Origin of the sequence: Yersinia sp. FDAARGOS_228, from assembly GCF_002073315.2 — a bacterium.
GTDB classification, from domain to species: domain Bacteria; phylum Pseudomonadota; class Gammaproteobacteria; order Enterobacterales; family Enterobacteriaceae; genus Yersinia; species Yersinia intermedia.
The window spans coordinates 2,768,232-2,998,917 of the sequence record NZ_CP020409.2 but is presented as its reverse complement, the minus strand read 5'-3'; the positions used below and the strand labels follow the sequence as shown (position 1 = coordinate 2,998,917).

The following is a 230,686-nucleotide window of genomic DNA, read 5'->3' as shown; positions in this document are numbered from 1 at the left end:
GGCATTGTGCTCTGGCACATTCTGGCGATAACCCTGCAAGTGCAATACGGTTTTTCCTGGCAAGCTGCCGTTATAACCGTATTGATAATTTCGGCACTTTATGGGCTGTTAAACGGCATATTAGTGGCATTGGCCGACATTGATAGCTTTGTTGCGACCTTAGGCTCAGGCACCGTGCTTTACGCCATTGCATTATGGCACTCAGGTGGCCGCCAGATAGTCGGTGATCTTCCTGATGCTTTTATTGCGCTGCACCATACCGAGATATTCGGCATTCCTATTGTTGCGTTCTATGTATTGATTATTGCCGTGGTGCTGTGGCTCATTACCGAACATACCCCGCTTGGCCGCTGTATGTATGCCGTAGGTGGGAATCCCGCAGCCGCCCGGCTTAACGGGATTTCAGTCAACCGTTTTACTGTCGGCGCATTTATCGCCTCCAGCGTGTTGACCGGATTTAGTGGCATCCTCATCGCCTCTGAACAAGGCGTTGGCCAGGCCAGTGTCGGTATGGACTATCTGTTACCTGCACTGGTAGGTGCCTTCCTCGGCAGTACCACCATTCGCCCAGGTCGGGTCAATGTGTGGGGAACGGTTGTGGGTATCGCAATCCTGGCAATCGGTATTGCAGGTATTCAGCAATTCGGCGGCGAGTTCTGGGTTGAGCCTTTGTTTAACGGTGCCACACTGCTGCTTTCCATCACCTTAGCCGGTTATGCCCAACGGCGCAGATTATTGAATCAAAAAGCCGTCAAGCCCAGCCAAGCGCCGGGCAATACTAAAAAAGCCACAAATTCTTAACCTCATCAAGGAACAGAATATGAAACGCAATTTGATACTACAGGGCTTACTTTTTACCACAGTATTTGCTACCGCATTACCAAGCTGGGCTGATAGCTACCTTGATGAAGCCAAGGCCGCAGTCAGTAAGGCCACATCTACGGTAACTGAATGGGATGGCCCCACCAGCGGCCCCGCGCTGCAACCCAATAAGCATATTATTTTTATTGCTTCTGATATGAAGAACGGCGGTGTGCAAGGGGTACAAGAAGGGCTATCACAAGCGGCCAAAGCGGCGGGCTGGAAGCTGGAAACGCTTGATGGCGGAGGCTCGGTTAAAGATCAGTTATCGTCATTAAATCAGGCGATCGCACAAAAACCTGACGGTATTGTTATCGGTGGCTGGAACCCTAATGTTGCGAAAATACCACTCAAAAAAGCCATTGCACAAGGCATTGTGCTGACCGCCTGGCATGCCGTCCCAGAGCCAGGCCCGGTGAAAAATTACAATATTTTTTATAATGTTACCTCCGACTCCAATGATGTAGCCCGTATTGCTGCACTGTATGCTGTAGCTAAATCAGAAGGTCAGGCCAAGGTACTGATTTTCACTGATTCGCTGTATCAAATCGCGTTGGACAAAGCCAATGTGATGAAGCAAACCATTGAGAAATGCACTGGATGCCAGGTGATTGAATTTATTGATACCCCGCTGGCAGATACGGCCAACCGCATGCCAGCGATGACGTTCAGCCTGTTACAAAAATACGGTGATAACTTCCAGTACGCTTTAGCAATTAACGATCTCTACTTTGATTTTATGGCCCCAGCACTGAAAACGGCCGGTAAAGGTGGCAAGAATGCACCTTATAATATTTCGGCTGGTGATGGCTCTATTTCGGCCTATCAACGCATTCGCTCTGGCGACAGCCAGTCAGCTACTGTGCCGGAGCCGTTGAAATTGCATGGCTGGCAGCTACTGGATGAATTTAACCGTGCATTCGCTAAACAGCCCCCTTCTGGTTATGTAACCCCTGCCCATTTGGTTACGCGTGACAATATTGGCAGTGACGGTGGTGATAAACAGATGTTCGACCCACAGAACGATTATCAGGGTCACTATAAAACTATCTGGGGCGTGAAATAAGTCAGGTGTCGGAGGCAGCAACCATGACAACTTTAACGCTGGCTGAGGCAGGTATCGGTGAATTATCGGCGGTGTTGGCCGCCGATAGCCAACTGGAATGTCTGTGCTCTCCGGCTCTTTGGGCGGAAGGGCCGGTCTGGTTACCACAAGAAAATGCGGTGGTATTCAGTGATGTAAAAGGGAACCGGATGTTCCGCTGGTGTCGCGACGGCGAACTCAGTCTTTATCGGTCGCCGTCCAATTTTGCTAATGGTAATGCCCGTATGGCTAATGGCAGTATTGTCAGTTGTGAGCATGGCCGGCGCGGCATCAGCCAGACTGATATACAAGGCAATATCGCACTGTTGGTTGATCGTATCGACGGCAAGCGTTTTAACTCACCCAACGATATTGTAGTGAAATCAGACGGTACTTTATGGTTTACCGATCCGCCTTATGGCATTACCGGTGACGATGAGGGCTATAAATCAGAAAGTCAGGTTATTGGCTGTTATTTATACTGTTTTGATCCTAAAGACAGCTCATTACGTATTGCGGCCTGTGACTTACAGCGACCAAACGGGCTGGCTTTTTCGCCAGATGAACAACTGCTGTATGTGGCGGATATGTCAATTGTCGATTTCCCCACCCTCGGTCGGCGGCAGTTACGGGTGTATCCGGTAAAAGGGTTACAACTGGGGGATGGGCGCGTTTTTGCAGAAATAACACCCGGTTTCCCCGATGGATTCTGTGTCGATCATATCGGCAATCTATTTTGCAGTTGTGCAGATGGTGTCCTGATTTTTACCCCGCAGGCGGTATTACTGGGTAAGATTTCAGTTCCTGAGCGGGTATCAAATTGCACGTTCGGCGGGCCGAACGGTGATGAGCTTTATATCACTGCCGGTACTTCACTGTATCGCATCAAGCTGAATACTTATGGCTGAGAAAATCCCATAGCTTAGTCCTTTATCCATGCCGGATTCATCCGGCATTTACCCTCGTAACTCTATAATAAAACAGGATTATCCTGCGCACGGTCACGTCGTGCTTGTGCGCTGCCAGTGCCTAAATAATCAACAAAACGAGGTGGTGATCACACATTAGCGAAAAACAATATAACTGATTGTTTTTAAATAATATTTAACTAATGCAGTGCTTTGACTTCACTTCTATGGAGGTATAGCATTAATTTGAAATGTGATTTTGCATATTGAAATTTAGAGCATCAAAAGTATGCTATTCGATTTTTAAATTATTCAGGGGAGCGCGCGATGAGAGTCAGTTACCAGCAGTTAAAGGCCGAGTTTAAGCGGGTACTATTGGTGCGAAAAGTGAGTGAGGCTACCGCCGATGCCTGTGCCGAGATGTTTGCGCAATCCACTGAATACGGTGTTTACTCCCACGGCGTAAATCGGTTCCCGCGTTTTATTCAACAATTGGAAGCCGGTGATATCGTACCTGATGCTATCCCAACGAAGGCATTAGCACTCGGGGCTATCGAGCAATGGGATGCTCACCAGGCTATTGGCAATTTAACCGCCAAACAAATGATGGATCGCGCAATGGTATTAGCGGATAAGCATGGTATTGGGGTGGTGGCATTGCGCAATGCTAACCATTGGATGCGCGGTGGTGCCTACGGCTGGCAAGCGGCAGAACAAGGTTATATTGGCATCTGTTGGACAAACTCAATTGCTGTCATGCCGCCGTGGGGAGCTAAAGAGTGCCGTATCGGCACCAATCCTCTGATCATTGCCGTTCCTGGTGAAACCATCACTATGGTCGATATGTCGATGTCGATGTTCTCCTATGGCATGTTGGAAGTTAACCGATTGGCGGGCAATACATTGCCCGTAGATGGCGGTTTCGATAATGACGGCAATCTCACGCGGGATCCGGCCATTATTGAGGAAAACCGGCGTATTCTGCCGATGGGTTATTGGAAAGGTTCTGGTTTATCTATTGTGCTGGATATGATTGCCACCCTACTCTCTGGTGGTTTATCCGTTGCCGACGTTACGCAAGATAAATCAGATGAATTCTGTATCTCACAAGTGTTTATTGCTATTGAAATCGATCGCCTGATTGATGGCAAAACCCGCGACGAAAAATTAAAACGTATTTGTGATTATGTCACTCAAGCTGAACGCGATAACCCTGATGTTGCTATTCGCCTACCGGGGCATAAGTTTCCACGCGTTAAAGCAGAAAACCAACGCGATGGTATTCCTATTAATGACAATGTCTGGGCTAAAATCTTGGCGCTGTAATTAAAAGCGATAAAATTCAGTGAGATAATTATTTTATCTTGAAGGGGGTCTGGAGGGCCATGGGTTCTTAACATATTTAGCTAATGAATTAATCATCAGAGTTAAAATAAATATTCAGAGGGATAATCTCAGGTGAAAAATTAATTCCCATTAAATTTAAACCGTAATAACGCATAGGAAAGACGTCATTTTATATAAATATATTTGATATTTATATCATTAGCTGTCGCCTTCTTATTGGCACTGTGCTGCCCAAAATAAACAAAAAAGCTGACCGGAGGCTGAAATGGAATATTGGTTGGGTATCGATTGTGGCGGCACCTTTATTAAAGCGGGTCTGTATGACCGAGACGGTAACGAATGCGGGATCGTGCGGCAAAATCTAGCCATTATCAGCCCCCAGCCGGGATGGGCTGAGCGCGATATGACCGTACTGTGGCAAGCAATGAGTTCAGTGATTCGCCAACTGCTGGCCAGCCACCCGGTTCCCCCCCGTCACATTCAGGGCGTTGGTATTTCAGCTCAAGGTAAAGGTTTGTTTTTGCTTGATAAGCAAGGAAAACCATTGGGCAATGCCATATTGTCCTCTGACCAACGGGCGCTGTCATTGGTTAAACAGTGGCAGCGAGATGGCATACCGCAAATGCTCTACCCGATCACCCGCCAAACGTTGTGGACCGGGCACCCGGTATCCTTGTTGCGTTGGTTAAAAGAACATCAATCCAGCCGTTATGATCAGATTGGCTGCATCTTGATGGCCCATGACTATTTGCGTTATTGCCTGACCGGTCACTTAGGTTGCGAAGAGACCAATATTTCAGAATCTAATCTCTATCCGATGGCCGAAGGTGGCTATCAACCCGCACTCGCACAACTGCTAGGTATCCCTGAAGTTATAACGGCCCTGCCACCAATTGTGGGTTCCGCACAAATTGTCGGCACCATCACTCAGGCCGCAGCTAATGCCACCGGCCTCCCTGTTGGCCTTCCTGTTGTCGGCGGTTTGTTTGATGTGGTCTCCACCGCCCTCTGTGCTGGCCTGAAAGATGAAACCCGATTAAATGCAGTGATGGGAACCTGGTCGGTGACTTCGGGAATTACCGACCAGCTTAACGCTGACGTTGAATATCCCTTTGTCTACGGCCGTTATGCCGAAGCGGGTAAATATATTGTGCATGAAGCCAGCCCGACCTCTGCGGCTAATCTGGAATGGTTTACCCAGCAATGGATTGGCGCTGAAGGTGGTAAAGCAGACTACCAACAACTTAATCAGTGGGTGGCGCAGTTACCTAAAGCAGGCAGCAAACTACTGTTTGTACCGTTTTTATATGGTTCCAACGCTGGATTAGGAATGTGTGCCGGATTTTATGGTATGCAATCTTTCCACCAGCGCCAACATCTGGTGCAGGCCATCTACGAAGGTGTGGTATTCAGCCATATGACCCACCTCAACCGTATGCTGAAACGCTTTCCGAACGTTAGCGCGTTGCGGATTACTGGCGGACCGGCTCAATCACCGCAATGGATGCAGATGTTTGCCGATATCAGCGGGTTACCGGTAGAGCTACCGCAAGTTGAGGAAACCGGTTGTCTGGGCGCATCACTGGCCGCAATGGTTGGAACGGGGCGTTTCGCTGACTTCAGCGATGCTCAGCAGGCCTTAACCCCGCAACTGCATACTCTGCAACCCGATCAACATGCCAGACAGGCATATCACGATAAATATCTCCGCTATCAGGCATTGGTTGCTGCTCTTGGCACCTTGCAATGAGCTTCTATTGCTCAGGCAAGGTTGCGGCATCGACACTATTTAGGACATTGATACTATGACAACTCAACACCTCAGGCCGCAATTACAACTCGCCCTAGACCATACCCGCCTTGATGCCGCACTGGCGACCACCGCGTTGCTACACCCTCACGTCGATATCATCGAGGCCGGAACCATCTTGTGTATCAGTGAAGGCATTCAGGCGGTCAAAACTCTACGTCAACTTTATCCACACCATACGCTGGTCGCTGATCTTAAAGTGGCTGATGCGGGCGCCACACTGGCGCAGCAAGCATTTTCTGCTGGCGCAAACTGGATGACGGTGATTTGCGCAGCGCCTCTTGCCACCATGTCAGCCGCATTGGCGGTGGCAAAGCAACATGATGGCGATATCCAGATAGAACTGTTTGGCCACTGGACGCTAAATGACGCTAAAAACTGGCGTGACTTAGGAATAACACAAGCCATTTATCATCGTGGTCGTGATGCTCAAGCCAGCGGACAAAGCTGGAGCCAGGCTGATTTAGAGAGGATGCAAGTGTTGTCCGATCTAGGAATCGAACTGTCTGTTACCGGCGGTATCACTCCTGCTGATTTACCCCTCTTCCACGCCATTGCGGTACGTGCCTTTATTGTCGGGCGCGCACTGTCTGAAGCCAAGCATCCCGTCGCCACCGCCACCGCGTTCCACCACGCCATTGACGCTATTTGGGGGAAGTAATATGCGCCAACATCCATTAGGTATTTATGAAAAAGCCTTGCCCAAGCACTTGAGCTGGCCTGAGCGTTTAGCCTTAGCCAAAGCATGTGGTTTTGATTTTGTAGAAATGTCTATCGATGAAACAGATGAAAGATTAGCGCGACTCAATTGGAGCAAGGCACAGCGTTTATCCCTGGTCGATGCCATGCTAGAAACCGGGATCGCTATCCCATCAATGTGCTTGTCGGCCCATCGCCGTTTCCCTTTTGGTAGCCATGATGACGAACTGAGAAAGCAGGCCTACCTTTTGATGCAACAAGCGATTCAACTGGCGAAAGACGTGGGTATCCGCACCATTCAGTTAGCGGGCTATGATGTCTATTATGAAGAGCAAGATGATGGCACCGTCGCGCGCTTTACCGAGGGGCTGCAATGGGCGGTGCAACAGGCGGCAGCCGCACAAGTCATGTTAGCTGTCGAAATTATGGATACACCGTTTATCAACTCGATCAGTAAATGGAAAGTCTGGGACAACTGCCTCGCCTCACCGTGGTTCACGGTTTATCCTGATGTTGGCAACCTTAGCGCCTGGGGTAATGATGTCAGTAATGAGTTATCGCTAGGTATTGATCGTATTGCAGCCATTCATTTAAAAGATACCTATCCAGTTACTGAACAGTCACCAGGGCAATTTCGTGATGTCCCTTTTGGCGAGGGATGTGTGGATTTCATCAATGTGTTTAAAACCCTCAATCAGCTCAATTATCGCGGCGCATTCCTGATTGAAATGTGGACAGAGAAAGCAGAGGAACCCGTGGCAGAAATTGTTCAGGCCCGCCGCTGGATTGAGCAACGAATGCAGCAAGGGGGGCTCACTGCCTAATTTGACTTTGGCTACATTACGGCATTGACGCTGAAATGAATGGGGAACAAAAAACCTACAAATACGGCTGACATTGGTTGTGTAAAGGTGTTTATCATCACCAACAATGATTTACATTATGATCTATTGCTTTTGAGTAGCGCTAGGTGTATTGCTATTTTAACAGGATATGCTCATAATCAATTTCCGTTTCCGTGTAGCAATGGTTACTGGAACGCCGCCCCGATTGTTCACGCAATCGGGGCGTTTTATTTGGTGGCTATCCACAATTTCTCTCACTAAAAGCTGCGTCACCTGTCCCTATTGTTCATTTATCACTGTTTAGCCTTTGCCGCAGCAGTGATAAATACGGAACAAAATAATGCTTTCCATCCGTTTTTCTTCCGTATTTTATTGCCTATGATTTGTTCACTGGTCAACAAGGGGGAGAAATATGATGCAAAAGATTACAGACGACCTGTCAACTCTCGAACGTTACTTCCAACAAACACACCAACAATGCACAGCCAAAACGCCTTGGTTTACGCGTTGGTTATATCTTCCGGTAGCAGAAAGAATGCAAATACTGGATGACTTACTCCTGCCATATCCAGATAAGTCACCGAACAAGCATTAAGCTGGGTGGGAGAATGCTGATATTAAATCGGTGTAAGAAGAGAGTGGCTGAAACGGATTCACTCAGATGAGTGCGTTTTTGCCAACTCTATGGCGGCCTGAATAGCTGAACGTGCTTGTGGGCTATTTTTCCAACAAGTGGAACCCACCATAGCCGCCGCACTGGCGACTATTTCGCGCATATCAGCCTGACTGAGTTGCGCAAGGGAGGTAAAACCAAGTTGCTCCAGGCGAGTAACTACCGTTGGCCCGACTCCTTTGACGGCTAACAGCGCACTACGTTCGTCGGCGTTAAAGGCCATATCAGCTTACTCCACATTTAACTATTAAAGCCGTTTTCTGGCCGCATTTTCCGCACTGAAAAACCATAGCTCTGGCAGACGGTTAGGATAAAAACGAATCTCGTAAGTATCTTTTAATGGTGCTAAACGCCAGCGCGGCCGAGCTTCACGCTTGGGTTTTAAAAAACGTAACCGACCACGCGCACGCGCGGCTTGTGTATCTAACACCCATGCAGCAGAAGCGGAAAGCGGCTGACGAGTATATTCATCTTCAACACTGATATCACAAATGCACAAAACCGAGTTCCTTGCAGAAATTGATGCTGACATGATTATTCTGGATCTGCGGTATTGAACCAACTGTTGCTCGCCAGAGATTTGATCTATATCACATATAAGTTACCGTAGCGTTGGCAGCATTTATTCACTCAACCCGCTCACTTACCAGTGATTCATCAGCCACAAGTTAATCCCCGATAGCCTTTTGCCTGACGTATCGCGTAGAGTGGCAAAGTAGGGAATAATGCACTGTTGCAATATATTTACCCAATGTACGACTAATTGCCTGATATGCTTTACTTTCATCGGGGCGTTTGATGTTATTTTCGGAGTAAGACTGATGCAAGATATTTTCGAATTATGTAAAGCCATTGGTTTAGGCTTGGTATTACTGCTGCCACTGGCAAACCCGTTGACAACGGTAGCCCTATTACTTGGGTTATCTGGCAACATGACCAGCGAGGAGCGCAATCAGCAATCGAAGATGGCATCAATCTATGTCTTCTTTATTATGACCATCGCTTATTATGCCGGCCAGGTTGTGATGAATACCTTCGGTATTTCTATTCCCGGTTTGCGTATTGCCGGTGGGCTAATTGTGGCATTTATCGGTTTTCGTATGCTTTTTCCACAGCAGTCGACTGAAGATACCCAATTAGAAGCAAAATCGCAGGATTTAAAGAAGCGGAAATCTATTAATATCGCCTTTGTACCGCTGGCGATGCCAAGCACTGCCGGGCCTGGGACGATTGCTATGATAATCAGTTCTGCCGCATCGGTGAAAGACCATGCCGTATTCAGCCCATGGGTCGTCACTGTCGCACCGGTGCTGATTTTTCTTTGTGTTTCATTGATTTTATGGGGCTCACTGCTCAGCTCCGGGGCCATTATGCGCTGGGTGGGCAAGAGCGGCATTGAAGCCATTTCACGGTTGATGGGGTTCTTGCTGGTATGTATGGGCGTACAATTTATTATAAATGGCATACTGGACATTATTGCTAACTATCATCCAGCACTTGCATAACCAAGAGTGAGATTGAAGAGGGAAACGCTAGCCGATGTTTATACTGATAACAGTTACAGCGCCTGAAAGACTACATCGGTTAGCGTTTTAATATTACTCTGACATCGCCCGGTACGCGGTATCTACTTTCCACAAATAGCGTGGCGCTTGTGCGGCCGGATGTTTCTTTTGTATATGCTGATAAAACTCGTTCGGGCTAAGACTATTTATTTTATTCACTGCCAGACGTTTATCGGATGAAAAAGTCCGCAGCATCGCACCCGCACCATTGGCATAAGAAACGATGGTGGCATAACGCAATGTTTGCGGATCACTTATCCCCGCTAACTGCTGGTTTTGCAAAATATTGATATAGGCCGCGCCAATATCAATATTCTTCACCGGATCTTTTAGTTCACCTGAACTCGGTTGACCATTACGCCCTTTCATTCGGTAAGCATCACGGCCAGCGGTAGAGGCTTTAATCTGCATCAGACCCACGGCATTCGAGGTACTCACCACATCTGGATTGTAACCAGACTCCACCTGAATAATGGCTTTAATCAAGGTTTCATCAACGCCGTAATGGCTGGCTGCTTGTTTAATTACATCGCTATAAGCAACTGTAGTTGAACCGCCGCTGCTTTTCGGTCCGTTAAGTAAACCACCCTGTGGCGCTTTCTTCAGCCACCCGTTATTTGCTTGTGGTGACGGAGTTTGTTTAGCACACCCCGCCAGCAATAAAATTGCCATTAGGCAACCGACTTTTGGATTCACAGTATTCCCCGTGCTGATAAGCCGTTTTGTAGCATATACAAGTTGTCACCTCGTCCAAATAGATTTTTTGGCCTATTTTGACCATTATCAACATAATGATCAGGCTATATTCAGTAACTATCGGTAAGTTTTAGTTTATTGTATGGCAAGGCTTGACTTCATCGCTAATGATATTGATAATCATTTTCATTTAAAGAAAGGGAACATCGCCATGTTTACTAAGCAAAAAATACCCTACCTGCACCCCATTAGCCGTGTTACCCCCCGTTTTTTACGTGCCATGACACTGTTCACTCTCGTTGCATTTTCCTCGGTGATCAGCATTTCAGCATCGGCTGAAAATAAACCCAGCGACGCTGATAAAAAATTCAAAATTGTGACAACATTCACAATTATTCAGGATATTGCGCAGAATGTCGCCGGTGATGCGGCCGTTGTTGAGTCAATCACCAAACCCGGCGCAGAAATTCACGACTATCAGCCCACCCCACGAGACATCGTGAAAGCACAATCAGCAGATTTGATTCTGTGGAATGGGATGAACCTGGAGCGCTGGTTTGAGCGTTTCTTTGAAAATATTAAAGATGTCCCTTCGGCTGTGGTTACGGATGGCATCACCCCCCTGCCTATCCGTGAAGGGCCCTATAAAGGTATTCCAAACCCACACGCCTGGATGTCACCATCAAACGCTTTAATCTATATTGAGAATATTCGGAAAGCACTGGTGGAGCACGATCCCGCCCATGCTGAAACCTATAACCGTAATGCCAAAGCTTATGCTGAAAAAATTGCCGCGCTGGATGCCCCGTTACGTGAGCGCTTATCTCGCATCCCCGCGCAGCAACGGTGGCTGGTGACCAGTGAAGGTGCCTTTAGCTACCTGGCAAAAGATTATGGTTTTAAAGAGGTTTACTTGTGGCCGATCAATGCTGAAGAGCAAGGCTCCCCACAACAGGTGCGCCGCGTCATCGATACCATGCGGGCAAATAAAATCCCGGTTATATTCAGTGAAAGTACCATTTCCGATAAACCAGCAAAACAAGTTAGTAAAGAAACCGGTGCACAATATGGTGGTGTGTTATATGTAGATTCTCTGTCGAATGAAAAGGGGCCGGTCCCCACTTATATCGATCTGATTAATACTACCGTACAAACTATCGCGAAAGGATTTGGTCAATGAGTCATGCTGTTTTTGTCCGCCCAGAGCTGGTAGTGGATAATGTCACTGTCACTTATAACAACGGGCATACTGCTATCTATGACGCCAGTTTCTCACTGACCGGCGGCACAATTTGCGCCTTAGTCGGTGTTAATGGCAGCGGTAAGTCGACACTGTTTAAAAGTATCATGGGGTTAGTTAAACCCAGTGTCGGGAAAGTAGAGCTGAGCCATAAACCCATCAGCCATGCCTTAAAACAAAATACCATCGCTTACGTGCCGCAGACCGAAGATGTCGACTGGAACTTCCCCGTATTGGTAGAAGACGTAGTTATGATGGGCCGTTATGGCAAAATGAATTTTCTGCGCATCCCGAGCCGTGAAGATAAAACCATTGTCGATAAAGCCATTGAGAGAGTCGGTTTGACGGCATTACGTTCACGCCAGATTGGTGAGCTATCGGGGGGGCAAAAGAAGCGGGTGTTTCTGGCTCGCGCGCTGGCGCAGCAAGGCTCAGTATTGTTACTGGACGAGCCGTTCACCGGCGTTGACGTCAAAACAGAAAATGCCATTATTGATTTATTGCGGGCGCTGCGCGATGAAGGCCACCTGATTCTGGTTTCCACTCATAACCTCGGTAGCGTGCCAGAATTTTGTGACCACGTGATTCTGATAAACCAAACCGTGCTAGCCGCCGGGCCGACCGAAACCACCTTTACCCAAAAGAATCTCGAAATGACTTTCGGTGGTGTTCTGCGCCATATCAATCTCTCCGGTACCGCACTGCACGATGATAATGACCCACGAACCGTCACGGTCATTACCGATGATGAACGCCCTGCGGTATTTTATGGTCATACCAAGAATGACCCACCTGCACAGAGCCAGTCAAAGGAGAAAAACCCCTAATGCTGGAACTGTTACTGCAACCGTTTAACTACAACTACATGGTCAAGGCTATCTGGGTCAGTGCGATTGTCGGTGCCGTCTGCGCATTCTTATCTGCATATCTGATGCTGAAAGGTTGGTCGCTGATGGGTGATGCACTATCACACTCGGTCGTTCCAGGGGTGGCGGGTGCTTACGCGCTCGGGCTACCTTATGCTGCTGGTGCATTCTTTACCGGCATGCTCGCGGCATTGGCGATGACCTTAGTGCGCCATGTCACCCGTCTGCGAGAAGATGCCATCATTGGTTTCATCTTCTCGACCTTTTTTGCCGTTGGCTTACTCATCGTTTCGCTCAACCCGACCTCAGTCAATGTCCAGTCAATCATTTTTGGTAATATTCTGGGGATAGCAGATGAAGATGTATTACAAGTAGAGATCATTATTTTGGTTTCTTTTGTAATTTTATGCCTGATCTGGAAAGACTTGCTGGCGGTATTTTTCGATGAAAGCCATGCGATGTCGATAGGGCTATCCCCCTTACGCCTGAAAATTCTGTTTTTCACCCTGTTAAGTGCCTGTACTGTCGCGGCCTTGCAGACCGTTGGGGCGATCTTGGTTATTGCCATGGTGGTGACACCAGGAGCAACCGCTTACCTGCTTACGGACCGTTTCAGCCGCTTACTAATGATAGCCATTGCCATTGGTGCCTTTACCAGTGCCTTCGGTGCCTATCTCAGTTTCTATCTGGACGGCGCAACGGGCGGGGTCATTGTGACCTTACAAACGCTGGTCTTCCTCTTGGCCTTTTTCTTCGCGCCGAAACACGGATTACTGGCGACCCGTTTCCGTTCTCGCCAAAAACGCCGCCATCCAGCGCCCCACCAGCCGGAGGATAATGTATGAATACATTGTTTAGCCTGGTCAGCGAACCTTTCGCCTATCCCTTTATGCAACGGGCGATAGTGGCCGCGATTATTACTGGTGTGGTATGTGCAATTCTGTCTTGTTATCTGGTATTAAAAGGCTGGTCATTGATGGGGGATGCTATCTCTCATGCCGTGCTACCAGGTATTGTGCTGGCCTTTTGGCTCGGTATTCCACTGGTTATCGGGGCCTTTGTTTCCGGTATATTCTGTGCCATTGCCACCGGTTATTTAAAAGACAATAGTCGGGTCAAAGAAGATACCGTCATGGGGATTGTGTTCTCCGGTATGTTCGCATTTGGCTTAGTGCTATTTTCCCGCATGGATACAGACCAACACCTCAGTCATATTCTATTCGGCAATATGCTGGGTATCTCATTGGCGGAACTGAAACAAACCATGTGGATTGCCGGTTTCACTCTGTTGGTGGTGCTATTAAAACGTAAAGACTTCATGCTCTACTGCTTTGATCCAAACCATGCCAGAGTCATTGGGCTACCGGTCAAATTGCTGCACTATGGCTTACTTTGCCTATTGGCATTAACCATCGTGGCGTCATTGCAGGCCGTGGGGGTTATTTTAGTTATCGCCATGCTAATCGCACCCGGTATTATTGCCTTTATGGTTTGCCGCAGTTTTGATCAAATGTTGATTGTTGCCACACTGGTGTCAGTAGTCGCTTGTGTGCTGGGTACCCTGGTAAGTTTCCATATTGATGGTGCCACCGGCCCCTGTATTGTCATTATTCAGGCATTGTTCTTTGTGATAGCCCTAATTTATAGCCATATAAAACCAGTAAAGGGCCGCAAAATGGCCCCTCAGTCCACAGCCGCTAGCGCTAAAAACACGCCGAAAGGTAACCTGCTATAATCAATTAAGTCCCAATAAACATGCCGGATAGCAATTATGCTGTACGGCAATGTTTATTATTAAGGCTCAACCAGTAGCAAGTTTTTCTAACATGCCATTTTTGTCGTAATATGAACAAAACAGCAAAACGACTAACACTTTACCAGTAGAATCCGTCTTTTGTTTGATCAGGCACGGGTATCCCTGTGCGCCAGCTCTTGTTCTTCACACCATAAAGACGCTAACCTAATGATCTGTAGTCAAAGTAATAGGTCTTGCAGGCTGTAAGCGAATAACCAATCATTCAGGAGTCCATTTTAACAGTATTTATGCTTGTCCCAGGGATGAGGCTCATTAATCCTGATGGCTAACGCAGTCGGATAATTAGGATGAGTTACCGTCGCTAACAACCCTGTGATTTCAATTTCAAAGGGTGTAACTGGCAGCTAATAGGGGGTGAATCATGTGGCAAGCAGTGAATCGTCTGTTAGGTGAATACTTTGGCCCCGCCGAAATTCGGGAAAGAACCGAATTGCCGGGTGGGGATATCCATGAAGCCTGGCGTCTCAGTTATGGTGAATCTGAGGTTTTCGTGAAATGTGATAGCCGCGAGATGCTGCCTATATTTACCGCTGAAGCTGATCAACTCTCGTTATTGTCCCGCAGTAAAACAGTCCGGGTCCCCGAAGTCTATGGTGTGGGCAGCGATCGCGATTACAGTTTTCTGTTACTTGAATATATCCCTCTGAAGCCACTGGATGCCCACAATGCCTATTGTCTGGGCCAGCAATTAGCCCATTTGCATCAATGGAGCGAGCAACTGCAATTCGGGCTGGATTTTGATAATGATCTGGCCACCACGCCGCAGCCCAATAGCTGGCAGCGCCGCTGGGGGCAATTTTTTGCTGAGCAGCGTATCGGCTGGCAATTGCAGTTGGCCGCGGAAAAAGGCATGTCTTTTGGTGATATCGACCAGATAACCGACTTAGTGCAAGAACGTTTACAAGGCCACCAGCCACAGCCCTCACTCTTACACGGTGATTTATGGCCAGCTAACTGTGCTGCCAGTGCCCAGGGGCCAGTGATTTTTGATCCCGCCTGTTATTGGGGCGATCGCGAGTGCGACCTTGCTATGCTACCGCTCTACCCTGCCTTACCCGCCCAGATTTATGATGGTTATCAGAGTGTTTGGCCGCTCCCTGCCGACTTTATTGATCGCCAACCTATTTATCAGCTTTATTATTTATTGAACCGCAGTAATTTATTTGGCGGGCAGCACTGGATTAACGCGCAGAAAGCCGTTGAGCACTTGTTGCACCCCGAACGTTTTTAGTGGGTACTCGCTAGACGCCGGCTAGTGCTAATAACCAGCCGGCTATAAAAAGCACCGCATTATTGGTCAGCCAATAAGGGTGCTTTTTTTATGACCAATATCTCATAACGGAAGACGTTTTTTCTAAAAAAACATGAGCAAAACCACAGATTAGATGCATCCCCACCGTCTAATAATGACGTGACACCCTGTTCTTTTTTGCCCGCGACAATCCACAGCAAAAAGCGCTTACTTAAATAAAATCAAAAGCCTTCGTCGAGGAATATTTCATAGCCTTCGATAGGCATTCTATTGCCAGTAATTGGGAGCAAGACAAATGGTGGATATTCGTGAGTGGGAAAACCTCGCTAATAAAGAGTTAAACAAACGAGGAATTAAAATAGAGGATTTGAGCAGCAACACACCCGAAGGTATTACGGTAAAAGCGCTTTATACCGCCAGTGATCTTGATGGGTTAGAAGTTACCGGTTCGTTCCCTGGACTCGCTCCCTACGTTAGAGGGCCGAGAGCCACGATGTATGCCGCTCAGCCCTGGACAATTCGCCAATATGCTGGCTTCTCAACCGCTAAAGAATCAAATGCTTTTTACCGCAGAAATCTGGCTGCGGGGCAAAAAGGTCTTTCTGTGGCATTTGATCTTGCCACCCATCGCGGTTATGACTCAGATAACCCTCGCGTTTCTGGTGATGTGGGTAAAGCAGGTGTGGCAATTGATAGCGTTGAGGATATGAAGGTTCTGTTCGACCAAATACCACTCGATAAAATGTCTGTCTCAATGACGATGAATGGTGCGGTACTGCCCATTCTGGCGTTTTATATCGTCGCGGCCGAAGAGCAAGGTGTGGTTCCAGCGCTACTGACCGGTACCATCCAGAATGACATTCTGAAAGAATATCTGTGCCGCAACACCTATATTTACCCCCCCAAACCCTCCATGCGCATTATCTCCGACATCATCGCCTGGAGTTCGCAAAATATGCCGCGCTTCAATACCATCAGCATTAGTGGCTACCATATGGGAGAAGCCGGTGCCAACTGCGTGCAACAAGTGGCTTTTACTATTGCTGATGGTATTGAATATATCAAAGCGGCCTTAAATGCCGGTTTAAATATTGATGACTTTGCCCCACGCCTCTCATTCTTCTTCGGCATTGGCATGGATCTGTTTATGAACATTGCCATGTTACGCGCCGCACGCTTCCTTTGGAGTGAGGCAGTCAGTGGATTTGGCGCAACCAACCCTAAATCATTAGCGCTACGCACCCACTGCCAAACCTCAGGGTGGAGCCTGACCGAGCAAGATCCCTACAACAATATTATTCGCACGACCATTGAGGCTCTGGGTGCAACCCTCGGCGGCACCCAGTCTTTACATACCAATGCTTTTGATGAAGCTCTCGGCCTGCCAACTGATTTCTCAGCACGCATTGCGCGTAATACACAGATAATCATTCAAGAGGAGTCGGCGATTTGCCGCACCATTGACCCGCTGGCAGGCTCTTATTTTGTTGAGTCATTAACCGATCAAATGGTGAAACAAGCCAGAACCATTATCAAACAGATCGATGATGTGGGCGGCATGGCAAAAGCCATTGAGGTTGGGTTACCCAAACGCATGATTGAAGAAGCATCCGCCAGTCAGCAATCACTTATCGATCAGGGTAAACGCGTTATTGTCGGTGTGAATAAGTATAAGTTAGCGACAGAAGCTGAAACTCAAGTGTTGGAAATTGACAACGTTAAAGTGCGCAATGAACAAATTGCACAACTTAAACGTATTCGCGCCGAGCGGGATAACAACGCGGTTCAACAAGCGTTGCTAAACTTGCGCCATGCGGCTGCAAACCATGAAAATCTACTGGAGGCCGCCGTTCAAGCTGCACGACTGCGTGCAACCTTGGGTGAAATTTCCGATGCGATGGAAATGGTATTCGACCGCTATCTGGTACCAAGCGAATGCGTTACCGGTGTCATTGCGCGCAGCTATCACCAGAGCGAGAAAGACGCTCAGGAATTTGATCAAATAGTGGCGCAGACCCAAATTTTCTTCAGTGAAAACGGGCGCAGACCCAGAATTCTGATTGCCAAAATGGGCCAGGATGGCCATGACCGGGGCGCTAAGGTCATTGCCAGCGCATACTCTGACCTCGGTTTTGATGTCGATCTTAGCCCGATGTTCTCAACACCAGATGAAATCGCCCGTCTGGCAGTGGAAAATGACGTTCACGTTATCGGTGCGTCTTCCCTTGCCGCTGGCCACAAAACATTGATCCCTGAGTTGATTGAAGCGCTGCGTCAATACGCACGGCCAGATATTCTGGTGGTGGCAGGGGGAGTTATCCCGCCACAGGACTACGCCTTCTTGCGTGAGCAGGGTGTGGCAGCAATTTATGGGCCGGGTACGCCAATGCTCGTTAGCGTGCGTGACGTTCTACAACTCATCAGCCGCCGCCATGATTGATATCGACAATATGGAGGACTACGTTCACCGCTTGCGCCAGGGAGACCGGGCCGCATTAGCGCAAGCCATGACGCTGGCAGAAAGCCGCCTCCCCCGACATCAGGCATTAAGCGCTCGGCTGTTAGACCGCATTATGCCTTATACCGGGCAGGCTAAACGGCTGGGGGTTACCGGCACACCCGGTGCGGGGAAAAGCACCTTTCTTGAGGCGCTAGGCGAAGAGTTATTGGCACAAGGGCATAAGGTCGCGGTGATTGCAGTTGACCCCAGCAGCCCCATCAGTGGCGGCAGCATTTTGGGCGACAAAACCCGCATGCTGAATCTATCACGCGCTGAGCATGCTTTTGTGCGCCCGGTGCCGTCAGGGGGCCACCTCGGCGGGATAAGCCAGAGTACCCGCGAATTGATCTTGCTCTGTGAGGCCGCAGGTTACGACGTCATCATCGTTGAAACCGTCGGCGTTGGGCAATCGGAAACCGAAGTGGCTGAAATGGTGGACTGCTTTATCTCTTTGCAAATTGCCGGCGCTGGCGATGACCTGCAAGGCATTAAGAAAGGCATTATGGAAATGGCCGACTTTATTGTGATTAACAAAGATGACGGCGACAACCACAGCAATGTTGAAATCGCCCGCCATATGTATCACAGCGCACTGCATATCATTCGCCGTAAATATCCTGCATGGCAGCCACGGGTTCTCACCTGTAGCGCGTTGGAAAAACGCGGTATTCGCGAAGTGTGGCAGGCAGTACAAAGTTTTTGGCCGGTCATGACGCAAAGTGGGCAACTCACCACCTTGCGCCAACAACAAAATCTTGGTTGGGTGCGCCATCAGGTAGAGGCAAATGCACTTGCAATGCTGTTTTCTCACCCCGAGGTCCGCCAGCACTACCAACAAATTGAAGATCTGCTACGTCAAAATCAAATCTCGCCGCGAGCCGGTATTAATGATGTAACCCATTTTATTACACAAAAAATCATCAATTAAAGGGAATAACCATGTCTTATCAGTATGTCAAAGTGTTGATTGCCAATCGGGTGGGTATTATTGAGTTCAACCACACACGCAAACTCAATGCCTTAAGTAAGGTGTTTATTGATGATTTGATGCAAGCATTGCATGACCTCAATCATACCGATATCCGCTGCATAATTCTCCGCGCGCCCGAAGGTTCAAAAGTGTTCTCCGCCGGCCATGATATCCACGAATTACCCACTGGCCGACGTGATCCACTGTCATATGATGACCCACTGCGCCAAATCACCCGAACTATCCAAAAGTATCCTAAACCGATCATTTCCATGGTCGAAGGTAGCGTTTGGGGCGGAGCATTCGAGATGATCATGAGCTCAGATATTATTGTGGCTTGTAACACCTCAACCTTTTCGATGACACCAGTGAATCTGGGGGTTCCCTACAATTTGGTGGGTATCCACAATCTTATTCGCGATGCTGGCTTCCATATTGTGAAAGAGTTGATTTTCACCGCCGCGCCAATAACCGCACAGCGTGCGCTTTCAGTTGGCATTCTCAATCATATCGTTGACCCCGCTGACCTGGAGGATTTCACCCTAAAACTGGCCCACGTCATTTCTGAAAAAGCGCCCTTGGCAATCGCCGTTATTAAAGAAGAACTGCGGGTTTTAGGTGAAGCTCACACCATGAATTCAGATGAGTTTGAGCGCATTCAAGGTCTGCGGCGTGCCGTCTACGATAGTGAAGACTACCTTGAGGGCATGAGCGCATTTATGGAGAAGCGTAAGCCTAACTTTTTGGGGCATTAAACCTTCTCAACCAGAGGATCTCTTTATGAAACGGTCATATTGCATGATGAGCGCTGATGAAGCCGCCGAATGTATTGAACATGGTCATATGGTGGTGTTCAGTGGATTTACCCCAGCCGGAGCGCCTAAGGCGCTTCCTGCCGCCATTGCGCGACGCGCCATGGCGTATCACCAGCAGCAAAAAGAGTTTCAGATTCGTTTACTGACCGGCGCATCTATTAGCGCCAAAGCTGATGATGAAATGGCTGAGGCTGACGCGGTCGCCTGGCGCGCGCCCTATCAGACAGCGTCTGTATTGCGGGAAAAAATCAATCAGGGTGCAGTCAGTTTTGTTGACCTGCATCTGAGTGAAGTAGCACAAATGGTCAGCTATGGCTTCTTTGGTGAGATTGATGTTGCAGTTATCGAAGCCTCGGCGATAACCGCTGATGGCAAGGTGTATCTCAGCAGCGGCATTGGTAATGCGCCGGTTTTTTTACATAAAGCCAAGAAAATCATCATAGAACTCAATCATTACCACAGCCCACGCGTCGCTGAACTGGCTGATATCATCATGCTAGGTGCCCCACCACGGCGTAATACCCTGCCTATCTACCATACACTGGATAAAGTGGGCCAACCCTATGTACAAGTGGACCCCAGCAAAATTGTTGGCATCGTTGAAACCCATTTGCCTGATGCCGGTAATAGCCTGGATCGCGAAAACCCGCTGTGCGAGAAGATCGCCGACAATGTGGTGAGTTTCCTACTTAATGAACTCAAACTAGGCCGTATTCCGCCAGAGTTTCTCCCGTTACAAAGCGGCGTAGGCAATATCAATAACGCCGTGATGAAACGTCTGGGGGAAAACCCAGATATTCCGCCGTTTATGATGTATTCGGAGGTGTTGCAAGAGTCGGTGGTTCAATTATTAGAAACCGAAAAAGTCATGGGAGTAAGCGCATCCAGCTTGACCGTTTCCCCCGCTTCACTGAAAAAAATTTATGACAATATGGATTTTTTCTCTACTCGCATTGTGTTGCGGCCACAGGAGATATCTAACAACCCTGAAATCATTCGTCGGTTAGGGGTTATTGCCCTTAACGTCGGGCTTGAATTTGATATCTATGGCCATGCCAACTCGACCCACGTTGCCGGTACAGAATTGGTCAACGGTATTGGCGGCAGTGCAGATTTTGAGCGCAACGCCTATTTGTCGATCTTTATGGCCCCCTCCATCGTCAAAGGTGGAAAGGTCTCCACCATTGTGCCGATGTGTACTCATGTTGATCATAGTGAGCACAGCGTAAAAGTTATCGTTACAGAACAAGGCGTGGCTGACTTACGCGGGCTATCACCCATGCAACGTGCCACTACGATTATTAATAACTGTGCGCATCCGATGTATCGTGACTATCTGCATAGTTATCTGGCTCAGGCCAAAGGTGGGCACTTGCATCACAATTTGGCGCAAGCATTCCAGTTGCACCAAAATCTGTTCGAATTTGGCTCAATGTTGGCACCTTAATCACCCTCTCGGTCTGCATGTATATAGCCCATGACTTTTTCTATGTGATGGTTATTCTTGAGCGAATAAAGATACTCTCGCATATACATGGGCTGATTCGGCGCATCAAAATATTTCAGTTTGGCGGGGTTAACTAACCGATAAGCAAACTGCGGCACCACCGTCAGAAACTGCCCCTGCTCAACAGCACTGATTTTTGCCATGAAGCTGTAAGGGCGATAGATAATGGTGGGGTTAATCCCAATCGCACGAAAATGCGCACCCAGTAGGGACTCAAAATTTGCCCTATTTTGGAAGCGCATTTGCAACCAAGGTAATGTATTCAACAACTCTATCGCCTGGATATTTTCAAAACGACGTGACACTAAAAAACCAAGCCGTAAAGAGGGAAGCTCGGTGGCTTGCAGGGTATCAATATGGGTGACACGCTGTGACGCTTGCTGAGGAGAGATAATAAAATCCACCCGGCGATCGAGTAAGTCATCAATGACACTGTTTTCGTTAAACTCAAAAGGCTGAGCCGTAATCCCATCGTATTTATCGCTAAGACTGAACAATTGATCAAAAATGATGGTTGGATAAGTGTTATCAACCCCTATCACGATATTCTTCTGCCGTTGTGACATGGCCAAGATACTGTTATCTATAGCTGAAAGTCGTTGATAAATAGGAAATAATTCCTGATAAAGCTCTTGTCCTGCTTTATTGAGGCTGATACTTTTCTCATTGCGAGTAAATAAGGAATAACCCACCAATTCTTCCAGCGCCATAATGCTTTTGCCGAAAGGTGATGCCGTCATGTGTAATTTTTCAGCCGCCTTCGCCATGCTATTTGTTTGGGCTAATACAATAAAATTACGCATTTTCTTGGAAATGAAAACGTTCATTACTTTACTGATATGACAGAGGAAAGAGTGCTACAGCATAAGGGAATCACATCAGGAATAGTGTGAGTGCAAGAGGGGTATCGCCACCCTTTTCTCGAAAAATTCTTTCAATACATTAATTTCGTTATATATCAACTAAATAGGCAGTAAAAAGGCCAAAATGCTGCTCCACACGCTGGCCTGTTTATGCATCTATTTATCACTCAGCAAGGCTTGCTTACTCCAATTTGCTTACTACAGAATCACCCTTGAGCCATCAATCCCAACAATTTAAGAACAAAATACCCCACCACACCAATCACCAGCGGCAAGATATATAAGGTAAAAAACTGCAAGAAGATAGTGTGATGCGGCAAAACCACCTTCTCTTCCAACTGTTCACGGCTGCGCCCTTCGCTACCTTTGGCTTGTTCCAAAATCAATTGATCTTCAATACCCTCACGAATGTGCCGCACCTGCCGCGACATGCGAGCACCGGATGCCTGTAATGACAAACCGACAAAAATCAGCATATAGATGATAAAGAACATAATGTTCGCGGCGGTTACGCCCTGCTGAAGATCAGGCACTGGTGAGTTGAACCAGAAAACATCCAGAAAAGTGGTATTGAAGCGAATCATATCGGTCATCACATGGATAAAATCCAACATGACCGCATTAATCCCGCTACTTTTTTGACTATATTGATAGGCAAAATTGATAATTGAGATCAATGTTGACAGCAGTGCTGGAATAAAAACGAGCCACCCTGCAATCCGTTTGATAACAGCGACGCGCCCAGCCTGTTGATAGGTCATGACTTCTCCTTGTAAATACCACAACTTATGTAGCTTTAGTTTACCCGCTACATGCGTTCTTTGTGCAAAATTTTTGCTTTAACTCTCACCCTTAACGCAAATTCAAGTCTGGCTCATGCGGCGCTTTATCATTAAGTTAATGATAAAGTATTCAACTGGTAGCTAAAAAACCACAGGAGTGATGATAAATGGCAACCCCTCACCCGATTAAAGCCGCAATTTTCGATATGGATGGCTTACTGATTGATTCGGAACCATTATGGCTACAGGCCGAACTCGATATTTTCACCAATCTTGGTCTGGACACATCCTCGCGTAATTCATTACCCGATACTCTGGGTTTACGCATCGATTTGGTGGTTAAACTTTGGTTCCAAACCATGCCATGGCAAGGCCCGAGTCAGGCGGAAGTGTGCAGCCGCATTATCGCCCGGGCAATAGAGTTGGTAGAAGAAACTCGCCCAGTGCTGCCAGGTGTTGAGTACGCACTGGATCTTTGCCGCCAACAAGGGTTGAAAATTGGTCTGGCGTCAGCATCCCCTTTGCATATGCAAGAGCGTGTGTTGGACATGCTAGGCGTTAGAGATCAGTTCGACTGTCTGGTTTCGGCCGAATATCTGCCTCACAGTAAACCGCATCCTGAGGTATATCTAAATGCTGCAACGGCTCTTGGTATCGACCCGTTACAATGCGTCACGCTGGAAGATTCGGTGAACGGTATGATTGCGACGAAAGCGGCACGAATGCGCTCTATCGTGATCCCATCGCCCGAATATCGCGCAGACCCGCGCTGGGTATTGTCTGATATTAAGTTGGAATCATTAGAGCAATTGAGTAAGAAAGATATAACGTAATATTACCATGTTGATCGTAGAGGGCGGTGGAGCCACTGACTCAACCGCCCGAATACCCTTAGAGGAAATCATCTCGCTTAGGGTTAAAGGTGTCGATTAAAATACTGTTATCTTCCAGAGATACCGCGCCGTGCATCTCATTTTTCACGGCACGATATGCATCACCCGCTTTCAATATGCGTTTTTGCCCTTCAATCTCCACTTCAAAGCTGCCTGCAGCAACATAAGCAATCTGGTCATGAATGTCATGTTTGTGTGCAGTACCAATGGCACCTTTGTCAAAGTGAACGCAGACCATCATCAGATCATCGCTCCAGGTCATTACTTTGCGTTTAATACCATTGTCCAACTCTTCCCATGGCGTTTCATCATTAATAAAGAACATCTTCATTGTCACACCTCATTATGCAGAATAAGTTTCTGATGTAGCGTAATCACAGTTTCACGCTGAATTCTGCCCATTCTACGGGCAAAATTGGCAGACAAGCCATAAATAATCCAAAAATCATGACATCCCTCAAAAAATAATAAAACATCATTTCATTTTTATTGAATTAACTTCCCGCAAACACTATCATCTCAGCATTACAAGAAACGCTCGGTCAGAAGTCAGACCAGTACAGGTTGTCAGCAACAATTTCGGCATCATGCGCTGGTTCACGTCTGGCTTGTTTTCTGCGCTGGGTTTTACCCACCAAGATACTGTTCTGTAAGAGAGGCACTGACATGCAAGTTCGTCAAAGCATCCATAGCGAGCACGCGAAACAGCTTGATACTGCGGGTTTGCGTCGTGAGTTTTTGATCGAAAATATATTCACCGCAGATAAGTACACCATGACCTATAGCCACATCGACCGCATCATCGTCGGGGGTATTTTGCCTGTCAGCAAAGCGGTCAGTATTGGTGATGATGTCGGTAAACAACTGGGTGTCAGTTACTTTCTGGAACGCCGCGAATTGGGTGTAATCAATATCGGTGGCCCAGGACTTATCGTTGTTGATGGTCAGCGTTATGACATTGGCAACGAAGAAGCATTGTATGTGGGTAAAGGTGCGAAAGAAGTGCAATTCAGCAGTATCGACGGCGCAAAACCTGCCAAGTTCTACTACAACAGCGCGCCAGCACACACCACTTATCCAAACAAAAAAATCACGCTGGCAGAGGCGGCACCGCAGACATTGGGTGATGATGCCACCAGTAACCGTCGCACTATAAATAAGTACATCGTGCCTGACGTGTTGCCAACCTGCCAACTGACCATGGGTTTGACCAAACTGGCTCCGGGCAATCTGTGGAATACCATGCCTTGTCATACCCATGAGCGCCGTATGGAAGTGTATTTCTACTTTGATATGGACGAAGAAACAGCGGTGTTCCACATGATGGGCCAGGCGCAGGAAACACGTCATTTATTAGTCCACAATGAACAAGCTGTGATTTCACCAAGTTGGTCGATTCATTCTGGCGTGGGCACTAAGCGTTATACCTTCATCTGGGGCATGGTCGGTGAAAACCAAGTCTTCGGTGATATGGACCACATCGCTGTTAGCGAATTGCGTTAAGCGTCACCAACCGAATCCGTCCTTTGGACGGTTTTCTCCCCAATATTGAAATCGCGGCAATCTTTGACCGCCTTGAGAGAGATGTTAGCTATGATTTTAGATTCCTTTGAGTTGAAAGGTAAAGTTGCACTGGTTACTGGCTGTGATACTGGTTTGGGCCAAGGCATGGCGATCGGTTTAGCCGAAGCCGGTTGTGATATCGTTGGCATCAACATTGTTGAGCCGCGTGAAACTATTGATAAAGTGACTGCTTTGGGCCGCCGTTTCCTTAGCCTGACTGCTGACTTGAGTAAAATTGAGCACATCCCTGCCCTGTTGGAACAAGCAGTCGCTGAATTTGGCCAAATCGATATCTTGGTCAATAACGCCGGTATCATTCGCCGTGAAGATGCGATCAACTTTAGCGAAAAGGACTGGGACGATGTCATGAACGTTAACATCAAAACCGTGTTCTTTATGTCTCAAGCGGTTGCCAAACAGTTCATCAAACAAGGCCATGGCGGCAAGATTATCAACGTGGCATCAATGCTGTCTTACCAAGGTGGTATCCGTGTGCCATCTTACACCGCATCGAAAAGCGCAGTCATGGGTGTAACCCGCCTGTTAGCTAACGAGTGGGCTAAACACGGCATCAACGTGAACGCAGTCGCACCGGGTTACATGGCAACCAACAATACCCAACAGTTGCGTAAAGATGAAGAACGCAGCAAAGAGATCCTTGACCGTATCCCTGCGGGCCGTTGGGGCTTGCCTGATGACTTGAAAGGCCCGGTGGTCTTCCTGGCATCTAAAGCATCTGATTATATCAGCGGCTATACCATTGCAGTGGACGGCGGTTGGTTGGCTCGCTAAGCCGATAATCATGACTAATTTGAGTTAAGGTCTATCAGGCGGTGTTATTCGCACTATTTTGACTCAAAGGCTCGTCGAGGCACAACTTCTGTTGTGCCTTTTTTATTATTTATTTATCAATTAGTTAACAAATAAATTCGCCAATAAATTCCTGCCAAAACTGCAAAAATAAAAAATTCAAAACAACGTTCCGACTTCGATCACACTTTTGTCATTCGCTCAATGACTCGTCAGTAAATACAAATATAATAGATTGTGAAACGACGTTTCTATTTATAAGGAACCTTAAACCGGTTCCATGCTGATAGTTGATGATGGGGTTATGGCGATGGATTTTGTAGGCAACATTAAAGGCAGCGACGCAATGATGGTTAACTGGCTCTGTGCTATTCGCAGCTATGTTGATCTGGTCCAGTCTGTTGGCCATAGCAGCCAAAACCCGACACCTCTGTTAGCTGATGGTTTTGATGTACTGACTCATCAACCGGTGGTGTGGGAATTCCCTGATGGGCACAAGACACCAATATCTAACTTTGCCAGCCAGCAAAACTGGCTGCGGACATTGGATGCCCTCAGTCTGGTGACTCAAGATCCGCAATATCACCAACAAGCACGGGTGCAAAGCAGCTATTTCATGCAGCATGGCGTTCATGACCAAAGCGGACTGTTTTACTGGGGCGGCCATCGTTTCCTGAATCTGGATACGTTAACAACCGAAGGGCCAGAGTCAAAAGCACAAGTACATGAACTGAAACATCATCTACCTTATTACGATTTTCTGGTCACTATTGACCGGGAAAAAACACTTAATTTTTTGCAAGGCTTTTGGCACGCCCATGTAGAAGATTGGCAAACACTGGATCTGGGCCGCCACGGTAGCTACGACAAGTTACGCGACCCGCATGTGTTCACTCATGCACGCCGCGATGTGGTTAACCCTACTGACTTGCCACGTCTTCCTGAAACCAAAGGCCTGACCTTTGTGAATGCGGGTACTGACCTGATTTATGCCGCGTATAAGTATGCTGAATATACGGGTGATATCGCCGCAGCGGCTTGGGGGAAACACCTCTATCGCCAATATGTGTTAGCTCGTAACCCGGAAACAGGTTTACCGGTTTATCAGTTCAGTTCGCCACAACAGCGTCGCCCTATCCCGGCGGACGATAACCAAACCCAATCTTGGTATGGCGATCGTGCCAAGCGCCAGTTTGGCCCAGAATTTGGTGACATTGCCCGCGAAGCAAATGTGCTGTTCCGTGATATGCGCCCACTACTGATTGATAATCCATTGGCGATGTTAGATATCTTGCGTCAACAACCCGATGCCCAGGTCCTACAATGGGTTATTGATGGCTTAAAAAATTACTATCGTTTTGCTTATGACGTTGAGAGCAATACATTGCGCCCGTTATGGAACGATGGGCAAGACATGAGCGGTTATGTGTTGCAGCGTGATGGCTACTATGGCGCTAAAGGTACCGTTATTTCGCCATTCCCATTAGACGTTGATTATTTACTGCCATTAGTTCGCGCCTGGCGCTTGAGTGAAGATGAAGAACTGTTGGATCTAATTGGTGTATTACTGCACCGTTGGCAGTTTGCTGAATTGAATAAACAAAAACGCCGGGCATCATTGATGGTGGGTAAAAAACCCGCTGCCACCGCACACCTGTTGTTGGCCTTAATTGAACTGGCGGAGCACTGCCAATGTAGCCGATTATTTGAGTTAGCCTGGCAAGTTGGCGATGAACTCTTTAAACAACATTACCATCGCGGCCTGTTTGTTGAATCGGCTCAACACCGTTATTTCCGCATCGACAATCCGATTGCATTAGCAATATTGACCTTAATTGCAGCAAAACAAAATAAGTCTGCTGCTGTGCCTCAATTTATTACCAACGGTGGTTACATTCATGGAGATTATCGGGTGAACGGGGAAAACCGTACTCTGTATGATATCGATTTTATTTATCCGACGCTTTTGAATCAGTAATTTTATTTATCTTTCATGTTATTAAAAATAGGTAAGCATTATGAATGAAAACAGAATGCTGGGGTTAGCCTATTTATCACCTTATATACTTGGGTTGATAATATTTACGGCTTTCCCCTTTGTATCATCCTTCTTTCTCAGTTTTACTGAGTATGACTTAATGAACCCTCCTGTATTTAACGGGATCGAGAATTATCGTCATATGTTTCTTGAAGATGATTTATTCTGGAAATCCATGGGCGTGACATTCGCTTATGTTTTTCTGACTATTCCTTTAAAACTGGCATTTGCTCTAGGGATCGCTTTTGTACTGAATTTTAAATTACGCGGTATCGGCTTGTTCCGTACTGCTTTCTATATTCCATCAATCCTCGGCAGCAGCGTTGCAATTGCCGTGTTATGGCGTGCCCTGTTCGCCATTGATGGCCTGCTAAACAGCTTTATTGGTGTGTTCGGGTTTGACGCCATCAACTGGTTGGGAGAACCAGCGTTGGCGCTGACATCTGTGACATTACTGCGTGTCTGGCAGTTCGGTTCAGCCATGGTTATCTTCCTTGCCGCATTGCAGAACGTACCGCAGTCACAATATGAAGCAGCCATGATCGATGGTGCCTCTAAATGGCAAATGTTTACGAAAGTTACCGTGCCACTGATCACGCCGGTTATTTTCTTTAACTTTATTATGCAAACTACGCAGGCGTTCCAAGAGTTTACCGCACCGTACGTTATTACCGACGGTGGGCCAACTCACTATACGTATTTATTCTCGCTCTATATCTATGATACAGCGTTTAAATACTTTGATATGGGATACGGTGCTGCACTGGCCTGGGTATTATTCCTGGTAGTCGCCCTCTTCGCCTCAATTGCATTTAAATCATCTAAATATTGGGTCTTCTACTCCGCCGATAAAGGAGGAAAAAATGACTGACGTACAACAAACTTCCAACCAGAAGAAATTAGATCTGGCGCAGGAAATTGCTGATGCGGAAATTAGCCGCACAGAACGCAAAGCAAAAGTCAGTGCTGCTTTCCGCTACATCATTTTGATTATTGTCGGTTTGATGATGCTTTATCCACTGCTGTGGATGTTCTCTGCGGCGTTTAAACCTAATAATGAAATTTTCACCACATTAGGATTATGGCCAGAAAACGCCACTCGTGATGGTTTCGTTAATGGTTGGAAAACCGGTACTGAATATAACTTCGGTCACTACATGCTTAACACCTTTAAGTTTGTAATCCCGAAAGTCATTCTGACGATTATCTCTTCCACTATCGTGGCGTACGGTTTTGCACGCTTTGAGATCCCATGGAAGAAATTCTGGTTCGCAACATTGATTACCACCATGTTGCTGCCAAGTACTGTGTTATTGATTCCGCAATACATCATGTTCCGTGAAATGGGCATGCTGAATAGTTACTTACCACTTTATCTGCCGACGGCCTTCGCCACCCAAGGGTTCTTCGTCTTCATGCTGATTCAGTTCCTGCGTGGTGTTCCACGCGATATGGAAGAAGCGGCACAAATTGACGGTTGTAACTCGCTACAGGTGTTGTGGTATGTGGTTGTGCCAATCTTGAAGCCGGCCATTATCTCCGTCGCACTGTTCCAATTTATGTGGTCAATGAACGACTTTATCGGCCCGCTGATTTATGTCTACAGCGTAGATAAGTACCCGATAGCGCTGGCTCTGAAGATGTCAATCGACGTCACCGAAGGCGCACCGTGGAACGAAATTCTGGCAATGGCAAGCATCTCCATTCTGCCGTCCATCATTGTTTTCTTCCTGGCTCAACGCTACTTCGTGCAAGGCGTAACCAGCAGCGGAATTAAAGGTTAATAGAGGATTTATCATGGCTGAAGTCATTTTCAATAAATTAGGCAAAGTTTACTCCAACGGTTTCCGCGCGGTTCATGGCATTGATCTGAAAATCCATGATGGCGAGTTTATGGTCATTGTTGGTCCATCAGGCTGTGCTAAATCCACCACCCTGCGCATGTTGGCAGGTCTGGAAACCATCAGTGATGGCGAAGTTCGAATTGGTGATCGGGTCGTTAATAATCTGGCGCCTAAATCACGTGGTATTGCCATGGTGTTCCAAAACTATGCGTTATATCCGCACATGACAGTGAAAGAGAATCTGGCCTTTGGCCTGAAACTGAGCAAGCTGCCAAAAGATCAGATTGAAGCACAAGTTGCAGAAGCAGCCAAAATTCTGGAGCTGGAAGATCTGCTGGACAGGCTGCCACGCCAGTTGTCAGGTGGCCAGGCACAACGTGTGGCAGTAGGCCGTGCGATTGTGAAAAAACCTGATGTTTTCTTGTTCGATGAACCGTTGTCGAACCTCGATGCCAAGTTGCGTGCATCAATGCGTATCCGCATCTCAGATTTGCATAAGCAATTGAAAAAAAGCGGGAAAGCAGCAACAACAGTTTATGTTACCCATGACCAGACTGAAGCCATGACGATGGGTGACAGGATCTGTGTAATGAAACTGGGCCATATCATGCAAGTTGATACCCCGGACAATCTTTACCACTACCCTACCAACATGTTTGTTGCAGGTTTTATTGGCGCACCGGAAATGAACATCAAACCGAGTACGCTGGTAGAAAAAGAGGGGCAAATTGGCCTGACAGTTGGCCAATACACCCTGGTATTGAGTGAAAAGCAGCAAGCCAAAGTGGCCGCCCATGCCGGTGAAAAAGTGTTCTTTGGTGTACGCCCAGAATTTATTCGCATGTCCCAACAACCCTTTGCCAATAACCATTCGCAAGGTGAATTAGTTCGTGTGGAAAACATGGGGCATGAATTCTTCTTGTACATCAAGGTTGACGACTTTGAATTGACTTGTCGCTTACCGTCTGATGAAGCACGGCCAATTATTGAAAGTGGCCTGCATCGTACCGTGTACTTCCAGTTTGATATGGATAAATGCCATATCTTTGATGCAAAAACAGAAAAAAATATCTCTCTTTAACAGGAGCAGTACCCAATGAAAAAAGCGATCCTACACACGCTGATAGCATCCACTCTGGCTTTATTATCACATCAGGCTTTTGCACAAGATGATGTTAACCTACGCATGTCATGGTGGGGGGGCAATGGGCGTCATCAAATGACACTTAAAGCTCTGGAAGAGTTCCACAAGCAGCACCCAAACATTAATGTTAAGGCAGAATACACCGGCTGGGACGGTCACCTTTCACGTCTGACGACGCAAATTGCGGGTGGAACTGAACCTGACGTTATGCAAACAAACTGGAACTGGTTGCCAATCTTCTCCAAAGATGGCACTGGCTTCTATGACTTAAATAAAGTGTCAGCGCAGTTGGATTTGGCTCAATTCGATCCGAAAGAACTGCAACAAACTACTGTTAATGGCAAATTAAACGGTATCCCGATTTCAGTGACAGCGCGTATTTTTTACTTCAATGACGCGACCTGGGCTAAATCTGGTTTAGCGTATCCAAAAACGTGGGACGAATTACTTAACGCAGGTTTAGTGTTTAAAGAAAAACTGGGTGACCAATATTACCCTGTGGTATTAGAGCATCAGGATACTCTGGCATTAATTCGCTCTTACATGACACAAAAATACAACACACCGACTATCGATGAAGCTAATAAGAAGTTTGCTTATACACCAGAACAGTGGGTTGAGTTCTTCACTATGTATAAGAAAATGGTTGATAACCATGTGATGCCATCCACTAAATACTATGCCTCATTCGGCAAAAGCAATATGTACGAAATGAAGCCGTGGATTAATGGTGAATGGGGGGGTACTTATATGTGGAACTCCACCATTACTAAGTATTCCGATAACCTGACTAAACCAGCAAAATTGATACTTGGCCCTTATCCGATGTTGCCAGAAGCCAAAGATGCAGGTCTGTTCTTTAAACCAGCTCAAATGCTCTCAATTGGTAAATCGACTAAGTATCCTAAAGAAAGTGCCATGCTCATCAACTTCTTGCTTAACAGCAAAGAAGGTGTTGATGCTATGGGCTTAGAGCGTGGCGTACCACTGAGTAAGACTGCAGTAACTCAACTACGTGCCAGCGGTGTGATTAAAGATGAAGATCCATCTGTTGCTGGTTTAAATATGGCATTAGAACTGCCACATGAAATGAAAACGTCACCATACTTTGATGACCCGCAAATCGTTTCATTGTTCCGGGATGCAATTCAATATATCGATTATGGTCAGAAATCTGTTGAAGAGTCTGCGGAATACTTTAATAAACAAGGTGACCGTATCCTGAAACGCGCCATGAGATAATATGTAATTCTATTTAACTTAAGTTGCCATTAAACCCTGCCATTGATTTGGCGGGGTTATTTTGTTTTATAAATAAAAAATAATAATAGCCAATTAGATCGCCATCACAAATTAATATCTGATTAAAAAATTAATCGATAAGAAAGATCTGGATCACACAAATAATTATCCATATAAATAGAATATGAATCCACATAAAGTGAAACGTTGTTTCTTTGATTGTGGAATTGTTTTTTAGTCGTGTGTTGATTTTTATAAATTTGTTAATGATTGTTGTTTTAAATAACCATAACCCTGGGATTACATAAAAATGAAATTTAAATTACTTACTTTGGCAGTGGCATCTGTTATCAGTTTTAGTTCTGTTGCAACAACAATTGACTATCGGCATGAAATGAAAGATACCAGTAAATCTGATCATAAAGACCGTTTACTGATCTCCAACCGTTTTGCCAATGGTTTTGGTTTATCTTTAGAAGGGAAATGGGGCCAGCACAGCTCTGATACTACGCCTAATAAACCGTTTAATGAGCAAGTCAGTAATGGCACCGAAGTGGTTGCCAGCTATGTTTATCAATTCAACAAAACGTTCCAGATTGAGCCTGGCTTCTCATTAGAGTCATCATCTGACTCGAACAACTATCGCCCTTACTTGCGCGGTAAAGTGTCCTTCACTGATGATTTCTCTACTTCACTGCGTTATCGCCCATATTACAAGCGTAACCAGCCAGCTCAGAGCAAAGCAACAGAAAAAGGCCATGAGTTCACCATGCTGTTTGCTTATAGCTTCTTGAAAGACTATTCAGCGGAATACGAATTAAACTACAAGAAATCTGAAGATGAAATTCTGGCAAATAAAGAAAAAGAAGAATGGAGTCATGATCTGAAAATTGCTTACAAATGGGATAAAAACTGGAAGCCATATGTTGCTATCGGCAACGTAGCGGGTAGCAAAACGACTGACGAACGTCAAACTCGCTACCGTGTCGGTGTGCAGTACAGCTTCTAAGTATTATGTCGTTATGAGTACCCTCATCATTATTTGTTAAATTATGCCCATACCGTATTACTTTGGGGAAAAGTCGACTCCCGGTCACTTTTCCCCTTTTTTTATCTATGTAACGTCATTTCAGCCCTAGACCTGATATTTCCCCCCTGAATACTCACGCTAAACTCCCTGCACTCAGCCAGAGAAAAATGAGACATTTAGTTACAGCGTAACGGCTATCCACGCCAAGATAAATCTCATATACTGGATAAATCAACAGCTACAGATTCGGAATTCAAGTATGACAGGGGAAGGACACCTTATTTTTTCTGTCGCCTGCGCTATCTTTGCCAAAAAAGTCGGTCTAACACCGGAACTGGCACAGGGTGACTGGTGGCATATTATACCTGGCGCCCTGCTAACTTCCCTGCTACCCGATATTGATCATCCAAAGTCAATCCTTGGCCAGCGGTTAAAGTGGCTCTCTACCCCCATTGCCCGCGCATTTGGCCATCGTGGGTTTACCCATAGCCTATTGGCAGTTATCGGTGGTGTGGCACTATTTCAAATGGACATCTCACGCGATTGGATTATTCCCGCAGATGCGTTCCATGCAATGATTATTGGCTATTTCAGCCATTTGCTGGCAGATATGCTCACACCTGCTGGTGTACCGCTGTTATGGCCTTGCCGCTGGCGATTCTGTATTCCGCTATTACGCCCACAAAAAGGCAATCAATTAGAACGCGTATTCTGTGTTCTATTAGTTTGTTTTTCCGTCTATTGGCAAACTGATACCACCATTCCCCTGCTATCCTATATGGAACAATTGAAAAACTTTCGATTGTGATCACATTTTAATGGGTGAATAATCACCAATCTGAATATATTCCATACAAATCAGGCGAAAAATTTATATGCCATTCTTTTTGGATATAAGTGAGCCTGAAAAGGAACTGCTACCATATACGGCTAATTGCACCATGACGGTGCTTGGCTCTGTTCTAGATAAAAATAGCAATAGAATATGTAGCCAGTATTTAAAATAATAATTTGGAGATATGGGGATGAACCTTCCGCTTGTGATTAACGTGCTGGTATTTGTAGCACTGCTATTACTATTGGCACAAACCCGCCATAAACAATGGAGTCTGGCTAAGAAAGTCTTGGTTGGCTTGGCACTGGGTGTGCTATTTGGTCTGGGCTTGCAATGGGTATACGGTGCTGATAACCCGGTACTGAAAGAGTCCATCACCTGGTTTAATATTGTCGGAAATGGTTATGTGCAATTATTGCAAATGATTGTTATGCCGCTGGTATTCGCCTCAATATTGAGCGCTGTCGCTAAACTGCATAATGCCTCTTCGCTAGGCAAAATCAGCGTCCTGACAATCGGTACTTTGCTGTTCACTACGCTAATTGCTGCCCTGGTTGGGGTGCTGGTTACCAATCTGTTTGGTTTAACCGCAGAAGGTCTGGTGCAAGGTACGCAAGAAACGGCACGTTTGAGTGCCATTGAAAGTAACTACTTAAGCAAAGTGACGGACTTGACAGTACCGCAGTTGATCCTGTCATTTATTCCGAAAAACCCGTTTGCCGATTTGACCGGAGCCAGTCCGACCTCAATTATCAGCGTGGTTATTTTCGCGACTTTCCTCGGTATTGCCTCACTGCAACTGCTGAAAGATGATGTTGAGAAAGGCCAACGCGTATTAGTGGCTATCGATACACTGCAAGCTTGGGTAATGAAACTGGTTCGTCTGGTCATGAAGCTGACGCCCTACGGCGTATTGGCATTAATGACCAAAGTTGTGGCCGGCTCTAACATTCAAGACATTATCAAGCTAGGTAGCTTTGTCGTTGCCTCCTACCTTGGCCTGGCAATTATGTTTGTGGTTCACGCTGTGTTGCTGTCATTGACCGGCATCAATCCGTTGAAATTCTTCCGCAAAGTCTGGCCGGTTCTGACCTTCGCCTTTACCAGCCGTTCCAGCGCGGCCAGTATTCCGCTGAATGTGGAAGCTCAAACCCGCCGCTTGGGTGTCCCTGAGTCTATCGCCAGCTTCTCTGCCTCCTTTGGTGCCACCATAGGGCAAAATGGCTGTGCTGGTCTTTATCCTGCAATGCTGGCCGTTATGGTTGCGCCAACGGTAGGCATCAACCCGCTGGATCCAGTATGGATTGCCACACTGGTGGGGATCGTAACCATCAGTTCTGCCGGTGTTGCGGGTGTTGGTGGTGGTGCAACCTTCGCCGCACTGATTGTGTTGCCTGCACTGGGCTTGCCAGTCACATTGGTTGCTTTATTGATCTCTGTTGAGCCATTGATTGATATGGGCCGGACCGCGCTGAACGTTAGCGGTTCAATGACCGCCGGTACCATTACCAGCCAATTGATGAAACAGACAGATAAAGAAATTCTCAACAGTGACGACGATGGCGATTTAGCGCATCAATAAACAACGCTAATTAGCCACTCTATTGTCATTATTCAGAAAGCCAGTCAGTAAAATGACTGGCTTTCTGCGTTTAAACAGCCCATTGCCGCAGGCCAATTAGTAATCGTTAACTGCCCTGGGGGTGATATTTCTCAACCAATGCTAAGGCGATAGCTTCAGTTTCTATATCCGGTACGCCGCGAATATTTTGCGCCCTGAAATGCATCTGAAAAGCCTTAATAACCTGAATGGTTTCATTATCCAACACGCCGTTTTGTGGGATTTGATAGCCATAACGGGCCAATGCCTGCTGAATAACAGTAACAGAGCCGATATCATACTTATTTCGGCCATTAATATACTTAGCAACTGTTGCGTCATCTGGCCAAGCGCCTATGCCTTGCTCGGCTAAACGTTTCCATGGGAATAACGGGCCGGGATCAGACTTTCGCTGTGGGGCGATATCGCTGTGAGCCACGACATTCATCGGCGCGATATTATAACGCTCGATAATATCTCTGCTAAGGCGCTCAATCAATTCAATCTGAGATTCATTGTAAGGGTACCACTTTCTACCCAACATCCTCTCAGTGAAGCCCTTATTGACGATTTCGATACCTATAGAGGTATCATTGAGACTCGTGCGCCCTTCCCAGTAACTCACCCCTGCATGCCAGGCTCTTTGGCTTTCAGGCACCAATTGCAAAACAACAGGTTTACCCCCAACATTCTCAGGATGCGTTTTTACCAAATAATGAGCGCTAACATCGCCCTGAGTCAGTATGCGTAGTGATTCAGCATCATCTGTTGCAGTATAATGAAGCACTAAAAACCGCACCCGCTCATTTTGAGCCACTGATGGATTATTAGTATCGATTTTATACTCACCACGGTCGATCAGTTTATGCGGCCGGTCACTGTGAGGGCTACTACACCCCGCCAATAGCAGTAACAAACCCGCGCTTAATAACTTCCTCATCATTTTTCTCCCTATAGTATGATTAAGCACGGTTATAGTGACCCAACCGAATTAAATGGACTGTCAACAATACATTTAATTAACAAATCACAAGATGGAATAATACTAAGCACAAGAAATAGTATTAGATCAATAATTATACATAGAAATTAATTACCGTTATGGCTGTTTTAACAACTCACCTGGCCGTCGGATCACTTACACCTTGGCGGCAAGGTATTTGCCAAAAAAAACGGCCCCTGGTTAAAGGAGCCGTCCGGTGTGGGAAGGAATAAATAGTTATAATTAACAGCCGATTAAAAATATCCAATAATTATAAAGTATTTACCCTATTTCGCTTTCTCCTCAGAAAGGATATTCGCGATAACCCATTTGTTCTGAGATGTTACGTGCCGCGCGATGCAAAGATTTAACAATATTACTTTTGCTGTCTTCAGAGAAACGCAGTGTCGGGTATGAAATACTTAAACCCGCGATCACTACACCGAAACGGTCAAAAACAGGTACAGCGATACAACGTAAACCTTCTTCTTGCTCCTCGACATCTTCGCCAAAGCCCTGCTCACGCACCAGATCCAGCACTGGCAATAATGCAGCCGCGCTATCCAGAGTGTGTTTAGTGCTACGGGTGAACTCGATATGAGACAAGATTTCCTCTACTTCACCACGGTCACGCCACGCCAATAACACTTTACCAATTGCAGTACTGTGCAGTGGGTTACGACGACCAATACGGGAATGCATCCGCAGGTTATACATAGAATCAATTTTATGAATATAAACAATGCTGTCTTCATCCAATGCGCCCAAGTGAATAGTTTCACGAGTTTCATTAGATAATTCACGCATCTGTATATCTGCGCTACGAATCAAATCAACATTTTGTAACGCTTTAGCCCCCAGCTCAAACAACTTCAGCGTAAGGGAGTATTTCTCTGATTCGCCTTCCTGGGCAACATACCCCAAGGATTTCATGGTCTGGAGAAAGCGGTAAACCGTACTTTTTGGCATCATTACCCGTTGAGAAAGCTCGGTAATACCAATCTCCCGCTCTTCACCCAATGCTTGTAAGATGCCAAAAACCTTCAGAACCGACGACACAGAGTCGGGCTGTTTATCTAGATCTGCAATAGCCATTTATTGGTTACCCTACTCAGTTTTCTGTGTTTCATAAAACAATATGTTTTAAAAAAAATAGAACAGTGGTTTTATTATAAAGGGAAGTTGCGAGACTGTGCAATAAACCAATGTGAATAATAAGATATTAGCCTTGCAGACAGCAAATTAGCCTCTTCCCATGAAAGAGGCTAGTGCAAAATTTAACTATTGCCAGACAGATTCAGGCAAAGTGGCCAAATAGAGCGCAGGTTTGCCATGAACATCTGATGTAAACAGAATTTGTTTGTCATCAGGGGTAAAAGAAGGGTGTGGATGCGTCACCTGCCGATCACCTTCAAATACCTGCCATGAGGTATCGTGGCGAGCAACACGATGCTGACTGCCATTTTTCATGTTGAATACATACAAGAAAGGATCGTTTTCAATCTTATAGCCGCTGTCATCTTGTACATCTACCGGTGCATCTGAACCATCGCCGACCATCAACGTACCGTCGTAGTTACTCATCAGATGAGAACACGCCGGCATAGAGGTCAATTGGCGGTTTTCCAATGTCTGTGGGTCCGCACTGTAGATAAAGCGATCCGGGCTGCCTTTCAAATAGGAGACATACACCAGCGCCGAACCATCAGGTACCCAGAACTCATGGGTACAGCTTTCGCCTTCGGCATGGGTTTTCACTTTACGCATGTTGCTACCATCTTCATTGATTAGCCACATACGTGCGTCAACCAGATCGTGTGGACCTTCATGGCAGAATGCGACCGTACTGTCATCATAAGGGCGATAGATTGGGTGACCTAACCATTGATTCTCTTGCAAAATCACTGCCGACTCACCGGTTTTCAAGTCAACACGCATCAAACGGCAGCAAGGTTTAGTGAAATAGAACTCATGGAATTTCTTCCAATCGGTCAAGGGTACCCAGTCTTCACGTTTAATTTCAATACCAACCAATTTGGTACAATCTGAATTGGCGACCCAGGTACCATAACCCACCCACTCTTCAGGCACTTGATAAACCACGGTCTCTTCCAATGTGGCAAGACAGACTCGCATCAGGTTACGGCCATCTTTGACATAAAACAGTGCGTCGTCTTCAGGTGACAGGAAACCACCAAAGGTATTGTCGCCACGCCCTTCTGTCAGTTGTGTTGCCACTTGCGTGTTGAGATCCAACAAGTAATAGTTCCACGGACCATCAAAAGCGCCGCCGAACAACAACTTACTGCCATCACGGGTGAAACATTTTTGATAGAAATAGTTACGGTGGCAAGTGACATCAGGCGGCGTTAACCGCGTAACTTGTGCACCGGTAGAGGCATCCTGATATGTGTGAAATGTCAGGGGGATTTGTTTACCTTTGGCCATCAGGAAAGTCCTTAAAATCATCAGAGAATTAAAATTTGCCCGCAGGGGAACCTGTTAGGCTAATACTATCTCACATTATAGAAACGATGTTTCATTTTTCCGTGATCGCGGTTCTGTTTTTACTGATTTAGCCAAATTACTGTGTTTATCAGCCTGTTAATCTGGTTACGATACCAGCACCACATCGCTATTTACAAATAAGCCGGCTGGCAAGGATGCATTCAAACACAATACTGGTTAGCATATAAACACTTACCTACCTCCTTATTTTTACAGATAAAACCTATGACTCCATCATCAAGCGATGGCATGCCGGTTCCTCAACGTTATGCTGCAATACTGGTTATTGCTCTCGGTATTACCATAGCGGTGTTGGATGGCACTATCGCCAACGTCGCTTTGCCGACGATTGCCCGTGACCTCAATGCCAGCCCAGCCACGTCTATTTGGGTGGTGAATGCTTACCAGTTAGCTATCACTGTGTCGTTGCTCTCAATGGCATCTCTGGGCGATATTATTGGGTATCGGCGGGTTTATCAGACTGGTTTACTGGTATTTAGTGTGACATCACTGTTCTGCGCCCTGTCTGATTCCTTATGGACGCTAACATTTGCCCGTGTGCTGCAAGGGCTTGGCGCAGCAGCCTTAATGAGCGTTAATACTGCATTGATTCGAATTATTTATCCGCGGGCGCAATTAGGCCGAGGTATCGGCATTAATTCATTGATTGTGGCTGTCTCAGCCGCCGCTGGCCCCACCATTGCCGCTGCGGTGCTATCAGTCGCCTCATGGCAGTGGCTGTTCGCTATAAATGTCCCCATCGGCTTGTTGGCATGGTTATTAGGTATGAAGTATTTACCCGCCAATAATATGAAAAGTAACGGTAACCGCTTCGATTTTACCAGTTGTGTTATGAATGCCCTGACCTTTGGTTTACTGATAATCGCTATCAGTGGTTTTGCTCAGGGGCAAAGCCCGACGCTCATTGCTGCCGAAATTATCGCATTGCTGTTGATTGGTTTCTTCTTTGTACGCCGCCAGCTTAGCCAGCCTTTCCCGCTGCTTCCGGTTGATTTATTGCGCATTCCTATTTTTGCACTCTCGATCGGCACCTCTATTTGCTCTTTTGCCGCACAAATGCTGGCAATGGTGTCACTGCCTTTCTTCTTACAAACTGTGCTGGGGCGTGATGAAGTAGCAACCGGACTGCTGTTAACCCCATGGCCGTTAGCAACCATGGTGGTAGCACCGATAGCCGGGCGATTAGTCGAACGTTATCATGCAGGATTATTAGGTGGGATAGGTTTGGCGGTGTTTGCCAGTGGTTTATTCCTGCTAGCATCGTTACCAGCCAACCCCAGTGATATGAACATTATCTGGCGGATGGCGCTATGCGGTGCCGGTTTTGGCCTGTTTCAGTCACCGAATAACCACACCATTATTTCTGCTGCACCGCAGCATCGTAGCGGTGGGGCCAGTGGCATGCTAGGCACAGCACGTTTACTGGGGCAAACCTCTGGAGCGGCATTAGTGGCATTAATGTTCAATCTGTTTTCAACCAGTGGCACTCATGCTTCACTCGTACTGGCGGGCTGCTTTGCCAGTATCGCCGCATTGGTCAGTGTACTGCGCATAAGCCAGAAACGTAGCTAGGCTCAGGCTGCCATAAAAAACCCCGCTGGCGAGCGGGGTTTTCAATCAGATGATCTTATTGTGGCTACTTCAGATACTGGCCTGAACGCAGCGCTTCAATACGTTTGTCCAGCGGCGGATGCGACATAAACAGCTCGCTGAAAGTCTTGGACTTACCATTAATGCAGAAAGCCATCATGTTGCCTGCTTCCTGTGGCTCATAGCTAGTTTTCAGCCGTTGCAAGGCGGCTATCATCTTCTCACGCCCTACCAGCTTCGCTGAGCCGGCATCAGCGTGGAATTCGCGATGGCGCGAGAACCACATGGTGATAATGCTGGCCAGAATACCAAAGACCAATTCCAAGACCATTGATACGGCAAAGTAGACCATCGGGTTACCGGCGCTACTGCTTTCATTATCACGATCACCCGATAAGAAACCGGCAGCGACTTGCGCAATTAAGCGTGAAATGAAGATCACAAAGGTATTCACAATCCCCTGAATCAAGGTCATGGTGACCATATCGCCGTTAGCGACGTGGCTAATTTCATGAGCGATAACGGCTTCCGCTTCATCACGGCTCATGTTCTGCAATAAACCTGTACTCACCGCCACCAAAGAGGCATCACGACGAGCCCCGGTCGCAAAGGCGTTAATATCCGGTGCCTGGTAGATAGCAACTTGTGGCATGGCAATACCGGCTTGCTGAGATTGGCGACGTACCGTATCCAGCAACCAGCGCTCAGTTTCATTGCGCGGTTGTTCGATAACCTCACCACCCACTGAACGCAAAGCCATCCATTTGGACATCAGCAACGAAACAAATGCGCCGCCGAAGCCGAACAGACCAGCCATGATCATCAGCCCTTGTACACTGCTGGACTGAATACCTGTCAGGCTTAGTACCAACCCGAACACCAACATAACGGCCAGGTTGGTGAGAAGGAACAGAGCGATACGCATCATAAAAATTTATTTCCTTATTGTTTTAAGTCGACACTGTGTTGAGTCACATGGTTCTTAAGTCAAAATTGACATAATCCTGAATGATGACTTAGCCAAATTACTACTGAGATACGCTGATCGTATGGGCATCTGATAAATTTTCAAGGCTTGTTAAGTTCTAACAGAGTAAATCAACATAACTTTACAAATTTGGATACTTTTCATTACATATTTTGCTATTTTTTCGCCAATTAATAAATTGCGTGATAAGAAAAACGCAAAAAAAATCCGGGCTCGTTAAGGCCCGGATCCTTCATATTGTCTGCTGACTTATTTTGCAGCAGGTACTGCCGCCGGTGGTGATTCAACCTGCGGTTGCGCTTTTTCTTTATGTGCTAAATCCAAAGCGATATGAACAGTCTCATCCAAATAAGGGTCTGGCTCCTGATAGTCTTTTGGCAAATCATCCAATGACTTCAGTGGCTTTTTACCTTCACGTTTGAAACGCTCATTCAAGCGATTCAGCCGCGTGGCATCATCATCATGGTTCTCCTTTTCACGCTGAGCGTAATTGAGAGAGACAATGTTGCGTTTCTCTTTCAACGCTTTATAACGTTCAATATCTTGCTGAATATGCTGGAATTCAGGATCAGCGGCGATACGTGTTGTATGCGCTTTCAGCAACTCAGGCTCCAGTGGCTTCAGATCGCCGCTCTTGACGTAGCTGGCCGCATTGATACTGTCCCAAGGCAAGGCGTTATCTTCAAAACTCTCACCCGTTTCTGCCGGATCGACACCTGTTGGCATCACGATATCCGGGGTTACCCCTTTACGCTGAGTACTGCCACCATCTACCCGATAGAATTTCTGGATAGTGTATTGCAGTGAACCTAACGCTGGCCATTCCGGGCGCAACATTTGATCGTAAATACGGTTCAGCGACCGATACTGTTGAACAGTACCTTTACCAAAGGTTGGCTCACCGACAATTAATGCACGACCATAGTCCTGCATAGCGGCAGCAAAGATTTCAGAAGCGGATGCGCTGTAGCGATCAACCAACACCACCAGCGGGCCTTTGTAGTACACCACGCCATCAGTATCACTGTCTTCACGCACTTTGCCGTTATTATCCCGCACTTGAACCACTGGCCCACTAGGAATAAACAAACCGGACAGTGACACAGCCTCGGTCAGAGCACCACCACCATTGCTGCGTAAGTCAATAATAATGCTACTGACATTCTCTTTCTCCAGCTTCTGCAATTGCACCTTAACGTCTTCTGTCAGGCCAACATAGAAACCAGGGATATCCAGTACACCGACGCGCTCTTTGCCGATAGTTTTCACCGACATTTTCACTGCGCGATCTTCGAGGCGAATGCGTTCACGGGTCAAGGTGACAGTACGTGGTTTGGTGCCTTTACCGGCAGGTAAAATCTCCAACCGCACTTTACTGCCCTTCGGCCCTTTGATTAACGCCACGACATCATCAAGACGCCAACCAATTACATCCACCATTGGCTTACCGGTTTGACCCACACCGATTACCCGATCACCTACGGCGATAGTTTTACTTTTCGCCGCGGGGCCACCAGGAACCATAGAGTTGATTAAAGTGTAATCATCATCCATTTGCAGGACAGCACCAATACCTTCCAGAGACAAGCTCATTTCAGTATTGAACTGTTCGGTATTACGTGGCGACAGATAGTTGGTATGAGGGTCAATTTCATGCGCAAACGCATTCATAATTAACTGGAAAACATCTTCGCTATTACTTTGCGTCAAACGCTTAATGGCAGCCTGATAGCGTTTAGTCAGCGTCTCTTTGATCTCTTTATCCGTTTTACCGGTTAATTTCAAATTAAGCTGATCATATTTGACTTTTGCGTCCCAGAGCTTGTTCAGCTCAGCTTCGCTGGTCGGCCAAGGGGCTTTAGCTCGGTCAATATCAATGGTGTCATTACCGGTAAAGACCATCGGCCTGTCCAGTACTGACAATGCATATTGGTAGCGCTCAAAGCGGCGTTTTTGCGCCAAATTGAATAACGCAAAAGGCGTGTCTAACTGGCCTGATTTTAACTCATCATCCAGCGACTGCTTTTTATCCGCAAACTGTGCCACATCTGATGCCAACAACACGTTATGGCTGTAATCCAGCATGTTGAGGAATCTATCAAATATTTTGGCGGAAAACTGATCGTCCAGAGCGAATTGGCGATAGTGAGAGCGAGTGAAGCGCGATGTTACGCGCTCACTCACGGTTGCATGCTCGGGTTCCTGACGTAGTTGAGGTAGCTGATCAATGCGATACGTCGTATCCGCTGCGTAACTCGCCCCCGCCAGTAACAAGCCTGCGATTGCTGTTAGTCTGACAAATTTGTTCATGCCTAGGTTGGCCTCCGTATCAGAACTGCAAGTGTTCTGCGCGCACAATCATCGCCAGACCGGAAGATAGCTGCACCCGTACGCCATCTTTAGCGATTTCTAATACGGTTGCGTCCATCGCGCTCTTACCTGCTCTGACTTTGATTTCTTGACCAATTTGCAGTTTAGAGATATCTGTGACCGGCACAGGGCGTGGCTGGTTTTCCTCGGCCTGTGGGCGAGGTGGCCGAGCCTGTGGTGGGCGAGGTGACTGACGAGGCTTGCGGTTTTCCGAAGCCACACCCGCTTCACGACGCGGCGCAGGTTTTTTACCTGCCGGACGTGGGCGACGTGGCTCTGGGGTTTCACCCGCAGCAATGGCAGCTTCGCGCTTTTTAGCTTGTTGTTCAGCACGTTGTGCCTGAACACGGGCTTTCGCCTCTTCGAGCTGTTTGCGGGCATGTTCTACATGTTGCTCTTCCAGCACACCACAAGGGTTGCCGTCTAAATCAACACGTTCAGCACCGACTTTGACCCCATAAAGATAACGCCAGCTTGAGGTATAGAGACGCAGCGCAGAACGCAATTGCGTTTTGCTTAAATTCTCTTCCCCCTGAACACGTTCGACCAGATCTTGAAAAATACCGATCTTCAGTGGACGTGCTTCGCCTTCGGCGGTGAAGCAAAGCGGGAACCGCTCAGCCAAAAAGGCTATGACTTCTTTACTACTGTTCAACTTAGGTTGATTTTCCATGAAATTTCCTGATTACAACGGGTTTGCCAACCAGCGCAGGCATGAACAGGCGTCATTATAATGACGCCATCAGCAATTGCCACGTTATCCGTATATCAACTTGCAGTCTGTGTGACATATTTATCACTGTCACACAGGTCAAGATGCTCGCAAAGCCCCGCCACGACTGAGATTAAGCCCAATTCATCGGTTTCGTCAAAGCGATCATAAACAATGCTGTCGATATCCAAAACGCCGATAATTTTACCCTTCGCAGTGATTGGCAGCACAATTTCAGCATTACTTGCGGCGTCACAGGCAATATGGCCGGGGAATGCATGCACATCTGCCACCCGCTGAACGCGGTTTTCTGCCACGGCGGTTCCACATACACCTTTCCCAATTGGAATGCGTACACAGGCGATTTTCCCCTGAAAAGGACCGAGTACTAATTGATTACCGTCGATCAAGTAAAAACCAGCCCAATTCAACCCATCAAGGCGCTCATAAAGCAAGGCACTGGTATTAGCCAGAGTAGCAATAAAATTCGTTTCACCTGCAATCAGGGCACTCAAATCACGTTTTAATTCCGCGTAGAATTCTGCTTTTTTCATGTAATGACCGTTAGAAACCTAAGAATAGCCAGAGGCGATAGTTATGCTTAGCTTATATAAAGTAATCATTAAATACCCTTGGCTACAAGGTTATTCCGCTATAACGAAGTAAAAGAGTTGTCGACATCGGGGGTTTGGCCCGTTTTGCCCCTTGTTTTGACCGATTGCTCTGCTACCATCCGCGCTATTCTTTATAAACCGGCGTCAGCATCAGGGTTTTATAATATGAAGGTACATGCCATTCAACGGCCACTCTCCACTGCAAGGGTTCAGCGTTGCTGCCAGTGCGATGCGCTATTTACCCTGCCGCCGCTCAATGGTACACAAACAGCCTATTGCCCACGGTGCAGCGCAAAAATTGCCAATGGGCGCGATTGGTCCCTTACCCGCCTGACCGCCATGGCGGTTGCCATGTTACTGCTGATGCCATTTGCTTTTACCGAACCGCTGATTACCATTCGTCTGCTCGGCACGCGTATTGATGCCAGTCTGCTGGAGGGGGTTTGGCAGATGAGTCGCCAGGGCGGCCCGATTACTGCCAGTATGGTGGCATTTTGTATTATTGGCGCTCCCGTTACACTCACCGCATCGATTCTGTATCTGCGTATCGGCAGCCGGATTGGTATGAACCTGCGCCCGGTGTTATTGATGCTGGAGCGGCTAAAAGAATGGGTCATGCTAGATATCTATCTTATCGGTATGGCAGTGGCCTGTATTAAGGTCAAAGAGTATGCGGACGTTATGCCCGGTGGCGGGTTGATAGCGTTTCTGGCTCTGACGTTACTCAGTATTCTGACGCTAGTGCATTTGAATCTGGAGCAGTTGTGGGAGCGATTTTATCCCCAAGAGCAGCCCCCTGGCCCACGAGAAACATTGCGCATTTGCCTGTCATGCCATTATACCGGGCACTGCGATGCACGCGGCCGCTGCCCACGCTGCCATACCCCTTTGCGCCATCGCCGCCGCCATAGCATCCAAAAAACCTGGGCGGCGTTAATCGCCTCGATAGTCCTGCTGTTGCCTGCTAATCTTTTACCGATATCAATTGTTTATGCCAATGGTACCCGCATGGAGGATACTATTTTCTCCGGCGTGGTTTCTCTGGCTTCTTCGGGTAACCTGCCCATCGCCGCAGTGGTGTTTATCGCCAGTGTACTAGTCCCATTTACTAAAGTGATTGTGTTGCTAACATTGTTGCTCAGCATTCATCTGAAGACACAACATAGTCTTAAAACACGCATGCGATTACTGCGACTAATTACCTGGATTGGCCGTTGGTCGATGCTAGATCTCTTTGTTATTGCGTTAATGATGTCGCTGATTAATCGTGATCAGCTCCTTTCCTTCACTATGGGACCGGCAGCCTTCTATTTTGGGTCTGCGGTCATTTTGACTATCCTTGCTGTTGAATGGCTCGATAGCCGATTGATTTGGGATGCACATGCAACAGGAAACGCCGAGTACACCGACTGAGGCACAAATTAAACATAAACGCCGGATATCGCCTTTCTGGTTGCTGCCTTTTATTGCCCTGCTGATTGCCGGTTGGCTGGTTTATAACAACTGGCAGGACCGTGGTACCGAAGTCACTATTGATTTTCAGTCTGCCGCCGGTATTGTGGCGGGCCGAACCCCTATTCGCTATCAGGGCGTTGAGGTCGGGATGGTGCAATCCATCAGTCTGGATGATGACCTGCGCAATATAAAAGTCACCGCCAGTATCAAAAATGATATGGAAGACTCATTGCGAGAAGGGACACAGTTCTGGTTAGTGACGCCAAAAGCCTCTTTGGCTGGAGTTTCTGGCTTGGACGCGCTAGTCGGTGGTAACTATATCGGGATGATGCCAGGCGAAGGCAAACCGCAGAGCCACTTTACGGCATTAGATACTCAGCCCAAGTTTCGTATGAATACCGGCGAGCTAATGATTCACTTGCAAGCCCCTGATTTGGGGTCACTCAATAACGGCTCACTGGTTTACTACCGTAAAATCCCGGTTGGCAAAGTCTATGATTACAATATCGCACCTGATAATAATGGCGTTGTCATTGATGTACTGATTGACCGTCGTTTCGCCAAATTGGTAAAAAACGATACCCGCTTCTGGAATGTGTCTGGTTTTAAAGGTGATTTCAGTCTCAGTGGCGCGTCGGTTCAAATGGAAAGTCTGGCCGCTCTGGTCAATGGTGCTATTGCCTTTGACTCCCCCAAAGACAGCCAGCATGCGAAGCCGGATCAACCCTTCCAGCTCTACCCCGATTTAGCACATAGCCAACGTGGTGTGGCGATTACGCTGGATTTACCCAGCGGGAGTAGTTTAAGTGAGGGGCGAACACCGCTGATTTATCAGGGGTTACAGGTGGGTACCCTGACCAAAATGACACTTCAACCGGACAGTAAAGTGATCGGTGAACTGACCATTGATCCATCAGTGGTCGATTTGATGCGTGCAGGCAGCCGCATTGAAATGAACAGCCCACGAATCAGCCTTAATGATGCCAAACTGAGTGAACTCTTGACTGGCAATACATTAGAGTTAATCCCAGGTGAAGGGGCGCCACAAACACACTTTACGGTGCTACCAAGCAGTAAAAGTCTATTGCAGCAGCCCAATGTGCTCGAATTGCAATTAACCGCTCCACAAAGTTATGGCATTGATATCGGCCAGCCGCTCTCCCTACATGGGATTAAAATTGGCCAAGTCTTGACCCGTGAGTTATCAGCCGACGGTGTTATCTTCACGGCGGCAATTGAAGCCAAATACCGTGATTTGGTGCATAAAGACAGCAAGTTTGTGGTTAACAGTCGGCTGGATGTGAAGCTCGGGATTGATGGTATTGACATTCAGGGCGCCAGTGCACAGGAGTGGATTGATGGTGGCATTCTGATACTGCCGGGCAGTAAAGGTGAAGCCCTGAATAAGTATCCGCTGTATAGCAGCGTAGCCAAAGCCACCGATGGCATTTTAGGTAACGCCCCCGCCACAACACTACGTTTAACCGCTGCCAGCTTGCCCGATGTGCAAACCGGCTCTGTCGTGTTATATCGCAAGTTTCAAGTAGGTGAAATCACCCATATCAAACCGAAAGCGAATGAGTTTGAAGTGGAGGTCTATATTCAACCTGAATATCGAAATTTACTCACTGATAAGAGCATTTTCTGGGCCGAAGGCGGAGCAAAAGTTCAGTTGAACGGCGGTGGGCTAACGGTGCAGGCATCGCCTTTGAACCGCGCCTTAAAAGGCGCTATCAGCTTTGATAATCTGGAAGGTGTGACACTGGATAAAGGGGCCACGCGAACCTTGTATGGCAATGAAACTGCTGCCCGTGCCGTCGGCAGCCAGATCATATTGCGTACCTTTGATGCCAGCAAACTAGCAACTGGCATGCCGATTCGCTATTTAGGTATCAATATCGGTCAGGTCGAATCGCTGAAGTTGGCACCCGAGCGCAACGAAGTATTAGCCAAAGCCGTGCTCTATCCCGAATATGTGCAGAATTTTACCCGAGCCGGTACCCGCTTCTCCATTGTGTCGCCGGAGATCTCTGCCGCCGGGGTCAATAATCTCGACACATTGTTCCAACCTTACATTAATGTCGAGCCGGGTAAAGGTGACACCTTGCGTACTTTTGAGTTGCAAACCGCCACTATTACCGATTCCCGCTACCTTGATGGGCTGAGCATTATTCTGGATACCGCCGAAGCAGGATCATTGCAGGTTGGTACCCCGGTGCTGTTCCGTGGGCTTGAAGTGGGTACAGTTACCGGGCTTAACCTTGGTGCAATGTCTGATCGCGTGCAGGTATCGATACGGATCAGTCAGAAATTCCAGCAGTTGGTGCGGCAAAATAGCGTCTTCTGGCTGGCGTCAGGTTACAACCTTGAATTCGGCCTAACCGGTGGTGTGGTGAAAAGCGGCACCTTCCAGCAATTTATACGCGGCGGTATTGCTTTCGCGACTCCACCGACTACGCCATTGGCCCCGAAAGCCAGCGTGAATCAGCACTTCTTGCTTAACGCTGAAGAGCCTAAGGATTGGCGCAATTGGGGGACAGCAATCCCTCGCTTTTAGCTAGTCATCAGGGTAGCTCACATTGGGCTGCCCTGGTTATTCCCCTACATTATTTCTGCGTAAAGATTAATCTTCGTGTGCAATCTGCGGCTCACTCGGTGCTACTACCTCCAGCACACATTGTCGCAACCAACGGTGCGCCGGATCGGCATCCATGCGCGGATGCCACAGCATCGAAACTGTGATAGTCGGTAATGTTAAAGGAAGAGGAAAACTGTACATCCCTCTACGCAGATTTTGTGTATGCCGCTCAGGAACAGTCGCCACACAGTCCGTCTCTCTCACCAGCGCCAATGCGGTGGATATGCCATCAACCGAGGCGACAATACTCCGTTCAATCCCGAGTAATTGTAGCGCCTCATCAATCGGTCCTTTATGGCCCTGACGCCGTGAAACCACAATATGCCCCTGAGTCGCATAGCTCACGGGGGTGATTTCCTCTCCACATAACGGGTGACCAACACGCACCACCCCCATAAAGCGATCGCGGAAAAGTGCCCGTGTGCGTAATTCAGGGCTGGCAGCCAAACCCACAACCCCCGTTTCCAGATCCACCATACCATCGCGTAGCAATGCGCTGTCTTTATTCAATTTCTGCATGAAACGCAGTTGCACATTGGGCGCTTGTTGATGAATCCGGGTCAACAATGCGCCACCGAAGTTTTCAACAAAGCCATCGCTGGTACGCAAAGTGAAGGTACGCATCAACTGTGCGAGATCCAGTTTCGCCGCAGGACGCAGCACCGATGTTGCTTCTTGTACTAATTGGCTGACCTGTTCACGCAGCTCAAGCGCTCTTGGTGTGGGAACTAAGGCGCGCCCTGCTCTAACCAGCAAGGGGTCACCGGTTGTTTTACGTAATCTTGCTAACGCCCGGCTCATTGCCGATGGGCTCAGCCCTAATCGCTGGGCAGCTCGCGCCACGCTCCCCTCGGCAAGCAGAACATTGAGTGTGATTAACAAATTGAGATCGGGTTTTGTCATGCACTAACTCTAGCATAACCTTATGCTGACATGGCGTTATATGCATGGATAAACTGCATTTCATGCGTCTTCCGCCTTATGATGTAATGCCCTAGTCTCTCCTGAACAAGTCATTCAGGAGTTAACCCATTAATGAAAATCAATACCGAAAACATCGATAGTGACATCATCGCCAACAGTGCGCTAAGCAGAATAGTTATCAGCCTCTCACTGCCGATGCTGCTGTCCTCATTAGCAACCAGCATCGCTAATGTAGGCTTGCCCACGTTAACACTCACTTTCAGTGCCTCTTTTCAAGCGGTGCAATGGGTCGTTTTAGCCTATTTACTGGCGATTACCACCTCGGCCATTAGCATTGGACGTTTGGGGGATATCACTAACAAACGCCGATTGTTGAATGCGGGGATTGGTTTATTCACAGTAGCCTCTATAGGTTGCGCGTTAGCTCCTGGTATCGGAGTGCTAATCGCTGCCCGTGTATTACAGGGATTGGGGGCCGCCACTATGATGACTCTGACTCTGGCGCTGGTAGGTGAAGCTGTCTGTAAGGAAAAAATCGGGCGTACGATGGGCATACTCGGTAGCGTATCGGCTGTCGGTACGGCACTTGGGCCATCAGTTGGCGGCATGTTAATCAACGAATTCGGTTGGCCAGCGATGTTTCTGATTAACATTCCGTTGGGGTTGTTAGCCCTATTTTTACTATCACGTTATTTACCCACACCCGAATCATTAGCCATTGACAACAATGGGTTACAACAATCCCATAGCGGTTTTGATCCCCTTGGGATGCTGCTACTGGGCCTGACTCTGGCACTGTATGCCCTTGCCATGACGCTCGGCCACGGCACCTTCGGCACACTTAATGTCGTGTTATTACTCGGTGCAGTAATCGGTATCGGGTTATTCGTTAGGGTAGAAAAGAACGCAGCATTCCCATTAATTCATACCGCTATGTTGCGCCACTCACGGTTGCGTAGCGCATTGATAGTCAGTGCATTGGTCACCACTATCATGATGGCAACCTTAGTCGTGGGGCCATTCTATCTTTCGCGAGCTTTCGCCATGAGTACACAATGGGTTGGATTGTCGATGTCCGCCGGCCCAATAGTCGCGGCCCTCATCGGGGTTCCTGCTGGTTATCTGGTCGACAGATTAGGTGCTCAAATGATGGTGATTATAGGATTAACGGCGATCACTACCGGGGCGATTGCGCTGTCGATGCTGGGGCCAGTTGCTGGCCTGCCCAGCTATATACTGCCGGTCTGCCTGATTACAGCGGGCTATGCTATTTTCCAGGCCGCAAATAATACCTTGGTGATTAAATCTGTTAGCGCGCAACAGCGAGGCATTGCCTCCGGCATGCTGAATCTTTCGCGCAATCTCGGGCTGATTACTGGCGCATCTGTCATGGGGGCTATTTTCGCCTTTGCCTCCGCCCAACAAGATATTCAATTAGCAACTGTGGATCACATCACTCAGGGAATGCAGTTTACTTACCGCATAGCCGCCCTACTGGGCGGGGTTGCTTTAGCTATTTCTGCAATACATTCAAAAAGAAAATCTAATCAATAACCAGGCTCTTTGATATGAGACTCAGTGTATCCTTATTTTGCTGAATGGATTCATGCCAGAAAATCCCAAGATAATGTCAGTGTAGTACTGGAATACTAGCGTGGAGCTGAAACATCACAGAAGATATTAAATTAACCACTTGTTTTTATTAATTATATTCAATTTTTCGTTTTGGATTTTTGAGGGTTAAAATTTTTAGTTATTGTTTATTTATAAGAAAAATCCGATTGGGCTGTACTAAATCTGCTCCTGTTATACAATCTGCGGGCTTAAATAATAGCCGACATATTTCTATCTAAGGAAAGCCGCTATTAAACAGGAGTGGGCATCATGACTGACTACGATAATCGGGAAGAATCAGCTAACATTGGTCTGTTAAAAGAAATGAGCAGCTTACGGGATATCATCGAAAACAATTCAGACTGGTTCTGGGAAGTTGATACTTCTGGCCGTTATACGTTTTCATCCACAAAATCCATCGAGCTTCTGGGCCGCCTACCCCATGAAGTGATCGGTAAAACGCCGTTTGATTTTATGCCGAAGGATGAAGCCCACCGGGTAGGAAAGATATTTGCGGAGATTACGGCTGCACGTATCCCTTTTTCCGGTTTGCAAAACCGCAATATTCGTGCCGATGGTAGTGAAGTTTTAGTTGAAACCAGTGGTGTCCCACTGTTTGATGATAATGGTGAATTCAAGGGTTATCGCGGAATTGATCGCAACCTGAGCAATTTGTCTAATGATGCAGGTAAGCGCTTATTCGAGTTGGAGTCGATTTATTCTAGTGCCCCTGCGGGCCTGTGTTTTATCGATACTACTCTGCGCTACGTTACGGTAAATGATTATCTGGCTGAACTCTTGGGTAAAAACACTCTAGAGATCAATGGGCGAAAAATTGCCGATTTCCTACCTAGCATTATTCCTATTTTGCAAAGTGCTTTGTTGAAAGCCTATTGCAATGAAAGTATCCCCGATGCTGAATTTCAGATGCCCGATAAAACGCGGGTCTTCTTTATGCGGATAAATGCGGCCAGATATCCCAATGGTCAGGTCAGTGGGCTGTCAGTCGCCATGATCGACATTTCGCCGCTGAAAGAGATGGAAGAAAAGCTGCGCAGCAGCAAACAGCATTACCGCAACATGGTGGAGCTGAACCCACAAATTCCTTGGACTGCCTCGCCGGACGGTATGATTACCGATGTCAGTTCACGCTTTGAAAAAATTACGGGATTAACCCGCGAACAAGCGCTGGCTGATAAGTGGCTCCGTACCATCCATTTAGATGATCGCCACCCTACGTTGATCCGTTGGGAACAAGCCTTACAAACACGGCAGCCACTCGATGTTGAAATTCGCTTTTGTCATGTAGAAAAGGGATGGAACTGGATGCGAATCCGTGCGGTCCCCAGCATAGATGATAATGGCGATGTATTGTGTTGGTACGGAACCGCTGAAGATATTCATGAACGAAAATTACTGGAGCTTAAGCTGGTTAAAGCTAATCGGCGTCTGGAAATTCAGGCCCGAACTGACTCGTTAACTAAATTGCCTAACCGCAGAGCGTTCAAAAAAGTACTGGCTCATGAGTTTATGCGAGCTAAACGCTCAAATTCTCCGCTGGCAGTGTTAATGATTGATATTGATTACTTTAAGAATTTCAATGATTGTTATGGTCATATCTCCGGTGATGCCTGTCTGCGGTTGGTCGCCAGAGCATTACGTAAATCACTAAAACGCAGTACCGATATTGTTGCTCGTTATGGCGGGGAAGAGTTTGCCGCTATTTTGCCAGATACCGATCAGCGGGGAGCCAGCCTGGTAGCTGAGCATATCTTGCAATCTATCCGTGCTATGGGTATCAAGCACAGTGACAGTAAATTCCGTAAGGTTACCATCAGTCTCGGTCTAACCATTTACCAGGCCAATCAGCATGTTGGCACTACGGATCAGGCAGATTTAATGCTCGCGGCAGATCAAGCACTCTACTACTCGAAAAAGAACGGCCGTAACCAATTTAACTTAGCTGAACTCCCCTGCTAATGCGGCCGAACTGGCTACTCTGAGTAAAAATAACCGGTATTAAATAATGATGGCCGCCACGCCCTATATGGCTAAATGTTTCGTTAAGACAATATTTTTTCGATGCCGTCTCTGGCACTTTTTTCTGGCTCGGCTATTCTCAATAAGGCGACCAATCTGGTCATACCTCATACCACTTGGTGGGTAAGGAGTCTTTATGGGAAAAACCGTGGTAAAAATCAGAGATTTTGAAGTTGATGACGCAGAACTCTCTGCACCACTGACAAAAGGCGAAAACACACTCAGTATCCCTTGTAAATCGGACCCTGACTTGTGCATGCAGTTAGATGGATGGGATGAACACACCAGTATTCCCGCAACGTTAGATGGTAAAGATCGGCTGCTTTTCAAACAGCATTATGATCGACATCAGGATGCCTGGGTGATGAGGGTAACGTAATTGCTGCGATAAGAAGATCCGTCAACCCATAGCAACCATTTATGAGTGACGGTTTCTTCTCTCGTGATCCGATAATACCTGTCATGCAAAATCAATCAGATTACTGATTACTAAAATCAGCCATCAGAACTTCTCTAATAGTTTGAATTTCATACAGATTAACATCATCTCTGGGGAAAACATCTCGTATTCTTCAAAAAAGCGCTGCTGTGTTTTACGCCAATACGCCAGCGTTCGATCGCCCTCACCCTCAGCTAGGGCATGGGATTCATCAACCTGATCAAACGTTTTCAATTCTACATCGGTCAACTCTACCGCACAAACCGGCTCATTGCGGCCATCGACCACAACAAACATATCCCCCGCCTGCGGTACACCCTCTTCATCCAGTGCAGCACAGGTCGCTGTTTTTGTACCATTCAGTACTAATGCCAACAAATCATCTGCCACTTGTTCAGTATCACCAAATGCCCAACGTTCGGCGTCTTGATATTTTTGTGGGACTGTAGCCATAGTTTCATTATTCCTATTCGTCATCTTATTGATGCAGCGCATATTACACTTTATCTTAACTGGCACGAACTGACTAACTCTCGCATCAGCATAAATTTTCGCTACTATACCTAAAGTAACCAGCGTCGCAGTAAACAAATGAATTCCGCAGAGCTGACCCAATCAGACATAATATTAAATTAAAATAAGGACCCTATGGTGACCAAACGCTTGCATACGAAACATTGGAAGATGTTTGTGGTGTTACTCTGTATCTGTGGCGCATTAATGCTGCTGCGGTGGGCGTCGATGATCTTTGGCTGATATTGCCACCACTAGCGTTTGTCTTTAGGTAAAAATAAGCAGCCACACTTCGGGCATACTAATGCCGTATTTTTGTGTACTTTTTCTGAGCTCTGCTCAGAGGCTGCACCACAATCCGGGCACTTAATATTTACTTTGGCACTGCTAACCAATCTTCTGACGCTATCAAGAAATGACATATGCTCGCCTCTCAGTTGTACAACCTCGTTAGACTACGTTAACCAGCGGCAATAAACCGTGGCGTGGTCAGCGTTTACTCATATTATCTCTACCGGGCCAGATTTTTTTCGCGAAAATAGCCGGTTTTTGCGGGAGACAACGGAAAAAAACAAGCAGAAAATGGAAAAGTACGGGGAAAACATTCACCACGCAGCATGGCTTGCATGCTTAGCGTAGTGACGTGGTGGGCGGGTTGTTGGAAACCTTTGGTCTGGGATCAGTGATTCCATAATTCTTGGATCAATCCTCTGACCCGAACTTTGGAAGCACCCGCAACCAAGCTGATAACACGGTTAGCACTCAACGTAGAAACGTCGGTATTCCATTCATCAAATGAATGTTCTGCGTAACTATCGTTGAAAACCTTTTTTATCGAGGATTCAGCTTCAGACATCTCACTGAAACTCTTAGCGTTTATTAAGCACTGAGCAATGATTGAGACTTTTTTCATGTTTTATCCTTGATTATCGGTCGCATAGTGTAGCACAATTAGCACCTCTCTGATCATATGCTGCTTAAATTGTTTTCAATTGAAGTTAACATTTTGATATTACAGTAGATTAAATCAAACCTAACAGAGACATTCAGCCTTCGCATTGTCATTAACACATACTAAAACTCTCTCCCGTCTCTCAGAACTTGCTTAAAAAGCACCTATCAGTATAAAACTGTAATACAAGTTTCATTACTTATTCACAATTAGTGCCTTTTTTAGTCAATTCTCGTGCTATATTGTCATGGTGTTATCATGATAAACACCTTACCTGTTCGGGTAACTGAGGGGCCAAATGGTCAGCAATTTATTTCTCTACTCACTATTTATTATCTATATCACCGCCGCAGTCATTGATGGTTCGCTCCCACTGTTTAGTCTAATGTAAACCGTGTGCGAGCCAGGCCTTGGCGTAATCCTCAGCCCCAAATCCACCTCTCAGTTACTGTGAGTAACAGCAGCATCTTGTAATAACTCGCCCATCTCAATAACGCCTGGTGGACGCAGTGACCATTTTGGCCCTTGTAATGCCTCGGCATAACCCGCCTGATACAAACGCTCCATCTTAATTGGATCAAAAATCTCTGTGCCGTTTGTATCAACATTCGATGGAATGGTTATCCAGTGGAACCCCGATTTTTCAGCCAAAGAGAATGCATAAATACGATATAAATCCCCAACCAATGCCGCTTTACTGGTCGAGTCCAGAGTACGCAGGGCAATATTACGCACCAGCCGTGGTGTCGGTTCTGGTTGTGGGCCAAGTTGGCCGTTATGAATAATGTAAATATCTTCTTTACTGTCTATCAGCCCTGCTCTGGCACGAACAACTTTTGAGCTGTACACGCCGCCATTGTAGAAGACCCGCGCCGCCACACCGCCGTCAACATGCATTTCGTCGTAATGTTTACCCTGAGCGACTACATCAAAAAACACCGGAGAAAATGCGACCGGGACGGAAGAAGAAGCCAGCATCACTTTTCGAAATAGCATTAGGGCCTCAGGAGTACCTTTCGCCGCAATCAGCCCCATATTCCAGACCATAAATCTTTGTGAATCGAGATCTACCGTCCCCATATACAACCGCCGACCATGCTGATGAGCCTTGGCTATCTCACTCATTAATTCAGGTGTAATGTGCCCATCAATCAATTTAGATAACGGGCTGGTATCGGCTAACGACTCACGGAAGAAGAGGCGAAATAGTAGATTATCCAGATGGAAAATATCACGCGTGGTGGTGGTGGTATAAAAGTCATGCAATGCCTGATCGTGATCGCTACCTAAAAAGGCAAAAGGTGCAATCAGCGCGCCAGTAGAAACCCCGCTAACCACTTTAAAAACTGGGCGCTTGCCTGTTTTGGTCCAGCCATTCAAAAAACCGGCACCAAAGGCACCATTTGGGCCACCACCAGATAATGCCAGGTGGGGATAAACCAATGTGCCATCCGCAGCTCGGAACATCTCTTTAGATTCGTCTTTATAAGATTGCAGTAGATCTGCTTCAAATATGGGGCTAATGTGCCCTGCCCCTGCACGAATATTCGGCATTCCGGGGATTTCCGCTGCTGGCATTAATTCCACTGGCACTGGGTTTCTAGGTAATTGGCTACAGGCCACCAATAAAGAAAACCCGGTTAGTAACGCCATGGCACGCCCTAATTTCCAGCTTATTATCATTCTATTTCCTAGCGGATGTGGCCACATGTTACTGACTAAACGTAGACTAATTTAATGATACTTTCACAAAATAATACTATCTGTTATGCCATTGTTGATGAGAGAGAGTATACCGACAGTGCTGGCTTAACTTGCTGTCAGGGCTGACATTTGGGTGGGGGAAATGGCCTGGCACGCGCACCATGCCGATGCGCTCCATCAGTGCTTGTGAACGCAGGTTAATTAAAGCAGTAAAAGAGACAATTTCGGCCAGTTTTAATTGCTCGAAACCAACCTTCAATACTGCCAATGCAGCTTCCGTTGCCAGCCCCTGCCCCCAAAATGAAAAAGCGAAACGCCAGCCGATCTCGACACAAGGTGAAAAAGGCAACTTAACTGTCGGAATATGTAGCCCCAACGCCCCCACAAACTGCCCGGTAGCTTTAAGTTCAACAGCCCACAGCCCCCACCCGCGCTGCGCTATTAATAATTGACAACGATCTGCCATCGCATCGCTTTCAGCGCGGGTCAGCGGGGCTGGGAAACACGCCATAACACGCAGATCCGCGTTCATTGCCGCAAAAGGTACCCGGTCTGATGGCCGCCACTGACGTAGCAGCAAACGCTCAGTTTCGAACTCGATAACATTTTTCATTCTATCGATGCTCATCCTACTTTGGCACAAGGTGAGGACGCGCTCCCCACCTTCCGTTTTATTCCCTCTACTTCTGTGATAATGCCAGCCATTGCTGCACAGAAGGCCGCTGCCATTGATAACTTGCATACTGACGAAGATACTCAGGTAAGTTATCGCCATTCAGAACTAACCGATTAAGCATCAGTGCCAAATCAGTATCTGCAATACACCATTCACTGAATAGATATCTCCGGCCATCCGACAGCAAGCGCTCCAATCCAGAAATAAGCTTATTCGCCGCCTGTTGGCCACTGTCAGACAAAGGAGGCAACCTGAGCCCGGCGAAGACCACTTCAGTGGAACGTTCGGTGCGGATCGGCATAAAATCACTGCGCAACCACGCCTGTATTTCACGCGCTCTGGCACGCTCTTGCTTATCTTGCGGATAAAGCCGCACATACTCTGGTGCAGGGAAACGTTCATCTAAATATTCTGAAATAGCAGAAGACTCAGATAGTTGAAAATCATCAATAACCAGTGTCGGTACCCGGCGTGTCGCCGACAGCCGAGTATAAGCCTCTTGCAAATTCTCCCCAGCAGACAAACTGATGGTATGTAATGAAAAAGGGAGAGCTTTTTCTACCAATGAGACGAATACCGACATCACGTAAGGACTGAAAAAATCCGAATCTGTATACAACGTAATAGTTTTCTGACTCATTGAAACTCCCGCCTGATTATCACTAAGTAGATTGACGTTAATCGGTTTTCATCTGATTGAATAGCGACTTTTGCAAAAAATCATCATGGGCAATAACGCCATATTCCCCGGTTTAAAAACAATAGATAATCTTTGTATCGCAACACTCCACAGCCGAAAATCAAAACAGCGACAATTAATCAGCAGCTTGCTGATCATCTAAAATCGTCAGCAGAATATCTGCATCCGGGGTTGTTATATGCTTCCCTTCGAGAAAACCGACGAGTTTAGCCTCCGCACCATGCTCATACACTTCATAACCTGCGATTCGATAGCCCGGTACGCCATCTTGGCCACGGATGTACTCATCACCATCAATGTAATACTCAACAACGCCGCTGGCATCTTCAATCTCATAACGTTTATCGAAAGGGAACTGTTTCATTACTCATCCTAAAAAAACACAACATGCCTATATGATGCCAATTTATAGCTATTTTAGGAAGCGTTAGCCGTACAGTCCCTCTCGTTGGCATGCGGCAACGTTGATTTGGAAATAAGAAAAGTGCCAACTTACTCAGGTAAGCTTTGTTACTTTCCATCTATTTATACACAATAAAAATAACTGACCTGACTAATGACTATTTTTTAACTTTAAAGAAATAGTGTTTCCCTGCCAACATTCATATACCTCCAGCTAAAACCTTAGTCATATTAAACGTAATTGTCGATGCCGAAATAATAGCCAATTCGGTTTTATAATCATCTATTGCTTTTTAATTGTGTCCGCCGGTTTTATTTTCGTCCATCTAAAATAGATTAAAACTAATCAGCGCTTAGTTATTACCTAATAAACCAAATGGTATAAGAAATAGATTACTGATTAGTTATATTCACCCTGCGATAAATCTGCATATTAAGTTCTTTTAGCCCGCCCCAAAAAATCAGCTATCTGGTGCAGATTTCACCGGTTACAGACGTGAAAATAAATGCAATTAAGGTAAACTTAAGCCCCTAAACAAGGGGACAGAATGAATAGTGAAATATTTTTTGCGGTGCTGGGGGCTGCACTGTTACATGCTTGCTGGAATGCTCTCGTCAAATTTGGCCGTGATCGGTTTGTCGCAATCTCATTGATGGCCATTTTCTCCGGTGTGATTTCACTGTTTGGTGTTTTCTTTGTTGGGTTACCCTCGCTGGGCGCACTTCCTTGGTTGCTGCTATCGGTTGCTTTTCACACCGGTTATTGCCTGTTTCTAAGTAAAGCTTATGAACAAGCTGAGTTTGGTCAAATCTATCCTATCGCTAGAGGGATTGCCCCGCTGCTAAGTGCGCTACTCTCTTGGCTAATTTTGTCGGAGATTCCGCGATCTTTATCATTAGTCGGTGCTGCTATTTTAGTTTCCGGTGTCATTATGATGACGTTTGATGGCCGCTGCGGTCCTAAAAAAATCAGTTACAGAGCTATTATTTATGCATTAATTACTGCTACTTTTACCGCCTGCTATACCCTATCGGATGGGGCTGGTAGCCGTGCCAGCATTGAACCGCTTAGTTATATCCTTTGGTTGTTTATGTGCAATGGGATAACTATGTTTGTATTACTTTGGATAATGCACCGCAATGTGGTTTTTCGCGAAATACGCCAGCACTGGCGACATGGAGTTATCGGCGGTGCGATGCAGTTACTGGCTTATGGTATTGTCATTTGGGCCATGAAAAGCACGCCCATCGCCCTGGTCGCCGCTCTGCGAGAAACCAGTGTCTTGTTCGCCATGATAATCTCTATCTGGATGCTAAAAGAGAAACCCTCGATGTTACGCCTTATCGCCAGTGCCATTATTATGCTGGGTGTAGCAGTAACCAAGTTTGGCTGATATTTCACCAGATAATTAGAATGTCATTTATTCAAAAAGGAGAGCGCAACTTCTTCTATAAACGCGCTATACTCATATAAATCCTATAAATCCTATAAATCCTATAAATAAGGAGAATATATGCTCATAGGATTTGTTTTATTGGTTAGCACCTGCGGAATGGATGCTTGCGAGGCACTGCCCGTGACCGATGATGTCTACACAACACGCCACGAATGTATGGAGGTAGCCGCTCGCATTCATGCAAGAAGGCCTGATGTGATCTTGCTTTGCGGGGAAGTATACCGCCAATCTGATAGTGACCAATCTAATTGAGTGGCTTCACCCCGTTAGTTTTTGGTATCTGAAGATGTAGTTTATTTTCTACATCTATTCTGTATGACATTTGAAAACCCACACTCACCAGCCATTAATTATAATAGTTAAATGGCCCGCTGAGTTAAATTTAACCTGTATTTATTGATAAAACTCAGTTCTGATATTGGCGGTCAGATTAAGTCCTATTACTATTTCGTTGAATTGTTTTAACTCCACATAGGCTATTGTTTGCTCTTATCCTAACGATTGGTATATGTTTTAGCGGAACGGTAATAAATATCAAGCAAGCCACCACCAGCCCGATCCCTACCCACCCCATAACAGGCAGCCTTTCTCCCACTATAATTACTGCCAATATGGCTGCAACCACTGGCTCAATAAGGGTGATCGTCGTGGCCATACTTGCTGTTATTCGTGCCAGCCCATATCCATAGCAAATATAGCCAATAAACATCGGGACCAAAGCCATATAAATACCTACCGCAGCATTACTCCATGATGCTAATAGCGGCGCGCCAGTAACAAAAAGCACCGGCATTAGCAACATACCGCCAAGACCAAAAATCGCCCCCATAGCTGTTTTAGAAGGAAGGCCTTGTTGCATCATGCGGCGAGCAGCCCACGAATACAGCGCATAAGTAAAACCAGCGAGAAGACCGAGAATAACACCGAACATGACATTGGATGACTGGACTAAGGTGTCGTGGCCGGTACTTTCAGCCATACTGAGCAATATCATACCCGCAACACCAAGGATGGCCCCTAACATCCAGCGAACCGTCAGTTTCTGCCCCTCCAATCCATACTCAATAAAAGCAGATAACAAGGGGGCCGACCCGATGGAGATTACAGTGCCGACCGTAACACCCGCTAAATGCATAGAGGCATAGAACGCCAGTGGATAGATGGCAACGGCGCTGACCCCTATCAGCAGTAAACGCCACTGTTGAAGTAGTTTATCGATGTATCTGGTGATACTCCCAGCGGCTATCATCGCCTGGAGTAGCCCCCCAAAACCCATCGCAACAGCGCCTATGGCAACGGCGCTGACCGCAGGAGCAAATGTTGCCGCTGTTCCGGTTGTTCCCCACAGTATGGCAGCAATCAACACCCCCACCATGCCCAGCATGCGCTCTTTCTGAGTAACCGTCATAGCGACTCCATCATGTCGGCGGCCATTGCCATTGCTTGACGAACGCATTCACCATTACCTTCCAAACCCGCGCGGGACATACTACCCTCAAGTAAAAATGAAAAGTGCCTGGCCATCCGTATGGCACGTTGCTTATCACCAGAGAGAAGCACACAAAGATGTTCAGTCAAAATCGACTCTACCTGCTCTTTGTGCCCGCGCACTGCCTGCCTACCCGGTGCCCCAGCGGGCAGTTCAGCCGCAGCATTGAGTAGCCCGCACCCTCTGAATCCACGTTCATAGGCAAATTCAGCATGGTCTGCATAAGCAAGAAAAACAGCCATCACGCTCTCTTTCGGACTCGCCGCTTGTTGCAAACGATTAGCGTACAGTGCGAGCCACTCTTCATGGCGAATCTGTAAATAAGTCGCAACAAGCTCTGCTTTGGACGCAAAATTGTTGTAGAGGCTTTTCTTGGCAACACCAGCCCTTTTAACAATGGCATCAATACCGGTTGCCGCAATTCCATCGTTATAGAACAACACCCTTGCAGCACTCAGCAGCCGATCTCGGGCACTTTCTGATAATTCGCGTGAGGACATGGCAAACTTCTTCCTGCTTTGATTGGATGTAGGTATACCAGTCTACCTACTATTATTGCGGCGTCAATATAAGCAAAAAAGGAATGCTCTATATTAAATGCTGAAAACTAATACCGTACCCAGCCATAACGTCAGGTTTGGCCGGAAATGAGGGAAAGGACTGATGATGGGTTTCACGTCGAATGTTTCATCACATAAAACTCGGCCACCGCCGAGTTTACATGCTCAAGTACAGAGACTGATGATAATGATGTGAACTTAGCGCCCTTTTTTCTTACGCCCAGGCTGGGCAAAGCGCTTGCGGGGAGCCGAATTACTGTCGGACTTTTCGGTTTTTTTCACCCCATTAACTCTCGGTTTTTTATCTGCAACAGACTTAGCTTGTACTTTTTTCACCGGTTTTTCATCTGATGATGAGTTTTCAATCAGCTTAAATAATTCGATTAGCTCATCATCAGTCAAATCTCGCCACTCGCCCATTGGCAACCCTTTCAGGGTGACGTTCATGATGCGAGTGCGTTCAAGTTTGGTGACTTCATAGCCAAAGTGTTTGCACATCCGGCGAATTTGGCGATTTAAGCCCTGCACCAGCGTGATATTAAACACAAAGGTCGCGACTTTACTCACTTTGCATTTTTTAGTCACCGTACCCATCATCGGCACACCAGCACCCAGGCCGAGAATAAACTCTTCAGTCACCGGTTTGTTGACCGTCACCAAGTATTCTTTTTCGTGATCATTCCCTGCTCGCAGGATCTTGTTGACCAAATCGCCGTGATTTGTCAGAAAAATCAACCCCTGTGAGTCTTTATCCAAACGCCCGATGGGGAATACACGTTTGCTGTGATTAACGAAATCAACGATGTTATCGCTTTCACCCTCTTCCGTGGTGCTAATAATACCAACCGGTTTATTCAACGCGATCAGCACCAAGTCATTTTCGTTACGAGGTTCAATAAGCTGACCATTAACTTTGACTACATCCCCAGAATATACCTGATCGCCAACAGCAGCACGCTTGCCGTTAATAAAAACATGCCCTTGTTCGATGTAACGATCGGCATCGCGACGAGAGCAGATACCGCTCTCGCCAATATATTTGTTAAGACGGGTGGATGAGTTGGTCAGCATAATTCTTCCGTAAAAATAAGACGATACCACGTTAGGCTACAGAGCCAGCAGAGTAGCTTAACAGAGATAAAGCAGAGTCATAGCGACATTATTTCTGCTAGCGTGTATTTATCGCGTTTTTGGCTTGCCATTCTTATGCCACTAAACGATGCGTTCTTCAACAAGTGACCGCTCATGATCACGATAAAATGCCTATATATCTCTATATCGTCTGTTTTTTTAACGGCCTTTACCGCTGTGAAGTGTAAAAAAGGGTAAACAAGCTTACATCATGGCTCTTAGCCTTTAGGCTAATATTTTTTAGACTTAAGCAGGAAGCGTAATGCAACAACGAATAAGTCAATGGTTGGAAAGATTGGGATTGGAATTCAGCGATTTGATGTCACTGACAATGGTTATTGGGCTTATTTTATTAATTTCTGTTGTCATCCATCTGATACTACACCGCGTGGTATTGGCATCCCTCCAACGTAACACTCAACAATCGAAACACCTCTGGCAACGGGTTGTCACCCAACACAAACTTTTTCAGCGCATGGCATTATTGCTGCAAGGGATTATCATCAATCTTCAGGCAGTACTGTGGTTACAAAACGATAGCCAAGCGCAGGTGATTATCGCGACAGCCGCGCAAGTGTGGATCATGGTCTTCGGACTACTAGCCCTATTTTCATTGCTTGATACGTTGCTGGCACTGCTACGCCAAAATTCAATCGCTCATCAACTACCTTTGCGTGGTATTTTTCAAGGGTTAAAGCTAATCGCAGCGATATTTATCGGTATCATGATTGTTTCACTGTTGATGGGGCGATCCCCCTTATTGTTGCTAAGTGGCTTGGGTGCCATGACGGCAATACTGATGTTAGTTTTCAAAGACCCAATTCTAGGCTTGGTAGCCGGTATTCAGCTCTCAGCCAATAATATGCTAAATGTAGGCGACTGGTTGGAAATGCCAAAATACGGTGCGGACGGTGCCGTGATAGACATTGGTTTGACCACAGTAAAAGTCAGAAACTGGGACAATACCGTCACTACTATTCCAACTTACGCACTGATTTCCGACTCTTTCAAAAACTGGCGCTCGATGTCTGAATCCGGCGGGAGGCGTATCAAACGCTGCATAAATATTGATACCACCAGCGTGCATTTTCTCTCAGAGAAAGAACAGCAAAACCTTAATCGCCATCCATCGTTACAACGTTACCTTAACGAAAAATCTCAGGAACTGAATCAGTATAATCAGCAAATTGCTCTCGATCTGAGTTCACCGCTAAATGGCCGACGTCTAACTAATCTTGGTACGCTACGCGCTTATTTAACAGGATATTTACGCGATCATCCTGGTATTCATAAATCAATGACGCTAATGGTGCGCCAACTGGCCCCCACTCCAGAGGGCCTGCCCTTGGAGATTTACGCATTTACCAATACGACTGTCTGGGCAGAATATGAAGGTATTCAGTCAGATATTTTTGATCATATCTTTGCCATCGCAAGTGAGTTTGATCTGCGTATCCACCAAACGCCAAGTAGCTACGATATGCGTAATATGCTAACACTCGCAACTCCCTCAAATAGTTAGGATTCAACATTATTAACTGCGTTGTTAACTACGCAAGTGACACCAAAGATTTACTGCAAAAAAGCCGCCAATGCAGGTTCATCATCGAAAGGCTGAGTCCAGTAAGGACTCAGCAGCTACGCCGTATCCTATTGTTCCTCGCTGCCTGGTCAAGCGCTATGGTGTAGAAATTGTTCGCCGCTGTGACCCATTAAGATAAAGACTTATTAGGGGATGATTGATTTTGGCAGGGTGCTATAAAAAAGCCTTTGTTGATAGCGCAGCCCCATAGTTGAATTACTTGCAAATATGTAGGCACTTTCATGCGATAATAAGTAAATTACATGGACAAAAGGAAAATTGCCCCATGGACACCGGATTTATCCTGTTCTGGATTTACGTAGTTGGCGTTATTGTCTCTACTTTCATCATCTTCCCCCTCACGCGTGATCAGAGCTTATTAGTCAGGTGGTTATCTGCATCTCTTATCGGTATAACCTGGCCCTTGAGCCTCCCGGTTGCCTTACTTCTCTCAATGTTTTGACAAGATGCAGCCTGAAATGTTTGTCCTAAAATGCCCCTGAGCCATTGTTCACAAGGGTACTCTGATTATTATCGTCCGATGATAACGCCCCCTACTATTCTGACGGACTTTACTCGCTAAAATCGCACACGTAGGGCGGATACGTTTACGCGCGGATCGAATATCAAAGTTCCCCCTGGCAATCATATGACCTTTCGCTTGATGCGCTATGCCATCGCGGCCATACGACGCCAACAGGGCTAACGCCCCGGTGAATTCAGCCTAAAAATTATACAGTGGAAATCAGAACCAATTGTAGTCTGCAATCTAACATCTGGAATTTCTTGATACAGGATTCACACCGATACAATTTAGATGTTCACCATATAATGTCATTTCAAGATAGTGGCTATAATATTATAAGAGGTAATAAAACAAATAGGAGGATGTATGTATCACTCTATTCTAGTCCCCATAGACATCTCAGATCCTGAGTTTACCCAGCAGGTCATTGCTCACGTTGAAACACAATCAAATCTGACTGATGTCGCTCACGTTCATTTCCTAACAGTTATTCCGACATTTCCCTATTACGCTTCTCTTGGGTTAGCTTATGCGGGAGAGGCTCCCGACCAGGAACAGATTAAAAATGAAGCGCTAGCAAAATTATCTGAAATCATTGATAAATTTAATATACCGAAAGACAGGATAAAAAAACATATAGCTTCTGGCTCCCCCAAAGATGAGATACTCAGGCTTGCTAATGATATTAAAGCCGACTTGATTGTCATCGCGTCACACCAGCCAGGCATAATGACTTATCTACTGGGCTCGAATGCCGCGGCGATAGTCCGCCACGCCGAATGCTCAGTTCTTGTCGTTCGTTAAACCTGGCATAATGTGTTCCCTCCCAAACCCTGCTGAAATCGCAGGGTATTGGATAGGACCGACTTAAAAATCCCCAGTACAAGTTCATCCCTGATAGAGATAATTAATCATGGCATCAAGGCCAAAACGATATGATGCCGTCTTACCTAAAAATCGGGCATATCAGCGATATTACAAATCTTATTACTGGCGAAATCCACTTACTGAAAAAGAGATTCCTCTGTGACAAATCGCCCGTAGAGATGCCATATCCCAAGCTATTCAGGCTAGCAATATATTGAATCAAACTTTCAGCCAGTAGTCCTACTTGAGCGACTGCCAGCTCTGCCCCAACTCCTGCGGCTAAAGCGTTATTCAGCGCTATTAAAGCATCGCGAGCTGGCTGAGAACACCATGAAAATGAGAGTCCTGCAAATCGGATATATTAACCAAGAATTTGAAGATAAGCCGCTCAAGGCCGTTACCACCAAGCATATCGCTGATTTTATTAACACCTATGTCAATAGCGGTAAAAGTTCGATAGCGGTAAATCTACGTTCTGTTTTGTCTGATGTGTTTGGGTGGCCATTGCTGATGGTTTAATTAGCATCAATCCAGTGGATTTATTCTGTTATTGGTTCTGTTCGTCATTATGAAGACGCCCTCAGATAATTATTGATACTGTAATATGGATTAATCGCTACTCAATCTGACTGTCAGCGAGAAGCGGAAGTACGAAATTGTTCTCACCGCCATGGATGTATTACTAACATTGCCGTGTGTTAATCAACGGGAGCAGGTTATAAAAGGCTCACCGGCTAACGCGTTGAGCCTGCTTGTTTATTAACGTATCACACTAACATTTTCTAGTTTCACCAGACTTTCAGGTTTATCACCCACTTGCAGAGCAACTGGGACAAGGACGTTGAGATCTTGCAGCCAAGCTAGTTTGTCACTGCTACCCAGTTGCCCTTCATTAGTTGCATGACACTCAACTAATAGATATTTCCCACTAAACTCAGGTGCAATGCTATGTGCGTCCCCCTCTGCCGTTACGTCACAGCGTAACGTTGAAGTAGTGACTTTCTTATCGGAATCAACATCTTCCCATTGCGCCTGATATCGTTGACCAGTCACTAACGGGAAACGCAGATCCGTCTGCAACTTGTTGAGCAGTGAGGCACCACTACTGATGGACATGGTGAACTTCAGCTGTAGCTGATTCGCCAGCGTTAAACGTTGCACCGTCCAGACACCATAATCTTCCAGCTTGCGTATATAACCATCCGGTTGTGCATCCAACTGTACTTTGACCTTGCCGAGCGCGCTTACTTCGGTATAACGAACCTGTTTAAAACGCGGAAGCGCCCATGGTTTGATCAATGACTGCGCCTGGCGCTCAATTGCAGCAGAAAGGGGAAATTTATTCAGCCACTGCGGATTATTATTACTCAGATCGGGCATTGATGGCCCCATCAACGTTGATGCTGGCTTGTTAGCGGCGGGTACAAAGTGCCCTTCGGCTGTGAACGTTTTTCCTGCGGGTAACTGGCAGAACTGCTCGAAGCGTTGTGCCAGTTGAGTGTTAATTTTGAAGCTACTCTTGCGGCGAACGATGTCAGCAGTGATGAGTGAGTCCGTAACGCGACCCTCGCTGTCGACGTTCATTGCAGCGACAGCGTCACCCTGATGGGTTTTACAGTTATATAAGTAGTGCTCAATCTTTAATTCAAGCGGCGCGTCGTAAGGCGGATCCCAGATGATATCTGCAAAGTCATATCCCATGCGTACCGATAAAATGTCGCCAATGCGCTGAATGCCATTAACATCGACAAGATCGGTAATGCCGACTGTAGACGTGGCTGATAATCTTTCCCACCGTGCATCTTTTATCGGTAGCTGGCAAACCGTACGGATATCCTCTGCCGTCATCTGCTTATCATCCTGTGCAGGCGCATAACGGAGGTAGCTGTTGCCGTAATAGCGAGCTTTGGTAAACCCCTCCTCATTCAGTAAATCCTTGTACAGAAGCTGTGCCTTGCCCTGTTTACAATCAACGGAACGCCATTGCTGAGCTGTTTTTCCATTATTGAAGTTTAACGACACCATGTAATTCACGCGGTCGTGGATTCTGATTACAGACAAGGGGTTAGTACCACCACCTATCAATGCAAGCGTATCAGCAGCCTGAACGAAAGAAAACGGCAAGAGAGACAGAAAAAAAAGTGGGCACATTAAAGGGCGTAAGCAGTACATACATGTTCCTTCATATATTGATTAAGAAATAAAGGTATCGGCATCAAGGAGTAAATTGTTAGTCTGACTTGATATTCACCTTATAAATAAACGTAGCGTGAAGTCAGAAACGCCCGCCTCTGGCACAGAACGGAACAATGTGTACTGCTCTCGGTCTGTTATGAGCTAGGAGCGGGCGTTGGACCTGTCGATAAATGGGTAGCATGCATTTGAAAATGTCTAGATCAGGGTGGCGATCTGGACGTTGTTAGGCAGCAAGGTATAAGTCAGTGGCAGTTGGCAGTGTAAAAGCGCGAATTTAGAACTTACCGACGCACCAATAATCTTACCTGCTTACTACGATAGGAAACATAAGTTTGGAACTGGAAACCAAAACGCTCAGCCAAATAATTGGAACGCTTATTTTCTTCATCAATAATACAGCATACTGGAGAAGAAAATGTCCCGTCAGCCCAAAGTAAAATTACGGCCAGTGCTTCAGTTGCATAACCTTTACCACGAGCTTCTGAAACTAAAGACCATCCAGCCTCAGGATATTCCAATTCAGGCGTGATATCGCGATGTGCATCCTGGAAGCCAAACGAACCAATATAACGATTTGTTGTTTTTTCAAATACTGCCCAGTATCCATAACCCAACGCATGCCAATGTCCGATATAACGCAGTAAACGGGTCCAGACCATTTCTGCCGTAGGATTTTCGCCGCCATTAATCTTAGCCATTTCAGGGGTGGCCCAGCATGCCTTTAGTGCAAGAAAATCATCGAGCGTAAATTGCTTTAATATCAAGCGATCTGTTTCAAGTTGAGGCGCTTGCTTCGTAAACATTATTCCCCCTTAAATAACTCCATAATTTGGCTAACTTATCACCACACGTTGTTCTGTTGCTAACAAATCTACATTACGGTAGCAATGCCCGCTTTTGGCACTAAGCTACCAGCAGAAGGATCAAGAGCAGTTATGAGCGAAATATAGTCTTGCGCACCCTGCGAATTACACTGTGAAAGTATGATTTAAATCCAATTGTGTCAGCCCACGTGGATAGGCCCATAGGTACAAATTTATCTTTATAAAACAATCCAGCTAAGCAAAGTACAGGTATTGATATGATTGAAGAAAAATCAAATACAGCCGATAAAGCATCTATCTACTAATTATTGTATTTAACATGGGCAACGAACTTACACACAATAAAGGACGATATGAAATTAAATAAAACCGTCATCGTAACTGTAATCTCTCTGGGGCTTACAGGGTGCGCTAATGTATTACCTCTTGATTACAAAGACTACGCGGGAAGCGATGCTGCGACGTTGTATGTACTTAACCGTGAGGGAAATGTAGGCACCATCTATCTAGGTTCTTACACGTTCAACAGCCAAAACAATTGCTACGATATGTCTGATCGCTATGAACTTGACTCAAATATCTTTCAAGCTAAAGGTAATGTAGTAGTTAGTAAGATAAAACCCAATGTCCTATACTCTGTTTCGCAGATCAAAAATAAAGGCGGGGGATATATTCTAAACTCTCATTCATCACTAATTCCGGAAGCAGGGAAGTATTATTATATAGCCTCGGGAAGCCAAGCCATTCAGGTCCCCGCAAACTTCACCCCGGACGCATCGGTAAACTCCGATGACGTAATCAAAGATCATGCTAAAAACCCTGTTAAATATTGGAATGTGAAAAATATTTGCACCCGTCCATTCTGGAAAATTGGTTGACTCATAAAGTTACGACCTCCAGATGAGACTACCTTTGAGTTGGCAATTCAAGCCATCTATAACCGCGGCAACATTGCTTTACTCAAAGCTTAATAAATATCCTCCGGCATAGCCGGAGGTTTTTCATATGCGCCTATAAGGCTCTGTTGCCAGCCGCGCCCTAACAGGCGCATCGCGATCTGACATTTGCATTTATGGATTACTTACGGCCCGTAAACGGGCTGCCCGGATAGGGGATCGAGAGTTGCTCACCCATTTTATCCTCTTCCAACTGGTGCTTTATGTATTCTTGTATTCTGGCTGTATTTTCCCCAACCGTATCAACGTAATACCCTCGACACCAGAACTCCCTGTTACGGTATTTGAACTTCAAATCGCCAAACTGCTCATAAAGCATCAGGCTGCTCTTTCCTTTCAGGTATCCCATAAAACCCGACACACTCATTTTGGGCGGGATTTCCAGAAGCATATGGATGTGATCCACACAGCATTCTGCTTCCAGAATATTCACGTTTTTCCATTCGCACAGCTTTCTTAAGATACTGCCTATCGCTTTGCGCTTTTCCCCGTAGAACACCTTTCTTCGGTACTTCGGCGCAAAAACTATGTGATATTTACAGTTCCATCGCGTGTGCGCTAAGCTCTTTTCGTCCCTCATAGGGACCCCCTTTTGATTTCTTGTTGAACATTTGCAGTGGCCAGACCGCAAACTGTTTTAACAAATCAAAAGGGGTTTTTATAACTGGCTCAAAGCTGAAAGCTTTACGGAACCTCCAGCCTAGCTGGAGGTTTTCTGTGCACAATAAATTAGGGAGTTCTTTCAAACTCCCTTTTAACTTAATGATTAGAATGCGGATATACTCTTTCCACCGCCTGCTGTACCCGTTTATTTCTAGTTACCATCATCCGGTCAATCTTCTCTCTTTTCTGATCAGCTGTTAATATTCGGTCTCGCCCCATCATTTCAATCTGAGCAGTCAGTGCCTTCACTTGTTTCTGAGTCGCTGTTAGCCCCTGACGCTGCGATAACCGCCCTCTATTTTCCTCTAACCGAGTGTTTGCGCTCAGGTGCAGCGCCTGGGGATTCATCTTGCAGGAAGAGGTCGAGTTATGCACTGAAAGCAACGGATCTGGTTTATGAAATATCCCCGCCCAGTTTTCACGAGATCCGCAGCCTAGCATCCCGGCTGTATGAAGCAGAATACGGTAAGGAATTTGCACAGAAATTGCTCGGTCACAAGTCGATGAAAATGACTAATGTGTACCTTGATTCGCGTAAAAATGAGTGGGTAGAAATTTAGACCGAGTATCAAGATTTCGGACAAATTTCGGACATTTTCGGACGAACATGAAAAATATCAATAAAATCAATAGAATAAAAAAAGACCGAATACGATTCCTCTTTTAGATTTAAAATGATTTTTCTTTTTAAAATCAAACAATTAAATAAATATCATCTCAAAAAACACCTTCCATTACCTTACTTCCCTAGTCTTTAAATTCATATAGTTAACTGCTAATTCGGAACCATTCGTAAAAATTTCGATACGTTTAATGCGTACCTAACACTGATTTCTGTATAAATAAGAAAATGATTAATAAACATGTAAATTTAGATAAAAATTTGATGACTGGGCATGTAAATACATCTACTGTGATTTGTATTAGTCGTAATCAGATCTGATTGTGTTCTGTAGCAAGGCACTATTAAATCTGACTGTCGGTTAAGAGCGAGGAGCAGAAATAGGACTGTGTTCTTAATTCGATATTCTAAGGGCAAGAACTACGGACTGATCTCAAAAAGTTTTTAGAACTAAAATTCAAGTCAATCGTTTTAGTAATGGCTAACCATACAAAATATACTTTAAGTTGCAGGATACTTACTTTCGAGATTCTATACAGCAACTTACAATTGAACATGGTATAAATTATCGGCAAAAGTTGGATAATGCTTCGGCAAGTGCTCTGGGATTTTCCCACGACATTGAGTGTCTGCAGCCTGGCAGTATGCACGTTGAAACTCCGGAGGAAGTTAGGTTGGAAAAATCATCATCTGGCAAAGAGTATTCACCGAAGATAAGCTGCTTTGTAATTGGCAGTTGAACAAAACGCTCGAGCCAATTATTACCAACAATTAGGTTGGCAGCACCGCGCCACACCGCCCAAGGAGCATCTACTGCAAGGCTACCAGCCCATGGGCTAGTTTCTTCCTTCACCATTTGCTGCCAGATAATGTCAACAAATTCATCTTCTCTGTAGCTACATATTTTCTTGCTGAAAAAACCGCCACCGGGATGAAAATTTGGCTCAGATACTACCAGCCCCAGCAAACGTTCCCCTAGAAGTTCAGCCACCTCGATGCTGATGCTGCCTCCCATGCTATGCCCATACAAAAAACATTGCTTTAAACCTAGATGTTTTACCAGCTCAACTACTACCCTCGCCTGGTCGGTAATCGAGTAACCATAATTCTGTGGCTTTTGGCTATATCCGCAACCAGGTAAATCAATCAGAATTGCCTTTCTCCCTTCAAACGATGGTTCTGTGACAACTCTTGGATATTCGTAAGAAGAAGCACACCCTAATCCATGAACAAAAATCATCGGCGCGCCACTTCCCGGCAAATCTTGCCAGCGAACATGGCAGTTAGCTATCGATGAGAAAAAAGAATCCATTAGTCTTACTCCCTTTATCAAGTCACACGAAGCGTTACGATATCTAGCCACTGCCTCATACAGTACCCTAGTTTATAATTTTATTGTCAGCCTAAAAACGTCCGCTATTTGGCAGCCAAGCTGCCTGCCAGAACTGTACCGGTCGGCTATGAGCGAAAAGCGGAAGCTCGCAGTTTACTACTACCGGATGTGCATCAATAATATCTGCGTATTTGATTGGCGGTGAGCAGGTCACCCCGCGGAACTTTTCAGGCTGATACGGCCGTAAGAAGGAAGAAACACTTTTTCATTTTAGCTTCATCATGTTTTGTGTGATCAACTCGAAAGGTGCAACATCACCAATTGTGTAATTGAGTTGAAAATACTGTCTCAGCTCTACGCCACCCATAATGCGGGGTGAACCAGACTGATTGGCAGTTCGGTTAATCATTGCAGTGATGGAAGACATGCCATCACAACCGTTGCTCTGCTTGAAACAGAGCTATCATATGCAACATCAGATACTTTGAGTTTGACCAGATCACAGCCTCGAAGCTTACTGTCCAGGACCATATTGAACAGAGCTAAATCGCGCGTTTTACCTTCCAGTTCAAGCCGGATTCGGATCCCCCAGATATGAGATATCTGAAGTGGTCTTTTTTGGCCGACGATACGGTCTTTGTTCCACGGTGATGTGTTCATACACTCAAACATCCTGCAATGTAGGAGATTTGAGTATGGTTGTCCCTTACGAACGAGGAGCAGAAGTTCGGAGTTGTTCTTATCACTGAAAAAAATGAAAGTCATCTGCACAAAATGTAATTTTAGTTCTGCGCCCAGCCGCAACTTTTTCTAGCTCAAATTTAGATTCCAATGTTGAAAACTTTGTACCAAGGATTTTTTCTGTTGAGGTAAGCTTGAATAGCTGACTTGTGTCCCGTTACCCCTTATTACATACAAGGATCGGAGGATGGCAGGGAAATATTCTGGGCAGAGCCCGGCTACGTTTATTTACAGGGCTAAACGGAACCATGTTTGTCACCTTCATGCCGCTCAGAGACATTAGTTTTGAAAAAATATCAAGAATTTTAAGAAATTCCCGATAAGTATTTTATACATCACAAGGATAAACATATGAAATGTAAGTTTCTCATCATCTGCTCTGTAATGGCAGTTGCTGTTCTCACAGGATGTACAAGTCAAAAAGTTACGAGTCATGAAGATCAAAATTTCTTAGTTGCTGATAAAGCAGCTCGTTATTGTACAAACTTGGTAGGCAGTGATGCTAAAAGCCATAACGGTAAAACTACACTGACGTCAATTTTTTGGCATAAAGGCCAGTATGTTCGAGCTGGAGACTCATTAAGTTCGCAAGAAGAGTTTCGAGCAATTCCTATGATGGAAGCAAGTGTAGTCGATCAGGGGAAACCAGGAAGTTACTGGAGAAATTGCATGTCAAAACAGGGAATTGTTATCGGATTTTAAAGTAAAATATTGGAAATAAATATGAGCATTGCCTAATATACCAAGTAACGTAGATTATCATTTTAAATGGTTTATTTTAATTAAGGAGCATTAAATGAATGAAAAAAGTGAATACTACGCAGAAGAATTTAAAAGTTTGCTGGTACGGCAAAATATTAAAATTCAACAAAATAATGCAGCACTAGACTTTGTTAAAAACGCATTTAACGCATTAAATACAACCATCCTGACTGCTGGGGAAAAATATCAATTCCATCCTACCCTTACAATTGAGACAAATTCTAAAGAGCTATATGTTACCAATAAAAAATCCAATTCATTTAAGTGCAATGTTGACTGCTTAACTATATCACATGGCGCCATTACTCTGCGTTTTTTTGAGAACACAATCAAGAATCATGAAGGGAATATGCTTTTTCACTTTGAGCCGCATGAGAATGGCAGCATTCCACAAAGCAAAACAAAATTTGATGAGAAATATATGTTTGAACATCATTCAAATACCAACGAATGGTTTTTATGTATCTGTGATGCTGAGGGTCAAATAAAGTCAGAAGAGAAGTTCGATGAAAATGGAATTTTAAGGGTTTTACATAATTTTTTCTTTAAAAAATTAAGCGATACTCCTTCATAGTTTCTAAGTAGCCTCTATTGAGAAAGCATTTAGAGTTTGAATCCCGATCTTGCCTACGCGCACGTCAAGTGCGCTTTTTTGATCTGAGTTTATTGGGGGGAGATATAGTGGGGTAGGTAGTTTCTACAAAGTAAGGATTTAATCTATCGTTAATCTTGGGTTTTATACGAGTACTCAATCAGGAAGAAAAGATAATAAGAGTCGCGATCAGTGGTAACGGTAAAAGGAACAGAGACTAAGGCCACACATTTAAGCGCATCCATAGTGAAAGGAGGCATTCTTTCAAAGTGGTCAGGAGATAAATCGGGGGGGGCGTGCAAGATCACATCCCCTTTAAATGCATATTTGATGGTTTTAGTAATGTCCGCTTCTGGCATCCGTAATTCTTCCCTATCAACAGCAAGCTACACGTACTACAACGGTGAGCCAGAGGTACTTTCGCATCTAACGGTTGATAAATAAGTACAGTGTCTGATAAAAAACCGATACTTTCTCTTCAAAACCATGTTCTAAGATAGTAAAAATGTCTTCTCGGGTCAGATTATGTTCTTTACGATTTTCCTGCAGCTTTTTCCAGTATGCTTTAGATTTTGCATTTTCTGGCGCGACATCCGGGAGATTATGCACCGCATTTTCTTCTTTGTACTTCCTGAATATTTCATCTTCAATATCATCGTAAGGACTGATAATGACGTCCGCGCGGTGACCGTATTGGGCTTTCGCATCACCGTCTAGAACGGCTATCGCATCTTTGGATGAGCAGATGAAACCGGTCGCTGCATTACGTTTCATCAAATCAACCACGTTGCTGCAGCCACCAATGTAAATGACCTTGACCCGGTTCTTTGTTGCCATAGTGGAGAGCTTAAGGTTGATATAATGTTCAAGTGTCATGTCTTCGGTGAAGATGAACTTGTCATACCCTTGGAACCCGAACATTTCCAGTTGAATAAAGCTGTAAGAGACCTGATTATGGCTGACCGCACCGTTTTCATTTTTCAGGTAGATGATTGGCGTGCCGTATTCATAGATGCTTTTCATGATGGCGAGAGAGTGAGTGGTAAAGAGTATTTTTATTTCCCTTTCGATGCAGATATTCCTGATCGCACTCATCAGTGAAACCTGCGCTGAGGAATCAAGGGATACGTCTATTTCATCTATGATGATAAGCCGACTTGAGGACGTTATCATCTTGAAAATACTGATAACAAAAAACTCTCCTGAGCTGAAGTAGTCTTCGCGTATATATCGGTTATTATCAAGCGGCAGAAAATAGTAGTTCACTCCCTTTATGTTCACGAGTTTCAGATTTTGAAACTTGTTTTCATCCCTGTAAACGGAATTGAGAAAAGCTATAAGTTCGTGTGCGTCTTCATAGTCTTTTTTTAAGTACTTCTCCCTCAACGTCATATCAATGCTACCCAAGGAGGGAAAATCTGAGAAACGTTTACCGTAAGGAATAGGCAGTTCGACGTTCAGAAACGCTTCATCTCGGAGAATATTCTTCGTATCAAGATCACCATCACTGTACCTAAAAGTATAGACGTCTTCGTTAATTTTAACGTCTATCTGCGTCTTTTCACTGATGCTAAACACTGACGACGTTTTACTGACGATGGCGGTGTCCTTGAGTAGGGCGAGCGCTTTAATAATGGAGGTTTTACCCACGCCATTCTTGCTTGTCATACAGATAAGTGGGTCGCGTGAAAAGTCAAAAGATACGCTAATTTCAGCCAGATGCTGCAACGCTCTGATATCTACACTAACGATCATTTCAGCAGTTCCTTGCCTCTGAGTAGCTTGCTAATTATGGCGTTCCCATATTTTTTACGTAGATGAAAAAGGTAGTCTCTGTCGATGTTGTTAATCTGACTCAGCACACCTGCGATTGACAGAATCGACGCTATTTCATCCATCCCGGTATAATCCACCAGTTTTTTTCTGTCAGTTTTGAGCAGATGCAGCTTCACTTCAATATCCGTCTTGGTTGCTTTGCTGACCGTCATTTTCCCGTCGTTAAGTATGCTTATTCCCAGAATCTTTCTTTCATACTTTTTCGTAATGAATTTTGTTTTTTTATGATTGATAGATAGTTTCAGGAATGCGTCAGATGACAGTATGGCCATGAGGTCGCCAGTGATCATGTTTTTATCCATTTCATCCTGCGATGAAATAATCAGATCATCCGAGTAACGACTGTAGATATAGCCGTTCTCGTTGCAATAGGCCTCAATAATATTGTCATAATCATAAAAACAGAAGTTACTGATTGAAGGCGAGCATGAAAATCCAACAGGTAGATGTTTATCGATAGTGCACAGGTAAACGATCCTCTCGATATTCTCTCTGACCTCTTCAGAGTCCACTGTTCGTATATTGGCACAGTATTTTGAAAGCGTGTGAGACACGGCTTCAGCGCTGATTGAGTGGAAAAATTTCGATATATCAGTTTTAAAGATAAATTCACTGTTGCAGTGCGGCCGGACGGCGTCAGTAATATTCACATCTTTCTGGTAAGAAAAAACGATATCTTTTCTCACAGGCATTTCGCTAAACACAAACCGAGAAAGAAAAGTATGAATAACTTTAAGCTTGTCGGAACACTGGTAAAGCTCAACCTTTTTTTTACTCAGGGGAATTAGGCTGACCTCGTCTTCCGTCCTGAGAGTATGGAAATCAGCGAAGTCTTTTTTGTTATTGAAGTAGGAATTAAAAACACTCTCCAGACTGTTATCCTTCATTCATCTTTTACCTATGTTTGATCTGATGCGGCCATCAGAAAGAGTTGACTGAAGCGCCTTAATGTACCCTTTAAATTATTAAGGCCCCCGATAATTGCTTAGCGGGGGCCTTAATAATTTACGAGACTATACTGCCTTTAGAGGCTTCCTGATTGACCGGAGATACTCCAAGGTCAGAAGCATGCTGTCATTATGACCACTTCCGCCTCCTTTATCAAGCCAGCCGTCCCTCGCAGTCTGCCTCCCCGTAGATAAACTGTGTGTCCACTTCGGGCTCCAAGCGGATAGTGAATCAACTCATCGTGCGTATGTATTTAAAAGGAGCTAGAAAGCTCTTCGCTTAATTTACCTTAATTTACTATGTATAGCTTTGTGTAACGGCTTTCATATTCCTTTTACTACACCTGCATGAATTCGGGAATAGGCATATCTGGCGGTTCCGCTAGAGCTTTACCAATGGCATTTAAGACGGGAATCAGGACATGGATGACATGGGAGTCTTTGGGAACTCCAAAAATAAAATCCTGGAACTCATAACGCTTATCAACAAAGTAGCTCTTAATGTCGTTAAAGAATTCCAGCAACTCAATTGGGGTGTTGATCGAGCTACTTGCCTGCAGAACCTCTTGTGTCACGCGTTCTTTCAGTTCGTCGCCAAGAGCGTTGAAAAGCAGTTGTAAGTTGTGCTTTTGATATTCTTCAGGAACGACCAAGCGTGAGTGCCAAAGAGTGACACGGTTTTCATCATCAAATTCAGCTTGAACAACTTGGTCATTTTCGATGATGCAATCGAACGGTGCTGAAACTCTTTTGACCAGGAATGCTTTAAAATAAAGTTCAATTGCAAAAGCTGCGTTGGTATAAATAACATTTCGCTTAACATCGTGTGCGTCCAGAGGGACTTTAGCAAGGCTAACCGCTATCTCGCGAAATGCGTTGGCTGTATCGGCAATTTGCTGCGGAAAAACATAGATTGTTGAGTCAAAACCAGGGTTTTCGTATTCTTTTTGCTTGCGTTTAGACATTGTGATTTCGCTCCGTGCGAATAAATTAATAGAATTAAGGCCTCATGATTGTATGTGGGAAATTTGTTCAAATCAGTCATGTTGGTCTTTATTGACCTACTCCCTGTTAATTAGCACACAGTAGCGTGCTCAATGTCCGCTTGGCACTAAGCCGACCACCAGCGCTGACTATACCCTGAATAGTAAATGTGTCTAATTAAGTATGAGCCGGTACAGATGATTAGCCTAAACTTTAAGCTCCTCATATGGATATGACCGGACCATTAAGTCCGGTTTTGTATTTACACTTCATCTCAATAGGTATCACCTCTAGTCGCATTATGCCAAGCGGTGTAAACTAGGATTTTACTTTATGAATCTAAACATGCTAAACAAAAGTAAATTCGACGAGAGCCTGGAGGCTCCGTACTACAAGTTGCAACGTGGTAAAAAACTAGGAAAGTTGTTAGTCGTATTTTCTAGCATGAAGATCCCAGCAGGGCGATTCACATTTGTGCGCTCGCTGGAAAAATTCCCCTATGATGTTCTGTATGTCAACGACATTAATAACGGCTGGTACCAGACCGGAATACCGGGATTAGGAACGTCAGTTGATGAGGCATGTACATCAATCAAGGAAATAGCTAAACAGATCAGAGCTAAGGATATTTTCACCTTGGGAAGCAGTATGGGAGGTTACGGCGCTCTGCTATTTGGTGCAAAACTTAACGCCCCCTCTCTTGCCTTCGATCCAGAAACGGTCCTCGACCTGCCTGACAGCCGATCAGCAAAAAACATGCCGCGTACCGCAACGCGACACTATAATGACCTTTTACCACTTTTGGAAAGCTCAGGTACACGTGCTCACATCTATGCTGGAGAAATGGACATCGTTGATCTGATCAGTGCTCAGCGCATGACTGTTCTGCCTCGCGTTTCAGTATCAACCATTGCCGACCAAGCCCACTCAACAGCAGCCCATCTGCATGAGGTTTATGGACTCAGCCAAGTTGCCACGACCTTTGTTAATGGCAAGCCAATGCCGGAACTTCCCAACCCAGGTGATCTTTGCAACTACCCTGCCGTTGTTCAGGCATTAGTCGCGTCCGATGAGGCCATACGCCAGAAAGACTACAAAAATGCGGTATCCATTCTTTCACCAATCACCTTCAAATCCGGTCGTGCTGGGGTGGCTTGGTATCGACTTGGGGTGGCCCAACTTTATGCAGGAGATCTGCATGGTGCTGTCAACTCTCAACGCGCGGCAGTTGGTAAATGCCCATCATTTGGTAAAGCCCATTTACAGCTAGGAATAAGCCTACGCCGGACAAAATTCCATGCCGAAGCAATTCAAGCGTTTGACAGGGCCTCGGAACTGCAACCTAGCATGGCTGCGGCACACTACCAGCGAGGGTTAACATTCCGCGACATGCAACTACACGATGATGCTGAGGATGCATTTTCATCAGCCTGGAAGCTAGAGCCAAATAATAAGGCCATAGTAGATGCGCTCGCTGCGGCGATTGAGACCTGTATCCAATCGCGCAAAGAGCGACTGCTTAATCTGCGCCGAACAATGGAGTCCGTCTAATGTAGGTTGGTATATTTTTATATCACTACTGTAATCAACAGCCATTAGTTTAAACCATCACCCTTATTCATTAAGTTTTTAAGTTAGATGTATAAGGGTACAGTTATGGATTACTGAGAGGGTAGTTTAGCTTCAATATCACTGAGTCGCTGAGCAAGTCCACGCATGATAAATCGGTCTAACTCTTGATCACGAAATTGCCAAAGATCTCCTGCAGGCTTAACCAGTCTAGATTCTCCCGTATCAATGACCGAACCATCTGGCATTTCTGTAAATATGTTCTCGTATACCGCATCCCATTTGTCGTGGCCAATAAATCCGTACTCAGTCCAGTCAAGCCCCTCATCTTCCATTACAGCTATCACAGCCTGTACTGTTGTCCCTGCCCGCTGGCGTTTTGATTCATCATCTAACCACGTCCAAAAACCTATCATCGAACCGATACGCTTTGCAGCATTAAGTTCAGCATCCGTCATTTGGCGCACAGGGCTTTTCAATCTAGCATCAGAACTGGATTGAGTTCCGCCAGCGAAGAAACCAATATTGAATCGAAGAGATGCTGACCCGAGGTTTATGCTTGCATCTGTTGAAGGTAGAACTGTTCCAGCAAATACCGCAGCGCCATTACAATGCAACCTTGCTGCGGTCTGTCCTGCAAGGTCAGAAGCTGTTCCAATCCATATGTGGTTCGTATCTGATAAACGCATAGCTGAGTTAGTGCCAGATGGGCTAAACCCAATGAATGATTGAGCTGTACCATTAGCAACGAATCCACCGAAGATTGAATAGTGATTCACAACTGGTGTAATAGTTGCGGCCCCTGAATAGCCAGTAACATCAATGAATCCACCAGATATGGCATTTACTGTAACCCCTTCTAGATTAGAGCTAGTAATATTAAGAGAGCCACTTAGTGAACAAATAACCCCACCACTATTTCGACAGTCACATGATGGCGCGCGAATTTCACTAGCTACATTATTTATAGCATGCCCAATATTATTTGTAAGAACAGACGTATTAGCTAAAACCTGAGCATTAATAACCTCAAGTCCATTTCCAAGACAGCCACGACCAGATGAATTGGTAATATTAAGCGAAGCTCCAGCCGCAGAAATATAAGCATGTCGGTGATTACCAAATGACTTTGACTGAGTAGCAAACGTGAATCCAGTATCTTGTGCAATAATCCCATCTATTAAGTTGCCTGATGCTATTGCGGCCTGACATTGAATTACTGCCGATGCGGATCCCCAACCGTTACGCGCAGAGTTTGATGATGCAGCACCGATGCCAACAACAATTGTTCCGCTTCTATTTGCATAAACATTAGAACCCGAGAACCCACTAATGCCCACAGTTGAACCTATATTTAAAACTCCACCATCCCTCGCAACAATACCAGTATTACCACCATCACCACCGAATACATCATAGTTAGAAGGGCCTCGAGAACCGTATGCTGTTGGTCGGCACGCTCCAACGATAGCTAAGCCATCGATCAATCCTAGAGAAAGAGAATTTTCTACTTGAAGTGCAGTTGGTCCTTTCTGGGCGTCAATAAACTGAACTACTGAACGTAGGATCTTTCCTGACAGCATCATCGCCCCAACAGGTGGAGCGGAGTGTAGCGACGTTATCCATGTAACCTCGTTACCTGCTACCGATGTTACTTCCCACACACCGAGATGATATTCAGCGGTATCAGCACCAGCCGCTGACTTAACAAGAAGGTACTGGCCAACCGTTGGAATAGGGCCGGATAAAGTTGCGGTGACCGTATGGTAATTGAGATTTTTAACTACGCCATCCCAATGTTTAACAGAGAACGTGCCAGCTACAACCGATGAAATTGATGTTGCTAAAAAATCATCTGTCTGCCCCAATATGCTGATGTTTTCCCCATCCACATGAGCACTAGGCAATGTTGCAGACTCAGTGTAAACACCAGAGGATACATTAATCGTGACGGTGACACCTGGAAACCTTCTATCACGTAAACTCATTAAGGCGCTTGATATCGATGGATAGTCAGCAGGAACGTTTATATTCAATGGCTCTTGCATTGGCATGACATCCGCAACAGTTCCTCCGCCCGGGCGTCCTATAAGTTCAGCACCAATATCCTCAGCAAGAGCTGATCGTAATGTTGCATCACCAACACTCAACCACGCACCAATCCCAACACCACCAGAGGTTTCAGGAGTAGACGCTACCGGGACAACTTTAGGGAATGATCCGTCCCAGCGGTAATATTCACCATTACTTTCCCAGCGTAATACCTGGCTAGAATTATCTAATGTTGCCCCATCTTCAAACGAGTCCATCGTGATAAAACCAAAAGCTTTAATGGCCCGCTCTATTAAATCCTTGAGACCTTCAATAGTTAAGTGGTCACGACCAAGTCGATCTGTATATTTAAGAACAAATGAGGTAACGAACTCATCAATTTTACCCGCATTGAATTTCAAATCACGTGGAGATTCACTTGGGACTGGATTTTGTGTCGGTGTAGTGGCCATATTTTTTCCATAAAAAAACCCAGCGCATTGGCTGGGTCTTATTGGTTAATGATATTAGTTATGAGATGACATACTCATGTATTTTGTCGCTATATTCTGCGAGTGTTAAAGATGTTGTCCCGTCTGTGTTTGGCGTTTTATCTGTTATTGTCCATTTCGTTAATTCAATTTCAGATTCATTAGCAATAAAAAATCGCGAAGATGATTGAGTTGCACATCCATCCCATATATTTAAACTTATTTCTGGAATTTCAGCAGTAAACCCAAAGTCTGTATCCTCTCTTTTCTGTGCAAGATACTTTCCTGTCGGATATCCCATACTGTCTGTTATTACGACGAATAATGGACTGGAAGAAAAATCGATTCTTTCATTGGTGTCAAAATCGTTACCATCGCGCTGTACGATATAGCCCTGCTGATGAAGCTCATCGTACATATCAGGAACCTGAACCATATCCCCAAGATTCACCCACTCCCCGTCAGACATCACAGTTGCTGTCATCGACATCCTTGAGTGGATCAACCGCCTCGCCTCCTTCGTGGCCCTATCTAAAGCCTGAAACCGATTCCTGACATATAACATGTCAATCTGCTTCCCTTTGACTGGGGTACCTTCCGTGACAACACCATCCACTATCTTCATGCGAACAAAGTCTTGTTTATTCGTTGTCGGGTTTCGATACTTAACAACAACACCGTCATAGGTACCTGGCAGTGATATATCGTAACTCAGCGAGTAATTATCTGGCCTCATGTTCGATGTGGTGAACACCGTAGCCGGGTAAATCTTTTTCTCATCACGCGTAAATGATAGAACGCCGCTATTTCCATAAGCCGTTACCGTAGCCGCATCGCAAATTATTTTTATGCGCTCGCCAAGCGATGCATCCTCATCGTCAAATGTGAAGTCAAAATAACCCAGTCTTGGGTCTGATAGGGAATCAGATATCTCATACAGTCCATCAATATCAATTGATGATGGATCCTGCCTGCCTACGACTATCCAGTTATGAAGAGCAATATCTGCAAAGCTACGACTTGGAGCCTCTGTATAATTAATGGTTTTTGTTATCCTGTCATAAGAAATGACGTGCCGATAAATCATCGCATTAAATTTTAGCTGCCGAGACTGAGTGGCATTTTTTGTGCCACGTATTTTTATCGTAATAATTGTGTCGTCAGGATATACAACGTTATTCCTGATATTTATCCCTTGTATAGACTCTACTACCAAACTATTTGAGTCTGAACTATTATCAGTGCGTTGAAATTTAATCGCATATCGTCCATATCCTGCTGCCGGTGTAATTTTAACGGTCTTATATTTACTGTCACTCTTTCCTGTCGAGTTGGTTACTGTGGTTTTGATAGTCTCTTCTGTTCCCGGTATTTGCACGTTATCATCATCAACTTTAACCCAGTCTATCTTTACATTCGCTGATGCATTATTGCCAAGGCTAGCTTTTAAATTAACCCACAATTGCTTTGAAGCTATTGGTGAGTACATCGGGCCAACGACAAGTGCCTCATTGTCATTAATGGTAAACAATGTTGTATTGACTACTGTACTAATAGGCAATTGGCTATAGTCAGATCCACTAAGCCCTGTGAATGTGAAATCGTAATAGAATATTGGCGATATCAGGTCGCCATTATCTGTTGTCTGTGCATCTGTGATATTTGCACTTAATGTAATATCCTTCGTCTCACTTCCCGATGCTGTAGGATAAGTTACATTCAAGATAATAGTTACTGCGTGTGGCTTATCCAGGTCATAAAAATAATCGAAGCCGCTATTTTTAACAATTTTGACTACCGCTTCATTACCTTCAATATTTCCTGAAACGATTATATTAGTGGTTGCTGTCTCTGCTGGGAAATCTGATGATTCGTTAGCGCCGGGTATCTCCTGCCCATCAACATCATCAAAAAGTATCGGTTCAATGATTTGTGGGATTGTTTCACCTGGTTGGTAAATTTGGTAAGACGAACCCGGCATTGAGCCAATATTAGATTCTGAGTACCTGATAGATGAAATGGTGTATTTCCCCAAGCCGAAATTCATCCATTGCGTCACATACTGGTCATTACTGATGTATTCAGTAAGCCCGGACTGAATAAGGTCGGGGAATGAGCGTATAAACCCAAAACTATCCGGCCTCGCTTCGCCGTTCCTTGCTGTATTCGTTTGGGCCTTAATGCTGTTATTCGTTGAGGTTTTGGAATTAACATCAGCAGCAAATGAAGCGGATGGAGTTTGAATTAAAAACCCAAGTATTTTCTTGGTAAACTTTATCGGGTTGAAGTGCTCCAGGGGGTTTAGTAGCGTTTTAAAAAGCCCCCCTTTTGGTTGGTCTATGATGGTTAATACGTCGTGCTCATCAAGCTGATATGAAATATCAAAATCATCATCGAGGATCACGCCGTTCAACAAAACTGATGCATCATGGAATAGGTTTACTTTATCAATCACTGACTGGATGCTATCACCAGTATTCGCAGATATAGTCTTGTTCGGCACGCCAGGTATTGCCGTAATTTTAACTTTCGGCATATTGATAAAACTCCAGTTTAGTATAAACCCGCTCAAAGACAGTCAGCCGGTCAAGCCGTGTAGCACTTGACTCTCCGCGACTATGAAGCACCTTATTACCGATGAGGATACCGACATGTACGGGCTTATTACCGTAATAGGCCACTACCATGCCGTCATCTACTACTGAACTGGACTGCACCCATCGCCTGATAACAATTGAGAAGCACTGACCAAATTCAGAGTTGTTTAGATAGTCATCAATAATAGGGATATCTATCTTCATGACGTGCTTGTAATAAAGGACAACCAAGCCCCAGCAATCGCATTCATCAAGCGTATAGGCACGGTTAACCCACGGAACGCCAATCATCCGGTTAATAAAGTCTGATTTATTCACGTTACTCTCGTTCGCAGATAAGGACGGCTGAGCGATTAGATGTTAATTAGTCCGGGGAAGTCGGTTGTATTGTAAGGTTTTCCGACATTGTTAATCATCGGATTTTTAAGCGCGATGGTAGCCGTTACGTCATTTTCATCCATCGATATATCTTTAACAAACAGTGACCAGGTACTGACCGCTGTTGTCATATCGATAGAGTCCCACTTTTGATATATGGCCGTAATGGGGATCATCCGTTGCGCCCCCGTCCAACCCTTAAGCCCCTGCTTGATGTCTTGAGCTACGCGACTTAACTTCACAGCGCATTGAATTATGGGGATATCGCTTTGTTCACTTTCAGATACTTCCATTCGGCTGGGTGAATAAACCTCCCCACCGAGCGTTTTTTGAAACATCTGGTCAGCAACAAGCCGGACCTGTTCAAATGCCGGATGTGTAAACTTAAGCGTTATATACATCACTCGGTTAGGCCGATGAGAAAGGTACTCTCTTAATCCTGGCATTATGGGCTCCGGGGTAATGTTTCTGTAACGATGACATCCAGCCAACTTCCCCACGGTGCCGGAAGCTCGATAATTATGTCATCAAGGTCATCATCAGCACTGATTATCTGCTTGGCAACCACGCTACCGGTCCACGTAAAAATGTTCCCACTTTGGTTAAACTGTGGGTAGCTAGTGAAGTGCAATACTTGCTCTTCAACGCCTGAATCGCCAGTACCGGTGGATACTTTTAGCCGAAACCAGCGATTACAGTTATCAAGGTAATTAGGGCTTCTTAGCCACTGGTAGAAAGCCCTATGCTGAGCAGCAGTGCAGATAAACGTAACCGAAAACGACGCCTTTAAATCATCGGTCAATTTCTGGAAGATTGGCGCGCCAACCGTTGGCTGGTCTGTCCTGAACCCCGTATCTTTGGTTATGTTCTTGCCAGATTTTTGCGCAAGTGGAAGCCAGTCAGGATATTCTGCAATCATCCGTTAGCCCTCCGTGATGCTGTGGTGTTTCTAGTGATTGACTGAGACATTGGGCCACCTTCCTCAAGGTCAGAAATGAACGCAGTTACAGTGAGATTGTTCCCGCTCATTGATGACTGGGCATCGAATGATTTTCTACCTGTGGATCGGTCGATAAACTGAATGGAGACGTTAGGAGCAGAACCGCTACCTTGCATATCCTTATTGCTGATTACTTTGCCATTGTCGCCTGGGATCATGTACTGCTTCCCGGTACCCGCTTGGTAAATCTCAGGCATACCTCCCTCACCGACTTGGTACATGCTGCCGGCGCTGACTGGACCACCATTCTTCCGTTTACCGGATAAGCTTCCACTTAACGCCATTGCTGCTACAACGGCACCGATACCGATAGCGGCGGCACCGCCAAACGACCCTATGGAAGCAACGATAGCTGCTGGAGTCCACGCTGTGGTTGTTGCTGCTGCTGAAGATACACTCGCTGCCGTGGTTGTCGCGGTTCCTGCTACGGCCGCTGCGGTTGTCGTGGCGGTGGCTGCAACTTGAGCTGTAGAGCCCGTAATTGCAGACTTAACCCACTCAATGCCCATCTGAACAAAACCGTTAATTAGGCTGTTAAGCGCATTGCTAGCAAGAGAACGCATCGCCTCCTCTGCCGTCATGCTTTGGGTAATGATGCCGGTGAACACGTTTGATGCATTACCAGCTAGCGAATCAAATGCTGCTGCCAGAGACTCATTCCCTACGCTTTGATTACGGAATACTTCCCATTGGGCCGCTATCCTTGCCTGCTCATACTGGGTATTTGCAGCATTCATTAACGCCAACCCATTAGCTGTTATGACCCCTTTCTGTGTCTCAAACTGTTGAATAAGAGCTAATTTCTTCGCGTGTTCATTTGCCAGTGCCTGAACCGGGTCCACTAATCCGCTTAATTCTTGCTGTGGTGTTACTGCTTTGGCAGCCGTCGCCTCTGCAATCGTTTTTTGATAATCAACTGCGATTTGCGCCTTTCTGGCCTGAGCCTGCTCGAAAGTTATCAGCTCTGCTTTTAGCATTCTGTCGGTTTGATCTAAGTCGTCTTTGCGTTTTAAATCAGCGGCTGCATAGTAATTTATGTCACTTGCGGCCTTACGATCATTAATGCGCTGCTTGATATCAAACTCTTGGCCCGCTAAATCTTGGGCCTCTTTTATTTGCGCCGCTGTAGCATCTTTACCTAGCTTGGATACCGCGTCGGCCTGCGCTGCTTCACGATAACGGCGCTGCTCGGTAAGTATCAGTGCTTCAGTTCCAGATTGTAATTCTTGAAGTTGCTTAACTCGTCGAGCGTTCTCTGCTGTTGCTTTATTCTCTTCCTTCGCTGCTGCTGCCGTTTCCTTTTTGGTATTCTTTTTAGCTTCACCTAAGTTGTATTCTTCAATAGCTAAATCTTGGGTTCGCTGAATTACTCTATCATCAGTTTCCCCGGAATCTTCAGCAGCATACTGCGCTTGCAGTTTAGCCTTTTCTACCCCCTCCGCTTTCGCTAAAGCAACTCGACGCTCGGCGGCTTTAATCAGAACTTTCGACTTATCACTTAATGGTTTCATTAAGTTAATTTGCCCGTTATAACCAGATACAGCATCAGTGGATAAACTAAATGCATGTGCAACAGCATTCTGAACGCCAGCCAGCACCCCGCCACGACTAATGGCAGAATCTGTAGCTGTAATGTTATTTTGCATGGTGACTAGATATTGCTGAGTGATGATATCTAGGTTTTTTTGAGTGCCAGATAACTGACCTTTGGCGTTTTCAAGTTCTGCCGATTTTATTGCTACAGCATTTTCAGCTTCAGCAACTCGGCCCAATACTTTTGAATATTCTTCAGTCCCTGTATCGCCAATAGCATCAAGCGCGTTTCTACGCGCCAATTGTACTGATAATGAATCGTTCAGCTTTTTCAGCTCACCGTCTAGTTCACTGACAGCATCTTTCTGTGTCTCTATTGATTTAGCAGCCTCAGCCATAGTGCCGCGCAATTGCGTAGCACTCATCTGATTCATCTTTTCAATAACACCATCTAATGAATTGGCAAATTTAACCGCTTCTGCTTTTGCTTCTTCTGTTTTTTGATACCAATAGTAGATAGCTGCTGCCGCAAGCATTATGACTCCACCAGGGCCACCTAATAGTGAATAGACAGAACTAAGCGCACTAATGGCTACTTGTTTAGCTCTAGCCGCTACCGTTGCCGCTGCGGTGGCTAGTGTGAATCTTTCTGTAGCAACCACAACCGCATTTGTAGTTACCGCTTGCTTAGCCTCTGCTGTAGATGCCGCAATTGCCGCCGCAGCCCTATTAGCCTGCGCCGCCGTTAATGCATCATCAGCCATTATCAAACGCTCTACAGCACCTTGTCTTTTAGCATCTAGTGTCATTTGCTCTGCGGCTAATTTTGCCTCTAACGCGCCGCGAGACTTAATTGATGCCTGTAAATAATCTTCTGCAACAGCCCTTGCTTCTGCCGTTGTGGCTGACTTGATATTCGCTCTTGAACTGGCCTCGACAGATTTAACGTACTCAATCTCTGTCATAGTTTGTGCGATGGTTTTTTCACTGAGCAAAATGGTGGCATTGCCACGCTCAACAGCCGTTTCCATTGCTGTGACGTTGGCTTTCGCGGTGGCGACGGCAGCATCGGCAGCAGCTAAATCACTCTTGGCCTTTGCTGATGCTGATGCGGTGGACTTATCCTCTGCATCGGCTCTAAAAAGCACATCTTTAGCGAGTTCAAGCTCAGATACTGCCGCTTTTGAATTAGCGGAAACTTTATCAATAACAACCTTTGATGAATTACCAATTGAATTTAAATACTTGCCCAACATAACTGATGCGGCAAATCCAAGAGCAACAGTAACAGCATCTAAGTTCTCACTCAGTGTCACAAGCACACCATTAAATACCGATACTGATGATTTAACTGTTGCTGATTCACCAACAAACTTTGTGACGTTATTGGTTGCAATCTGCATTGATTGCCCAATTGTTGCTGTTGTCTTGGCAAACTCAGCCTCTATTGTTGGGGCCATCTGCTTAAATGCGGTGATCAGGACATCAGTTGTTAACTTGCCCTCTGCCGCCATTGCCCGTAGCTGACCAGTCCCAACACCAAGAGAATCTGCAAGCCCTTTCATTAATGCCGGGGCTTGCTCGCTCATTGAGTTAAACTCTTGCCCTCGCAATACGCCTAACGCTAAGGCTTGCGATAACTGCACCAATGCACCCGCTGATTCTGAAGCTGTCGCACCAGAGATTGTCATTGCTTTGGATATGGTGGTTGTAATATCACCTAACTCAGCACCACTCATGCCAGTGCTTCTCATTGCGCGTTCTAATCGAGAATAAAGGGTTGCGATGCTATCAAGGCTTGAGCGGCTGTTCTGCGCAATATCAAAAACACGGTTATTAACCTCAGCAAGGGTCTCGCCTGTTTTTATTGCGTTAACCAGTCTGTTATTGAGTACCGTCCATGACTCTGCGTAATCAGCGATAGCTTTGACAGATAATGCGGTAGTTAATGCGCCAGCGACTTTGCTTAATGAAAAAAATGATTTTTCGGTATTATTGGCTGATTTAGATGTTGAATCGAAATTTCGCTCCAGTTTATCAAGCCGTCCACTTACCTGCTGCTGAGCTAATATTAGTTGCCCGACTTCCATCTGAACCTGATAGACAATACTCCCTACATCTTTTTCATCAGCCATTTTTTGCTAGCCTCGCATCTTCTTCAGCAATTAAACGTTCCTGGAGGCGGTCATCAGCATCCATTATTTCATCGTATTCTTCGCGGGTGAAACCTTTCTCTTCTGGATATTTAGCCTTGAGTAATAACTGAAACTCGGTCATCGTTAACTGTTCGGCTTCGGCGCGTGACATATTGAAATGAATCCTTGCTGAGTTGATGTAGTCCATTGCATTAAACTCAGAGCTGTAATCATTCTTGCTTTCATTTTTTTGCAGCTTTCTTATTTTCGCTTTGCCGATTACACCATGCTCAATTAATTCTCTGGCAATAATGATTATTTTTTCTTTTGACATCTTACCGGGACGATAAACAATACAATTACGCCAGCCTTTGAATTCACCAATAAGCTCGGTTAATGACTGTTCACAACATGCTTCCATAACCTGAATTGCAAATGAAATAATATGATTAGTGCATTTATTAATGGCGATCTTTGGCATTAAGAATACAGGTAAGTTAGCGTTCATGGCTGGAGCTAATACCTGATTTAATTCAGAGCCGTTAAGCACTGCATATATCTCTACAATTTCAGTCGCTGTTCCAATCTTTGTCATATTCTTTAATGACGGTAAAAAGAAGTAATCACGCTGATGCTCTGTGTCGGACAGGAGCATTTCGCCAATATCAAGCATCGGTGTCATTGGGAATCCTGAGATTTAGGTAATAAAAAACACGCACTCGGCGGGTCTAATTCTGCATCTGCGGCATTACTTCGGCTTCTTATAGTTAGTTTATGAATAATCATCATCAAGAGCACCGATAAGATGCTCTTTGTGATAATTACGCGGTAATAGTGATATTGCTTGAGGCGGTTTTAGCACCGTCATTCGTGGTGAATGTGATGGTAGCCGCGCCGACTGCAACGCGGGTGACCAAACCAGTTGAGCTAACCGTTGCTTTGGTGGCATCAGAGGTTGTCCATACGCCAGTTTTGTCGGTAGCGTCCGCAGGCAGGACGGTAGCGGTAAGTTGAACTGTTGCAGCGACCGCGCCGGTACTGGTTGCCGGAGCTACAGTTACACTAGCAACCGGAATCGTCGAGCCATCAACGAAAGTGACAGAATCCGCATCAGCAACTTTCCATTCACCGGAGTAAGTGGCGAAGTCAGAAGAGCCGAAATCTGAACTCCATGACGTGGTATTAAAGTAACCCTGAATATAAGTGCCATCATCCACGCCGAGGAAATCAAAGCGAACCCAAATCCCCGGCTGACGCCCTGCCTGCACCTCAGTGAACAGGTATTTAGACATATTTACCGGGCCAATCTCAGTTGTTTTAGCCCGTTTGCGCCACTCACCTTCACCTGAAATGGTCAAATCCATATTAGTGACTAGGTTCTCAACTAGCCCCTTAGAATCATCTGCATCTGAAGAGATGGTATTCATTGAGTAGTCGAGGCCCTTGGTAGTCAGCGCACCCATGCGCTTCCAATCAGCCGCTAATGGTGGTGTTTCTGGGCAGCCAAACGCCATCCGTAAAACGGCGACGCGACCAACCAGTTTGCCGTAATCATTTTGGCAACCTTGCATATTTTTTACCTCTATTAGTTCGGCTTAGTCGCCGTATTTAATTGCGAATTGAAGTCTGTAAACCAGACGTCCTTCAGTGGTGGTAACGGGTGATGGGATACTGCCGAGGTTTTCAATGTAGCCAATGCAGTCATTTGGATTCGGATTTGCCTGTACGTGCGTGATTATTGCCTGTGCTGCGCTATCCGCTGCTTCATCCTCATTAACCGCGCCAATTACATCAACCAGGACGTAATACTCACTACCAAGGTCGTTACGAATTGAGCTACCGCCATTGGGCCGAAAAACAATGAATTGTTCAGTCAGCTTGCCAGTGTCACGCCATTTGAGCATTTGAGTAGTGAAGCCAGTAGTTAACCCAGCATCTACAAAGTAATCTCGGACGCGTTTGTGCATTGATGGAGTCATAGCTTCATTTCCTCCATAATCGCCTTTTCAATGGCTTGTTTACTATCCGCGAAACCTTTCGTAAGAAACTCTTTCTCAGCCGTGGCCCTGCGGAACGTTTGTTTAACATTCAGGTCATGAACATACATGGCGTAATTTGCCGAGTACCCCACACGCCCGGTCAGTCTGGTGCCGTTCACGCTGATATCACGAAACTGAGAGTTGATAAGGGTTGATGTATCGATGGGGGTATAGAGTGCAGCTTGTGACGCTCCGATAATTAATGCCTTGGTGATTGCCCTGACAGCTTTCCGGCCTTGAATATCGCCTATCAGCCTTTCCAGATTGGCCTTTGCCTCTCTAATGCCTTTAACCTTCGCACCCATATCAGACTCCCGTAATAATTGCGTAGTCGTCTGCAATACGCTCGAATGTGTCAGCGTAACGAATGATATGCCTCACCTCATCAGCGCCATCCACCTTGGTTGGGTCAGTAGCGACAGAGTCGCCAATCAGGATGTAGTCACCCCGCTCAGCTTCGGCATACTCAGTCCAATGCGTGTTTTTGATAACGAGCTCTAGACCAATTCCGCCCAGCTTCGCCGTAGCATCACCGCCGTAATCACACATGATCTGAATGGGAGACAACCAAGCCTGTTTGCCATAATCGTCTGGCTTCCCGCTCTTTTTCCATAACGTAGCGGTTGCCGTATAGCTCCAGTTAGCGGCGGCACTCATAAGTGGTACTGCTCAAATTGGTACGGCTCGCACTCTTTACAGCTAACGACTGTGAATCCTGAAAGCTGTTTGTCATCGCCATAAATTGCCGCAAGATATCCAGTGCCAGGCGCTGCCAATCCATTAAGTATTCCAATGGCGCCTACTGTTAAAACTCCGTGAGAGTCCCGAGCTAACATAATCGGACAGTCTGATGATGCCATGACTTCATTAACAATGACTCGGTTCGAAATAATAGATTCAACAGCTACTGGGTCAGACTTGAACATCATATTCATCAAGTCAGCGAGTTTTTTTGCATCAACCATCAATTTCCCCTTACCGTCATAAATAGCCCGACCGGATTACCAACAGTAATTGGAAGCCCGCTAGTGCATCCAGACACATCCATAGCCGTTAATGAATCACGAAGCTGTGTCAGCCCTGCCTCGCCATATTCAAATGAACGTGACGCTCCTGATGGCGCTGATTGCGACTTAATCTTCCTGGCACCAGACGAGGCAGCCATTAGCGCTATTGCATACAGCTTGATTAATTGCTGAATACAATCGTCATAGCCTGCCTCATCTAAGCAAGTATCGATTTTATCCACCTGGCAGATGATCAGATTCAGCACAACCTCCGGGATGGAATAGCCCAGTTCTGCCAGAAGAGATTTAACATCTGCGGGAGTGATCTGGGCTGCCATTGTTATTTCCCTTTTGTAGTTGCTGCTTTCAACGCGGCTTCAGCGGTATTTGCCCGATTTGTTTCGCTGGCCAGTTCATCGTCCTTTGCTTTCAACGCGGCTTCGGCGGCAACGAGTGCCGCTTTAAGTTCGTCAATTTCAGGGGATGGCGTGGCAACCTCAAATTCACGGTTATCAGTAAATAAGCGGACATGAGAAACCAAAGAGGGATGCAGTTTTTGTAGTTCAACCACATCCCCCTCTTTCTGGCCAGCAATCCAAGGCCGAGTGATTACATACTTTTCCATTCCCATCTCCTTAACTCATGTCAGCAGCATAGAACACGCCACCACGACCGTTAACGTCAGCCTTGATTTGAATACCCATCAACGCCCAGATCATGAAGTCGTAGTTTGCGTTTGGCATCAAGCGCGGCACTGCAACAGTTGATACCGGCGCACCAACTAACGGGCTGATGTATTCGCGATTCTTTACGTAACCGAAGAATTCGTTACCCTTCATTTTGAATGTAGAGCGGAAAGCTTTAATGCGGGAGAAGCGCAGAATTTCCTCACGCAGAGTGCCTTCTTTATAGTTACCAGATTGAGACAATGGCGCATCCAGACGGCGGCGAATCTCTGGGGAAATCCACAACACATCAACAGCATCGATGTAGTTGTCATCCAGAATTTTTGCGAAGTCCTGGTTAAAGAACGCGATGATCTGGTCATTAGTTGCGGCAACCAGATTGATGTTGGCACCTGAAGCACCTAAATCGATTTTCTTGGTGTTACGGTGGTTACGGATACCCTGACCAACATAGCTGCCAGCCTTGGCACGTGATGAACCATCCAGCATATAGTCGGCAATATGACTGAACACCTTCACCATCTTGCGAGCCTGAGACTCGACAACTAAATCGATGTTTTCAGACTTGAGTCCAGTCCAGTGACGCCAGTTCACACCGAAACCAGCAGTAAAGGCAGGAACCGGATCGCCATCAGTGTCAAAATCGATATGGTCTTTGTACACAGGCGGCTGGGCATCCATAGAGATGGTTACTTCATCAGAGATATCCTGACCAACGGTGTACAGTTTCGCAGTTTTGCCAGGGTTAATCGGCGTTCCGATTGATTGCAGGTCAGTTAAGAACTCGCGGCCCTGGTCATTGTCGCGGATCTGGATAATTTGGTTATCCACTTCCTGCCAGAAGTCACGCGTCAGAATGCCCGCGGCATTTTTAACGTAAGCTTCGCTGTTCTGCATGCCGCCTTGGATCAGACCTTCAGTAATGTTGGCCTGTGCGTTTGCAGCAATGCGGCGTTCTTCTTGCAGCGCCCGGTACTGCGCCATATATGCGGCATTGTTGAAATGCCCATCTGCGTGGTTAAAAACTAACATTCATATCTCCTTAAGCAGCGCGAACGATGACGAGTTCAGCGGAAGCGCCAACGGTAAACTTCTCTTTCGAGTAAGCTACAATGTGATCGGTACCCACAACGCCAATGCGCAGAACACCAGTCGCGTCAACAGCCAAAGGAGTATCGACATTCAACGCGGCTGCTGCTTTCACCAGCATTGCAAACGATCGACCAGTCTCGAAATAGTTGCCCACTCCAATATCACCAATCGCTACAGTTTCGGTCACTCGCTTACCTTGCAGATAATCAACGCCGATAGCATAAAGCTGGACACCCTCACCCGCGCCAGCAGTGACAAACTTGTCGAACTTGTCATCTGAACCGATAAAAGCCAAGCTGCCCGGCAATACTGCAACCTTCATTTGGCGGTTTTCTGTTTCTGCCGCGCCATCAATGTTAATGCGGTTATATCGAGCCATTTACGCCACCTTCCCCGGAAGGTAATCAGCCATATCGTCCTGTGCGTCACCATGGTTAAACGCACCATTTAGCCCAATAGTTGATTGGGTTTGAGCAAATAAACCATCCAGCGCTTCACCCGCTAGCGTATTAACTGCAGCATCTTCAAGCTTGAATTTAGCCTTCACTGCTGCTCGCTTGGTCGCCAGTTCTTTATCAGCATTGGCTGCTAACTGAGTTTTTAACCCGGAAAGCTCGTCGCTCAAGGGCTTTACTGCTGCATTTACTGCGGCAGTAATGGCATCAGTGTTGACGGTGGTGTCAGCAGGCTTAGCCATCAGTTGGTTGTAAGCATCCAGCAGCTCGGCCTCAGTTTTGCCGTCAGTCGGCTTTCCAGCAGCTTTCAGCGCATTGGTAATCATGTCTTTCATTGGATTTAATTCTCCGTTGGTTTTAACTTCGTCGTACTCGACTTTTTTAATGACTTCGGTTGGTTCGCCAACGAGTTGCGCTGTCTGCGACTCATCGATTAGGTAGGATTGTTTAAACTTCTTGGGGCCATCTTCATAGATGAAATAATTGGGGTAAATGGACTCAATCCAGCGGCGAATATTGAAATCACCGCCAGCATTCAGCGCATTGCTAATGGCTTCGTATATTTCACTGTGGGACAGTTGCGAGTTAGTACTGAAATGAAACAGAACCTTGTTAAACCAGCCTTCGCGGGTGCAATCGGAAGAATCAGCCAGGCTTACCGTTTCAATCTGAAGCTCTTCACCAGCAGCATTAACAAAAATCCCCACCCCCTCCCGCGGCGTTCCGGCTGGCGTCTCATGCAATAGAATTGCGCAGTGGTCATAGGCATGGTTACGGGCAATCCAGTTGTATTTTTTACCCTTCGATACTCCCTTTCCTGCTGAACGATTCAGATTCAGCCCGGTTGATACGCCGACTGGCTCAACCTCTTTCCCCGCTTTCATGTCGTCTAGTCGGTTAACGACCTCTTTACCCTTATCCGTAGCTTCGGCATAACGGCGGTTAACGCACATATCCATCAGTACGCGATCGCCGTCTTTACGAACGTTGCGAGCAAAAGCACCGATGTGATATTCGTTCACAGCCCGCACGTTACTCGCGCTGACGTATTGGCCCTCAATTTTCGGGTGCCCATACGGCATGGGTTTACCTTCAAGGCTCTGGTAGCCTTTGGAAATCTCGTCTGCCGGGTACAGTCCGCCATTGAGCACGATATCGTCGATAACCGGACAGACGTCCTTCACAACGATGTGCTCAACGCCATCAATGATTTCAGAAGTGATGTTTGAAGCGGAGTTGATGACCGACAGCACGTTTACGCAGATGCGTGACATGCTGTGTCCTCTTTGGTGGATTTCAGGCAATAAAAAACCCTCCGAAGAGGGTTAGATTTTTTTGATATCAAGACTGAACATTGAATTCACTTCTGATGTGAGGCAAGGATTAGCTAAATCCCTTATATCTCCAACATCAAATGTATATGGTGTCGGCTCTGCCCCCCCCCTATCCAAACACAATCGAAATTCACTTTGGTGCTCGTAATCGCTTTGTTTATGGAATACTGGTTCATGCTCATTCAGTAGTGGGAGAGTTTTCGATTTGTCATAGTACTTAACTTTATCTGCAAAAAAGGAAGACGCTTTATCTGCAGAAATGAGAGCCTGTGCTGCGCTTCTTATCCTTTCAAGAAACCGAGGCAAATTAGGTATGACAACAGCATATTCCCCTAAGCCTATTGCTTCTTCTGGAAGATGGAAATACCCATTAAGAAGCTCAACTTCCTCGTCGGTGACCCCCTCACTAATGTCTATTCCATGTGAATGAAGCAATGTTAGGCAAAGAACATTGTAATTATCATGAACATTTGACCTTATGACAATTGGGGCGGCAATGTCTTTTCCTGGAATGGTGAATTCGTCCATTCCTGGTGGTTTAAAGGTAATGCTTAGTTCATGAGGTTGTAGCCATGCCCTTACGGCTTCATTCTTATCGCCTATATTGTTTACAGTTTCTTCTTCGTAGTTTTTAAAAAAACTGATGGGATTCATATAGAATTTACCATCTAGAAAATCGTCACGATATTTTTCTTGCGAGAACACTTTTACCAGAAAACCAAATTCCTGTGCCATGACAGACTCCTTTTCAAGAAGCCTTCATCTTATGACCTATTGGATAATTTGCCAATTTCTCCTCTCTTCAGCCAGCCTATCACTCAATCCCTCATTAACAATCTCACCTTTATCATTCAAGATGGCCGGTATCTGAGAGCAGTAGCAGTGGTATTTATTGCCGTTGATGCTGTACCACTCTCTAACCTCTTCTACAGTCCTGACTTTGCCATGCCAAAATGCGTGAGTTTGTCGAGTAGTTGGCTTTAGTGCTGAAAGATGCAGCAGGCCAGTGTTTAGGCCTAGTCTTTCCTTTGCCCATGTGGTCTCACTCCACTGCGCCTCTCTTAAAGCACCTACCTGTTCAGTCTGAGCAATGTTCTCAGCTTTACCCATCGATACATCAAGACGTTTGCTGATTATGCTGGCAGTCTCTCGCGGGTTAATTCCACGCCCTATAGCATCAGCCAGAACGTTAGCTAAATCAGCGCGAGTGGCATCAGATAGCCCTTCCCAGTCGCTATATACGGGCACGTATGCCATTTGTATCTGATTAAGGTAAGGTGCACTAAACAGCAATTGAGATAACGTGGTTTGCGAGGCATATACGGGTGACTGTGCCGCAAGGTTTGTGTAGGCATTTAATGTGCCGCGTTCAAATTCAGATGAGACATATGACATGGCCCAAATATTCTGACTATTCCCCTCAAGCAGATAATCGTCGAGTATCGTCTGCACAATCTCCAGCAGTGCTGCCAATCGCCTTGCGTCCATGTCGTAGATAAACTCTCCGGCATTGACGTAATAAAGCGATGGCAGCTCATCTGCTGCGTTATTGCAGATAATGGCGCTTGATTGAGAGTTATTGGTTTGAATGGTACCGGTTAGATAAATATCGAATTGCTGTCTGAGCGCTACTTTGATGTCGTAATACCGCTGGGCGATATCACTGCGCATCTTATTTACCTGGCGGCTGCTTTGAGTTGGGTCCGCTTTGTTTCTTGGTATCACCGGCAGGCCCGGACGTTTGTTTATCATCGGTCAGCGGGTCTCCTGTGGGTCGCGGTGGTAACTCTATCTCGTACTCTGGCAAAGTTGGTAACTCAGCGGCGGCCCGGATTTCGTTCTCTTTAATAGCTGAACGCCCAAATGCGTTTTGTGTCTTAACCGCTACATCAGCCATCTTGTCAGCATCAGCAATTTTCGCTGCCTTGCTGGGTGCGAGTAAGTCAGACCATGAGATTGTAATCTCGCCCGTTGGTGGCTCATCAATAATGCCGATAGTCCAGAAACGAGTAAGCACGGTTTCAATTAAGTCAGACAGGAAGCCATTACGCCGTGACATGCGGGTTTTGGCCCAGTCTTTCGCATCCTCAGCCGAGGCTCGTTCACCTGTTTGCATACCCATTAATACCTTGAAAGGCATGGGTAGGGTTGAGCAGAATTCATTAACAAGGGTACGCCACGTTGGCTCAGGATCGGCAACAGTCACAGCCAGAACTGTAGCCTTACCCGCTTGCATAAATGAGGCGCTGTCAGTGCTGTCATTTAGTCTCTTAACTTGTTCATCTAGCGCATCAGGAAGCCCGTCAAGATTTGTACCTAGTGCCTTCGCTAACTTATTAAAATCGACTTCTTTATCGAATTCGTAATTTAACTGACGGCTGGCGTTCTTCAGGAAGCCCTCAGCGGCCCCGCCAGATGTCTTTTCGATATCAAGTAGCTTATTGAAACCAGCTCTTAGTAGTGGAACTCCAGAGGTTAGCGTCCCATCCTCGGAACCTTCAGCCAAGATGATAACGCGATCAGGGTGAATATTGACTTGTCGAGATGGCGCGCCGCTATGCTGTCCTTCAACCGGTAATTCGGTATAGGAGTACATTTTAGGCTGACCGTAATTCTCACTAAGCGGGTCAGTATCCCAGCCAGAAACATCAAGCTGCGACTCCCATACGGGAATTAGCCTAACGAGTGCTTTCTCCTTGAGCGATCCGATGGTGGTTGCCACTATCGGTTCAGACCATTGAGCGTTATCGCGTAGCTGAATCAACAGGGCCGAATAGCGCCCAACAAGATTACGCCGGTCAGCATCTTTAATTTGCTTCCAGCAGCGCTTGAGTAGTTTCTTAGTTGCTTTATCCCATGGTGTTTCCCCCTTGGAATCTTGCGATTTTTCACCATCAAACACTTCGGGGTAATCTTCCCAGCAGCCTTCAACCATCCTCTTTATTGCTGCCCCAGCCACTGCATTCCGCTCATAGGCGTTGTAATACTCATCAAAAGTCAGGTTCTCTGGATACCCAAACTCCTGATATATCCGAGTTCGCTTAGTATTTCCTGACTTACCGAAACTGAGGTTCATCATTCGGGCGCGTTCAATCGCAAGGCTGTTTACCGCCATGGATAACGCTTTAATATCGATATTATTGCTCACGTCATCCCCCGTCAGCGCTTACGCACCAACATGCCTTGAATGGATAATTTGTTTTTCATTGCCACAGCAAAATAACGGAAACCGTCACCGGCATGTGATGTATGGTCATGAAGTGGCTTATCTTTCCAGCAGCCGCGCTTGTCATCCCACTCTTTACGGTAGCCTTCCAGATGAGTAATGCCTTCAGCACATTTCTCTTCATCAAAAACGCAAAGTGGCAATATTTCGCGAGCAGACTCAATGCCCGAATCAATGCTCAACTTCGGTACAACATTGAATTCGATACTGTAGGTTTCACCATCTACCTCATATCCTTCCGACGCTAACTGCCTGCGGGTCTTGCCATCACCAGAAAACTCACGGTTATCGATATCATGTGGTGCCCAGTGTTCACCGTATTCATAACCCCGCTCTTTCAGTACCTTCATGTAATGCCTAAGCCCTTCGCCGCTATTCTCGTAGTAGTCAATGATGTGATATTCGCTACCAACCTCGCGGACAAACCAAATTACCGTCGAATCCCCAACGCCTAAATCCCAGTATGTGTGAACCGGTAAGTGTGAGTTATCAGGTAATTTGCAGATCCGCTTATTGGTATAGAGCCAGCGGAATTGTTTGGCGTAGTAAGCGCCTTCGACTGATTGCTGGAATGCTTCGGCGGGGATGGTTGGATATTCCCGCTTCATATCATCGCCGAGCGTCTTTTCTTTGGCGTAGTACCAGGCTTTCTGGCGCTCGTTCAGTTGAACGCCGTGCTTAGCTTCCATCTCGGCAAAGTAATCAACCAGGCGCGGAGGTAAAGCCTCAACTGGGTCGATTGCGTACTGCGGATTCTTCCACCAGGAGAAGAAAAAGAACTTCCAGTCAAGCGGGGATAATTTCTTACCCTGCAACTGAGCTTTCTCAGCCGTCTGGCAGTAATCGAAAAAGTAACCAGCACGGCCTTCAGCAGTGCTTTCTATCGTGGCAAAACATCCAGTCGATACCGCCTCAAACGCACCAGTGACAATCTCACGTGCCTTATCGGGATACTTTGCGCATATCTTGCCGAACTCAGAAACGTGCAGGTAACGCAGCGTACCGCCACGAAATGAGGTGCTGACGTAGAGTGAACCGCCTTTGTTAAATACCAACTCGCCAGCGGAATCATTATTTGACGGATTTGCTGCTTTGATTTCATCGGGCAACTTGTCGTAGGCGTATTTTACCTTTTCGCGAAACAGCCGCCTGGCGTCATTCAGTGTGTGGGCAATCAAGGCGCATTTAGCAGACTCAAACAGCGCGGCATCCAACTGAATAATGCAAACCTCAGTAGTGAAGCCAAGCTGACGAGCTTTAAGAATGATATTGCGAGTGTGTATACCTTCGAAGTATTCGCGCTGTTCAGGGGTCATCCTGAAGCGGATTGGCTTACCTTCTTTGTCGGTGATCCAGTAAAGGTTATTCAGCCGCCAGTCTTTATCTGCAAGCAGCTTGAGGTGCTCAGGTTTCATTAAGCCCCCTGAGACAATGAATCCATTAGGTCGGAGAGTTTACTAACAACGTTGTCGCCTTTATCTTCGCCGATATCGTAGGCTTGGCGCTCAAGGCCAATAAGGTTCTTCATAGCGTCGCTGAGTGCCTTAACTGCTTTGACTCGCTCAGGTAATGCGATTATCGACTGATAAACTTCATTTAGTCGGTCGCGTCCATTCTCATCTGGCTGGAGCATCAGTTCGCCTAACTTGCGAAGAGCCTCAATATCCGCACACTCAGCACCCAACTCATCAAATAGGGCGTTGGTTATCTCTCTGGCTCGCCGGATGTCACCACGATGCTCCATACGGACGTTAGCAATGACCTCGGCGTTTGCCTCAATCAGTATCCGCTCAGATAAAGCCTTTTCGGTGGATACCTGCGTGGATACCTCGCGTTTGGATACCAGCGCATCAGCCTTGGCTTTTATCTTTGCCTTGAGGTCTCGCTCCCATCCGTCGCGTTTTGCTCGCTTGTTAATAGCGCCGTGAGTGATGCCATGTTGTGATGCTATTTCTCGGATAGACATCAATCCAGCTCGGTACGCCGATTCGATGGCCTCCCAATCTGGTTTGGTCATTTTTAGAGTTTCCTGCTAGTTAGTAAAGTCTCCCGCTCAGTAATGGTGAGACCGACATGATTGCAAACATCTATAAGATTCTGTCAAAGGCACTTCATGAACACCTTTTGCAGAGTTTTATAAATAGCATCCAATAAAAAACCGCCCGGAGGCGGTTCACTTGATGATTCAAGCCAATTCACTAAGGAAGTTTAGTTGTCCGTGGATAGTTTTGGAGTGATCTTCTTTGATATGGCCTTTGAATAGATAATGATTGCCATGATCCTCGATAGATAACTCAAGGTCTAATGGAGTCTTCCCATTAAATGCATTGGTATCATGCTTGTTGTGCGGAACAGACTTAACAGACGCCTTACTTCCGGTCACTTTACCCATGTAATAACACACATGATCACCGCCATTAATCGCTCCATCTCGGACAGTGACGACCCCATCAAGTTTACCGTTTGGGTTGACGTTGGTATTAAAAATAAGCTTATAAATTCCGTCTTTCATGCTCACTCCAATATTGTTGTGCCTTATGGCTTGAGCATTATATCACCAGTGTCTGTAATGATTGAGAGCCGTTGTGGACCACAGGATTATACTGTCTGTAACTGAGATAGATTACATGCCGATACATCAAGACAGATCAGTGCACTGATTAGTAAATACCTCAACATGTAAAAAACCATAAATTTCAATTCGATAAAAGCAAGCCAATTAGTAAATTATAGTTGGTTTAATTATTGTTTCATCACTTACAGTAAAATAAAGGCCAACTAGACATATAAAGGAACCTTTTCAATTGAAAATTTCTATCATTGCAGCAACCGTTATATTCAGTGCATCTTTAAGTGGATGTGCAGTACAAAATGACAAAACACAGTTTCACGGTATAGGTTTAACATATCAGTCTGATATCAAAAAACTGGATAACGGCGATTTCTTCACAGAAGTTGAAGCTGCCCCTGCAGCAGGTCGAATTAAAGGAGCTATTGGCACAGCCAGCAAAAAAGCGTCAGATTTTTGTAGGGCACAAAATAAAGCCATGAAAGAAGTGAAAACTGATATAGATACTCATTTACTCGTTAATGGTGTTGCTGGTCTGACCTTCCAGTGCGTATAAATATCCGTAAGGATTATTAATTTTCAATGATATCAAGAGAGCCGTTGTGAGAATGGCTCTCAATTTGCAATTATGTTTTCCTCCCAGCGTTCTGCCGCCAACTAATAACCTCATCGAGCCGCCCCTTACAGATCCGCAACTCACGCTTAAGAGCTAGGGCATACAACCCACTATCGCCCCAAGTGGTACCGACGAACTCTGGTACCTCGCATTGAGTTAATGCTGATTCTGGGGGCCACAACTGGATTGATTCGGCTGCTCTAGGTGCTGGTGGGCTACTCTTGCAGGATGCTAATGTTGCTATCAGGCATCCGGCTATCAATACACGAATCCCCAACCCCCGCAGCCTTGAACCGCCTGAGTCGCTCGTCACTTTCATTGCGTAGTTTCCTTTCGTTCTCTAGCTGGCGGGCCGTGGCTGTACGGTTGGCTGCGTCATTCACCTGGTATGCATCGATAATGTTGCCGAGGGCGGTGTTTGTGGATTGCTCTTCTCTCAGTGCTTCTTCCGCTTTTTCGACTTCATTTGAGAGGCTATTTCTATTGAGAAGCAGCAACAGAAAAAGAACCAACAGCAAAGCAATAATCCCACCGGTTATTTTGTTAGGCATAGCGCTCGTTCCTTATCCCGGCGAACCACCAGCCCCGCTAATTTCTTACCACCACCGTATACCCAGCGAGTGAATTGCTCGCAGGCTGCGGTCACGTTGCCAGCACGGAAATACTGGAACATGGTGGATTTCTGCATCGATGGGCAACCAGCGTTAAATGTAATAGACGTAGCAGCATCAAAAGCACCTGGCGGTAATTTATTGCCGTTCGCATAACGAATAACGCAGCGCTCAGCATCAATGATGTTTTTTTCCCAATCAGCCGCTATCTGTACATCAGTCTTTCGGGTGCCAGGTATGACGCTGTGAGTGTTCCCCACCCCATCTGTGATAATGCCTGCGGGGCAAACATACGGATCACGGCGGCATGATTCGGCATTACCGATCAGCTCTAATCCCCGCTCGCTTGTTCTGACGTTGCCATTGGATACAACGAGAGCAATGATTGCTGCCACAGAACACAAGCCACCGGCCTTACTTAGCTTGCTCATATAGTTCCTCGTTACGCTTTATTGCTTCTGCAACAATCTCCACAGCCGCTGAGCGATCCGCTATCGGGCGTATGGTCGCATCATTGAGAAACTCCCGCAGTATTTCTGTACGCTTCTGTTCTTCAATTAACCGCGCTTTCTCTTCACGCCGTTTGGCGTAATACGTTTTTATCGTGAAGAAAGCAGAGATAATTGCGCCCAGGATAAAGATGTACTCCTGTAGGGATAGTAATGAGAAAACGCCAAGCGCTAATGACCACCAATAAGGCAGGTTCTGAGAAGTAACTGGTTCCATTCGCATAGTCTCCCCCTCCCGGCCTGCGGGTTGGGCGTGTGGTTAAGGAATTTAGCCCACCAGTGCAGCCTCTCATCTGTTAAGAGTGCGTGGAGTTGATTGGGTGACTGGTGGGCTAAAGCGGGAAAGTACTACAAGTAAAGAGAGCTTTTAAATTGATATGGTACTGTAATTATATTAATTGCAATTATTAACGAGACGATACAATCATTAATAAAAATAATCAATTAATTAATAATTTGACTTAAATCATACAGTAAAGTTGCATTTACGTATTATTCTGCAACTATATTAATGTTTCTCTGGTGTTGGTCGATTGGCATCCCTTATCAAACAGACGGAGATAAGGGCTTTTTTTTACCAAAAAAAAGGAACCCATTATGAAATATACTCACACTCGATTATCAGCCTCGTCAGGTGACTACATAAAAGTCAACGGAGAGCACTGTGCGATGATTATGCTACTAAGTGATCGTGACTACGAAAAATATAGCTCTGGGTTGGGAAGTATTTTTCATGGTGGCTTCTTTGTTAATTTCCCAGCACAAATCAAAGTACCGAGTGAAGGTTATTGGAATGTGCTTATATATCCCTCGTTGCCACATAGAAATGATATTGAGTATTCGGTAAAAATAGTCACAAGCAAAAGTTCAGACTGTGTGAATTAAATAGACACTTCCTATGAGTCCCCATTCAATATCATAATAATGCCTTAAACTTGGGAGAGGGATTGCCCTCTGATTCCTCAATCTTGCCAGTAAGAGAAACCACACCCATAGTGACAATTAGCTTTCACATTCGGCTGAGCACCAACCATTGTTGCAGCAATGACCTGAATAGATTGGGATATGAACCCGTTATTCGGTGACGATCAGGCGAATGTAGAAATAAAAAAGCCCCAGCGATTAAGCTAGGGCTGAAATTTGGTCCGCCATCGAGGACTTGAACCACGTACCTTCAGCTTAGAAAGCTGTTGCTCTTTCCAGATGAGCTAATGGCGGTCGGGGCGCATTCTACGCATCAATTAATAGCCATACAATAAATAAGGTTATTTTTAAGACTTTTCTTCTACCGATGCAAACCCCAAAATGACAAAACCCCGCCGAGGCGAGGTCTTTATTAGTGATATAAGCAACGGTATGACGTCACATTATCTAGCGAACCGGACAAACTACATATCTTTCTTGAGTTTCTTCCACTCAGAACGAACTTTTTCCTTGAAAGACAGCGTCTTATCCTCTTTACAAGCCTGAATTATCATTGGTGTTACTTTCTCAATACCATCTACATTGAGAACAGCATCTTCTGGCTTGTTCTTGGCATTAAGTGCTTCGGCAAAGGCGACCGCTGTTGGCTGGAAGCTTTCATCTACCGCAAGGAAGTCTTCACACGTCCAAGAGTTCACAGGCTTAGTATTCTTAGCAGTATTGGTAGCATAGGCAGTTGAGGTGATAGCAAATACACTCAACACACTGATAATACAAAGCTTAAGATTCATTATATCATCTCCGCTAAATGAGTTTATTAACTGATTATGCGTGCGTGCACGCATGCCATGAAATATAGACCGGTATTTAACAAATGCAAATAACGAACGTCTTTATTTTATCGCATTGTTAGATTAATTCACTAGTTGCGGCTTAACGATCAGGAGAACTACCGTTTCATGAATTGCAAACGTGCAACTGCAATCAATATTCCTACACTGGTGATAACGCTCTTTGGTTTTTTTACTTAGATATCTTGGTTGTCGCCATTAATATGATCAATCACTTTGTCATTGTGGGGTAACTGACCAAACATAAAAAGAAACACCAATCGATGAACAAAATAATATTTTTTATCCATCATCATATGAAGATACACATGACTATCAGGCCGCCCAGCCGAGCAACCTATTTTTGAGCATGGGACAGTACATTTTATACAGATACACACTCACGCTTAATTTATAAATCGTGCAATTCGCCAACGGTCTGATTAAAAAGCTCTTCTCCCAGCACATCCTTCAGACCCAACTTTGCGGCGACCTTTAAGACGCTCCCGAAAGTTATAACCCTTTCGATGTTAAACGTGCCACGTGCTCGACAAATAGTTGAAGAGGGTTGGTACTGCTGGTAACCACCCCCGCAGTTTGATTGATAGCATCCAGATGATCCATTGAATAATCAGAGCGGATAACTTTGCCAAGATGCATACTATATCGCCCAACCAACCCATCATTCTGTAAACGTTCTTTTGTGAACAGAAATGAGAGGGCAACCATTGAAATATGCAGCGGATCAAAATTATTGAGCCCCTGCTCAATCGGGTTGTAATTAATCACCCCACCCCAAGAATAATAATAAACGCCATTCTCATATTCTTTACCTTCCCCTCCCCAATTGCTTGGCAAACCCTGCGGATATTTGGCATTGAATTTAGCGACGCCTTCGCTGGTGAGCGAGTTAAGCGCTGCGACACTGTCTTGTGGCAGGGAGGGACGACCAGTCATAATGGAAAGGAATGAGCCAAAAGCATTCATCACTGCGCCCGCAATCACTTCTGGAAGGGAACCTGGTTTCACCGCCAAACTGACCAGATCGGCAATTTCCGAGCCAAAGTTTGCCCCATTAACGGAGGTAACAGACGCAACCAGTTCGGGATGAATAGCGGCGACGTAGCGACAGGCCAAAGGGCCTTGGCTGTGGCCAATCAGGTTGACCTTCTGGGCTCCGGTTAGCTGGGTGACTTGTTTTACAAAACTGAGTAATTGTTCACCACGAGCTTCATTACTGTTTTCTGCCGATATAGAGGCAGTGAATACAGTAGCTCCGGCTTTTTCCAATGCTTGCTTAATACCGAAAAAATAAGGATAGATTCCAGCAATCTTATCGAAACCACTGAAACCGTGAACGAGAATAATGGGATATTTTAATGAATTAGACATGATGAATACCTTTCATGATTATTTGTCCATGTGGTCTAAATAAATAGTAAATCAAGGTTATTATTCCAATCCGTCCTTACTGTTGTGGGGCGAGTAATACAAAGAATGCCTAATGGTGGCGCTGTTGATCATTAATAAAACATGCGCTTTTCAATGAAGATATCCGCCCATTCCACAAACAAAAAAGCCCTGATTTATGTCGGGACTTATCATTTTTGAAGCCGGTTACGATTCCGGCGTCAACACCTACCAATGTGCTGACCGCATACCTTTAAATGTACTTCTGTGGTGGTGGGGAATTCGCCGACGTCGTTTCACTGGTGTTCCACTTGTATCCCCACACATCGGTGCCTGCATTCACCACATTCGGCTGAGCACCAACCATTGTTGCAGCAATGATCAGAATAGATTGAGATATGAACCCGTTATTCAGTGATGCTCAGGCGAATGTAGAAAGCAAAAAGCCACCAAATAGGCAGCTTTTATAATTTTGATAACGCTAAGGTTTATCTGATTTGAACCGAGACTATTAAAATGAGACAGGATATCACTGCACCGATAATCCAACCGGCGAGGAAATGTCGCCACCCGCGCACTTTAAATAACATCATAGCAATAAGGGCAATAATCACACCTGATGCCGCCGAACCCCTGACCGCAATATAAATATATCAAACCAAGAAATAATCATGTTACGTCCTTGTAAAACAAACAACCTCGCCAAAGCGAGGTTTATTTGACTGGATAAGCGCTACTGCACAACCAACTCTTATCACACTAATGCAGTTTTTGCGGCCGCACCAACACTTTTATCATAAATTTCTGATTTCATTGTTGCAGGGTCCATTTCTAGGCAAACGTCTATCATCGACAAGCAACCATCAACAAATCCTTCGGCCATCTGCATGCTCACCCTGACAGCTCTTTCATCCCGTTTCTGCTGCCGAGCAATGGCCCGTTTTGACTGATTCAACACATAATGCCGTATAATCAGTTCGTACTCATCAGGTCGATATTGATTTAGGCGGGCAACACAACCATCAACAATTAGGCCATCATCATCACAGCATGATTGTTGAGTACCAGAGGTGTCGGGTATTAATCCCTTAAACCCTGCGGCAATAGAAGAGTAATCGAGTCCTGAAGAATATCTGGCCCATACTCCCCAGCGCTCAAGAACAAGTTGAATATTACGCATCGAGTGGTTCATAGCTTACCTTCCTTTCTCAATATATTCTGTGTGCGCATAACGCCCTCGGCGTGATACAGGCGGGCGGTGTCACTATCAATTAAACGGGTGCGCCGGTCACACTCGTCATGACATGCACCGCATCCCCATGCGCCCTGCTCATCTGGTGGTTTAATGGCAGTACCACAGGTACCCGTCAGCCGGTAATGAGCCAGAACTACGGTTTCAGGATTGCCATTGCATATGCCGGGGATTCTTATCTGGCACTCACGACCCCTTGCTTCTTTACGTAAATTAGCCATGAATCCCCCTACGTATAACTTAATAGCTGGCTGGCGGCATTCTCGGCTGCGGTTGGCGTACTAAAGGCTTTATTAAGGATGAATTGCCAAAGCACATCGAGAGTGGCTTTGTAGAGTTCGGAGAATTCGGTATCGTCCATCGATGCGAAAGAGATCGACTTAGGCTCTTTGAATTGAGAGCCATCCGGCATTTGGATAATGGAATAGTAACCGGCTTGAATAGTTGTCCAGCGCCGGAAAGCATCAAAGGATTTAAGGAGAGTTACACGGTCTGCTCGCTGTTCTGCCACCGTATTGAGGTAATGGGCGGCTATCTCTTCTAACGTCTCACTATGGCCCGCATAATTAGCAAGGTACGTGACATAACCGCGCACCAGTTTCTTTTCTTCGGGCGAAATGGCGCCACCGGAAGGTGTCCAGTAATCAAAGCCAAGATTCAGTAATGAGAAATATTTACGGTGAAACTTTGGATTGCGGACCCGCTTAAAATCAGCAGTGAGAATAGCGCCGAGCTTAACTTTATAATGTAGAAATTCCCTAACATCGGGCGTGGCCGGTGTCAGTGTGTCATTGCTAGATTTGATAAATGATAGTTGTGCCATCTTGCCCCCCAAGGGTGATGACACAACAACTACTTAGGTTGTCAGTTGTTCAGGCTGACTTGATTATTATACCGTTAAATATCAGGGATTGTAATTATATACCCCGCTCTTTCTGCCATTTCGATAAAGGCTGGTAGTGTTGCGATGAACTGGTCCAGTCTTAACTGTTCAATGCTTATAATATTACCATTCTCACAATGAATTACAGTTCGGCCATCCGTTGGTAAATGTTGAATCAAGTTTTCTATAATAATCATTAAGCTAACACCTTCATGACATACAAACCCCATACAGGGGACCTGATTCAAGCGATTCCATGTGAATATTAGTTAAGTAAAGCTTCACATTATAAATAGTTGATATAACCACATGAAAAGTATGAATATCAGCTATTTCTTATTGTTTAGGCTGCCATTCTACAAACACATAGTTCTGGCATATTTGCCCTTACCAATGCCTCGGCGAATGGCGGCGGCACCGCATTACCACACCTTGCCACCTGTTCAGACTTAGGCCAAAGAGTGCCATCAATATCCCGGTCAATAATATAATCTGATGGGAACCCGCTGGCGTTGTACAACTCACGGGCAATCAACATGCGCATGCATATATCAACGATGATGTATTCGCCCACAGATAAATATTGTGGTCGTGGCGCAGGGAATAAATGCCAGTCGTCTGGTAAATCGCTGAAATGATCCACCAGCCGGGCGCAGTTCCAGGCGTTATAGCGTTGTTCGTCGGTCAGTGGTTCAATATCTAAATTGCTTTCCACTAATCCAAATCGCTCTTTGGTTGTCACCGCATGTATAGGCTCTGATAAATTCACCGCACCACCCGTGCCGTAATACTTGGTCAGAAATGCATTGACCATCCCGACATGATTACCGCCGGCGGTTAAAGTCGGTACCGGCTCAGTGATGGGTTTACCATCGCGACATGTACCGCGCAGTTGTACTAGGTGAGATGTACAAAGCGCGTGATGATCGACCGTAGTGATAGTATGCAATGGCTCGTTAATATCGATGCCTGCGCCGGCGTAATTCCCACCGTAATGCTTAACAAGGTTAGCGGTGGCGATCGCTGTATGTGACTGGGTAGCAATGGTGTTGATTGGTGAATTGATATCTCGTGGCTTTCCTGAGTATGTTGGGCCACCGGCCCCCACCAATACCGCACTGGCTAACTGGCTTTTACCGCCCCCGCCCGCCGTAACGGTGCCCAGAGGCGTATTAATATCATTCGCCGTGCTGTTGCCGAACTGACGCACAACAACTGGCGCAGCGATAGAAAAACCATGCGTTCTGGTGATGGTCTGTAACGGATTGCGCAATGACTGCCCACGGAAACAATCATATTTGGTTTTGGTGCTGGTGTGATTACACTTCACCGCATACGGCTCCAGCAACAAATGCTCGGCCTTACTGGTAATTGTGGTTAGTGGCTGGCCTATTGGATATTGCAGACGGTCACCACCAAAACCAGTTTGTCCCAGTCGTACAATGAACGGATCAGGGTTATCAATAACAAACCGCTGTAACCCTCTGACGATGCGACGTAAGGTGTTATCAGCCAAATCCTTTTTGCGACCAAAAATAGAACGTGTTGGCTGGCTCCAGTCGATACACTCCACTGCCGTTCGCCAAGGTTGCAACATGCCAGAAAGCACATCAGCAGAGTTCGGTGCGCCGTGGCTTGGCTCCGGCCAGACAACTGGCTCACCGTCGCAGCGCCCAACTACAAACAGCCGCTTCCTGATGGTGGGGGTGCCGTAATCACAGGCTTTCAGTTCTCGATGATCCACGTTATAACCCAACCCTGAAATCAGCTTTTCGGCCTCAGAGCCATTGATATCTATCTTCAAGAATTCACACACTTCGACCAGTGCGGGGTGATTAGCATCAATCCCAACACCTAGCATGCCAATAAACGCTTTGAACGTTTCGCCTTTACGGGCTGGATCAGGTCGGTGATTGCCTTCACTATCCATCAACAGTGGCCCCCAGCCGCGAAATTCTTCGACGTTCTCCAGCATCAGAAAGCGTGGGCGTACTGCCAGCGCCCAGCGCAATACGACCCATGCCAGACCACGAATCTCTTTCTTGACCGGCGTTCCGCCCTTGGCCTTAGAGTAATGGCGGCAATCAGGACTAAACCAACCCAGTAATACCGGTAAACCTCCCGTTGATATGAGCGGATCAACACTGAAAATATCCTCAGGGTAATGCAGCGTCCGAGGGTGGTTGATGGCATGCATAGCCATCGCCACAGGGTTATGATTCATGGCAATGTGCGGTTCATAACCCAATGCCTGCTTGATCCCCTCACAACTCCCACCGCCACCTGCGAACCCAACAACAACCAGACCATCCTGTAAATCAGGCCGCGCTACCGCGATTTCTTTACGCCGCGCCCATGCATGAGCCGCCTGTTGGATATGCTGCGGGTTATCTCGATTTAAAAACATCTGGTTCATTTGGATCAAAAGCTGCTGCTGATGGTCAGGACTCAAAGCATGTACCGGTATAACCGATGAGGCGCATTGATTCACTTCGGTCGGCCAGATCATTGAACACCCCCGCCTTTTGTTTTGGCCCTCAGCATTGAATCGGCATAAAAACGCTCACTGACACTGTACAAGGTAAATTCCGGTACCGGTTTTTCATTGCGGGTAATGTCGACATGTGGCGATTTCATCAAGCCAATCATACGCATCTGCAACATGCGCAGCGTAATACCATGACCCGGATAAGACTTATCAAGTGCGGCAAGGATACCGGTATAGGTCAATGTCTTGCCAAGCATCACCGCCACTAACTCACTGGCTTTTAGCCGTAGTGCTGATGATGTGTTAGATTTTTTGGTCGCTTTAGGCTTTTCTGACTTCGTTGCTGCCGATGTAGGAATTGCAACTTTTTGCGGCTTTACTGGGGGCGTGTAAGGCGCTCGGCATCTGGCGCGGGCCGCAATTCCCCAAGCATCAATGATGCATGATGAATGATCACATTTGTCGTCAATCACTGGCCGATTGTCATTGATAAAATTATTGCAGTTATTAATTTCCATTGGTCATACCTCGTTTATTTAACGTATCGGTTTCCTGCGGCGAGCTGCTGTGCCGGGGTTAATCCTGATGGTCGGTCAGGTGTTTTCAATTGACGGCGAATGGGAGGGATTGGTACACCACTGGCAACGCGTTTTTCCCACTTGGCCAACTCGATACCTGCCTGTGTTTCTAGTCCGGTATCAGTGAGCCTTTTTTCGATTCCAAGGCGCTTAAGGTCTACGCAGATTTGATATAAAACCGGGTGGCGCCAGTTGAACTCCTCAGCACAACTGTATTTATAAAATTCATTCCGGTAGCGCTTAAGCTCGACGAGAACATCAGTCACGGTTAAACCCAAATGACCACCGCCATGTTCAGCAACAAGAGCGACAAACTCGGCAAAATCTGGTGGCCAAGAGTTGCCAGATTCACAGCGTTTCATGCATGCGGTGCAAACCCGCTGGAGTTGGTCACTGGTCATTGTCCCAATCTGGCGCTCCCACAGGTCCGATGGTCGATTGCCATTCTTCGCAGTCCAGCGGTTCCCGTAGATTTTGATCATGAGATCCCATAGGCGCCATGCCGGTGACTCCTTGCTGTTGCTGTTCCCAACTGAGATATTGCTCAGAGTACGGCCTTGGGTCGCTCTGGTTGAATCTGAATTCCACATGGTTTTCTCCTGTGCTCACTTGCCATTCATCGTCAAAATGTTTTGACGGTCCAAAAAACGTTTTTGCCTGTTTGATAAATTCCGTGCCAGCCTTGCCCGTCGCCTTGACGAACGCTGCATAGCGTTTCACCCCCTCCAACATCGCATCAACCGTTACGCCGTCCCGTCGTCGGGCATTCCAAGCCTTGAGAGCACCGTACTTGTCAGGGCTTCCCGGTCTGCGTGGGTATTCCAGCCAAGCTACTTCGAATTCTGGCGGGTACTCATGCCGCTTGTTTTTGCTCCCAGCCTGTTGGGGTTCTGGTTCGGGATTCGAAGGCGGATAATCCTCGTTCGGTCCTGTGACGTTTTTTTCGCCATGGGACAATAGGGGTTTATCTTTTAGATCTTTCTCTTCCTCTAACTCTTCCTCTGGTAACGCTTTTTTATCCGGTGGTGTAACGCTGCCAGCGTTACCATTAGCGTTACTTTTTGGCTTGGAATCTCTGAATTCTGTAACGCGCCTACTTGTAACTGCCCGTTTTTTAGAACCTTTTCCGTTATGGCGGTCAAAGTGAGGGAAGTACATTTTCCCGCCGTCATGTTTTAACCATCCAACTGTTATCAGTGCATCAGCAAAGCCAGACATAAAAGTGATACGGTCAATGCCAATTCTTGTAACGCTGACGGCGTTACCATCTGCGTTACCGTCGATAGTCTGTTGGTCAGCCCAGACCCAAACACGAATTAATTTCCCAAGCACTGTATCTGGGTCGATATTCAGGATTTCAGCCAGTTGGAATATCTCCGGTTTGTCTGGAGTAATAACTTCGACTTTTATCCAACTTGATGCCATACGTACCCCGATTCAGTGCTTTTCTGTAACGCTATTAACGTTACATTTGGCGTTACTAATATTAAAAAGAGCATTGAAAGCTCTACGCTGGCCCTGCATAGCCTCACGGGCAAATTGCCGTAAAACCACCCGCGCCATATTTGATGTAATTGGCATATTTCCGTAACGGTACCCATTGCGGTAGGTCAGTTTTTTAGCCATGTGGTACCCTCCACGGCTTTTTAGCTTTAGCGACTTTATGTACTGGTTTATCCCGCACCCGCTTATAGGGTTTGGCGTATGTCTTAGCCCAAACTAACGCGCTGGAAAATGTAGAATTAGGCGTGTCGGTATAATGTTTGCCGCCTTGAATAGCAGCAGATCTGGCGACTGCCTCGGCAAAACCTGCCCGTTGCAGTTCATCACGTAATTGTTGCTCGACTTGTTCTCTGGAAAATCTGGCCATTGGTCATACCTCGTTATGCGATTAACTGCTGTGTTACTGGAATAAGTGCATGTATTGCCTCAGTGGCTTTAATTAACTTCTGTGACATATCAGAACAGCCCAAAAACACCGCACTCATTGCCAGCGAGAAATCTCGTAGTGCCTGAGCAGCCAGATAATTAACCGAATTCGGGTTTTCTAATCTGGCACGGCGTTCACCAGGCAATGCCTGAAGAATTGCAGGAGTAAGTTCAGCTATTTTTGCTCTGGCCTTGTCGGTGTCACTGTCAACCCAGCGGAACAAGCGCTGTTTGTTGTTGTGTGTAGCATGTTCATCATCAATTGGAGTGAGTGGAAGCTCACCACCGCCCAACGAGAAATACGCGTGTGCTACCTCTGCCGCTACAATTTCCTGTTTGGTCTCTGCTGCCCAGCTCCGCAATTCCGAGCAGATGGCATCATGTTTTAATTTCACAGCTATCTCCTTGTGAAAGCTGATTTTTAAAAATCAGCCCCTACTGTGCCGGTGCTATAGGCTTGTCATAGTCGATTGGGTCGTAATGCAATTCGCCATTGGATGCCTTCTCCAGACGAACAGCTCGTTTTTCGGGAACAAGGTCTCCCCAGGCAGAAACCGATGGTGGCTTGACGCCTGCGGCTTTCGCCAAGGCGCTCTTAGTTCCAAAATATTTAATGGCATCTTTTTTTAACACGTAAACACCCTCTTGTTAGATTTAGCTAACAAAATATGTGTTCAAGATATTTAAGTCAAGAGAATTTAGTATTACCTAACTATGAAAAGTCCTGGTGAACGTATTAAAGCGCGGCGAAATGAGCTGCAATTAACGCAACGCAGCCTTAGTAAGGCTGTGAAGGTGTCCCATGTCACCATTTCACAATGGGAAAGCAACGATAGCTCTCCCAGTGGCAAGAACTTATTTGCGCTAAGCGCGGCATTAAAATGCTCCCCAACGTGGATTTTGTATGGTGATGTAGACAAATCCCCTCCTCCTGCGGAAGAGATACAACCTGAACTTGATGAACAAGAAATTGAATTAATTCAATTATTTGCATCACTTCCAGAATCTGAAAAAGAGCAACATTTGGCTGATCTTCGAGTAAAGGTTGATGGCCTTAATAAGCTTTTTGAAGAACTTCTCAAAGCCAGAAAGAAATTAAAAAAATAAATAATCTTCAATTTCAAATGGTTGTGATTTTTATCGCCTTAAATGTTAGATTTATCTAAATTTAATCTTGAATTGATTTTTAGGTTAAGTTAACTTTAACCACATCAACGGCACAACAGCCGCTTAGGTAAGCAAGTTCTGACAATCTGAAAGCAGATAAAAAGGGATAAGACGATGACCATTAAATTGACCGCTCGCGACATCAAAGTAAGAGTTTTAGAAATGGTTCGCCGCCAGTGTGGGAAACGTGACGTATCAACTGCTTATTGGATGAAAAAAAGAATCGCGGAAATGAAAGCCCGTGAAGCAGCAGCATATCTAACAGACTCACGTTATGAAGTGGCACCAAGAGCCAAGGCAGCTATAGAAGACTGGATTGCTGATTTAAACTACATTTAATCAGTGAGTCGACCAAGGTGATGAAGTAAGTATATTTGTTGATCTAGGCACTTACAGCGAATTTACTTATTTAGTAAGAATCCAGTAACCAAAGGGGAACATAGTGAACATAAAATAATTATTGGAAAAGATTCGTGAAATTAGTGGGGAGATTGATAAAGCTCAACGGCTTTTAGATAGACGTAAAAATGATAATTTTTATATCAGTTCATCAGATGGCCCTACTGTTTATATTCACATAGAACAACTGGCACCCATTATTGAACGCAAAACTGAAGTACTAAGTGAAAAACTAAAAGTACTTCTTGATGCGCAACTTACTGCTGAGCGAGTTATTGCGGGGTTAATACATAAGTAGTTATATTTCAATAGTCAACTTTTAATATTCAGGAAATTTATGGAGCAACTATTATTCGCTTTAGTTGTATCGGTATGTCCTGCTCATGAAGTTTGTAAGGATGTTATTTACGAGGTTTATGACACTCGACAGGAATGTGAAAAGGTAGTTTTTGAAAAAAGAATATTTAACGGCAACTGTTATCCAGTAGAAAAAATTATTCACTCAAAATAATGAGGTATGACCAATGGCATTCTTTAAAGAATTTAAATTAACAATTAATCCACTTCATGATGAAGTTGCTGAATTATTAGCTGAAAGTGAAGTGATCGGATATGCAGTTAAAAATAAAGGCTCTGAGTTACTACCGGCATCAATTGTATTACCTGATGGTAAAACTCTGGGCGATTACCACTGTACGGGATGTGCCATCAAAGCAGCAGCCAAAAATTATCTGGGCATTGATGAAGATGAAGCAATTGAAGCTAATTTCAGCTTTGGTAAAAGCAAGGTACGTAATTTGTTATTGGCCGCTTTGTTATCAAGTTTCATTGATGATTTAACGACTCAATCCAAACATTAATTTTTGAAGTCAACACCAGTGAAACGGTCGTAAATCTCAACTAATTAAATTGGGTAAAGCGACGCCGGAAAGCGTAACCGGCACCCCAACCAAAGAGTCGTGATGGTAAGTCGTTCTTTTTGATTGTGGTGACGGCGGGCGAAAGTCTGGCGAGGTATGCAGTAGTGACCCGCTGGCCCAGCGTAATGGGCGCTTAATTAAAAGGAGACCGTCAATTATGAGTCAAAAAGCATATTCATCAAGTACGGCGCGAAAAGCACAGGAAGAGTATTGCAAAAATAATGCCGCTCCCCATTTTGCACCACGTGATGGTATTTGTTTTCGCTGTAAGAAAGATATCTATCAGCAGCATAGCCTACAGGGGCGTTCTACGGGTATCACCATCGAAAAGGCCGGTAATGAATTAGTGACATATTGCCCCCACTGCAACCGTAGCTATGACGATTGAGTCGTAAAAAAGCCCACACAAGGTGGGCAATCTTACCGGCTTAACGTCCCGGCGACGGCGGAGTCAGCGACCAAACCGACTCCAGCGAGGTATGACCAATGGCTTCCACCACTGGACGCCATGATTATATAAGGATTTCCATGCAAAAGACAATATTAAGGATCTCGGCTGATTCTATCCTTATCGCTAATGTGGCGAAAATTCCGGCATTAGTTGAAATTGGAGCCAGCCCTGATGCAATTATGGGTACAGTTTCAGACCTTATTGATAGTGGGATCGTAGACGTTCGTGATTTGATTTCTTTGGCTTTAGATCAAATTAAAAAGTGCGATTCTGTATCTTTAAATCATGTATTACCAAACGATAAGTTAATCGAATTAACCGATTGTTATTATCAGATTAAAAACAATTAGCGAGGAATGACCAGTGAGCTTATTCATCTGTGGGTTTCTACCCAAAAAATCAGCTATAGCAAATGGTGCTGTAGCAATGGCAATTACTGTTGATGCTAAAAATGCAAAACTGGCAGCAATGAAATCAACCATGTTATTAGAAGGAGAATTCCCTGGTTCAAGTGGTAATTTCTTTGCACCTAAAGTTTGTGCTGATCGTGTGGGTTCACCTCGCCCTCCTGTTCATGACGATTCAAGTGATAATGCTTTATTTAGCACCGAATGGATGGAACATAATCAATGGAATGATGAAGAGAAAGAGTTTGAGCCTCTTATTCCCGTTGAAAATAATAATGAAATTGACAATGTCAAAAATATCTTTGATTTACCCATAGAAGCAAGAATTGCATATGTTTTATTATATGGCGTAGAACCTGAAACAGTAGATAGCCATTTATTATCCAATGCTTACGACTTGATTAATGATGATGAATCAGAGCCATTATATCGAGCGGTCATTGATGGGCTGCCACGCCTACCGCAAGTTAAGCACATGTACATTACTACATTGGCACAACTGGTTGATGATATTCAGGCCCACACCCCTGTATTTAAATTGTGGCCTGACGTCAATAAATTTGCTGAAAAGTGGATCAACTCTCACCCGGATGAACGGGAGCATGCTGGTGAGCAAACCAACGAACAAGGTGGTGAATCACCTGCAGTCGCCGGTAAACAAACGCGGGCATTTGAGCACAATTACGCCACGTTAGATATCGAAGTTGCTTGCGCCCTATTTCCTGGTGATTACGACTATTGGAATATTCCGGGAGCCATATGCCGTGGAGCGAAAGAAAAAATAAAGAATGCTGATGAAGCATGGAAGCGCTGGTCAATGGCTTTACGTGTCATTCCAACCATCTTATCGGTTTCCCGTGATGATCTGTTTGCGATGATCCGTGGCGCTGAATTAGATATTCACAAAGACCCAGTGAAGCTGAAAGCCTATATCAATGAGTGCTTGCAGCTTGATACAGCCAAGGCCAGTGATTTGAAAGTAGAAAACCTTGGTGATGGCAAGTTCAGTGTTGAGGGTTTGACTGGGGCAGCCAATGATTCACAGACCAATACCGACACAACCGAAAAACCAAAAACTGATACAAAAGTGCCAAAAGATGCAACAGAACAGCCAAATCATGCATCGGACACTGCCAATAGAGCCATTAATGACGAAACAGTGACCATTGACACCGATACTCATACCAATGAGCAGCTAGAGCCTAAATCACCGCTTCCTACTACAGATGAGTTCCAGCAACGAGCATCACAGATCGATCAGGATATTTCTAAGTTACCAAAAGAGTCTCAAGATAATTTAAGCATCTGGAAATCAGTGCAACGCACCGATCCAGCCCGCACCAAGCGTAAAGACACCACTAAAAATGGCAAGATCATCCGTTCAGTCACTAGCATCAATCCCACATATCAAACGATGAGAGCCACGGAGATTTTTGGACCCTTTGGTAACGGCTGGGGCGTGGATATTATCAGTGAGGAATTTATACCCGGCATCCCATTTATGGAGTCGGTTCTGGATAGCAACAATCGAGAGGTTGGGCGTAAACCAATGCGTGATGGAGATGGCACCATTCTACGGACATCCAACCACACTATGCGAATTGAGTTGTGGTACCAATACGCCGGAGGTCGGGGCCGCTTCCCTGCTTTTGGTCATACCAAACATATTTATCAGAGTACAAACGGTTTCATTTGTGACGATGAAGTCAGCAAAAAAAGCCTGACCGATGCCACCACCAAAGCATTAGCACAGCTTGGTTTCAGTGCTGATGTGTTTATGGGGCTGTTTGATGATGCTGAATACACTGCCGACAATAATATTGAGTTCGGCATTAAAAATGCCAGCACTAAAGCTGATGATGTGGTTCGTCTACGTAAAGAGTTAGACGACAAATTCAAAGCCAATACCGAGACGATGAAAACAGCAGTTACGGCGAATGAAGTGACAAAAATCAGCACCTCACTAACGCGCACCATCGGGGTGCATCTCAAGAATGCTGAATCATCCCATGATGATGAACACGTCAAATATCTAACCGGCCGTCTAACCCGTTTGAATCAAATCAAAGATGAGTGCCTGGCAAAATTTGTCACTGAGGGAGAAAAAGCATGAGCACAACCGCCATATCATTAGCCACTGATTACCGCAAATTGCAGGAAATGGCAGATAGCGGTGATGAACTCACCCCCGAAATGGTCGCTGACACTCTCTCTGGCATTGAGGGCATGTTGGAAGATAAGTTCGATGCCTTGATGGCATTGGTTCGTAACACGCTGGGTCAGGCAGAAATATGTGCCAACGAAGCCAAACGGATGAGTGCACGCAAGAAAAGTTTTGATAATCAGGCTGAAATCTACCGTAAATATATATTGGAATGCATGATTCAGGCGGGTAAAGACTCGATCAAAACAGCGGCCAATACCTTTACTGCCCGAAAAGGGACAAAAAAACTCGTCATAACCGATGTGAATTTGTTGCCTGATGAATATGTAGACTCCGTTTCTCAGGTGCAAATTATCACCACCCCAAAAGCCGATGAAATCAAAGCTGCCTTGAATGAGGGCCTATTGATAGCCGGTGCCAAGTTTGAAACTGGCGAACGTTCGTTAGCCGTCCGCTAACTGATTTTTAAAAATCAAAACCGAACCGGTCAGCACGTTACTATGCTGGCCGGTCATATCGAGGTATGACCAATGGCTAAATTAATGACATTAACCGAATGGTGTGATGAAACGTATACGACTGACAAACCGACGATTCAAACACTCCAACGCTGGGCCAGAAACGGTAACTTTTACCCTGCAGCAGAAAAACACGGTAGACAATATCGCGTGCGGCCCGGTGCCATTTATATACAGCCAAAAAGCTACAGAATGGCGAAAGCGCTGAACATTTCACATTCTACGATACCGCCAATATTGGAGAAGATGGGTTATGGCAAAAAGGCCGGGAAAGTATGACGCTAATTTGCCCAAAAACCTCACCTTTAGGCGTGTTCAAAGAACTTTCTATTGGCGTAACCCGCTAACTGGAAAGGAATTATCTCTCGGCCAAATTGCCCGGCGAGACGCCATATCCCAAGCCATTGAAGCCAATAACTTCATTGAACAAAATTACACTCCTGTCGCGCTACTAGAAAAGCTAAAAGGCACGCAGGAGTACACACTTTCAGCATGGCTAAAACGGTATGACGTCATCTATAAACGTCGGGAACTGGCGGAAAACACATATAAAGTTCGCAAGGGACAAATAGCTATGATCAGCGAAATGATGGGTAACAAGGTGTTAGCTAAAATCAGCACGCGCCATGTTGCAGAATTTTTAGAGTTTTGGGTGGCACAGGACAAAAAAACTATGGCTGCCACCATGCGATCGGTATTGTCCGACATTTTCAGAGAAGCCATTGTCGAGGGCCATATAGAAAATAATCCGGTGACACCGACACGCTCAGCTAAACCAGTTGTTAAACGCGAACGCCTAGAACTGGATCAGTATATCGCCATTCGTAATGTAGCCGGTGCATTACCAGCATGGTTTGGGTTATCAATGGATCTGGCACTGGTGACTGGCCAACGGCGTGAGGATTTAACAATGATGCGCTTTGATCAGATCGTTAATGGCAGATTACAGATAGACCAAGGCAAAACCGGAGCAATGATCTCACTACCCTTAGATCTTGAACTTAAAGTAGTTGGCCTACGCCTTAGTTCCGTGATTGACCAATGCAGATTAGCCAGTAAAACAGATTTTATGATAAGTGCAGGCATCAGAAAAAATAGCCCTGATGGATCACTACATCCAGATAGCCTGACAAAGAAATTCGTAACGGCGAGAAAAGGAACAGATTTTTGTTTTGATGAGAGTCCGCCAACATTTCATGAGATCAGAAGTCTGGCTGGGCGATTGTATGAAAAGGAAAAAAGTAAGGAGTTTGCGATGAAATTACTGGGGCATAAATCGGAGAAAATGACGAATAAGTATCTTGATACGAGGGGGAAAGAATACGTGATGCTATAAAAGACCGAATATCAGATTTCGATAAAATTTCGATAAACTTCGATAAACCCAAAAATTCACCTTTAAAATCAATAAGATAAAAAAAGACCGAATACGATTCCTATATTCGGTCTAGGGAAATGGCTCTTGGGACAGAGCCGTGCGCTAAAAGTTGGCATTAATTAACGTAGGCTTATTCAGCCGTACTCCTTAAGCGTAGTCGAGTACATGTGTTTAGCCAACTTGGCAATGGAACTAATTAATTACGGTTGTAAACTAATCTGAAGGGTGAAAAACTAAATGGGTAGCAAAGAAGGTAACCATTTGAAAAATAAAGGCTAGTATCAGTGCATCTCACAACCCCAAGTTTATTTTTGACACAGTGACATTGCGCGCTGCTGGAAAGGTTCCAAACTCATCTTCTGACCGGGCTTGTCACTGTCGTCTAGCAACAAAACATCTAGCGGTTTCGCTAAAACATAACCAGACTTCATCTGATCAGTTGCAATATCATTTAGGGGATATTGCGCTAACGTACTCGGGTTAATAACAAACAAAGCGTTACCCGTGCGGCATTCCAGCATCACTTCTTCCCGATTAAATGCCCATTGCTTGCCAAATTCAAACTTACTGACAGTCACTATCTTCCCGGCAGCAATAGCGTTAACGGATAGCATCAGCAACGATAACGTCAGCACAAAACCTTTCATCTAGATTATCCTCAATTAACTGATTGCTTAGATTTTCTCGCATCCCAAGGGATCGATGCAAGCTTGGAAGCAATATCTGTTGTTTATAGTCTTATTCTATATCGGAGCCATAGTCGCAAAAATACTGACTAATAGTAATACCGCCGCGCCAAGGATAATTTCGACATAACTATTTATGACAAGCCAATAGTGAGCCTTAGCAGGTAATTTTCTGAGCAGTGGCACGATGATATAGCGATTAATCAGCGCAACAATAATCATAAACATCACCAATATCACTTTGCAGAGCAGAAGTATCTGATAGGTAGATGTCAGCGTCAGCGCGGTATCGCCCAGTATAATAATGCTGTTAATAACACCACTCGCCAGTATCAATGCTACGGCCAAATGTCCCCAGCTTGAGAATCGAATCAGCGTAGTGATGGCTTCATGTTTAACATCATTATTGTGAGCATAAGCAAGGCAAATCAGAAGTGCCGGTAGGCAACCCAACCAATAACCCGCACTGAGCAGATGTATGATTTGATTGGTTTGGTGAATCCATCCCACTAGCCCAGCATGCATCGCCGCATGCCCGGTAAAAGCAAGGCTCGCGAGTAACAGCGTTGAGCAACCTGCAATCAGCCGGTAGTTGCTACGGGTTGAACCCAGCAACACTATCCACATAATCAAAATGGATAAGCCAAGATGCCATTGCCACACCTGACCGAAACGAGTACCAAATACCGACCACCAAACGGTCATTCTGTAGGTATCAGCCCAACCATTCCCCATCATTCCTGCCTGAACGGCTAAAAGCCCGACAGCAGAGATAAGCCCCAGGGAAGTACTGAAGATAAGTAGCGGGGACAGACGGTTTTTCAGTATTAAAGAGAATCGATCTGGTGCTAACAAGGCGGTGAATATACTGATGCCGAACATCAGCATCACCGCCCAAAAATGCAAGAAGCGACACAGAACGAATAGAGTCGCCAGAGACATATTATTTCACTGTGAAGCTGTATGTGCCTTTGGTTTTATGACCATCAACAGACACGACATGCCATGAAACGTTATATTTCCCAGCAGTTAATGCATGGTCAATCGGCAGAATCAGCTGTGTATTATTCACCGGGTCCAATGTTAACGCACCGGTTTTCACTATATTGTTATCTGGACCAGTCACTTTCACACCACTGAAGTTTAGCTCGATACCTTCAGAGAACCCCAGCGTCAGTGCTTCTGGCGCTGAACCGATAGTAGTATCGGCAGCCGGTGACTCTATCTTCAGGTGTGCGTGAGCCAGAGCTTGCTGACTGGATAACCCAACAAACAACACAATAAGCGCCGAAAGCATGCGGCAAGAAGAACGTACTTTGCGAATAAACATAGTATCCCTTAATCAATGGGGGTGAAGAATCAATCTGCTACCAACCATATCCTATATTGGCAGCGCGAACCCCTATCACTTCCAGTCAATTGCACTACCTGTGAGATAGCACACAAAACAAAACGCCAAATTCTGAGTGGCGATTGAAATATCACCAATAATTGAGCAGCAATTCAACTCACTGCCATGTCGGTAGTGCAAATGATAACGATTTGAATATGGCAAGTCGAGAAACCATAGCCAAACAGCATGTAATTAGCACGAAAACAACAAGATGAAGGAAAGTGGTGCAGATAAGCTTGCGAGGAAATAACAGAAACCGCAGTTTTTGGTTCCGTTGATCGGGAATCAAAAACTGCGGAAAACACACTAGTAATACAAATTAAGCCTAAATATGGCTTTGAGCTGCCATTGTCTTCAGATCTTTATCAACGAAGAACAATGAATTACCGCTGTTACCCACCAGCGCCAGCTTATCAAGAATGGATTTGAACAGTTTTTCTTCTTCATGTTGCTCAGCTACATACCATTGCAGGAAATTGAAGGTGGAATAATCGTGATTTTCCATTGCTGCATGAGCCAGTTCATTAATTTGAGTAGTAATAAGCTGCTCATGCTCGTAAGTCAGTTTGAATACATCTGCCAGAGAAGCAAAATCAATTGGTGGTGCGGTGATGGTACCCAAGACCGGCATAGAGCCTGTCCCGCTGAGGTATTCGAACAAACGCTGCATATGTTGCATCTCTTCTTGAGAATGCAATTTTAAAAATGCCGCAGCACCTTCAAAACCTTTATCGCTACACCAGGCACTCATCTGCAAGTAAAGATTCGCAGAGTAAAACTCCAGGTTCAGTTGCTCATTGAGCTTTTGAGCCATTTCAGTTTTTAACATAATAATTCCCTTATTTTTATAATGCAGGTAAGTAACGATTATCTTGGTGTATTATGCCAAGATAAAAACAAAATAAGAACACTCTATTCACAATAATATTGTGACAAAGATAAAATAATTCAACACATTGATTTTATTGTATAAATAAAATCCGATAGGCACTGAATTAATTATTATAAAAATCATTAATATTGCAAACTAAATACTAAAAGGAATGATTCTTATTTTAATTTCCACCCGATATAATTACTGCTCACACTGGATACTGATATTATGCCAAGCAAATAGCTCATTAATGTGCTGGTTCGATCACATTAGCGGCTTGCCAATACCCATTGTCTGCATTACCTTTTGCCCCATAACCTCCCACGGCCCAAGAAGGAGAAAACTATGGGATATAATCTGACGGAGCTTTCTGAAGAAGAAACAGCAAAAATGAATGTTGACCTAGCCGCTTCAGGCGTAGCATTTAAAGAGCGCTACAATATGCCGGTGATTGCAGAAATGATCGCCAGAGAACAGCCTGATGAGCTGCGTGAGTACTTTTTGCAACGCTTGGCTCACTACCGTACTGAATCAATTAAATTCTCACGTTTACCGTATGAACCTAAGATAAAATAAGCAACAAAAAGCTCCCGCAGGTATCAAGTTGCGGGAGTGTGCGAATAAAACAGTTATGGCTTACGAGCAAATCTATCTGTAGCCAGAATCAACTGGTGCAAAATGCCCGGTTCATCAAAGGAATGACCAGCACCTTCGACAATATGTAATTCAGCCTCTGGCCAGGCTTGCGCTAAGTCCCACGCATTCTGTGGCTGGCAAGCCATATCATATCGGCCATGAATAATAACTGCTGGGATATGGCGAATACGAGTCACGTTATCCAACAGTTGGTTATCACTGTCCAAAAAACCTAAATGAGTGAAATAGTGATTTTCAATACGAGCAAAGGCCAGAGCAAAATCATCCTCTCCAAAGGATGCCGAGCTTTTGGCCGGTAATAAAGTAACGGTTTCACCTTCCCATAAACTCCAAATCTTGGCAGCCTCCAGTTGCACAGCCTTGTCAGGTGAAGTCAGTCGCTTACGGTAAGCGGCGGTAACATCCCCCTGCTCTTCTGGTGATAAAATGGAGAGTATACGTTGCCATTTCTCTGGGAAAAAACGTGAAGCGCCATCCTGATAGTACCAATGCAATTCTTTTTTGCGCAGCGTGAAAATACCACGTAGCACCATTTCACTGACCCGATCGGGGTGCGTTTCACCATAAGCCAGTGCGAGTGTTGAGCCCCATGATCCACCAAATACCAGCCATTTATCTATACCCGCCATTTGGCGTAGCCGTTCAATATCATCAACCAAATGCCAGGTTGTATTGTTGTCCAAACTGGCATGGGGTTTTGAGCGGCCACATCCACGTTGATCAAACAGCAGCACTTTATATTTTTTGGGGTTGAATAGTTGCCGGTGATAAGGCGCAATACCACCTCCAGGGCCACCATGTATAAACACGGCGGGTTTACCTTCTGGGTTACCACAAAGTTCCCAATAAATCTGATGCCCGTCGCCGGTGTCTAATAAACCACTGTCGTAGGGTTCATATGCGGGATAAAGCCCACGTAATTGTTCCATTATTTTTCCATGTTTGTTATTAGACATTAAAGTTATCAAAGCCTATACAGCACGCAGGGTCAACGATAAAACATCACATTTACATCAATCAGCCAATTAATTACTCCAACTGGTGATAATTACGCCATATCTCAATAGATTATCCGCTGTTATATCGCGAGATGGTACGATTTAAACGGTAACTATATAGATTAAGATTTAATAATGCTGTTGTTAAACAATACATTAACGGCATCGATGCTTTATCTCCTTGCAACTTACCCTCATAAGGTGGTTAATAGGTGGGCGTACCAACCTAACCGAAGGTAAAGAGAGGCAAGCCATGAGTAAGGGAATGGACAGCAAAAAGAACGCGAAGAAAAAGCCACTAAAAACTCCGGCTGAGAAAAAAGCTGAGAAACGCGCTAAGAAGTCATCTTCTACCAGCGCAGAATAAACGGGCTTTTCGTCTCGTCAGTCAACCCGCCATATTAGGCGGGTTTTTTGTTGCTATTATTTAGCAATAGTCGGTGGGAGATAAAAATGTATTTTCGTATTATCGATACCGAAACCTGCGGTTTAGCCGGTGGTATTGTTGAGGTCGCTTCGATTGACCTGGTTGATGGGGCATTAGCTAACCCGATGAGTGATTTGATTAGCCCAGACCGGCCAATCAGTATTGATGCAATGGTGATTCATCATATCACTGAAGAAATGGTAGAAGGCAAACCACGGATTGCGGTTGCGATTAGAAGATATCAAGGCAGCCCATATTATGTTGCCCATAATGCGCCTTTTGATCGTGGAGTATTACCGGAGATGGGTGGCCAATGGATTTGCACCCTCAAGCTAGCCAGAATGCTCTATCCTGACATCAAACACAGTAATCAATATCTGCGTTACGCCTTGAGACTGAATGTTTCAGTACCGGATAATCTATACCCGCACCGTGCTTTATACGATTGTTATGTCACGGCCGCGTTATTACAGCGCATTATGCAAGACTCAGGTTGGAATGCCGAACAAATGGCCGAAATAACGCAGCAACCGTTGCTGTTACAGACATTTAAATTCGGAAAATATCGAGGCAAAAGTATTGAGCAAATAGCCCGACAAGACCCAGATTATCTGCGCTGGATGTTAGCTTCAATATCTGATCTTACGCCAGATATGCGCTATACCCTAGCCCATTACCTGACGTAAGATCCCTGACTAGGTTAAGCCAGAGCCAGTATGAATGCGTATTCCAAAGCGATGTCTTCATACGCTTTGAAGCGCCCTGATTTACCGCCGTGACCTGAATCCATGTCGGTATAAAGCAGTAATTGGTGGTCATCTGTCTTCATTTCACGCAACTTGGCGACCCACTTTGCCGGTTCCCAGTATTGAACCTGTGAATCATGTAAGCCGGTAGTCACCAGCATGTGCGGGTAATCCTGAGCCTTGATCTGATCATAAGGGCTGTATTGCTTAATATAATCGTAATACGCCTTATCGTTCGGGTTGCCCCATTCGTCATACTCGCCAGTAGTAAGAGGTATCGATTCATCCAACATCGTGGTTACCACATCAACAAACGGCACCTGCGCCACAACACCTTTATATAACGCGGGTTCCTGATTGATGACCGCTCCCATCAATAAACCACCAGCACTGCCCCCCATGGCAAACACACGGTTAGCATCGCCATAGCCCTCGGTTATCAGCGTTTTGGTGACATCGATAAAGTCGTTGAATGTATTTAATTTATTGAGCAATTTACCATCTTCATACCATTGCTGGCCCAACTCCCCACCGCCCCGAATATGTGCCAGAGCAAAGACAAAACCGCGATCCAATAGGCTTAATCGGCTACCACTGAATGCGGGATCCATACTGCTGCCATATGAACCATAACCATAAACCAACAGTGGATTATTACCTGAAACAAAATGGTCACGGTGATAAACCAATGAAACCGGCACTTTTACGCCATCGGTTGCAGTGACCCATATCCGTTCGCTGCGATACTTTTCCGGGGTGAAGTTCTTCACTTCCTGCTGCTTAAGCAACTCGCGTGCGCCGGTATCCATATTAAGTTCAAACATTGAACTTGGTGTGGTCATCGAGGAGTAGCCATAGCGCAACAATTCTGTTTCTGGTTCTGGGTTATATGCCAGCCAGGTAACGTAGGTAGGATCATCAAAAGTAATGGATTTCTCTTCGGCAGTGGTCCAGTGAATTTGCCGCAAAAGCGTCAACCCGCCACTGCGCTCTTCTACCACCAACCAATCACGGAATAAGCTGAACCCCTCCAGCATAACATCTGTTTTTGGTGCAATTAATGGTACCCACTGAGATTCATCGGCAAAATCACTTTGCTCTTTACCTGCCTCAGCGATTTGGTACAAACCAAAATTCTTACCATCTTTATTCGAGCGTAAATAAAAATGTTGCTTATAGTGGTCCAAACCGTATTCATGGTCTTTACGACGTGGTGCGAACATCTGTGGTAGTGGTTCAGGCTTATCAGCATCCAGTAACAATACTTCAGATGTTGTGGTACTGCTCAGATGGATAACAATGAAACGTTCAGACGTGGTTTTTTCTAAACTCACGTAAAATGTATCGTCAGTTTCCTGATAGATAAGTTGGTCCAACTGAGGATCGGTTCCTACTACATGGCGATACACTTGATAAGGCAGTAATGTTTTTTCATGTTTGCGCACGTAATAGAGCGTTTTCGAATCATTGGCCCATTCAAAGTTACCTGAGGTATTGCTGATAACCTCCTCGTGCCAAACATCACTCTGTAAATGTTTTACCCGAATATCATATTGGCGACGCGATAAGAAATCCTCTGTAACTGCCAATAGATGATTATCCGGGCTAACATCTAACCCGCCCAAGGTATAAAACTCACTATCTGCCGCTCGTTGGTTGCCATCCAGTAACGTCTCCCAACTGCTATCAGCCCAAACGGGTTGACGCACATAAATAGCATATTCATTACCCGGCTCAAAACGCGTTTGGTAGCGATAGCCGTTGCGAATATAGGGAACGGATTCTTCTTGTGGCGGGACGCGGGAAACCATCTCTTGATACAGGGTTTCACGCAAGGTTTGTTGCGGTTGTAACACCGCGTTAGTGAAGTCATTTTCAGCTTGCAAATAGTTCAGAACATCAGCGTCAGTACGCTCATCATCACGCAGCCAATAATAATCATCTACACGGGTATCACCGTGCATAGTTATTGGATAAGGGCGTTTATTCGCCTTTGGAGGTATGGTCATTATTTGAATTATCCATCTGTGTTCGTTACCGCGAGAGTGACACGATTACCTGTGGATGCCAAGTATCAGCATATGCTTATAATTTAGCGAAGGGGATCTAATTAAATGATAAATATAATTATAAAAGATACCCGAGAGAGTTTTGACTTGGAGGGATAAGCAGGTGCCTGATACGTTGCCTCAAACACCTGATTGGTAGCGATTAGCTTTACGCTGACGTTATTCCACTCATAACTATTTAGGGCCATTATAGGTAATGGTGCCAGCTTTGCAGTCAAGTAACACTTGATAGGTTTTGTCGCCCTTGTTGCCACGAACAGTCATTGGCACCTGCCACACATCATCTTTGCCTGTAATGTCTACCGCGCTAATCCAAACGATCGGCTTATCAGTGCCTAATTGTTTCTTATCCGCTTCCCAGCGTGTAATTCTGTTTTGCAGAAAGTCTCGCTTAACCTGCGTTGCTACCTGAGATTGATTTAAACCGGAGCAAGCAGGTAATTTCGCGACTCGTGGCTCTTGGGCCTGTACACCCACAGTGATACCGGCCAATGCTGTAACCAATACCAAGGCTAATCCTGTCTTTCTCATCATTCCTCCAAATATTATTATTTCTATCCTTGGTAGGAACGATGATTGAAAGGTAGGTTACAGAGTGAACAGCGTTGCAGGGTAATAATGGTAACGCCGTTTAATTAACACCGCGTAAATTCAATCACATAAAACTGTTCCAGCCCAGGATAGATCTCCTTAATCACCTTTTTCAGCTCATCCAATGACATATTTTCTTGCTCAGCGTGACGGTCAGACAGTGCATCCAGAGTGATTGGCGTGACTGATTTGACCATAATGTGGCAGAAGAATACGCCATCTTCATTGCGACATACGCGCAGGGTTTCCCCTGGGCGGAAATCGGATTCACTGCTATCCCGGATGGTGATCGTCTTACGATCTGCCAGGATATCCGCCTCAAATCGGCGAAAGAAGGTGATTTCACGATTCATTTTAGATCCCTTTTTCACTTTCTGCTGAAAGTTGGCAAATTAAGCCGCTTGATTTTCTTCAGATTTGTTTTTTTTCTCTGGCACATTCTTTTCCGCTTTCAGTTTTGCTTGCCCATCGACAGGAGCCGCAGGGTTAGCACCACGAAGAATTTGCCCTAAAGCATCTTTATTTTCTGCCAGGAAGAAACTCAGCGCCTCACGTTGATCTTCTTCAAGGGTTAAGGGAGCCAATGACAGCCACTCAGACAAATTGTCAGCCAAATCCAGCATTTTATCGTAGGCATCGGCTTCTTTTTTGGTTGTGAATGTCATTTTTTCCTCACCCTGTCTCACTACGACGAATTTTATTTCAACGGCCATTGTTGTATGTCCTTTTCATTTCTTTCACGCCCACAAGTAACTGTATATACATACAGTATAATGCGAGTTATCGGGAGGATGCAACCGTCATCGCCCCCTCGTGTCATTATTTCAATAAACGGGATTTGCAGTTTTTGCCTTTAATCTTGCCTTGTTGTAATTGCTGTAAGGCACGTTTGGCACTGGCTTTACGGATGGCAACATAGGCATGAACCGGGAACATATCAATCTTACCGACATCAGCGGCGGTCAGACCGGCTTCACCGGTTAAAGCACCCAGAATATCACCTGGGCGAATTTTTGCTTTGCGCCCACCATCAATGCATAACGTGACCATTTCTGGCTCCAGCATCGCATTAGCACTGCGGCTCACCGGTTCTGCCGGGGTCCATTTCAGTTTTATTTGCAGATAATCTTCAATGGCATGAGCACGGGACATCTCTTGTGGTGTACACAAGCTAACCGCCAGACCACTCATCCCTGCCCGACCAGTACGACCAATACGGTGCACATGAACCTCTGGGTCAAAGGCCAGCTCAAAGTTAACTACCAGCGCCAGATCTTTAATATCCAAGCCTCGGGCCGCGACATCGGTTGCTACCAGCACACGACAACTGCGGTTGGCAAAACGCACCAGCACTTGATCACGGTCACGTTGTTCTAAGTCACCGTGTAAAGCCAACACACTGATTCCACGAGATTCCAATGCTTCATAGACGCTCTGGCAATCTTTCTTGGTGTTACAGAAAACCACACAAGAACTCGGCTGATAGTGACTGAGGACTGATATCAACAACGGCAAACGTTTTTCGCGAGTGGTTTCAAAGAACACCTGCTCAATAGCGGGTACTTCATCGCCATCATCAACTTCAACATTGATTGGTTGGCGCTGGACTCGTGCACTGATTCGTTCAATGCCGACCGGATAGGTGGCCGAGAACAGCAGAGTTTGGCGCTGTGGCGGAGTATAGGCAATGACATCGTCGATGGCATCGGTAAAGCCCATATCCAGCATGCGATCAGCCTCATCCAATACCAGAATCTTAAGATCGTCCAGTACCAGTGTTTTCTTGCGCAAATGCTCTTGAATACGCCCCGGCGTGCCCACAACAATGTGTGGCGCATGCACCAGTGAATCCAATTGATGCCCCATCGGTTGGCCACCGCATAAGGTCAGTATTTTAATGTTTTGCGTGAAACGGGCCAAGCGGCGCAACTCTTTGCTGACCTGATCAGCCAATTCACGGGTCGGGCACAGTACCAATGCTTGGGTAACAAACTCCCCGACCGCAATTTTATCTAGTAAACCAATACCGAATGCCGCAGTTTTTCCACTGCCGGTTTTGGCTTTCGCACGGACATCCTGCCCGTTGAGGATTGCCGGTAAAGCCGCAGCCTGTACCGGTGTCATCTCGGTATAGCCAAGTTCATTAAGATTGGACAACTGCTCAGTAGGCAGCGCCAGGGAAGAAAAGGAAGTTGTGCTCACGGCAGTAACTCTTATAACTGGATGGAATGGCAGCGATGGCCTGAAGGCAAGCGCAAGATTTTGGCGCGATAATACCAGAAATGAGTCCATTGCCGGAATTAAACCGTAAAAACAGTCCAAAAACGCAATGCGCTGCGCATATATCGATATCGCCTCACAGCCATCCGTTAGATACGCAATCGTTTTCGTTGCTATTTTGCCGTATACTAATGCCCGTAAAATTGATCGTACAACAAATTAATGTGCAACTCTCCCACTGATGTAGGTACCTAACTATGCTGACTATTGGAACCGCTCTGCGCCCAGGCGCTACCCGTGTCATGTTGCTTGGCTCTGGCGAGTTGGGTAAAGAAGTGGCTATCGAATGCCAAAGACTGGGGCTGGAAGTGATTGCCGTTGACCGCTATGCAGATGCACCCGCCATGCATGTTGCCCATCGCAGCCATGTCATCAATATGTTGGACGGCTTGGCGTTGAAACAGTTGGTCGAACAGGAAAAACCGCACTATATCGTGCCGGAAATAGAAGCTATTGCCACCGACATGTTGGTTGAGCTAGAGAAAATGGGCCAACGGGTCGTGCCTTGCGCAGAGGCAACACGGCTGACGATGAACCGTGAAGGTATTCGCCGTTTAGCGGCAGAAACCCTGCAATTGCCAACCTCGAGCTACCGTTTCGCCGACACTGATAGCGCATTCCGCCAGGCCGTCAGTGAAGTGGGTTATCCCTGTATCGTTAAGCCAGTAATGAGTTCTTCCGGTAAAGGCCAAAGTCTGATCCGCAATGCAGATCAACTTAAAACCGCTTGGGATTATGCCCAACAAGGTGGCCGCGCCGGCGGTGGTCGAGTGATTGTCGAAGGCTTGGTCCGTTTTGATTTTGAAATTACCCTGCTGACAATCAATGCTGTTGATGGCATTCATTTCTGTGCGCCTATTGGTCACCGTCAAGAAGATGGTGATTACCGCGAGTCCTGGCAGCCACAGGCGATGAGTGAGACCGCATTGGCGCGTGCAAAAGAGATCGCTTCTCAGGTGGTGAACGCTCTCGGCGGTTATGGTTTATTTGGTGTGGAATTATTTGTTTGCGGTGATGAGGTTATTTTCAGTGAAGTGTCACCGCGCCCGCACGATACCGGTATGGTAACGTTAATTTCGCAGAATATGTCTGAGTTCGCATTACATGTCCGGGCATTTCTTGGCCTCCCGATTGGCACTATTCGCCAATATGGCGCGGCCGCTTCAGCGGTTATTTTACCTGAATTGACTAGCCAGAATATTGCTTACCATGGCTTAGAAGCAGCTTTGGCTGGTGATACGCAGATTCGCTTATTTGGTAAACCTGACATTACTGGTAAACGGCGCCTGGGGGTAGCATTGGCAGTCGCTGATGATATCACCACCGCCGTCAACGTGGCGAAACGAGCCGCAGGGGCTGTCGTGGTCAGTGGGTAACCGCCAGTCCGCTCATCTGGTTATCCCATAAAAAAACCCGCCAATTAACGGCGGGTTTGATATTTTTAATTAAGCCTGATGAATGGGTTACCCCTCATACGGGTCTTCAATCTCATCCGCATCTTGCTCGTTATCACGACGATAATCAGACTCATCATGATCATCAAAATCAGTATCTTCAAAGATAGCCATGGCTTGTGGATCATCTTGGTGCCGCTCACGAATCTCTGCGGCCACCAATGCAATCGCTTCACCACTGCTCATACCTTCCGACATGAATTTGTGAATACGTTCGACAGCTTCTTGCTGTTCCTCATGGGAAAGTGAAGGCATACCCGCTAGCATTGATTTATCTCCAACATATAATTGATTAAGTATACCTGTTTATTCGGGTCTGCGGTGAATTGACTGCCCCATACGACCCGCCAGCCAATTTATGTTAATCTTCCCGACGGCCCGTTGCGAACGCATCATCGCGCCACCCAAATATGTCTATCCGAAAGAAAAGAATAGTGACTCATGAGTGTGAAATCCCTGACCATCAAAGCCTTACCTTATCAGCCAGACGCCCTGCTCCGACAATTTGCCCCACTTGCCAATCAAAGCTGGGCAATGCTGCTGCATTCGGGATTCGCAGAACATACCCATAATCGTTTTGACATATTGGTCGCTGACCCACAGGTAACACTCACCACCCGAGGCGAGCAAACGGAGATAATCAGCGCGCAAGGCCGAGTCTGCTCCCCGGCAGATCCCTTCTCTTTATTACAGCAGCAGCTCGATAAATTCGCCTTACCAATGCCATCACACCCTGACCTGCCATTTCTGGGGGGCGCATTGGGGGTATTTGGTTATGATCTGGGCCGCCGGGTTGAGACATTGCCTGCACTGGCCGAGCAAGATATCGCATTACCAGATATGGCGGTCGGCTTGTATGACTGGGCGCTGATTGCGGACCATCATCTGCAAAAGCTAACGCTGGTGTGCCACGGGGATGCAGAGCAACGCCTATTGTGGTTACAGCAACAAAAAATGCCTGAAATTGCGCGGCCATTTACGCTGACCAGCCCTTGGCAGGCCAATATGTCGCGGGAGGAATATGGCGAAAAATTCCGCCAGATTCAAGAATACCTGCACAGTGGTGACTGTTATCAAATTAATCTGGCACAAAGATTCAGCGCTAAATATCAAGGTGATGAATGGCAAGCCTTTTTGTCGTTGAGCCGCAGCAATCGCGCACCGTTTTCGGCCTTTATCCGCTTGCCACAAAACGCCATATTGAGTGTCTCGCCGGAGCGTTTTTTATGGTTGGAAAACCATCAGATTCAGACCCGCCCCATCAAGGGCACACTACCACGTTTGGACCATCCTGAGCAGGACCGCTTGCAGGCTGAACGGTTGGCTAACTCACCGAAAGATCGGGCAGAGAACTTGATGATAGTGGATCTGCTACGCAACGATATTGGCCGTGTGGCGCAACCGGGTAGCATGCGGGTGCCTGAGTTGTTTGTCGTTGAGCCTTTCCCGGCGGTACATCATTTGGTGAGTACCATTACCGCGATCCTGCCTGCTGAATGCCCAGCGACTACGCTGCTCCGAGCCTGCTTCCCCGGTGGCTCAATAACCGGAGCACCGAAGATTCGTGCCATGGAGATCATTGAGCAACTGGAGCCACACCGACGGAATGCCTATTGCGGCAACATTGGCTATATTAGTTGCTGTGGCACGATGGACACCAATATCACCATTCGCACGCTGTTGACCGAGAACGGAAAAATCTATTGTTCTGCCGGTGGAGGAATTGTGGCTGATAGCCAGGAACAGGCAGAATATCAGGAAACATTTGATAAAATCGCCCGCATCTTACCGCAACTGGAAAATACTGGGTTTGTTGAGCATATATAGTTGGTTGAAAATATACAGTGGTTGAAAATACATAACTTATAAGCGAGTCATTCTGTGAGTGAATTATTTATCGGGCACACTTTGTCTGAATTTATCAGCCGGTTTCAACTGCAACTGCCCCAAGCAGGCAGCTTTACGGCCAATAGCCACCATGCCGCCGTTTTAATCCCGATAATTTGTCGGCCTGAGCCAACGTTGCTACTGACCCGGCGCTCTAGTCATCTGCGTAAACATGCCGGTCAGGTCGCCTTCCCCGGAGGCAAAGCAGACCGGGAAGACAGTTCACTGATTGATACAGCACTGCGTGAAGCGCAAGAAGAGGTCGCAATCCCTGCTTCGGCTGTACATGTCCTCGGGCAACTGGCGCCATTAGACAGTTCCAGTGGTTATCAGGTTACCCCTATTGTCGGATTGATCCCTGCAAATATTGCCTTTCATGCCAATGAAGAAGAGGTGGCTGGGCTGTTTGAAATGCCCTTACATGAGGCGCTTAGCCTTTCACGCTACTATTCACTGGATATCCATCGTGGCGGTGTCAATCACCGGGTCTATCTTTCTTGGTATGAGCGCCAGTTTGTCTGGGGATTAACGGCGGCGATTATCCGGCGGTTGGCGCAACAGGTGAGTATTTAACCTAAAGCCATAAATCCAACATGGATAATGAGTGACACGCTTCACAGCGTTGCGGCTAAAAAAGCTGAATTACAGCATAAAGCGATCCCTATCACCCCATCACATCGATTTTTACTCTATTTTCCCTGCACAACCATTTTAAAAAAACTGTAAACTGGCCTGTCAGCGTTATGAAATATCTGTAAAATAACATTCATCACTATAAACCACTAAAAATGTAAGGTTAAAACCTGATAGTGAGCGCCACTGATGTCATCCTAAGCTGCTAGCGACTTAGTGCATGAGTGGTAATACCGGACGATGCCGTATGTAGTTAATTTAATACGGTTTTTATAAAGCGGAGAGCGTTTTATAACCTTAAATTGACCGTGATATGTAACTGTTGCTGCATTAAATTGATGTGGCTAACACCAGTAGGCCCCAAATTAACAAGGGTCTGTGATGGCAAGACTTCATGTATAAGTATTTATCATGCGAAGTTATCTGCTGCTATCCACAGAACTCTTATACTTAATATAGATATTCTCAGTGACATTCATGTGCACTGAGAATAACAAAATGCGTTGTTAAGGAGTTATAGCGTGATTAGCGTTTTTGACATGTTTAAGATTGGTATCGGTCCATCCAGCTCTCATACTGTTGGGCCAATGAAAGCCGGCAAGGAGTTTGCTGATTTGCTGGTGACTCAGGGCCTGATGCCAACTGTCACGCGTGTTGCCGTTGATGTTTACGGCTCACTATCATTGACAGGGAAAGGTCATCACACCGATATCGCCATTATTATGGGGTTAGCAGGCAATATGCCTGACACCGTGGATATCGACAGCATCCCAGCCTTTATCCGTGATGTGGAATTACGCCAGAAATTGATGCTCGCCAATGGGTTGCATGAAGTCGATTTCCCACGGGAGGGCGGAATGGTGTTCCGCAGCGATAATCTGCCACTGCACGAAAATGGCATGCAAATCCACGCCTTCGCCGGTGATGAGAAAGTACTGAGCAAAACCTATTATTCAATCGGTGGTGGTTTCATCGTTGATGAAGAGCATTTCGGCAAAGCTGCGGTAAATGCTGTCAGCGTGCCCTATCCATTTAATTCTGCTGAAGAAATCCTGGCAAACTGCGAGCAAACCGGTATGTCTATCTCCGGTATGGTGATGCAGAATGAATTGGCGATGCACAGCAAAGAAGAGATTGAAGCCTATTTCACGGCTATCTGGCAGACCATGCGAGCCTGTATTGATCGCGGTCTGAACACCGAGGGCGTATTACCAGGTCCTCTGCGTGTGCCGCGCCGCGCCTCCGCATTGCGCCGTCTGCTAGTCTCTTCCGATAAGCTGTCCAGTGATCCAATGAACGTGATTGATTGGGTCAATATGTTTGCACTGGCGGTTAATGAAGAAAATGCGGCAGGCGGGCGTGTTGTTACCGCGCCAACCAACGGCGCTTGCGGTATCGTCCCCGCAGTGTTGGCCTATTACGACCACTTTATTGAGCCAGTTACCCCGGAAATCTTTATCCGCTATTTCCTGTCATCAGGTGCTGTGGGCATTTTGTACAAGATGAATGCCTCCATTTCGGGTGCTGAAGTAGGTTGTCAAGGTGAAGTGGGCGTTGCTTGCTCAATGGCAGCCGCAGGTCTGGCTGAATTACTGGGTGCCAGCCCAGTACAAGTCTGTATCGCTGCTGAAATTGGCATGGAACACAATCTGGGGCTGACCTGTGATCCGGTTGCCGGTCAGGTCCAAGTGCCTTGTATTGAACGTAATGCCATTGCATCAGTAAAAGCGATTAACTCTGCACGCATGGCGATGCGCCGCACCAGCGAGCCACGCGTCTCACTCGATAAAGTGATCGAAACCATGTTTGAGACCGGTAAAGATATGAATGCTAAATACCGCGAAACATCCCGTGGTGGTCTGGCTATCAAAGTGCAATGTAATTAATTTCGTTTATAAGTAATACCGTGATCAATAAGGGGAGCCGAAGCTCCCCTTTTCTTTGATGGTAAATGCTGTAATTACCGCACTGTGGGCAAAGATTTAAAACCTACGCCGTTACGATCTGAACGGCGTGTTGGCCCAGGCACTTCAGCAATCTGATAATTACCGGTTTTACTCTTCCAGTTCGTTATTCAGTTTGGTGATTCGCACTAATTCGATACGGTAATCTGAAACTTCCATAATCTCAAAACGCAGGTTATGCAGTTCAACCACATCTCCTGCGGTTGGCATATGGCCTGAGTGAGACAGCAGCATACCGGCGAGTGAAGCGTAATCAGCGGTCGGGCTTACCAGTTCCTGACAGTCCAGAGCCTGTTCCAGCGAGTGTAAATCCGCCCCCCCTTTCACCAACCAACCATCACCGTCAGTGATAATGTCAGGGGTTTCATCTTCATCCGGGAACTCACCAGCAATCGCTTCCAGCACGTCAAGAGGTGTTACCAGCCCCTGAACGACACCAAACTCGTCGTTCACCACCACTAAGCGACCTTTTGCTTTGCGTAATACTCCCAGCAGATTAATCACGTCCATAGTATCTGGCACCACAATCGGTGGTGTCGTCGCCGCAAACTCACAAATGGAATCACCCCGCTCGATGGCAACTAACAGATCTTTGGCTCGCACCACACCGATTATCTGATCCAACGAATCACGACAAACCGGGAACAAACTGTGTGGCGTATCTAATAGTTGCTCGCGGATCTCCTCTTGTGAGCGATTACAATCGACCCAGGATATCTCAGTACGAGGTGTCATCACGCTACGCATTGAGCGGGATGCCAATGTCAGCACACCACTTATCATATAGCGCTCTTCTTCAGCAAATGCTTCGGTTGGAGCCACCTGCTGCGGGTTACCATTTTGTGGCTCCTGCTGTTGACGCCCCCCCATCAAACGGATGATCGCTTCAGCCGTGCGCTGACGCCTTGGCAAACGTGACTCATGCTTAATGAAGTTACGGCGCGCAATCTGGTTAAACAGCTCAATCAGAATAGAGAAGCCAATGGCTGCGTACAGATAGCCTTTCGGAATGTGGAAACCAAAGCCTTCAGCAATCAGACTCAGGCCAATCATCAACAAGAAGCTCAGGCACAGCACCACCACCGTAGGGTGGGCGTTCACAAACCGGGTCAGTGTTTTCGATGCCAACAACATCACGCCCATGGCAATGACAACCGCAGTCATCATAATCGCCAAGTCGTTAACCATCCCCACGGCAGTAATAACGGCATCCAGTGAGAAGACGGCATCCAGCACCACAATCTGCGCCACTACCGCCCAGAAACTGGCATAGCCTCGATTGGCACTGTCATCGTGCTGGTTACCCTCCAGCCGTTCATGCAGCTCGGTGGTGGCTTTAAATAGCAAAAATAGCCCCCCCACCAGCAAAATCAAATCTCGCCCTGAGAAACTAAAACTGCCGACACTAAACAGTGGTGTCGTCAGCGTAACCATCCAAGAAATGACCGACAGCAGCCCCAGGCGCATGATCAGCGCAAGTGACAAGCCGATGATACGAGCTTTGTCTCTTTGTTTAGGCGGCAGCTTATCGGCCAGAATGGCAATGAATACCAGGTTATCAATACCCAGAACAATTTCTAGCACCACCAGTGTAAATAACCCTGCCCAGATTGAGGGGTCCATTAGAAATTCCATGTCAGACTCCGAAAATAAGAACACGATTTAGATGATGAACGCACCGCAACAGGTACAGCAAAGCGCCGTAACACGGTTGTCAGTATAGATACGTAGAAAGATTGGGTGAGATTATACGCAGCAAGCGTGCGTGATTGAGTAACCAGATTTAAACCCACTGGTTGGGTATTAACGCTAAAGAAACAGTAACTTCGGTGACAGTCCATAGGGAGAGCTGAGGCCCTTAACTCCTGACAATTAATAGAGCCGTTAACTTTATCAGGATTTTTTTTATCAGCATAGTGAGATTTATTATCTGGCCCACGATAAACCGTCATCTAATGGCGTTAATACTCATCATCAGCCCAATTCTATTTTTCTATACCTGAAATTTATCCTAAGCTAAAAAATGGCTATGCATCATTTTTTATACCGATTACGCAAGTAGTTAACACAAAAACGCTGATATGGAGCGAGTAGCCTAATCGAATACATCAACATCGCTTATATAGTTGTCGATTAATCGTTCAAGTAGGCTAAATCATTCATAACATGTCCGAATAAATGAACAGCGTCACATAATTTATTTTTTCACTGACTAAAATAAATCACATCCAACAACATTACGTGGTCTACCTGAATCGATTCATTTGTGTTGCGAATAAATCATCAGCAGTACGCTGATATTGTGACTATCATAATAGATTCAATGTATACCGAAGTGCTGTGGGTGATTACTGGGTTGTCTGTTACGTGTTAGGACTCAATTCTGAGTTAACAAAGGGGGTAGCGAGTGAGTATAGCTATTATCATTGGCACACATGGGGCTGCGGCAGAACAACTGCTGAAAACAGCCGAAATGATTTTAGGCGCACAAGACAACGTCGCTTATATCGATTTCGTTCCAGGTGAGAATGCCGAAACGTTGATTGAGAAATACAACGCTAAGTTGACCGGGCTTGATACCAGCAGTGGTGTCCTATTCCTGGTTGATACCTGGGGTGGTAGCCCGTTTAACGCTGCCAGCCGTATTGTTACCGATAAAGAAAATTATGAGGTTGTAGCGGGGGTTAATATCCCGATGATGGTTGAGACCTTTATGGCCCGTGATGATAAACCGTCATTTGCTGAATTGGTCAAAATCGCGGTACAAACTGGCCGTGAGGGGGTTAAAGCATTAAAAACTGTCGAACCTGATGTGGCTACCGCTCCGCAACCACCTGCCGCTGTACGTAAGGTCACGGCCCCAGCCGTCGCTTTAGGCCCAGATGATCACATGAAGATTGGGTTGGCGCGTATTGATGACCGCTTAATACATGGTCAGGTCGCCACCCGTTGGACCAAAGAAACTAACGTAAACCGCATTATTGTTGTCAGCGACGAAGTTGCTGCTGACAAAATGCGCAGTACGTTGTTGAAGCAAGTTGCTCCTCCCGGTGTAACGGCGCACGTCGTTGATGTTGAAAAAGCAATCCGCGTATATAACAACCCGCAATATGCCAAAGATCGGGTCATGTTGTTATTTACCAACCCAACTGACGTAGTCCGTATGGTTGAAGGTGGTGTAGACATCAAGTCAGTCAATATCGGTGGTATGGCATTCCGTCAGGGTAAAACCCAGGTGAATAATGCGGTCTCCGTTGATGAAAAAGATATTGAAGCTTTTAATAAATTAAATGCCCGTGGTATTGAGCTGGAAGTTCGGAAAGTGTCTTCGGATAGCCGGCTCAAGATGATGGATTTAATCAGCAAACTTAATAAATAGCTTTATTAAAAACTACGTAGAAAGGTAATGCCCTGTTCTGTTTGGAACACGGTTATTTTTACTCAGCTTTTTTGGTCATAGGAGAAGTACAATGGAGATCACAACTCTTCAGATTGTGCTGATATTTATAGTTGCATGTATCGCCGGGATGGGCTCCATTCTGGATGAGTTTCAATTTCACCGTCCCCTGGTCGCCTGTACTCTGGTAGGTCTGGTTTTGGGTGATATGAAAACCGGTATTATTATCGGTGGTACCTTGGAGATGATCGCTCTCGGTTGGATGAACATCGGGGCTGCAGTGGCTCCTGATGCTGCTCTGGCATCGATTATCTCTACCATTCTGGTTATTGCAGGCGGCCAAGACATCGGTGCAGGTATCGCACTTGCTATTCCGCTGGCAGCAGCCGGTCAGGTATTAACCATTATCGTCCGTACTATTACTGTGGCCTTCCAGCACGCCGCCGACGGAGCCGCCGAACGTGGCAGCCTACGAGCGATAACCTGGATCCACATTTCTGCCCTGTTCTTGCAGGCGATGCGTATCGCTATCCCTGCTCTGATCGTTGCCTTGTCTGTTGGAACATCTGAAGTTCAGATGCTGCTCAGTTCGATTCCTGATGTGGTTACCAGTGGCCTGAATATCGCCGGTGGTATGATCGTTGTAGTAGGTTACGCCATGGTTATCAACATGATGCGTGCCGGCTACTTGATGCCATTCTTCTACTTAGGTTTCGTGACCGCCGCATTTACCAACTTCAACCTGGTGGCTTTAGGTGTTATCGGTGTGGTTATGGCCCTTCTTTATATCCAGCTCAGTCCTAAATACAACAAGTCACAGGTTGTACAGTCTGGCCCGTCCAATAATGACCTTGATAACGAATTAGACTAGGAAAAGGTGAGAGAAATGGTTGATAAAACAACGACTGGTGAAAAGAAACTCACGCCTGCCGATATTCGCGGGGTGTTTATCCGCTCTAACCTCTTCCAAGGGTCGTGGAACTTCGAACGTATGCAGGCGCTGGGTTTCTGCTTCTCTATGGTACCGGCGATCCGTCGTCTCTACCCTGAGAACTCAGAAGAGCGTAAGCAGGCAATCAAACGCCATTTGGAATTCTTCAACACTCAACCCTTCGTTGCCGCGCCAATTCTGGGCGTAACGCTGGCGATGGAAGAGCAAAAAGCGAATGGTGCCGAGATTGACGATGCGGCTATTAACGGCATCAAAGTCGGTCTGATGGGGCCGCTGGCGGGTGTCGGTGACCCAATATTCTGGGGTACGGTACGCCCGGTGTTGGCCGCTCTCGGTGCAGGTATCGCAATGAGCGGCAGTTTACTTGGCCCATTGCTGTTCTTTGTACTGTTTAACCTGGTACGCTTGCTGACCCGTTATTACGGTGTGGCATATGGCTATAAAAAAGGCGTCAATATCGTCAGCGATATGGACGGTGGTCTGCTGCAAAAATTGACGGAAGGGGCGTCTATCCTCGGCCTGTTTGTTATGGGGGCCTTGGTTAACAAGTGGACCCATGTCAACATACCGGTCGTGGTGTCTAAGATAACCAATCAGAACGGCCAGACCACAGTGACTACTGTGCAAACCATTCTTGACCAGTTGATGCCAGGTTTGGTGCCATTACTGTTAACATTCGGCTGTATGTGGCTATTACGCCGTAAAGTTAACGCTCTGTGGATTATTATGGGCTTCTTTGCCATCGGTATCTTCGGTTACTGGATTGGCTTCCTGGCACCATAATGATGCTGTTAGATTGAGAAAAACCGGGGGCCTGCTCCCGGTTTTTTATTGAAGATAACGTCTTATACCCAATAGATTTCAAAGTGCAGGAAGGCGGCAAGCACACTTGTGGTTTGAAAGATGACGGGGATATATTTGGGGAGTGGTTGCATGTCGGTTACTGATGTCGTTTTAATTGTTTTTATCGCTCTACTACTCGCTTATGCCATCTATGATGAGTTCATCATGAATATGATGAAAGGGAAGACCCGGCTGCAAGTTCACTTAAAACGTAAAAACAAGATTGACTGTGCCATCTTTGTCGGGCTGATAGCTATTCTCGTTTACAATAATGTCATGGCGAATGGTGCACCGTTAACCACCTATTTATTAGTAGGTTTAGCGCTCATCGCGGTGTATATCTCTTATATCCGTTGGCCCAAATTATTGTTTAAAAATACCGGTTTCTACTACGCTAATGCTTTTGTTGAATATAGCCGAATAAAAAGTATGAATTTATCTGAAGATGGCATCTTGGTAATTGATTTAGAGCAGCGCAGATTATTAATTCAGGTAAAACAATTAGATGACTTAGAGAAAATCTATCACTTTTTCGTTGAAAATCAATCATAAAGAAATATCCTGGGAAATAAGTCTATTGGTTATATATTCAACTGATTAATTTCCCAGCAAACCACCCTCCTCTTACTTGTTTATTCCCACATCATTACTGGTGCTTATATGTGCTATTTCTTCCTGAAACACAGATAATGAAAATCATTATCAATAGTGCTGACATACCCTATTATCTTTGGGGTTGGCGATATAATAATTTATATGTTAAGGTTGCACCATTAATGGGGAGTAGCCGGTTTCTGTGCAATATATCAGCCGATATATTGATAAGCAGAAACGCCCGTATCAACATACTCGTTTCATCTATTGAAACGTGGTGCGGGCAGCCAGGTAAGGTTGGCGAGACCATAGACACGTAACTCCGTCGTTAGGTTGGGGGTGGGTTACGTGTATATGGAGCCACCCGGCCGAGTTTATTTCTATGAATCTATCTGCAACTCTTGTCCTTGCTTTTGCTATGTCCATGGATGCTTTTGCTGCTTCTATCGGTAAAGGTGCCAGTCTACACAAACCCCGTTTTCGAGAAGCACTGCGTACCGGCCTCATTTTTGGTGTGATAGAAGCTATTACCCCACTTATTGGTTGGTGTATCGGCCTGTTTGCCAGTCAATATATTCTGGAATGGGACCACTGGATTGCTTTCAGTCTGCTGTTTATTCTTGGTTGCCGCATGATTTTTGAAGGTGCGAAGCAACAAGTAGAAGAAACTGAAAAAATGCGCAGTCACAGTTTTTGGGTTTTGGTCATGACGGCGATTGCCACCAGTCTTGATGCAATGGCGATCGGTGTCGGTTTAGCTTTCTTACAAGTAAATATTGTCCACACCGCCATGGCGATTGGCTTGGCAACCATGATTATGGCTACCTTAGGTATGCTGATTGGCCGTTATATTGGCCCATTATTGGGTAAACGCGCCGAAATCATCGGTGGGATAGTCTTAATAGCGATCGGCTTTAATATTCTGTATGAGCATATCTATCGGATCGCCTAACGGCGAAAGCCCGTCTATTCTCACAATAAAATAGAGTCATTGGGCAAAAATTAACCCCGCATTCAAAGAATAGCGGGGTTTTTTATTACCTCTGATACCCACTTATACGGCAAGTATCAGCGCTGCATTAAAAGTCCATAGAAACCGACAGTTTCAGTTCGCGCGGGTTGCCTTGGTACATATAAGTACCGGTATCTTCAACCGATTCCCAGTAACGTTCGTTGGTCACGTTCTGAAGGTTGGCGCGCCAGATCAGATTGGTCTCTTTCAACGGCATGGTGTAACGCATACCCAGATCCAAGCGCGTCCACGGTTTCAGTTTTAAGGTGTTTTCCTGGTTAGCGTACTGAGAACCCGAACGCGTGACAGTCCCCGTAGCCGTCAACCCTTCTACGGCTTTAATATCGTACTCGCCGCCAAACACTAATTGATAACGGGCAACCCCCACAGCATAGTTACCATTATTTTTACTGTTTTGCGCCTCAGTCAGTATTGGGTCCAGCCATACTGCACTCCCTAACAGCCGGGTACCAAACACTGGCTCACCGAATACGTTTAATTCGACACCACGGTTACGCTGCTCGCCGCTCAAGGTGTACATATTGGTGGTTGCATCAATAGAACCGGCAGGTCTGGTGATTTCAAACAGTGCTAACGTACCGCCATAGCGCTGGTTATCAAATTTCACACCCACTTCATTTTGTTTAGCATGAATAATACCGGTAACATTGCCCGCATTGGCAGTATACCAAGGAGCCACTTTACCCGGAGACAATGCTTCGATGTGGTTTGCATACAGTGATACGTTTTCCCATGGCTTAACCAACAAGCCATAAACTGGCGTCACTTTCATGGCATCTTGCACATTTTTACTGTCTGCCACACCATTATCAAAGTTGCGGATAACCACTTCTTGGCGGCGTAGACCTAGCATCAACTGCACTTTATCATCCAGCGCCGATAAGGTATCAGACACCGAAATGCTGCTGGCACGAACCTGACTGTTTAGTGTTGGGTCCTGATTAGCGCTGCTCATGGTTGTTGGTGGGAAAGGTACAACCCCTGGATTATAAATATTGGTGCTTACTTTATCTGACATATTCCAGGCAGATTTGGCGGTACGATAGTTAGAGGCGTAACCGATATTCACTTTATGCGTCACCGGGCCGGTATCGAAATGCCCCCTCACCCCACCCAACCCGGCTATGGAATCAGAGACATAAGGGACATACAGGCGACTGATGGTGGCATTGCCATTATTATCAGTCAGCGTCGGTGAACCATATTGTCCGGTCTCGTCATTGTGACTTGCACCGAGGGTACCGTACACCGTCCAGTTCTGGCTTAAGTCATACTCACTACGCAGCATACCAAAGGTGGTCGCCATATCGGTATACACCCACTGCTGACCATAATTTAAGGTAGCTGCCGGTGGCTCTGGGATAACCGTCGCACTACCAATGGCAACATCAGTACGCATACCGTGAACCGTTTGTTTTTGATATCCGATATCTAAAGAAGTACGGGCGCGCTCACCCCGGTAATCTAAACCGGTTGAAAGTGCCGTCGTGCGCTCTTTCTGATCATGGATAGCGGTCTCACCTTCGCGGTGTAGCGCATTAACCCGCACACCGAACTGGTCATTGTCACCAAAGCGGCGGCCGACATCCAGCCCGCCACCCACTTTAGAGGCAGAAGTGTAATCCAGACTGACACGGGTTAATGGGGTATCACCGGCACGTTTAGGTTCCAGATTAATCATCCCACCCACACCACTGCCGCTCGGCGAAATACCGTTCACAAATACGTTCGGGCCTTTAAACACTTCGACCCGCTCTACCATGCTTGTATCAACCACCTGACGAGGCAGTACGCCGAACAGACCACCGAACGAGATATCATCCCCATCAAGGTTAAAACCACGAATACGGAAGTTCTGCGAGGCATTACCATAGCCACGCACGTTCTGCACTGACGCGTCGTTTCTGACCACATCAGCCAAAGTGTGCGCCTGCTGATCTTCGACCAGTTTAGAAGTGTAACCGATCACATTAAAAGGTACGTTGCGCGCATCTTGCTGCCCCAGAAAACCAATACGTCCACCATTAGCGACCTGACCGTCCAGATAGGTCGGGATGAGATCATTACCACCAGCACGGAATGTCTCCTGCTCCCCGACCACGGTAATAGTATCAGTTGTTGTACTGACCTTTTTGCTGCTTTCAGCCACAGGGTCTGTGGTGGTTGCAGCCCACACAGATGCGGACAAAGTACCCAATGCCGCACCGATCATGACGCACAAAAGGCGTGGTGCAAGCCGCTTCTGGCGTGCACGGAGGGAGAAAGTTTGATTCATCGTGTTGATGCCCCTGAAGTTTACAAATTTATAAATAATGAGAATGCTTATTATAAGTGTTCAGGATTATCCTGATAACAGTTGCTGATGCAAGCATTTCTGCACTTTAGCGGGGCTATTTTTTGTGCCGTGAAAAAATTAGATCAGTTGTGTGATAAACATGATCACGTTCGGTAACGTAATTGTCCCAAGCGGGAAATTTAAATTAGTAGAGAATTATTGCGGCACTTTATTTTATATTACAAATAGACTAATTACTCCGTCCTTACTTAAGCCAAATTTTATTGATTATTCGCGTTAACTTAACCCTATTGTTAATAGGGAAAACTTTTATTCATTCTCTATATTGACTTAAGTTTACCGGCCTAATCCCTTGTGGTTACAGGCTTGATAGGCGTAAGCTTTTAAGTCATTGCTCCTCTGACCTTATATTTATTTCTGGTAAGAAAATTCTTATTACCTAATTTCCCTCGTTAGCGATAGACTGTTGCATCATTTTTATCTCAATAACAAATTAAGCTTTCTGGCTCTCGTTCTGCTCAACCAAAAGTGGCTGAATATAAATTCAAGGAAATATAGGAATGGCTTTGCACCCAGCATCATTTGACGATCATATTTTCCGGCTATTGATTGAAGCCGTTGATGACTACGCCATATACATCATCGATGCTCAAGGACATATCCTCACTTGGAACAGTGGTGCAGAACGCAATGCCGGTTACGCTGCTGAAGAGGTTATTGGTCAATCTTTCGAACTGTTTTATACCCCAGAGGATCTGGCGAACAAATTACCGACCAAGGGACTGCAACATGCCAATCAGTTTGGTCACTATGAAACACAAGGCTGGCGGGTTCGTAAGAATAGTAAACGTTTTTGGGGCAATATTACCCTTAGTGCACTGCATGACTCAGACCATGTTTTGCAGGGTTTTGTCCATGTCACCCGCGACTTAACGGATAAATGGCAGCGCGAAAATGCCCTGCGAAAGAGTGAGGAACAATTTCGCCATCTGATCAGTGAAGTCGAAGATTATGCTATTTATATGATTGATACTCATGGCCGAATTTTAACCTGGAATAAAGGCGGTGAGCGTAATGAAGGCTATACCAGCGATGAAATAATCGGCGAACATTTTGCCCTACTATTCACTCAGGAGGATATTTCTGCTGGCGTACCGGAGAAATCGCTCGCCCAAGCGACTACAGAAGGAAATTACCAGAGCGAAGGCTGGCATGTGCGTAAAAATGGTATCCGCTATTGGGCCAGTGTGGCAATTAACCCGATGCATGATGACAGTGGCAAGCTATTGGGATTCACTAAAATTGTCCGCGATCTCACCGAGCGCCGCCAACGAGAAGAAGCATTACGCATCAGTGAAGAACGTTTTCGCCTAATGGTTGATACCGTTGAGGATTACGCGATTTTAATGCTCGATCCCTGGGGCCGGGTTAATACCTGGAATCACGGTGCCGAGCGGAATATCGGTTATGCCAGTAATGAGATAATTGGCCAACATTTCGGTTGTTTCTTCTTACCAGAGGATATTGCCGCCGGATTACCGGAGAAATTGCTGAAAACCGCCGCATCAGCAAGCCGAATGGAGCGTGAAGGCTGGCTGGTTCGCAAAGACATGACCCGCTACTGGGCGATGACGGTCATCACTGTGGTCCATGACAATAACGGTAAACTTCTCGGTTATGCTGAAATAATCCGTGATATGAGTGAGCGCAAACAACGTGAAGATGCGCTGCGTGCTAGCGAAATAGCGCGTTATGAAGAGCGTGAGCAACTGCATCGGGTGTTGTCATCCATTCAGGAGGGAATTATCTCCCTCGACACTGAAGGCCGGGTAGTATTGATGAACCCCAAGGCCGAAGAGATGACGGGCCGTAGCCAGAATGAATCCTGCGGTTTGCCCATTGAAGACGTCTTTATTTTGTGGTCTCCGCTGCAAGATAAAAACCAGTTACTTGCTTTCAATCAGTGTTTGGCTGAAGGGCGTAATACCTTATTACCAGAAGGTAGCCAGTTGTTATCGAGCAAAGGAGAACGGCAAGAAATTCGCTGTTCTGCCTCGCCAATTCGCGATCGTGATAACGTACTCACCGGTGCTGTCATTGTATTTCAGGATGTAACTCGCGCCCGCCATGCACAACGTGAACTGCAATATCAGGCCAATCATGACATGTTGACCGGGCTGATTAACCGGCGCCGGTTGGAAGAGCGATTAACCCAGGCAATCAGCCAATTGGGGGATAACGATCAGCATATCCTCTGTTATGTCGATTTAGACTATTTCAAGGATGTTAATGATACCGCAGGCCATGAAGCTGGGGATATGGTGTTGAGAATGGTGGCGCAAACCATGCAGCAAGCGGTGCGTGAAAATGACATTGTTGCTCGTTTAGGGGGCGATGAATTTGCTATTGTGCTGTTTAATTGCCAAAGCAAGCCTGCCACAGACATTCTGGAATCTGTGGTTGCCGATATTGCCGCCATTCAATTTCATTGGCACGGTCAATCATATACCTTTACCGCAAGTCTGGGTGCCGTCCCCCTAACTCGCCAAACTGAGAATGCCGCACAATCAATGCGTCAGGCCGATATCGCCTGTTACGCAGCGAAACACGCGGGCCGTAACCGGCTATCACTCTCACTCTAATCCCCGCTGTACGGGTGGCGGTGACTGCCACCCACTCATCAAGTTGGTCAATCACCAGCAGGCATTAATCTACCCCCCTTAATGACACAATATTAACAAGGTTATTGTTTTGTATGTCGCGCAATTAGACTTTGGTCAAAATATCGCTATCAGCGCTGTGATATATAAAGATAATCATTTATAGCTTGGAACAAATAGATATGCCGTACTTTACGGTTAGTGTTGTTTTGCATAATGCAGTAGATGGTGATTACGAATCTCTTAGCAAGAAAATGATTGATGCCGGTTTTACCCGCCTTATTGGCCGGGAAAAAGTCTATAAATTACCTGAAGGAGAATTCAATTATGGTAGTGGCACACTGAACAAACAAGATGTCGCTGATTTAGCATTAAAAATTGCCGAAGAAGTAAGGTTTATACCCTCTATTCTGGTGACTGAATCCGGTGGGCGAACTTGGCGAAATTTAGATCTGAAATAAGTTACTTCAGTAAAACATAAAAAACTAAAAATTTAGCTTAAGTCAATTAGAGCCCCACACCAGGGAGTACTATTATTAAAATAACAATGTAAATTTACCTTAGGGTAATTTACTATTATTACCTCATTGATAATTATTAAATATTAAACTTGAACGGATCTTATTTATATAAGACCTACGGCCCGAACATGTCAGGCCAACGCTAACAACATATCCTACTGGTCACCGGTTACGGCTGCAATTTCAACAGCGGGATCTTCTCTGCGGCGGTGCAACGCAATGACAAAATCAGTTTCACAGATAAACACCTGCCGTGCAGCCAACGCTTGCCCAGTCTCGATTGATGCTCTCCAGGCAAAAGGCGTCATTTGCAGTAAATTAAAACTCTGCTTACCGGGAAGTTTCATTTCATAAGCCAGTTTTTCGCAACTCAGTAACTCAAACCCCTCCAGATGTTCTTGTGCATCACCATGGAGTTGTACCTCTGGGTAAATCAGCGCTTTTAACTGGTAGAGATGACGTGGGCCAGGAGCAACAGTAACGACAATACCACCGGGTTTCACAGTACGTGACAATTCTGCCGCTTTGCACGGTGCATAGATACGTAATACAGCATCAAGCGAGCCACTGGCAAAAGGCAAGCGGTGGCTGGAAGCCACACAGAAGTTCACCTGTTGGTAGCGCTTTGCCCCATACCTTACGGCAACTTTTGCAACATCTAAGCCGAAAACAGCCATCTGCCGCTGCCGATTTAGCCGGTCAGCCACGGCGGCCGTGTAATAACCCTCACCACAACCGATATCCAGCAGCATAGTGGCATCCAGTGGTAGAGCGGCATCCAGAAGCTCACAGACCCGCTGCTGCAACGGTTGATAATAGCCCGCATCAAGAAATGCTCGTCGAGCCTGCATCATCTCCGTGCTGTCTCCGGGCTGTTTCGATCCCTTGTGTTGCACTGGCATCAAGTTGACATAACCCTCTTTGGCGCAATCGAACTGATGATTATTGCTACAACGCCATTGCTGCACGCTAAGCTGCAAAGCCTGATGACAAAGAGGGCACTGATAAGACATGGTTTATTTCCAGATGACAGACAAGTAACCGCAAGAATCACGGGCAGACACGGCGTTAGTCTAAAGAAGCACTCCAGCCGTTGCAAGTCACTGTTTAGCGCCATAAATAACCGAATATCAGCTATGACCGACAATCCCTGTTGGGATAGCGTCAGGTTCAACATTCATGGTCCGCAAAATTTGCCCCATAATATCGCTAAATACTGGAGCAGAAACCGCACCACCATAATATTTGCCACCTTGTGGATTATTGATCACGACCACCAGCGCAAAACGAGGTTGGCTGGCAGGCGCGACACCGGCAGTATAAGCCACATACTTATCAATATATTGGCCATTTGGCCCAATCTTCTTGGCTGTGCCCGTTTTAACGGCAACACGGTATCCCCTGACAGCCGCTTTCACGCCACCGCCACCTGGCAGTGCCACACTCTCCATCATATGTTCGACTTGTCGCACCAGAACGTCGGGAAGTACCCGTGGCCCGAACACCGGAGGATCGACTTTGGTAATCGATAATGGCCGATAGATACCGAAGCTGCCAATGGTGGCATACACCCGAGCCAGTTGCAGCGGGGTCACCATCAGGCCGTAACCGAAGGAGAATGTCGCGCGGTCAAGATCACTCCAGCGTTGCCGATGCGGCATTAGCCCGCTACTTTCTCCGGTTAGACCTAACTGAGTCGGTTGGCCCAAACCAAACAACGTGTAAGTTTCCATCAATGCCGAGGCTGGCATTGCCAACGCCAGGCGAGAGACACCCACATCACTTGATTTCTGCAATACGCCGGTCAACGACAATGCGGGATAAAAACCCACATCTTTGATTTGATGCCCACTCAACACATAAGGATGGGTATCCAATACACTGTCCGGCCTAACCAGATGGTGTTGTAATGCGGTCATGACTACCATCGGTTTGACGGTGGAACCCGGCTCAAAAATATCGCTGATAGCCCGATTACGGAAATTCTCCTCAGGTGTACCTACACGGTTATTAGGGTTAAAAGTGGGATAGTTAGCCATCGCCAAGATTTCGCCGGTATTCACATCAATGACCACCGCAGAACCGGAATCAGCCTTATTGAACATAACAGCATTGGTCAGCGCATGGGATGTTTCGGCCTGCAAACGCTCATCAATACTGAGTTCAACATTTTGTCCCGGATGGCTATCCGTCGAGGAGATATCCTCAACCACCCGGCCAAAGCGATCTTTACGCACCACCCTACTGCCGGCAGTGCCACTTAATAGCGAATTAAAACTCTTTTCAACACCTTCAATACCCTGGTCATCTATATTAGTGAAACCAATCAGATTCGCCGCCACATCGCCGGATGGATAAAAACGCCGTGACTCCGCTTTAGTCGCAATACCCGGTAGTTTCAAACGTTGAATGTATTCAGCCACATTAGGTTCAACTTGGCGGGCAAGATAGATAAAACGGGCATTGGGGTTTTGATTGATACGGTTAATTAATTGGTCCATTGGCATATTGAGTTCCTGAGCCAATGCCTGCCAGCGCTCGGTAGTGCCTACCCCGCCCTTTTCCACGACTATTTTGGCATCGGCCCAAATGGCCTCAACCGGGACACTGACCGCCAACGGATGCCCGTTACGATCAGTAATCATACCGCGCGTGTTTGGTGTTGCCATTACACGCACTGAGCGCATATCTTCTTCTTTTACCAACGGATCCGGTTCAATAACTTGCAGCCAGGCAACCCGTGCTAGCAGACCCAAAAGTGACATTAAAATGCAACTGCACAACAAACCAAAACGCCAACGAATAAAGTTGTTACTGTCATTTTTTGGTTTAGGAATCATTAAGTTCAACCCTGAAGGATAACTTGCATCATGGCTGCCATTAAACCCTATCCCTTGCACTAACAGGTGCCAAAACAGTGATACAAGATGCGTTATTTTGCAACAATTCACTAACGGCGGCTTAAAAGAAAAGGTGACTGGTCAATAACTTAAAATTCGGCTTACACTAAGTGGCGTTCTTTTTCTTCATTAGGTAGATTCTATGACTGATTTTTCATCACAACTTAGCCGAATCACCACCATCAGCCATGGCTTTGGCAATAAATCGGCCCTGTTTCCTCCCAGCTTGCTGCCATTTCAGGTTTCACAAGCCAACAAAAAGCAAGTTCATGGCACGACAATTATTGATGTGAACGCGCCGGGGCAAGAATGCGGGGAAGCCGATGGCCTCTATACCACTCAAGCAGGTATTTTATTAACGGTTCTGACGGCTGATTGCTTACCGATCATTTTTAGCCAACAGCAAGGGAAAGCCATTGCAGTGGTCCATGCCGGGTGGCGGGGCTTATTAGATGGTATTATCTTAAAAATGGTTGAACGGATTGCTCGCGATGATGACCCGGCAAATTGGGTTGCAGCCATAGGGCCAGCCGCACGATCTTGCTGCTATGAAGTGGATGAGGAGTTGGCCGAACGCTTTATTAACCAATTACCACTGGCAAAAAATATCATTTCACCCCGTTTTCGCCACCTCAACTTAGCGGCCATTGCTGAACATCAATTACGTGGGGCAGGAATTCATCAAGTAGACCTCGTTGGCAGTTGTACTATCTGTACCACTATTCAACATGACGAAAAAAACGATAAAAACCGTTTTAAATATACCAGTTTCCGCCGAACCAGCCAGCAGCAAACGCTTAACCCAAGCCATCCAGGAATTAAAGGACGCAATCAGTATTCCGGCTTAGTTATTTTGCCTTAACGGATAGATTAGCGCCTTCACACACACTTAATACGAAAAAACCCGCACAAAGGCGGGTTTTTACAGCAAAAGAGCTGATTAGATTGCAGTAACGTTTACTGCAGACGGACCTTTCTGACCGTCTTGGATTTCGAACTCTACGTTCTGGCCTTCAGCCAGGGTTTTGAAGCCATTACCCTGGATTGCAGAGAAGTGTACGAACACATCTTTGCTGCCGTCAGCTGGAGTGATGAAACCGAAACCTTTAGACTCGTTGAACCACTTAACTTGACCTTTGATCTTTGCCATCTTGAGTATTTCCTTTGGATTGTTTAACTCGCCCGTAGGCGTTTACATAGACAAACTAGAGTCGTTACTGCTTGAGGCACTAAGATAAGGATCGGCAGAGAAGCGGTATTCAACGCTAACGTCTTTACTCAGAACTTCTTTACTGAAAATGCCACACATATACAGAACTGTACCTCGTTTTACCCATATGCGTTATCACATACTCTGTATTCGATGGCAAGCCATTTTTATTCAAGGGTGAACCTGTCGCACATATTTGAAACGGTTGTTCATAAAGAATGCGTAAATATGCTAAAATTTGTTGAAGGTCATCGTATTTTCTGCTCTATTTTTTATACTGCCCCATCGCGCTTTCTTACTGGTTTTTAACATTTCAGCTAACACTTTTTATAATACTGCTTACGCAGACACCCCCCCATTTTCTATCCTCAGCAGCGAGGTGATAAATACAATAGTATAAAATTTATTAGCATTAAATATATAATAATTGAATATATCGCGTTCCAGTTCCGGCTGCTCGTTCTTGTTATTGGCTGGCTCTCTCGCAGTCAAACCGGCAAGCTAACCCCTTACTTAACCTCAGGTTATACTCTGAACCTTACTTTCACTAAAAAAATCAAAAATATTCGATTTATTACCTTGTGTGAAGCAACAATGCACAACCTAACGCCAGCAGTAAAAAGGGGATCATGCTATAGAAAAATACCAACAAAAATATTGCGTCTATGCATGGGGGGGAATTATTTCTATCAAATAAGACATTGTGCCATATAGGTGCAATATCTTCTGACAATTAGCCTTGCTGCACTACCAAGGTGCGATAGCATTCTATTTGAACGCATAAGTATAGCGAAAACTACGCATTGTTAGCGAATTACCCGTGATGAAATGGGGCCTTACCCACCCATATTTAGTATTCTAAACACCCCTTAATATATTCTTTATTTTTCTGAGACAACATTTAACAACACTCGCAGCGCCAGTTGAAAACTCTATATTACCTTCTCGTTACAACACTGTTTAGGTTTGAGATTATAAGCTCAACACCATTATAAATAATCTATTAACCGCACTTATTGTGATAAGCACAAAGATTACCTGATGCACAGAAATCTTATTTCGCCTTATCAGCATCAGAGGTCCCTGGTATGAATTGTAATTATATTATCAACACCTGTATTCTCAGCAGCTTATGGTGGGGTCAGGTCACGGCTGTATTAGCAGACGAACATTCTCTGCCAGCACGGATATCGATAGAGCAGCGTGAACAGCAAGGAGATGATGGCAACGTATGGCAGCGCCTGACGAGCAACATCTTGCTCACCTGGGACTCTCCGAACCAGGAGCTGTATATCCCGCTGAATACCTGGCACAACCGCTGGACCTATGACGACGACAAGATAGAGTCATACAATGAGCGGCCATGGGGTATCGGCTATGGTAGGTATCGTTATGATGAGGATAACAACTGGCACTCAGTATATGCGATGGCCTTTATGGACTCACACAACCGAATTGAGCCGATTATAGGTTATGGCTATCAAAAAATGTGGATACCGGGGGAGATGGACGGCTGGCGTTTCGGTGTGGGTTTTACCGCCAGTATTACCGCGCGGCATGAGTATTATTACATTCCTATACCATTGCCTCTGCCACTTTTTTCTATTGAATATAATAAGTTTTCACTACAAACTACCTATATTCCCGGCACTTATAATAATGGAAATGTTCTGTTTACCTGGATGCGCTGGCAATTCTAATTGATTATATTATTAAATTATTTAAACCATGCAATAAAGGTGGTTATAGGTAATTATTAAGAATTAATCTCACTTGGGGTTAATTGCCCCAAAAAGAAGCAATAGCCCTTACCTATTAAATCAGGTAAAGAGCCCACTTAGTTTATTGCTGATTATTTAAACACAGCCACTTGCACCTTAGATCATAATAGCCGGGCTTGATTATTGGTACATTTAACTGCCCGGCTATTTTATGCTAACACCGCGGCTAATCAGGCTGCGTCTGAATCATTTACCTTCAGTGGATGACGAATATGTTTGCGGCGAGTAAGCATAAAACCGCACCACAATAGCGCAACCCAAACGGGCATCATCAGCACGGAGATCTGAATACCATCAGTGAGATACATGATGACCAGAATCAACGACAGAAACACCAGGCACAGATAATTACCGTAGGGGTACCATAACGCCTTAAACCGTGGTTCGACGCCTTCTTGCACCTTCGCAGCCCGGAATTTGAGGTGAGCTAAGCAGATCATCACCCAGTTAATGACCAGTGTTGAAACGACCAGTGCCATAAGCAGTTCAAACGCTTTACCAGGCATAACATAATTGATAACAACACCAGCGGAAGTCGCCAACGCGGAAAGAGCGATTGACAGAATAGGCACGCCGCGCTTATTAACCCGAGTCAACACCTTAGGTGCATTCCCCTGCGATGCCAGGCCAAATAACATGCGGCTATTACAATAGACACCGCTGTTGTAAACCGATAGTGCAGCGGTCAGAACCACAACATTCAATATTGTTGCCACCCAATTACTGTCTAGTGCGTGGAAAATCATCACAAAGGGGCTACCACCTTCAACCACTTTGCCCCACGGGTACAAGGAAAGCAGCACCGCCAATGAACCGATATAAAAAATAAGGATGCGATAGACAACCTGATTGGTCGCTTTCGGAATGCTATGATGCGGATCTTCAGCTTCGGCGGCCGTAATACCAACCATTTCCAAACCACCAAAAGAAAACATAATCACGGCCATCGCCATCACCAACCCACTAAGGCCATGAGGCATAAAACCCCCTTGCGCCCAGAGATTAGTAACCGATGCCTCTGGCCCACCGGAACCTGAGGCCAACAAATAAGCGCCGAATACAATCATGCCGATAATGGCAACAACCTTAATAATTGCAAACCAGAATTCAGTTTCCCCGTACATACGTACATTAATGAGATTGATAGCATTGATTAAAACGAAGAATACGGCAGCAGAAACCCATGTAGGAATTTCTGGCCACCAATATTGAATATAAATGCCCACGGCGGTCAGTTCGGCCATGCCGACGAGAATAAACATTGCCCAGTAGTTCCAGCCGGATAAAAAACCAGCGAAGTCACCCCAATATTTATACGCAAAGTGACTGAATGAGCCTGCAACTGGCTCTTCGACAACCATCTCACCAAGTTGTCGCATAATGAGAAAAGCGATAAAACCACCGATGGCATAACCGAGTATCACTGAAGGGCCAGCCATCTGAATCGTCTGTGCTATCCCTAGGAATAATCCGGTACCAATCGCGCCACCCAGAGCAATCAGTTGAATATGTCTATTTTTTAAACCGCGTTTTAGTGTTGAACCTTGCAACTGCTGTTCCATCCTGTCCTCTGCCGCACCGATTACACACTGGCGTGTTAAACAGCGCTTTCGTAAATGAATCTGCGGCGGTTTTTTAACACTTAAAGCTGATTGCAGCAAGAATAAAGGTGGTGAGCTGACTATCGAAGCAGGATCATCAGCCGATGTTTATACGAGAAGGATTTGGAGGACGATGGTGCTTTGCCTGTTTAAGGCCGTAACGCAGATATACCACATAACTTACTCAGGTTCCTGGCCCCAATCATCAATGTAGCAACATAAGATTGGCGACGGGTGACGACTTCAACCGCCACGCGATTATTTTTATAGCGGATAAGATAAGTTGAAGGCCAACCTTGACGTCGCTCACCGTAAGATTTTTGATGGTGGTCAATCGCCGCGTGAGCAATGACCAAGTGAGATAAATTTGAATCCCCTTTAATAATACGTTTCATCATCAACTCCAAGAAATCAGTTAGAGAATCGCTTACCGTTGGTTACGCCCTGGCTCCAGCAGCGTATGGGTACCCACGCTTGTCAAAAACCATCAACGTTTACTCAGATATCTTGGCTGAGTAGATAACAAATCATCGCCGCACGAAGTGGGCTTTGGCTGTAGGCTTGCCACTCACCTTGCGGATTGATAATCCGAGCATTCCACTGATCATTATCATTAATTTCAGGGGAATAGAGCCCAATTTTATTCGCATAGATAATAGGCCAGGCATCAGAAGGATTCTTGCAGTAGTCCTTACCTTTAACACCGCCATAGGGGTACCACTTATCGGGATCTTCCCCTGTCAGTAGGGCAATACTTCGGTTCACTTCAGTGTCACTTTCTTCATACCATTTGATCATCAGAATCACCGTTATCTTGAAAAGTTCTGGCTACATTACGGCGAAAATAAGACAAATTTATGACAATCAGCGCAGTATATTGAGCTAAATAAAGGGGCAAACTCACATCTGTGGAAAGATTATGCCGACTAAGCAGGAGAAGCTATCATTCTGGGTACGACGATACTCTGATACTGCCAGGTGACAGCATCAGAATCAGGAGGGGGTGTTTATCTCTCTGGAATAAAACCTTTAAAGTCGAGAGGGGAAACGATATCACTCTCCTCTTGCTCATGTCTGACACCCGTTGCGTTTTCTAGTAAAGCCTTGAGCAATTCAGTTTGCCGCTTTTGCTGTTCGGCGATTTCGTGTAACAAACGGATTTGTTCATTGGCTCGCACACTGGCACGGCTCAAAAAGAACCAGACTATCAAGAAGAAAATGACAGTAAACAGCGATAAAGCAATTGGGATGACACCCAGTGCTCCCATACTTGTATCTAACATTGACAACCCTATAACATGCGTGGCTAAGGCGCTATCTTATCACTCTGCCTACAACAAAGGGGATCTGAATAAACAATTCGCACTTAATAACGATAATCTATGGTAATAGTTATTAAGAGTTATTACTTGTAAGCACAATGGGTTATCCCTACCATGGAATAATCGAAGTAATAGCACAGATACCGGTGGAAAAAGTCCCCCCCTGATCGCAATAACTATCAAGGGCCAATAGATAAAACAAGCAACAAACGGCAATGATCCCTACCGCTGTAACAAGTTTTTTAATGTTCAAATCAGGCACCTTACTCAATGTTTTTTTTAAATTATACTGTATTAAACATCAACCATTTATAGCCAGAATGTAATTACTGATGTTCACTATGGTCTTGTAACAATATTTACATATGAATTTACTATTTAGCCTTATAATTCAATATGATTTAGGATTTTTACTATTAACTAACTTATCATTACAAGTTAAACTACTAAATAACTATCCTAAAAAAATAAGTAAAACTAATTACATGGAGTGACTACATGAGTTTATTCAGACTGGTACTGGTGGCTGCAATCATATACTTGGGCCTTCTCTTTTCTGGCTATGGTGTGCTTATTGGCAGTGAAAAAAATGCCGCAGGCATTGGTTTACAGTGTAAATATCTGACAGCCAGATCAGTTGTAACCGCTCAATTTATAAACGGTGAGAATGGGATCATTGGCGTCAGTAATTGCCCATTAGTGAAGAAAATAGGCAACAACGTTTTTGAATAAATAATTGACCTGCGGGTTTGCTACCCATAACCCGCAGTGCATTTCCCATGATCGCAAGGTAACGATCCGATAATACAGCCCTACGAGCAGGCAACCTTCACTAAGTACGGCTATTTTTGGCTAAATTTCATATCAATTAATGCAATGGCTTTCTCAATCGCTCGCTTAGTCACGGGATCCGTACCCGCCGGGTGTGTAGAGAAATCAATCGCTTTAAGTTGATGGGACATTTTATCCCGCACCTCTACTGGTGCAATGATATCAATCACATCCAGGATCTGCTTAATCACCAGTTGGCAGGCAACCAGATCCGACACCAGCTCTTGGTCATTAGTAAACATTTCAGACATGCATAATTCCTTCTCAGTAATATCGCGAAAGGATATCACGCTTGCTGAAATATTTCTTTAATCCGCACTGCTATCCAGGCTTTTTGTAAACTCGCGTTACTGGAATTATCCTCGACGAATGAAACACCTACAGCCGATGTGGAAGATGCGAAAAATCAATAGTCGGTACGTTTGCTATCGCCACAATGACAGAGACGAAATGGCAAGGAAACTAACGTCGATATGACGTCTGGGATAAAAAAACCAGGCATGAAGTTATCAATCGCCTGGTTCTAGGGGAAACGCTTTGTATGTAGATCGATCACAATCTTCCTAATCTCACAGTTCATCACCTCCTGCGCCTTTGCCTTTATGCAGGACCATTACTGGCATCTTTAGAAAAACGGTTACGCCCACAACCGCTATCAGAGTCATAATCACCGTTATTAACATGCGATCACCTCATCATTTTTAATTTCTATTTTTCCAAACTCAGCCCTTTATCCTCGGGATAGACCCCTTCCAGATGACACTACCCTTTTACTATGGCACCAGAAAACTCTTTTGCAAATACTGTCTGAAAAGTCTTTATGCGCTATCTTGTCCCATTGAGGCTAATTTGGGGTTTTGTGTTGTTCGATTCAACTTGTGTATACTGCTCTACTCCTATCCAGAAAAAACAGACTAAATAATGTCACAAGAAAATCATCTCGCGTTAGTCTGCGCCCTCAGCAAATGGGTCGAAACCCATCTAGGGCGGGTCATCTACCTTGAAGAGTTAGCCGCGTACTCAGGCTACTCACTTTGGCATATGCAGAAAATATTTAAAGAAGTAACAGGGATATCGCTGGGTAAATACATTCGGGAAAGGCGCTTAGCGGGTGCGGTTTATCAACTAAGAAGCAGTGACAGTACGATTTTTGATATCGCTTTGGACTTTGGCTTTGGCTCACAGTCGCATTTTACATACATGTTCAGGAAACGTTACGGCATCACCCCGTATGATTTCAGGCAAAATACCAATATTGATCTGAATATCGCGTTGCCCTTGCATGCTATTCACCAAAAACTGGCATAACATCCCGCAATGCCCACTATTCGCCTCAATGCCCACGGCAGCTATCTGGCGAATGACCTTTTTCAGTTCTTTTTATAGCAATTCTGCACATCGATTGTTTGTACTTCGTTACGTTGGCGGTCCGCCATATAGGTCATCGCAAACATGACGCTAACCACAATGAGGGCAGCCAACAGTAAACCAATCAATGCAATGACTTTATTGTCATCAAACAAGCTCTTATCCATACATTCCCCCTAATTTCTATGGTGTATCATCAGATTAACCATAGGATCGCAATCAGCGTTATTGCAATCAGCAAACATGATGTTGTAAGTAAAACTACGAGCGCAAATTGCGCATCGCCAATTCCCGCAGAATAATCACTATTCGGGGTGATATTTTGTTGTTTTTTCAAAACGATACCTACTGATTGGCGCACACCAATCTTAACTCTGTATCAGAAAAATCGTGTTTTATAGTGGACATCTTTCTATCGGGCATCAGCCTAACAATCGACTATTCCAACACGATCCTGTCGTAGTCTGTGTTATAGATCAAGCCCATCCATTGTAAAGTTAGGGGCATGAACAAAACACATTAACACCGATTAAGTGTTTGCGGCGATAATGCAATGCCCCCTTGTCCGCTGCCAAATGTTGAATCGCCTACTCTATTATACCGTAATTATTCCTGTAGCGAGGCTATACACCGCGGCTAAAGCGGCGATGATGGCTACAGCAAAAAGACATTTTTCAATCGGAGCGAATATTGATCTCTTTTGCTCGCGCTTAGCGATGATAAACAACACCGTTCCTGGGCCATATATCACTGCTGACAGTAATATGTATTTCAATCCGCCCGCGTAAACCATCAATATGGCATACAGTGTTGCTATCAAAGCAAAAATAAAATCTTTCTTCCGTTCGGCTGAATCAATTGCATAGGTTTCCTGGGTCCAGGCCAATTTCAAACCATAGGCTGCAACCAGCAAATAGGGGATCAAAACTAATGAGCTGGTGAGTTCCAGTGCCAACTGAAAAGCATACTCAGTGAAGAGCGTAACAATTAAGAATAATTGGATGAAAATATTCGACATCCAAACCGCTGCCGATGGCACCCCACGCTTATTCTCCGTTGCAAATATCTGCGGCATGATGTTACTTTTGGCAGCGGAATAGAGTGCTTCCGCTGCCAATAGGGTCCATGACAAATAGGCCCCCATGACGGAGATAATCAACCCGATGCTAATAAATATAGCCCCCCATCTCCCCACAATATGTTCTAACACTCCAGCCATTGAAGGTTGACGTAAAGCGGCAAGATCAGGACGAAGCAGTACGCCATAAGAAAGCATCGTTACTAATACCAGTAAACAAAGAACGCCAATAAAGCCTAAAACAGTAGCAATACCCACATGTTTTCTTTCTTTCGCGTAACGCGAATATACACTGGCCCCCTCAATGCCCACAAAGACAAATACGGTAACCAACATAGTACTGCGCACTTGGGAGAATAACGTCTCAGATGCAGTACCAATTTCTAATGCGGCATGACCAGTATAACCATAATCATCCAGATGAGAGAGATCACCGATACCTGACAACGATTGGCTGCCCCAGAAGTTTAATGCAAAAGTATCGGTATGAAATGCAACTGCCAGAACAATAACAAAAATAAATATTGGAATCACTTTAGCAAACGTGGCAATAGTATTAATCGCTGCGGCTTCTTTGATGCCACGTAACACCATGAAATGGAAACTCCACAAGATTAATGACGCAATTAGGACTGCGGATAATGTATTGCCATCACCAAAGAGTGGAAAGAAAGCGCCCAATGTTGATTTGATCAAAACAAAATAAGAGACACTACCAATACAGGCACCTGCCCAAAAGCCGATTGCCGAAGCAAAACCAGCGTAATCACCAAATCCAGTTTTAGCATAAATATAAACACCGGAATCCAAATCCGGCTTACGCTGTGCCAGCGTCTGAAAAACGAAAGCCAGAGTCAACATTCCACCACCGGCAATAACCCATGCAATGATAGCGCCAAAACCACCAGTGGCGCGGCCAAATGTGGCAGGTAAAGAGAAAATACCGGCACCGATCATTGAACCCACAACTAGAGAGGTTAATGACCACAGCGAGAGTTTTTTATTTGATGAAGCCGCCATATTCATTTCCATTTACATTAGCTAATCCAATATAAATCAGAATAACCTAATAGAAGACTAAGTCCTATAGATGTAATTCAGAGAAAATGTGAGCCTCCTTTAAAAGCTGAATATACGCCAGTGAGTGGACGTGGCAAAAAATATTAAATAATGCATATACTCGCCGTGGTAGTGTCGTTATGTCGACACCACCAAACAGACCTATTAGACATAGGTCTTGATACCATTAGAATGTAAACTGTGCATGGCTAACTTGAGTGGAATGCTTGCAGTGTAGCCAAACTAATCAATCAGGTTTTTAGTCAAATAATAACGGTGATATTCACCCAATACATTTTCTAACGTCATTTTCAATTGATAACCCTGCTTTTCATAGAACGGACGAGCCTGGAAGCTGAATGTATCGACTTGAGCGAACTTACATCCCCGCTGTATCGCTTCCTGCTCGACTGCTTTCATCAAGGTACTCCCGGCACCGGAGTGACGTAATGCATCCGATACCCATAGAAACTCAATACTCAGACAATTACCTAAGGTATAACCCGCTATTCCCCCCAGCTTCTCACCACCGTCCCCGGTGATAAATACTGCTAATGGTTTACGAGCATTATCACCAACGAATTTACGGTTAAAAGCTTTCAACCCCTCGATGATTTCTGCAATATCTGCTGTTGTTGGGTCATCTGTCATGGTCAAATTCATCGTCACTACTCCTCGTTATTATATGACTAACAATACTCAATATAACCCCGGCTGCCATGGACATTTTCACAGATAAGAATTTTATTGTTGATAATAAGTGGCAAAATAAATGCTATTAAGAACCATTTACATTTATAATGCAACGAACTGCTCTTTCTACGATTTGTATCATTTTTTCCTCTGCACTTGTAAGGATGCCTCAATGCTCCGCCGTTTCTTTTCTTATTACACCCCGTACAAAGGGCTTTTCTATCTGGACTTTGGCTGTGCTATTTTGGCTGGGTTGCTAGAATTGAGTTTCCCAATGGCGGTAAAGCTGTTCATTGATAAGTTACTCCCAAACCAAGACTGGGTGCTGATCGTCTGGGCGGCAACCGGCCTGTTGATGATTTACCTGCTCAATACTGCGCTGATGGCGATTGTTAACTACTGGGGGCACGCACTGGGTGTAGGCATCGAAACCGACATGCGCCGTCAGGCTTTTAGTCATCTGCAAAAATTATCATTCAGCTATTACGATAATATGAAGACGGGGCATATTATCACCCACGTCACCAAAGACCTTGAAGAGGTTGGAGAAATAGCCCATCACGGCCCTGAAGACCTTTTTATTGCCGTTATGACCTTTATCGGCGCATTCATCCTGATGGCCTCGGTCCATTTGCCGCTGGCGATGCTCACCATCGTCATCGTGCCCTTTATGACCTATCTGGTCAGCCGCTATGGCTCACAAATGACCGAGACTTGGCGCAAACTGTTTGGCCAAGTGGGTAATTTTAATGCCCGCATTGAAGAAAGTATCGGTGGCATTCGTGTCGTCAAAGCCTTCGCAAACGAGTCTCACGAAAAGAAATTGTTCGCCGCAGACAACGAAAATTACCGTACTACCAAACTGCGGGCTTACCGCATCATGACTACCAGTATGACCATGAGCTACCTAAGTACTCGTCTGGTACAGTTAATTGTGATGGTTGTCGGTACCTGGTACGTAGTACATGACCAATTGAGTTACGGCGGTTTCGTCGGTTTTCTGCTATTAGTTGAAGTATTTTTCCGCCCGGTGGCGAAAATAACGTCAGTATTGGAAAGTTACCCGAAGGGAATTGCCGGTTTCAAACGATTTACTCAACTGATTGATACACAACCAGATATTGTTGACCAATCCAATGCCCACGCTGTCGGCCATTTGCATGGCGATATTTGTTACCAGCATGTCAGTTTCGGTTATTCAGCGCAGAATAAGATTTTTACCGATTTGAACCTGCAAATCCGCGCAGGCGAAACCGTGGCATTCGTCGGGCCATCGGGGGCGGGTAAAACCACATTATGCTCGTTGCTGCCACGCTTTTATGAACTTGATGAAGGGGTAATCACGATTGATGGTATTAATATCCGTGATATGACTCAGCAATCATTGCGAAATAATATTGGTATTGTTCAGCAGGACGTTTTCTTATTTGGTGGGTCTATTCGTGAGAATATTGCTTACGGTAAACTGGATGCCAGCGACGATGAAATCATGGCCGCAGCACAACAAGCCCGGCTAGATGAGTTGATTGAAAGCCTGCCTGATGGGCTGGATACCGTTGTCGGTGAGCGTGGGGTGAAATTATCGGGTGGGCAGAAACAGCGCTTGTCCATTGCGCGCATCTTCCTGAAAAATCCCCCCATTTTGATTCTGGATGAAGCAACCTCTGCACTCGATACTGCCACTGAGCAAGCCATCCAGCTCGCGTTAACTGAATTATCACAAGGCAGAACGACATTGGTGATTGCTCATCGCTTAGCCACGATTCAAAATGCCGATCGGATCATTGTGGTCGATAAAGAAGGCATTGTGGAACAAGGCAACCACCATGAATTACTGGCCCGTAAAGGGGCCTATGCAAAATTACATAATGCCCAGTTTAGTGCTGCCTGAGACTCAGTAAAAACCCACCTACTGGTGGGCACGAATGGTAAACTGGAGGAAAATTCAGCCAAAGCCATTCCATCGCGGGCTTAAATAGGGTACAAGGACGCCATGAAAATTCCAAAACGAATCCAACCGCTGGTTGATGACGGCTTGGTTGACGAAGTCATCCGTCGTTTGAAAAGTGGCAAAGAAGCTGATGTATACGTTGTCCGTTGTGGGCAGGATATCCGTTGCGCTAAAGTCTATAAAGAAGCTGAGAACCGTAGTTTCAAACAGGCAGTGCAATATCAGGAAGGGCGTAAGGTGCGTAACAGCCGTGATGCCCGAGCCATGGCCAAGGGATCTAAATTTGGCCGTAAGCAACAAGAGGAAACCTGGCAAACTGCCGAGGTGGATGCTTTGTACCTGTTAGCCAATGCCGGTGTTCGCGTACCTCAGCCTTATGCATGCCTTGATGGTGTTTTATTGATGGAGCTGGTCACCGATGCAGACGGTCTTGCTGCCCCTCGACTGAGTGATGTGCCATTTAGCAAAGAACAAGCGCTGATTGACCATGCCGTGATGATCCAATATGTGGTACGGATGCTTTGCGCCGGTTTAGTTCATGGCGACTTATCGGAGTTTAATGTCTTAATTGATAAAGAAGGCCCGGTGATTATTGATTTACCGCAAGCCGTCAATGCCGCAGCAAACAACCATGCTAAAGCCATGCTGGAGCGTGATGTCGCGAATATGACACACTATTATGGTCAATATGCGCCAGAGCTGCTTAATCGTAAATATGCCAAAGAGATGTGGGCACTCTATGAAGACGGTAAATTGCATCCAGAAACGCAACTGACCGGTGAATTTGCAGAAAGTACCGAAGCGGCTGATGTTGAGGGTGTACTGGAGGAAATCAACGCGGTTATAGCTGAAGAGCAGGAGCGCCTGCGTGAGGCTCAGGATCACAACAGCTAGGCATTAGTATCTATCGCTAACATCTAATCTTTGTGGGGCAGTAATCGCTCGATTCCCTGCCCCACACACTCTTTACGTATCAGTTAAGCGCCACCGCTTCCACGCGGTTTCGACCCGCAGTTTTCGCCCGATATAATGCTTTATCCGCAGCAACCGACACGTCTGTCGCCGAAATAGACTCACCTGGCGCTGATACCGAAGCCACACCGATGCTGATGGTCACTCGCCCTCCTGGCGACATCCCATGGGGAATATCTAGCTCCTCAATCGAGTGACGCATGCGTTCGGCAACAGCTTTCGCATCCTCCAGAGTACTGGGCGCTAGCAACACAATAAATTCCTCGCCACCATAGCGAGCCAAAATATCTGAACCACCACGAATAGATTTTGACAAAGTTTCGACAATGGATTTCAAGCACACATCCCCCATAGCATGGCCATAAAGGTCGTTAAAACTCTTGAAATTATCAAAATCAATCATCAATACAGACAAAGCGCCACCTTCGGTCCGGTTTTTTTGCCAAATATGCTGATAGATATCATCAAAGTGGCGACGATTAGCCACCCCAGTCAATACATCGGTTTGTGACAACGCTTTGAGAATCGATTCAGACTGCTTGAGTTCAGTAATATCAAAAAACGAGCCATACCAAATAACAGACCCATCATCCTGAAGCGTTGGGAAAGACTCACCATGGAGCCAATGTGTGCCTTTGCCTGGTAGTACAACGCGAAAATTGCAGCGCCAGACAGACAGGTTCTGTTGAGAGATAACTACCGCCTGTCTTAGCACCGCCATATCATCAACATGCACGCGGCTAAATAGTGGATTTCTCTCTCTGGGTACACACAAAACATCAGCTGGTGACAGATCAAATATTTTTCTGACACCCTCGCTACAATATTTAAAATAAGATTCGCCATCGGCATCTAAATAATAAGCATAAATCATTGCCGGCAAATTCTTAGTTAAACGATCCATCATTTGCTTACTTTCTTCCAGCTCCATAAGCAGGGATTTTCTTTCCGAGACATCAGCAATCACACTAATATAACCAACAGTCTGGTTATTATCAGCGGTTATCTCATGGACACTAAGTGCTCCCCAGAAACGTTTTCCATTTTTGCGCCGATAACACCACTCGCTGGCATCACGCCGGTTAAGCAATAAATAATCCAGTTCAGCTTGTGCCTCACCATACTCTGGAATGTGCAGTATATCTGAAATAGGACATCCTAAGACTTCATCTTTAGAATAGCCAAACATTCGTTCCGCACCCACATTAAATATGGTGATGCGATTATCTAAGTCGGTAGTAATGATCGCGACCTGTTTTTCAGCATTCAACAGTACATCCAGTTGAAGATTAGATAATTTATTTTTCCCATTCTCTCTCTTCACTGGTTCACCTTGGCGGTGTTGACCAAATACTTTCCCAGTCAAAGCACTCAGGCAGTTATGATAAAAAGAAAATAAAGACATAAAGTAAATCACCTATAACTCAGAACAAGAAAATATCAAATAAAAATCACAATCAATCTACTCAACACTACTAATAATAACACTACAAATTATAACATATGCCAATGAATCAGTGTAGGTTTGGAATGATGATACTCTCTAATAGATAGCGGCAGACATTCAACTTGATAAAATCATTACATATCTCACCAAGAAAACGGAAAGAGCAATCCGTTATGATAATAACCCATTCCTATTGGATAACGAGAGTGAGCATGAATAAGTTACTAATGATTTTCACAGTATCGGTGTTATTATTGAATACAATCTCTAGCTTTGCCACACAACCCATTAATAAAGAAGTACAAAAATCACCTGGCGTCACATGCAAACACCCGCCTCAAGCACCCAAAGATAAAAATGGCCGCACATTGCCACCATCGAAAGGACATCATGATGTCCGTCCAGCAAAAGGCCCGTAGCAACATGATAGCAAGCACCTATGCCCTCCATCGCTATCAGATAAAAACCACAACAGTTAGAATGTTATATTTATTAGCATAGCTAATACTATTGTAACAATGGATAAAATGAAAGCAGACATACTTACTTGACCTGTTTTTTACTCCAAAATTAGAAAGGTGAATTTAAATTCCCAATACAAATAAAAGGCATGATAAAAATATCGGCACAAATAACTCTTCAGCCAATAACCCCCACCGATAAATTAACCTTTACGCTGGCGAGATATACCTTTATAGCCCATGCTAAATAACGAGAAAAACTCTCAACCCGGCACTAATAACATCCAGTTAAATATAACATCCAGATAAGGAAGTAAGTATGCTTTATAAATCACTGCTTAATATTGTCATTGTAATAACCACGTTTTTAACCATTAGCACGGTATTCTCTGCATCATCACCGACAACCCCGACAGATATGACCTGTAAAGAATTCCTTGATCTTAATCCGAAAAGTATGACACCAGTTGCCTTCTGGATCCTCAACAAGGATACCAAATATAAAGAAGGAGACAGCATCGACTTCCAGGAAATAGACACTGTATACACACCAAAAATAATTGATATTTGTAAAAAATTACCGGATAAAAAAATCACCGATATGAAGAAAGATATTGAGGGGGTAGCCAAGAAACCAATGTAATATAATCTTTGGCCCCACGTTACTAGAGTGGGGCTATCATTACTTTTTGGTTATTGTTTAGGAGAGATACTCATGTTAATAAGGGTTATGTTAAACAGGTTTATGTTAAAGATAATCGTGTTGATATCGATACTGGTATTACCCATCAGCCAGGCATTGGCAATTGACTGCCAAAATGCGGTGACGCAACTGGATATCAACCAGTGTGCAAATTCAGATTATAAGAAAGCAGATACCGAATTGAACCGTATTTATAAACAGGTTTTGGCCAAGACACCCGCCACTCAAAGAGCGCTCTTAAAGAGTGCACAACTTACCTGGATAAAATACCGCGACGCAGATTGTACCTTCCAATCATCAGCCACCGAAGGTGGTTCAGTGCATCCTATGATTATCTCTGCTTGTTTGACCCATAAAACTGAAGCTCGCTCAGCAGAACTACTGTCATTCCTCAATTGCGCGGAAGGTGATCTAAGTTGCCCCTTATAGCCTGCTGTGATTAGCGTTGCCGAATCGTCGAAGGCGTCAGGCCATAAGCCACTTTAAAGCAGTTACTGAAGTGACTGGCAGAGCTGAAACCACATTCCAGGGCAATATGAATAAGCGGCATCATGCTATGTTTCAATAGCTGTTCTGCGCGAGATAACCGCGCTTTCAACACAAATTGATGTGGTGCCAGCCCAGTGTTCTGCTTAAACATCCGTGCAAAATGGAACTCACTTAACCCTGCCTGTTCAGCAAGATCTGACAACAGCAACGGCTGTGAAAGATGTCCGTCAATATACTCTTTCACTCTTTTTAACACTGCCGGAGACAACCCACCGCGAATCACGGGGATTGCCCACTGCAACTGAGTGTAGTTTTTTAATAAATGGGTCATTAACAAGGTCGCAGCACTGCTGAGAGCTAAATGATTTGCCTGTTCTTGCCAGTTACAATTCAGTAAAAATTGGCGATATAGCAGCGTTATTTGCGGATCTTCTGCGAAAATTCGCTCATCAACCTGAATTGACTGGGGGCTACGCTCCCAGATCTGTTCGGCAAGCTGGCGCAGATGCTTATCAGTGCAATATAAATGTACAAATGACAAATCATCCCGCACATCCCAACTGGATAAGCTGCCCTTTGGCATAATACAAAAACGATCTGGGCCACCACCGTTTTTCCAGCCAGCGCGTGTTTTGTGATAGCACTCATAACCATCTGCAACATACAAGCTCAAGGTATGATGATCGGGGCTTTCCTGTGTAATGCAGTCATCGCGGTTAGACCAGGCAGCCAATTGAATACCCGAGCCAAGTTGCACACAATCATGCAAGCGGGCTTTGTGTTCTTTTAGGGTTTCAAAGGCTTGATACCGTTCCAACATTGTACTGACTTCCTTTGGGTTCGCGCATGAAACCAGTTTAATGGCTTGCCAGGCGGCAGACTATATTTTCCAGCTATTTATCGTAAAAATGCGCAAGATTTTGCAATTTAAAGCAAGCCGCTGAAAGCGCCGCCCCTTCCTATACCGGATACTAGCGTTTTCTAGCTGTGATGAGAAATAACGATGACCGCGCTGCTTTATTTGTTAGTTGTACTGATCTGGGGAACGACCTGGATTGCCATTACCCTACAACAGCAAGCTGATGTTGCTATTACTGTGTCCATTTTTTATCGGTTTGCGCTTGCGGCCGGCACCATGATGATCGTCTTATTACTCGCCCGCCGATTGCGGCAGCTCGCGGTGCGTGACCACCTTTTTTGCGTTGCACAGGGGATTTGTGTTTTTGCCTTTAATTTTTACTGTTTCTATCATGCTGCGGCTTATATCAGTAGTGGCCTGGAGTCAGTTATTTTCTCAATGGCGGTACTGTTTAATGCCATCAATGGCATGATTTTCTTTCGCCAACGCCTAAGCCCTAACCTGCTGCCAGCCAGTATCCTCGGCATGATAGGTATTGTTGCTTTGTTCTGGCAAGATCTGACCGCCACACAAATGGCACCGGAATTACTTAAAGGTATCGGCCTAAGTTTGCTGGGGACCTATGGTTTTTCACTGGGCAATATGATCAGTAGCCGCCACCAGCGGAAGGGATTGGATATTCTGTCAACCAATGCTTATGCGATGACTTATGGCGCGGTAGCGATGGGACTTTTCAGTTTGATTCAACAACACTCTTTTACTCTCGAATTCACACCACGCTACCTTGGCTCATTACTGTATCTGGCTATCTTCGGTTCCGTGATTGCATTTACCGCCTACTTCAGCTTGATTGGCCGAATCGGAGCCAGTGGTGCGGCTTATAGCACCTTGTTATTTCCACTAGTGGCACTGACCATATCAACCTTCTATGAAGGCTATCACTGGCACCTGAATGCCATTATTGGTCTGCTATTAATCTTATTAGGTAATTTAGTGATGTTCTCACGGCCTGGTATGGTGCAATCCTGGTTTAAGCGCCGCCATTATAGCCTGCCACAAAGGTAACCAATAATATTACTGAACAATTGCACACAATTAAGCGTGTGGGGATGCTGACTGCTTTAGCGGCTTACCACTAAATATATTTATCCGGGCAGATGATTTTATTTTCTGCCCGCCATCTCGTGCAGTCACAGTGCAGTTCAAGCCCCATCGTGATGGATAAACTCAATACCATACAACCCACCAATAGCGTTGATGGTTTCTAATAGATGTGCACCATCAGCTTGATGCGGGGCGGTATCGCTCGCTACTGAATGCGCAGACCAGCGCCCAATAAACCATGCTGTAATTTTAGCCATTACCACCTCTGCGTTATTTATCTAGCGGGATGAAACTGATGTTTTAAGGGTAGACGCTGCCGCGCGCACAGGTGAAATAATGATTATGGCTTTAGATATGCCAAATTTAGCTATGAAGGCCAAAACTTGAGATGAAAATTAATGATTATGCATTTTAAAGATGCCAGCCATCAGCCAAGGCGTTATCTTAATTAGACATTCACCCTAAAGGAGTTCCGCATGTTTGTTGTCAGTCTGACTTACCATAAACCTATCGACGTGGTCGAGGCACTCACTGAAAGTCATAAAGAGTGGTTGAAAAAGTACTATACACAAGGTGTTTTTATCGCATCAGGCCGTAAAGTGCCGCGTACCGGTGGCATTATTTTGGCCAAAAGTATTGCCCGTGAAGAACTGGATAAGATATTGGCCGAAGATCCGTTTAATGCAGTTGCCGATTATAGCGTGACCGAGTTTATCGCTTCCATGGCTATCGAGTCGGTGGAAGCGTTAAAAACTCTGTGATGCTTTTATGTGATAAACCCCAACAGCAGCCATAGTTGATGCCATGGCTGCTGTTACAACGTATTGGCCGTTAATTCTGCCCGTTGTTGTCGTTGTGCCATAATGCGATGCAGATTGGCCTCAAGCCATACGGTTAGCCCTTCCACCTGCTCCTGAATCTCTTTCCCCAACGGCGTTAATTTATATTCCACATGCGGTGGCACTACCGGATAAGCGATCCGCTCAACAAAACCATCTTCTTCAAGGTGTTGCAGTGTTTGTGCCAGCATCTTTTCGCTAACACCACCAATCTTTCTGCGCAACGCACTGAAACGCAGAGTCTCATTGCTTAACGCAATCAAGACTAAGACCCCCCAACGGCTGGTTACGCGCTTGAGCACTTCCCTTGAAGGACAATCTGCATTGAGTAATTCGCCCCGCCGGACCTGTTCAGGAAACGAAACAGCGTGATTCAAATTTTGCAGCTCCACTATTTTCATACTAACCTTTTGGTGCGTACTTACGTAAAGTTAGTATATTGCATATGATGAACTTAAGGGCGACTTTCTGGCCAATCATGCGGTTTTATTCTTTGCTAATGGTCTGTCACCTTTCTTATAACATCAAATCTGGAGTGTCATTATGATCGCAGTAACCGGTGCCACAGGCCAATTAGGCCGCCTTGTTATCAATGCATTACTTAAAAAAGTGCCCGCCAGTGAAATCATTGCTGCGGTACGTAACCCTGAAAAAGCCCACGATCTGGCAGCGTTAGGCGTTCAAATCCGCAAAGCTGACTATAGCCAGCCAGCCACGCTAGATACCGCTTTTCAAGGTGTTGATAAATTACTGTTAATCTCATCGAGTGAAGTGGGTCAGCGTATTGCCCAACATAGCGCCGTGATCGCAGCGGCCAAGCGTGCAGGGGTTAAACTGTTGGCGTATACCAGTTTGTTACATGCGGATAAAAGCCCACTGGGGTTAGGTGAAGAACACCGAGCCACCGAAGCACTATTACGTGAATCAGGTCTGCCAGTGGTGTTATTGCGTAACGGCTGGTATACCGAGAACTATGCAGCAAGTATCGCACCAGCCCTGGCACATGGCGCATTTATCGGCGCGGTAGCTGAGGGTCGTATCGCCTCTGCCGCACGTGAAGACTATGCCGAAGCGGCCGCTGTGGTGCTAACGCAGGGAAACCAGGCGGGTAAAGTTTACGAATTAGCCGGTGACGATATCTATACACTGGCTGAATTCTCGGCAGAAATCGCCCGCCAGTCAGGTAAACCTGTGGTGTACCACGATTTGTCTGAAGCCGATTTCAAGCAAGCATTGCTCGGAGCCGGTTTACCTGATGTTTTCGCCAGCCTATTAGCCGATTCTGATGCTGGCGCGGCTAAAGGAGGGTTGTTTGATGACAGTCATACATTGAGCAAACTGATTGGCCGGCCGACAACACCTTATGCCGATGTCATTGCAGCAACGCTAGCGGCACGTTAAATCTATTCTGATACTCACGGCCGGTTTCCCTAGGGTTACCGGCCGCTCGCGATCTAATCTTAATATATTATGCCAACTTAAAACTTGGCAGCATCCAGTGCCTGAGCAAGATCATTGAGAATGTCATCAATATGCTCTATACCAATCGATAGCCGCACCATATCCCGTGGTACGCCCGCCTTGATGAGTTCTTCATCATTAAGCTGGCGATGCGTGGTTGACGCTGGGTGGCAAGCCAGTGACTTGGCGTCACCGATATTCACTAAGCGCACGATCAAATTCAGCGCATCAATAAAACGCCCGCCCGCCTCCTGCCCGCCATGAATACCAAATGACAATATCGAGGCTGGTTTACCACCAAAATAGCGCTGGGCCAGTTCATGCTCGGGATGATCGGGTAAGCCTGCGTATTTAACCCAACTGACTTGCGGATGGTTTTGCAAATAGTGTGCGACTTTCAGCGCATTTTCAGTATGACGTTCCATACGCAAAGCCAATGTCTCCAATCCCTGCAAAATCAGGAAAGCATTGAAAGGCGACAACGCAGCACCCGTATTTCGCAGTGGTACCACCCGGCAGCGGCCAATATAGGCTGCCGCGCCAAATTGCTCGGTATAGGTCACGCCATGATATGACGGATCGGGTGTATTCAATTGAGCAAAACGCTCTGGGTATTGCGCCCAAGGGAACTTACCTGAATCCACCACAATGCCACCAATACTGGAACCATGACCGCCGATATATTTGGTCAATGAATGCACCACAATATCCGCACCATGTTCAAATGGCCGACACAAGATTGGTGTTGCGACGGTATTATCAACAATTAATGGCACACCATGGCGATGAGCCGCATCAGCCAATTTTTTCAAATCAACGATATTCCCGGCAGGGTTACCAATCGATTCACAGAAAACTGCTTTAGTCCGGTCATCGATTAAGGCTTCCAATGCTGCGATATCATCATGATCGGCAAAACGGGTTTCTATCCCATAACGCGGCAACGTATGGGCCAGCAGATTGTAAGTCCCGCCATACAACTTGGCCACCGACACAATATTATCCCCCACTTCGGCAATGGTTTGGATAGCATAGGTAATCGCCGCCATACCGGACGCCACTGCCAGAGCCGCGATCCCCCCTTCAAGGGCAGCAACCCGTTTCTCCAGTACATCATTGGTGGGGTTCATGATGCGCGAATAAATATTGCCAGCAACTTTTAAATCAAACAGATCAGCACCATGTTGGGTATCGTCAAAAGCAAAGGAGGATGTCTGGTAAATAGGTACCGCAACGGCCTTGGTGGTGGGGTCCGGTGAATAGCCTGCATGAATAGATAATGTTTCTAATTTCATTCTTTATCCCTTGTTATATGACAATGCCCAGTGCCGCAGTCAGTAGGATGACGCCACTTAATTAAGCCGATCCTTGACTGGCGACAGACGTGATGAAGAGAATTACAATAGAGGAATTAATGAGCGGTACCTACCTCCAAAAGTAATTATTTAGCTATTAATTATAATTAAACGATATCGATATCCTCTCACCCGCCATTCAGCCATGTAGCGCTACGTTTCATCTATTCCATCCTGATAGATAACTTTCTCTTCTTATAAATCAATATACTGAATAAAAATATCTCTTCAGGGCTTTTCTGTCCACGCCTCGCCGCATATACTGTATGCATAACCAGTTATTTTGTAAATCAGTCGTTTTTTGTTATCACGCTCTCCCCTTAGATAACGCATTTGGAGGCTTTATGGGTGCATTCGGCAATGCTGCACAGGACTATATTGAAAAGAGAATCGATCTTAATGAACACTGCATTGAGCACCCAGCCGCCACCTTTTTCATGACCGCCAAGGGTGACGCCCTGAGTGATGCAGGAATTAACAACGGCGCACTGCTGGTGATAGATCGCAGTTTGCAGGCACAGCACGGCGATATTGTCGTTGCAACCATCGGGGGTGAGTTCAATATTAAGCGGCTTTATTTACGACCGGTTCCCCGCCTTGAGGCGCTGAATGCAGCCACTCCCCCACTCATATTATGTGAAGGAGATGAAGAGTGGGTTATCTTTGGTGTCATTGTATTTAGTATCAATAAGTTACGATAATGTTTGCTCTCGTTGACGTGAACTCATTTTATGCCAGTTGTGAAACGGTATTCAGGCCTGATCTGTATGGTCGCCCTGTGGTGGTGTTATCCAATAACGATGGCTGCGTGATTGCCCGTAGCCGGGAGGCTAAGGTCGTGGGTATTCCAATGGGGGCACCCTATTTCAAGATACAGCAAGTTATCCATCAGCATCGTGTCGTCGCGTTTAGCAGTAATTACGCACTCTACAGTGATATGTCTGCACGGGTCATGACTATTCTTGAACAACTGGCCCCAGGGATTGAAATTTACTCAATCGATGAAGCATTTCTCAATATTACTGGTGTGCAGCATTGCATTACACTGGAAGAGTTTGGTCAGGGCGTGCGTGATAAAATACGCAAATTGACTGGCCTAAATGTCGGTGTAGGCATCGCGCCAAGCAAGACTCTCGCCAAGCTGGCAAACCATGCTGCTAAGTTATGGCATAAAACGGGTGGTGTAGTCGATTTGTCCAATCCCATACGTCAACGCAAATTGCTGGCGCTGATGCCAGCAGCGCAGGTATGGGGCGTGGGCCAGCGTACCGCAAAAAAGCTGGCAGTGATGGGGATAACCACCGCCCTTCAATTATCAGAGGCCAGCCCCCCGCTTATTCGCAAAAACTTTAGCGTCGTACTGGAACGGACAGTGCGAGAATTGCGCGGAGAAGCTTGTCTGGCGGTGGCTGAATTCGCACCTACAAAACAACAAATAATCTGTTCGCGCTCATTTAGTAAACACATTACAGAATATCAAAGTATGCATGAAGCCGTTTGTAGCTATGCCGAGAAAGCAGCAGAAAAGCTACGCAAAGAGCACCAATACTGTTGCCATGTATCAACCTTTATCAAAACCAGCCCTTTTGCCAGTAACGAGGTCTATTACAGTAACCTCGCCAGCACTCGCCTCAACTTTCCGACCTTGGACTCAAGGGATATTATTGCCGCAGCCCTCAAATGCCTGGCGGCAATTTGGCGACCCGGTCACCATTACCTGAAAGCAGGTATTATGTTGGGAGATTTTTCAAGTCAGGGTATCGCGCAATTGGGTCTATTTGATGAGAGCAAACCGCGCATTAACAGTGAATCATTGATGGCGGCTATCGACAAAATTAATCAATCCGGTAAAAGTAAAATTGCGTTTATCGGGCAAGGAGTTAATCAACAATGGCAGATGAAACGTGAAATGTTATCACCTGCATATACTACCCGAATTCAAGATTGTCCTATTGCGGTTATTCGGTAACACGACTTAACGAATACCTCGGTGTATCGTTTATAGATGAATAGCATGCGAAAACGTTGATGGTTGACAACAAAGGCTTAGTCCGCCCTGCATATAGAAAGGAACATTATGGGTGCATTTACCGGTTTTACTCAACATGGGCTGACATTCTTACAGCACATCGCTCAGAACAATAACAAAGAATGGTTCGAGGAACATCGCGATATCTATGATCAACATCTACTACAACCCGTACGAAAGCTGGTGGCCGATCTGAGTTCAGATATGCTGACTATTGATGAGCTGTTTGAAGTTCGTCCAGCGATTGGCAAGACAATTTCTCGCATGAATCGTGATACCCGTTTTTCTCATGATAAGTCGCTCTATCGCAGCAATATTTGGCTTACATTTAAAAGATCACGTAAAAATTGGACGGATGCTCCAACTTACTTTTTCGAATTTGGCCCAGACTGGTGGCGTTATGGGTTGGGGTATTACAGCGCCTCGCGAGAAACAATGGATCTTTTCAGACAACAACTGATCCGTGCGCCTGCTGATTTTCTCACCATGGCTGACTGTATTTATCCGAATTTCTCGATTGAGGGTGAGAGTTACAAGCGCCCTTTGATTAAAGATCAACCTCAGGCATTGGCGGAATGGTACAACAAGAAGTCGTGGGCATTAATTAGCCACCGCAGAGATATGGATTTATTATTTTCCGAACAACTGGTTGGGCTGTTAAGTAAAGACTTTATGCGCCTTTCACCTATCTATAATTTTTTGATGAAAATTGAAGGGTTGAAGAAAAGTCATAATCACTTTAGCTAGACTGGAAGGCTTACTCTATACAGGGTACAGAAGTGCGATATTCAAATGGCTTAATCCGTTTGCAAGCATCAAAACATTGCAAGCTGTGCAAATGAAAACATACTAGATTTCGAGCAGATTGTTATTAAGTTTCGATACCGTCTTATCATCTTTTACCCCTGTCACTCAAGGGTTTTATCTTTGATAGCGACTCAACTAATACTCCACCGCTGTAACAAATAATTATTCTTATATTCATAATTAATGGCTAATTGTAAATAAAAACCTTATGAACATCATTTTATGCAACATTAAAACAGATTTTAACTATGTTTTATCCAAATAATAGACAAACAACCATACATAAGAAAACTCATTCACTACGTTCATCAATCAAATTTGATATGGCCTACAGTGAAATTATTAAGTAATTGTTTTATATTGAGTTTATTATATTGATCGTCATTTTAAACAATAAACAAAAAATCAAATAAAATAATAAATTTAAATAAACTAATCATTTCATAAATACTATAGCGCCCCAAAAAAGTGCAACAGCATGAATAATCAGCACCATTATGGGGAATTGATAATTTAATTAATATAAGTATAAAGTTTTATCTTATGAGGCCGATTACCGTCTGTAGTTATTGTATTCACCTGTTATCAGGGAACTCCCCCATTTACTGAGGTTATTATGAGAGTGAACAAGCCTGTCAGTCGGCAGGAGTATCCCATTGATCGCGATACCACCTTGCAATCCACCACTGATATTCACGGCAATATCGCCTATGCCAATGCCGCCTTTGTTCGCGCCAGTGGTTTTGAATATCAGGACTTACTGAGTCAACCGCACAATGTGGTTCGGCACCCTGATATGCCACCTGCGGCATTTGCTGATATGTGGCAAACCCTGAATGCGGGTTTATCCTGGTCATCATTGGTTAAGAATCGTCGTAAAAATGGTGATTACTATTGGGTACGCGCTAATGCTACGCCATTACGTCATGATGGCCGTCTGACCGGTTATATTTCGGTACGCATTGCACCCACTCGCGAAGAAGTTAAACAAGCAGAAGCACTGTACGCCGATTTTAATTCGGGTAAGGCCAAGCAGCGTCACATAGCACTGTATCGTGGGCTAATTGTTCGTACTGGTTGGTTGTCCCTATTGTCGCTGTTCCAAACGTTACCATTGCGCTGGCGCTTGCGCGGGGCATTATTGGGGGCGGCTTTGCTCCCTACTGTGGCCGCCGGAGTGATAGGGATAACCGGTTTGCCATTATTAGTTTTGGCTGCGGTTACCGTTGCCAGCAGCGTGGTGGCCTCATGGTGGTTAGAGCGCCAAGTTGCCCGCCCTATCGCCGCAATTTTGCAACAAGCGCAAGATGTCTCGTCCGGGCAGGCTGGTGATTACGTACAGCTAAACCGAGTAGATGAAATTGGTTATTTGATGCGTAGCGTCAATCAATTGGGGTTAAATCTTCGTTCTCTAACGGATGATGTTAGCGGTCAAGTTGATGGTATTAACACCGCCAGCAGTGAAATTGCCGCTGGGAATCGTGAGTTAAAAGTCAGAACTGAGCAGGCGACTGCCAACTTGCAACATATCGTCAGTGCCACAGAACAATTAGTAGCCACGGTACAACACAGTGCCAATAGTGCCAATGAAACCACATCGTTGGCAGCGATGAGCAGTCGTGCGGCAGAACAAGGCAGCGAATTGATGCATCAAGTCATTGAAACTATGGGTACGATTAATGCTTCCAGTCATCGTATTGTAGATATTATCAGTGTCATTGAGGGAATAGCCTTTCAGACCAACATTCTGGCACTCAATGCGGCGGTTGAAGCCGCACGGGCTGGGGAACAAGGTAGAGGGTTTGCGGTAGTTGCCAGCGAGGTGCGCCATCTGGCTCAACGTTCGTCAACCGCCGCCAAAGAGATCAAACAACTGATTGAAACCAGTGTGGAGCGGGTTCGTGATGGTAGCGCCTTAGTGCAAAATGCCGGGGCCACGATGGATAATATCGTCAAACAAGCTGGTCAAGTTTCTACCCTAATCAGTGAAATCAGCACCTCCACCCAGGAACAAACACAAGCTCTTGGTCAAATTAACCAATCGATCGGCCAGTTAGATCAAATGACACACCAGAATGCGGCCATGGTCGAACAATATGCCGGGGCGGCAGAAGAGTTAGCACATCGTACCCTGCGCTTGACAGCGGCTGTTCGAATTTACCGCCCAGTAAAATGAGATAGGTTGTTATACCCTAAATAATTCGAGTTGCAGGAAGGCGGCAAGCGAGATACAAATCGGTCGGGAACCGATTTGTACAGCATTTATGCTAGCCCGTAAGTGATTCGGGTTATTGAGTGTAGCCAACGCACATGAAGTATGACGGGTATAGATGACATAAGGCTGAAATATTGTATAACATCAATTACCACTGTATTTGATGTTATAGGGACAGTTGCTATTTAAGCATCTGTCATCGCAATAAATAGAAGCCTCGCGACAATGTCAGCATTGATACACTAACACCCTGCTTCGGTAGCTTTTGGCGGAGGTGTTTAAGAATAGTATCCAGAGCTGTTCACATTAAAATTATCGGAGAGTGTCGTAAGATAGTCACCGCTAATTTCAGATAAGAGATGACCCGCCGTGACTTAAGGCTATTGGCCTGACATCTCAGATATAATCCTTTATTTTCAGCACAATATAATATACCCAGTAGCCATAATACTGCCGCGTTCAACGTCGCCAGAAGGCTGAGTATCATTTCGCTTTAATAAATAAACATAACTACAACGTCCCATCGCGGGATGACAATCAATCCATCACCTAAAAAATTATTATAATAAAGATATTGTTAAATCAATGTCTTAAACAAATTTTGTAATGATGCTAACGGTAGTAACAGTGAAGATACACATATTTCACTCATCGAGTAACAATTAAAGGATTTGATAAAGGAATTATTGCACCACATACTTATAAAAACATTAAACACAAAAAATATATTCAGCGATAATTCCCCACAAAAATATAATATTGTAGCGCACCAGATTTGGTAGCAATGATATTTATCAAAAATAAACGGGTAATAAGTTTGATAATTAAATAAACAGTAAAATAAGGTTATTTATAAAGTATCAGACAGCAGTATTACTAATTAATTTTTATCTGTTGTTGCATAAACACTTAACTATAGAGGTAGAAATCATGAGTAACAATAAATTACAACTGCGGCACGGCCGAGTCACCGCCCCTCAAACACGAGGATTGGTAGCAACTGATTTAGGATTGATTGCTGAATGGGAAAATAACGAAATGGAAGGAGGAAAAAACTTCCCTGATTTGACAGGTGGTTCTTTCCCCCCTCCTTACGAAATGGATAGTTGGAGCAACCCACCACCTCCTGATGGCCTTATTCTCAGTGGTGGTCACCGCGGTAATCGAGAAGTGGTGAATTTCACCGATAAAGAAATGCAACACAAGCTACGGTCTATCGGTCACCCTAATGATAACTTTACCTGGCCAACTATCATGGTTAACCCAGGCAGTGACCTTGATATATATTGGGCCTACACTGTTGCTCATGTTACTCGTGGTTATCGTTGGTTTATTACCAAAGATGATTGGAACCCAGCAGAACGTATTACACGTGCTCAATTAGAGGCAACACCGTTTTATGAGGATATCTATCCTTATGTTCCTTATTACTCGAATAACGATAAGTTAGTGGCTAAAATCGAGCATAATGTTCATTTACCTAAAGGTAAAAAAGGCCATCACGTCATTATTCTGGCATGGATTGTTGCAGATTCAGGCAATGCGTTTTATCAAGCATGTGATGTCGACTTTGGTCAATAAATCATTAGGCCCTATCTAATTTGGCCAATCTCACTATACAGGTGGATAAATTTCATCTGTATTTTTCATACGATAGCAATAAATAAAAACCCCGCTATAGTAGTCAGGTGGTTACTCAATGATTAAATAAGGAGTTTTATGTCATCACTTAATCAAACATCTGTCCGCGCTCACAAAGGTGAAACTGATGCAAACTTACCTGGTGAAAATCACTTGATCGCCCATGAGGCTTTGCTTGTCGCGTTAATGGTTGAATGTGCTAATGAGTCAGATAACGATCAGTTCCTGTCCAGTGTCCGAGAAACACTTAACGGTATCCTGCACTCAGCGCGTTGTCTTGATGCCAACAAGATAGCCAATGGTCTGATCGATGAGGCTGATGATAAAGCCAACCGTTAGTCTGTAGCCCTCGTCATCGAGGGCTTTTTTATGCATTTTTCTAATTATTGGGTTTGAAAGAGGTATCCCAAAATTTATGCATTGTTTCAGCCTCGGAAACACCTGAATGGATAGATAAAAAAATAGGTGCCACATCGGGCACCTATCCTATTTATTTCACAGCCAACGTCATCGGTTACTGATTTTATTCTGCTCTTTCGGTGGCAGAACTGAATAACTGGCAACAATCGCAGTAAGAATAATAAACAGATGCCCTTCCGAAGAGTCAAGTAAGAAGGAATTAAACAGGTGGCAAGCCAAATAGGCACCAAGTAACGCAATCAGCACATTTCTAACCTGAGCAGATAAACGCCATGCCGAGCGGAAATAACACCACATCCACCCCAGGAATAAGGCTAAACCGACTAAACCCGACTGAACCGTCTGCATCAGATATTCATTATGCGGATTGATGCTATAACCAATTTGCGGATTCGGATACCAAAACCCCCCAGCACCATGGCCCAGGACAGGCGCATCCTCAATCAACTTCACTGAGGCGAGCATAAATGCGGTACGTAGCCCCATCGAGCTATCACAGGAAACATTAGCATCACCATTCGAGACGGCCAGACAGGTTTTAACCTCAGTCACGCCCTGCTGCAACCGATCTACCGCCCGGTTAGGCACCATAAGTACAATGGCCGCAACGATAAATGCGCAAACGGCCATCGCCAAGCGCTGGCGGATTGACAGTGACAGTAACCCCCACAGGCCAAATGCCGCGGCCAATGCAACATAGCCGGTGCGGCCTTGCACCATAAACACAATGTTATAGATAGCCAAACACACCAACAGACCATAACCCCAACGCTTCCATCCTTGGCTTCTAAAAGCCAGAGCAAGCCAGATAACGGCGGCCAGTGCCATAAAGAAATTATGCGTAATTTGCAGTTTAAACACAGAGGGATTCAGTGGATCAATATGCCCCAACGGCAGATGGAGAAGACCAACCCACAGACTTGCTGCCAGAATAACAGCATTTGCCAGTAAAAAACCTTTGGCAAAATAACCAGCCAGTGAACGGGACAGCATAAAGAACATTGCTAACGGCAAGATATACAGTAATTTGGAATACTTGCTGACCATCACTTTGCCGTACAAGTTATGCTGCCAGAGCAATGATACTGCCAGTAGCATAAACATGATTGCAGGCAACCAAATCAACGGATTCTTTGCCAACGTTTTCACATAGCGAGTATCGCGGTTCAGCAGCAAACAGATGACAGCTAACACCATCGACAAATTCATTATGAAATTAGAAGTGGGTAGACCAATACCTAACAGAAATGCCGTAGCACAGGAAAACATGCCAACATATCGATGCACTGGCGCTGAGCCGGGCAAAGAAGTAGAAGCCGGAGAAATCATAAGTCACTCACTTCGAATTGATAATCAGTTGAGGCTATCAGGCACCTTTTCGTAAAGGACAGCAGCCCCAATTTACGCCATAACCTACCATAGGAAACCGCTGGCTATGGCGATATTTTGTGGCGAGTGCCGTTTATGCTGCCAGTGATCTAAACAAGTAACGGAACCACCATAATGGTCGCCACCACAACTTGCGTTCAGGCACCGTCGGCACACGTGAATGCACTTTTTTAATTTCCCAGTTAAAGTTAAGAAATATTCGGCTATGGCCATATTCTGCACCAAATCGTGCAATTTCACTCTTCTTCCGGTCATCAATTGGTGCGTTGTGGGTCAAATCACGATCCAGAGAATGGTAACTCTTTTTCCTATCCACATTGCGCTCAATGCATCGATACTGCTTAGGCAGATAACGTGGGGTGCTACCATGATCTTTATGGAACTTCACAAACCGATAATCTTCCGAGCCATAATGGCCGGCGAACTCTTCATCATAACCATACAGCCTAAAGAATCGCGCTCTGGACATGAAGAACAAGTTGGGGTGACCACGATAGGCTTTACCTGTTTTTTCATCAGTGCGGTAGATACGATATAAGGAGCGGCCGGGGTTACGGGCATTCACCAAATAACGCAGGGTGTCTGCGGGCAGCAAGCAATCTAAATCAGTAATGATAATCTTATCTGACTTCGCATATGTCACACCCAGATTCCGAGAGCCCGCCTGATTCCACTGAATATCCGTCGTTATTCTTAACCACGTGAAATTCAAATCATAATCTTTTACGTCATACTCTAATGGCGAGCAATCATCTACAATGACAAACTCCACTGCATCTTTAATATCATCTGGGTAAGATTCATACTCTTTCAACAAAGATTCAACAGAATCCATATTCCCCTGATTACAGTAAAAATGAGTCACATAAGTCAGTTTGATATGCTGCTTATCTAGTGGATGCCGTGCCTTAACAATTTCTACATCCTTTGTCACAATGTAAACCTCTGTTTTAAGAGAGAAAATAAATTTTTAATATCTGATGTTCAATATCTAAATACGTTCAATAGAATTAAATAACATAGATATGTCAAATGACTTGCGATAAAGGATAAAGAGTTACCATAATCAGTCAATTATTTTCTTCATCTATTCCTACCGTAAGAATAAGGTAGGAATAACAAATTAATAACAAATATAAGAGAGCAGTTGTACTGGCTGCGCGTTAAACAAGCATCCTTGCGCTTTATTGAGATAAAAAAAAACCTCACAGTCGCTTAAACTCCCGCAAGGTTTTGTTCTGCTCAACAACTTACATATTGTCGATGATGTCTTGACCAAACTCGCTACATTTACGCAGTTTAGCGCCTTCCATCAGACGTTCGAAATCATAAGTCACGGTCTTGGCCTGAATTGCGCCTTCGGTGCCTTTGATAATCAGGTCTGCGGCTTCGAACCAACCCATATGACGCAACATCATTTCTGCGGACAGAATGATAGAGCCTGGGTTCACTTTATCCTGACCGGCATATTTTGGCGCGGTGCCGTGAGTGGCTTCGAACAACGCACAATCATCACCAATGTTGGCACCCGGAGCAATACCGATACCGCCAACCTGTGCAGCCAAGGCGTCAGAGATATAATCACCGTTCAGGTTCATACAGGCAATAACATCATATTCAGCAGGGCGCAGCAGAATTTGTTGCAGGAAGGCATCAGCAATCACATCTTTGATGATGATCTCTTTGCCGTTATTCGGGTTCTTGATTTTAACCCAAGGGCCGCCATCGATCAGCTCACCACCAAATTCCTCGCGCGCTAACTGGTAACCCCAGTCTTTAAATGCGCCTTCGGTGAATTTCATAATGTTGCCTTTATGAACCAAAGTAACTGATTCACGGTCGTTGGTAATTGCATATTCAATTGCCGCACGAACCAAGCGTTTAGTCCCTTCTTCTGAACAAGGTTTGATACCAATACCGCATTGTTCAGGGAAACGGATTTTCTTCACACCCATTTCTTCGCGCAGGAACTTAATCACCTTTTCAGCTTCTGGTGAACCGGCTTTCCATTCGATACCAGCATAGATATCTTCAGCATTTTCGCGGAAAATTACCATGTTGGTCAATTCAGGGTGTTTTACCGGGCTTGGAGTACCTTCGTAATAACGCACCGGACGCAGACACACATACAGATCAAGTTGTTGGCGCAAAGCAACGTTCAAAGAACGAATACCGCCGCCGACGGGGGTAGTTAACGGGCCTTTAATTGCAACACGGTACTCACGAATCAGATCCAATGTTTCTTCTGGCAACCAAACATCTTTGCCATAAACATGCGTTGACTTCTCACCGGTGTAGATTTCCATCCAGGAGATTTTACGCTCGCCTTTATAGGCTTTCTTAACCGCGGCATCTACCACGTGGATCATGGCTGGGGTCACATCAACGCCAATACCGTCACCTTCAATAAATGGAATGATCGGATTATGCGGAACAACCAGTTTACCCTGAGCATCGACAGTAATTTTCTTACCTTCTGCCGGAACAACTACTTTGCTTTCCATCAACCTTCTCCTTCAGCGCAATTTTGTTAATGCCTTGTAAGATTCGTGTCAATACTACTTGAATATTCGTCCCACGCCAATCCGAAACGGATTAAGGTATAATGCGCTAATCATTCGGAATCGCAATAATCATGAATAAATTCTCTGTTAAAAATCACAAAGTTAACCGATTCAGCACCAAGATACAGGCCAAACAAGTAAAGCCGGTAGGCCCTCGGAGGGTACTGTTATTCAACAAACCTTTCGATGTATTACCACAATTTACTGATGAATCTGGCCGCAGAACATTAAAGGAATTTATTCCTTTTAACGATGTTTATGCCGCTGGCAGGCTCGATCGCGACAGTGAAGGTTTACTGGTATTAACCAATGATGGCAAGTTACAAGCCAAACTCACCCAACCGACAGCAAAAACAGGTAAAATCTATTTTGTACAAGTAGAAGGCGTGCCAGAAGACGATGCACTCGATAAGCTACGGCACGGCGTTGTCTTAAAAGATGGTCCGACCTTACCCGCAGGGGCCGAGTTAGTTAGCGAACCTGAGTGGCTGTGGCCGCGAGTTCCCCCCATCAGAGAGCGCAAAAATATTCCTACCCGTTGGCTACAGATCACACTTTACGAAGGTCGGAATCGACAAGTACGCAGAATGACGGCCCATATTGGCTTCCCTACTCTACGTCTGATACGGTTTAGTGTAGGAAACTTAAGCCTTGCCGACCTACAGCCCGGCGAATGGAAGGAGATTCACGATGTTTAAGCCCCATGTAACTGTCGCTTGTGTTGTACACGCTCAAGGGAAATTTTTAGTTGTCGAAGAGACGATTAATGGCAAAAAATTATGGAATCAACCGGCTGGGCATTTGGAAGCCGATGAAACCCTGCTGCAAGCCGCAGAGAGAGAACTGTGGGAGGAGACAGGGATCCGCGCCACACCGCAATCTTTTCTGCGAATGCATCAATGGATAGCACCGGACAAAACGCCATTCTTACGCTTCGCTTTTGTTATTGAGCTGCTGGCCCCCTTACCCACCCATCCTCATGACAGTGACATTGACTGCTGTCTGTGGCTCTCTGCTGATGAAATACTGCAATCAGCCAATTTACGTTCACCGCTAGTGGCCGAAAGTATCCGCTGTTACCAACAGCCAGAACGTTATTCACTTGATCTGGTTGGCTCCTTTAACTGGCCTTTATAAAAGGTAGATTTGATTTACTCAGGTAATTTCGTCAAGAGCGCGAATCTAGAATGCAGCCAAGCGGTCAACGTGATAAAATCCGGCGCTTGTTTTTATAATGCCTTGCCTGTGGCGGCAAAGTGTTCGGATAGTGTTATCCGGCCGGCCCTCTATCAGAGGCTTAGGTATTTACGTTAGTGAGACTCCCATGTCAGATAATAGCCAGAAAAAAGTAATCGTCGGTATGTCCGGCGGTGTCGACTCTTCCGTTTCCGCCTACCTGCTCCAGCAACAGGGTTACCAAGTTGCCGGTTTGTTCATGAAGAACTGGGAAGAGGATGATGGCGAAGAATATTGTTCCGCAGCGACCGATTTGGCCGATGCGCAAGCAGTATGCGACAAACTGGGCATGGAGTTGCACACCGTCAATTTTGCCGCAGAATATTGGGATAACGTGTTTGAATTGTTCCTGGAAGAATATAAAGCCGGGCGCACACCTAACCCTGATATTCTGTGTAATAAAGAGATCAAGTTTAAAGCCTTCCTTGAGTTTGCTGCTGAAGACTTAGGCGCCGATTATATTGCCACTGGCCACTATGTTCGCCGCCAAGATGTTGATGGCAAAAGCCGTTTATTACGCGGTCTGGATGGCAATAAAGATCAAAGTTACTTCCTCTATACATTAAGCCACGAACAACTGGCCCAAAGCCTGTTCCCGGTCGGAGAATTGGAGAAACCCGAAGTTCGCCGTATCGCCGAACAACTTGAGCTGGTCACCGCCAAGAAAAAAGACTCTACCGGTATCTGCTTTATTGGTGAGCGCAAATTCCGTGATTTTCTGGGGCGCTATCTGCCCGCACAACCCGGCCCTATCATGACGGTTGACGGTCAGCATATGGGCGAGCATCAGGGGTTGATGTATCACACCTTAGGGCAACGTAAAGGGCTGGGTATCGGTGGCACCAAAGATGGCGGTGATGACCCATGGTATGTGGTAGATAAAGATGTCGCTAATAACATCTTGCTCGTGGCGCAAGGACATGAACATCCCCGGTTAATGTCAGTGGGTCTGATAGCCCAACAATTGCACTGGGTTGACCGTCAACCGATCACCGCCGCTTTTCGGTGTGTGGTGAAAACACGCTACCGTCAGCAGGATATTCCCTGCACCGTCACCCCGCTGGATAATGAGCGTGTCGAGGTCAGGTTCGATAACCCGGTTGCCGCAGTAACACCGGGGCAGTCCGCTGTATTCTATCAAGGTGAAGTCTGCCTCGGCGGCGGTATCATTGAAGAGCGTTATCCACTGACTGATGCGGTAACAAACTAAATCAGCCTAGTAATGACCCCGAACGTTTACAGGAGTGACCGTGGCGAAGAATTATTATGATATTACGCTGGCACTGGCAGGGATCTGCCAGTCCGCTCGCGTGGTTCAGCAACTGGCTCATGAAGGCCAGTGCGATAATGATGCATTGAATACCCTCTTGGGCGGGCTACTACAGACTGACCCGCCGTCAACAATTGCGGTGTACGGCGGTAATGAACAATCGCTGAAAATGGGATTAGAGACCCTGCAAAGTGTTTTAAACGCCAATCGTCAGGGGCCAGCAGCAGAATTAACCCGCTACACCCTGAGCCTGATGGTGCTAGAGCGCAAGCTCAATGCCAATAAATCCGCCATGAATACATTGGGTGATCGAATCAGTCAGCTTGATCGCCAATTGGTGCATTTCGATCTTGAATCGGAAACGATGATGAGTTCGCTGGCATCGATTTATACTGATGTTATCAGCCCACTCGGCCCACGGATTCAAGTGGTCGGTTCACCTGCAATTCTACAAAGCACACTGGTGCAGGCAAAAGTTCGTGCCGCCTTGCTGGCGGGTATTCGCTCAGCCGTGCTTTGGCAACAAGTCGGTGGAAGCCGCTTGCAGTTAATGTTTTCACGAAATCGTCTCTTTAAACAGGCACAGAGTATTCTTGCTCATAATTGAACCATACCAAAGTAATTGGAGTTGCCACCGATGGAATTATCCTCACTGACCGCCGTTTCACCTATTGATGGTCGCTACGGCGACAAAGTCAGCGCACTGCGCCCAATCTTTAGCGAATTCGGTTTGCTGAAATTCCGCGTGCAGGTCGAAGTTCGTTGGCTGCAAAAACTGGCCGCCTGCACAGAGATCAAAGAAGTTCCGGCTTTTGATGCCGACGCAAACGCTTACCTTGACAAGATCGTGCAAGAGTTCAACGAACAAGATGCACAACGCATCAAAACCATTGAACGCACGACGAATCATGATGTGAAAGCTGTTGAGTATTTTCTGAAAGAAAAAGTAGAGAGTGTTCCGGCGTTGCACGCCGTGTCAGAATTTATTCACTTTGCTTGTACTTCTGAAGATATCAATAACTTATCCCATGCCTTAATGTTGCAAACCGCCCGTCAGGACGTGGTATTGCCAATGTGGCGGCAGATTATTGACTCAATTAAAGCGCTAGCCCACCAGTACCGTGATTTGCCACTGCTGTCCCGTACCCATGGTCAGCCAGCCACACCTTCAACCATCGGTAAAGAACTGGCTAACGTCGCTTACCGTATGGAGCGCCAGTTCCGTCAACTGTCACAAGTAGAAATTCTGGGTAAAATCAACGGTGCAGTAGGTAACTATAATGCTCACATCGTTGCTTATCCTGAAGTTGACTGGCATCAGTTCAGCGAAAGTTTTGTCACGTCGCTGGGGATCAACTGGAACCCATACACCACGCAAATTGAACCTCATGACTACATTGCTGAACTGTTTGATTGCGTTGCCCGTTTTAATACTATTCTGATCGATTTTGACCGTGATATTTGGGGTTACGTTGCCCTAAATCATTTCAAACAAAAAACCATCGCCGGTGAAATTGGTTCAAGCACGATGCCACATAAAGTGAACCCAATTGATTTCGAAAACTCCGAAGGCAATCTGGGCCTGTCCAATGCGGTGCTCGGGCATTTGGCCAGTAAACTGCCCGTTTCCCGCTGGCAACGTGACCTGACTGACTCCACCGTGCTCCGCAATTTAGGTGTCGGTTTGGGCTATGCGTTGATCGCCTATCAGGCGACGATGAAAGGCATTAGCAAGTTGGAAGTCAACGAAGCGCACCTACGGGATGAGCTTGATCACAACTGGGAAGTTCTGGCTGAGCCAATCCAAACCGTAATGCGCCGTTATGGCATTGAAAAACCTTATGAAAAACTAAAAGAACTTACCCGTGGCAAGCGTGTGGATGCCGCAGGTATGCAGGCATTTATCGATGGACTTGCCTTACCGGAAGAAGAAAAAATCCGCTTGAAAGCAATGACGCCTGCTAATTATATTGGCCGGGCGGCCACTATGGTCGATGAATTAAAGTAATATTTTAATCCCTAATACAGGTGGTAACCCAATGCCACCTGTATTATCCCCTGATTTTTCTTATTTTCCCGTGTACTCCCGCCTGTTTAGCAATGGTTTAGTCGCTATCATCGATAATACCTGCAATGTCAAAAGGACGTTACAATTGCAGGAGCTATTATCATATGTTGAAGCAAACCTTATTATCTCTCGCCCTGATGGGTACCTGTACAGCCGCAATCGCGGGTGATTACACTTATGTCGCGGGTGGCTTGCAATACGGTGCAATCAGCAACAATGCCCGTTTTGATAAACAGTTTGACCAAAAAAAGTACAGCCATGTCGGTAGTCGCAATATGGCTGGCATTTATCTCAATGGTGGCTATGGATTTGAGAATGATCTCTTTATTGATGCCCGCCTGAACAGTATTGTCAATAACGATCGTGGTCTCGCGGAAGCAGTACTCGGTTTGGGGTACCACTTTGCTTTTTCACCTAATATCGATTTTTATAGCTTAGTGGGCGGCAGCAGCCATGCCATGACATTTGATGCCAGCAAAAACGGTGAAAAAACCAACACCTACAATAGCGCTACCGGTGAAATAGGTATTAAGAGCAAACTCACGCAAAATATCGGTATGGATGTTGCGTATCGCCTGGCGAACTATGACCACCGTGCATTCCATGAAGCACGAATTACGACAAGCTACGCCTTGACGCAGAACCTTGCAGCGGAAGTAGGTTACACCTACCATAACTGGAAAGTAAGTGATCAAGCCATGCAAACAGGTTTACGTTATAACTTCTAAGTAGTTGGTTTTAATTGTTTACTTGCCGGGTAATATTGCATTACCCGGCAAGTCTTATTGAGGAATGTGGTATGCGGGTTCTGGTTGTGGAAGATAATGCTTTATTGCGTCACCATCTTACGGTGCAAATGCGTGAAATGGGCCATCAAGTTGATGCAGCGGAAGATGCTAAAGAGGCGGACTATTTCTTGCAAGAGCATGCCCCGGATATCGCGATTATTGATCTCGGCCTTCCAGGGGAAGATGGCTTAAGTCTTATTCGTCGCTGGCGCAGTCATCAAACAAATCTGCCTATTCTGGTGCTCACAGCAAGGGAAAGCTGGCAAGATAAAGTTGCCGTGCTGGAAGCGGGTGCCGACGATTACGTGACTAAGCCCTTTCATCTCGAAGAAGTCATCGCACGGATGCAGGCGTTGATGCGCCGCAATATTGGCTTAGCTTCTCAGGTAATTGAATTCCCTCCATTTCAGATTGACCTTTCGCGTCGAGAGTTGTGTGTTAACCAGCAACAGATTAAACTGACGGCCTTTGAATACACTATCATCGAAACCCTTATTCGTAATGCCGGTAAAGTGGTCAGCAAAGATACGCTCATGCTGCAACTCTACCCTGATGCAGAACTACGTGAGAGCCACACCATTGATGTATTAATGGGCCGTTTGCGTAAAAAGCTACTGGCAGAACATGAAGGCGAAGTGATTACGACCATCCGAGGTCAGGGATACCGTTTTGACGCCAGCTAGACACAATGCTCAGGAAAAATAGCAAACCGTTCTCACTTCGTGCGCGTTTTCTTATGGCGACAGCAGGTGTCATTTTAGCGCTGTCGTTATCCTATGGTATGGTTGCTGTAGTTGGTTATATTGTCAGCTTTGATAAAAATACCTTCAGCGCCCATCGCGGTGAAAGTAACTTATTTTTTAGTTTGGCTCAGTGGCATGATAATAAACTCAGTATTTCGGTCCCCCCTGAACTTGAACTGAACATCCCTACGTTGGTTCTGATTTACGACAAAGACGGCAATATTCTGTGGCGTCAGCGTCATGTGCCTGAGCTTGAATCCCATATTGAAAAAAGCTGGTTACAAAAACCGGGCTTCTATGAGTTGGATACTGGAACCCACATCAGTAGTATGATGTTAGGTGATAACCCCAAAGCCCAAGACCAACTCAAAAAATACGACGATACGGATAACAGCGCCCTAACCCATTCAATCTCCGTCAATACTTATCCGGCGACCTCCCGCTTGCCACAATTAACTATTGTGGTAGTAGACACCATTCCACAGGAGTTACAACGCTCTGATTTGGTGTGGAATTGGTTTAGCTATGTGTTACTGGCTAATTTGCTATTAGTGGTTCCTTTACTATGGCTGGCGGCTTACTGGAGTCTGCGGCCAATTAAAGCTCTGGTCAGTCAGATCAGTCAGTTGGAAAAAGGTGAACGCGAGCAACTGGATGAAAATCCACCGCGTGAATTACAAAGTTTGGTTCGAAACCTCAATATTTTGCTCACCAATGAGCGTCAGCGTTATACCAAGTACCGCACTACCTTATCTGACCTCACCCACAGCCTTAAAACTCCGCTGGCAGTATTACAAACTACACTGCGTTCTTTACGTACCGGCAAGCAGACAACCATCGAGGAAGTCGAGCCTATTATGCTAGAGCAGATAAGCCGTATCTCTCAGCAAATTGGCTATTACCTGCACCGTGCCAGTATGCGTTCCGAACAGAATGTACTGGTTCGAGAGATTCACTCGGTACCGGCGCTGTTAGACAGCTTGTGCAGCGCACTGAATAAAGTTTATCAGCGTAAAGGGGTGGTACTGACGCTGGATATCTCACCTGAAGTCACCTTCCTTGGTGACAAAAATGACTTTATGGAAGTGATGGGCAACGTGCTGGATAACGCTTGCAAGTATTGTCTTGAATTTGTTGAAATTACTGCTCTGCACTCTGAAAAACAACTAACGATCGTGGTTGATGATGATGGCCCAGGTATTCCTGAAAGCAAGCGGTCGCTGATTTTTCAGCGCGGGCAGCGCGTTGATACTTTACGTCCAGGACAAGGGTTAGGGTTGTCAGTAGCCGCCGAAATTATTGAACAGTACCAAGGTGATATTTCCATCACTGAAAGCCCGTTAGGTGGAGCCAAAATGATGGTAACTTTTGGCCAGCAACATGATTATCACGATGATTAACAAAATTTGCCTGCCAACCCCTGATACTAAAGGCCGGCTTCCGTTATAATCACAAGCAAATTCCCTCCTATTCTGGAATAAATATGGATTACCAACTCTGCCTCGATTGGCCTGATTTTCTGCAACGTTACTGGCAGAAACGCCCCGTTATCCTCAAACGCGGTTTTAAAAACTTTATAGACCCGCTTTCGCCGGATGAACTTGCCGGGCTAGCCATGGAAAATGAAGTCGACAGCCGCTTGGTAAGCCATGAAGAGGGGCGTTGGCAAGTGAGTCACGGCCCGTTTGAGAGTTTTGATCACCTGGGTGAAAATAATTGGTCGCTGCTGGTGCAAGCTGTTGACCATTGGCATGAACCTGCTGCTGCATTAATGCGACCCTTCCGTCAGCTATCTGATTGGCGTATGGATGATTTGATGGTCTCTTTCTCAGTTCCGGGTGGCGGCGTAGGCCCGCACTTTGATCAATATGATGTCTTTATCATTCAGGGTACTGGCCGCCGCCGCTGGCGAGTGGGTGAAAAAACTGAAATGAAGCAGCATTGCCCACACCCTGACTTACTGCAAGTCGATCCCTTCGACGCCATCATTGATGAGGAAATGGAACCGGGCGATATTCTTTACATTCCACCGGGTTTCCCCCATGAAGGCTATGCACTTGAAAATGCATTGAATTACTCTGTTGGTTTCCGCGCACCAAATGGCCGTGAATTAGTCAGTGGTTTTGCCGACTATATCCTTTCGCGTGAATTGGGGAGTTACCGCTACAGTGATCCTGATTTGCAACTGCGTGACCAGCCGGCAGATATTTTGCCACACGAGGTGGATAAACTGCAGGCAATGATGTTGGATTTACTCCAGCAACCTGAGCATTTCCAAAACTGGTTTGGTGAGTTTACCTCTCAATCACGGCATGAACTGGATGTTGCACCGCCTGAACCACCTTATCAGGCCAGTGAGATCTATGATTTGCTACAGCAAGGTGAGCCATTGCAGCGCCTTACTGGCCTGCGCGCCCTGCGTATTGGTGATAGCTGCTTTGTTAACGGTGAACTGATTGATACGCCACATTTGAGTGCTGCCAATGCTTTGTGTCAACATTTCAGTGTGGATGCTCAACAACTTGGTGATGCACTGGAAGACCCGGTCTTCCTGGCACTGCTAGCAGAACTGGTTAACAGCGGTTATTGGTATTTCAACGACTAATATCCGTGAATAGAGATACAAAAACGCCCCATTTACGGGGCGTTTTCGATAGGTTGTTGAGCTAATGGCTAGTCAACTTATGATGCTTTAGCCCGTGCTGCGGTTAGTTCAGAAATCCGCATGATGACCGCGACCGCTTTTTCCATCCCTTCCAGCGTAATAAACTCATGTTTTCCATGATAATTATAACCACCGGTAAAGATATTCGGGCACGGTAATCCGAGGAAGGATAATTGTGCACCATCAGTGCCTCCCCGTATCGGCTTCATAATAGGTGTGATATCACAATCACGCATCGCCTGCTGGGCCAGTTCGATGATATGCGGGTGTTTAACAATATGTTCACGCATATTGTAATAGCTATCATCCATAACAATTTCGATATAGCAGTCACGGTGTAAACCTTTACCAACCCGCTTAGCAATATCTACCATATTCTTCTTACGAGCTTCAAAACCATCACGGTTGAAATCGCGTACTATATAGTGCATTTCTGCTCGTTCGACAGTGCCTTTAATACTTTGCAGATGATAAAAACCATCGTAACCCTCAGTGCATTCAGGGGTTTCATCCGCAGGGAGTTCCTGATGAAAACGGGTTGCCAATGATAACGCATTAACCATTACCCCTTTGGCACTGCCAGGGTGGACATTATTACCGACAATTTTGATCGTTACTGACGCCGCATTAAAGTTTTCAAACTCTAACTCGCCAACACCACCACCATCAACGGTATAAGCCCATTGAGCATCAAACTCGTCCACATTAAAGAAACGTGCACCTTTGCCAACTTCTTCATCGGGAGTGAATGCAATGCGGATATCCCCGTGAGGCACATTACTGTGTTTTAACCGCACCATTGCGGTAATAATCTCGGCGATACCGGCTTTATCGTCTGCTCCCAACAAGGTTTTACCATCAGTAGTAATCAATGTGTGGCCGAGCAACTGGTGCAACACCGGAAACATTACCGGTGACAACACCTCGTCTCCGATACCCAAGGCAATATCCCCACCACGGTAGTTTTCCACAATTTGCGGATTAACATTTTTGCCCGAAAAATCAGGTGACGTATCAAGATGTGCAATAAAACCAATAGTGGGGACCGGCCAAGAGACATTTGCAGGTAATGTTGCCATTACACAACTGTGATCACTCAAGGTAACCTGAGAAAAACCCAGCGCCTGCAACTCATGCTGTAATGCCAGCGCAAGCTTGCGCTGCCCCTCAGTGCTCGGCACGGATTTTACATTGGCTTTTGCTTGTGTATCAAAAGAGACATAGTTGAAAAAGCGGTCGAGTAATTTGTCCATGGTTCCCACCCTCATAATAGTGAATATCATTATGGGGAAGTGATCATGATCAAATATTGCGTCAAGTCAGCTTTAGGCAAACTTAAGCCAGAATAATAAGGTGGGATGCTAAAACCCTGCGGGGTGATTTATTCATCAACCCGCAGGGACTATCGTTTATTTATACACCATTTTGGCTAATTGCCGCTACCACCCTGGCGATTCTCACCCCGAGTGGTCAAAAACTCGCGCACATATTCCGGTACTACTTTACTGGCAAGCCCATAATGTTTTTCATCGAACTGACTTTCTACCTGACTGGGTTCCAGATTCAACTCAACGGTATGAGCACCATGCAAACGTGACTCATGGACAAACCCAGCCGCTGGATAGACGTGGCCTGAAGTTCCTATCGAGATAAAGAAATCAGCGTCAGCCAGCGCCTGATAGATATCATCCATACCCATCGGCATCTCGCCAAACCACACAATGTGGGGCCGCAAAGGGGATGGGAACTGGCAGCAGTGACAACGCTCGTCAGCCGAGAGATCCCCCGGCCAATCTAATACCTGACCAGACTGCGTGCAACGCACCTTCAGCAATTCACCATGCATATGGATAACACGCTTACTGCCCGCCCTTTCATGCAAATTATCAATATTCTGGGTAATCAGAACAAAGTTATCACCCAGCACCGCTTCCAAATCTGCCAACGCTTTATGCGCCGCATTGGGTGCGATTTCTGGCTGCTGCAACTGGCGGCGGCGGGCATTATAAAAAGCTTGAACCAACTCAGGGTCGCGACGATACCCTTCAGGCGTTGCAACATCTTCCACCTGATGCTCTTCCCATAAGCCATCTGCAGCACGGAAAGTACGGATGCCTGACTCAGCAGAAATCCCCGCACCAGTAAGCACCACCACAAACGGTTTCTTCATTTCTGCTGTAGCAGCACTGTCCCGATGGAAGATACGGGAGCGAAAACGTTGATGCCGCAAATGCTTATTCTTGCGAAACCGACATAGCCGATGGCGAATACGCATAACTTTTGCCTCTATATTGGATATCGTTATTGTTTGTGACGACTCTATTATTTGCTACGACTATATTGTTTGAAACAACTATATTATTTGAAATAACTAGATAGCTTGCGACGGCTATTACTCACTCAAATGCAGAAACGCAGCGCCACGAACGCCGCCCGCATCACCATAACGCGCTTTTTCAATGCGTGGCAATCGAGCCACTCGCAATAAATGCTGCGGCAAACGTTTCGGTAGTTCCTGATAAATATTATCAAAATTAGATAATCCACCACCGATGACCACCAGATGTGGATCAAGCATCGTCAATAGGTTACCCAAACATACCGCCAGCACATCCATAAAACGCTCAATATGAGCTACAGCTTTGGCTTCACCAGCATTATAGTTGGCGATAATTTCAATTGCGGGCAGCGATTGTTGGTTGAAGTGCTGATACATCCATTCGAAACCACGCCCTGAAATATAGTTCTCTATGCAGCCGTTATGGCCGCAACCACAGGGTACGCGCGGAATATCTGCGCCTAAAATATCCAACGCATCAACCGGTAACCTAAAGTGGCCGAACTCGCCGGTAATATGATTACGCCCACTAACAATACTGCCATTAACAATCAGGCCACCACCCACACCCGTGCCAAGAATTAACCCCAGAACTGTTGGATAAGTGCGAAATTCAGGATCCCACGCTTCGGACAGCGCAAAACAGTTAGCATCGTTATCGATTCGAACTTCACGCTCAATCAGGCGGGAAAGATCACCCTGCAACGATTGCCCCATGGCAGATGGCACATTGGCCGTAAATACGGTGCCATCATCGGCATTGGGTAAACCGGGAATACCAATACCCACACTGCCTTTAACACCACAATATGCATCAGCTTCCAGCGTTAAATCACGCAAAGTTTGCAGTAACTGCGGATAATCTTCACGGGGCGTTGGGACTCGCTTATGCCAGATTCGTTGCAGATTGGCATCAAAAACGCCTAACTCAATCTTGGTGCCGCCCATATCAAAACCGTAATACATAGAATTGTCCTTATATACCCTAAATAATTCGAGCTGTAGGAAAATGGCAACTGAGTTAGTCCCCAGGCGCTTACTAAAGCAAGTGACTGGGGTGACAAATCTGCCCGGAGCAGAGTTGAACACTGCTTGCAACGGCCTCTATCTGCGAGGCCCATGGACGGGCCGAGTAACGAAAGCAGGCCAACGCACATGCGGCTTGAAATATAACAGGGATAATTATTGCCCGCTTAACACTCGCGCAGGATCAATACGGCTTGCACGACGTGCAGGATACCAACTGGCAATCAAACTCAGCACCAATGCGGTGGCTAATACGCAAGCCACATCAAACCAGTGCAATTCTGACGGCAGGAAATCGATGAAATAGATATCGCCAGACAAGAATTGATGACCAATCAGCCGTTCCAGCCCCCGGATAATGTTGGTCAATTGCATTGAGACAATCACCCCCACTATCACCCCGCTGATACTGCCGATAAACCCGGCCAGCAAGCCATACCAGATAAAGATTGCGCGGATCAGTCCGTCTTTGGCCCCTAATGTGCGTAACACGGCAATATCGCTGCTTTTATCTTTAACCGCCATAACCAGTGTGGACACAATATTAAAGCTGGCAACACCGATCACCAGCACCATGGCCAAGTACATGATGGTACGAATCATCTGGATATCGCGATACATATAGCCATAAGTGCCAATCCAACTGCTGATATAAACATACGCATTGCTCACTTCGCCAGCGCTGCGCACCAGTTTATTCGCGTTGTATACATCATTGACCTTAATGGCTATACCAGTGACACTGTCACCCATATCCAAATATTGTTGGGCATCAGCCAAAGGAACCAGTGCCAGACTGTGATCCAACTGACCACTGAGTTGAAAAACACCGGCTACCTGTAAGCGAATACGCTTAGGTTGCAGCAGTTTCATTTCAGGATCGCTATTCGGAATCATCACTGTCAGCCATGACCCCTGCTTCACACCTAACGCGTCAGCAAGACCTTTACCTAAAATAATCTGCTGCTGACCCGCTTTGAAATTATCCCAAGCATGGTCAAGAACAAAACTGGGCAATGCACTAAGGTGCTGTTCAGCTTGCGGATCAACACCTTTGACCTGTACCGCCCGCAGTTGTGTGGCATTTTCAATCAGACCAGTGAAATTGATATAGGGTGCAGCCGCCACAATACCGGGGACTTTTTCAATGCGTTGCAGGGTTTGCGGCCAGCCACTGAACGGCTGATTAACCACCGCAATTTCACCGTGTGGCACCACAGCCAAAATGCGATCTTTCAGCTCACGTTCGAAGCCATTCATCGCACTTAGGCCCACGATCAACACTGCGACACCCAAGGCGATACCCAAGGTAGATATCACCGAAATTAATGACACCATACCGCCACGACGGCGGCCACGGCTAAACCGTAAGCCGATTAAAAGCGAAAGTGGCGACACACCCATTACTCAGCCCCCACCAGTGTCAAGTGTTGCTGTAGCTGGCCGTCGCGCATTTCCAACTGGCGACTCATACGTTTTGCTAACTGCAAATCGTGGGTTACCACTAAAAATGCCGTCCCCTGGCGGACATTCAATTCACCTAACAGATTAAAGATGCTGTCAGCATTACGTTGGTCCAGGTTACCGGTCGGTTCATCCGCCAAAACCAGTGACGGGTTATTCACCAGCGAACGGGCAATCGCCACCCGCTGACGCTCACCGCCAGACAACTCCGATGGCCGATGCTTGCTCCGTTTTTCCAACCCTACGGCCGTCAACATCGCCCGGGCTTTATCCTGCGCCTCTGCGGGTTTGGCCCCACCGATTAACAGTGGCATTGCGACATTTTCCAGTGCGGTAAAATCAGGCAGTAAATGGTGGAACTGATAGATAAAACCTAACTCACGGTTACGTAATTCCGCTTTTGCGCTGGATGAGAGCTGATTCAGTGAGCGGCCTTGATAAATGACCTCACCGGATGTTGGGGAATCCAGTCCCCCTAACAGATGCAATAAGGTACTTTTACCTGAACCGGAGCTACCGACAATCGCCATCAGTTCACCAGACTCGATAGTGAACGACACGTTACGCAATACGTCAGTATGCAGTTGCCCTTCCTGATAGCGCTTGCACAGATCTAAACACTGTAATAATGGATGGTTACTCATAGCGTAAAGCCTCGGCAGGTTGTGCGGCGGCAGCGCGCCAGGAAGGATAAAGCGTGGACAACAAAGCAATCGCCATCGCCAACAGAGCAATCACGGTGACCTGTACAGGGTTAATCTCCACTGGCAAGGTGGCACCATCGATCAATAAACCGAGAATTGGGATGATAGTGTTTAATTGGCTGGCGAGTAAAATACCCAGCCCGGCCCCCAGCAATGCGCCAATTACCCCGGCAGTAGCCCCCTGCACCATAAAGACCAGCATGATTTGGCGGCGGCTCAGGCCTTGAGTTTGCAAAATCGCCACTTCACCCTGTTTCTCCATCACTAACAGGCCCAGCGAGGTAATGATATTAAAGGCTGCGACGGCAATAATCAGGCTAAGTAGCAGCCCCATCATGTTTTTTTCCATACGCACCGCCTGGAACAACTCGCCTTTACGCTCCCGCCAATCTTTCCATACCGTGCCTTCAGGCAACGCCTGTTGGCTCAGGCTATCAACGGACAAAGGTTGTGAAAGGAATAGACGCCAGCCAGTAATATTGCCAGCCGGATAACGCATCAGACGTGATGCATCCTGCTGATTAACCAGCATTTGATAGCCATCAACCTCACTGTCTGCGGCAAATGTTCCAATGATATTAAACAGCCGCTGGCTAGGAATACGCCCCATTGGTGTGAACTGACTGGCGCTAGGGACCATCAAACGCAATGTTTCACCACGTTTAACGCCTAACTGGCCCGCCAGTTTTTCGCCCAGGATAGTATTGTAACTCCCCGGCTGTAAATCTTTCAGGTGCACGTTAACCAAATAATCAGCCAGTGGTTCATGACGCTCGGGATCAACACCCAGCATCACACCAGCCGCCAGATTACGGGCACTCTGCAATACCACATCCGCAGTGGTTAGCGGCACAATATCGGTAACCCCAGCCAACGATTTAAGTGCTGAGGCGGGGATTTTATTCGGGTCAAGAGAACCTTGTGGCGTGGTAATCAGCGCCTGTGGCATCAGCCCCAAAATATTATTCTGCAAATCACGCTCAAAACCATTCATCACCGACAGTACCGTGATCAGCGCCATCACGCCGAGCGTGATGCCAATGGTAGAGAGCCATGAGACGAACCGACCAAAGCGATCAGATGCACGCCCGCGCATGTAACGCAGGCCAATAAATAGTGCGACAGGTTGATACATGAAATCTGTTTAGATCCTGTTGCTAAAGCAAAGTGATCGAGGATAATAAAGGGTACTACGCCTTTATGGAACCATTAACCGCCTATATCCTTCATATTTCAAGTTACAGGTGTGTTGGCCGCGCTCGTTTACCCGAATCACTTACTTTAGTAAGCTCATCGGGATTTTCTCGCTTGCCGCCTTCCTGCACCTTGAGATCTATTGGATATATCTCTGGCTTTTATTCCAAATCAGAGCGCCCAGTCTGTGGCTATGCCCCCTCACGTGCTAGGATAGCCGCCGAGATAATTTGTCGTCTGCCGTGCGGATACTGTGATGCTGAACGGCACATGGGTTAACCAGGCCCCAATTATTTTATGATGCCGGTAGGCGGCAACCGAGTCACAAATCGGTAGGGTACCGATTTGAACAGCATTTATGCTAGCCCAGAGGGTGAACCTCAGTCGCTTAGATAACTAAGTGGCTGAGATGAGCAAGGGCAGCCACCCCCCCTGCCTCTTAACGGGTGACGGGGATACAAACTAAGAGACTGTTTAACTGCTTATGTCCCAACAATATCGTTATTCATTGCCGCAGCGGCCTGGTGATACCCGTCAGTTAGGCCAGTTGACCGGCTCAGCCTGCGCGGTGGAATGTGCAGAAATCATTGAGCGCCATGATGGCCCGGTAATGTTAATTACCCCTGACATGCAAACGGCGCTGCGCCTGCGTGATGAGGTGCAACAATTCTCACTCCGCCCGGTAAGCACGCTATCCGATTGGGAAACGCTGCCTTACGACAGTTTCTCACCGCATCAGGATATTATTTCAGCGCGCCTTTCATGTTTGTATCATCTGCCCGCGATGGAGCGCGGTGTTATTATTCTCCCGATTAATACCCTGATGCAGCGCGTATGCCCACATGAATTCCTGCACAGCCATGCGCTGGTGATGAAAAAAGGCCAGCATCTATCGCGCGATAAGCTGCGGGCGCAACTTGAGCAAGCAGGATACCGCAGTGTTGATCAGGTAATGGAACATGGTGAGTTTGCAACCCGTGGTGCATTGCTCGATTTGTATCCTATGGGTAGCGAAGAGCCGTATCGAATTGATTTCTTTGATGATGACATTGACAGTCTGCGTGTGTTTGATGTTGATTCGCAGCGCACGCTGTCCGAAGTTGAGCAGATAAACCTCCTGCCAGCCCATGAATTTCCGATAGACAAAACCGCAATCGAGTTATTCCGCAGCCAATGGCGTGAACAATTTGAAGTGCGCCGCGACGCTGAACACATCTATCAACAAGTGAGTAAAGGCATCTGGCCTGCCGGTATCGAATATTGGCAACCCTTGTTCTTTAGCCAGCCGTTGCCTTCACTGTTCAGCTATTTACCTGAAAATACCTTATTGGTGAATACCGGTGACCTGGAGGGTTCCGCCGAGCGTTTCTGGTTAGATGTGAACCAGCGCTTTGAAAGCCGCCGTGTTGACCCAATGCGCCCATTGCTGGCACCCGATACGCTCTGGTTACGGGTTGATTCGCTGTTCAATGAACTGAAAAAATGGCCTCGGCTCCAGTTCAAGACGGATGCACTGCCCACTAAAGCCGCTAATACCAATTTGCACTATCAGCCACTGCCTGATGTGTCCGTGCAAGCGCAGCAAAAAGCGCCATTGGATAACCTGCGCCGCTTTATCGAAACATTCAGTGGCAGCATCGTGTTTTCAGTCGAAAGCGAAGGCCGGCGAGAAACGCTGCAAGACCTGCTGGCACGGATAAAAATCAGCCCGAGCCTGATAACAGCGTTATCACAAGTGGCGGCTCCCAGCCATTATCTGATGATCGGTGCCAGCGAACGCGGCTTCCTCGATACCGATAAACAGTTAGCGCTGATTTGTGAAAGTGACCTACTTGGCGAGCGCGTCAGCCGCCGTCGGCAGGATAATCGGCGCACCATCAATACCGATACCCTCATTCGCAATCTGGCCGAGCTGCGCCCCGGTCAGCCAGTCGTTCATCTGGAGCATGGTGTGGGCCGCTATCTGGGGTTAACCACACTCGAAGCTGGCGGCATCAAAGCTGAATACCTGATACTGACCTACGCCGGTGAAGATAAGTTGTATGTGCCAGTCTCATCTTTGCATCTGATCAGCCGTTATTCCGGCGGTGCTGATGAAAATGCGCCACTGCATAAACTGGGCGGAGAAGCCTGGGGTCGGGCGCGACAAAAAGCAGCCGAGAAAGTGCGAGATGTGGCCGCTGAACTGCTGGATATCTATGCCCAGCGCGCCGCCAAGTCTGGCTTTAAATTCAAACATGACCGCGAGCAATACCAGTTATTCTGCCAAAGCTTCCCGTTTGAAACCACACCAGATCAGGAACAGGCTATTAACGCGGTTCTCAGCGATATGTGTCGGCCGCTGGCGATGGATCGCCTGGTATGTGGTGATGTTGGCTTCGGTAAAACCGAAGTGGCAATGCGTGCGGCATTCCTTGCGGTTGCCAATAATAAGCAAGTAGCCGTATTGGTTCCCACCACGCTACTTGCCCAACAGCATTTCGATAACTTCCGGGATCGCTTTGCCACCTGGCCGGTAAGGATAGAAATGATGTCCCGCTTCCGCAGTGCCAAAGAGCAGCAAGTGATTCTGGAGCAAGCCGCTGAAGGTAAAGTCGATATCATTATCGGCACCCATAAGTTGCTGCAAAGTGACCTGCGCTGGCAAGATCTCGGCCTGCTGATTGTCGATGAGGAACATCGCTTCGGTGTTCGTCATAAGGAGCGGATCAAAGCGATGCGTGCCGATGTGGATATTCTGACCCTGACAGCCACGCCGATCCCACGCACGTTGAACATGGCGATGAGCGGCATGCGCGACTTGTCGATTATTGCTACCCCACCGGCGCGTCGCCTGGCGGTGAAAACCTTTGTGCGGGAGTACGATAGCCTGGTCATTCGTGAAGCCATTCTGCGTGAGATTCTGCGCGGTGGGCAGGTTTATTACCTGTATAACGACGTGGAAAACATTGAGAAAGCCACACAACGTCTGGCAGAGCTGGTTCCTGAGGCGCGCATTGCTATCGGTCACGGCCAGATGCGTGAACGGGATCTGGAGCGAGTGATGAATGATTTCCATCATCAGCGCTTCAACGTTTTGGTCTGTACCACCATTATCGAAACAGGTATTGATATTCCTAGCGCCAATACCATTATCATTGAGCGCGCGGATCACTTTGGCCTGGCACAGTTACACCAATTGCGCGGTCGGGTTGGGCGTTCACATCATCAAGCTTATGCTTACCTGCTAACGCCAAATCCAAAAGCGATGACCACCGATGCTAAAAAGCGGCTGGAAGCGATTGCCTCACTGGAAGATCTCGGTGCTGGCTTTGCGCTGGCAACCCATGATCTGGAGATTCGCGGCGCGGGTGAACTGTTAGGTGAAGACCAAAGCGGCCAGATGACCACCATTGGCTTCTCGCTCTATATGGAGCTGCTGGAAAGCGCGGTTGATGCCCTGAAAGAAGGCAGAGAGCCATCACTGGAAGATTTGACCAGCAACCAAACTGAAATTGAATTGCGTATGCCAGTGCTGTTGCCGGAAGATTTCATTCCAGATGTCAATGTTCGGCTTTCATTCTATAAGCGTATCGCCAGTGCCCGTAATGAGACGGAACTTGATGAGTTAAAAGTGGAGTTAATCGATCGTTTTGGCAAGTTGCCCGATCCGGCGCGCTACCTGTTAAATACAGCAGAGTTACGCCAGCAGGCACAGAAATTGGGTATCAAGCGAATTGAAGGCAATGAGCGCGGTGGTTTTATTGAGTTTAGCGATAAGAACAAAGTCGATCCTGTCTATCTGATTGGGCTACTACAGCGCCAGCCGCAGATATACCGCCTGGAAGGGCCAACCAAGCTGAAGTTTATGCAGGATTTAACTGACCGCTCGCAACGGTTGAAATTTATCAGTGAGCTGTTGGCCGCCTTTGCGCAGCATCGGGTAGGCTAATCAGCGAGTTAACGTGGGTTTTTCAGCAATGAGAGACCCGCGTTAATGCTAATGCCACTCGCTTAAATTTTCTGCCGGTTTGCGGCAAAAACATGTTCGGTTTAAACGATCAGAATTAGCACTAAATCGCGGGTTCTTGGTACCAGGTCTTGGACAACAGATTTTGTATTATGCTCGGTCGTTCAGTATCAGTTGACCATTTTTATCGATCGGGATCTGCGTACCTGGATCACGATCCATACGAATTTTTCCTTGCTGATCACCAATTTTGTAGGTTACGTCATATCCCAGCATTTTCTGTGACTTGTCATAGACAGTCTGGCAACGCTGTTGAGTGGTGGTATAGGTATCACCTTCCTGCATATTACTTTGCACGCGGTTACCGGCATATCCGCCAGCCAACGCACCGGCAACAGTAGCGATATCCTTCCCTCGCCCGCCCCCTACCTGATGTCCTAGAACCCCACCAGCAACCGCACCCAACACTGAGCCAGCAATCTGATTCTCGTCTTGTACGGGTTTACGGTGAGTAACAGTGACATTACGACATTCCTGCCGAGGCGTTTTGACCGTTTCTTTAATCGGTGTCGCCGCAATAACTTGTGCATATTGCGGTGCGCCAGAGAAAACATTCATACTCGCAACTGCGGCAATTCCCAGAGCGGCCGCAATACCGATACCCACGCCTGCTAACATTGATTTGTTCACAGGAAATCCTCCTGAAAGTGTTACCACGCATCTTCTGCCTCAGAATTCCAGCGTAAAAACAGAAAATCTGACAGTTTCCGGCACCAAAGGCTGTCTCTGATTAGCGGAATACGGCGTGCGTGACTCGCCGTCTGTAAACACCATGGAGTCTGCACAAAGTCGTTTGAGCTAGCAATAAGACAAATGGACTAAACATCCATATAACAGGTGTGAATGGATATGTTTAGGAGGAATCCGACTGCGGGAATTTGCGACTGCGAAATTTTATGCTGCAAATTTAACATTACATGCGAATACGTTTAAATTTAAGTGCGCTAAGGTCTGGCAAATAAAAACCGCTACCCTTCATTAGCGGCAGCGGTTTGTTTAAGTACCAAGGCGATTAGTGCAATTTCAGGCGCGGGCGAATAACCCGATTAATTCCACCCACCAGCATCATCAGGCCCGTCTTGGTATAACCGTGTAATGCCACTTGGTGCATACGATACAACGAGATATACACCACACGGGCAACACGCCCTTCGACCATCATTGAACCACGCATCAGATTACCCATCAGGCTACCAACTGTACTGAACTTCGACAGTGAAACCAGTGAACCGTGGTCTTTATAGATGTACGGCTTCAGCGGCTGCTCATTAAGCAACGCCAGAATGTTGCTGTAGCAACGGCTAGCCATCTGGTGAGCCGACTGCGCGCGCGGAGGGACAAAACCGCCGCTTGGCTGCGGGCAAGAAGCACAATCACCGATAGCAAAGATATTCGGATCACGCGTCGTTTGCAGTGTTGGTTCCACCACCAACTGATTGATACGGTTGGTTTCCAGCCCAGCGATATCTTTCATAAAGTCCGGCGCTTTGATACCTGCCGCCCATACCATCAGGTCAGCGTTAATGAACTCACCCTCTTTGGTATTCAACCCTTTCTTATCCGCGCTGGTCACCATGGTTTTGGTCAGCACACGTACGCCGAGTTTAATCAGCTCCTGATGCGCGGCGGCTGAGATACGCGGAGGTAATGCGGGTAGAATCCGCTCGCCAGCTTCCACCAGCGTCACATTCAGTGCTTGATTGTCTAAGCCCTCAAAACCGTAACTATGCAGTTGTTTCACCGCATTGTGCAGTTCCGCAGAAAGTTCCACACCGGTAGCACCACCACCAACGATCGCAATGTTAACTTTCCCTTTTTCACCCGGTTGCGCTGAATATTTCAGGAACAGGTTCAGCATTTCATTATGGAAACGATGCGCCTGATGCGGATTATCAAGGAAGATGCAGTTCTCTTTTACGCCCGGCGTGCCAAAATCGTTAGAGGTACTGCCTAATGCCATGACCAGAATGTCATAGGTCAATTCACGTTGCGTCACCAGTACATCACCGTGTTCATCGCAAATCTCAGCCAAACTGAGGGTTTTGGTTTCACGGTTAATGTCAGTTAAGGAACCTAACTGGAAATTAAAGTGGTGGTTACGAGCATGAGCCAAATAGCTCAATGCATCGACGCCATCATCCAGAGAACCGGTGGCAACTTCGTGTAACAGCGGTTTCCACAGATGGCTGTGGTTGCGATCAACCAAAACGATGTCAGCTTTCTTGCTGCGACCCAATTTATGACCCAAGCTGGTCGCCAGCTCAAGGCCGCCAGCACCACCACCAATAATAACGATTTTTTTCTTCGGCGTTGTCAAAATGACCCCCTAAATGTGAACCAATTGTTAGCTAAGGGTAAAGGAATAATATCCTTAGATAACATAGGGTTCACTGATGCTAAATCAATAATCTGTAGCCAGAATATCATGCAGGGTTATTTGGTCATACCAAAATTGATATATATCAACTTTTTTTGATTAAAGTGGCAGCATAGGGGATTTTTCTGGAATAGGATTCAAATAGTTAGCGTTTAGTCACAGTTTGGCGATTTTCTATTTGCAGTGAGGAAAAAGCTTATTTTGCCGTTTTATATCAACAAAACGGCCTGGAGAAAGGATTTAGATTCCCTTATCCAAGCCGGTTAGCAGAACGTTACAGGCTTTATGATTAACCAATCATTAACAAGTTGACGATTTTAGGCTCAGCAATCGCTTTACGCTAGCCAAGGATTTTAAAAGCTTTAATGCGCTGAAGATGTGGCGAAAGATCCTTAAACTTGTGCTTTTGTTTCTCGTCCCACACAATTTCATAATAAGGGTGTAAGTCATTCGCAGTACGCTTGCTATCAAGCATTTCATCATGGCGAGACAATACCACCAGACAACGATCGCGATTTTTCTCGCGGAAGTCATTAATACACTTGCTGGCGATATCAACATACTCTTCTGGGCGATCGATTTTACCGCCCATATTGTCCTGCGGATACAGATTCGGGTTGAAAGCAACCTGGCGGATACCGCACAGGAAACCAATGCGTTCAGCCCAAAACCCACCTAAACCAACACCACAGATCAGTGAGTTGGCATCACCGCCCTGCTGAATAGCTTTATCCACCTCTTTCAGTAAATGCTGCATATCGTGTCGAGGATGCAAGGTGCTGTAACTGATAAAGCGCACATCTGGATCGATAAATTGCAGTTGCAGGACTTTCTCGTGATTGCCGGGGCTATTGGAATCAAAACCATGTAAATAGACGATCATATTTATCCTCGCGACTTATACTCGTCAGACTTCAAGTCGCATGTACGTTGGCTGCAACTCGAATTATTTAAAGTATATAACTTATTTCAATTGGCTCTTATGCGCATCCCAACGTTCGCTGAGTGCGGTTAATGCCTTGTTCGCCTGTTGCCAGCGTGATGACTCCATCAACGAGCGGCGCTCAAACTGCCCAGAATGATATAAGCGCGCAACCTGATCCGCTTTGACCGGAGACAGGTTATCTAACACGCTGATGGCACCCTGACGGTTATTACACACCAGAATCATATCGCAACCGGCATCCAGCGAAGCCTGCCCGCGCTCGGCGTAACTGCCCATGATCGCAGCACCTTCCATCGATAAATCATCCGAGAAGATAATGCCGTCGAAGCCTAACTCCTGGCGCAATATCTGCTGAAGCCAATACGCCGAGCCACTAGCTGGGCGCGCATCCGCTTCAGTATAAATCACGTGAGCAGGCATGATGGCATCCAACAATCGCCGCTCGATCAACTCGCGAAATATAACCATATCATGAGTACGGATTTCTGCCAGTGGTCGATTATCATGTGGCGTTTCTTTATGGGAGTCTGCAGTAACCGCACCATGGCCGGGGAAATGCTTACCGGTGGTCTTCATCCCGGCACTATGCATACCTCGGATAAAGCATTCTGCCATCGCCAGAGCCTGTTGTGGCTCGCTGTGGAAAGAGCGCTCACCGATAGCCGCGCTAACATGGCCAATATCCAGTACCGGCGCGAAACTGATATCGATGTCCATCGCTATCATCTCCGCCGCCATCAGCCAACCGGCCTCTTGCGCCAGCTTAGCCGCAGTAGCAGCATCATTAATAGCGGCAAACGACTGGGCCGCAGGCAGGCGAGTAAAGCCATCACGAAAACGCTGCACCCGGCCCCCTTCCTGATCAACGGCCACCACCAGACGCTCACGAGAGGCCGCTCTGATTTGACGAACTAACTCGCGCAACTGTTCTGCATCATGAAAATTACGGCTGAACAAAATCAGGCCGCCCACCAGCGGGTGTTTCAAAATCTCACGCTCTTCAGCATCCAGCTCATAGCTGGCGACGTCTAACATTACTGGTCCCACGACAACCTCACTTCATTCAATAAAATACCCTTCGGGCGGGGTGCCACAGGGACTCGATTTGCCTGGCTGCAACGCCAATGCCTTTGGGTAACGCTAAAATTAAAACGATAAATTAAACCGCTGGCGCAGTGGCGACGCCCATTGTAAAAATACCTCATCACCCGTTTGCTGCCAGCGCACCTCAAACCACATTAGCATCAGGTAATCAATCCACGGTAACCAGCGCAGTATCTGGCGGGATAAGCGGTTAATGTCATGATATCCCTGCTCACTCGCGCAGTAGTGCTGTAAAAAGATATGTTGCTGCGGTAATGACCAGTGATTGCTGCGAAACAGCGCCGCAATATCTAATGCGATATCGCCATCGGCAGCATATTCCCAATCAATCAGCTTCAGCCCGGTTGGGGCCATTAACACATTGCCGGGATGGACATCCATATGCAAAGTCGCCAGTTTAACGGGCTGTGGTAGCGCGCGGCGCAGAAAGTCATGCTGCAGGCGCAACCAGGCCGGTGAGTGGCGTGTTGGGTCAATCAGCAGCCCATAACGAGCTAACTGACCGCGTAAATCCAGACGATAGCCACTGGCAGGCAGATGATGCAAACGGGCCAATAGTTGTGGCAACTGCCCATTATCTGATAATTCAACAAATTGCTCATTCGTGACAACGTCACCTTCAAGCCAATTGACCACTAACCAGTGCTGATCAGCGGCAATAATGGCCGGTGAGAAATGCTGATTTGCCACGTGTCGTAACAGCTTTCGCTCCCGCCGCCGGTTCACTCCCAACTGACGTTTGGCTACCGACTGTTGGCGCGCCAACCAATCAATATTGGGTGCCGTAATACGCCAGCTTTCACCGGTTAGCCCCGCTACCGGACTAAAGTGATAATCGGCGATTTTCATCGCCGGATTTATGCTGCCAATGAATGCATACAGAGAGGGATCAGCGCTGAACCGGGCCATTACCTGACCAAATGATTTCGCCTGATTGCGCCTGCATCAATTGCATTTCAATGGTTGGCGATTTCACATCACCACTCACATCACTGTACAAAACATATTGAGCGCCGACATAACGGGCCAAACCAATCGCTTTGCTGCGCGATCCCAGACTATCTTCTTCCGAAAGCCCCAGCGTTTGCTTGGCAACGGCTAATTGTTGTGGCGAGATCAAAACAAACTTTTTATTCGACGCTAGCACTTGATGTAATGCTGCGGTGGCTTTCGCCGTTTGCAATGCACCATTAGTGTTGTTTTTAACGCTATCCAACAGCAGGATGCTGCCATTCGCCACTTCGTTGTTATTCACCATTTTCGCCACCAACGGCTCGACACTGATAGCCCAATCGATAGATTGCACTTTCGGCGGTTGTGGCACGGTGTCTACCGGCGGAGGTGTCTCAATTACTGGGGGTGTTACCGGTTCAATGGTCACTGGCGGTGTCGTTGGCGCAACAGGCGTCCGGGACGGACAACCGGTCAGCACTAACGCTGCCAAAACCACAAATAAATACCTTTTCATTGCCCTACTCCAATAATCCAATCGTGAAAATCAATCGGCTATAAAAATAAATGAAGGCGTGCACTGCGCGCATTAAAATTATTATTAACTGATTGAACAGTAACATCATCCCCTGGCGCAATGACCATAGCGCGCGGCGCTTCCAGTGGCGGCACATCTAAGCCCTGCGCATCATACCAATAAAAACGGTAATTGATTCTTATCGGTTTATTCTGGCTATTCGTGATAACTGAACGTGCAACATTGTTGCCAGAAGAGAGTGATACTGCGGGTTGAGAAGCCAAAATGCCTGCTGCCAGAACCGACGAATCCATTACCACGGTTTGCTGTTTATTTACTGCAATCCCTTTCGGACTGCTGCACCCCAGCAATGTCGCTATACACGCCAACACCATCACCGGTAATAAAAACGCCTTAACACGGCGCATAGGCTTACCTCATTTAGACTCAATCATTATGTCGCTATTGATGCAGCATCATTACTTATGTGACAACAATGACCCCAGATCACGACCACCAACCAGGTGCATATGAATATGATAGACCACTTGCCCGGCATGTTGGTTACAGTTGATGATCAGGCGATAGCCATCTTCGGCAATGCCTTCCTGTTGAGCAAGTTTAGCCGCCACGGTGATCATGCGGCCCAGTGTTGCTTCATGTTCTGCGGTAACATCATTCACAGTTGGAATAAGGATATTAGGAATGATTAAGATATGGGTGGGTGCCTGTGGGGCAATATCACGAAACGCCGTCACCAGTTCATCCTGATAGACCACGTCGGCAGGAATTTCACGGCGGATAATTTTGCTGAAAATCGTTTCTTCGGCCATTACGCATTTCCTTTGTCATTGTAAAATAGAGAATGCGTAGTATGAGCGACAAATTCTATTGATTTCAACCTCAATAATCAGCCTCTGGCATAAGCCGCCGCTTTTTCAAACAATGTGGCGCCTGGGCGAATACCGTATACAGCACAAATGGCTCAACCACCTGAATAGCTAATATTTCTGCGCTAATAATAACGGTTTTCTGCTGTGCTTTGGCGTAACGGATAAGTGGCGTGATCGCGACGCTCTCCAACATTCATTTTTAAACGCTGTCACGGCCTGCTATAACCGCCGCGTGCAGGCTTTTTTGTATCTGAAGGTGGTCAATCTTTGAGTTGAGGTCACAATATGGACAGCAAAAATAAATAACCCAATAAAATCAATGTAAAAAAGATAAAAAAAGGGAGGCTTTCGCCCCCCCTTTGCACTCCCCAAACCTGAATCAATGGTTACGAATATACTCGTCCATATCTGTTTTCAGGTTATCTGATTTAGTCCCGAAGATAGCCTGAACACCAGAACCTGCGACCACAACACCCGCAGCACCCAGTTTCTTCAGACCAGCTTGGTCAACCTTGGATACATCCGCCACGCTGACACGCAGACGGGTAATACATGCATCCAGGTTAGTGATGTTCTCTTTACCACCAAACGCATTTACCAGTGCCGCTGACATTTCTGTGCCGCCCTGTACAGTTTGCTCAGTCGTTGTCTCTTCACGACCCGGTGTTTTCAGATCCAGTTTGGCAATCAGCACACGGAAGATGGTGTAGTACACCAGACCGTAGCAAATACCTACCAGAGGGAACAGCCAGATACGGCTACTGTTGCCACTTAGAACGATGAAGTCAATCAGACCATGGGAGAAGCTGGTACCATCACGCATCCCAAGCAGGATACAGATTGGGAACGCCAGACCGGCCAGAATTGCATGGATAACATACAAAATTGGCGCCACGAACATGAAGGAGAATTCAATTGGCTCGGTGATACCAGTCAGGAATGAGGTCAGCGCTGCGGAGATCATGATCCCGCCCACTTTAGCGCGGTTTTCCGGCTTGGCTGAATGCCAAATCGCAATCGCGGCGGCTGGCAGACCGTACATTTTGAACAGGAAGCCACCAGACAGTTTACCGGCAGTTGGGTCACCCGCCATGTAACGTGGAATGTCACCGTGGAATACCTGACCTGCTGCGTTGGTGTATTCACCAATTTGCATTTGGAATGGTACGTTCCAGATATGGTGCAGACCGAATGGCACTAACGCACGTTCAACAACGCCGTAGATACCAAAGGCAACAACTGAGTTCTGATAAGCCGCCCACTGGGAGAAAGTCTGGATCGCAGTACCGATAGGTGGCCATACGAAGGACAGGATCACACCAACGAAGATAGCGGTGAAACCAGAAATAATCGGAACAAAGCGTTTGCCCGCAAAGAAACCGAGATATTCAGGTAACTGAATACGGTAGAAGCGGTTGAACATGTAGGCGGCTATAGCACCTGCAATAATCCCGCCCAATACCCCGGTATCGGCTAAATGTTTGGCCGCAATTTCTTCTGCTGGCAGATGCAAGACCAGAGGCGCTACCACAGCCATGGTTTTCACCATGATGCCGTAAGCAACAACTGCCGCCAACGCGGATACACCGTCGTTATTGGTAAAGCCGAGTGCAACGCCAATAGCAAAGATTAATGCCATGTTAGCAAAGACGGAACCGCCCGCTTCTGCCATTACGTGAGAGACTACTGTTGGTAGCCAGCTAAAATTCGCGGAACCGACACCCAGCAGAATACCTGCGATGGGTAAGACGGATACCGGTAGCATTAGCGATTTACCTACCTTTTGCAGGTTTGCAAATGCGTTCTTAAACATAGTTGAGTGTGCTCCTGAGTAATAGTGCTTTTCTGCTGTTTCTCGCGTTTATTGGCGTTACAAAGGGGGGAGTAAGCCTTTGCGAATAAGGATGTCTAAAGCACCCTTTTAATTTTTACGAAGAGTAAAATAAATAGCCTGCTTAATGTTTGATGGCAGTCACGTTTCTTTCAAGAAGGCGCTTAATTTGCATCAAATCGCGCATATTTTGTAAAAAAACGTCAATAATACCTGCCCTCACCCAATAAATCGGGTGAGAACATTACTCGTTTCGCTGATTAATTACGAGCTTAAAAAAAAGTATTATTAAGGATGCTAGCGATTTTCACTGGCGAACTGGGAAGGGTCCAGATGAAATAACCGGCAAAAATTATCAGTCGTCGCCTGCGCCAGTGAAGCAAGACTCACGCCTTTCAGCACCGCCATATACTCTGCAACATCACGGACATAGGCCGGTTGGTTCTCTTTACCACGATGAGGAACTGGGGCCAGATAAGGTGAATCGGTCTCTACTAATATCCGATCCAGCGGAACATAACGGGCCACATCGCGCAGTTGTTCGGCATTACGGAAGGTGAGGATCCCTGAGAATGAAATGTAAAAACCAAGGTCTAACAGCGTTGCTGCCGTGGCTTTGTCTTCTGTAAAGCAATGTAAAACACCGCCACACTCCTGCGCCTGCTCTTCGCGCAAAATCGCGAGCGTATCTTCACGCGCATCGCGGGTATGCACAATCACCGGTTTGTTTAATTCGCGACCAATGCGAATATGTTCGCGGAAAGAGGCTTGTTGCAGCGGGATATTATCTTGTTGATAAAAATAATCCAACCCGGTCTCGCCCATCGCCACCACATTATCTGCCGCAGCGAGGCTTCTGAGTTGCTGGAAATCATAGCCACCGTCGAGATTCAGCGGATGAACACCACATGAAAATGCCACATTGGGGCGTTCGCCAATAAGCGAGGTCATAGCAGAAAAGCCAGGTAACGTGGTGGCTACCGCCAGGACAAAACCGACATCCCGCGCATTTGCTTTGGCTAACACATCATCGACGCTGCTGTGTAGCGTCTGGTAGTCAAGGCTATCAAGATGGCAGTGTGAATCAACTAACAACATAATATTAAACTCTTCCATACTCTTCGCATTTGAAGCCGCAGGGCGCGCTATATTCGTTACTCGCCTCATCCTTAGGCCAGCCGCTGCAACACCAATTACGTTGAATATTCAATCAAGGTGAGGTGGAATAGGTGCCCGTGGACAGTGCGGTTTCCCAGTTAAGTAGCAACTCAGTGAGTAACAATTCACGGTTAACACCGACGACAGATAATAATTGATGGCGGCATTTTGCCAGTTGTTTTGTTGACTGAAGCAACATTGGTGTACTGGCCATTTGCGCCAACTGTTGTACCAACGACAATTGATCCTGATTGACCGCAAACTCACCAGCACCTTGTTGCCATTTCAAGGCATCGAGCAGCAGTGAAGAGAGCCATTGGAGGCGCTCAGCCGCATCATCATGGTTCAACTGCACTAACAGTGACAGTAGATCCGAACTGTTCAGTGCACCGCTAAGGGCGCTACACAGCGCAGTCCGTAGCGTCCACCGATCCGGTTGCAACAACCGCTCGGCTGCCAAGGGTGCGCCCTCACTCAATTTAAGCGCAGCCAGCGCCATCACCGGTTCTGCCTGAACTTGCCGTTGCAACCATTGCAAACTGAGTGCGGTATCCGGGCAGGCCAAATACCAGTAAAAACAGCGGCTACGTAGCGTAGCTAACAAACTGGCGGGTTGATGGCAGTCCAGCAGGAAATAGGTTTTCTCCGGTGGCTCTTCCAAGGTTTTCAACAAGGCATTCGCCGCCGCATCGGTCAGCAGTTCGGCGTGTGGCAACCACACCACCTTAGCCCCGCCTTGTTGTGCATGGGAATAGAGCTTATCGATCTGCTGACGCACCAGCTCAACCCCAATACTACTTTTGCCTTTTTCCGGTGCCAGTACATACCAGTCCGGGTGGTTACCCGCCAGCATTAAACGGCAGCTATGGCATTCACCACAGCTTTTCTCACCTTGCCGCTGTTGGCACATTAGCCAGCGGCTGAGGCCATAAATTAACGCCTCTTCACCATTACCGGGCAAGGCGTGGAGTAATAACGCGTGGTGCCCGCGCCCGGCAGTATGCTGCCCTATCAACTGCCGATAAGGTGCCGTAAGCCACGGATACCATTTCATTATGCGGTTTCCCGGCTGGCCAGCCATTGAGTCAGTACCCGACTGATTGATGTGCTCACTTGCTCAAGAGGTTGGGAGGCATCAATGGTTTTTATACTGGTATCAGCGGCGGCCAGTTCGAGATAGCGCGCACGCGTGCGTTCAAAAAAGGCCAGCGACTCTTGTTCAATACGATCCAACTCGCCACGGGCACGAGCGCGTGCTAATCCGACCACAGGCGGCAGATCAAGATACAGCGTCAGATCAGGGCGGAATTCACCCAATACGGTATCACGCAATGACGTCATCAATTGGCTATCAATGCCGCGCCCGCCTCCCTGATACGCCTGAGATGAGAGATCATGGCGATCACCCACCACCCAACTGCCTCGCGCCAACGCCGGTTTAATGACGTTCTCAACCAATTGCACTCGCGCGGCATACAGCATCAGCACTTCGGCCTTATCGGTCAGGACTTCACCATCAATACCTTGTTTAATCAAATCACGCAGCTTTTCTGCCAACGGCGTCCCACCCGGCTCCCGGGTGAAAACAATATCGTTAATCCCTTGGGCACGCAGCGTGGCAACCACGGTGTCTCTGGCGGTGGTTTTCCCTGCCCCTTCCAGCCCTTCAATAACGATAAATTTACTGTTCATTTTTATCCTTGAGCGATTGACGATAGACCCGCACCGCTTGGTTATGACTGGCTAAATTGGTGGTAAATGTATGCCCGCCCTTGCCATCTGCCACAAAGTAGAGATAGGCGGTTTTGGCCGGGTGCGCGGCAGCCGTCAGTGATGCTAACCCCGGCATGGCAATTGGGGTGGGCGGCAAACCAGAAATCACATAGGTATTATAAGGTGTTGGCGTATCTAAGTCTTTACGACTAATGTTGCCATTGTACTTGTCACCCATACCATAAATTACCGTAGGATCAGTTTGCAGGCGCATACCAATCCGTAGGCGGTTAATAAACACCGATGCGACTTTAGTGCGTTCTTCATTTACAGCGGTTTCTTTTTCGATGATAGATGCCATGGTGACCAACTCACCCGGTGTCTTATAGGGTAAAGACTCATCCCGCCCTTGCCAAATCTCATCAACCGTTTTTTCCATCTTTACATGGGCACGTTTGAGTAAGGCCAAGTCAGTGGTTCCGGCGGTATAGGAATAGGTATCAGGATAGAGCCATCCCTCAGGGTGCTCAATGTCTTTTAGCCCCAGTAACCCTGCAATCTCAGTATCACTTTTGCCTGCTAATACCTGTTTTACATACTTTGACTGCTGCAATTCATCCAGCCAGTCTCGTAGCCGTTTGCCCTCAATAAAGCGCACAGTAAATTGTGCTTCTTTACCACTGGCGAGTAATTCCAGCATGCCACGTACCGTCATACCGGGAGTAAAACGGTAAGTCCCCGCCTTAAACTTGGCCAATTCAGGCTCTATACGCAACAGCCAGGGGAACAAACGGGTGTTTTTAATCACATGGTCACGTTGCAGTAAATTCTCCAATGCCACCCGCCCCGTACCGGTGGGGAGTTTAAAGATGGTTTCTTGCTGGATAGCCAACGGTTGGTTCGCAAAGTGTTGTATTTTCTGATAACCCAGCAGCACTAATCCCAAACAGATAGCGGCAAAAAGGATTACAACTCGGGTGCTTTTTATTTTCATCGGGCGGCCATCTTCAAATTAAAGGTAGTCATCAACGCTATACATTAAAACCAACATGATGATGCTGAGACCATCACTTATACATCGCAACAGTGCTGATTCAGAAAATCAAACAACTGACGCGAGTTATAAAGCCATTTATCGGCACGGTTCACTGGCAGTAGCGGCATCAGCGCATTGCATACGACAATTTCATCCGCATCAGCCAGTACATCCAGTGGCTGGGCCACAATCGCCACCTGCTGCCCATGCGCGGCCAGACAAGCGATAATCATCTGGCGCGTGATGCCATCAACACCTGACAGGCTTAAGTCGGGGGTAAATATCACTTCACCTTTACGCCAGAATAAATTAGCCGCACAGCATTCCACCAGCAGGCCCGCAGTGTCAAGCACCAGTGCCTCATCAGCCTCTGTCTGCTCAAGATGCGCACGAATCAGCACTTGCTCAAGACGATTCAGATGCTTAACACCGGCCAGCAATGGGCTACGTGCCAACGTCACCGGGCTTAATGCCAATGAAATGCCCTGTTCACGCCAACTATGATAATGCGTGGGATAATCACTAAGCGAAATAAGCCGCGTTGGATGCTGGCAAGTAGTACCGCTGTAGCCTCGCCCACCACTACCCCGGCTAATAATCACTTTCAACACCCCATCTTCGGTATGGTTTGCCGCCTCAACCATTTCCTTAGTCAATGCGTTCCAGTTGACTGTTGGCATCAACAGGCGCTCAGTTGCCTGCTGTAGGCGCTGTAGGTGCTTATCAAGCCACACCACCCGACCATGAGATACCCTCGCAGTTGTAAAGCAGCCATCACCAAACTGCACTGCGCGATCTGAAGCTGAAATCAAATTTTGCTCTATACCATTAATCCAGAACATTCAGACTCTCTTTAAATAGGAGGGGTATTGTTTGCCATGCATTCAGTTGCTGAATATACCTTGCCAGTAAATATATGCTGTAGATAAATAAAAATTGTACGTGCCGACAGTAGCAGATTTAGGCAATAGCTGTTTTCGGATTTATCTCTTACTGAGACAGTGATTATGGCGGGATATTATATTTTTTGTACTTGAAGCGGCGGAGTGCGCTGCAACGCCAGTGGCATTGTGCTGTTATATGCGTGGGGTTAACCTAATAAAAGACCCGGAAGACCGGGCCTTTTAAGCGGCAGAAGTTTAACAGCCAAGGTTATACCTTGCGGAAAACCAAAGAGCCGTTAGTGCCACCGAAGCCGAAGGAGTTACACAAGGTATACTCAATGTCTTTTACCTGACGGGCTTCATGCGGAACAAAATCCAAATCACAACCTTCATCCGGGTTATCCAGATTTATGGTTGGCGGAATAGCTTGATCACGCAACGCCAGCACAGTGAAGATAGACTCAACCGCACCGGCTGCACCTAACAAGTGCCCAGTCATGGATTTGGTGGAACTGACCATCACTTTATGGGCATCTTCACCAAATACAGACTTCACTGCCTGCGTTTCAGCTTTATCGCCCGCAGGAGTCGATGTGCCGTGGGCATTGATATAACCAATTTGAGAGGTGCTCACACCCGCATCACGTAATGCATTCACCATTGCCAGCGCTGCTCCTGAACCGTCTTCCGGTGGAGAGGTCATGTGATAGGCATCGCTGCTCATCCCAAACCCAACAACTTCAGCATAGATTTTTGCACCACGTTTTTTCGCGTGTTCGTACTCTTCCAGCACCATCATACCTGCGCCATCACCCAGGACGAAACCATCACGGTCTTTATCCCACGGGCGGCTTGCGGCTTGCGGATTATCGTTACGAGTAGACAATGCACGAGCGGCACCGAAACCACCGACACCCAGTGGAGTACTGGCTTTTTCAGCGCCACCTGCCAGCATGACATCCGCATCATTGTAAGCAATGATCCGTGCCGCTTGACCGATATTATGCACACCAGAAGTACAGGCCGTCGCGATAGAGATGCTTGGCCCACGCATACCACACATGATGGTCAGATGGCCGGCAATCATGTTAACAATGGTTGATGGCACGAAGAATGGGCTAATTTTACGTGGCCCACCATTCACCAGTGCGGTGTGGTTCTCTTCAATCAGACCCAACCCACCAATACCAGAACCAATAGCGGCACCGATACGAGGAGCATTGGCTTCGGTTATTTCAAGCCCTGAGTCTTGCATGGCTTGCATGCCAGCAACAATGCCGTACTGTATGAATGCATCCATTTTGCGTGCATCTTTACGCGAAATGAACTCTTCACAATTAAAATCTTTTACTAAGCCAGCAAATTTCGTTGCGTAGGCATTAGTATCAAAATGGTCGATCAGGCTGATGCCACTCTGCCCGGCAAGAACAGCGTTCCATGTGGATTCTACTGTATTACCGACAGGAGACAACATGCCCAGTCCAGTCACAACAACTCGACGCTTAGACACGGTTGTCCTCCAAGGAGGGAAAATAACACTTAGGACAAAAAAAACTTAGGCGGTCGAGTGACCGCCTAACTATCTAAACTTAAAGCATGTTCGCTTACTGCTGGTTAGCGTTGATAAAATCAATAGCTGCCTGAACAGTAGTGATTTTTTCTGCTTCTTCGTCTGGAATCTCAGTATCAAATTCTTCTTCCAGAGCCATTACCAGCTCAACGGTGTCCAGAGAATCCGCGCCAAGATCTTCAACGAAAGAAGCACTGTTCTTCACTTCGTCTTCTTTAACACCCAGTTGTTCAACGATGATTTTCTTAACGCGTTCTTCGATAGTGCTCATACTCTTAAATTTCCTATCAAAACTCGCTTTCGCGATGGTTTTCGTAGTGTATAAAATGTTGAAAAAGATGCAACTAAATCTCGGCTGGTCAAACCACGATTTTACGCTATTTTGCGGTTTTCACCTCAAATAATGCAAATACTTTCGTGATTTTTAAATCATATACATGCCGCCATTGACATGTAACGTTTCACCAGAGATGTAGCTGGCCTCGTCAGAGGCTAAAAATGCAACAGCGCTGGCGATTTCTTTAGCTTGCCCAAGCCGGTTAGCTGGTACTTGGGCTAAAATGCCTGCGCGTTGTTCATCTGTCAACGCCGTCGTCATGTCCGTCTCAATAAAGCCAGGTGCCACAACGTTGACAGTAATGCCACGTGAAGCAACCTCACGCGCCAAAGACTTGCTAAAACCAATCAGACCCGCTTTAGCTGCCGCGTAGTTAACCTGCCCCGCATTGCCCATTGTCCCAACCACAGACCCGATGGTAATGATACGCCCAAACCGCTTTTTCATCATAGCGCGCATTACCGCTTTTGACAGGCGGAATACAGAAGTTAGATCGGTGTCAATAATATCTTGCCACTCTTCATCCTTCATACGCATCAGCAGGTTATCACGCGTAATACCTGCATTATTCACTAAAATATCAACTTCGCCAAATTCCGCACGAATCGCTGTCAAAACAGCATCGATTGACGCGGGTTCCACGACGTTCAACATATAGCCTTTGCCATTTTCACCCAAATAGGCGCTAATGGCGTCTGCGCCCTTCTCACTGGTCGCGGTACCAATAACACAGGCACCACGTTCGACCAATAATTCTGCAATCGCACGGCCAATACCACGGCTCGCGCCGGTTACCAGCGCAACTTTTCCTTCGAAGCTCATGTTACCCTCTTTCTTAGTTTTCAAGCGCGCTGGTCAGCGTAGCAACATCGTTTACCGGTGCTGCAGTTAAAGTATCCACGATACGCTTGGTCAAGCCAGTCAAGACTTTACCTGGCCCAACTTCTAACAGCAGCTCAATACCTTCTGCTGCCATAAATTCAACACTCTCAGTCCAACGTACTGGGTTATAGAGCTGGCGCACCAGCGCACTGCGGATAGCGTCTGGTGACACTTCCGTTTTCACATCTACGTTGTTGACAACCGGGAACAGTGGCGCCTGGAATTCAATGTTTTCCAGCGCTTCGGCTAACTTATCCGCAGCAGGTTTCATTAGCGCACAATGAGATGGCACACTGACCGGTAAAGGTAAGGCACGCTTGGCACCGGCCGCTTTACAAGCAACCCCGGCACGTTCTACCGCCTCTTTGTTACCGGCAATCACTACCTGACCTGGTGAGTTAAAATTGACGGGCGAAACAACCTGGCCTTGTGCTGATTCTTCACAGGCTTTGGCAATGGATTCATTATCCAGACCTATGATGGCATACATTGCACCAGTGCCTGCTGGCACCGCTTCCTGCATCAGTTTGCCGCGCAACTCAACCAGAGTAATCGCCTGTTTGAAATCAATTACACCCGCGCAAACCAGTGCTGAATATTCACCTAAGCTATGGCCTGCCATCATTGTCGGCAGTTTGCCACCTTGATGTTGCCAGACGCGCCAAATTGCAACCGATGCCGCCAACAACGCCGGTTGTGTCTGCCACGTTTTATTCAATTCTTCGACCGGGCCTTGCTGCACTAGCTGCCAGAGGGAATAACCCAGTACCGACGACGCTTCACTGAAAGTCGCTTCAACTATCGGAAATTGTGCGGCCAAATCGGCCAGCATGCCAAGGGATTGCGAACCCTGGCCTGGAAATACCATTGCAAATTTCGACATTTTCTTTCCTGTTGAATCAAAAAAGTCCTGTTAAACCAAAAAAGGTACTGTTAAATCAAAAACGAACCAGCGCAGAGCCCCAGGTAAAGCCACCGCCAAACGCTTCCAGCAGCACTAGCTGCCCACGTTGAATACGCCCATCGCGCACCGCTTCATCCAGCGCCGCAGGAACAGATGCCGCAGAGGTGTTGCCATGACGATCAAGCGTGATCACCACTTTATCCATCCCCATGCCTAACTTCTTCGCCGTTGCAGTAATAATACGCAGGTTAGCCTGATGCGGCACTAACCAATCCAGCGCACTGCGCTCCAGATTATTGGCCTGCAATGTTTCGTCCACAATGTGGGCAAGCTCAGTCACCGCAACTTTAAATACTTCATTACCGGCCATAGTGACATAGGCTGGTTGCTCTTGCTGTTGGCGATCTTGGTACGGCAGTGCCAGCAACTGACCATAGCTGCCGTCGGCATGCAAATGGGTAGACAGAATGCCTGGTTCTTCAGATGCGCCCAATACTACGGCACCTGCACCATCACCAAATAAAATAATGGTGCCACGATCTTCTGGGTCTAGTGCGCGCGATAACATATCGGAGCCAATCACGATGGCATGCTTAACCGCACCACTTTTCACATATTGGTCAGCTACACTCAGCGCGTAGGTAAAGCCCGCACAGGCCGCAGCCAGATCGAAAGAGGCTGCATCTTTAATGCCCAGCATTTGTTGCACCTGACAGGCCGAGCTTGGGAAAGCATGGCTTGACGAAGTGGTAGCAACCACAATCAGCCCAATCTGGTCCTTACTAACGCCAGCCATCTCCAGCGCTTTTTCAGCCGCATGGAAACCCATGGTCGCGACTGTTTCATCCAGGCCGGCAATACGCCGCTCACGAATACCGGTACGGGTGACAATCCACTCGTCCGACGTATCCACCATTTTTTCTAAATCAGCATTACTGCGCACTTGTACGGGCAGATAACTCCCCGTACCGAGAATCTTAGTATACATGTACGATCAGTCACTCTTGGGTAATACCGCTTCAAGGCGCGCGGCAATCCGTTGAGGGACTTGCCGCTGCACCGCCTGCACAGCCTGTTCGATTGCGACAGCGAATGCGCGTTGATTCGCAGCGCCATGGCTCTTGATTACGATGCCCCGTAATCCTAACAGACATGCACCATTATACTGGTCGGGGTTCAAATGACCGAACCGTTTTGCCACACGTTTTTGCAGCCAGCGCCCGATGAGTTTAAGCCACCAGGACTGTTTACTGCCTTCGCCCGATGATTTGAGCAGTGACAAGAACATTCTTATCACACCTTCCATGGTCTTTAGAGTGACGTTACCCACGAAGCCGTCACAAACCATCACATCGGTCTTACCCGTAAGCAAATCATTGCCTTCCAGATAACCAATATAGTTGATCGCCGGTGTATTTTTTAATACTGCGGCGGCTTCGCGGATATTATCTAACCCTTTGGTTTCTTCTTCGCCAATATTGAGCAAAGCAACACGCGGGTTGGTAATACCAACAACTTCTTCTGCCATCACCGATCCCATGACAGCAAACTGCACCAACATTCTACTATCACATTCAACGTTAGCCCCTAGATCCAGCACTACTGTCTTGCTGCGTTGCTGGTTAGGGATGACAGTCATTAACGCCGGGCGCTCTATTCCATCCAGAGGCTTAATCATCATCTTCGCCAGCCCCATCAGTGCCCCGGTATTCCCGGCACTCACACAGGCCGCTGCGTCACCGTTCTTGACCAACTCCAGCGCTATACGCATCGAGGTACCACGACTGGCACGGATAGCTTGTGAGGGTTTAGCATCGCTGGCAATAACATGCTCAGCGGGGATGACCTGTAACCTCTCCAGCAACAAAGGATCGGCATTAACAAGTAACGGAGTGATGGTGTCGGGATTCCCGACCAGCAGAAGTTTAAGCTGTGGATTAGAGGCCAGCGCCTGCAATGAAGCAGGCACTGTGACGTGGGGACCGAAATCCCCACCCATTGCATCTAACGCTAGGGTTAGACAAGTCAAGGTATCGCCTTGCTAAAGATTAGCAAGTACTACTCAGCCGATAACCTTGCGGCCACGGTAGAAACCGTCGGCTGTGATGTGGTGACGCAGGTGAGTTTCACCGGAAGTTTTGTCCACAGACAGCGTGGCAGTGGTCAGCGCATCGTGTGAACGGCGCATGCCACGTTTGGAACGAGTTGGTTTGTTCTGTTGTACGGCCATTGACCTTACTCCTTAATTACTTTCTTTAAACTGGCTAATACGGCAAATGGATTAGGTTTCTCCACCTCTTCAGGCAGTTTACCAAATACCATGTCCGCCTCGGACACTTCACAGTGTTCAGAATCATGTACCGGAACGACAGGCAGTGAAAGAATAATTTCGTCTTCAATCATAGCCAGCAGATCAACTTCGCCAAATTCGTCGACTTCGATCGGCTCGTACGCTTCCGGTAATGCTTCAGCCTGCTCATCATTGACGACCGGGCTAAAACAATACGTTGTATGAACATGTTGTGCAAACGTGTTATTACAGCGCTGACACATCAATGTTACATCGACGTCCGCATGACCTGTAATAACCGCCAGGCGCTGATTATCGATATTAAACGATAATGAGGCCACGACATCGCTGTCCACACTTACCACTGAATCGGCTATACGAGTAACCTGCTCAGGTGAATAGATACCTGCGTAATCTAAACGTTTCTGAGCGGTACGAACCGCATCAATGGTCAGGGGTAATTTTACCTTTTGCATAGGGCGCGCATATTAACTTTGTAACGACATAGAGTCAAAGAAAAAGGCCTTTTTACCGCACCTTTCACCAATATTCGCTTATGTTGCGGCGGACAGTTTAAAATGCCTGATTAAATTACGCTACGGTTTATGGAAAATATTATGCTGCAACTGGTTCTTGCTTCAACCTCATCATATCGCCAAACTTTGCTGGAAAAGCTGCAATTACCCTTTGTTACTGCGGCACCACAGACCGATGAAAGCCCGCTGGCAGGCGAAACAGCCAGTGCGCTGGTACAGCGCTTAGCCAGTGCAAAAGCCCTGACATTGGCGGGGCGTTTTCCACAACATCTGATAATCGGCTCTGATCAGGTCTGTGTGATTGACGATTTAATCGTCGGGAAACCCCATAATTATGCAAATGCAATGAAGCAATTGCAGCAAGCCAGTGGGCAATGTGTCACTTTTTATACCGGTCTGGCCCTATTAAATACAGCAACCAACAGCCTTAGTTGCCTGTGCGAAACTTATGATGTCTATTTCCGGGCGCTCAGCGAGGCAGAAATAGACGGTTATTTGACGCGAGAGCAACCGTGGAATTGCGCCGGAAGTTTTAAAAGTGAGGGGTTGGGTATTACCCTATTTGATCGATTATCAGGGCGAGACCCCAATACACTCATCGGTCTGCCCTTAATCGCCCTCACCCAAATGCTGATTGAGCAAGGGGTAAATCCATTACTGTATGCTGAATAAAAAAAACAGGGTGCAGTTTCATACCTGCACCCTGCTATTTCGATGAGTTAATGCTGAAATTTACTTTTCTGCCGCTTTCTTGCGTAACATCAGCAGGCAGTGGCGTAACTGATTGTCCAGTGGCGCTTCAATACGCATGGTTTCACCGCTATTGGGGTGCTCAAAACGTAATGCTGCCGCATGTAAAAATAATCGATGCAACCCCGTGCCTTGCAATTGTTGATCAAATTCACGGTCGCCGTAGCGATCATCAAAAGCAATCGGGTGGCCCGCATGGAGCGCATGCACGCGGATCTGGTGGGTCCGGCCAGTAATCGGGCTGGCTTTGACCAGGGTTGCGTGCTCAAAACGCTCTTCAACTTTAAACCGCGTTTCTGAAGGTTTGCCCTCACTGCTGACTTTCACCACCCGCTCGCCACTTTGCAGAATATTTTTCAATAAAGGTGCCTGAACCGCTTTACAGTGAGATTGCCATTGGCCTCGCACCAATGCCAAATAGTCTTTCTGCATCCCTTTTAACCGCAGTTGCTCATGTAAAGAACGCAGCGCAGAGCGTTTTTTCGCCACCAACAAAACACCGGAGGTATCGCGGTCAAGGCGATGAACCAATTCAAGGAAACGGGCTTCGGGGCGTAACGCGCGCAATGCTTCAATAACACCAAAACTCAAACCACTGCCACCATGAACCGCCGTACCGGAAGGTTTGTTCAGTACTAACAAATAGTCATCTTCAAATAAAATACAGTCGGCCAACGCCGCAACTTTATCCAGTTTGGCAGAAATCTGAACCTCTTCTCGCTCAGCGACACGCACAGGCGGAACACGAACCACATCACCGTCAGCCAGTTTATATTCTGGCTTAATGCGCCCTTTATTAACGCGAACCTCACCTTTGCGCACGATGCGGTAGATCATACTCTTTGGCACACCTTTCAATTTAGTGAGCAAAAAGTTATCGATCCGCTGACCAGCTTCGTCGGCAGAAATGGTGATTAATTGTACTGCTGGATTATTCGTTTTCATGGTGCGCGATTCTAAATACACCGAGGAATTAGCGCCACCCCTTTTTCTGTGCTTAACTGTCATTCTGACTATTTAAAGATAACGTTTGCGCGCATTTATTGTTTAATAAGACAACGATAGCCGCCAACACTGTGAAAACAGTAAAAGAATCTTTACGTAGACAGGTAAAGTCATCTTGCTATATCAGTGTCAGCAATGGAATAATGTCACTAATTCTGCGTTGATTCTCGTTAGACCAAGAGACTTGTGGAATAATATACTTTGCCTGATCACACAAAAACGCAGCAATGGCGTAAGACGTAATGTGAAATCAAGCAATTAGCGGGCTGCGGGTTGCAGCTTGGCCGGCAAGTGGGTCTGCTCTGTTGTCTTATATTCAGAAGCGGCCCTTTATATAAAAGCGCTGTTTTTCAGAAAGAAACACAGGCTTACCGAAATAATGCGCCCCTATGCAGGCGACAACCGTGAG

Annotated in this window: 238 protein-coding genes, 1 tRNA gene, 5 pseudogenes and 1 riboswitch (1 of these 245 running past the window's edge); of the genes and pseudogenes, 102 read left to right on the top strand and 142 right to left on the bottom strand. The window is 46.2% G+C overall.

Annotated features, from left to right (window positions below; genetic code table 11):
* The 8 genes from A6J67_RS13825 to A6J67_RS13785 all read left to right on the top strand — a co-directional run.
* On the top strand, positions 1 to 801 hold the 3' portion of the coding sequence (locus tag A6J67_RS13825) for an ABC transporter permease (RefSeq protein WP_005182862.1). The gene continues 273 nt to the left of window position 1, outside the view; the window shows 801 of its 1,074 coding nt (coding positions 274–1,074); its start codon lies off the left edge, out of view; its stop codon occupies positions 799 to 801.
* Between the two features lie 19 nt (positions 802 to 820).
* Entirely contained in the window at positions 821 to 1,927 is a 1,107-nt protein-coding gene (locus A6J67_RS13820) for a substrate-binding domain-containing protein (RefSeq protein WP_042569894.1), read from the top strand.
* Between the two features lie 23 nt (positions 1,928 to 1,950).
* Complete coding sequence (locus tag A6J67_RS13815; RefSeq protein WP_192945336.1) at positions 1,951 to 2,853, top strand: SMP-30/gluconolactonase/LRE family protein; 903 nt, start codon at positions 1,951 to 1,953, stop codon at positions 2,851 to 2,853.
* Positions 2,854 to 3,180: 327 nt separating this feature from the next.
* Positions 3,181 to 4,179, top strand: coding sequence for a 3-dehydro-L-gulonate 2-dehydrogenase (gene yiaK / locus A6J67_RS13810; protein ID WP_050297734.1), 999 nt, complete (start codon positions 3,181 to 3,183; stop codon positions 4,177 to 4,179).
* Between the two features lie 286 nt (positions 4,180 to 4,465).
* Positions 4,466 to 5,950 (top strand): FGGY-family carbohydrate kinase, encoded by a 1,485-nt coding sequence (locus A6J67_RS13805; RefSeq protein WP_050297735.1) that lies wholly within the window; start codon positions 4,466 to 4,468, stop codon positions 5,948 to 5,950.
* 55 nt (positions 5,951 to 6,005) lie between these two features.
* Positions 6,006 to 6,671, top strand: coding sequence for a 3-keto-L-gulonate-6-phosphate decarboxylase UlaD (gene ulaD / locus A6J67_RS13800; RefSeq protein WP_050297736.1), 666 nt, complete (start codon positions 6,006 to 6,008; stop codon positions 6,669 to 6,671).
* A 1-nt stretch (position 6,672) separates the two neighbouring features.
* Positions 6,673 to 7,533 (top strand): L-ribulose-5-phosphate 3-epimerase, encoded by an 861-nt coding sequence (locus A6J67_RS13795; RefSeq protein ID WP_042569898.1) that lies wholly within the window; start codon positions 6,673 to 6,675, stop codon positions 7,531 to 7,533.
* A gap of 433 nt (positions 7,534 to 7,966) precedes the next feature.
* The gene (locus A6J67_RS13785; RefSeq protein ID WP_226967845.1) at positions 7,967 to 8,149 is read left to right on the top strand and encodes a hypothetical protein; all 183 of its coding nucleotides are present in this window, start codon (positions 7,967 to 7,969) and stop codon (positions 8,147 to 8,149) included.
* 58 nt (positions 8,150 to 8,207) lie between these two features.
* Here A6J67_RS13785 and A6J67_RS13780 read toward each other — a convergent pair whose 3' ends face one another.
* Positions 8,208 to 8,450 carry a hypothetical protein gene (locus tag A6J67_RS13780; protein WP_005182878.1) on the bottom strand — a complete coding sequence of 81 codons (243 nt, stop codon included), beginning with the start codon at positions 8,448 to 8,450 and terminating at the stop codon, positions 8,208 to 8,210.
* 24 nt (positions 8,451 to 8,474) lie between these two features.
* Entirely contained in the window at positions 8,475 to 8,726 is a 252-nt protein-coding gene (locus A6J67_RS13775) for a hypothetical protein (RefSeq protein WP_005182880.1), read from the bottom strand.
* Between the two features lie 322 nt (positions 8,727 to 9,048).
* Between A6J67_RS13775 and A6J67_RS13770 the strand changes: the two genes are divergently transcribed.
* Complete coding sequence (locus tag A6J67_RS13770; RefSeq protein ID WP_005182884.1) at positions 9,049 to 9,732, top strand: MarC family NAAT transporter; 684 nt, start codon at positions 9,049 to 9,051, stop codon at positions 9,730 to 9,732.
* Between the two features lie 93 nt (positions 9,733 to 9,825).
* Here the strand turns inward: A6J67_RS13770 and A6J67_RS13765 are convergent, their stop codons facing one another.
* Positions 9,826 to 10,488 (bottom strand): transglycosylase SLT domain-containing protein, encoded by a 663-nt coding sequence (locus tag A6J67_RS13765; RefSeq protein ID WP_005182886.1) that lies wholly within the window; start codon positions 10,486 to 10,488, stop codon positions 9,826 to 9,828.
* 211 nt (positions 10,489 to 10,699) lie between these two features.
* On the opposite strand from A6J67_RS13765, the gene yfeA reads away from it, so the two are divergent.
* The 9 genes from yfeA to A6J67_RS13720 all read left to right on the top strand — a co-directional run bounded on the left by yfeA (position 10,700) and on the right by A6J67_RS13720 (position 21,394).
* Positions 10,700 to 11,668 (top strand): iron/manganese ABC transporter substrate-binding protein YfeA, encoded by a 969-nt coding sequence (gene yfeA / locus A6J67_RS13760; protein WP_032905799.1) that lies wholly within the window; start codon positions 10,700 to 10,702, stop codon positions 11,666 to 11,668.
* Positions 11,665 to 12,555: an iron/manganese ABC transporter ATP-binding protein YfeB gene (yfeB, locus tag A6J67_RS13755; RefSeq protein ID WP_032905800.1), complete on the top strand. Its 891-nt coding sequence runs from the start codon at positions 11,665 to 11,667 to the stop codon at positions 12,553 to 12,555. Before yfeA ends, yfeB begins: the two co-directional genes overlap by 4 nt.
* A complete protein-coding gene (gene yfeC, locus A6J67_RS13750; RefSeq protein WP_005182891.1) occupies positions 12,555 to 13,439 on the top strand; it encodes an iron/manganese ABC transporter permease subunit YfeC in 885 nt (294 codons plus the stop codon). The genes yfeB and yfeC overlap by 1 nt, the downstream gene beginning before the upstream one ends.
* Positions 13,436 to 14,329 (top strand): iron/manganese ABC transporter permease subunit YfeD, encoded by an 894-nt coding sequence (gene yfeD / locus A6J67_RS13745; RefSeq protein WP_050074096.1) that lies wholly within the window; start codon positions 13,436 to 13,438, stop codon positions 14,327 to 14,329. Before yfeC ends, yfeD begins: the two co-directional genes overlap by 4 nt.
* Positions 14,330 to 14,771: 442 nt before the next feature.
* The gene (locus tag A6J67_RS13740; protein WP_005182896.1) at positions 14,772 to 15,641 is read left to right on the top strand and encodes a fructosamine kinase family protein; all 870 of its coding nucleotides are present in this window, start codon (positions 14,772 to 14,774) and stop codon (positions 15,639 to 15,641) included.
* A gap of 316 nt (positions 15,642 to 15,957) precedes the next feature.
* Positions 15,958 to 18,102 carry a methylmalonyl-CoA mutase gene (gene scpA, locus A6J67_RS13735; protein WP_042569901.1) on the top strand — a complete coding sequence of 715 codons (2,145 nt, stop codon included), beginning with the start codon at positions 15,958 to 15,960 and terminating at the stop codon, positions 18,100 to 18,102.
* On the top strand, positions 18,095 to 19,090 hold the full coding sequence (meaB, locus tag A6J67_RS13730) for a methylmalonyl Co-A mutase-associated GTPase MeaB (RefSeq protein ID WP_032905802.1): 996 nt from the start codon (positions 18,095 to 18,097) through the stop codon (positions 19,088 to 19,090). The genes scpA and meaB overlap by 8 nt, the downstream gene beginning before the upstream one ends.
* Positions 19,091 to 19,101: 11 nt before the next feature.
* Positions 19,102 to 19,887, top strand: a complete 786-nt coding sequence (gene scpB / locus A6J67_RS13725) for a methylmalonyl-CoA decarboxylase (protein ID WP_005182903.1) — start codon at positions 19,102 to 19,104, stop codon at positions 19,885 to 19,887.
* A 25-nt stretch (positions 19,888 to 19,912) separates the two neighbouring features.
* Positions 19,913 to 21,394 (top strand): succinate CoA transferase, encoded by a 1,482-nt coding sequence (locus A6J67_RS13720; protein WP_032905803.1) that lies wholly within the window; start codon positions 19,913 to 19,915, stop codon positions 21,392 to 21,394.
* On the opposite strand, the gene srsR is transcribed toward A6J67_RS13720, so the two are convergent.
* Entirely contained in the window at positions 21,391 to 22,281 is an 891-nt protein-coding gene (gene srsR, locus A6J67_RS13715; RefSeq protein WP_032905804.1) for a LysR family transcriptional regulator SrsR, read from the bottom strand. The genes A6J67_RS13720 and srsR overlap by 4 nt on opposite strands.
* Positions 22,282 to 22,523: 242 nt before the next feature.
* Positions 22,524 to 23,078 (bottom strand): YniB family protein, encoded by a 555-nt coding sequence (locus A6J67_RS13710; protein WP_005182907.1) that lies wholly within the window; start codon positions 23,076 to 23,078, stop codon positions 22,524 to 22,526.
* 188 nt (positions 23,079 to 23,266) lie between these two features.
* On the opposite strand from A6J67_RS13710, the gene hxpB reads away from it, so the two are divergent.
* Entirely contained in the window at positions 23,267 to 23,932 is a 666-nt protein-coding gene (gene hxpB / locus A6J67_RS13705) for a hexitol phosphatase HxpB (RefSeq protein ID WP_050088356.1), read from the top strand.
* Positions 23,933 to 23,990: 58 nt separating this feature from the next.
* Here the strand turns inward: hxpB and A6J67_RS13700 are convergent, their stop codons facing one another.
* A complete protein-coding gene (locus A6J67_RS13700) occupies positions 23,991 to 24,323 on the bottom strand; it encodes a cupin domain-containing protein (RefSeq protein ID WP_050297737.1) in 333 nt (110 codons plus the stop codon).
* 211 nt (positions 24,324 to 24,534) lie between these two features.
* Positions 24,535 to 24,660, bottom strand: a complete 126-nt coding sequence (locus tag A6J67_RS23800; protein ID WP_005182924.1) for a hypothetical protein — start codon at positions 24,658 to 24,660, stop codon at positions 24,535 to 24,537.
* Between A6J67_RS23800 and kduI the strand changes: the two genes are divergently transcribed.
* The 10 genes from kduI (at position 24,659) to A6J67_RS13650 (ending at position 36,080) form a co-directional block, all read left to right on the top strand.
* Positions 24,659 to 25,495: a 5-dehydro-4-deoxy-D-glucuronate isomerase gene (gene kduI, locus A6J67_RS13695; RefSeq protein ID WP_050297738.1), complete on the top strand. Its 837-nt coding sequence runs from the start codon at positions 24,659 to 24,661 to the stop codon at positions 25,493 to 25,495. The two genes, A6J67_RS23800 and kduI, sit on opposite strands and share 2 nt — an antisense overlap.
* A gap of 90 nt (positions 25,496 to 25,585) precedes the next feature.
* Entirely contained in the window at positions 25,586 to 26,347 is a 762-nt protein-coding gene (gene kduD, locus A6J67_RS13690; RefSeq protein ID WP_005182925.1) for a 2-dehydro-3-deoxy-D-gluconate 5-dehydrogenase KduD, read from the top strand.
* A gap of 328 nt (positions 26,348 to 26,675) precedes the next feature.
* Positions 26,676 to 28,343: a pectate lyase gene (locus tag A6J67_RS13685; RefSeq protein WP_032905892.1), complete on the top strand. Its 1,668-nt coding sequence runs from the start codon at positions 26,676 to 26,678 to the stop codon at positions 28,341 to 28,343.
* Between the two features lie 40 nt (positions 28,344 to 28,383).
* Positions 28,384 to 29,274: a carbohydrate ABC transporter permease gene (locus tag A6J67_RS13680; protein WP_005182931.1), complete on the top strand. Its 891-nt coding sequence runs from the start codon at positions 28,384 to 28,386 to the stop codon at positions 29,272 to 29,274.
* Positions 29,267 to 30,187: a carbohydrate ABC transporter permease gene (locus A6J67_RS13675; RefSeq protein WP_042569902.1), complete on the top strand. Its 921-nt coding sequence runs from the start codon at positions 29,267 to 29,269 to the stop codon at positions 30,185 to 30,187. The genes A6J67_RS13680 and A6J67_RS13675 overlap by 8 nt, the downstream gene beginning before the upstream one ends.
* Positions 30,188 to 30,200: 13 nt before the next feature.
* Positions 30,201 to 31,328, top strand: a complete 1,128-nt coding sequence (locus A6J67_RS13670; protein WP_005182933.1) for an ABC transporter ATP-binding protein — start codon at positions 30,201 to 30,203, stop codon at positions 31,326 to 31,328.
* 15 nt (positions 31,329 to 31,343) lie between these two features.
* Entirely contained in the window at positions 31,344 to 32,633 is a 1,290-nt protein-coding gene (locus tag A6J67_RS13665; protein WP_050074101.1) for an ABC transporter substrate-binding protein, read from the top strand.
* A 310-nt stretch (positions 32,634 to 32,943) separates the two neighbouring features.
* Positions 32,944 to 33,642: an oligogalacturonate-specific porin KdgM family protein gene (locus tag A6J67_RS13660; protein WP_005182935.1), complete on the top strand. Its 699-nt coding sequence runs from the start codon at positions 32,944 to 32,946 to the stop codon at positions 33,640 to 33,642.
* Between the two features lie 280 nt (positions 33,643 to 33,922).
* Positions 33,923 to 34,471, top strand: coding sequence for a metal-dependent hydrolase (locus tag A6J67_RS13655; protein ID WP_005182936.1), 549 nt, complete (start codon positions 33,923 to 33,925; stop codon positions 34,469 to 34,471).
* 217 nt (positions 34,472 to 34,688) lie between these two features.
* Positions 34,689 to 36,080 carry an L-cystine transporter gene (locus tag A6J67_RS13650; protein WP_042569903.1) on the top strand — a complete coding sequence of 464 codons (1,392 nt, stop codon included), beginning with the start codon at positions 34,689 to 34,691 and terminating at the stop codon, positions 36,078 to 36,080.
* Positions 36,081 to 36,186: 106 nt separating this feature from the next.
* Here A6J67_RS13650 and A6J67_RS13645 read toward each other — a convergent pair whose 3' ends face one another.
* The 3 genes from A6J67_RS13645 to ogl all read right to left on the bottom strand — a co-directional run bounded on the left by A6J67_RS13645 (position 36,187) and on the right by ogl (position 39,528).
* A complete protein-coding gene (locus A6J67_RS13645; protein WP_050074102.1) occupies positions 36,187 to 37,038 on the bottom strand; it encodes an N-acetylmuramoyl-L-alanine amidase in 852 nt (283 codons plus the stop codon).
* A gap of 345 nt (positions 37,039 to 37,383) precedes the next feature.
* Complete coding sequence (gene kdgR, locus A6J67_RS13640; protein ID WP_032905808.1) at positions 37,384 to 38,175, bottom strand: DNA-binding transcriptional regulator KdgR; 792 nt, start codon at positions 38,173 to 38,175, stop codon at positions 37,384 to 37,386.
* A gap of 186 nt (positions 38,176 to 38,361) precedes the next feature.
* Positions 38,362 to 39,528, bottom strand: a complete 1,167-nt coding sequence (gene ogl, locus A6J67_RS13635) for an oligogalacturonate lyase (protein ID WP_042569905.1) — start codon at positions 39,526 to 39,528, stop codon at positions 38,362 to 38,364.
* Between the two features lie 285 nt (positions 39,529 to 39,813).
* On the opposite strand from ogl, the gene A6J67_RS13630 reads away from it, so the two are divergent.
* A complete protein-coding gene (locus tag A6J67_RS13630) occupies positions 39,814 to 41,181 on the top strand; it encodes an MFS transporter (RefSeq protein ID WP_005182948.1) in 1,368 nt (455 codons plus the stop codon).
* Between the two features lie 64 nt (positions 41,182 to 41,245).
* On the opposite strand, the gene htpX is transcribed toward A6J67_RS13630, so the two are convergent.
* The 4 genes from htpX to A6J67_RS13610 all read right to left on the bottom strand — a co-directional run bounded on the left by htpX (position 41,246) and on the right by A6J67_RS13610 (position 45,823).
* On the bottom strand, positions 41,246 to 42,127 hold the full coding sequence (htpX, locus tag A6J67_RS13625) for a protease HtpX (protein ID WP_005182949.1): 882 nt from the start codon (positions 42,125 to 42,127) through the stop codon (positions 41,246 to 41,248).
* A gap of 309 nt (positions 42,128 to 42,436) precedes the next feature.
* Entirely contained in the window at positions 42,437 to 44,497 is a 2,061-nt protein-coding gene (gene prc, locus A6J67_RS13620) for a carboxy terminal-processing peptidase (protein WP_005182951.1), read from the bottom strand.
* 19 nt (positions 44,498 to 44,516) lie between these two features.
* Positions 44,517 to 45,230, bottom strand: a complete 714-nt coding sequence (gene proQ, locus A6J67_RS13615) for an RNA chaperone ProQ (RefSeq protein ID WP_005182952.1) — start codon at positions 45,228 to 45,230, stop codon at positions 44,517 to 44,519.
* Positions 45,231 to 45,325: 95 nt separating this feature from the next.
* Positions 45,326 to 45,823: a GAF domain-containing protein gene (locus tag A6J67_RS13610; RefSeq protein ID WP_005182953.1), complete on the bottom strand. Its 498-nt coding sequence runs from the start codon at positions 45,821 to 45,823 to the stop codon at positions 45,326 to 45,328.
* A 225-nt stretch (positions 45,824 to 46,048) separates the two neighbouring features.
* Here A6J67_RS13610 and yebS point away from each other — a divergent pair, with 225 nt between their 5' ends.
* Together yebS and A6J67_RS13600 are read left to right on the top strand one after the other, a co-directional pair.
* Positions 46,049 to 47,296, top strand: a complete 1,248-nt coding sequence (gene yebS, locus A6J67_RS13605; protein WP_032905810.1) for a membrane integrity lipid transport subunit YebS — start codon at positions 46,049 to 46,051, stop codon at positions 47,294 to 47,296.
* On the top strand, positions 47,265 to 49,895 hold the full coding sequence (locus tag A6J67_RS13600; RefSeq protein WP_050297739.1) for a PqiB family protein: 2,631 nt from the start codon (positions 47,265 to 47,267) through the stop codon (positions 49,893 to 49,895). Before yebS ends, A6J67_RS13600 begins: the two co-directional genes overlap by 32 nt.
* A 66-nt stretch (positions 49,896 to 49,961) precedes the next feature.
* On the opposite strand, the gene A6J67_RS13595 is transcribed toward A6J67_RS13600, so the two are convergent.
* Positions 49,962 to 50,879, bottom strand: coding sequence for a LysR family transcriptional regulator (locus tag A6J67_RS13595; RefSeq protein WP_050297740.1), 918 nt, complete (start codon positions 50,877 to 50,879; stop codon positions 49,962 to 49,964).
* Between the two features lie 132 nt (positions 50,880 to 51,011).
* On the opposite strand from A6J67_RS13595, the gene A6J67_RS13590 reads away from it, so the two are divergent.
* From A6J67_RS13590 to A6J67_RS13580, 3 genes are all read left to right on the top strand, one after another.
* Positions 51,012 to 52,454: an MFS transporter gene (locus tag A6J67_RS13590; RefSeq protein ID WP_050297741.1), complete on the top strand. Its 1,443-nt coding sequence runs from the start codon at positions 51,012 to 51,014 to the stop codon at positions 52,452 to 52,454.
* A 330-nt stretch (positions 52,455 to 52,784) separates the two neighbouring features.
* Complete coding sequence (locus A6J67_RS13585) at positions 52,785 to 54,494, top strand: diguanylate cyclase (protein WP_032905812.1); 1,710 nt, start codon at positions 52,785 to 52,787, stop codon at positions 54,492 to 54,494.
* A 196-nt stretch (positions 54,495 to 54,690) separates the two neighbouring features.
* Complete coding sequence (locus tag A6J67_RS13580) at positions 54,691 to 54,933, top strand: DUF1480 family protein (RefSeq protein ID WP_050297742.1); 243 nt, start codon at positions 54,691 to 54,693, stop codon at positions 54,931 to 54,933.
* A 123-nt stretch (positions 54,934 to 55,056) separates the two neighbouring features.
* On the opposite strand, the gene A6J67_RS13575 is transcribed toward A6J67_RS13580, so the two are convergent.
* Entirely contained in the window at positions 55,057 to 55,446 is a 390-nt protein-coding gene (locus tag A6J67_RS13575; RefSeq protein WP_050088360.1) for an ASCH domain-containing protein, read from the bottom strand.
* Positions 55,447 to 55,641: 195 nt separating this feature from the next.
* Here A6J67_RS13575 and yniD point away from each other — a divergent pair, with 195 nt between their 5' ends.
* Entirely contained in the window at positions 55,642 to 55,749 is a 108-nt protein-coding gene (gene yniD, locus A6J67_RS23690) for a small membrane protein YniD (RefSeq protein WP_086018937.1), read from the top strand.
* A gap of 11 nt (positions 55,750 to 55,760) precedes the next feature.
* On the opposite strand, the gene A6J67_RS23685 is transcribed toward yniD, so the two are convergent.
* From A6J67_RS23685 to A6J67_RS13550, 6 genes are all read right to left on the bottom strand, one after another.
* The gene (locus A6J67_RS23685; protein WP_005182967.1) at positions 55,761 to 55,928 is read right to left on the bottom strand and encodes a YnfU family zinc-binding protein; all 168 of its coding nucleotides are present in this window, start codon (positions 55,926 to 55,928) and stop codon (positions 55,761 to 55,763) included.
* Between the two features lie 257 nt (positions 55,929 to 56,185).
* Positions 56,186 to 56,419: a hypothetical protein gene (locus tag A6J67_RS13570; protein ID WP_005182969.1), complete on the bottom strand. Its 234-nt coding sequence runs from the start codon at positions 56,417 to 56,419 to the stop codon at positions 56,186 to 56,188.
* 480 nt (positions 56,420 to 56,899) lie between these two features.
* Positions 56,900 to 58,141, bottom strand: coding sequence for a patatin-like phospholipase family protein (locus A6J67_RS13565; protein ID WP_050297743.1), 1,242 nt, complete (start codon positions 58,139 to 58,141; stop codon positions 56,900 to 56,902).
* Positions 58,142 to 58,217: 76 nt separating this feature from the next.
* Positions 58,218 to 58,775, bottom strand: a complete 558-nt coding sequence (locus A6J67_RS13560) for a GNAT family N-acetyltransferase (RefSeq protein WP_050297744.1) — start codon at positions 58,773 to 58,775, stop codon at positions 58,218 to 58,220.
* A 67-nt stretch (positions 58,776 to 58,842) separates the two neighbouring features.
* Positions 58,843 to 59,478, bottom strand: coding sequence for a glutathione transferase (gene yfcF / locus A6J67_RS13555; RefSeq protein ID WP_050297745.1), 636 nt, complete (start codon positions 59,476 to 59,478; stop codon positions 58,843 to 58,845).
* A gap of 175 nt (positions 59,479 to 59,653) precedes the next feature.
* The gene (locus tag A6J67_RS13550) at positions 59,654 to 59,902 is read right to left on the bottom strand and encodes a hypothetical protein (protein ID WP_005182985.1); all 249 of its coding nucleotides are present in this window, start codon (positions 59,900 to 59,902) and stop codon (positions 59,654 to 59,656) included.
* Between the two features lie 586 nt (positions 59,903 to 60,488).
* Between A6J67_RS13550 and A6J67_RS13545 the strand changes: the two genes are divergently transcribed.
* Both A6J67_RS13545 and A6J67_RS13540 read left to right on the top strand, forming a co-directional pair.
* Positions 60,489 to 61,334, top strand: coding sequence for a DMT family transporter (locus tag A6J67_RS13545; RefSeq protein WP_005182986.1), 846 nt, complete (start codon positions 60,489 to 60,491; stop codon positions 61,332 to 61,334).
* A 120-nt stretch (positions 61,335 to 61,454) separates the two neighbouring features.
* Positions 61,455 to 61,649, top strand: coding sequence for a hypothetical protein (locus A6J67_RS13540; protein WP_032905816.1), 195 nt, complete (start codon positions 61,455 to 61,457; stop codon positions 61,647 to 61,649).
* Between the two features lie 178 nt (positions 61,650 to 61,827).
* Here A6J67_RS13540 and A6J67_RS13535 read toward each other — a convergent pair whose 3' ends face one another.
* From A6J67_RS13535 to rluF, 3 genes are all read right to left on the bottom strand, one after another.
* Positions 61,828 to 62,805, bottom strand: a complete 978-nt coding sequence (locus A6J67_RS13535) for a DMT family transporter (protein ID WP_050288938.1) — start codon at positions 62,803 to 62,805, stop codon at positions 61,828 to 61,830.
* Positions 62,802 to 63,386: a TetR/AcrR family transcriptional regulator gene (locus A6J67_RS13530; RefSeq protein ID WP_042569912.1), complete on the bottom strand. Its 585-nt coding sequence runs from the start codon at positions 63,384 to 63,386 to the stop codon at positions 62,802 to 62,804. The genes A6J67_RS13535 and A6J67_RS13530 overlap by 4 nt, the downstream gene beginning before the upstream one ends.
* A gap of 258 nt (positions 63,387 to 63,644) precedes the next feature.
* A complete protein-coding gene (gene rluF, locus A6J67_RS13525) occupies positions 63,645 to 64,517 on the bottom strand; it encodes a 23S rRNA pseudouridine(2604) synthase RluF (protein WP_050297747.1) in 873 nt (290 codons plus the stop codon).
* 322 nt (positions 64,518 to 64,839) lie between these two features.
* On the opposite strand from rluF, the gene A6J67_RS13520 reads away from it, so the two are divergent.
* From A6J67_RS13520 to A6J67_RS23490, 4 genes are all read left to right on the top strand, one after another.
* Positions 64,840 to 66,099, top strand: a complete 1,260-nt coding sequence (locus A6J67_RS13520) for a mechanosensitive ion channel family protein (RefSeq protein WP_005182999.1) — start codon at positions 64,840 to 64,842, stop codon at positions 66,097 to 66,099.
* A 346-nt stretch (positions 66,100 to 66,445) separates the two neighbouring features.
* Positions 66,446 to 66,622 carry a GhoT/OrtT family toxin gene (locus A6J67_RS13515; RefSeq protein ID WP_032905817.1) on the top strand — a complete coding sequence of 59 codons (177 nt, stop codon included), beginning with the start codon at positions 66,446 to 66,448 and terminating at the stop codon, positions 66,620 to 66,622.
* A gap of 429 nt (positions 66,623 to 67,051) precedes the next feature.
* Positions 67,052 to 67,489, top strand: a complete 438-nt coding sequence (gene uspF / locus A6J67_RS13510) for a universal stress protein UspF (protein WP_005183002.1) — start codon at positions 67,052 to 67,054, stop codon at positions 67,487 to 67,489.
* 393 nt (positions 67,490 to 67,882) lie between these two features.
* Complete coding sequence (locus A6J67_RS23490) at positions 67,883 to 68,071, top strand: hypothetical protein (RefSeq protein WP_050297748.1); 189 nt, start codon at positions 67,883 to 67,885, stop codon at positions 68,069 to 68,071.
* A 240-nt stretch (positions 68,072 to 68,311) separates the two neighbouring features.
* Here the strand turns inward: A6J67_RS23490 and A6J67_RS13500 are convergent, their stop codons facing one another.
* Both A6J67_RS13500 and A6J67_RS13495 read right to left on the bottom strand, forming a co-directional pair.
* A complete protein-coding gene (locus A6J67_RS13500) occupies positions 68,312 to 69,613 on the bottom strand; it encodes a hypothetical protein (RefSeq protein ID WP_226718845.1) in 1,302 nt (433 codons plus the stop codon).
* A gap of 416 nt (positions 69,614 to 70,029) precedes the next feature.
* Positions 70,030 to 70,551 carry a GNAT family N-acetyltransferase gene (locus tag A6J67_RS13495; RefSeq protein WP_050297749.1) on the bottom strand — a complete coding sequence of 174 codons (522 nt, stop codon included), beginning with the start codon at positions 70,549 to 70,551 and terminating at the stop codon, positions 70,030 to 70,032.
* A gap of 374 nt (positions 70,552 to 70,925) precedes the next feature.
* Between A6J67_RS13495 and A6J67_RS13490 the strand changes: the two genes are divergently transcribed.
* Complete coding sequence (locus tag A6J67_RS13490) at positions 70,926 to 71,450, top strand: hypothetical protein (RefSeq protein ID WP_050297750.1); 525 nt, start codon at positions 70,926 to 70,928, stop codon at positions 71,448 to 71,450.
* A 199-nt stretch (positions 71,451 to 71,649) separates the two neighbouring features.
* Here the strand turns inward: A6J67_RS13490 and tnpA are convergent, their stop codons facing one another.
* Positions 71,650 to 72,108, bottom strand: a complete 459-nt coding sequence (gene tnpA, locus A6J67_RS13485; RefSeq protein ID WP_050297751.1) for an IS200/IS605-like element IS1541C family transposase — start codon at positions 72,106 to 72,108, stop codon at positions 71,650 to 71,652.
* A gap of 463 nt (positions 72,109 to 72,571) precedes the next feature.
* Here tnpA and A6J67_RS13470 point away from each other — a divergent pair.
* Positions 72,572 to 72,751, top strand: a pseudogene (locus tag A6J67_RS13470) (tyrosine-type recombinase/integrase); the annotation flags it as partial.
* A 627-nt stretch (positions 72,752 to 73,378) separates the two neighbouring features.
* On the opposite strand, the gene A6J67_RS13465 reads toward A6J67_RS13470, so the two are convergent.
* A complete protein-coding gene (locus A6J67_RS13465) occupies positions 73,379 to 74,125 on the bottom strand; it encodes an alpha/beta fold hydrolase (RefSeq protein ID WP_080608234.1) in 747 nt (248 codons plus the stop codon).
* 453 nt (positions 74,126 to 74,578) lie between these two features.
* Positions 74,579 to 74,806: pseudogene (locus A6J67_RS13460) on the bottom strand (integrase); the annotation flags it as partial.
* Between the two features lie 432 nt (positions 74,807 to 75,238).
* Here A6J67_RS13460 and A6J67_RS13455 point away from each other — a divergent pair.
* Both A6J67_RS13455 and A6J67_RS13450 read left to right on the top strand, forming a co-directional pair.
* Positions 75,239 to 75,589: a hypothetical protein gene (locus A6J67_RS13455; protein ID WP_080608233.1), complete on the top strand. Its 351-nt coding sequence runs from the start codon at positions 75,239 to 75,241 to the stop codon at positions 75,587 to 75,589.
* Between the two features lie 94 nt (positions 75,590 to 75,683).
* Positions 75,684 to 76,223: a hypothetical protein gene (locus tag A6J67_RS13450; protein ID WP_080608232.1), complete on the top strand. Its 540-nt coding sequence runs from the start codon at positions 75,684 to 75,686 to the stop codon at positions 76,221 to 76,223.
* A 149-nt stretch (positions 76,224 to 76,372) separates the two neighbouring features.
* Here A6J67_RS13450 and A6J67_RS13445 read toward each other — a convergent pair whose 3' ends face one another.
* The 4 genes from A6J67_RS13445 to A6J67_RS13430 form a co-directional block, all read right to left on the bottom strand.
* Positions 76,373 to 76,600, bottom strand: a complete 228-nt coding sequence (locus tag A6J67_RS13445; RefSeq protein WP_080608231.1) for a hypothetical protein — start codon at positions 76,598 to 76,600, stop codon at positions 76,373 to 76,375.
* Between the two features lie 67 nt (positions 76,601 to 76,667).
* On the bottom strand, positions 76,668 to 77,996 hold the full coding sequence (locus tag A6J67_RS13440) for an AAA family ATPase (protein WP_080608230.1): 1,329 nt from the start codon (positions 77,994 to 77,996) through the stop codon (positions 76,668 to 76,670).
* Complete coding sequence (locus A6J67_RS13435; RefSeq protein ID WP_080608229.1) at positions 77,993 to 78,964, bottom strand: reverse transcriptase domain-containing protein; 972 nt, start codon at positions 78,962 to 78,964, stop codon at positions 77,993 to 77,995. Before A6J67_RS13435 ends, A6J67_RS13440 begins: the two co-directional genes overlap by 4 nt.
* 398 nt (positions 78,965 to 79,362) lie before the next feature.
* A complete protein-coding gene (locus A6J67_RS13430) occupies positions 79,363 to 79,989 on the bottom strand; it encodes a hypothetical protein (RefSeq protein WP_080608228.1) in 627 nt (208 codons plus the stop codon).
* A gap of 352 nt (positions 79,990 to 80,341) precedes the next feature.
* On the opposite strand from A6J67_RS13430, the gene A6J67_RS13425 reads away from it, so the two are divergent.
* Entirely contained in the window at positions 80,342 to 81,559 is a 1,218-nt protein-coding gene (locus A6J67_RS13425) for a tetratricopeptide repeat protein (RefSeq protein WP_080608227.1), read from the top strand.
* A 110-nt stretch (positions 81,560 to 81,669) separates the two neighbouring features.
* Here A6J67_RS13425 and A6J67_RS13420 read toward each other — a convergent pair whose 3' ends face one another.
* The 23 genes from A6J67_RS13420 to A6J67_RS13310 form a co-directional block, all read right to left on the bottom strand.
* Positions 81,670 to 84,081, bottom strand: coding sequence for a tail fiber domain-containing protein (locus tag A6J67_RS13420; RefSeq protein ID WP_080608226.1), 2,412 nt, complete (start codon positions 84,079 to 84,081; stop codon positions 81,670 to 81,672).
* Positions 84,082 to 84,139: 58 nt separating this feature from the next.
* Complete coding sequence (locus tag A6J67_RS13415; protein WP_080608225.1) at positions 84,140 to 86,635, bottom strand: host specificity factor TipJ family phage tail protein; 2,496 nt, start codon at positions 86,633 to 86,635, stop codon at positions 84,140 to 84,142.
* Positions 86,622 to 87,014, bottom strand: a complete 393-nt coding sequence (locus tag A6J67_RS13410) for an NlpC/P60 family protein (RefSeq protein WP_080608224.1) — start codon at positions 87,012 to 87,014, stop codon at positions 86,622 to 86,624. The genes A6J67_RS13415 and A6J67_RS13410 overlap by 14 nt, the downstream gene beginning before the upstream one ends.
* Before the next feature lie 35 nt (positions 87,015 to 87,049).
* Positions 87,050 to 87,520, bottom strand: a complete 471-nt coding sequence (locus A6J67_RS13405) for a DUF1833 family protein (protein ID WP_080608223.1) — start codon at positions 87,518 to 87,520, stop codon at positions 87,050 to 87,052.
* A complete protein-coding gene (locus tag A6J67_RS13400; protein ID WP_080608222.1) occupies positions 87,520 to 87,993 on the bottom strand; it encodes a hypothetical protein in 474 nt (157 codons plus the stop codon). The genes A6J67_RS13405 and A6J67_RS13400 overlap by 1 nt, the downstream gene beginning before the upstream one ends.
* On the bottom strand, positions 87,990 to 91,742 hold the full coding sequence (locus A6J67_RS13395; RefSeq protein WP_080608221.1) for a tape measure protein: 3,753 nt from the start codon (positions 91,740 to 91,742) through the stop codon (positions 87,990 to 87,992). The genes A6J67_RS13400 and A6J67_RS13395 overlap by 4 nt, the downstream gene beginning before the upstream one ends.
* Complete coding sequence (locus tag A6J67_RS13390; protein WP_080608220.1) at positions 91,735 to 92,424, bottom strand: DUF6246 family protein; 690 nt, start codon at positions 92,422 to 92,424, stop codon at positions 91,735 to 91,737. The genes A6J67_RS13395 and A6J67_RS13390 overlap by 8 nt, the downstream gene beginning before the upstream one ends.
* A 139-nt stretch (positions 92,425 to 92,563) precedes the next feature.
* The gene (locus A6J67_RS13385; RefSeq protein ID WP_080608219.1) at positions 92,564 to 93,313 is read right to left on the bottom strand and encodes an Ig-like domain-containing protein; all 750 of its coding nucleotides are present in this window, start codon (positions 93,311 to 93,313) and stop codon (positions 92,564 to 92,566) included.
* Between the two features lie 24 nt (positions 93,314 to 93,337).
* On the bottom strand, positions 93,338 to 93,721 hold the full coding sequence (locus A6J67_RS13380; protein ID WP_080608218.1) for a hypothetical protein: 384 nt from the start codon (positions 93,719 to 93,721) through the stop codon (positions 93,338 to 93,340).
* Complete coding sequence (locus A6J67_RS13375) at positions 93,718 to 94,086, bottom strand: hypothetical protein (RefSeq protein ID WP_080608217.1); 369 nt, start codon at positions 94,084 to 94,086, stop codon at positions 93,718 to 93,720. Before A6J67_RS13375 ends, A6J67_RS13380 begins: the two co-directional genes overlap by 4 nt.
* Before the next feature lies 1 nt (position 94,087).
* Positions 94,088 to 94,438: a hypothetical protein gene (locus tag A6J67_RS13370; protein ID WP_080608216.1), complete on the bottom strand. Its 351-nt coding sequence runs from the start codon at positions 94,436 to 94,438 to the stop codon at positions 94,088 to 94,090.
* Positions 94,435 to 94,746: a hypothetical protein gene (locus A6J67_RS13365; RefSeq protein ID WP_080608215.1), complete on the bottom strand. Its 312-nt coding sequence runs from the start codon at positions 94,744 to 94,746 to the stop codon at positions 94,435 to 94,437. The genes A6J67_RS13370 and A6J67_RS13365 overlap by 4 nt, the downstream gene beginning before the upstream one ends.
* Entirely contained in the window at positions 94,746 to 95,126 is a 381-nt protein-coding gene (locus A6J67_RS13360) for a hypothetical protein (RefSeq protein WP_080608214.1), read from the bottom strand. Before A6J67_RS13360 ends, A6J67_RS13365 begins: the two co-directional genes overlap by 1 nt.
* A gap of 2 nt (positions 95,127 to 95,128) precedes the next feature.
* A complete protein-coding gene (locus A6J67_RS13355; RefSeq protein ID WP_080608213.1) occupies positions 95,129 to 95,413 on the bottom strand; it encodes a hypothetical protein in 285 nt (94 codons plus the stop codon).
* A 10-nt stretch (positions 95,414 to 95,423) separates the two neighbouring features.
* A complete protein-coding gene (locus A6J67_RS13350; protein ID WP_080608212.1) occupies positions 95,424 to 96,506 on the bottom strand; it encodes a major capsid protein in 1,083 nt (360 codons plus the stop codon).
* Positions 96,507 to 96,516: 10 nt separating this feature from the next.
* Positions 96,517 to 96,945 (bottom strand): hypothetical protein, encoded by a 429-nt coding sequence (locus A6J67_RS13345; protein ID WP_050287253.1) that lies wholly within the window; start codon positions 96,943 to 96,945, stop codon positions 96,517 to 96,519.
* On the bottom strand, positions 96,946 to 98,295 hold the full coding sequence (locus tag A6J67_RS13340) for a DUF2213 domain-containing protein (RefSeq protein ID WP_080608211.1): 1,350 nt from the start codon (positions 98,293 to 98,295) through the stop codon (positions 96,946 to 96,948).
* Between the two features lie 51 nt (positions 98,296 to 98,346).
* Complete coding sequence (locus A6J67_RS13335; protein ID WP_105165836.1) at positions 98,347 to 99,090, bottom strand: hypothetical protein; 744 nt, start codon at positions 99,088 to 99,090, stop codon at positions 98,347 to 98,349.
* Between the two features lie 36 nt (positions 99,091 to 99,126).
* Positions 99,127 to 100,107, bottom strand: a complete 981-nt coding sequence (locus A6J67_RS13330; protein ID WP_226967844.1) for a phage minor head protein — start codon at positions 100,105 to 100,107, stop codon at positions 99,127 to 99,129.
* A complete protein-coding gene (locus A6J67_RS13325; RefSeq protein ID WP_080608488.1) occupies positions 100,028 to 101,470 on the bottom strand; it encodes an anti-CBASS protein Acb1 family protein in 1,443 nt (480 codons plus the stop codon). The genes A6J67_RS13330 and A6J67_RS13325 overlap by 80 nt, the downstream gene beginning before the upstream one ends.
* 44 nt (positions 101,471 to 101,514) lie before the next feature.
* Positions 101,515 to 102,996 carry a terminase gene (locus A6J67_RS13320; protein WP_080608208.1) on the bottom strand — a complete coding sequence of 494 codons (1,482 nt, stop codon included), beginning with the start codon at positions 102,994 to 102,996 and terminating at the stop codon, positions 101,515 to 101,517.
* The gene (locus tag A6J67_RS13315) at positions 102,996 to 103,598 is read right to left on the bottom strand and encodes a hypothetical protein (RefSeq protein ID WP_080608207.1); all 603 of its coding nucleotides are present in this window, start codon (positions 103,596 to 103,598) and stop codon (positions 102,996 to 102,998) included. Before A6J67_RS13315 ends, A6J67_RS13320 begins: the two co-directional genes overlap by 1 nt.
* Before the next feature lie 168 nt (positions 103,599 to 103,766).
* Positions 103,767 to 104,093 carry a GrlR family regulatory protein gene (locus A6J67_RS13310; protein ID WP_080608206.1) on the bottom strand — a complete coding sequence of 109 codons (327 nt, stop codon included), beginning with the start codon at positions 104,091 to 104,093 and terminating at the stop codon, positions 103,767 to 103,769.
* Positions 104,094 to 104,385: 292 nt separating this feature from the next.
* On the opposite strand from A6J67_RS13310, the gene A6J67_RS13305 reads away from it, so the two are divergent.
* Positions 104,386 to 104,706, top strand: coding sequence for a hypothetical protein (locus A6J67_RS13305; protein ID WP_050089496.1), 321 nt, complete (start codon positions 104,386 to 104,388; stop codon positions 104,704 to 104,706).
* A gap of 275 nt (positions 104,707 to 104,981) precedes the next feature.
* Here A6J67_RS13305 and A6J67_RS13300 read toward each other — a convergent pair whose 3' ends face one another.
* From A6J67_RS13300 to A6J67_RS13290, 3 genes are read right to left on the bottom strand one after another with little or no spacing between them, the layout of a single operon-like run.
* Complete coding sequence (locus A6J67_RS13300; protein WP_050297037.1) at positions 104,982 to 105,317, bottom strand: DUF2570 domain-containing protein; 336 nt, start codon at positions 105,315 to 105,317, stop codon at positions 104,982 to 104,984.
* Positions 105,302 to 105,808, bottom strand: coding sequence for a lysozyme (locus A6J67_RS13295; RefSeq protein ID WP_080608205.1), 507 nt, complete (start codon positions 105,806 to 105,808; stop codon positions 105,302 to 105,304). The genes A6J67_RS13300 and A6J67_RS13295 overlap by 16 nt, the downstream gene beginning before the upstream one ends.
* The gene (locus A6J67_RS13290) at positions 105,792 to 106,109 is read right to left on the bottom strand and encodes a hypothetical protein (RefSeq protein WP_050287950.1); all 318 of its coding nucleotides are present in this window, start codon (positions 106,107 to 106,109) and stop codon (positions 105,792 to 105,794) included. Before A6J67_RS13290 ends, A6J67_RS13295 begins: the two co-directional genes overlap by 17 nt.
* 374 nt (positions 106,110 to 106,483) lie before the next feature.
* On the opposite strand from A6J67_RS13290, the gene A6J67_RS13285 reads away from it, so the two are divergent.
* Positions 106,484 to 106,771, top strand: coding sequence for a DUF1883 domain-containing protein (locus A6J67_RS13285; RefSeq protein WP_050297972.1), 288 nt, complete (start codon positions 106,484 to 106,486; stop codon positions 106,769 to 106,771).
* Positions 106,772 to 107,027: 256 nt separating this feature from the next.
* Here the strand turns inward: A6J67_RS13285 and A6J67_RS13280 are convergent.
* The 17 genes and pseudogenes from A6J67_RS13280 to A6J67_RS13195 form a co-directional block, all read right to left on the bottom strand.
* Positions 107,028 to 107,104, bottom strand: a tRNA-Arg gene (locus A6J67_RS13280).
* 170 nt (positions 107,105 to 107,274) lie between these two features.
* On the bottom strand, positions 107,275 to 107,601 hold the full coding sequence (gene hdeA, locus A6J67_RS13275; protein WP_050297973.1) for an acid-activated periplasmic chaperone HdeA: 327 nt from the start codon (positions 107,599 to 107,601) through the stop codon (positions 107,275 to 107,277).
* Positions 107,602 to 107,724: 123 nt separating this feature from the next.
* A pseudogene (locus A6J67_RS13270) lies at positions 107,725 to 107,856 on the bottom strand (ogr/Delta-like zinc finger family protein); the annotation flags it as partial.
* Entirely contained in the window at positions 107,838 to 107,906 is a 69-nt protein-coding gene (locus A6J67_RS23965; protein WP_404810559.1) for a hypothetical protein, read from the bottom strand. The gene A6J67_RS23965 and the pseudogene A6J67_RS13270, both read right to left, overlap by 19 nt.
* A gap of 247 nt (positions 107,907 to 108,153) precedes the next feature.
* Positions 108,154 to 109,032: a lipase family alpha/beta hydrolase gene (locus tag A6J67_RS13260; protein ID WP_050297974.1), complete on the bottom strand. Its 879-nt coding sequence runs from the start codon at positions 109,030 to 109,032 to the stop codon at positions 108,154 to 108,156.
* Positions 109,033 to 109,804: 772 nt separating this feature from the next.
* The gene (locus A6J67_RS13255; protein ID WP_080608487.1) at positions 109,805 to 110,230 is read right to left on the bottom strand and encodes an antiterminator Q family protein; all 426 of its coding nucleotides are present in this window, start codon (positions 110,228 to 110,230) and stop codon (positions 109,805 to 109,807) included.
* Positions 110,231 to 110,238: 8 nt separating this feature from the next.
* Positions 110,239 to 110,523, bottom strand: a complete 285-nt coding sequence (locus tag A6J67_RS13250) for a DUF1364 domain-containing protein (RefSeq protein ID WP_080608203.1) — start codon at positions 110,521 to 110,523, stop codon at positions 110,239 to 110,241.
* Positions 110,524 to 110,531: 8 nt separating this feature from the next.
* Entirely contained in the window at positions 110,532 to 111,125 is a 594-nt protein-coding gene (locus A6J67_RS13245; protein ID WP_080608202.1) for a DUF1367 family protein, read from the bottom strand.
* Between the two features lie 74 nt (positions 111,126 to 111,199).
* Positions 111,200 to 111,382, bottom strand: a complete 183-nt coding sequence (locus A6J67_RS13235) for a hypothetical protein (protein WP_080608201.1) — start codon at positions 111,380 to 111,382, stop codon at positions 111,200 to 111,202.
* A 146-nt stretch (positions 111,383 to 111,528) separates the two neighbouring features.
* Positions 111,529 to 113,694 carry a DNA cytosine methyltransferase gene (locus A6J67_RS13230; protein WP_080608200.1) on the bottom strand — a complete coding sequence of 722 codons (2,166 nt, stop codon included), beginning with the start codon at positions 113,692 to 113,694 and terminating at the stop codon, positions 111,529 to 111,531.
* Positions 113,691 to 114,191, bottom strand: coding sequence for a hypothetical protein (locus A6J67_RS13225; protein ID WP_080608199.1), 501 nt, complete (start codon positions 114,189 to 114,191; stop codon positions 113,691 to 113,693). Before A6J67_RS13225 ends, A6J67_RS13230 begins: the two co-directional genes overlap by 4 nt.
* 14 nt (positions 114,192 to 114,205) lie before the next feature.
* Complete coding sequence (locus A6J67_RS13220; RefSeq protein ID WP_080608486.1) at positions 114,206 to 114,613, bottom strand: replication protein P; 408 nt, start codon at positions 114,611 to 114,613, stop codon at positions 114,206 to 114,208.
* A 28-nt stretch (positions 114,614 to 114,641) separates the two neighbouring features.
* Positions 114,642 to 115,676, bottom strand: a complete 1,035-nt coding sequence (locus A6J67_RS13215; protein WP_080608198.1) for a hypothetical protein — start codon at positions 115,674 to 115,676, stop codon at positions 114,642 to 114,644.
* 12 nt (positions 115,677 to 115,688) lie between these two features.
* Complete coding sequence (locus A6J67_RS13210) at positions 115,689 to 115,877, bottom strand: hypothetical protein (RefSeq protein ID WP_080608197.1); 189 nt, start codon at positions 115,875 to 115,877, stop codon at positions 115,689 to 115,691.
* A complete protein-coding gene (locus tag A6J67_RS13205) occupies positions 115,870 to 116,121 on the bottom strand; it encodes a hypothetical protein (protein WP_080608196.1) in 252 nt (83 codons plus the stop codon). Before A6J67_RS13205 ends, A6J67_RS13210 begins: the two co-directional genes overlap by 8 nt.
* A 13-nt stretch (positions 116,122 to 116,134) precedes the next feature.
* Positions 116,135 to 116,575, bottom strand: a complete 441-nt coding sequence (locus A6J67_RS13200; protein ID WP_080608195.1) for a toxin YdaT family protein — start codon at positions 116,573 to 116,575, stop codon at positions 116,135 to 116,137.
* A gap of 40 nt (positions 116,576 to 116,615) precedes the next feature.
* Positions 116,616 to 116,813, bottom strand: a complete 198-nt coding sequence (locus A6J67_RS13195; RefSeq protein ID WP_080608194.1) for a Cro/CI family transcriptional regulator — start codon at positions 116,811 to 116,813, stop codon at positions 116,616 to 116,618.
* A gap of 81 nt (positions 116,814 to 116,894) precedes the next feature.
* On the opposite strand from A6J67_RS13195, the gene A6J67_RS13190 reads away from it, so the two are divergent.
* From A6J67_RS13190 to A6J67_RS13145, 11 genes are all read left to right on the top strand, one after another.
* The gene (locus A6J67_RS13190) at positions 116,895 to 117,287 is read left to right on the top strand and encodes a helix-turn-helix domain-containing protein (RefSeq protein ID WP_080608193.1); all 393 of its coding nucleotides are present in this window, start codon (positions 116,895 to 116,897) and stop codon (positions 117,285 to 117,287) included.
* 174 nt (positions 117,288 to 117,461) lie between these two features.
* On the top strand, positions 117,462 to 117,686 hold the full coding sequence (locus A6J67_RS13185; protein ID WP_080608192.1) for a hypothetical protein: 225 nt from the start codon (positions 117,462 to 117,464) through the stop codon (positions 117,684 to 117,686).
* Positions 117,687 to 117,807: 121 nt separating this feature from the next.
* Positions 117,808 to 118,044: a hypothetical protein gene (locus tag A6J67_RS13180; protein ID WP_080608191.1), complete on the top strand. Its 237-nt coding sequence runs from the start codon at positions 117,808 to 117,810 to the stop codon at positions 118,042 to 118,044.
* A gap of 39 nt (positions 118,045 to 118,083) precedes the next feature.
* Positions 118,084 to 118,257, top strand: coding sequence for a DUF1482 family protein (locus tag A6J67_RS23305; protein WP_105877047.1), 174 nt, complete (start codon positions 118,084 to 118,086; stop codon positions 118,255 to 118,257).
* A gap of 13 nt (positions 118,258 to 118,270) precedes the next feature.
* Positions 118,271 to 118,606, top strand: a complete 336-nt coding sequence (locus tag A6J67_RS13175; protein ID WP_080608190.1) for a hypothetical protein — start codon at positions 118,271 to 118,273, stop codon at positions 118,604 to 118,606.
* Positions 118,607 to 118,823: 217 nt separating this feature from the next.
* Complete coding sequence (locus A6J67_RS13170) at positions 118,824 to 119,054, top strand: hypothetical protein (RefSeq protein WP_080608189.1); 231 nt, start codon at positions 118,824 to 118,826, stop codon at positions 119,052 to 119,054.
* A 98-nt stretch (positions 119,055 to 119,152) separates the two neighbouring features.
* On the top strand, positions 119,153 to 119,467 hold the full coding sequence (locus A6J67_RS13165; RefSeq protein WP_125461923.1) for a hypothetical protein: 315 nt from the start codon (positions 119,153 to 119,155) through the stop codon (positions 119,465 to 119,467).
* Positions 119,468 to 119,543: 76 nt separating this feature from the next.
* Positions 119,544 to 121,637 carry a hypothetical protein gene (locus A6J67_RS13160; RefSeq protein ID WP_080608187.1) on the top strand — a complete coding sequence of 698 codons (2,094 nt, stop codon included), beginning with the start codon at positions 119,544 to 119,546 and terminating at the stop codon, positions 121,635 to 121,637.
* Entirely contained in the window at positions 121,634 to 122,146 is a 513-nt protein-coding gene (locus A6J67_RS13155; protein WP_080608186.1) for a siphovirus Gp157 family protein, read from the top strand. The genes A6J67_RS13160 and A6J67_RS13155 overlap by 4 nt, the downstream gene beginning before the upstream one ends.
* A gap of 72 nt (positions 122,147 to 122,218) precedes the next feature.
* Positions 122,219 to 122,485: an excisionase gene (locus tag A6J67_RS13150; protein WP_025378521.1), complete on the top strand. Its 267-nt coding sequence runs from the start codon at positions 122,219 to 122,221 to the stop codon at positions 122,483 to 122,485.
* On the top strand, positions 122,460 to 123,542 hold the full coding sequence (locus tag A6J67_RS13145; protein ID WP_080608185.1) for a tyrosine-type recombinase/integrase: 1,083 nt from the start codon (positions 122,460 to 122,462) through the stop codon (positions 123,540 to 123,542). The genes A6J67_RS13150 and A6J67_RS13145 overlap by 26 nt, the downstream gene beginning before the upstream one ends.
* Before the next feature lie 347 nt (positions 123,543 to 123,889).
* On the opposite strand, the gene A6J67_RS13140 is transcribed toward A6J67_RS13145, so the two are convergent.
* The 4 genes from A6J67_RS13140 to ftnA all read right to left on the bottom strand — a co-directional run bounded on the left by A6J67_RS13140 (position 123,890) and on the right by ftnA (position 126,492).
* Positions 123,890 to 124,231, bottom strand: a complete 342-nt coding sequence (locus A6J67_RS13140) for a YebY family protein (RefSeq protein ID WP_005183006.1) — start codon at positions 124,229 to 124,231, stop codon at positions 123,890 to 123,892.
* A gap of 96 nt (positions 124,232 to 124,327) precedes the next feature.
* A complete protein-coding gene (gene copD, locus A6J67_RS13135) occupies positions 124,328 to 125,212 on the bottom strand; it encodes a copper homeostasis membrane protein CopD (RefSeq protein WP_050297378.1) in 885 nt (294 codons plus the stop codon).
* 1 nt (position 125,213) lies between these two features.
* On the bottom strand, positions 125,214 to 125,600 hold the full coding sequence (yobA, locus tag A6J67_RS13130) for a CopC domain-containing protein YobA (protein ID WP_005183010.1): 387 nt from the start codon (positions 125,598 to 125,600) through the stop codon (positions 125,214 to 125,216).
* A gap of 388 nt (positions 125,601 to 125,988) precedes the next feature.
* Positions 125,989 to 126,492 (bottom strand): non-heme ferritin, encoded by a 504-nt coding sequence (gene ftnA / locus A6J67_RS13125; RefSeq protein WP_005183013.1) that lies wholly within the window; start codon positions 126,490 to 126,492, stop codon positions 125,989 to 125,991.
* 390 nt (positions 126,493 to 126,882) lie between these two features.
* On the opposite strand from ftnA, the gene A6J67_RS13120 reads away from it, so the two are divergent.
* Complete coding sequence (locus A6J67_RS13120) at positions 126,883 to 127,113, top strand: DNA polymerase III subunit theta (RefSeq protein ID WP_005183015.1); 231 nt, start codon at positions 126,883 to 126,885, stop codon at positions 127,111 to 127,113.
* A gap of 53 nt (positions 127,114 to 127,166) precedes the next feature.
* Here the strand turns inward: A6J67_RS13120 and pip are convergent, their stop codons facing one another.
* Complete coding sequence (pip, locus tag A6J67_RS13115; protein WP_032905818.1) at positions 127,167 to 128,123, bottom strand: prolyl aminopeptidase; 957 nt, start codon at positions 128,121 to 128,123, stop codon at positions 127,167 to 127,169.
* Positions 128,124 to 128,645: 522 nt separating this feature from the next.
* On the opposite strand from pip, the gene exoX reads away from it, so the two are divergent.
* Complete coding sequence (gene exoX, locus A6J67_RS13110) at positions 128,646 to 129,305, top strand: exodeoxyribonuclease X (RefSeq protein WP_005183018.1); 660 nt, start codon at positions 128,646 to 128,648, stop codon at positions 129,303 to 129,305.
* 14 nt (positions 129,306 to 129,319) lie between these two features.
* Here the strand turns inward: exoX and A6J67_RS13105 are convergent, their stop codons facing one another.
* From A6J67_RS13105 to dbpA, 5 genes are all read right to left on the bottom strand, one after another.
* Positions 129,320 to 131,374: a S9 family peptidase gene (locus tag A6J67_RS13105; protein WP_042569940.1), complete on the bottom strand. Its 2,055-nt coding sequence runs from the start codon at positions 131,372 to 131,374 to the stop codon at positions 129,320 to 129,322.
* Positions 131,375 to 131,608: 234 nt separating this feature from the next.
* The gene (gene yebF / locus A6J67_RS13100; protein ID WP_032905822.1) at positions 131,609 to 131,965 is read right to left on the bottom strand and encodes a protein YebF; all 357 of its coding nucleotides are present in this window, start codon (positions 131,963 to 131,965) and stop codon (positions 131,609 to 131,611) included.
* 104 nt (positions 131,966 to 132,069) lie between these two features.
* Positions 132,070 to 132,378, bottom strand: coding sequence for a N(4)-acetylcytidine aminohydrolase (gene yqfB / locus A6J67_RS13095; RefSeq protein ID WP_042569942.1), 309 nt, complete (start codon positions 132,376 to 132,378; stop codon positions 132,070 to 132,072).
* A gap of 39 nt (positions 132,379 to 132,417) precedes the next feature.
* On the bottom strand, positions 132,418 to 132,738 hold the full coding sequence (locus A6J67_RS13090; protein ID WP_042569943.1) for a YebG family protein: 321 nt from the start codon (positions 132,736 to 132,738) through the stop codon (positions 132,418 to 132,420).
* Positions 132,739 to 132,844: 106 nt separating this feature from the next.
* Positions 132,845 to 134,227, bottom strand: a complete 1,383-nt coding sequence (dbpA, locus tag A6J67_RS13085) for an ATP-dependent RNA helicase DbpA (protein WP_005183025.1) — start codon at positions 134,225 to 134,227, stop codon at positions 132,845 to 132,847.
* Positions 134,228 to 134,502: 275 nt separating this feature from the next.
* On the opposite strand from dbpA, the gene purT reads away from it, so the two are divergent.
* On the top strand, positions 134,503 to 135,681 hold the full coding sequence (purT, locus tag A6J67_RS13080) for a formate-dependent phosphoribosylglycinamide formyltransferase (RefSeq protein WP_050297377.1): 1,179 nt from the start codon (positions 134,503 to 134,505) through the stop codon (positions 135,679 to 135,681).
* Positions 135,682 to 135,768: 87 nt separating this feature from the next.
* Here the strand turns inward: purT and A6J67_RS13075 are convergent, their stop codons facing one another.
* Complete coding sequence (locus A6J67_RS13075; RefSeq protein ID WP_005183031.1) at positions 135,769 to 136,026, bottom strand: YoaH family protein; 258 nt, start codon at positions 136,024 to 136,026, stop codon at positions 135,769 to 135,771.
* A 174-nt stretch (positions 136,027 to 136,200) separates the two neighbouring features.
* Here A6J67_RS13075 and pabB point away from each other — a divergent pair, with 174 nt between their 5' ends.
* From pabB to A6J67_RS13060, 3 genes are all read left to right on the top strand, one after another.
* On the top strand, positions 136,201 to 137,586 hold the full coding sequence (gene pabB, locus A6J67_RS13070) for an aminodeoxychorismate synthase component 1 (protein WP_050297375.1): 1,386 nt from the start codon (positions 136,201 to 136,203) through the stop codon (positions 137,584 to 137,586).
* Between the two features lie 54 nt (positions 137,587 to 137,640).
* Positions 137,641 to 138,219 (top strand): CoA pyrophosphatase, encoded by a 579-nt coding sequence (locus A6J67_RS13065; protein ID WP_005183034.1) that lies wholly within the window; start codon positions 137,641 to 137,643, stop codon positions 138,217 to 138,219.
* Positions 138,220 to 138,800: 581 nt separating this feature from the next.
* Positions 138,801 to 140,165 carry an L-serine ammonia-lyase gene (locus A6J67_RS13060; RefSeq protein ID WP_032905824.1) on the top strand — a complete coding sequence of 455 codons (1,365 nt, stop codon included), beginning with the start codon at positions 138,801 to 138,803 and terminating at the stop codon, positions 140,163 to 140,165.
* A 168-nt stretch (positions 140,166 to 140,333) separates the two neighbouring features.
* Here A6J67_RS13060 and A6J67_RS13055 read toward each other — a convergent pair whose 3' ends face one another.
* Entirely contained in the window at positions 140,334 to 141,878 is a 1,545-nt protein-coding gene (locus tag A6J67_RS13055; protein ID WP_032905826.1) for a TerC family protein, read from the bottom strand.
* 772 nt (positions 141,879 to 142,650) lie between these two features.
* Here A6J67_RS13055 and manX point away from each other — a divergent pair.
* From manX to mntP, 5 genes are all read left to right on the top strand, one after another.
* Complete coding sequence (manX, locus tag A6J67_RS13050) at positions 142,651 to 143,622, top strand: PTS mannose transporter subunit IIAB (RefSeq protein ID WP_005183040.1); 972 nt, start codon at positions 142,651 to 142,653, stop codon at positions 143,620 to 143,622.
* A gap of 91 nt (positions 143,623 to 143,713) precedes the next feature.
* Positions 143,714 to 144,511, top strand: coding sequence for a PTS mannose/fructose/sorbose transporter subunit IIC (locus A6J67_RS13045; protein WP_004701713.1), 798 nt, complete (start codon positions 143,714 to 143,716; stop codon positions 144,509 to 144,511).
* Between the two features lie 15 nt (positions 144,512 to 144,526).
* Complete coding sequence (locus tag A6J67_RS13040) at positions 144,527 to 145,375, top strand: PTS mannose transporter subunit IID (protein ID WP_005183042.1); 849 nt, start codon at positions 144,527 to 144,529, stop codon at positions 145,373 to 145,375.
* 150 nt (positions 145,376 to 145,525) lie between these two features.
* Entirely contained in the window at positions 145,526 to 145,987 is a 462-nt protein-coding gene (locus tag A6J67_RS13035) for a DUF986 family protein (protein WP_032905827.1), read from the top strand.
* Between the two features lie 214 nt (positions 145,988 to 146,201).
* Positions 146,202 to 146,401: riboswitch (yybP-ykoY riboswitch) on the top strand.
* A gap of 10 nt (positions 146,402 to 146,411) precedes the next feature.
* The gene (gene mntP / locus A6J67_RS13030; RefSeq protein ID WP_042569946.1) at positions 146,412 to 146,981 is read left to right on the top strand and encodes a manganese efflux pump MntP; all 570 of its coding nucleotides are present in this window, start codon (positions 146,412 to 146,414) and stop codon (positions 146,979 to 146,981) included.
* A 127-nt stretch (positions 146,982 to 147,108) separates the two neighbouring features.
* On the opposite strand, the gene A6J67_RS13025 is transcribed toward mntP, so the two are convergent.
* Complete coding sequence (locus A6J67_RS13025; RefSeq protein ID WP_050288928.1) at positions 147,109 to 149,337, bottom strand: TonB-dependent receptor; 2,229 nt, start codon at positions 149,335 to 149,337, stop codon at positions 147,109 to 147,111.
* 581 nt (positions 149,338 to 149,918) lie between these two features.
* Between A6J67_RS13025 and A6J67_RS13015 the strand changes: the two genes are divergently transcribed.
* Positions 149,919 to 152,000 carry a PAS domain S-box protein gene (locus A6J67_RS13015; RefSeq protein WP_050088678.1) on the top strand — a complete coding sequence of 694 codons (2,082 nt, stop codon included), beginning with the start codon at positions 149,919 to 149,921 and terminating at the stop codon, positions 151,998 to 152,000.
* Positions 152,001 to 152,200: 200 nt separating this feature from the next.
* The gene (locus A6J67_RS13010; protein WP_042569949.1) at positions 152,201 to 152,479 is read left to right on the top strand and encodes a hypothetical protein; all 279 of its coding nucleotides are present in this window, start codon (positions 152,201 to 152,203) and stop codon (positions 152,477 to 152,479) included.
* A 215-nt stretch (positions 152,480 to 152,694) separates the two neighbouring features.
* Here the strand turns inward: A6J67_RS13010 and rlmA are convergent, their stop codons facing one another.
* On the bottom strand, positions 152,695 to 153,552 hold the full coding sequence (gene rlmA, locus A6J67_RS13005) for a 23S rRNA (guanine(745)-N(1))-methyltransferase (RefSeq protein WP_042569950.1): 858 nt from the start codon (positions 153,550 to 153,552) through the stop codon (positions 152,695 to 152,697).
* A 117-nt stretch (positions 153,553 to 153,669) separates the two neighbouring features.
* Positions 153,670 to 155,379: a peptidoglycan glycosyltransferase FtsI gene (gene ftsI / locus A6J67_RS13000; RefSeq protein ID WP_042569951.1), complete on the bottom strand. Its 1,710-nt coding sequence runs from the start codon at positions 155,377 to 155,379 to the stop codon at positions 153,670 to 153,672.
* Positions 155,380 to 155,581: 202 nt separating this feature from the next.
* On the opposite strand from ftsI, the gene pgeF reads away from it, so the two are divergent.
* A complete protein-coding gene (pgeF, locus tag A6J67_RS12995) occupies positions 155,582 to 156,301 on the top strand; it encodes a peptidoglycan editing factor PgeF (RefSeq protein WP_042569952.1) in 720 nt (239 codons plus the stop codon).
* Between the two features lie 78 nt (positions 156,302 to 156,379).
* On the opposite strand, the gene cspE is transcribed toward pgeF, so the two are convergent.
* Positions 156,380 to 156,589, bottom strand: a complete 210-nt coding sequence (gene cspE, locus A6J67_RS12990) for a transcription antiterminator/RNA stability regulator CspE (RefSeq protein WP_002221949.1) — start codon at positions 156,587 to 156,589, stop codon at positions 156,380 to 156,382.
* Between the two features lie 42 nt (positions 156,590 to 156,631).
* Positions 156,632 to 156,748 (bottom strand): DUF2627 domain-containing protein, encoded by a 117-nt coding sequence (locus tag A6J67_RS12985; RefSeq protein ID WP_002211058.1) that lies wholly within the window; start codon positions 156,746 to 156,748, stop codon positions 156,632 to 156,634.
* A 989-nt stretch (positions 156,749 to 157,737) separates the two neighbouring features.
* On the opposite strand from A6J67_RS12985, the gene pagP reads away from it, so the two are divergent.
* The gene (gene pagP / locus A6J67_RS12980) at positions 157,738 to 158,349 is read left to right on the top strand and encodes a lipid IV(A) palmitoyltransferase PagP (RefSeq protein ID WP_042569953.1); all 612 of its coding nucleotides are present in this window, start codon (positions 157,738 to 157,740) and stop codon (positions 158,347 to 158,349) included.
* 251 nt (positions 158,350 to 158,600) lie between these two features.
* Here pagP and A6J67_RS12975 read toward each other — a convergent pair whose 3' ends face one another.
* From A6J67_RS12975 to A6J67_RS12955, 5 genes are all read right to left on the bottom strand, one after another.
* Entirely contained in the window at positions 158,601 to 159,992 is a 1,392-nt protein-coding gene (locus A6J67_RS12975) for an amino acid permease (RefSeq protein ID WP_050297374.1), read from the bottom strand.
* Between the two features lie 188 nt (positions 159,993 to 160,180).
* Complete coding sequence (locus A6J67_RS12970; RefSeq protein ID WP_071843572.1) at positions 160,181 to 160,429, bottom strand: DUF4060 family protein; 249 nt, start codon at positions 160,427 to 160,429, stop codon at positions 160,181 to 160,183.
* Positions 160,430 to 160,529: 100 nt separating this feature from the next.
* Entirely contained in the window at positions 160,530 to 160,829 is a 300-nt protein-coding gene (locus A6J67_RS12965) for a phage protein NinX family protein (protein WP_042569956.1), read from the bottom strand.
* A gap of 209 nt (positions 160,830 to 161,038) precedes the next feature.
* Positions 161,039 to 161,314, bottom strand: a complete 276-nt coding sequence (locus A6J67_RS12960; RefSeq protein ID WP_042569957.1) for a YebO family protein — start codon at positions 161,312 to 161,314, stop codon at positions 161,039 to 161,041.
* A gap of 148 nt (positions 161,315 to 161,462) precedes the next feature.
* Positions 161,463 to 161,606 carry a PhoP/PhoQ regulator MgrB gene (locus tag A6J67_RS12955; protein WP_071843574.1) on the bottom strand — a complete coding sequence of 48 codons (144 nt, stop codon included), beginning with the start codon at positions 161,604 to 161,606 and terminating at the stop codon, positions 161,463 to 161,465.
* Positions 161,607 to 161,851: 245 nt separating this feature from the next.
* On the opposite strand from A6J67_RS12955, the gene A6J67_RS12950 reads away from it, so the two are divergent.
* Complete coding sequence (locus A6J67_RS12950) at positions 161,852 to 162,085, top strand: YobH family protein (protein ID WP_042569958.1); 234 nt, start codon at positions 161,852 to 161,854, stop codon at positions 162,083 to 162,085.
* Between the two features lie 110 nt (positions 162,086 to 162,195).
* Here A6J67_RS12950 and A6J67_RS12945 read toward each other — a convergent pair whose 3' ends face one another.
* Positions 162,196 to 162,435 carry a DUF2766 family protein gene (locus A6J67_RS12945; RefSeq protein WP_050085862.1) on the bottom strand — a complete coding sequence of 80 codons (240 nt, stop codon included), beginning with the start codon at positions 162,433 to 162,435 and terminating at the stop codon, positions 162,196 to 162,198.
* Between the two features lie 670 nt (positions 162,436 to 163,105).
* Here A6J67_RS12945 and A6J67_RS12940 point away from each other — a divergent pair.
* Positions 163,106 to 163,492, top strand: coding sequence for a helix-turn-helix domain-containing protein (locus tag A6J67_RS12940; RefSeq protein WP_032905829.1), 387 nt, complete (start codon positions 163,106 to 163,108; stop codon positions 163,490 to 163,492).
* A gap of 62 nt (positions 163,493 to 163,554) precedes the next feature.
* Here the strand turns inward: A6J67_RS12940 and A6J67_RS12935 are convergent, their stop codons facing one another.
* The 3 genes from A6J67_RS12935 to A6J67_RS12925 all read right to left on the bottom strand — a co-directional run bounded on the left by A6J67_RS12935 (position 163,555) and on the right by A6J67_RS12925 (position 166,352).
* Entirely contained in the window at positions 163,555 to 163,719 is a 165-nt protein-coding gene (locus tag A6J67_RS12935) for a hypothetical protein (RefSeq protein WP_005183055.1), read from the bottom strand.
* A 428-nt stretch (positions 163,720 to 164,147) separates the two neighbouring features.
* A complete protein-coding gene (locus A6J67_RS12930) occupies positions 164,148 to 165,650 on the bottom strand; it encodes a basic amino acid/polyamine antiporter (RefSeq protein ID WP_050297373.1) in 1,503 nt (500 codons plus the stop codon).
* A gap of 282 nt (positions 165,651 to 165,932) precedes the next feature.
* On the bottom strand, positions 165,933 to 166,352 hold the full coding sequence (locus tag A6J67_RS12925) for a GNAT family N-acetyltransferase (protein WP_050297372.1): 420 nt from the start codon (positions 166,350 to 166,352) through the stop codon (positions 165,933 to 165,935).
* Between the two features lie 202 nt (positions 166,353 to 166,554).
* On the opposite strand from A6J67_RS12925, the gene A6J67_RS12920 reads away from it, so the two are divergent.
* Entirely contained in the window at positions 166,555 to 168,273 is a 1,719-nt protein-coding gene (locus A6J67_RS12920; RefSeq protein WP_050297371.1) for an ABC transporter ATP-binding protein, read from the top strand.
* A gap of 102 nt (positions 168,274 to 168,375) precedes the next feature.
* Entirely contained in the window at positions 168,376 to 169,227 is an 852-nt protein-coding gene (locus A6J67_RS12915; RefSeq protein ID WP_005183066.1) for a PA4780 family RIO1-like protein kinase, read from the top strand.
* A gap of 79 nt (positions 169,228 to 169,306) precedes the next feature.
* Here A6J67_RS12915 and A6J67_RS12910 read toward each other — a convergent pair whose 3' ends face one another.
* On the bottom strand, positions 169,307 to 170,710 hold the full coding sequence (locus A6J67_RS12910) for a sensor domain-containing diguanylate cyclase (protein ID WP_042569961.1): 1,404 nt from the start codon (positions 170,708 to 170,710) through the stop codon (positions 169,307 to 169,309).
* A gap of 254 nt (positions 170,711 to 170,964) precedes the next feature.
* On the opposite strand from A6J67_RS12910, the gene A6J67_RS12905 reads away from it, so the two are divergent.
* The 3 genes from A6J67_RS12905 to A6J67_RS12895 all read left to right on the top strand — a co-directional run bounded on the left by A6J67_RS12905 (position 170,965) and on the right by A6J67_RS12895 (position 172,345).
* Positions 170,965 to 171,171, top strand: coding sequence for a hypothetical protein (locus tag A6J67_RS12905; RefSeq protein WP_080608183.1), 207 nt, complete (start codon positions 170,965 to 170,967; stop codon positions 171,169 to 171,171).
* Between the two features lie 361 nt (positions 171,172 to 171,532).
* The gene (gene hdeB, locus A6J67_RS12900; protein WP_005183070.1) at positions 171,533 to 171,856 is read left to right on the top strand and encodes an acid-activated periplasmic chaperone HdeB; all 324 of its coding nucleotides are present in this window, start codon (positions 171,533 to 171,535) and stop codon (positions 171,854 to 171,856) included.
* A 102-nt stretch (positions 171,857 to 171,958) separates the two neighbouring features.
* Positions 171,959 to 172,345 (top strand): lysozyme inhibitor LprI family protein, encoded by a 387-nt coding sequence (locus A6J67_RS12895; RefSeq protein WP_042569963.1) that lies wholly within the window; start codon positions 171,959 to 171,961, stop codon positions 172,343 to 172,345.
* Between the two features lie 10 nt (positions 172,346 to 172,355).
* Here A6J67_RS12895 and A6J67_RS12890 read toward each other — a convergent pair whose 3' ends face one another.
* Complete coding sequence (locus tag A6J67_RS12890) at positions 172,356 to 173,225, bottom strand: helix-turn-helix domain-containing protein (RefSeq protein WP_005183074.1); 870 nt, start codon at positions 173,223 to 173,225, stop codon at positions 172,356 to 172,358.
* Between the two features lie 183 nt (positions 173,226 to 173,408).
* Here A6J67_RS12890 and A6J67_RS12885 point away from each other — a divergent pair, with 183 nt between their 5' ends.
* The gene (locus A6J67_RS12885; protein ID WP_050297370.1) at positions 173,409 to 174,329 is read left to right on the top strand and encodes a DMT family transporter; all 921 of its coding nucleotides are present in this window, start codon (positions 173,409 to 173,411) and stop codon (positions 174,327 to 174,329) included.
* 137 nt (positions 174,330 to 174,466) lie between these two features.
* Here the strand turns inward: A6J67_RS12885 and A6J67_RS23485 are convergent, their stop codons facing one another.
* Positions 174,467 to 174,625, bottom strand: coding sequence for a hypothetical protein (locus tag A6J67_RS23485; RefSeq protein WP_172668581.1), 159 nt, complete (start codon positions 174,623 to 174,625; stop codon positions 174,467 to 174,469).
* Positions 174,626 to 174,844: 219 nt separating this feature from the next.
* Here A6J67_RS23485 and A6J67_RS12880 point away from each other — a divergent pair, with 219 nt between their 5' ends.
* Positions 174,845 to 175,129 carry a YciI family protein gene (locus A6J67_RS12880; RefSeq protein ID WP_005183077.1) on the top strand — a complete coding sequence of 95 codons (285 nt, stop codon included), beginning with the start codon at positions 174,845 to 174,847 and terminating at the stop codon, positions 175,127 to 175,129.
* Between the two features lie 53 nt (positions 175,130 to 175,182).
* On the opposite strand, the gene A6J67_RS12875 is transcribed toward A6J67_RS12880, so the two are convergent.
* Positions 175,183 to 175,608, bottom strand: coding sequence for a winged helix-turn-helix transcriptional regulator (locus A6J67_RS12875; RefSeq protein ID WP_032905838.1), 426 nt, complete (start codon positions 175,606 to 175,608; stop codon positions 175,183 to 175,185).
* 142 nt (positions 175,609 to 175,750) lie between these two features.
* Here A6J67_RS12875 and A6J67_RS12870 point away from each other — a divergent pair, with 142 nt between their 5' ends.
* Complete coding sequence (locus A6J67_RS12870; RefSeq protein ID WP_005183081.1) at positions 175,751 to 176,608, top strand: SDR family oxidoreductase; 858 nt, start codon at positions 175,751 to 175,753, stop codon at positions 176,606 to 176,608.
* A 77-nt stretch (positions 176,609 to 176,685) separates the two neighbouring features.
* On the opposite strand, the gene A6J67_RS12865 is transcribed toward A6J67_RS12870, so the two are convergent.
* Positions 176,686 to 177,963: a bifunctional O-acetylhomoserine aminocarboxypropyltransferase/cysteine synthase gene (locus tag A6J67_RS12865; protein WP_005183083.1), complete on the bottom strand. Its 1,278-nt coding sequence runs from the start codon at positions 177,961 to 177,963 to the stop codon at positions 176,686 to 176,688.
* Positions 177,964 to 178,289: 326 nt separating this feature from the next.
* On the opposite strand from A6J67_RS12865, the gene umuD reads away from it, so the two are divergent.
* From umuD to A6J67_RS12845, 4 genes are all read left to right on the top strand, one after another.
* Positions 178,290 to 178,724: a translesion error-prone DNA polymerase V autoproteolytic subunit gene (gene umuD / locus A6J67_RS12860; protein ID WP_226967843.1), complete on the top strand. Its 435-nt coding sequence runs from the start codon at positions 178,290 to 178,292 to the stop codon at positions 178,722 to 178,724.
* Positions 178,724 to 179,992 carry a translesion error-prone DNA polymerase V subunit UmuC gene (gene umuC, locus A6J67_RS12855; RefSeq protein WP_042569965.1) on the top strand — a complete coding sequence of 423 codons (1,269 nt, stop codon included), beginning with the start codon at positions 178,724 to 178,726 and terminating at the stop codon, positions 179,990 to 179,992. The genes umuD and umuC overlap by 1 nt, the downstream gene beginning before the upstream one ends.
* Positions 179,993 to 180,097: 105 nt before the next feature.
* Positions 180,098 to 180,799 carry a DUF2461 domain-containing protein gene (locus A6J67_RS12850; RefSeq protein WP_086018939.1) on the top strand — a complete coding sequence of 234 codons (702 nt, stop codon included), beginning with the start codon at positions 180,098 to 180,100 and terminating at the stop codon, positions 180,797 to 180,799.
* A gap of 676 nt (positions 180,800 to 181,475) precedes the next feature.
* Positions 181,476 to 183,035, top strand: a complete 1,560-nt coding sequence (locus tag A6J67_RS12845) for a methyl-accepting chemotaxis protein (protein WP_050297369.1) — start codon at positions 181,476 to 181,478, stop codon at positions 183,033 to 183,035.
* 267 nt (positions 183,036 to 183,302) lie between these two features.
* Here A6J67_RS12845 and A6J67_RS23680 read toward each other — a convergent pair.
* A pseudogene (locus tag A6J67_RS23680) lies at positions 183,303 to 183,561 on the bottom strand (IS4/IS5 family transposase); the annotation flags it as partial.
* A 443-nt stretch (positions 183,562 to 184,004) separates the two neighbouring features.
* On the opposite strand from A6J67_RS23680, the gene A6J67_RS12835 reads away from it, so the two are divergent.
* Together A6J67_RS12835 and A6J67_RS12830 are read left to right on the top strand one after the other, a co-directional pair.
* Positions 184,005 to 184,655, top strand: coding sequence for a lytic polysaccharide monooxygenase auxiliary activity family 9 protein (locus A6J67_RS12835; protein WP_005183097.1), 651 nt, complete (start codon positions 184,005 to 184,007; stop codon positions 184,653 to 184,655).
* A 138-nt stretch (positions 184,656 to 184,793) separates the two neighbouring features.
* Entirely contained in the window at positions 184,794 to 185,054 is a 261-nt protein-coding gene (locus A6J67_RS12830; protein WP_005183098.1) for a hypothetical protein, read from the top strand.
* Between the two features lie 168 nt (positions 185,055 to 185,222).
* On the opposite strand, the gene A6J67_RS12825 is transcribed toward A6J67_RS12830, so the two are convergent.
* The 3 genes from A6J67_RS12825 to icd form a co-directional block, all read right to left on the bottom strand.
* Complete coding sequence (locus A6J67_RS12825; protein ID WP_042569967.1) at positions 185,223 to 186,464, bottom strand: O-antigen ligase family protein; 1,242 nt, start codon at positions 186,462 to 186,464, stop codon at positions 185,223 to 185,225.
* A gap of 133 nt (positions 186,465 to 186,597) precedes the next feature.
* Entirely contained in the window at positions 186,598 to 187,458 is an 861-nt protein-coding gene (locus A6J67_RS12820; protein ID WP_005183100.1) for a glycosyltransferase family A protein, read from the bottom strand.
* Positions 187,459 to 187,774: 316 nt separating this feature from the next.
* Positions 187,775 to 189,028 (bottom strand): NADP-dependent isocitrate dehydrogenase, encoded by a 1,254-nt coding sequence (gene icd, locus A6J67_RS12815; protein ID WP_042569968.1) that lies wholly within the window; start codon positions 189,026 to 189,028, stop codon positions 187,775 to 187,777.
* 131 nt (positions 189,029 to 189,159) lie between these two features.
* On the opposite strand from icd, the gene rluE reads away from it, so the two are divergent.
* From rluE to A6J67_RS12770, 9 genes are all read left to right on the top strand, one after another.
* On the top strand, positions 189,160 to 189,786 hold the full coding sequence (gene rluE / locus A6J67_RS12810; protein ID WP_042569969.1) for a 23S rRNA pseudouridine(2457) synthase RluE: 627 nt from the start codon (positions 189,160 to 189,162) through the stop codon (positions 189,784 to 189,786).
* Entirely contained in the window at positions 189,779 to 190,225 is a 447-nt protein-coding gene (locus A6J67_RS12805) for an NUDIX hydrolase (RefSeq protein WP_032905845.1), read from the top strand. Before rluE ends, A6J67_RS12805 begins: the two co-directional genes overlap by 8 nt.
* 187 nt (positions 190,226 to 190,412) lie before the next feature.
* Entirely contained in the window at positions 190,413 to 191,534 is a 1,122-nt protein-coding gene (mnmA, locus tag A6J67_RS12800; protein WP_005183104.1) for a tRNA 2-thiouridine(34) synthase MnmA, read from the top strand.
* Between the two features lie 40 nt (positions 191,535 to 191,574).
* Entirely contained in the window at positions 191,575 to 192,201 is a 627-nt protein-coding gene (hflD, locus tag A6J67_RS12795) for a high frequency lysogenization protein HflD (protein WP_032905848.1), read from the top strand.
* Between the two features lie 30 nt (positions 192,202 to 192,231).
* Positions 192,232 to 193,602: an adenylosuccinate lyase gene (purB, locus tag A6J67_RS12790; protein WP_032905850.1), complete on the top strand. Its 1,371-nt coding sequence runs from the start codon at positions 192,232 to 192,234 to the stop codon at positions 193,600 to 193,602.
* 164 nt (positions 193,603 to 193,766) lie between these two features.
* A complete protein-coding gene (locus A6J67_RS12785) occupies positions 193,767 to 194,390 on the top strand; it encodes an outer membrane beta-barrel protein (RefSeq protein WP_050074490.1) in 624 nt (207 codons plus the stop codon).
* Between the two features lie 71 nt (positions 194,391 to 194,461).
* Positions 194,462 to 195,133 (top strand): two-component system response regulator PhoP, encoded by a 672-nt coding sequence (gene phoP / locus A6J67_RS12780; RefSeq protein WP_042569971.1) that lies wholly within the window; start codon positions 194,462 to 194,464, stop codon positions 195,131 to 195,133.
* Between the two features lie 5 nt (positions 195,134 to 195,138).
* A complete protein-coding gene (gene phoQ, locus A6J67_RS12775) occupies positions 195,139 to 196,593 on the top strand; it encodes a two-component system sensor histidine kinase PhoQ (RefSeq protein WP_005183115.1) in 1,455 nt (484 codons plus the stop codon).
* An 83-nt stretch (positions 196,594 to 196,676) separates the two neighbouring features.
* Entirely contained in the window at positions 196,677 to 197,798 is a 1,122-nt protein-coding gene (locus tag A6J67_RS12770; RefSeq protein ID WP_042569973.1) for a cupin domain-containing protein, read from the top strand.
* Between the two features lie 77 nt (positions 197,799 to 197,875).
* Here A6J67_RS12770 and pepT read toward each other — a convergent pair whose 3' ends face one another.
* From pepT to lolC, 6 genes are all read right to left on the bottom strand, one after another.
* Positions 197,876 to 199,111 (bottom strand): peptidase T, encoded by a 1,236-nt coding sequence (gene pepT / locus A6J67_RS12765; RefSeq protein ID WP_005183119.1) that lies wholly within the window; start codon positions 199,109 to 199,111, stop codon positions 197,876 to 197,878.
* A gap of 176 nt (positions 199,112 to 199,287) precedes the next feature.
* Complete coding sequence (gene cobB / locus A6J67_RS12760; RefSeq protein ID WP_042569974.1) at positions 199,288 to 200,133, bottom strand: Sir2 family NAD+-dependent deacetylase; 846 nt, start codon at positions 200,131 to 200,133, stop codon at positions 199,288 to 199,290.
* Between the two features lie 117 nt (positions 200,134 to 200,250).
* The gene (nagK, locus tag A6J67_RS12755) at positions 200,251 to 201,162 is read right to left on the bottom strand and encodes an N-acetylglucosamine kinase (protein ID WP_050297368.1); all 912 of its coding nucleotides are present in this window, start codon (positions 201,160 to 201,162) and stop codon (positions 200,251 to 200,253) included.
* Between the two features lie 216 nt (positions 201,163 to 201,378).
* Positions 201,379 to 202,626, bottom strand: coding sequence for a lipoprotein-releasing ABC transporter permease subunit LolE (gene lolE, locus A6J67_RS12745; protein WP_042569975.1), 1,248 nt, complete (start codon positions 202,624 to 202,626; stop codon positions 201,379 to 201,381).
* Entirely contained in the window at positions 202,626 to 203,330 is a 705-nt protein-coding gene (gene lolD, locus A6J67_RS12740) for a lipoprotein-releasing ABC transporter ATP-binding protein LolD (RefSeq protein ID WP_032905855.1), read from the bottom strand. The genes lolE and lolD overlap by 1 nt, the downstream gene beginning before the upstream one ends.
* Positions 203,323 to 204,525: a lipoprotein-releasing ABC transporter permease subunit LolC gene (lolC, locus tag A6J67_RS12735; RefSeq protein ID WP_005183149.1), complete on the bottom strand. Its 1,203-nt coding sequence runs from the start codon at positions 204,523 to 204,525 to the stop codon at positions 203,323 to 203,325. The genes lolD and lolC overlap by 8 nt, the downstream gene beginning before the upstream one ends.
* 543 nt (positions 204,526 to 205,068) lie before the next feature.
* Here lolC and mfd point away from each other — a divergent pair.
* The gene (gene mfd, locus A6J67_RS12730) at positions 205,069 to 208,515 is read left to right on the top strand and encodes a transcription-repair coupling factor (protein WP_050297367.1); all 3,447 of its coding nucleotides are present in this window, start codon (positions 205,069 to 205,071) and stop codon (positions 208,513 to 208,515) included.
* Between the two features lie 168 nt (positions 208,516 to 208,683).
* Here the strand turns inward: mfd and A6J67_RS12725 are convergent, their stop codons facing one another.
* From A6J67_RS12725 to yceD, 23 genes and pseudogenes are all read right to left on the bottom strand, one after another.
* Entirely contained in the window at positions 208,684 to 209,223 is a 540-nt protein-coding gene (locus A6J67_RS12725; RefSeq protein WP_005183154.1) for a glycine zipper 2TM domain-containing protein, read from the bottom strand.
* Between the two features lie 382 nt (positions 209,224 to 209,605).
* Positions 209,606 to 210,910: an NAD(P)/FAD-dependent oxidoreductase gene (locus tag A6J67_RS12720; protein ID WP_005183157.1), complete on the bottom strand. Its 1,305-nt coding sequence runs from the start codon at positions 210,908 to 210,910 to the stop codon at positions 209,606 to 209,608.
* A 400-nt stretch (positions 210,911 to 211,310) separates the two neighbouring features.
* Positions 211,311 to 211,853 (bottom strand): alpha/beta hydrolase YcfP, encoded by a 543-nt coding sequence (gene ycfP, locus A6J67_RS12715; RefSeq protein WP_050297366.1) that lies wholly within the window; start codon positions 211,851 to 211,853, stop codon positions 211,311 to 211,313.
* An 81-nt stretch (positions 211,854 to 211,934) separates the two neighbouring features.
* The gene (nagZ, locus tag A6J67_RS12710; protein ID WP_172668580.1) at positions 211,935 to 212,951 is read right to left on the bottom strand and encodes a beta-N-acetylhexosaminidase; all 1,017 of its coding nucleotides are present in this window, start codon (positions 212,949 to 212,951) and stop codon (positions 211,935 to 211,937) included.
* A 111-nt stretch (positions 212,952 to 213,062) separates the two neighbouring features.
* Positions 213,063 to 213,869 carry a thiamine kinase gene (gene thiK / locus A6J67_RS12705; protein WP_005183166.1) on the bottom strand — a complete coding sequence of 269 codons (807 nt, stop codon included), beginning with the start codon at positions 213,867 to 213,869 and terminating at the stop codon, positions 213,063 to 213,065.
* Positions 213,870 to 213,909: 40 nt separating this feature from the next.
* The gene (gene lpoB / locus A6J67_RS12700; RefSeq protein WP_005183170.1) at positions 213,910 to 214,488 is read right to left on the bottom strand and encodes a penicillin-binding protein activator LpoB; all 579 of its coding nucleotides are present in this window, start codon (positions 214,486 to 214,488) and stop codon (positions 213,910 to 213,912) included.
* A gap of 38 nt (positions 214,489 to 214,526) precedes the next feature.
* Positions 214,527 to 214,916, bottom strand: a complete 390-nt coding sequence (locus A6J67_RS12695; protein ID WP_050074495.1) for a YcfL family protein — start codon at positions 214,914 to 214,916, stop codon at positions 214,527 to 214,529.
* A 51-nt stretch (positions 214,917 to 214,967) separates the two neighbouring features.
* Entirely contained in the window at positions 214,968 to 215,321 is a 354-nt protein-coding gene (hinT, locus tag A6J67_RS12690) for a purine nucleoside phosphoramidase (protein WP_005183175.1), read from the bottom strand.
* Positions 215,322 to 215,398: 77 nt separating this feature from the next.
* A pseudogene (locus tag A6J67_RS12685) lies at positions 215,399 to 215,559 on the bottom strand (shikimate 5-dehydrogenase); the annotation flags it as partial.
* Between the two features lie 201 nt (positions 215,560 to 215,760).
* Positions 215,761 to 217,194: a PTS glucose transporter subunit IIBC gene (ptsG, locus tag A6J67_RS12680; protein WP_032905860.1), complete on the bottom strand. Its 1,434-nt coding sequence runs from the start codon at positions 217,192 to 217,194 to the stop codon at positions 215,761 to 215,763.
* 315 nt (positions 217,195 to 217,509) lie between these two features.
* A complete protein-coding gene (locus A6J67_RS12675) occupies positions 217,510 to 218,310 on the bottom strand; it encodes a metal-dependent hydrolase (RefSeq protein ID WP_032905901.1) in 801 nt (266 codons plus the stop codon).
* 112 nt (positions 218,311 to 218,422) lie between these two features.
* Complete coding sequence (gene holB / locus A6J67_RS12670; protein WP_050297364.1) at positions 218,423 to 219,424, bottom strand: DNA polymerase III subunit delta'; 1,002 nt, start codon at positions 219,422 to 219,424, stop codon at positions 218,423 to 218,425.
* Positions 219,424 to 220,062 carry a dTMP kinase gene (tmk, locus tag A6J67_RS12665; RefSeq protein WP_032905861.1) on the bottom strand — a complete coding sequence of 213 codons (639 nt, stop codon included), beginning with the start codon at positions 220,060 to 220,062 and terminating at the stop codon, positions 219,424 to 219,426. Before tmk ends, holB begins: the two co-directional genes overlap by 1 nt.
* Positions 220,052 to 221,077, bottom strand: coding sequence for an endolytic transglycosylase MltG (mltG, locus tag A6J67_RS12660; protein ID WP_005183192.1), 1,026 nt, complete (start codon positions 221,075 to 221,077; stop codon positions 220,052 to 220,054). Before mltG ends, tmk begins: the two co-directional genes overlap by 11 nt.
* A gap of 77 nt (positions 221,078 to 221,154) precedes the next feature.
* Positions 221,155 to 221,961, bottom strand: coding sequence for an aminodeoxychorismate lyase (gene pabC, locus A6J67_RS12655; RefSeq protein WP_050297363.1), 807 nt, complete (start codon positions 221,959 to 221,961; stop codon positions 221,155 to 221,157).
* Between the two features lie 310 nt (positions 221,962 to 222,271).
* Positions 222,272 to 223,513 (bottom strand): beta-ketoacyl-ACP synthase II, encoded by a 1,242-nt coding sequence (gene fabF, locus A6J67_RS12650; RefSeq protein ID WP_032905863.1) that lies wholly within the window; start codon positions 223,511 to 223,513, stop codon positions 222,272 to 222,274.
* Positions 223,514 to 223,607: 94 nt separating this feature from the next.
* Positions 223,608 to 223,844 (bottom strand): acyl carrier protein, encoded by a 237-nt coding sequence (acpP, locus tag A6J67_RS12645; RefSeq protein ID WP_002220787.1) that lies wholly within the window; start codon positions 223,842 to 223,844, stop codon positions 223,608 to 223,610.
* A 153-nt stretch (positions 223,845 to 223,997) separates the two neighbouring features.
* The gene (gene fabG / locus A6J67_RS12640) at positions 223,998 to 224,732 is read right to left on the bottom strand and encodes a 3-oxoacyl-ACP reductase FabG (protein ID WP_005183219.1); all 735 of its coding nucleotides are present in this window, start codon (positions 224,730 to 224,732) and stop codon (positions 223,998 to 224,000) included.
* A gap of 13 nt (positions 224,733 to 224,745) precedes the next feature.
* Positions 224,746 to 225,675, bottom strand: coding sequence for an ACP S-malonyltransferase (gene fabD, locus A6J67_RS12635; protein WP_032905865.1), 930 nt, complete (start codon positions 225,673 to 225,675; stop codon positions 224,746 to 224,748).
* Positions 225,676 to 225,730: 55 nt separating this feature from the next.
* Positions 225,731 to 226,684, bottom strand: a complete 954-nt coding sequence (locus A6J67_RS12630; protein ID WP_042568166.1) for a beta-ketoacyl-ACP synthase III — start codon at positions 226,682 to 226,684, stop codon at positions 225,731 to 225,733.
* 6 nt (positions 226,685 to 226,690) lie between these two features.
* The gene (gene plsX, locus A6J67_RS12625) at positions 226,691 to 227,725 is read right to left on the bottom strand and encodes a phosphate acyltransferase PlsX (protein ID WP_071843428.1); all 1,035 of its coding nucleotides are present in this window, start codon (positions 227,723 to 227,725) and stop codon (positions 226,691 to 226,693) included.
* A gap of 33 nt (positions 227,726 to 227,758) precedes the next feature.
* Complete coding sequence (rpmF, locus tag A6J67_RS12620; RefSeq protein WP_002210931.1) at positions 227,759 to 227,926, bottom strand: 50S ribosomal protein L32; 168 nt, start codon at positions 227,924 to 227,926, stop codon at positions 227,759 to 227,761.
* Between the two features lie 5 nt (positions 227,927 to 227,931).
* Positions 227,932 to 228,462 (bottom strand): 23S rRNA accumulation protein YceD, encoded by a 531-nt coding sequence (yceD, locus tag A6J67_RS12615; protein ID WP_050297362.1) that lies wholly within the window; start codon positions 228,460 to 228,462, stop codon positions 227,932 to 227,934.
* A 141-nt stretch (positions 228,463 to 228,603) separates the two neighbouring features.
* Between yceD and A6J67_RS12610 the strand changes: the two genes are divergently transcribed.
* Positions 228,604 to 229,194, top strand: a complete 591-nt coding sequence (locus tag A6J67_RS12610) for a Maf family protein (RefSeq protein WP_050297361.1) — start codon at positions 228,604 to 228,606, stop codon at positions 229,192 to 229,194.
* Positions 229,195 to 229,254: 60 nt separating this feature from the next.
* Here the strand turns inward: A6J67_RS12610 and rluC are convergent, their stop codons facing one another.
* On the bottom strand, positions 229,255 to 230,217 hold the full coding sequence (rluC, locus tag A6J67_RS12605) for a 23S rRNA pseudouridine(955/2504/2580) synthase RluC (RefSeq protein ID WP_042569979.1): 963 nt from the start codon (positions 230,215 to 230,217) through the stop codon (positions 229,255 to 229,257).
* Positions 230,218 to 230,686 lie beyond the last annotated feature (469 nt).

Coding starts and splice junctions, on each gene's coding strand:
- A6J67_RS13820 (WP_042569894.1), top strand. CDS start 821: ATGAAACGCAATTTGATACTACAGGGCTTACTTTTTACCACAGTATTT.
- A6J67_RS13815 (WP_192945336.1), top strand. CDS start 1,951: ATGACAACTTTAACGCTGGCTGAGGCAGGTATCGGTGAATTATCGGCG.
- yiaK (WP_050297734.1), top strand. CDS start 3,181: ATGAGAGTCAGTTACCAGCAGTTAAAGGCCGAGTTTAAGCGGGTACTA.
- A6J67_RS13805 (WP_050297735.1), top strand. CDS start 4,466: ATGGAATATTGGTTGGGTATCGATTGTGGCGGCACCTTTATTAAAGCG.
- ulaD (WP_050297736.1), top strand. CDS start 6,006: ATGACAACTCAACACCTCAGGCCGCAATTACAACTCGCCCTAGACCAT.
- A6J67_RS13795 (WP_042569898.1), top strand. CDS start 6,673: ATGCGCCAACATCCATTAGGTATTTATGAAAAAGCCTTGCCCAAGCAC.
- A6J67_RS13785 (WP_226967845.1), top strand. CDS start 7,967: ATGATGCAAAAGATTACAGACGACCTGTCAACTCTCGAACGTTACTTC.
- A6J67_RS13780 (WP_005182878.1), bottom strand. CDS start 8,450: ATGGCCTTTAACGCCGACGAACGTAGTGCGCTGTTAGCCGTCAAAGGA.
- A6J67_RS13770 (WP_005182884.1), top strand. CDS start 9,049: ATGCAAGATATTTTCGAATTATGTAAAGCCATTGGTTTAGGCTTGGTA.
- yfeA (WP_032905799.1), top strand. CDS start 10,700: ATGTTTACTAAGCAAAAAATACCCTACCTGCACCCCATTAGCCGTGTT.
- yfeB (WP_032905800.1), top strand. CDS start 11,665: ATGAGTCATGCTGTTTTTGTCCGCCCAGAGCTGGTAGTGGATAATGTC.
- yfeC (WP_005182891.1), top strand. CDS start 12,555: ATGCTGGAACTGTTACTGCAACCGTTTAACTACAACTACATGGTCAAG.
- yfeD (WP_050074096.1), top strand. CDS start 13,436: ATGAATACATTGTTTAGCCTGGTCAGCGAACCTTTCGCCTATCCCTTT.
- A6J67_RS13740 (WP_005182896.1), top strand. CDS start 14,772: ATGTGGCAAGCAGTGAATCGTCTGTTAGGTGAATACTTTGGCCCCGCC.
- scpA (WP_042569901.1), top strand. CDS start 15,958: ATGGTGGATATTCGTGAGTGGGAAAACCTCGCTAATAAAGAGTTAAAC.
- meaB (WP_032905802.1), top strand. CDS start 18,095: ATGATTGATATCGACAATATGGAGGACTACGTTCACCGCTTGCGCCAG.
- scpB (WP_005182903.1), top strand. CDS start 19,102: ATGTCTTATCAGTATGTCAAAGTGTTGATTGCCAATCGGGTGGGTATT.
- A6J67_RS13720 (WP_032905803.1), top strand. CDS start 19,913: ATGAAACGGTCATATTGCATGATGAGCGCTGATGAAGCCGCCGAATGT.
- srsR (WP_032905804.1), bottom strand. CDS start 22,281: ATGAACGTTTTCATTTCCAAGAAAATGCGTAATTTTATTGTATTAGCC.
- A6J67_RS13710 (WP_005182907.1), bottom strand. CDS start 23,078: ATGACCTATCAACAGGCTGGGCGCGTCGCTGTTATCAAACGGATTGCA.
- hxpB (WP_050088356.1), top strand. CDS start 23,267: ATGGCAACCCCTCACCCGATTAAAGCCGCAATTTTCGATATGGATGGC.
- A6J67_RS13700 (WP_050297737.1), bottom strand. CDS start 24,323: ATGAAGATGTTCTTTATTAATGATGAAACGCCATGGGAAGAGTTGGAC.
- kduI (WP_050297738.1), top strand. CDS start 24,659: ATGCAAGTTCGTCAAAGCATCCATAGCGAGCACGCGAAACAGCTTGAT.
- A6J67_RS23800 (WP_005182924.1), bottom strand. CDS start 24,660: ATGTCAGTGCCTCTCTTACAGAACAGTATCTTGGTGGGTAAAACCCAG.
- kduD (WP_005182925.1), top strand. CDS start 25,586: ATGATTTTAGATTCCTTTGAGTTGAAAGGTAAAGTTGCACTGGTTACT.
- A6J67_RS13685 (WP_032905892.1), top strand. CDS start 26,676: ATGGATTTTGTAGGCAACATTAAAGGCAGCGACGCAATGATGGTTAAC.
- A6J67_RS13680 (WP_005182931.1), top strand. CDS start 28,384: ATGAATGAAAACAGAATGCTGGGGTTAGCCTATTTATCACCTTATATA.
- A6J67_RS13675 (WP_042569902.1), top strand. CDS start 29,267: ATGACTGACGTACAACAAACTTCCAACCAGAAGAAATTAGATCTGGCG.
- A6J67_RS13670 (WP_005182933.1), top strand. CDS start 30,201: ATGGCTGAAGTCATTTTCAATAAATTAGGCAAAGTTTACTCCAACGGT.
- A6J67_RS13665 (WP_050074101.1), top strand. CDS start 31,344: ATGAAAAAAGCGATCCTACACACGCTGATAGCATCCACTCTGGCTTTA.
- A6J67_RS13660 (WP_005182935.1), top strand. CDS start 32,944: ATGAAATTTAAATTACTTACTTTGGCAGTGGCATCTGTTATCAGTTTT.
- A6J67_RS13655 (WP_005182936.1), top strand. CDS start 33,923: ATGACAGGGGAAGGACACCTTATTTTTTCTGTCGCCTGCGCTATCTTT.
- A6J67_RS13650 (WP_042569903.1), top strand. CDS start 34,689: ATGAACCTTCCGCTTGTGATTAACGTGCTGGTATTTGTAGCACTGCTA.
- A6J67_RS13645 (WP_050074102.1), bottom strand. CDS start 37,038: ATGAGGAAGTTATTAAGCGCGGGTTTGTTACTGCTATTGGCGGGGTGT.
- kdgR (WP_032905808.1), bottom strand. CDS start 38,175: ATGGCTATTGCAGATCTAGATAAACAGCCCGACTCTGTGTCGTCGGTT.
- ogl (WP_042569905.1), bottom strand. CDS start 39,528: ATGGCCAAAGGTAAACAAATCCCCCTGACATTTCACACATATCAGGAT.
- A6J67_RS13630 (WP_005182948.1), top strand. CDS start 39,814: ATGACTCCATCATCAAGCGATGGCATGCCGGTTCCTCAACGTTATGCT.
- htpX (WP_005182949.1), bottom strand. CDS start 42,127: ATGATGCGTATCGCTCTGTTCCTTCTCACCAACCTGGCCGTTATGTTG.
- prc (WP_005182951.1), bottom strand. CDS start 44,497: ATGAACAAATTTGTCAGACTAACAGCAATCGCAGGCTTGTTACTGGCG.
- proQ (WP_005182952.1), bottom strand. CDS start 45,230: ATGGAAAATCAACCTAAGTTGAACAGTAGTAAAGAAGTCATAGCCTTT.
- A6J67_RS13610 (WP_005182953.1), bottom strand. CDS start 45,823: ATGAAAAAAGCAGAATTCTACGCGGAATTAAAACGTGATTTGAGTGCC.
- yebS (WP_032905810.1), top strand. CDS start 46,049: ATGAAGGTACATGCCATTCAACGGCCACTCTCCACTGCAAGGGTTCAG.
- A6J67_RS13600 (WP_050297739.1), top strand. CDS start 47,265: ATGCAACAGGAAACGCCGAGTACACCGACTGAGGCACAAATTAAACAT.
- A6J67_RS13595 (WP_050297740.1), bottom strand. CDS start 50,879: ATGACAAAACCCGATCTCAATTTGTTAATCACACTCAATGTTCTGCTT.
- A6J67_RS13590 (WP_050297741.1), top strand. CDS start 51,012: ATGAAAATCAATACCGAAAACATCGATAGTGACATCATCGCCAACAGT.
- A6J67_RS13585 (WP_032905812.1), top strand. CDS start 52,785: ATGACTGACTACGATAATCGGGAAGAATCAGCTAACATTGGTCTGTTA.
- A6J67_RS13580 (WP_050297742.1), top strand. CDS start 54,691: ATGGGAAAAACCGTGGTAAAAATCAGAGATTTTGAAGTTGATGACGCA.
- A6J67_RS13575 (WP_050088360.1), bottom strand. CDS start 55,446: ATGGCTACAGTCCCACAAAAATATCAAGACGCCGAACGTTGGGCATTT.
- yniD (WP_086018937.1), top strand. CDS start 55,642: ATGGTGACCAAACGCTTGCATACGAAACATTGGAAGATGTTTGTGGTG.
- A6J67_RS23685 (WP_005182967.1), bottom strand. CDS start 55,928: ATGTCATTTCTTGATAGCGTCAGAAGATTGGTTAGCAGTGCCAAAGTA.
- A6J67_RS13570 (WP_005182969.1), bottom strand. CDS start 56,419: ATGAAAAAAGTCTCAATCATTGCTCAGTGCTTAATAAACGCTAAGAGT.
- A6J67_RS13565 (WP_050297743.1), bottom strand. CDS start 58,141: ATGATAATAAGCTGGAAATTAGGGCGTGCCATGGCGTTACTAACCGGG.
- A6J67_RS13560 (WP_050297744.1), bottom strand. CDS start 58,775: ATGAAAAATGTTATCGAGTTCGAAACTGAGCGTTTGCTGCTACGTCAG.
- yfcF (WP_050297745.1), bottom strand. CDS start 59,478: ATGAGTCAGAAAACTATTACGTTGTATACAGATTCGGATTTTTTCAGT.
- A6J67_RS13550 (WP_005182985.1), bottom strand. CDS start 59,902: ATGAAACAGTTCCCTTTCGATAAACGTTATGAGATTGAAGATGCCAGC.
- A6J67_RS13545 (WP_005182986.1), top strand. CDS start 60,489: ATGAATAGTGAAATATTTTTTGCGGTGCTGGGGGCTGCACTGTTACAT.
- A6J67_RS13540 (WP_032905816.1), top strand. CDS start 61,455: ATGCTCATAGGATTTGTTTTATTGGTTAGCACCTGCGGAATGGATGCT.
- A6J67_RS13535 (WP_050288938.1), bottom strand. CDS start 62,805: ATGACGGTTACTCAGAAAGAGCGCATGCTGGGCATGGTGGGGGTGTTG.
- A6J67_RS13530 (WP_042569912.1), bottom strand. CDS start 63,386: ATGTCCTCACGCGAATTATCAGAAAGTGCCCGAGATCGGCTGCTGAGT.
- rluF (WP_050297747.1), bottom strand. CDS start 64,517: ATGCTGACCAACTCATCCACCCGTCTTAACAAATATATTGGCGAGAGC.
- A6J67_RS13520 (WP_005182999.1), top strand. CDS start 64,840: ATGCAACAACGAATAAGTCAATGGTTGGAAAGATTGGGATTGGAATTC.
- A6J67_RS13515 (WP_032905817.1), top strand. CDS start 66,446: ATGGACACCGGATTTATCCTGTTCTGGATTTACGTAGTTGGCGTTATT.
- uspF (WP_005183002.1), top strand. CDS start 67,052: ATGTATCACTCTATTCTAGTCCCCATAGACATCTCAGATCCTGAGTTT.
- A6J67_RS23490 (WP_050297748.1), top strand. CDS start 67,883: ATGAAAATGAGAGTCCTGCAAATCGGATATATTAACCAAGAATTTGAA.
- A6J67_RS13495 (WP_050297749.1), bottom strand. CDS start 70,551: ATGTTTACGAAGCAAGCGCCTCAACTTGAAACAGATCGCTTGATATTA.
- A6J67_RS13490 (WP_050297750.1), top strand. CDS start 70,926: ATGAAATTAAATAAAACCGTCATCGTAACTGTAATCTCTCTGGGGCTT.
- tnpA (WP_050297751.1), bottom strand. CDS start 72,108: ATGAGGGACGAAAAGAGCTTAGCGCACACGCGATGGAACTGTAAATAT.
- A6J67_RS13465 (WP_080608234.1), bottom strand. CDS start 74,125: ATGGATTCTTTTTTCTCATCGATAGCTAACTGCCATGTTCGCTGGCAA.
- A6J67_RS13455 (WP_080608233.1), top strand. CDS start 75,239: ATGAAATGTAAGTTTCTCATCATCTGCTCTGTAATGGCAGTTGCTGTT.
- A6J67_RS13450 (WP_080608232.1), top strand. CDS start 75,684: ATGAATGAAAAAAGTGAATACTACGCAGAAGAATTTAAAAGTTTGCTG.
- A6J67_RS13445 (WP_080608231.1), bottom strand. CDS start 76,600: ATGCCAGAAGCGGACATTACTAAAACCATCAAATATGCATTTAAAGGG.
- A6J67_RS13440 (WP_080608230.1), bottom strand. CDS start 77,996: ATGATCGTTAGTGTAGATATCAGAGCGTTGCAGCATCTGGCTGAAATT.
- A6J67_RS13435 (WP_080608229.1), bottom strand. CDS start 78,964: ATGAAGGATAACAGTCTGGAGAGTGTTTTTAATTCCTACTTCAATAAC.
- A6J67_RS13430 (WP_080608228.1), bottom strand. CDS start 79,989: ATGTCTAAACGCAAGCAAAAAGAATACGAAAACCCTGGTTTTGACTCA.
- A6J67_RS13425 (WP_080608227.1), top strand. CDS start 80,342: ATGAATCTAAACATGCTAAACAAAAGTAAATTCGACGAGAGCCTGGAG.
- A6J67_RS13420 (WP_080608226.1), bottom strand. CDS start 84,081: ATGGCCACTACACCGACACAAAATCCAGTCCCAAGTGAATCTCCACGT.
- A6J67_RS13415 (WP_080608225.1), bottom strand. CDS start 86,635: ATGCCGAAAGTTAAAATTACGGCAATACCTGGCGTGCCGAACAAGACT.
- A6J67_RS13405 (WP_080608223.1), bottom strand. CDS start 87,520: ATGCCAGGATTAAGAGAGTACCTTTCTCATCGGCCTAACCGAGTGATG.
- A6J67_RS13400 (WP_080608222.1), bottom strand. CDS start 87,993: ATGATTGCAGAATATCCTGACTGGCTTCCACTTGCGCAAAAATCTGGC.
- A6J67_RS13395 (WP_080608221.1), bottom strand. CDS start 91,742: ATGGCTGATGAAAAAGATGTAGGGAGTATTGTCTATCAGGTTCAGATG.
- A6J67_RS13390 (WP_080608220.1), bottom strand. CDS start 92,424: ATGACACCGATGCTTGATATTGGCGAAATGCTCCTGTCCGACACAGAG.
- A6J67_RS13385 (WP_080608219.1), bottom strand. CDS start 93,313: ATGCAAGGTTGCCAAAATGATTACGGCAAACTGGTTGGTCGCGTCGCC.
- A6J67_RS13380 (WP_080608218.1), bottom strand. CDS start 93,721: ATGACTCCATCAATGCACAAACGCGTCCGAGATTACTTTGTAGATGCT.
- A6J67_RS13375 (WP_080608217.1), bottom strand. CDS start 94,086: ATGGGTGCGAAGGTTAAAGGCATTAGAGAGGCAAAGGCCAATCTGGAA.
- A6J67_RS13370 (WP_080608216.1), bottom strand. CDS start 94,438: ATGAGTGCCGCCGCTAACTGGAGCTATACGGCAACCGCTACGTTATGG.
- A6J67_RS13365 (WP_080608215.1), bottom strand. CDS start 94,746: ATGGTTGATGCAAAAAAACTCGCTGACTTGATGAATATGATGTTCAAG.
- A6J67_RS13360 (WP_080608214.1), bottom strand. CDS start 95,126: ATGGCAGCCCAGATCACTCCCGCAGATGTTAAATCTCTTCTGGCAGAA.
- A6J67_RS13355 (WP_080608213.1), bottom strand. CDS start 95,413: ATGGAAAAGTATGTAATCACTCGGCCTTGGATTGCTGGCCAGAAAGAG.
- A6J67_RS13350 (WP_080608212.1), bottom strand. CDS start 96,506: ATGTTAGTTTTTAACCACGCAGATGGGCATTTCAACAATGCCGCATAT.
- A6J67_RS13345 (WP_050287253.1), bottom strand. CDS start 96,945: ATGGCTCGATATAACCGCATTAACATTGATGGCGCGGCAGAAACAGAA.
- A6J67_RS13340 (WP_080608211.1), bottom strand. CDS start 98,295: ATGTCACGCATCTGCGTAAACGTGCTGTCGGTCATCAACTCCGCTTCA.
- A6J67_RS13335 (WP_105165836.1), bottom strand. CDS start 99,090: ATGGCACAGGAATTTGGTTTTCTGGTAAAAGTGTTCTCGCAAGAAAAA.
- A6J67_RS13330 (WP_226967844.1), bottom strand. CDS start 100,107: ATGATAAACAAACGTCCGGGCCTGCCGGTGATACCAAGAAACAAAGCG.
- A6J67_RS13325 (WP_080608488.1), bottom strand. CDS start 101,470: ATGGCGGTAAACAGCCTTGCGATTGAACGCGCCCGAATGATGAACCTC.
- A6J67_RS13320 (WP_080608208.1), bottom strand. CDS start 102,996: ATGAAACCTGAGCACCTCAAGCTGCTTGCAGATAAAGACTGGCGGCTG.
- A6J67_RS13315 (WP_080608207.1), bottom strand. CDS start 103,598: ATGACCAAACCAGATTGGGAGGCCATCGAATCGGCGTACCGAGCTGGA.
- A6J67_RS13310 (WP_080608206.1), bottom strand. CDS start 104,093: ATGAAAGACGGAATTTATAAGCTTATTTTTAATACCAACGTCAACCCA.
- A6J67_RS13300 (WP_050297037.1), bottom strand. CDS start 105,317: ATGCCTAACAAAATAACCGGTGGGATTATTGCTTTGCTGTTGGTTCTT.
- A6J67_RS13295 (WP_080608205.1), bottom strand. CDS start 105,808: ATGAGCAAGCTAAGTAAGGCCGGTGGCTTGTGTTCTGTGGCAGCAATC.
- A6J67_RS13290 (WP_050287950.1), bottom strand. CDS start 106,109: ATGCGAATGGAACCAGTTACTTCTCAGAACCTGCCTTATTGGTGGTCA.
- A6J67_RS13285 (WP_050297972.1), top strand. CDS start 106,484: ATGAAATATACTCACACTCGATTATCAGCCTCGTCAGGTGACTACATA.
- hdeA (WP_050297973.1), bottom strand. CDS start 107,601: ATGAATCTTAAGCTTTGTATTATCAGTGTGTTGAGTGTATTTGCTATC.
- A6J67_RS13260 (WP_050297974.1), bottom strand. CDS start 109,032: ATGTCTAATTCATTAAAATATCCCATTATTCTCGTTCACGGTTTCAGT.
- A6J67_RS13255 (WP_080608487.1), bottom strand. CDS start 110,230: ATGCGTAATATTCAACTTGTTCTTGAGCGCTGGGGAGTATGGGCCAGA.
- A6J67_RS13250 (WP_080608203.1), bottom strand. CDS start 110,523: ATGGCTAATTTACGTAAAGAAGCAAGGGGTCGTGAGTGCCAGATAAGA.
- A6J67_RS13245 (WP_080608202.1), bottom strand. CDS start 111,125: ATGGCACAACTATCATTTATCAAATCTAGCAATGACACACTGACACCG.
- A6J67_RS13235 (WP_080608201.1), bottom strand. CDS start 111,382: ATGATTATTATAGAAAACTTGATTCAACATTTACCAACGGATGGCCGA.
- A6J67_RS13230 (WP_080608200.1), bottom strand. CDS start 113,694: ATGATCTGGCCGACCGAAGTGAATCAATGCGCCTCATCGGTTATACCG.
- A6J67_RS13225 (WP_080608199.1), bottom strand. CDS start 114,191: ATGGAAATTAATAACTGCAATAATTTTATCAATGACAATCGGCCAGTG.
- A6J67_RS13220 (WP_080608486.1), bottom strand. CDS start 114,613: ATGAAACGCTGTGAATCTGGCAACTCTTGGCCACCAGATTTTGCCGAG.
- A6J67_RS13215 (WP_080608198.1), bottom strand. CDS start 115,676: ATGGCATCAAGTTGGATAAAAGTCGAAGTTATTACTCCAGACAAACCG.
- A6J67_RS13210 (WP_080608197.1), bottom strand. CDS start 115,877: ATGGCTAAAAAACTGACCTACCGCAATGGGTACCGTTACGGAAATATG.
- A6J67_RS13205 (WP_080608196.1), bottom strand. CDS start 116,121: ATGGCCAGATTTTCCAGAGAACAAGTCGAGCAACAATTACGTGATGAA.
- A6J67_RS13190 (WP_080608193.1), top strand. CDS start 116,895: ATGAAAAGTCCTGGTGAACGTATTAAAGCGCGGCGAAATGAGCTGCAA.
- A6J67_RS13185 (WP_080608192.1), top strand. CDS start 117,462: ATGACCATTAAATTGACCGCTCGCGACATCAAAGTAAGAGTTTTAGAA.
- A6J67_RS23305 (WP_105877047.1), top strand. CDS start 118,084: ATGGAGCAACTATTATTCGCTTTAGTTGTATCGGTATGTCCTGCTCAT.
- A6J67_RS13175 (WP_080608190.1), top strand. CDS start 118,271: ATGGCATTCTTTAAAGAATTTAAATTAACAATTAATCCACTTCATGAT.
- A6J67_RS13170 (WP_080608189.1), top strand. CDS start 118,824: ATGAGTCAAAAAGCATATTCATCAAGTACGGCGCGAAAAGCACAGGAA.
- A6J67_RS13165 (WP_125461923.1), top strand. CDS start 119,153: ATGGCTTCCACCACTGGACGCCATGATTATATAAGGATTTCCATGCAA.
- A6J67_RS13160 (WP_080608187.1), top strand. CDS start 119,544: ATGGCAATTACTGTTGATGCTAAAAATGCAAAACTGGCAGCAATGAAA.
- A6J67_RS13155 (WP_080608186.1), top strand. CDS start 121,634: ATGAGCACAACCGCCATATCATTAGCCACTGATTACCGCAAATTGCAG.
- A6J67_RS13150 (WP_025378521.1), top strand. CDS start 122,219: ATGGCTAAATTAATGACATTAACCGAATGGTGTGATGAAACGTATACG.
- A6J67_RS13145 (WP_080608185.1), top strand. CDS start 122,460: ATGGCAAAAAGGCCGGGAAAGTATGACGCTAATTTGCCCAAAAACCTC.
- A6J67_RS13140 (WP_005183006.1), bottom strand. CDS start 124,231: ATGAAAGGTTTTGTGCTGACGTTATCGTTGCTGATGCTATCCGTTAAC.
- copD (WP_050297378.1), bottom strand. CDS start 125,212: ATGTCTCTGGCGACTCTATTCGTTCTGTGTCGCTTCTTGCATTTTTGG.
- yobA (WP_005183010.1), bottom strand. CDS start 125,600: ATGTTTATTCGCAAAGTACGTTCTTCTTGCCGCATGCTTTCGGCGCTT.
- ftnA (WP_005183013.1), bottom strand. CDS start 126,492: ATGTTAAAAACTGAAATGGCTCAAAAGCTCAATGAGCAACTGAACCTG.
- A6J67_RS13120 (WP_005183015.1), top strand. CDS start 126,883: ATGGGATATAATCTGACGGAGCTTTCTGAAGAAGAAACAGCAAAAATG.
- pip (WP_032905818.1), bottom strand. CDS start 128,123: ATGGAACAATTACGTGGGCTTTATCCCGCATATGAACCCTACGACAGT.
- exoX (WP_005183018.1), top strand. CDS start 128,646: ATGTATTTTCGTATTATCGATACCGAAACCTGCGGTTTAGCCGGTGGT.
- A6J67_RS13105 (WP_042569940.1), bottom strand. CDS start 131,374: ATGACCATACCTCCAAAGGCGAATAAACGCCCTTATCCAATAACTATG.
- yebF (WP_032905822.1), bottom strand. CDS start 131,965: ATGAGAAAGACAGGATTAGCCTTGGTATTGGTTACAGCATTGGCCGGT.
- yqfB (WP_042569942.1), bottom strand. CDS start 132,378: ATGAATCGTGAAATCACCTTCTTTCGCCGATTTGAGGCGGATATCCTG.
- A6J67_RS13090 (WP_042569943.1), bottom strand. CDS start 132,738: ATGGCCGTTGAAATAAAATTCGTCGTAGTGAGACAGGGTGAGGAAAAA.
- purT (WP_050297377.1), top strand. CDS start 134,503: ATGCTGACTATTGGAACCGCTCTGCGCCCAGGCGCTACCCGTGTCATG.
- A6J67_RS13075 (WP_005183031.1), bottom strand. CDS start 136,026: ATGCTAGCGGGTATGCCTTCACTTTCCCATGAGGAACAGCAAGAAGCT.
- pabB (WP_050297375.1), top strand. CDS start 136,201: ATGAGTGTGAAATCCCTGACCATCAAAGCCTTACCTTATCAGCCAGAC.
- A6J67_RS13055 (WP_032905826.1), bottom strand. CDS start 141,878: ATGGAATTTCTAATGGACCCCTCAATCTGGGCAGGGTTATTTACACTG.
- A6J67_RS13045 (WP_004701713.1), top strand. CDS start 143,714: ATGGAGATCACAACTCTTCAGATTGTGCTGATATTTATAGTTGCATGT.
- A6J67_RS13040 (WP_005183042.1), top strand. CDS start 144,527: ATGGTTGATAAAACAACGACTGGTGAAAAGAAACTCACGCCTGCCGAT.
- A6J67_RS13035 (WP_032905827.1), top strand. CDS start 145,526: ATGTCGGTTACTGATGTCGTTTTAATTGTTTTTATCGCTCTACTACTC.
- mntP (WP_042569946.1), top strand. CDS start 146,412: ATGAATCTATCTGCAACTCTTGTCCTTGCTTTTGCTATGTCCATGGAT.
- A6J67_RS13025 (WP_050288928.1), bottom strand. CDS start 149,337: ATGAATCAAACTTTCTCCCTCCGTGCACGCCAGAAGCGGCTTGCACCA.
- A6J67_RS13015 (WP_050088678.1), top strand. CDS start 149,919: ATGGCTTTGCACCCAGCATCATTTGACGATCATATTTTCCGGCTATTG.
- A6J67_RS13010 (WP_042569949.1), top strand. CDS start 152,201: ATGCCGTACTTTACGGTTAGTGTTGTTTTGCATAATGCAGTAGATGGT.
- rlmA (WP_042569950.1), bottom strand. CDS start 153,552: ATGTCTTATCAGTGCCCTCTTTGTCATCAGGCTTTGCAGCTTAGCGTG.
- ftsI (WP_042569951.1), bottom strand. CDS start 155,379: ATGATTCCTAAACCAAAAAATGACAGTAACAACTTTATTCGTTGGCGT.
- pgeF (WP_042569952.1), top strand. CDS start 155,582: ATGACTGATTTTTCATCACAACTTAGCCGAATCACCACCATCAGCCAT.
- cspE (WP_002221949.1), bottom strand. CDS start 156,589: ATGGCAAAGATCAAAGGTCAAGTTAAGTGGTTCAACGAGTCTAAAGGT.
- A6J67_RS12985 (WP_002211058.1), bottom strand. CDS start 156,748: ATGTGTGGCATTTTCAGTAAAGAAGTTCTGAGTAAAGACGTTAGCGTT.
- pagP (WP_042569953.1), top strand. CDS start 157,738: ATGAATTGTAATTATATTATCAACACCTGTATTCTCAGCAGCTTATGG.
- A6J67_RS12975 (WP_050297374.1), bottom strand. CDS start 159,992: ATGGAACAGCAGTTGCAAGGTTCAACACTAAAACGCGGTTTAAAAAAT.
- A6J67_RS12970 (WP_071843572.1), bottom strand. CDS start 160,429: ATGATGAAACGTATTATTAAAGGGGATTCAAATTTATCTCACTTGGTC.
- A6J67_RS12965 (WP_042569956.1), bottom strand. CDS start 160,829: ATGATCAAATGGTATGAAGAAAGTGACACTGAAGTGAACCGAAGTATT.
- A6J67_RS12960 (WP_042569957.1), bottom strand. CDS start 161,314: ATGTTAGATACAAGTATGGGAGCACTGGGTGTCATCCCAATTGCTTTA.
- A6J67_RS12950 (WP_042569958.1), top strand. CDS start 161,852: ATGAGTTTATTCAGACTGGTACTGGTGGCTGCAATCATATACTTGGGC.
- A6J67_RS12945 (WP_050085862.1), bottom strand. CDS start 162,435: ATGTCTGAAATGTTTACTAATGACCAAGAGCTGGTGTCGGATCTGGTT.
- A6J67_RS12940 (WP_032905829.1), top strand. CDS start 163,106: ATGTCACAAGAAAATCATCTCGCGTTAGTCTGCGCCCTCAGCAAATGG.
- A6J67_RS12935 (WP_005183055.1), bottom strand. CDS start 163,719: ATGGATAAGAGCTTGTTTGATGACAATAAAGTCATTGCATTGATTGGT.
- A6J67_RS12930 (WP_050297373.1), bottom strand. CDS start 165,650: ATGGCGGCTTCATCAAATAAAAAACTCTCGCTGTGGTCATTAACCTCT.
- A6J67_RS12925 (WP_050297372.1), bottom strand. CDS start 166,352: ATGAATTTGACCATGACAGATGACCCAACAACAGCAGATATTGCAGAA.
- A6J67_RS12920 (WP_050297371.1), top strand. CDS start 166,555: ATGCTCCGCCGTTTCTTTTCTTATTACACCCCGTACAAAGGGCTTTTC.
- A6J67_RS12915 (WP_005183066.1), top strand. CDS start 168,376: ATGAAAATTCCAAAACGAATCCAACCGCTGGTTGATGACGGCTTGGTT.
- A6J67_RS12910 (WP_042569961.1), bottom strand. CDS start 170,710: ATGTCTTTATTTTCTTTTTATCATAACTGCCTGAGTGCTTTGACTGGG.
- A6J67_RS12905 (WP_080608183.1), top strand. CDS start 170,965: ATGAATAAGTTACTAATGATTTTCACAGTATCGGTGTTATTATTGAAT.
- hdeB (WP_005183070.1), top strand. CDS start 171,533: ATGCTTTATAAATCACTGCTTAATATTGTCATTGTAATAACCACGTTT.
- A6J67_RS12895 (WP_042569963.1), top strand. CDS start 171,959: ATGTTAAAGATAATCGTGTTGATATCGATACTGGTATTACCCATCAGC.
- A6J67_RS12890 (WP_005183074.1), bottom strand. CDS start 173,225: ATGTTGGAACGGTATCAAGCCTTTGAAACCCTAAAAGAACACAAAGCC.
- A6J67_RS12885 (WP_050297370.1), top strand. CDS start 173,409: ATGACCGCGCTGCTTTATTTGTTAGTTGTACTGATCTGGGGAACGACC.
- A6J67_RS23485 (WP_172668581.1), bottom strand. CDS start 174,625: ATGGCTAAAATTACAGCATGGTTTATTGGGCGCTGGTCTGCGCATTCA.
- A6J67_RS12880 (WP_005183077.1), top strand. CDS start 174,845: ATGTTTGTTGTCAGTCTGACTTACCATAAACCTATCGACGTGGTCGAG.
- A6J67_RS12875 (WP_032905838.1), bottom strand. CDS start 175,608: ATGAAAATAGTGGAGCTGCAAAATTTGAATCACGCTGTTTCGTTTCCT.
- A6J67_RS12870 (WP_005183081.1), top strand. CDS start 175,751: ATGATCGCAGTAACCGGTGCCACAGGCCAATTAGGCCGCCTTGTTATC.
- A6J67_RS12865 (WP_005183083.1), bottom strand. CDS start 177,963: ATGAAATTAGAAACATTATCTATTCATGCAGGCTATTCACCGGACCCC.
- umuD (WP_226967843.1), top strand. CDS start 178,290: ATGCATAACCAGTTATTTTGTAAATCAGTCGTTTTTTGTTATCACGCT.
- umuC (WP_042569965.1), top strand. CDS start 178,724: ATGTTTGCTCTCGTTGACGTGAACTCATTTTATGCCAGTTGTGAAACG.
- A6J67_RS12845 (WP_050297369.1), top strand. CDS start 181,476: ATGAGAGTGAACAAGCCTGTCAGTCGGCAGGAGTATCCCATTGATCGC.
- A6J67_RS12835 (WP_005183097.1), top strand. CDS start 184,005: ATGAGTAACAATAAATTACAACTGCGGCACGGCCGAGTCACCGCCCCT.
- A6J67_RS12830 (WP_005183098.1), top strand. CDS start 184,794: ATGTCATCACTTAATCAAACATCTGTCCGCGCTCACAAAGGTGAAACT.
- A6J67_RS12825 (WP_042569967.1), bottom strand. CDS start 186,464: ATGATTTCTCCGGCTTCTACTTCTTTGCCCGGCTCAGCGCCAGTGCAT.
- icd (WP_042569968.1), bottom strand. CDS start 189,028: ATGGAAAGCAAAGTAGTTGTTCCGGCAGAAGGTAAGAAAATTACTGTC.
- rluE (WP_042569969.1), top strand. CDS start 189,160: ATGAATAAATTCTCTGTTAAAAATCACAAAGTTAACCGATTCAGCACC.
- A6J67_RS12805 (WP_032905845.1), top strand. CDS start 189,779: ATGTTTAAGCCCCATGTAACTGTCGCTTGTGTTGTACACGCTCAAGGG.
- mnmA (WP_005183104.1), top strand. CDS start 190,413: ATGTCAGATAATAGCCAGAAAAAAGTAATCGTCGGTATGTCCGGCGGT.
- purB (WP_032905850.1), top strand. CDS start 192,232: ATGGAATTATCCTCACTGACCGCCGTTTCACCTATTGATGGTCGCTAC.
- A6J67_RS12785 (WP_050074490.1), top strand. CDS start 193,767: ATGTTGAAGCAAACCTTATTATCTCTCGCCCTGATGGGTACCTGTACA.
- phoP (WP_042569971.1), top strand. CDS start 194,462: ATGCGGGTTCTGGTTGTGGAAGATAATGCTTTATTGCGTCACCATCTT.
- phoQ (WP_005183115.1), top strand. CDS start 195,139: ATGCTCAGGAAAAATAGCAAACCGTTCTCACTTCGTGCGCGTTTTCTT.
- A6J67_RS12770 (WP_042569973.1), top strand. CDS start 196,677: ATGGATTACCAACTCTGCCTCGATTGGCCTGATTTTCTGCAACGTTAC.
- pepT (WP_005183119.1), bottom strand. CDS start 199,111: ATGGACAAATTACTCGACCGCTTTTTCAACTATGTCTCTTTTGATACA.
- cobB (WP_042569974.1), bottom strand. CDS start 200,133: ATGCGTATTCGCCATCGGCTATGTCGGTTTCGCAAGAATAAGCATTTG.
- nagK (WP_050297368.1), bottom strand. CDS start 201,162: ATGTATTACGGTTTTGATATGGGCGGCACCAAGATTGAGTTAGGCGTT.
- lolE (WP_042569975.1), bottom strand. CDS start 202,626: ATGGGTGTGTCGCCACTTTCGCTTTTAATCGGCTTACGGTTTAGCCGT.
- lolD (WP_032905855.1), bottom strand. CDS start 203,330: ATGAGTAACCATCCATTATTACAGTGTTTAGATCTGTGCAAGCGCTAT.
- lolC (WP_005183149.1), bottom strand. CDS start 204,525: ATGTATCAACCTGTCGCACTATTTATTGGCCTGCGTTACATGCGCGGG.
- mfd (WP_050297367.1), top strand. CDS start 205,069: ATGTCCCAACAATATCGTTATTCATTGCCGCAGCGGCCTGGTGATACC.
- ycfP (WP_050297366.1), bottom strand. CDS start 211,853: ATGATCGTCTATTTACATGGTTTTGATTCCAATAGCCCCGGCAATCAC.
- nagZ (WP_172668580.1), bottom strand. CDS start 212,951: ATGTTAGACGTCGCCAGCTATGAGCTGGATGCTGAAGAGCGTGAGATT.
- thiK (WP_005183166.1), bottom strand. CDS start 213,869: ATGAAAATCGCCGATTATCACTTTAGTCCGGTAGCGGGGCTAACCGGT.
- lpoB (WP_005183170.1), bottom strand. CDS start 214,488: ATGAAAAGGTATTTATTTGTGGTTTTGGCAGCGTTAGTGCTGACCGGT.
- A6J67_RS12695 (WP_050074495.1), bottom strand. CDS start 214,916: ATGCGCCGTGTTAAGGCGTTTTTATTACCGGTGATGGTGTTGGCGTGT.
- hinT (WP_005183175.1), bottom strand. CDS start 215,321: ATGGCCGAAGAAACGATTTTCAGCAAAATTATCCGCCGTGAAATTCCT.
- ptsG (WP_032905860.1), bottom strand. CDS start 217,194: ATGTTTAAGAACGCATTTGCAAACCTGCAAAAGGTAGGTAAATCGCTA.
- A6J67_RS12675 (WP_032905901.1), bottom strand. CDS start 218,310: ATGTTGTTAGTTGATTCACACTGCCATCTTGATAGCCTTGACTACCAG.
- holB (WP_050297364.1), bottom strand. CDS start 219,424: ATGAAATGGTATCCGTGGCTTACGGCACCTTATCGGCAGTTGATAGGG.
- tmk (WP_032905861.1), bottom strand. CDS start 220,062: ATGAACAGTAAATTTATCGTTATTGAAGGGCTGGAAGGGGCAGGGAAA.
- mltG (WP_005183192.1), bottom strand. CDS start 221,077: ATGAAAATAAAAAGCACCCGAGTTGTAATCCTTTTTGCCGCTATCTGT.
- pabC (WP_050297363.1), bottom strand. CDS start 221,961: ATGTTCTGGATTAATGGTATAGAGCAAAATTTGATTTCAGCTTCAGAT.
- acpP (WP_002220787.1), bottom strand. CDS start 223,844: ATGAGCACTATCGAAGAACGCGTTAAGAAAATCATCGTTGAACAACTG.
- fabG (WP_005183219.1), bottom strand. CDS start 224,732: ATGAGCTTCGAAGGAAAAGTTGCGCTGGTAACCGGCGCGAGCCGTGGT.
- fabD (WP_032905865.1), bottom strand. CDS start 225,675: ATGTCGAAATTTGCAATGGTATTTCCAGGCCAGGGTTCGCAATCCCTT.
- A6J67_RS12630 (WP_042568166.1), bottom strand. CDS start 226,684: ATGTATACTAAGATTCTCGGTACGGGGAGTTATCTGCCCGTACAAGTG.
- rpmF (WP_002210931.1), bottom strand. CDS start 227,926: ATGGCCGTACAACAGAACAAACCAACTCGTTCCAAACGTGGCATGCGC.
- yceD (WP_050297362.1), bottom strand. CDS start 228,462: ATGCAAAAGGTAAAATTACCCCTGACCATTGATGCGGTTCGTACCGCT.
- A6J67_RS12610 (WP_050297361.1), top strand. CDS start 228,604: ATGCTGCAACTGGTTCTTGCTTCAACCTCATCATATCGCCAAACTTTG.
- rluC (WP_042569979.1), bottom strand. CDS start 230,217: ATGAAAACGAATAATCCAGCAGTACAATTAATCACCATTTCTGCCGAC.